Source organism: Clostridium sp. CM037 (assembly GCF_055081095.1).
Genome location: NZ_CM143650.1, coordinates 640,858 through 871,543 on the forward strand (window position 1 = coordinate 640,858; position 230,686 = coordinate 871,543).

192 protein-coding genes, 1 other RNA gene, 1 pseudogene, 1 riboswitch and 3 other annotated features (2 of these 198 running past the window's edge) are annotated in these 230,686 nt (G+C 31.4%); of the genes and pseudogenes, 143 read left to right on the top strand and 51 right to left on the bottom strand.

Features of this window, described 5'->3' with window-relative positions; genetic code table 11:
- The 6 genes from argC to ACWJKP_RS03310 all read left to right on the top strand — a co-directional run.
- Positions 1-147 carry the 3' portion of an N-acetyl-gamma-glutamyl-phosphate reductase gene (argC, locus tag ACWJKP_RS03285; protein ID WP_165412498.1) on the top strand. Its footprint begins 891 nt before the window's first position, so only the last 147 of its 1,038 coding nucleotides appear in the window; its start codon lies beyond the left edge, outside the window; it ends in the stop codon at positions 145-147.
- A 176-nt stretch (positions 148-323) separates the two neighbouring features.
- Positions 324-1,118, top strand: coding sequence for an NlpC/P60 family protein (locus ACWJKP_RS03290; RefSeq protein WP_224579052.1), 795 nt, complete (start codon positions 324-326; stop codon positions 1,116-1,118).
- 358 nt (positions 1,119-1,476) lie between these two features.
- Positions 1,477-1,713: a FeoA family protein gene (locus ACWJKP_RS03295; protein WP_165412499.1), complete on the top strand. Its 237-nt coding sequence runs from the start codon at positions 1,477-1,479 to the stop codon at positions 1,711-1,713.
- 36 nt (positions 1,714-1,749) lie between these two features.
- On the top strand, positions 1,750-1,977 hold the full coding sequence (locus tag ACWJKP_RS03300; protein ID WP_165412500.1) for a FeoA family protein: 228 nt from the start codon (positions 1,750-1,752) through the stop codon (positions 1,975-1,977).
- Between the two features lie 27 nt (positions 1,978-2,004).
- Positions 2,005-4,053: a ferrous iron transport protein B gene (gene feoB, locus ACWJKP_RS03305; protein ID WP_165412501.1), complete on the top strand. Its 2,049-nt coding sequence runs from the start codon at positions 2,005-2,007 to the stop codon at positions 4,051-4,053.
- Between the two features lie 97 nt (positions 4,054-4,150).
- A complete protein-coding gene (locus ACWJKP_RS03310) occupies positions 4,151-4,429 on the top strand; it encodes a FeoC-like transcriptional regulator (protein WP_165412502.1) in 279 nt (92 codons plus the stop codon).
- 93 nt (positions 4,430-4,522) lie between these two features.
- Here ACWJKP_RS03310 and ACWJKP_RS03315 read toward each other — a convergent pair whose 3' ends face one another.
- Both ACWJKP_RS03315 and ACWJKP_RS03320 read right to left on the bottom strand, forming a co-directional pair.
- On the bottom strand, positions 4,523-5,578 hold the full coding sequence (locus ACWJKP_RS03315; RefSeq protein WP_165412503.1) for a phosphodiester glycosidase family protein: 1,056 nt from the start codon (positions 5,576-5,578) through the stop codon (positions 4,523-4,525).
- An 89-nt stretch (positions 5,579-5,667) separates the two neighbouring features.
- Positions 5,668-7,614, bottom strand: a complete 1,947-nt coding sequence (locus ACWJKP_RS03320) for a PAS domain-containing sensor histidine kinase (RefSeq protein WP_224579050.1) — start codon at positions 7,612-7,614, stop codon at positions 5,668-5,670.
- Positions 7,615-8,057: 443 nt separating this feature from the next.
- Here ACWJKP_RS03320 and ACWJKP_RS03325 point away from each other — a divergent pair, with 443 nt between their 5' ends.
- The gene (locus ACWJKP_RS03325; protein ID WP_165412504.1) at positions 8,058-8,585 is read left to right on the top strand and encodes a DUF6241 domain-containing protein; all 528 of its coding nucleotides are present in this window, start codon (positions 8,058-8,060) and stop codon (positions 8,583-8,585) included.
- 461 nt (positions 8,586-9,046) lie between these two features.
- Here ACWJKP_RS03325 and ACWJKP_RS03330 read toward each other — a convergent pair whose 3' ends face one another.
- From ACWJKP_RS03330 to mgtE, 5 genes are all read right to left on the bottom strand, one after another.
- Positions 9,047-10,624 (bottom strand): ABC transporter permease/substrate-binding protein, encoded by a 1,578-nt coding sequence (locus ACWJKP_RS03330; RefSeq protein WP_165412505.1) that lies wholly within the window; start codon positions 10,622-10,624, stop codon positions 9,047-9,049.
- Positions 10,617-11,762 (bottom strand): ABC transporter ATP-binding protein, encoded by a 1,146-nt coding sequence (locus ACWJKP_RS03335; RefSeq protein WP_165412506.1) that lies wholly within the window; start codon positions 11,760-11,762, stop codon positions 10,617-10,619. The genes ACWJKP_RS03330 and ACWJKP_RS03335 overlap by 8 nt, the downstream gene beginning before the upstream one ends.
- 20 nt (positions 11,763-11,782) lie before the next feature.
- Positions 11,783-13,363 (bottom strand): ABC transporter permease/substrate-binding protein, encoded by a 1,581-nt coding sequence (locus tag ACWJKP_RS03340; protein ID WP_165412507.1) that lies wholly within the window; start codon positions 13,361-13,363, stop codon positions 11,783-11,785.
- Positions 13,364-13,633: 270 nt separating this feature from the next.
- Positions 13,634-14,260, bottom strand: a complete 627-nt coding sequence (locus ACWJKP_RS03345) for a TrkA C-terminal domain-containing protein (protein ID WP_165412539.1) — start codon at positions 14,258-14,260, stop codon at positions 13,634-13,636.
- Between the two features lie 355 nt (positions 14,261-14,615).
- Positions 14,616-15,959: a magnesium transporter gene (gene mgtE / locus ACWJKP_RS03350; RefSeq protein ID WP_165412508.1), complete on the bottom strand. Its 1,344-nt coding sequence runs from the start codon at positions 15,957-15,959 to the stop codon at positions 14,616-14,618.
- Between the two features lie 377 nt (positions 15,960-16,336).
- Here mgtE and galE point away from each other — a divergent pair, with 377 nt between their 5' ends.
- Positions 16,337-17,323 carry a UDP-glucose 4-epimerase GalE gene (galE, locus tag ACWJKP_RS03355; RefSeq protein WP_165412509.1) on the top strand — a complete coding sequence of 329 codons (987 nt, stop codon included), beginning with the start codon at positions 16,337-16,339 and terminating at the stop codon, positions 17,321-17,323.
- A gap of 389 nt (positions 17,324-17,712) precedes the next feature.
- Here galE and ACWJKP_RS03360 read toward each other — a convergent pair whose 3' ends face one another.
- Positions 17,713-18,075, bottom strand: coding sequence for a hypothetical protein (locus ACWJKP_RS03360; RefSeq protein ID WP_165412510.1), 363 nt, complete (start codon positions 18,073-18,075; stop codon positions 17,713-17,715).
- Positions 18,076-18,230: 155 nt separating this feature from the next.
- Positions 18,231-20,054, bottom strand: a complete 1,824-nt coding sequence (locus ACWJKP_RS03365) for a MutS family DNA mismatch repair protein (protein ID WP_165412511.1) — start codon at positions 20,052-20,054, stop codon at positions 18,231-18,233.
- Between the two features lie 198 nt (positions 20,055-20,252).
- Here ACWJKP_RS03365 and ACWJKP_RS03370 point away from each other — a divergent pair, with 198 nt between their 5' ends.
- From ACWJKP_RS03370 to ACWJKP_RS03380, 3 genes are all read left to right on the top strand, one after another.
- Complete coding sequence (locus ACWJKP_RS03370; protein ID WP_165412512.1) at positions 20,253-21,248, top strand: hypothetical protein; 996 nt, start codon at positions 20,253-20,255, stop codon at positions 21,246-21,248.
- Between the two features lie 202 nt (positions 21,249-21,450).
- Positions 21,451-22,263: a hypothetical protein gene (locus ACWJKP_RS03375; RefSeq protein WP_462961411.1), complete on the top strand. Its 813-nt coding sequence runs from the start codon at positions 21,451-21,453 to the stop codon at positions 22,261-22,263.
- Between the two features lie 136 nt (positions 22,264-22,399).
- A complete protein-coding gene (locus tag ACWJKP_RS03380; RefSeq protein ID WP_165412514.1) occupies positions 22,400-23,275 on the top strand; it encodes a DMT family transporter in 876 nt (291 codons plus the stop codon).
- 10 nt (positions 23,276-23,285) lie between these two features.
- Here the strand turns inward: ACWJKP_RS03380 and ACWJKP_RS03385 are convergent, their stop codons facing one another.
- Both ACWJKP_RS03385 and ACWJKP_RS03390 read right to left on the bottom strand, forming a co-directional pair.
- Positions 23,286-23,732 carry a ferritin-like domain-containing protein gene (locus ACWJKP_RS03385; RefSeq protein ID WP_165412515.1) on the bottom strand — a complete coding sequence of 149 codons (447 nt, stop codon included), beginning with the start codon at positions 23,730-23,732 and terminating at the stop codon, positions 23,286-23,288.
- A 276-nt stretch (positions 23,733-24,008) separates the two neighbouring features.
- Entirely contained in the window at positions 24,009-26,321 is a 2,313-nt protein-coding gene (locus tag ACWJKP_RS03390; protein WP_462961412.1) for a diguanylate cyclase, read from the bottom strand.
- A 258-nt stretch (positions 26,322-26,579) separates the two neighbouring features.
- Between ACWJKP_RS03390 and yidA the strand changes: the two genes are divergently transcribed.
- Positions 26,580-27,404, top strand: a complete 825-nt coding sequence (gene yidA, locus ACWJKP_RS03395) for a sugar-phosphatase (RefSeq protein WP_165412517.1) — start codon at positions 26,580-26,582, stop codon at positions 27,402-27,404.
- Between the two features lie 242 nt (positions 27,405-27,646).
- Here the strand turns inward: yidA and ACWJKP_RS03400 are convergent, their stop codons facing one another.
- Entirely contained in the window at positions 27,647-27,790 is a 144-nt protein-coding gene (locus ACWJKP_RS03400; RefSeq protein ID WP_165412518.1) for a hypothetical protein, read from the bottom strand.
- Between the two features lie 230 nt (positions 27,791-28,020).
- On the opposite strand from ACWJKP_RS03400, the gene ACWJKP_RS03405 reads away from it, so the two are divergent.
- The gene (locus ACWJKP_RS03405) at positions 28,021-28,962 is read left to right on the top strand and encodes an N-acetylmuramoyl-L-alanine amidase family protein (RefSeq protein ID WP_224579048.1); all 942 of its coding nucleotides are present in this window, start codon (positions 28,021-28,023) and stop codon (positions 28,960-28,962) included.
- 66 nt (positions 28,963-29,028) lie between these two features.
- Here the strand turns inward: ACWJKP_RS03405 and ACWJKP_RS03410 are convergent, their stop codons facing one another.
- Positions 29,029-31,581, bottom strand: a complete 2,553-nt coding sequence (locus tag ACWJKP_RS03410; protein ID WP_462961413.1) for an FAD-dependent oxidoreductase — start codon at positions 31,579-31,581, stop codon at positions 29,029-29,031.
- Between the two features lie 271 nt (positions 31,582-31,852).
- On the opposite strand from ACWJKP_RS03410, the gene ACWJKP_RS03415 reads away from it, so the two are divergent.
- The 16 genes from ACWJKP_RS03415 (at position 31,853) to ACWJKP_RS03490 (ending at position 46,510) form a co-directional block, all read left to right on the top strand.
- Entirely contained in the window at positions 31,853-32,743 is an 891-nt protein-coding gene (locus ACWJKP_RS03415; protein WP_165412520.1) for a DegV family protein, read from the top strand.
- 49 nt (positions 32,744-32,792) lie between these two features.
- A complete protein-coding gene (locus ACWJKP_RS03420) occupies positions 32,793-33,251 on the top strand; it encodes a COG2426 family protein (protein WP_165412521.1) in 459 nt (152 codons plus the stop codon).
- A gap of 559 nt (positions 33,252-33,810) precedes the next feature.
- Entirely contained in the window at positions 33,811-34,164 is a 354-nt protein-coding gene (locus tag ACWJKP_RS03425; protein ID WP_165412522.1) for a DUF6514 family protein, read from the top strand.
- 351 nt (positions 34,165-34,515) lie between these two features.
- Positions 34,516-34,914: a holo-ACP synthase gene (gene acpS / locus ACWJKP_RS03430; RefSeq protein ID WP_165412523.1), complete on the top strand. Its 399-nt coding sequence runs from the start codon at positions 34,516-34,518 to the stop codon at positions 34,912-34,914.
- Positions 34,915-35,055: 141 nt separating this feature from the next.
- On the top strand, positions 35,056-35,670 hold the full coding sequence (locus ACWJKP_RS03435; RefSeq protein ID WP_165412524.1) for a germination lipoprotein GerS-related protein: 615 nt from the start codon (positions 35,056-35,058) through the stop codon (positions 35,668-35,670).
- A 32-nt stretch (positions 35,671-35,702) separates the two neighbouring features.
- On the top strand, positions 35,703-36,863 hold the full coding sequence (gene alr, locus ACWJKP_RS03440; protein ID WP_462961414.1) for an alanine racemase: 1,161 nt from the start codon (positions 35,703-35,705) through the stop codon (positions 36,861-36,863).
- Between the two features lie 159 nt (positions 36,864-37,022).
- A complete protein-coding gene (locus tag ACWJKP_RS03445; protein WP_165412526.1) occupies positions 37,023-37,343 on the top strand; it encodes a CopG family ribbon-helix-helix protein in 321 nt (106 codons plus the stop codon).
- Complete coding sequence (locus ACWJKP_RS03450) at positions 37,303-37,650, top strand: type II toxin-antitoxin system PemK/MazF family toxin (protein ID WP_071614469.1); 348 nt, start codon at positions 37,303-37,305, stop codon at positions 37,648-37,650. The genes ACWJKP_RS03445 and ACWJKP_RS03450 overlap by 41 nt, the downstream gene beginning before the upstream one ends.
- 346 nt (positions 37,651-37,996) lie before the next feature.
- Positions 37,997-38,821, top strand: a complete 825-nt coding sequence (locus tag ACWJKP_RS03455; protein ID WP_165412527.1) for a transketolase — start codon at positions 37,997-37,999, stop codon at positions 38,819-38,821.
- A complete protein-coding gene (locus ACWJKP_RS03460) occupies positions 38,821-39,759 on the top strand; it encodes a transketolase family protein (RefSeq protein WP_187351412.1) in 939 nt (312 codons plus the stop codon). The genes ACWJKP_RS03455 and ACWJKP_RS03460 overlap by 1 nt, the downstream gene beginning before the upstream one ends.
- A gap of 237 nt (positions 39,760-39,996) precedes the next feature.
- On the top strand, positions 39,997-40,683 hold the full coding sequence (ftsE, locus tag ACWJKP_RS03465; RefSeq protein ID WP_165412528.1) for a cell division ATP-binding protein FtsE: 687 nt from the start codon (positions 39,997-39,999) through the stop codon (positions 40,681-40,683).
- Positions 40,673-41,569, top strand: coding sequence for a permease-like cell division protein FtsX (ftsX, locus tag ACWJKP_RS03470; protein WP_165412529.1), 897 nt, complete (start codon positions 40,673-40,675; stop codon positions 41,567-41,569). Before ftsE ends, ftsX begins: the two co-directional genes overlap by 11 nt.
- A 344-nt stretch (positions 41,570-41,913) precedes the next feature.
- Positions 41,914-43,122, top strand: coding sequence for a S41 family peptidase (locus tag ACWJKP_RS03475; protein ID WP_165412542.1), 1,209 nt, complete (start codon positions 41,914-41,916; stop codon positions 43,120-43,122).
- 251 nt (positions 43,123-43,373) lie between these two features.
- Positions 43,374-44,678 carry a PDZ domain-containing protein gene (locus tag ACWJKP_RS03480; RefSeq protein WP_165412530.1) on the top strand — a complete coding sequence of 435 codons (1,305 nt, stop codon included), beginning with the start codon at positions 43,374-43,376 and terminating at the stop codon, positions 44,676-44,678.
- A 1,123-nt stretch (positions 44,679-45,801) separates the two neighbouring features.
- Positions 45,802-46,308, top strand: coding sequence for a hypothetical protein (locus tag ACWJKP_RS03485; protein ID WP_165412531.1), 507 nt, complete (start codon positions 45,802-45,804; stop codon positions 46,306-46,308).
- A 1-nt stretch (position 46,309) separates the two neighbouring features.
- On the top strand, positions 46,310-46,510 hold the full coding sequence (locus tag ACWJKP_RS03490) for a helix-turn-helix transcriptional regulator (RefSeq protein ID WP_165412532.1): 201 nt from the start codon (positions 46,310-46,312) through the stop codon (positions 46,508-46,510).
- Between the two features lie 184 nt (positions 46,511-46,694).
- On the opposite strand, the gene ACWJKP_RS03495 is transcribed toward ACWJKP_RS03490, so the two are convergent.
- The 3 genes from ACWJKP_RS03495 to ACWJKP_RS03505 form a co-directional block, all read right to left on the bottom strand.
- The gene (locus ACWJKP_RS03495; protein ID WP_187351413.1) at positions 46,695-47,072 is read right to left on the bottom strand and encodes a type II toxin-antitoxin system death-on-curing family toxin; all 378 of its coding nucleotides are present in this window, start codon (positions 47,070-47,072) and stop codon (positions 46,695-46,697) included.
- Complete coding sequence (locus ACWJKP_RS03500) at positions 47,072-47,245, bottom strand: DUF2281 domain-containing protein (protein ID WP_165412533.1); 174 nt, start codon at positions 47,243-47,245, stop codon at positions 47,072-47,074. The genes ACWJKP_RS03495 and ACWJKP_RS03500 overlap by 1 nt, the downstream gene beginning before the upstream one ends.
- Positions 47,246-47,357: 112 nt before the next feature.
- Positions 47,358-47,693 carry a YnfA family protein gene (locus tag ACWJKP_RS03505; RefSeq protein WP_165412534.1) on the bottom strand — a complete coding sequence of 112 codons (336 nt, stop codon included), beginning with the start codon at positions 47,691-47,693 and terminating at the stop codon, positions 47,358-47,360.
- 168 nt (positions 47,694-47,861) lie between these two features.
- On the opposite strand from ACWJKP_RS03505, the gene ACWJKP_RS03510 reads away from it, so the two are divergent.
- From ACWJKP_RS03510 to ACWJKP_RS03560, 11 genes are all read left to right on the top strand, one after another.
- Positions 47,862-48,665 (top strand): lipid II flippase Amj family protein, encoded by an 804-nt coding sequence (locus ACWJKP_RS03510; protein ID WP_165412535.1) that lies wholly within the window; start codon positions 47,862-47,864, stop codon positions 48,663-48,665.
- Between the two features lie 255 nt (positions 48,666-48,920).
- Positions 48,921-49,700, top strand: a complete 780-nt coding sequence (locus ACWJKP_RS03515) for a hypothetical protein (protein ID WP_462961415.1) — start codon at positions 48,921-48,923, stop codon at positions 49,698-49,700.
- Positions 49,701-49,807: 107 nt separating this feature from the next.
- Positions 49,808-50,593 carry a thymidylate synthase gene (locus tag ACWJKP_RS03520; protein WP_411955899.1) on the top strand — a complete coding sequence of 262 codons (786 nt, stop codon included), beginning with the start codon at positions 49,808-49,810 and terminating at the stop codon, positions 50,591-50,593.
- Positions 50,593-51,093, top strand: a complete 501-nt coding sequence (locus ACWJKP_RS03525) for a dihydrofolate reductase (protein ID WP_165414945.1) — start codon at positions 50,593-50,595, stop codon at positions 51,091-51,093. The genes ACWJKP_RS03520 and ACWJKP_RS03525 overlap by 1 nt, the downstream gene beginning before the upstream one ends.
- 136 nt (positions 51,094-51,229) lie before the next feature.
- Positions 51,230-52,138 carry an MBL fold metallo-hydrolase gene (locus ACWJKP_RS03530; protein ID WP_165414944.1) on the top strand — a complete coding sequence of 303 codons (909 nt, stop codon included), beginning with the start codon at positions 51,230-51,232 and terminating at the stop codon, positions 52,136-52,138.
- 80 nt (positions 52,139-52,218) lie between these two features.
- The gene (locus ACWJKP_RS03535) at positions 52,219-52,647 is read left to right on the top strand and encodes a hypothetical protein (RefSeq protein ID WP_165414943.1); all 429 of its coding nucleotides are present in this window, start codon (positions 52,219-52,221) and stop codon (positions 52,645-52,647) included.
- A 419-nt stretch (positions 52,648-53,066) separates the two neighbouring features.
- Entirely contained in the window at positions 53,067-54,005 is a 939-nt protein-coding gene (locus tag ACWJKP_RS03540; RefSeq protein ID WP_165414942.1) for a beta-ketoacyl-ACP synthase III, read from the top strand.
- A gap of 395 nt (positions 54,006-54,400) precedes the next feature.
- Entirely contained in the window at positions 54,401-55,606 is a 1,206-nt protein-coding gene (locus ACWJKP_RS03545; protein WP_165414941.1) for an IS701 family transposase, read from the top strand.
- Between the two features lie 422 nt (positions 55,607-56,028).
- Positions 56,029-57,327, top strand: coding sequence for an IS30 family transposase (locus ACWJKP_RS03550; protein WP_224578696.1), 1,299 nt, complete (start codon positions 56,029-56,031; stop codon positions 57,325-57,327).
- Between the two features lie 401 nt (positions 57,328-57,728).
- The gene (locus ACWJKP_RS03555; RefSeq protein WP_165412411.1) at positions 57,729-57,929 is read left to right on the top strand and encodes a helix-turn-helix transcriptional regulator; all 201 of its coding nucleotides are present in this window, start codon (positions 57,729-57,731) and stop codon (positions 57,927-57,929) included.
- On the top strand, positions 57,926-58,402 hold the full coding sequence (locus ACWJKP_RS03560) for a DUF6773 family protein (RefSeq protein ID WP_165412412.1): 477 nt from the start codon (positions 57,926-57,928) through the stop codon (positions 58,400-58,402). The genes ACWJKP_RS03555 and ACWJKP_RS03560 overlap by 4 nt, the downstream gene beginning before the upstream one ends.
- A 277-nt stretch (positions 58,403-58,679) precedes the next feature.
- Here the strand turns inward: ACWJKP_RS03560 and ACWJKP_RS03565 are convergent, their stop codons facing one another.
- Complete coding sequence (locus ACWJKP_RS03565) at positions 58,680-59,129, bottom strand: hypothetical protein (RefSeq protein ID WP_165412413.1); 450 nt, start codon at positions 59,127-59,129, stop codon at positions 58,680-58,682.
- 365 nt (positions 59,130-59,494) lie between these two features.
- Positions 59,495-60,874, bottom strand: a complete 1,380-nt coding sequence (locus ACWJKP_RS03570; RefSeq protein ID WP_165412414.1) for a radical SAM protein — start codon at positions 60,872-60,874, stop codon at positions 59,495-59,497.
- A 358-nt stretch (positions 60,875-61,232) separates the two neighbouring features.
- On the opposite strand from ACWJKP_RS03570, the gene uvrB reads away from it, so the two are divergent.
- From uvrB to ACWJKP_RS03690, 24 genes are all read left to right on the top strand, one after another.
- The gene (uvrB, locus tag ACWJKP_RS03575; RefSeq protein ID WP_165412415.1) at positions 61,233-63,218 is read left to right on the top strand and encodes an excinuclease ABC subunit UvrB; all 1,986 of its coding nucleotides are present in this window, start codon (positions 61,233-61,235) and stop codon (positions 63,216-63,218) included.
- Between the two features lie 25 nt (positions 63,219-63,243).
- Entirely contained in the window at positions 63,244-66,066 is a 2,823-nt protein-coding gene (gene uvrA, locus ACWJKP_RS03580; RefSeq protein ID WP_165412416.1) for an excinuclease ABC subunit UvrA, read from the top strand.
- Positions 66,067-66,290: 224 nt separating this feature from the next.
- Positions 66,291-66,719 carry an FHA domain-containing protein gene (locus ACWJKP_RS03585; protein ID WP_165412417.1) on the top strand — a complete coding sequence of 143 codons (429 nt, stop codon included), beginning with the start codon at positions 66,291-66,293 and terminating at the stop codon, positions 66,717-66,719.
- Positions 66,720-66,745: 26 nt separating this feature from the next.
- Positions 66,746-67,990, top strand: coding sequence for an FtsW/RodA/SpoVE family cell cycle protein (locus tag ACWJKP_RS03590; protein WP_165412418.1), 1,245 nt, complete (start codon positions 66,746-66,748; stop codon positions 67,988-67,990).
- Positions 67,983-69,416: a peptidoglycan D,D-transpeptidase FtsI family protein gene (locus ACWJKP_RS03595; RefSeq protein ID WP_165412419.1), complete on the top strand. Its 1,434-nt coding sequence runs from the start codon at positions 67,983-67,985 to the stop codon at positions 69,414-69,416. The genes ACWJKP_RS03590 and ACWJKP_RS03595 overlap by 8 nt, the downstream gene beginning before the upstream one ends.
- Before the next feature lie 153 nt (positions 69,417-69,569).
- Positions 69,570-71,435 carry an excinuclease ABC subunit UvrC gene (uvrC, locus tag ACWJKP_RS03600; RefSeq protein ID WP_165412420.1) on the top strand — a complete coding sequence of 622 codons (1,866 nt, stop codon included), beginning with the start codon at positions 69,570-69,572 and terminating at the stop codon, positions 71,433-71,435.
- Between the two features lie 188 nt (positions 71,436-71,623).
- A complete protein-coding gene (gene murB, locus ACWJKP_RS03605) occupies positions 71,624-72,559 on the top strand; it encodes a UDP-N-acetylmuramate dehydrogenase (RefSeq protein ID WP_165412421.1) in 936 nt (311 codons plus the stop codon).
- 23 nt (positions 72,560-72,582) lie between these two features.
- Complete coding sequence (hisC, locus tag ACWJKP_RS03610) at positions 72,583-73,668, top strand: histidinol-phosphate transaminase (RefSeq protein ID WP_202881861.1); 1,086 nt, start codon at positions 72,583-72,585, stop codon at positions 73,666-73,668.
- Between the two features lie 252 nt (positions 73,669-73,920).
- Positions 73,921-74,805 (top strand): RNase adapter RapZ, encoded by an 885-nt coding sequence (rapZ, locus tag ACWJKP_RS03615; protein ID WP_165412422.1) that lies wholly within the window; start codon positions 73,921-73,923, stop codon positions 74,803-74,805.
- The gene (locus ACWJKP_RS03620) at positions 74,802-76,139 is read left to right on the top strand and encodes a gluconeogenesis factor YvcK family protein (RefSeq protein ID WP_462961416.1); all 1,338 of its coding nucleotides are present in this window, start codon (positions 74,802-74,804) and stop codon (positions 76,137-76,139) included. The genes rapZ and ACWJKP_RS03620 overlap by 4 nt, the downstream gene beginning before the upstream one ends.
- A gap of 4 nt (positions 76,140-76,143) precedes the next feature.
- Positions 76,144-77,094: a DNA-binding protein WhiA gene (whiA, locus tag ACWJKP_RS03625; protein ID WP_165412424.1), complete on the top strand. Its 951-nt coding sequence runs from the start codon at positions 76,144-76,146 to the stop codon at positions 77,092-77,094.
- Positions 77,095-77,102: 8 nt separating this feature from the next.
- Positions 77,103-78,407 (top strand): DRTGG domain-containing protein, encoded by a 1,305-nt coding sequence (locus tag ACWJKP_RS03630; protein ID WP_165412425.1) that lies wholly within the window; start codon positions 77,103-77,105, stop codon positions 78,405-78,407.
- Positions 78,408-78,433: 26 nt separating this feature from the next.
- Positions 78,434-82,015: a DNA polymerase III subunit alpha gene (locus ACWJKP_RS03635; RefSeq protein WP_224579044.1), complete on the top strand. Its 3,582-nt coding sequence runs from the start codon at positions 78,434-78,436 to the stop codon at positions 82,013-82,015.
- A gap of 311 nt (positions 82,016-82,326) precedes the next feature.
- Positions 82,327-83,286, top strand: a complete 960-nt coding sequence (pfkA, locus tag ACWJKP_RS03640) for a 6-phosphofructokinase (RefSeq protein WP_165412426.1) — start codon at positions 82,327-82,329, stop codon at positions 83,284-83,286.
- A 144-nt stretch (positions 83,287-83,430) separates the two neighbouring features.
- Positions 83,431-85,191 carry a pyruvate kinase gene (gene pyk / locus ACWJKP_RS03645; protein ID WP_165412427.1) on the top strand — a complete coding sequence of 587 codons (1,761 nt, stop codon included), beginning with the start codon at positions 83,431-83,433 and terminating at the stop codon, positions 85,189-85,191.
- 280 nt (positions 85,192-85,471) lie between these two features.
- Positions 85,472-85,831, top strand: a complete 360-nt coding sequence (locus ACWJKP_RS03650) for a DUF1540 domain-containing protein (RefSeq protein ID WP_165412428.1) — start codon at positions 85,472-85,474, stop codon at positions 85,829-85,831.
- Between the two features lie 156 nt (positions 85,832-85,987).
- Positions 85,988-87,379, top strand: coding sequence for a 23S rRNA (uracil(1939)-C(5))-methyltransferase RlmD (rlmD, locus tag ACWJKP_RS03655; protein WP_165412429.1), 1,392 nt, complete (start codon positions 85,988-85,990; stop codon positions 87,377-87,379).
- Positions 87,380-87,620: 241 nt separating this feature from the next.
- Complete coding sequence (locus tag ACWJKP_RS03660) at positions 87,621-88,871, top strand: hypothetical protein (RefSeq protein WP_165412430.1); 1,251 nt, start codon at positions 87,621-87,623, stop codon at positions 88,869-88,871.
- 199 nt (positions 88,872-89,070) lie between these two features.
- Positions 89,071-89,586 carry a signal peptidase I gene (gene lepB / locus ACWJKP_RS03665; protein ID WP_165412431.1) on the top strand — a complete coding sequence of 172 codons (516 nt, stop codon included), beginning with the start codon at positions 89,071-89,073 and terminating at the stop codon, positions 89,584-89,586.
- Between the two features lie 469 nt (positions 89,587-90,055).
- Positions 90,056-91,984, top strand: coding sequence for an OPT family oligopeptide transporter (locus ACWJKP_RS03670; protein WP_165412432.1), 1,929 nt, complete (start codon positions 90,056-90,058; stop codon positions 91,982-91,984).
- A 103-nt stretch (positions 91,985-92,087) separates the two neighbouring features.
- Entirely contained in the window at positions 92,088-92,444 is a 357-nt protein-coding gene (locus tag ACWJKP_RS03675) for a PqqD family protein (protein ID WP_165412433.1), read from the top strand.
- A gap of 78 nt (positions 92,445-92,522) precedes the next feature.
- A complete protein-coding gene (gene pepV / locus ACWJKP_RS03680; protein ID WP_165412434.1) occupies positions 92,523-93,914 on the top strand; it encodes a dipeptidase PepV in 1,392 nt (463 codons plus the stop codon).
- Positions 93,915-94,204: 290 nt separating this feature from the next.
- Positions 94,205-95,293, top strand: coding sequence for a dipeptide epimerase (locus tag ACWJKP_RS03685; RefSeq protein ID WP_165412435.1), 1,089 nt, complete (start codon positions 94,205-94,207; stop codon positions 95,291-95,293).
- 76 nt (positions 95,294-95,369) lie between these two features.
- Complete coding sequence (locus ACWJKP_RS03690; RefSeq protein WP_462961674.1) at positions 95,370-97,532, top strand: HelD family protein; 2,163 nt, start codon at positions 95,370-95,372, stop codon at positions 97,530-97,532.
- Positions 97,533-97,588: 56 nt separating this feature from the next.
- Here ACWJKP_RS03690 and ACWJKP_RS03695 read toward each other — a convergent pair whose 3' ends face one another.
- Both ACWJKP_RS03695 and ACWJKP_RS03700 read right to left on the bottom strand, forming a co-directional pair.
- Positions 97,589-97,876, bottom strand: a complete 288-nt coding sequence (locus tag ACWJKP_RS03695; RefSeq protein ID WP_224579042.1) for a DUF4363 family protein — start codon at positions 97,874-97,876, stop codon at positions 97,589-97,591.
- A gap of 98 nt (positions 97,877-97,974) precedes the next feature.
- Positions 97,975-98,679, bottom strand: coding sequence for a DUF421 domain-containing protein (locus ACWJKP_RS03700; protein WP_165412437.1), 705 nt, complete (start codon positions 98,677-98,679; stop codon positions 97,975-97,977).
- Between the two features lie 323 nt (positions 98,680-99,002).
- Between ACWJKP_RS03700 and ACWJKP_RS03705 the strand changes: the two genes are divergently transcribed.
- The 11 genes from ACWJKP_RS03705 to ACWJKP_RS03755 all read left to right on the top strand — a co-directional run bounded on the left by ACWJKP_RS03705 (position 99,003) and on the right by ACWJKP_RS03755 (position 109,373).
- Complete coding sequence (locus ACWJKP_RS03705; RefSeq protein WP_462961417.1) at positions 99,003-99,476, top strand: hypothetical protein; 474 nt, start codon at positions 99,003-99,005, stop codon at positions 99,474-99,476.
- Positions 99,473-100,135: an accessory gene regulator ArgB-like protein gene (locus ACWJKP_RS03710; RefSeq protein ID WP_224579040.1), complete on the top strand. Its 663-nt coding sequence runs from the start codon at positions 99,473-99,475 to the stop codon at positions 100,133-100,135. The genes ACWJKP_RS03705 and ACWJKP_RS03710 overlap by 4 nt, the downstream gene beginning before the upstream one ends.
- Positions 100,125-100,262: a cyclic lactone autoinducer peptide gene (locus tag ACWJKP_RS03715; RefSeq protein ID WP_165412439.1), complete on the top strand. Its 138-nt coding sequence runs from the start codon at positions 100,125-100,127 to the stop codon at positions 100,260-100,262. Before ACWJKP_RS03710 ends, ACWJKP_RS03715 begins: the two co-directional genes overlap by 11 nt.
- 81 nt (positions 100,263-100,343) lie before the next feature.
- Positions 100,344-100,823, top strand: a complete 480-nt coding sequence (locus ACWJKP_RS03720; protein ID WP_318038337.1) for a hypothetical protein — start codon at positions 100,344-100,346, stop codon at positions 100,821-100,823.
- Positions 100,804-102,195, top strand: coding sequence for a PAS domain-containing sensor histidine kinase (locus ACWJKP_RS03725; protein ID WP_462961418.1), 1,392 nt, complete (start codon positions 100,804-100,806; stop codon positions 102,193-102,195). Before ACWJKP_RS03720 ends, ACWJKP_RS03725 begins: the two co-directional genes overlap by 20 nt.
- A gap of 83 nt (positions 102,196-102,278) precedes the next feature.
- Entirely contained in the window at positions 102,279-104,066 is a 1,788-nt protein-coding gene (locus ACWJKP_RS03730) for a sigma-54-dependent Fis family transcriptional regulator (protein ID WP_165412440.1), read from the top strand.
- A 231-nt stretch (positions 104,067-104,297) separates the two neighbouring features.
- Positions 104,298-105,653, top strand: a complete 1,356-nt coding sequence (locus tag ACWJKP_RS03735) for an L-cysteine desulfidase family protein (RefSeq protein ID WP_165412441.1) — start codon at positions 104,298-104,300, stop codon at positions 105,651-105,653.
- 104 nt (positions 105,654-105,757) lie between these two features.
- Positions 105,758-105,947: non-coding RNA, 6S RNA (gene ssrS / locus ACWJKP_RS03740), on the top strand.
- Positions 105,948-106,065: 118 nt separating this feature from the next.
- On the top strand, positions 106,066-106,869 hold the full coding sequence (locus ACWJKP_RS03745) for a hypothetical protein (RefSeq protein WP_165412442.1): 804 nt from the start codon (positions 106,066-106,068) through the stop codon (positions 106,867-106,869).
- A 12-nt stretch (positions 106,870-106,881) separates the two neighbouring features.
- A complete protein-coding gene (locus ACWJKP_RS03750; protein ID WP_165412470.1) occupies positions 106,882-108,000 on the top strand; it encodes an ATP-binding protein in 1,119 nt (372 codons plus the stop codon).
- Between the two features lie 8 nt (positions 108,001-108,008).
- The gene (locus ACWJKP_RS03755) at positions 108,009-109,373 is read left to right on the top strand and encodes a vWA domain-containing protein (protein ID WP_165412443.1); all 1,365 of its coding nucleotides are present in this window, start codon (positions 108,009-108,011) and stop codon (positions 109,371-109,373) included.
- A gap of 90 nt (positions 109,374-109,463) precedes the next feature.
- Here ACWJKP_RS03755 and ACWJKP_RS03760 read toward each other — a convergent pair whose 3' ends face one another.
- Complete coding sequence (locus ACWJKP_RS03760) at positions 109,464-111,188, bottom strand: alpha-glycosidase (protein WP_165412444.1); 1,725 nt, start codon at positions 111,186-111,188, stop codon at positions 109,464-109,466.
- 479 nt (positions 111,189-111,667) lie between these two features.
- Here ACWJKP_RS03760 and ACWJKP_RS03765 point away from each other — a divergent pair, with 479 nt between their 5' ends.
- The 8 genes from ACWJKP_RS03765 (at position 111,668) to ACWJKP_RS03800 (ending at position 120,510) form a co-directional block, all read left to right on the top strand.
- A complete protein-coding gene (locus ACWJKP_RS03765; protein ID WP_165412445.1) occupies positions 111,668-112,936 on the top strand; it encodes a sugar ABC transporter substrate-binding protein in 1,269 nt (422 codons plus the stop codon).
- 84 nt (positions 112,937-113,020) lie between these two features.
- Positions 113,021-114,307 (top strand): carbohydrate ABC transporter permease, encoded by a 1,287-nt coding sequence (locus ACWJKP_RS03770; RefSeq protein WP_165412446.1) that lies wholly within the window; start codon positions 113,021-113,023, stop codon positions 114,305-114,307.
- Positions 114,307-115,167: a sugar ABC transporter permease gene (locus ACWJKP_RS03775; protein ID WP_165412447.1), complete on the top strand. Its 861-nt coding sequence runs from the start codon at positions 114,307-114,309 to the stop codon at positions 115,165-115,167. The genes ACWJKP_RS03770 and ACWJKP_RS03775 overlap by 1 nt, the downstream gene beginning before the upstream one ends.
- Positions 115,168-115,313: 146 nt before the next feature.
- Complete coding sequence (locus ACWJKP_RS03780; RefSeq protein ID WP_165412448.1) at positions 115,314-116,312, top strand: LacI family DNA-binding transcriptional regulator; 999 nt, start codon at positions 115,314-115,316, stop codon at positions 116,310-116,312.
- Between the two features lie 78 nt (positions 116,313-116,390).
- A complete protein-coding gene (locus ACWJKP_RS03785) occupies positions 116,391-117,062 on the top strand; it encodes a helix-turn-helix domain-containing protein (RefSeq protein WP_165412449.1) in 672 nt (223 codons plus the stop codon).
- A 35-nt stretch (positions 117,063-117,097) separates the two neighbouring features.
- Entirely contained in the window at positions 117,098-118,846 is a 1,749-nt protein-coding gene (locus ACWJKP_RS03790; RefSeq protein ID WP_165412450.1) for a glycoside hydrolase family 13 protein, read from the top strand.
- 126 nt (positions 118,847-118,972) lie between these two features.
- Positions 118,973-119,710 (top strand): tRNA pseudouridine(38-40) synthase TruA, encoded by a 738-nt coding sequence (gene truA, locus ACWJKP_RS03795; RefSeq protein ID WP_187351411.1) that lies wholly within the window; start codon positions 118,973-118,975, stop codon positions 119,708-119,710.
- Positions 119,711-120,204: 494 nt separating this feature from the next.
- The gene (locus ACWJKP_RS03800) at positions 120,205-120,510 is read left to right on the top strand and encodes a DUF11 domain-containing protein (protein WP_224579224.1); all 306 of its coding nucleotides are present in this window, start codon (positions 120,205-120,207) and stop codon (positions 120,508-120,510) included.
- A 510-nt stretch (positions 120,511-121,020) separates the two neighbouring features.
- On the opposite strand, the gene ACWJKP_RS03805 is transcribed toward ACWJKP_RS03800, so the two are convergent.
- Positions 121,021-122,133, bottom strand: a complete 1,113-nt coding sequence (locus ACWJKP_RS03805) for a DUF362 domain-containing protein (protein WP_165412451.1) — start codon at positions 122,131-122,133, stop codon at positions 121,021-121,023.
- 270 nt (positions 122,134-122,403) lie between these two features.
- Between ACWJKP_RS03805 and ACWJKP_RS03810 the strand changes: the two genes are divergently transcribed.
- A complete protein-coding gene (locus ACWJKP_RS03810) occupies positions 122,404-123,717 on the top strand; it encodes a hemolysin family protein (protein ID WP_165412452.1) in 1,314 nt (437 codons plus the stop codon).
- Positions 123,718-123,848: 131 nt separating this feature from the next.
- On the opposite strand, the gene ACWJKP_RS03815 is transcribed toward ACWJKP_RS03810, so the two are convergent.
- Positions 123,849-124,961 (bottom strand): PRK06851 family protein, encoded by a 1,113-nt coding sequence (locus ACWJKP_RS03815; protein WP_165412453.1) that lies wholly within the window; start codon positions 124,959-124,961, stop codon positions 123,849-123,851.
- A 193-nt stretch (positions 124,962-125,154) separates the two neighbouring features.
- Positions 125,155-125,386 (top strand) — a binding site (T-box leader).
- Between the two features lie 125 nt (positions 125,387-125,511).
- On the opposite strand from ACWJKP_RS03815, the gene ACWJKP_RS03820 reads away from it, so the two are divergent.
- From ACWJKP_RS03820 to ACWJKP_RS03855, 8 genes and pseudogenes are all read left to right on the top strand, one after another.
- Positions 125,512-126,153 (top strand): class I SAM-dependent methyltransferase, encoded by a 642-nt coding sequence (locus ACWJKP_RS03820; protein ID WP_165412454.1) that lies wholly within the window; start codon positions 125,512-125,514, stop codon positions 126,151-126,153.
- The gene (locus ACWJKP_RS03825) at positions 126,146-126,598 is read left to right on the top strand and encodes an S-ribosylhomocysteine lyase (protein ID WP_165412455.1); all 453 of its coding nucleotides are present in this window, start codon (positions 126,146-126,148) and stop codon (positions 126,596-126,598) included. Before ACWJKP_RS03820 ends, ACWJKP_RS03825 begins: the two co-directional genes overlap by 8 nt.
- Complete coding sequence (locus ACWJKP_RS03830) at positions 126,582-126,710, top strand: hypothetical protein (protein ID WP_263492407.1); 129 nt, start codon at positions 126,582-126,584, stop codon at positions 126,708-126,710. Before ACWJKP_RS03825 ends, ACWJKP_RS03830 begins: the two co-directional genes overlap by 17 nt.
- Positions 126,709-126,852 (top strand): annotated as a pseudogene (locus ACWJKP_RS03835) (cysteine synthase); the annotation flags it as partial. The gene ACWJKP_RS03830 and the pseudogene ACWJKP_RS03835, both read left to right, overlap by 2 nt.
- 56 nt (positions 126,853-126,908) lie before the next feature.
- A riboswitch (Lysine riboswitch) is annotated at positions 126,909-127,080 on the top strand.
- 148 nt (positions 127,081-127,228) lie between these two features.
- Positions 127,229-128,428 (top strand): aspartate kinase, encoded by a 1,200-nt coding sequence (locus ACWJKP_RS03840; protein WP_165412456.1) that lies wholly within the window; start codon positions 127,229-127,231, stop codon positions 128,426-128,428.
- 572 nt (positions 128,429-129,000) lie between these two features.
- A complete protein-coding gene (locus ACWJKP_RS03845; protein ID WP_165412457.1) occupies positions 129,001-130,134 on the top strand; it encodes an FtsX-like permease family protein in 1,134 nt (377 codons plus the stop codon).
- A gap of 1 nt (position 130,135) precedes the next feature.
- On the top strand, positions 130,136-131,329 hold the full coding sequence (locus tag ACWJKP_RS03850; protein ID WP_165412458.1) for an FtsX-like permease family protein: 1,194 nt from the start codon (positions 130,136-130,138) through the stop codon (positions 131,327-131,329).
- Between the two features lie 2 nt (positions 131,330-131,331).
- Positions 131,332-132,078, top strand: coding sequence for an ABC transporter ATP-binding protein (locus ACWJKP_RS03855; protein ID WP_165412459.1), 747 nt, complete (start codon positions 131,332-131,334; stop codon positions 132,076-132,078).
- Here the strand turns inward: ACWJKP_RS03855 and ACWJKP_RS03860 are convergent.
- Positions 132,031-132,387 carry a hypothetical protein gene (locus tag ACWJKP_RS03860; RefSeq protein ID WP_224579038.1) on the bottom strand — a complete coding sequence of 119 codons (357 nt, stop codon included), beginning with the start codon at positions 132,385-132,387 and terminating at the stop codon, positions 132,031-132,033. The two genes, ACWJKP_RS03855 and ACWJKP_RS03860, sit on opposite strands and share 48 nt — an antisense overlap.
- A gap of 483 nt (positions 132,388-132,870) precedes the next feature.
- On the opposite strand from ACWJKP_RS03860, the gene pulA reads away from it, so the two are divergent.
- Positions 132,871-135,162: a type I pullulanase gene (gene pulA, locus ACWJKP_RS03865; protein ID WP_165412460.1), complete on the top strand. Its 2,292-nt coding sequence runs from the start codon at positions 132,871-132,873 to the stop codon at positions 135,160-135,162.
- Between the two features lie 372 nt (positions 135,163-135,534).
- Here the strand turns inward: pulA and ACWJKP_RS03870 are convergent, their stop codons facing one another.
- The 8 genes from ACWJKP_RS03870 to ACWJKP_RS03905 form a co-directional block, all read right to left on the bottom strand.
- Positions 135,535-135,732 (bottom strand): MFS transporter, encoded by a 198-nt coding sequence (locus tag ACWJKP_RS03870; protein ID WP_165412461.1) that lies wholly within the window; start codon positions 135,730-135,732, stop codon positions 135,535-135,537.
- 144 nt (positions 135,733-135,876) lie between these two features.
- Positions 135,877-136,548 (bottom strand): ABC transporter ATP-binding protein, encoded by a 672-nt coding sequence (locus ACWJKP_RS03875; protein ID WP_165412462.1) that lies wholly within the window; start codon positions 136,546-136,548, stop codon positions 135,877-135,879.
- Between the two features lie 15 nt (positions 136,549-136,563).
- Positions 136,564-137,961: an ABC transporter permease gene (locus ACWJKP_RS03880; protein ID WP_165412463.1), complete on the bottom strand. Its 1,398-nt coding sequence runs from the start codon at positions 137,959-137,961 to the stop codon at positions 136,564-136,566.
- A gap of 149 nt (positions 137,962-138,110) precedes the next feature.
- Complete coding sequence (locus ACWJKP_RS03885; protein WP_165412464.1) at positions 138,111-139,586, bottom strand: sensor histidine kinase; 1,476 nt, start codon at positions 139,584-139,586, stop codon at positions 138,111-138,113.
- The gene (locus tag ACWJKP_RS03890) at positions 139,576-139,902 is read right to left on the bottom strand and encodes a winged helix-turn-helix domain-containing protein (protein WP_224579034.1); all 327 of its coding nucleotides are present in this window, start codon (positions 139,900-139,902) and stop codon (positions 139,576-139,578) included. Before ACWJKP_RS03890 ends, ACWJKP_RS03885 begins: the two co-directional genes overlap by 11 nt.
- 134 nt (positions 139,903-140,036) lie before the next feature.
- On the bottom strand, positions 140,037-141,857 hold the full coding sequence (gene ltrA, locus ACWJKP_RS03895) for a group II intron reverse transcriptase/maturase (RefSeq protein ID WP_224578720.1): 1,821 nt from the start codon (positions 141,855-141,857) through the stop codon (positions 140,037-140,039).
- A gap of 693 nt (positions 141,858-142,550) precedes the next feature.
- Positions 142,551-142,892, bottom strand: coding sequence for a response regulator (locus ACWJKP_RS03900; protein WP_165415033.1), 342 nt, complete (start codon positions 142,890-142,892; stop codon positions 142,551-142,553).
- Between the two features lie 468 nt (positions 142,893-143,360).
- The gene (locus ACWJKP_RS03905; RefSeq protein WP_165415034.1) at positions 143,361-144,548 is read right to left on the bottom strand and encodes a cation diffusion facilitator family transporter; all 1,188 of its coding nucleotides are present in this window, start codon (positions 144,546-144,548) and stop codon (positions 143,361-143,363) included.
- 267 nt (positions 144,549-144,815) lie between these two features.
- On the opposite strand from ACWJKP_RS03905, the gene ACWJKP_RS03910 reads away from it, so the two are divergent.
- The 3 genes from ACWJKP_RS03910 to ACWJKP_RS03920 all read left to right on the top strand — a co-directional run bounded on the left by ACWJKP_RS03910 (position 144,816) and on the right by ACWJKP_RS03920 (position 156,764).
- Positions 144,816-146,351, top strand: a complete 1,536-nt coding sequence (locus ACWJKP_RS03910) for a transposase (protein ID WP_224578784.1) — start codon at positions 144,816-144,818, stop codon at positions 146,349-146,351.
- Between the two features lie 325 nt (positions 146,352-146,676).
- Positions 146,677-147,978 (top strand): M18 family aminopeptidase, encoded by a 1,302-nt coding sequence (locus ACWJKP_RS03915; protein WP_165413671.1) that lies wholly within the window; start codon positions 146,677-146,679, stop codon positions 147,976-147,978.
- 164 nt (positions 147,979-148,142) lie between these two features.
- Complete coding sequence (locus ACWJKP_RS03920) at positions 148,143-156,764, top strand: GH36-type glycosyl hydrolase domain-containing protein (RefSeq protein ID WP_462961421.1); 8,622 nt, start codon at positions 148,143-148,145, stop codon at positions 156,762-156,764.
- A 54-nt stretch (positions 156,765-156,818) separates the two neighbouring features.
- Here ACWJKP_RS03920 and ACWJKP_RS03925 read toward each other — a convergent pair whose 3' ends face one another.
- On the bottom strand, positions 156,819-157,034 hold the full coding sequence (locus tag ACWJKP_RS03925) for a hypothetical protein (RefSeq protein ID WP_165413669.1): 216 nt from the start codon (positions 157,032-157,034) through the stop codon (positions 156,819-156,821).
- Between the two features lie 365 nt (positions 157,035-157,399).
- On the opposite strand from ACWJKP_RS03925, the gene ACWJKP_RS03930 reads away from it, so the two are divergent.
- From ACWJKP_RS03930 to ACWJKP_RS03940, 3 genes are all read left to right on the top strand, one after another.
- A complete protein-coding gene (locus tag ACWJKP_RS03930) occupies positions 157,400-157,774 on the top strand; it encodes a desulfoferrodoxin (protein WP_165413668.1) in 375 nt (124 codons plus the stop codon).
- A gap of 486 nt (positions 157,775-158,260) precedes the next feature.
- Positions 158,261-159,256, top strand: coding sequence for a tryptophan--tRNA ligase (gene trpS, locus ACWJKP_RS03935; RefSeq protein WP_187351439.1), 996 nt, complete (start codon positions 158,261-158,263; stop codon positions 159,254-159,256).
- A 214-nt stretch (positions 159,257-159,470) separates the two neighbouring features.
- On the top strand, positions 159,471-161,072 hold the full coding sequence (locus tag ACWJKP_RS03940; RefSeq protein ID WP_165413666.1) for a peptide chain release factor 3: 1,602 nt from the start codon (positions 159,471-159,473) through the stop codon (positions 161,070-161,072).
- Between the two features lie 64 nt (positions 161,073-161,136).
- Here ACWJKP_RS03940 and ACWJKP_RS03945 read toward each other — a convergent pair whose 3' ends face one another.
- Positions 161,137-161,292: a DUF5670 family protein gene (locus ACWJKP_RS03945; protein WP_165413665.1), complete on the bottom strand. Its 156-nt coding sequence runs from the start codon at positions 161,290-161,292 to the stop codon at positions 161,137-161,139.
- A 251-nt stretch (positions 161,293-161,543) separates the two neighbouring features.
- On the opposite strand from ACWJKP_RS03945, the gene ACWJKP_RS03950 reads away from it, so the two are divergent.
- Positions 161,544-162,086 (top strand): ECF transporter S component, encoded by a 543-nt coding sequence (locus tag ACWJKP_RS03950; protein ID WP_165413664.1) that lies wholly within the window; start codon positions 161,544-161,546, stop codon positions 162,084-162,086.
- Between the two features lie 231 nt (positions 162,087-162,317).
- On the opposite strand, the gene ACWJKP_RS03955 is transcribed toward ACWJKP_RS03950, so the two are convergent.
- Complete coding sequence (locus tag ACWJKP_RS03955; RefSeq protein WP_165413663.1) at positions 162,318-163,397, bottom strand: GerAB/ArcD/ProY family transporter; 1,080 nt, start codon at positions 163,395-163,397, stop codon at positions 162,318-162,320.
- A 130-nt stretch (positions 163,398-163,527) separates the two neighbouring features.
- On the opposite strand from ACWJKP_RS03955, the gene ACWJKP_RS03960 reads away from it, so the two are divergent.
- From ACWJKP_RS03960 to ACWJKP_RS03990, 7 genes are all read left to right on the top strand, one after another.
- Positions 163,528-164,934, top strand: a complete 1,407-nt coding sequence (locus tag ACWJKP_RS03960) for a spore germination protein (RefSeq protein WP_165413662.1) — start codon at positions 163,528-163,530, stop codon at positions 164,932-164,934.
- Positions 164,927-166,042 carry a Ger(x)C family spore germination protein gene (locus ACWJKP_RS03965; protein WP_165413661.1) on the top strand — a complete coding sequence of 372 codons (1,116 nt, stop codon included), beginning with the start codon at positions 164,927-164,929 and terminating at the stop codon, positions 166,040-166,042. Before ACWJKP_RS03960 ends, ACWJKP_RS03965 begins: the two co-directional genes overlap by 8 nt.
- A 110-nt stretch (positions 166,043-166,152) precedes the next feature.
- A complete protein-coding gene (locus tag ACWJKP_RS03970; RefSeq protein ID WP_462961423.1) occupies positions 166,153-167,298 on the top strand; it encodes an AlbA family DNA-binding domain-containing protein in 1,146 nt (381 codons plus the stop codon).
- A 117-nt stretch (positions 167,299-167,415) separates the two neighbouring features.
- Positions 167,416-167,826: an ATP-binding protein gene (locus ACWJKP_RS03975; RefSeq protein ID WP_165413659.1), complete on the top strand. Its 411-nt coding sequence runs from the start codon at positions 167,416-167,418 to the stop codon at positions 167,824-167,826.
- Positions 167,827-168,014: 188 nt separating this feature from the next.
- Positions 168,015-168,231: a binding site (T-box leader), on the top strand.
- Positions 168,232-168,440: 209 nt separating this feature from the next.
- Entirely contained in the window at positions 168,441-169,661 is a 1,221-nt protein-coding gene (gene tyrS, locus ACWJKP_RS03980; RefSeq protein WP_165413658.1) for a tyrosine--tRNA ligase, read from the top strand.
- 308 nt (positions 169,662-169,969) lie between these two features.
- A complete protein-coding gene (locus ACWJKP_RS03985; RefSeq protein WP_165413657.1) occupies positions 169,970-170,659 on the top strand; it encodes a metallophosphoesterase in 690 nt (229 codons plus the stop codon).
- 53 nt (positions 170,660-170,712) lie between these two features.
- Complete coding sequence (locus ACWJKP_RS03990; RefSeq protein ID WP_165413656.1) at positions 170,713-171,504, top strand: GTP pyrophosphokinase; 792 nt, start codon at positions 170,713-170,715, stop codon at positions 171,502-171,504.
- Positions 171,505-171,591: 87 nt separating this feature from the next.
- On the opposite strand, the gene leuS is transcribed toward ACWJKP_RS03990, so the two are convergent.
- The 5 genes from leuS to ACWJKP_RS04015 form a co-directional block, all read right to left on the bottom strand.
- On the bottom strand, positions 171,592-174,051 hold the full coding sequence (gene leuS, locus ACWJKP_RS03995) for a leucine--tRNA ligase (protein ID WP_165413655.1): 2,460 nt from the start codon (positions 174,049-174,051) through the stop codon (positions 171,592-171,594).
- A 112-nt stretch (positions 174,052-174,163) separates the two neighbouring features.
- Positions 174,164-174,398: a binding site (T-box leader), on the bottom strand.
- Between the two features lie 76 nt (positions 174,399-174,474).
- Complete coding sequence (locus ACWJKP_RS04000; RefSeq protein ID WP_165413654.1) at positions 174,475-174,975, bottom strand: hypothetical protein; 501 nt, start codon at positions 174,973-174,975, stop codon at positions 174,475-174,477.
- A gap of 26 nt (positions 174,976-175,001) precedes the next feature.
- A complete protein-coding gene (locus ACWJKP_RS04005) occupies positions 175,002-175,631 on the bottom strand; it encodes a J domain-containing protein (protein WP_462961675.1) in 630 nt (209 codons plus the stop codon).
- 124 nt (positions 175,632-175,755) lie between these two features.
- Positions 175,756-176,676 (bottom strand): DUF5685 family protein, encoded by a 921-nt coding sequence (locus tag ACWJKP_RS04010; protein ID WP_165413653.1) that lies wholly within the window; start codon positions 176,674-176,676, stop codon positions 175,756-175,758.
- Positions 176,676-177,224, bottom strand: a complete 549-nt coding sequence (locus tag ACWJKP_RS04015) for a class IV adenylate cyclase (RefSeq protein ID WP_165413652.1) — start codon at positions 177,222-177,224, stop codon at positions 176,676-176,678. The genes ACWJKP_RS04010 and ACWJKP_RS04015 overlap by 1 nt, the downstream gene beginning before the upstream one ends.
- A gap of 343 nt (positions 177,225-177,567) precedes the next feature.
- On the opposite strand from ACWJKP_RS04015, the gene ACWJKP_RS04020 reads away from it, so the two are divergent.
- Positions 177,568-178,605, top strand: coding sequence for a nucleoid-associated protein (locus ACWJKP_RS04020; RefSeq protein ID WP_165413651.1), 1,038 nt, complete (start codon positions 177,568-177,570; stop codon positions 178,603-178,605).
- A gap of 124 nt (positions 178,606-178,729) precedes the next feature.
- On the opposite strand, the gene ACWJKP_RS04025 is transcribed toward ACWJKP_RS04020, so the two are convergent.
- From ACWJKP_RS04025 to ACWJKP_RS04035, 3 genes are all read right to left on the bottom strand, one after another.
- Entirely contained in the window at positions 178,730-179,677 is a 948-nt protein-coding gene (locus ACWJKP_RS04025; RefSeq protein WP_165413650.1) for a ketose-bisphosphate aldolase, read from the bottom strand.
- 137 nt (positions 179,678-179,814) lie between these two features.
- Positions 179,815-180,195, bottom strand: a complete 381-nt coding sequence (locus tag ACWJKP_RS04030) for a DUF4363 family protein (RefSeq protein WP_165413649.1) — start codon at positions 180,193-180,195, stop codon at positions 179,815-179,817.
- Entirely contained in the window at positions 180,192-180,881 is a 690-nt protein-coding gene (locus ACWJKP_RS04035) for a DUF421 domain-containing protein (RefSeq protein ID WP_165413648.1), read from the bottom strand. Before ACWJKP_RS04035 ends, ACWJKP_RS04030 begins: the two co-directional genes overlap by 4 nt.
- Before the next feature lie 126 nt (positions 180,882-181,007).
- Between ACWJKP_RS04035 and ACWJKP_RS04040 the strand changes: the two genes are divergently transcribed.
- The 5 genes from ACWJKP_RS04040 to ACWJKP_RS04060 all read left to right on the top strand — a co-directional run bounded on the left by ACWJKP_RS04040 (position 181,008) and on the right by ACWJKP_RS04060 (position 186,068).
- The gene (locus ACWJKP_RS04040; protein WP_165412670.1) at positions 181,008-182,666 is read left to right on the top strand and encodes a nucleoside kinase; all 1,659 of its coding nucleotides are present in this window, start codon (positions 181,008-181,010) and stop codon (positions 182,664-182,666) included.
- 60 nt (positions 182,667-182,726) lie between these two features.
- Positions 182,727-183,404 (top strand): L-serine ammonia-lyase, iron-sulfur-dependent subunit beta, encoded by a 678-nt coding sequence (gene sdaAB, locus ACWJKP_RS04045; protein WP_165412671.1) that lies wholly within the window; start codon positions 182,727-182,729, stop codon positions 183,402-183,404.
- A 20-nt stretch (positions 183,405-183,424) separates the two neighbouring features.
- The gene (sdaAA, locus tag ACWJKP_RS04050; protein ID WP_165412672.1) at positions 183,425-184,315 is read left to right on the top strand and encodes an L-serine ammonia-lyase, iron-sulfur-dependent, subunit alpha; all 891 of its coding nucleotides are present in this window, start codon (positions 183,425-183,427) and stop codon (positions 184,313-184,315) included.
- Positions 184,316-184,583: 268 nt separating this feature from the next.
- Positions 184,584-185,630 carry a calcium/proton exchanger gene (gene cax / locus ACWJKP_RS04055; RefSeq protein WP_165412673.1) on the top strand — a complete coding sequence of 349 codons (1,047 nt, stop codon included), beginning with the start codon at positions 184,584-184,586 and terminating at the stop codon, positions 185,628-185,630.
- Positions 185,631-185,738: 108 nt separating this feature from the next.
- Positions 185,739-186,068, top strand: a complete 330-nt coding sequence (locus ACWJKP_RS04060; RefSeq protein ID WP_165412674.1) for a hypothetical protein — start codon at positions 185,739-185,741, stop codon at positions 186,066-186,068.
- Between the two features lie 94 nt (positions 186,069-186,162).
- Here ACWJKP_RS04060 and pssA read toward each other — a convergent pair whose 3' ends face one another.
- Positions 186,163-186,675 (bottom strand): CDP-diacylglycerol--serine O-phosphatidyltransferase, encoded by a 513-nt coding sequence (pssA, locus tag ACWJKP_RS04065; RefSeq protein ID WP_165412675.1) that lies wholly within the window; start codon positions 186,673-186,675, stop codon positions 186,163-186,165.
- A 232-nt stretch (positions 186,676-186,907) separates the two neighbouring features.
- On the opposite strand from pssA, the gene ACWJKP_RS04070 reads away from it, so the two are divergent.
- The 3 genes from ACWJKP_RS04070 (at position 186,908) to ACWJKP_RS04080 (ending at position 189,113) form a co-directional block, all read left to right on the top strand.
- Positions 186,908-187,339 (top strand): CBS domain-containing protein, encoded by a 432-nt coding sequence (locus ACWJKP_RS04070; protein ID WP_165412676.1) that lies wholly within the window; start codon positions 186,908-186,910, stop codon positions 187,337-187,339.
- Positions 187,340-187,524: 185 nt separating this feature from the next.
- The gene (locus ACWJKP_RS04075) at positions 187,525-188,412 is read left to right on the top strand and encodes a YegS/Rv2252/BmrU family lipid kinase (protein WP_165412677.1); all 888 of its coding nucleotides are present in this window, start codon (positions 187,525-187,527) and stop codon (positions 188,410-188,412) included.
- A 65-nt stretch (positions 188,413-188,477) separates the two neighbouring features.
- Positions 188,478-189,113: a hypothetical protein gene (locus tag ACWJKP_RS04080; RefSeq protein ID WP_165412678.1), complete on the top strand. Its 636-nt coding sequence runs from the start codon at positions 188,478-188,480 to the stop codon at positions 189,111-189,113.
- Positions 189,114-189,201: 88 nt separating this feature from the next.
- Here the strand turns inward: ACWJKP_RS04080 and ACWJKP_RS04085 are convergent, their stop codons facing one another.
- Positions 189,202-191,154: a YgiQ family radical SAM protein gene (locus tag ACWJKP_RS04085; protein WP_187351417.1), complete on the bottom strand. Its 1,953-nt coding sequence runs from the start codon at positions 191,152-191,154 to the stop codon at positions 189,202-189,204.
- A gap of 438 nt (positions 191,155-191,592) precedes the next feature.
- Between ACWJKP_RS04085 and sleB the strand changes: the two genes are divergently transcribed.
- Positions 191,593-192,309 carry a spore cortex-lytic enzyme gene (sleB, locus tag ACWJKP_RS04090; protein WP_369811880.1) on the top strand — a complete coding sequence of 239 codons (717 nt, stop codon included), beginning with the start codon at positions 191,593-191,595 and terminating at the stop codon, positions 192,307-192,309.
- Positions 192,310-192,358: 49 nt separating this feature from the next.
- Here the strand turns inward: sleB and ACWJKP_RS04095 are convergent, their stop codons facing one another.
- The gene (locus ACWJKP_RS04095) at positions 192,359-193,399 is read right to left on the bottom strand and encodes a M42 family metallopeptidase (protein WP_165412680.1); all 1,041 of its coding nucleotides are present in this window, start codon (positions 193,397-193,399) and stop codon (positions 192,359-192,361) included.
- A 174-nt stretch (positions 193,400-193,573) separates the two neighbouring features.
- Here ACWJKP_RS04095 and ACWJKP_RS04100 point away from each other — a divergent pair, with 174 nt between their 5' ends.
- Both ACWJKP_RS04100 and ACWJKP_RS04105 read left to right on the top strand, forming a co-directional pair.
- On the top strand, positions 193,574-194,926 hold the full coding sequence (locus tag ACWJKP_RS04100) for a VanW family protein (protein ID WP_165412681.1): 1,353 nt from the start codon (positions 193,574-193,576) through the stop codon (positions 194,924-194,926).
- Positions 194,927-195,010: 84 nt separating this feature from the next.
- On the top strand, positions 195,011-195,838 hold the full coding sequence (locus ACWJKP_RS04105) for a Cof-type HAD-IIB family hydrolase (RefSeq protein ID WP_165412682.1): 828 nt from the start codon (positions 195,011-195,013) through the stop codon (positions 195,836-195,838).
- Positions 195,839-195,924: 86 nt separating this feature from the next.
- Here ACWJKP_RS04105 and ACWJKP_RS04110 read toward each other — a convergent pair whose 3' ends face one another.
- Genes ACWJKP_RS04110 through ACWJKP_RS04120 form a run of 3 tightly spaced genes read right to left on the bottom strand, consistent with a single transcriptional unit; the run spans position 195,925 to position 199,213 of the window.
- Positions 195,925-196,695: an SDR family NAD(P)-dependent oxidoreductase gene (locus ACWJKP_RS04110; protein WP_462961425.1), complete on the bottom strand. Its 771-nt coding sequence runs from the start codon at positions 196,693-196,695 to the stop codon at positions 195,925-195,927.
- A gap of 29 nt (positions 196,696-196,724) precedes the next feature.
- Positions 196,725-198,074 (bottom strand): acyl-CoA reductase, encoded by a 1,350-nt coding sequence (locus tag ACWJKP_RS04115; protein ID WP_165412684.1) that lies wholly within the window; start codon positions 198,072-198,074, stop codon positions 196,725-196,727.
- Positions 198,071-199,213, bottom strand: a complete 1,143-nt coding sequence (locus ACWJKP_RS04120; RefSeq protein ID WP_165412685.1) for a LuxE/PaaK family acyltransferase — start codon at positions 199,211-199,213, stop codon at positions 198,071-198,073. The genes ACWJKP_RS04115 and ACWJKP_RS04120 overlap by 4 nt, the downstream gene beginning before the upstream one ends.
- 302 nt (positions 199,214-199,515) lie before the next feature.
- Between ACWJKP_RS04120 and ACWJKP_RS04125 the strand changes: the two genes are divergently transcribed.
- The 21 genes from ACWJKP_RS04125 (at position 199,516) to ligA (ending at position 225,748) form a co-directional block, all read left to right on the top strand.
- The gene (locus tag ACWJKP_RS04125; RefSeq protein WP_165412686.1) at positions 199,516-201,312 is read left to right on the top strand and encodes an ATP-binding protein; all 1,797 of its coding nucleotides are present in this window, start codon (positions 199,516-199,518) and stop codon (positions 201,310-201,312) included.
- The gene (locus ACWJKP_RS04130) at positions 201,309-201,899 is read left to right on the top strand and encodes a response regulator (RefSeq protein ID WP_165412687.1); all 591 of its coding nucleotides are present in this window, start codon (positions 201,309-201,311) and stop codon (positions 201,897-201,899) included. The genes ACWJKP_RS04125 and ACWJKP_RS04130 overlap by 4 nt, the downstream gene beginning before the upstream one ends.
- 166 nt (positions 201,900-202,065) lie before the next feature.
- Positions 202,066-203,628 (top strand): MutS-related protein, encoded by a 1,563-nt coding sequence (locus ACWJKP_RS04135; RefSeq protein WP_165412688.1) that lies wholly within the window; start codon positions 202,066-202,068, stop codon positions 203,626-203,628.
- Positions 203,629-203,761: 133 nt separating this feature from the next.
- On the top strand, positions 203,762-204,229 hold the full coding sequence (locus ACWJKP_RS04140; RefSeq protein WP_165412689.1) for a tRNA (cytidine(34)-2'-O)-methyltransferase: 468 nt from the start codon (positions 203,762-203,764) through the stop codon (positions 204,227-204,229).
- Positions 204,230-204,284: 55 nt separating this feature from the next.
- A complete protein-coding gene (locus ACWJKP_RS04145) occupies positions 204,285-205,124 on the top strand; it encodes a DegV family protein (protein WP_165412690.1) in 840 nt (279 codons plus the stop codon).
- Between the two features lie 40 nt (positions 205,125-205,164).
- Positions 205,165-206,088 (top strand): thioredoxin-disulfide reductase, encoded by a 924-nt coding sequence (trxB, locus tag ACWJKP_RS04150; RefSeq protein ID WP_165412691.1) that lies wholly within the window; start codon positions 205,165-205,167, stop codon positions 206,086-206,088.
- Between the two features lie 274 nt (positions 206,089-206,362).
- Positions 206,363-207,445 carry a BMP family lipoprotein gene (locus tag ACWJKP_RS04155; RefSeq protein WP_165412692.1) on the top strand — a complete coding sequence of 361 codons (1,083 nt, stop codon included), beginning with the start codon at positions 206,363-206,365 and terminating at the stop codon, positions 207,443-207,445.
- Positions 207,446-207,624: 179 nt separating this feature from the next.
- The gene (locus tag ACWJKP_RS04160) at positions 207,625-209,166 is read left to right on the top strand and encodes an ABC transporter ATP-binding protein (RefSeq protein ID WP_165412693.1); all 1,542 of its coding nucleotides are present in this window, start codon (positions 207,625-207,627) and stop codon (positions 209,164-209,166) included.
- Positions 209,159-210,265: an ABC transporter permease gene (locus ACWJKP_RS04165; RefSeq protein WP_165412694.1), complete on the top strand. Its 1,107-nt coding sequence runs from the start codon at positions 209,159-209,161 to the stop codon at positions 210,263-210,265. Before ACWJKP_RS04160 ends, ACWJKP_RS04165 begins: the two co-directional genes overlap by 8 nt.
- A complete protein-coding gene (locus tag ACWJKP_RS04170) occupies positions 210,258-211,190 on the top strand; it encodes an ABC transporter permease (RefSeq protein WP_165412695.1) in 933 nt (310 codons plus the stop codon). The genes ACWJKP_RS04165 and ACWJKP_RS04170 overlap by 8 nt, the downstream gene beginning before the upstream one ends.
- Positions 211,191-211,379: 189 nt before the next feature.
- Positions 211,380-212,750, top strand: coding sequence for an RNA polymerase factor sigma-54 (gene rpoN, locus ACWJKP_RS04175; RefSeq protein WP_187351418.1), 1,371 nt, complete (start codon positions 211,380-211,382; stop codon positions 212,748-212,750).
- Positions 212,751-212,907: 157 nt separating this feature from the next.
- Positions 212,908-213,942: a sugar-binding transcriptional regulator gene (locus ACWJKP_RS04180; RefSeq protein ID WP_165412697.1), complete on the top strand. Its 1,035-nt coding sequence runs from the start codon at positions 212,908-212,910 to the stop codon at positions 213,940-213,942.
- An 80-nt stretch (positions 213,943-214,022) separates the two neighbouring features.
- A complete protein-coding gene (gene gap, locus ACWJKP_RS04185) occupies positions 214,023-215,030 on the top strand; it encodes a type I glyceraldehyde-3-phosphate dehydrogenase (RefSeq protein ID WP_165412698.1) in 1,008 nt (335 codons plus the stop codon).
- A 226-nt stretch (positions 215,031-215,256) separates the two neighbouring features.
- Positions 215,257-216,453, top strand: a complete 1,197-nt coding sequence (locus ACWJKP_RS04190) for a phosphoglycerate kinase (RefSeq protein WP_165412699.1) — start codon at positions 215,257-215,259, stop codon at positions 216,451-216,453.
- A gap of 108 nt (positions 216,454-216,561) precedes the next feature.
- On the top strand, positions 216,562-217,308 hold the full coding sequence (tpiA, locus tag ACWJKP_RS04195) for a triose-phosphate isomerase (protein ID WP_165412700.1): 747 nt from the start codon (positions 216,562-216,564) through the stop codon (positions 217,306-217,308).
- A 175-nt stretch (positions 217,309-217,483) separates the two neighbouring features.
- The gene (gene gpmI / locus ACWJKP_RS04200; RefSeq protein WP_165412701.1) at positions 217,484-219,013 is read left to right on the top strand and encodes a 2,3-bisphosphoglycerate-independent phosphoglycerate mutase; all 1,530 of its coding nucleotides are present in this window, start codon (positions 217,484-217,486) and stop codon (positions 219,011-219,013) included.
- A gap of 126 nt (positions 219,014-219,139) precedes the next feature.
- Positions 219,140-220,435, top strand: a complete 1,296-nt coding sequence (eno, locus tag ACWJKP_RS04205; RefSeq protein WP_165412702.1) for a phosphopyruvate hydratase — start codon at positions 219,140-219,142, stop codon at positions 220,433-220,435.
- Between the two features lie 112 nt (positions 220,436-220,547).
- Positions 220,548-220,778, top strand: a complete 231-nt coding sequence (gene secG, locus ACWJKP_RS04210; protein ID WP_165412703.1) for a preprotein translocase subunit SecG — start codon at positions 220,548-220,550, stop codon at positions 220,776-220,778.
- Positions 220,779-220,963: 185 nt separating this feature from the next.
- On the top strand, positions 220,964-221,266 hold the full coding sequence (locus ACWJKP_RS04215; protein ID WP_165412704.1) for a YerC/YecD family TrpR-related protein: 303 nt from the start codon (positions 220,964-220,966) through the stop codon (positions 221,264-221,266).
- 74 nt (positions 221,267-221,340) lie between these two features.
- A complete protein-coding gene (gene pcrA / locus ACWJKP_RS04220; protein WP_165412705.1) occupies positions 221,341-223,599 on the top strand; it encodes a DNA helicase PcrA in 2,259 nt (752 codons plus the stop codon).
- Positions 223,600-223,753: 154 nt separating this feature from the next.
- Positions 223,754-225,748 carry an NAD-dependent DNA ligase LigA gene (gene ligA / locus ACWJKP_RS04225; RefSeq protein ID WP_462961676.1) on the top strand — a complete coding sequence of 665 codons (1,995 nt, stop codon included), beginning with the start codon at positions 223,754-223,756 and terminating at the stop codon, positions 225,746-225,748.
- A 58-nt stretch (positions 225,749-225,806) separates the two neighbouring features.
- Here the strand turns inward: ligA and ACWJKP_RS04230 are convergent, their stop codons facing one another.
- A complete protein-coding gene (locus tag ACWJKP_RS04230; protein WP_165412706.1) occupies positions 225,807-226,040 on the bottom strand; it encodes a hypothetical protein in 234 nt (77 codons plus the stop codon).
- Between the two features lie 218 nt (positions 226,041-226,258).
- Here ACWJKP_RS04230 and ACWJKP_RS04235 point away from each other — a divergent pair, with 218 nt between their 5' ends.
- Positions 226,259-227,878, top strand: coding sequence for a peptide ABC transporter substrate-binding protein (locus tag ACWJKP_RS04235; RefSeq protein ID WP_165412707.1), 1,620 nt, complete (start codon positions 226,259-226,261; stop codon positions 227,876-227,878).
- A gap of 122 nt (positions 227,879-228,000) precedes the next feature.
- Here the strand turns inward: ACWJKP_RS04235 and ACWJKP_RS04240 are convergent, their stop codons facing one another.
- A complete protein-coding gene (locus ACWJKP_RS04240; protein ID WP_224579032.1) occupies positions 228,001-229,383 on the bottom strand; it encodes a hypothetical protein in 1,383 nt (460 codons plus the stop codon).
- A gap of 91 nt (positions 229,384-229,474) precedes the next feature.
- On the opposite strand from ACWJKP_RS04240, the gene ACWJKP_RS04245 reads away from it, so the two are divergent.
- Positions 229,475-230,449, top strand: coding sequence for an AIR synthase family protein (locus tag ACWJKP_RS04245; RefSeq protein WP_165412708.1), 975 nt, complete (start codon positions 229,475-229,477; stop codon positions 230,447-230,449).
- 78 nt (positions 230,450-230,527) lie between these two features.
- On the top strand, positions 230,528-230,686 hold the 5' portion of the coding sequence (locus ACWJKP_RS04250; protein WP_165412709.1) for an XTP/dITP diphosphatase. The gene runs 447 nt beyond the window's last position; the window shows 159 of its 606 coding nt (coding positions 1-159); its start codon is at positions 230,528-230,530; its stop codon lies off the right edge, out of view.

Here is a 230,686-nt window from a genome sequence, read left to right on the forward strand (position 1 = left end):
GTAGATAAGCGTACAAAAAGAGTAATCGTAATATCTGCTATAGATAATTTAATAAAAGGTGCCGCAGGTCAAGCTGTGCAAAATATGAATATAATGTTTGGAATAGATGAAACTAGGGGACTTGAAATCATTGCTATGGCACCTTAGAAAATGTATAATTATCCAATAAATGTTATTATAATAATATGTATAAACTTATAGGAATAATACGATAAATGCATAAACTTATAAAAATAATACAATTATTATTTATTTGGAATGTTTCACTTTTTATTGAATAGAATAGTATTAAGTATACTATATATTTAAAAAGTGGGTGAAATATGAGAATGACGTTTAAAGGTGCCAAAATAGTAATAAATATATTTTCTGCAATAGTCTTGTTTCTATTTGTTTTTATTATATTAACGCCTACACATAATCCGGTTAGAAGCAGTACAAGCCTAAGTAATATACCGAAAATCTCTCCATTTTCTTTAAAAGATAGTGATATAGTCTATAATGCCAAAGCCGATTCTGATATTCCTAAAGTTAAAGGTGAAAGTAAGTCTGATGATTTAAAAATTGAGAGTCTTAACAAAGCAAAGGCAATGACTGAAGTAAAATGGATACCTAAGCGTAATATGGTTGATAAGAGTTGTTCTTATACTTTTATTAAAGGGAAAGTATATCAGGGGGTACCATATAGTATGGACCCATATCAAGTTTCATCACCAAGTGATTTTCTAAATAAAATTAATAAAAATAAAGGACTATATGGTAATGATTGTTCTGGTTTAGTTAGTGCAGCTTGGGGCATAAAAAGGCAGACTACTCTTACTCTTTATGATGAGGTAAAGAGAACTAGTAAAACAGGGAAAAAATTTGTCAGCCAAATATCCTGGGATGATTTGAAACCAGCAGATGCTTTGCTTTTAGATAATGGCAGTGGAAAAGGACATATTATGTTATATATAGATTCAGATAAGAAAAACAGTGATAATTTAAATGTGTATGAACAAAACATACCTACAGTTACACCCTACGAGCCAATTCCAGTAGCAAGAAAAGATGTAAGATCTAAAAGTAAATTAATGAAAAAAGGGTACATACCTATTAGGTTAATGGGACCTGTATAATATAATTTTGAAAATAAAATAAATAGCCCTCTATTAAATTAGAGGGCTTAATTTTTTTTTGACTATTATATAGAAAAGAGATGGACTGGTTAAGATTGTGTATTTATACAATAATATTTGGTATGTATACAAATTTAAGATTAATAATATATAAAAATAGTAGACGAGCTAAATTAGATTAATGGATTAATTCTAGTAAAAAATATAATATAGTTGTTTACAAATATTCTATATTACGGTATGATGATAATGGAAATCAAATGATTACGAGTATTACATAGAAATTAAATATATTTTTTTATATAGCAGTTGATAATGAATTTCAATATCGTCAATAAAGTTTAAGAGGAGTGATTTTATGACAAATCAAATATCATTAGTAGAAATAGAATTGAAAACTAGGGTTAAAGTAGTAGATATATCGTTAGCAAGTAAAGTTCGAAGAAGAATAATGGATATGGGAATAGTTAAAGGTACAGAAATTGTTGTAATAGGAAAAGCACCTATGGGTGATCCTATAGAGCTTCAGGTTAGAGGGTATTCTTTAAGCCTTAGAAAAAGCGAAGCAAGAGATATTATGGTGAAATTGATTTAATGACATTTAAGTGTGAAAAATAATATGGAGGTGGGAATGATGAATATGCCACTAAATTTTATTGGAATAGGAAAGTTTGCAGAGATTAATAGTGTACAAGGCGGCGAGAGTATGTGCAAGAAAATCATGGAGATGGGCATGAGCAAGGGTGCTATAGTAAAAATTATGAAAAATGATAATGGTCCTTTAATTGTGAAAGTCGGAGAAACTCGATTAGTTCTGGGGCGAGCTATGGCACAAAAGGTTATGGTCCGAGAAGTTTAAAATAATGCGAAATTATGGGGGAGCAATATGAGTAAAGATTTAGTAATAGCTTTAGCTGGTAATCCTAATTGTGGGAAAACTAGTTTGTTTAATTCATTAACTGGTTCAAAGCAACATGTCGGTAACTGGCCAGGAGTTACAGTTGAAAAAAAAGAAGGTAAATTTAAGTTTGAAGGCAGAAACATAATTGTGGTGGATTTACCAGGAACTTATAGTCTTGGAGCATACTCAGATGATGAAATAATAGCCCGCGACTTTATACTGAAAAGTAAGCCAGACGTAGTGATTAATGTGATTGACTCAAGTAATATTGAAAGAAATTTATATTTAACTATGCAAATTTTAGAAACTGGTGCAAAGATGGTTTTAGCACTTAATATGATGGATGAAGCAAGAAACAAAAACATAGAAATAAACGTTAATAAGGTATCAAAAGCATTAAATATACCTGTTGTTGCGACTATTGCGACTAAGAGCGAGGGTATAAAAGAACTTATACGCGAAGCAATAAAAATAGGCGATTCATTAGAATGCGATGCATTTAAAATTGATTATGGTAGTGACATAGATAAAGAAATTAAGTTGCTTACAGAAACTTTTTTAGAAACTTCAGCTACTTTAGAATACCCAGTACAATGGACATCACTTAAGCTTTTAGAAGGCGATGAATATATAAAGAAATATACAAATGAGAATGAAAAATTTGAAAAGATAAATGCTACATTAGAAAAAAGTGTAGAAAAATTAACCGGGAAAATAGGTTATGAACCAGATGCTTTTATAATAGATAAAAGATACGAATTTATAAGTAAAATAGTACAAAATAGTGTTAAAAAAGAAGTATCGAATGTAGAAAGTACTTCTGATAAAATAGACAAATGGACTACTCACAGGTGGTTTGGAATACCAATATTTGCATTAGTAATGTTTCTTATGTATCAGCTATCAATGACCTTTGGGAATGAATTTTTAGGAGGACTAGTAGATAGTGGATTTAGTGCTCTAGGAGATTTTGTAGGTGGCATTTTGGCTAGTATGGGAACGCCTGCACTGTTACAATCATTTATAACTGATGGAATAATAGGAGGACTTGGGGCAGTATTTGTATTTACACCTATGATTTTCACTATGTATTTTCTTATAGCTATTCTTGAAGATAGTGGATACATGGCAAGGGCAGCATATATAATGGATAAGTTTATGAATTCAATAGGGCTTCATGGTAAAACAGCGGTATCTCTTATAATTTCTAGTGGTTGTAATGTGGCAGGGATAATGTCTACGAGAGCATTAGATAGTAGAAAAGATAGAATGGTGGCTATACTTATAAATCCGTTTGTATCTTGTAGTGCAAGACTTCCAGTTTATGCATTATTTGCTGGTGCTTTCTTTGCAGGTAGAAAAGTTTGGATTTTTGATGCAGGTGGAATTATTGTATTTGGTCTTTACTTGCTAGGGATCGCAGTTGCAATATTAATGGGTAAATTTTTAAGCGCGAAAGTATTTAAAGGAGAAGAATCTTATTTTGTAATGGAACTTCCACCTTATCGTATACCTACAGCTAAAAGTGTATTTATTCATATGTGGGAAAAATCCTCTCATTTTCTAAAAAAGATGAGTACAATTATATTAGGGCTAGTTATAATTGTTTGGGTACTCTCAAACTTACCAATGGGAATTGAGCCAGGAACTAGAGAGAGCTTAATTGGATCAGTAGGGGCGGTTATTGCACCAATATTTAAACTGGCAGGTTTTGGAACTTGGCAGGCTGGAGTGGCACTTATAACAGGTCTTGCTGCTAAAGAAGCAGTGGTTAGTACTTTGGGAACAGTTTATGCAGCATCAAATGATGCATCATTAACCGCGGCTATTCAACAGGCATTTACGCCTCTTACATCTCTAGCATTTATGGTAATGACTTTATTGTATTGTCCTTGTGCAGCTACAATAGGTGCAATAAGAAGAGAAACAAACTCTAGAAAATGGGCAATTATGGCAGTAATATATACTTGCGTAATTGGTTGGATAGGAGCAGTTTTAGTATACCAAATAGGAGGTCTCTTAGGATTTAAGTAGTATTTTGAATAAAAAGAGCGGAGATTAACCTTTGTATGAGAATGAATATTAATATGAGAATGTAAAAGAAAATTTGAAATAAAAGGGAGGGTGTATTATGTTAATGAAAGTACTTGCAAGATTAGTTCAAGGCGGAAGGTATTCTAATAATATAATGGCCAAGGAATTAGGAATAGATGAGGGTATGGTTGAGCAAATGCTAGTACAACTTCAGAGGCTCGGGTATATTGAAAAGGAAGATATGGGGACTTGCTCAGGCGGGTGCGATTGTGGGAGCAGTTCTAAAAAACCGAGCTGTTGTAGTAGCTCAAATGTGAATATAAATATGTGGAAGATTACAGACAAAGGTAGGAAAACTATATTAAAGGTAACATAATAGAAGCCCAAACCCTTGGCAAAGTAAGGGGAAAGAAACTGCTGAAATATATTTATTTCAGCAGTTTTTGTTTTGTTAACATATGGAAGACTACTACTTTTCTATATGTTGGTATAATTTCGTGTGCGTTATTGTTTTTCTTTTTACATATATAATTGAAGGTACGGATCTTTCACCCAAGCTGTCGCAAGGAGTGTTTATGACTTCATCATTATAATATAAGGTAGAGGAAGAACCTCCATCTAAGTTAGCAGCATTATAAGCTCCAAATTTATACAGTTCGTCTTGTACTTCTCTTAAAGTAGCTCCTAAGCTATTTAGCTGCCTACCATCAATAACTATTAATATTATTGCACCATCTTTTCTTTGTGCAATGGCTGTTCTAGGCGCAATGCCCCAGCCTCCATCACCACTATTTATAGTTTTCTTTCCGTTAACTATGATGGCGGGGCCAAAAGATACTGCTTCAGTTACCCCAATCTTTTTCATATCTTTAATAGAATGAGGACCAACTAATAACTTGCCCGATTTAGTTAATCCTACAACATTTCCTTTCTCATTTTCATTTGTTATATCATTATAAATGATTTTTCCACCAGTCATTATAATACCCTCTGGATTTGCTCCAGTTCCTGTCCAAAGTGATCCAGGAACACCATCTGAAAAACCACCACCATTAATCGCAGCAATGGCACTATTATTTTTTGCAATTTCACTGGTAACTTCGCCTTCATGTCCGAGCTTACGGCTGTAACCTACTTTTAGCCTAGTGGGGTCATTAATTACTAATATAGACCCTTTAAATCTTTTTGCGCGTATAACATATCGTTCAATACTAGTATCATTTTTAGCCTCTATTTTTATATCAGAATTTGCATCATTTAAGTTATCTTGAACTATATGTTCTACCTTTTGCTGACTCATAATTTGTTTTATTTTTTCATCGGATAAAAATGATGTTGCTAGCCATTGCAATGAAGTAGTAGTCATAGCTGCACCTACCACTGTAGTCTTTACCTTTTTAAACGGTCCATAATAAATTAAAAACGGACCTGTAATTGCTGTGAAAATAATTTCAAATAATATAAATAATAAAACAAGTAAGCCTATGCTTGTTTTGGTGTTTGCACATTTTTTTGTTTTTATCATAATTCCCATCCTTTTTATCGATCACTATAATTATATTATTAAAGATGGGATTATATTTGCAGTATTATTTTTTATTTTGGATATGGAGATTACGAATAAGCATCTGAAAGCTCAACTTGCACGGTTTCATTTCTACTTCTCATTTTGCTATTATATAGCGTATCTTCATTAAGTACCTTTTTAGACGGAAGTTTAACTGTAAACGTACTTCCACTGCCGAATTCACTTTCAACAGATATACTACCGCCATGTAATTCTACAATTGACTTAACTAAACTCAAACCAATACCTGTACCTTCTGCATTTCTTGATAGTGAGTTATCTACTTGATTAAATCTATCAAATATCATATCCAAGTACTTGTCTTCAATGCCAACCCCAGTATCCTTGACTGATATTTCAACAAATTCATTCTTATCATTAACGTTTATAAATATGTCATCGCCTTCATCTGAAAATTTTATCGCATTTGATATAAGATTTAATACTACTCTTTCTACCTTTTCTGGGTCACAAGCAATAATTTTTTCTTCTGTATCTGTATCAAAAATGATTTTTAATCCTTTGCTGTCAGTAAAGTTTGTTACAGACATAGCTATTTCCTCTACAAATTCGACTATATTATTATTTGATAGGTTTAATTTAAAGAACCCTGCTTCAATTTTCGATAAATCAACTATGTTATTAATCATTTTAGATAATTTATAGGAGTTTTGCTTAATTGAGGCTATATATTTAATAATTGAATCCTTCTTTTGGTCCAGGGATCCATTAGTGCAATACATATTTAATAACTGAGTTGTTGCAAATATAACATTTAATGGAGTTTTAAGCTCATGGGATACGTTAACAAGAAATTCTCCCTGCAATTTTAATGCTCTTTCCATTACTATATTGGACTTTATTTCAGGGGTAACATCAATTATTAAAACTAATATTTCCTCGATTTCTCCGTTTAATTTAAACACTGGTTCAAATATAAGATTCCAATATACCTCGTCCCCATTTATCAAATGTTTCTTTTTATTCAAATACTTAGTTTTCTTTTCTTTTAAGACTTCACTAATACATTTGTAATATTCAGTTGTTTTGAGTGGTCCTAGTAAAATTTCAGCATTATTATTTCGTATTAGGTTAATTGATTTAAAATCAGGATTTAGCAATTTAATGTTATCAAATGCTTTTTTATTTATATCAATAATGTTTAAATCGGGACATGATAATCTAATAACAGGTAAATCAAAAGTGTCTATCACTCTGCTTAGCATTTCAAATCGGCACCGCACGGAGGCCAATTCAGTTCGATTCTCAATTAGATTGGTTCTCCTCTTTACAATTTGATTTTTAATAACATTTTGCGTAACCTGAGTAGCAGTCTGAAATAGGTACTTCATCTTATTGTTTTCAAATATAGGTGTTAGGGTAGAATCCCAATAAGTTATACCTCTAGTAAAGCTATCAAATTTGAAATCTTTTATATAGTTTGCCTTTTGTGACCCTAGGACAGTATTATAAATAACTTCAACTTGGCTTCCCGAAAATCCAGGTATAATTTCTCTAATAGGACTACCTATACTATTTTCTCCTTTATTAAAAGAAGAATCCGTAAAATTAAGGTATTTTTGATTCGCTTTAAGTAATATTAAATCGGGTACACTGTAAATAGCTACACCCGATATGTTATCTATAAATGATTGCTCAACAAACATGAGCTTGTCATTAAGTCTGGAATTTGGGGTCTCAATAAAAGTATATATGCTTTCATTCGTCCCTTTAACATGGGAAAGTGATATATTAACTTCTATTGATTGACTGGATTTTGTGAATATATAGCATGTATAGTTACTATCTATAGTATCAAGAAGTATTTGTGAGTTGATTTTTAGCATTTCTCCTATTTCTATGAGCGATCTATTTAACAATTCATCTAACGCATACTCTGTTAAATCAAGAAAATCTTTATTAACATTTGTTATAATATTATCGCACGAATATAAAAGTGGTTCTATTATTATGCTACTAAAGGTGGTTTCCATCATAATTCCCCCAATTTTTTTAACACGCCCAATATAGATTTTATAATCATAAATTGAGTAAATTACCAAAATTAATATACTTATTATTACATATTAGCATATAATAAAATATATTGCCATATATAATCATGTAATTATGCAATTTTTACTCGGAAGTTATGAAATTTTATACAGTAATACAATATATTACTTTTTAAAATAAACATTGGAATAATATTACAAATGTGGTATAATTATAAATGTGTAACATACTAAAATATTACAGGGGATGTTATTTTATGATTGTAATAATGTGAATAGCTCCGAAGGAGATAAATAGCCCGAAGGAGATAAATAAGGTATAGAGAAAATAAGTAATATGAAATCGTATTCATAAAAACTGAAAAATGTAATAGCTTCAGGCTAGCTATAAAAAGCCTGTAATTATAAGGGGGTAAAATCGTATGAAACAGAATAAAGTAAGTGACAAATTTCATGCCATAAGTGGCAAAATCTTTCCCTTACATGGTAGATGGCTTGTGGTAAGTAGCATTGCATTGGTACTTGCAATAATAGGGGCAGGAAGTTACTATATTACACAACATAAATTAACTGAAACGGAAAGTCCCAAAACGGTACAGGCAGTCCAGTTAAATAAAGAGTTAGCTAATAAGGCGGTTGAAATAAAAGCAAATGATACCGTAGAAAAAATAAGTGATGATGAGTTATCACTTTATAGTACTATGCATAAAATGATAAACAGTAAAATTGTAGCAGAGGATGGGAAAATATGGGGAGAAATAGAAATAACCCCCGACAAGTGCAACCAACTAATTGCGAAAGTTACAAAAACTAAATATCCTGATAAGGCGACTTTGTTGCAATTTCTTGAAAGGTGGAAAGATAATAATTTTAAAAGTGGAGTGGACGAGCATAATTACCTATGGGATGGACTTGGGGGCACAATAGGAAAAGCAAAAGATATGAGGTAAAAAAGTATATATTACTATTAATGCATTCGCTTCGCTAAGAACTACTAATTTTGTTTTTAATTAATCTGCTAAAAAACATAAACTCGCTGTATCGCTCAAACATATGTTTTTCTGAGCGTTTCTTAATTAAAAATAAAAAAATGTGATATATTATTAAAATATATCACGTTTTTTTATTTTATAGGAAACAGATTGCATAATAGTATGAAGTTCCTCCTGGAGTGACTCCAAATAAGAAGGGCCGAAACATTGAAATTCCATTTAAAATTCTTCTTTTGCTAATATAAAATTTTCGTGAGCCTGACTGAAAGGCAGGCTAGCGAACCGGCAGAATGCCGAATGTGAGAGTTAGAGAATTTTATATTGGCAAAAGATTAGAATTTCTTAATGGAATTTCACGTTTCGAGCTCTTATTTGGTGCCACGCAGGAGAAACTTCATAGGTCTTGCACTCTTATTTTTTTATTCTATCAATTTTTTTGACCTTAAAAAATCTTCTGCAACTTTTCTAGGTTGTTCTTCATTATCTACTCTATAATTAAGAGCTCGCATATCTTCATCTGTAATTTTACCTTCGAGAAGGAGTAATACATCTTTTAATTCAGGATGCTTTTTAAGTGTTTCTGCTCTTATTACTGGAACTGCATAGTAAGGTGGGAAAAAACTCTTATCATCTTTTAAAAGTTTAAGATGAAATTTTTCAAGTAATCCATCTGTAGCAAATGCATCTAGAACCTGTGTTTCGCCTTTTTCAAGTGCTGTATAGCGAAGTCCACCATCTATACCTTTTAAACTTTTGAAATTTAGATTATATAATTTTTCAACTCCAAGATAGCCATCTTGTCTAGCTGAAAATTCCATAGTAAAACCAGCATTATATTTAGAACTTATCTTTGATAAATCAGAAATAGTAGTTAAATTATTTTTTTTAGCAAAATCATTTTTTACGGCGATTACATAAGTGTTATTAAATCCTAAAGGTTTCATTACATCTATATCATAATTTTTTGAGAAATCATTTTTCATCACATCATAAACTTTAAATGGATCGCTCATGGTAGGTTTTTTTAGAATATTTACAAGACCTGTTCCAGTATATTCTACATATACATCTACATCTTTTGATTTCATAGCACTAAATACTACATTAGTTCCACCTAAGTTTAATTTTCGTGTAACTTTAATGTCCGTCTTAGCCTCTATTAAAGAAGCTACCATATTTCCAAGTATTAATTGTTCACTAAAGTTTTTAGAGCCTACGACTATTGTGTCTTTATTTTTAACAAAACTTGAAGCGACTGTTGATACAATGATTATAACAACTAAGACAGAAGCCCAAAGTTGAGTTTTTTTGTTTTTAAAGAATCTAGTAGTTCGCGTTGGGGTTTTATGAGTATCTTTTATTCCTTCTGGAATTACTAGGTTTTCTACCTTGCCTATAATGAAGTCTAGAAAAAGGGCAAGAAAACAGGCAGGAATAGCTCCGGCAAGGATCATATTATTGTTAACAGTTGAAACGCCCGTAAAGACTAAGGATCCTAAACCGCCAGCGCCTATAAAAGCGGCTATGGTCATAAGTCCTACAGCTGTAACTGAAGATATTCTAATACCTGACATAATAACCGGCATAGCTAGTGGGAAACGAACTTTGAGTAGTACCTGAGTATTGGTAAGTCCCATACCATCAGCTGCTTCAATAAGTGCAGGGTTTATGTTAGTGAGTCCTGTAAATGTGTTCTTTACAATTGGTAGAAGAGAATACATAACTGCCATAATAATAGCTGGTGTGCTTCCAATACCAAGTATAGGTATTAAAAATCCAAGAAGTGCAAGACTGGGAATAGATTGAATTACGTTTGTAAACCCAATGATAGGACCTGTTAGTTTTCTATACCTAACTATAAGTATTCCAAGAGGCACTGCTATTAACACTGCCACCAAAATTGAAAATATAGTTAATTGTATATGTTGAATAAATAAATCTATTATTTCAGATTTTCTATCTATTACGAAATTCATAAAAGAATTAATACTATTCATCTACATCTACCTCCATATCTATAAATTGATTACTTAATATAGATAAAAGGCTGCTTTTGGTAAGAAGTCCTGATAGTTTATTGTTATCATCTACTACAGGAACAAAATTTATATCCTCTTTTTTTATAACTTCTAATATATCTATTATAGAATCTTCTTGATTTACCGTTATAAGTTCCTTTTGCATTATTTCTTTAATCTTTATAGTTTTATCTGGATTCGCTCTTAGAGTTGATCTAATATGTTTTAAGGTAACAAGTCCACATAAAATGTTGGCTTTATCTACAATAAGTAAACTATCTACATTAGCAGATTTCATTATTTCAATTGCTTGGAGTATTGTTCGCTCTGCAACTGATTTTATAGGTTTTTCTATCATAATATCTTTTGCCTTAATTAATTCAGGTTGATTCCATATTCTTTTTTTACCTACAAAGTCGCGTACAAAGTCATTGATAGGATTTTTTAATATTTCTTCTGGAGTATCAAATTGAACAACGCAGCCAGCATCCATAATACAAATTTTATCTCCGAGTTTTAATGCTTCATCCATATCATGAGTTACAAATATTATGGTTTTCTTGAAATTTTGTTGTATATTAAATACCTCATCTTGAAGTTGCGTTTTTGTTATAGGGTCTAGTGCACTAAAAGGTTCATCCATTAAGATTACCTCAGGATTCATTACAAATGCCCTTGCAACGCCAACTCTTTGTTGCTGACCTCCACTTAATTGATTTGGGTATTTATCCATAAATTCATCAGGATCTAGCCCTACTAAATTTAAAAGCTCAATTACCTTTTTCTTTATTTCATCCTTTGGAATCTTTTCTATGGATGGTATTAAACCAATATTGTCACCTATAGTTAAGTGAGGAAGAAGACCCGCTTGCTGTATAACGTAACCCATATTACGCCTAAGTTTTATAGTGTTTTTATCTTGGATTTTATCTCCATCTAAAAAAATTTCACCTGTTGATGGGGTTAGTAATTTATTAATCATTTTAAGTGTGGTAGTTTTTCCACAACCACTAGGTCCAATAAAAACAACTAACTCTTCGTTTTGTATAGTAATATTTACATCCTTTAAAATATGTTTTCCATTTATAGTTTTATTTACGTTTTTAAATTCAATCAAAATATAGCCTCCTATTTAATTTAATCTATTAATTTTTTAGATTTTAAAAAGTCTTCTGCAACTGTTCTAGGGTCCTCACCGTTGTCTACTCTATAATTTAGTTTTTGCATATCTTTAGCGGTAACCTTACCCTCTAAGGATAGTAGTACAGGTCTTATTTCAGGATATTTTTTTAGTATTTCTTCCCGTACTATAGGAACTGCATAATAAGGTGGGAATAATTTTTTATCGTCTTTTAAAAGTTTTAGATCGAATCTTTGAAGCAAACCATCAGTAGTAAATGCATCTGTAACTTGAGTTTCATTATTTTGAAGTGCGGTATAGCGAAGTCCGCCATCTATACCTTTTACATTTTTAAACTCTAAATTGTATAGTTTTTGTAATCCAAGATAACCATCCATTCTGCTTGCAAATTCCATAGTGCATCCTAAATCAAAATTTTTGCTAACTTTTGATAAATCTGAAATAGTATTTAAATTATATTTTTTAGCAAGATCTTGTTTAAGTGCTAACTCATATGTATTATTGAAACCTAATGGTTTTAACCATTCTACGTTGTAATCTTTTTTAAAACCAGCATTAACTATATTGTAAACCTCATCAGGATCACTTATAGATTCTTTTTTCATTATATTTACAAGGGCCACACCTGTGTATTCCACATAGATGTCTATAGCACCTGATTTTATAGCATTAAGTGTTACAATGGACCCACCTAAATTCATTTTTCTTTCAACTTTATAGTTTGTATTACTTTCTATTAAAGAGGCTACCATATTTCCAAGTATTAATTGTTCGCTATAGTTTTTAGAACCTACAACTATTGTATTTTTACTTTTAATAAAAGTTGTAGTTACTGATGAGATAATAATTATAAGAACTAATACCGCAGTTCCGATTTTAAATCTTTTGCTGTCAAAGATAGTATTAGTTTTTAGCGTTTTTGCGCCTTGAGAAACTTTTATTCCTTCCGGAATTACTATAGTTTCTACCTTGCCTATAATAAAGTCTAGAAAAATAGCAAGAAAACAAGCAGGAAGGGCCCCCGATAGGATCATATTATTGTTAACAGTTGAAACGCCTGTAAAGACTAAGGAGCCTAAACCGCCAGCTCCTACAAAAGCGGCTATTGTCATAAGTCCTACTGCTGTAACTGAAGATATTCTAATACCTGACATAATAACCGGCATAGCTAGTGGAAAACGAACCTTGAGTAGTACCTGAGTATTGGTAAGTCCCATACCGTCAGCTGCTTCGATAAGTGAAGGATTTATGTTAGTTAGTCCTGTAAATGTATTTTTTAGAATTGGTAGAAGAGAATACATAACTACCATAATAATTGCTGGTTTGCTGCCGATACCAATTATAGGTATTAAAAACCCGAGCAATGCGAGACTGGGTATTGATTGAACTAAATTTGTAAAGCCAATGACAGGACCCGAGAGTTTTCTATACCTAACTATAAGTATTCCAAGGGGCACTGCTATTAACACAGCCATCAATATTGCAAATATAGTCAGTTGAATATGTTGTATAAATAAATTGAATATTTCAGCTTGTCTACTTATTACGAAATTTATAAAAGAATTTATACTATTCATTAACAGTTACCTCCATATCTATGAATTGATTTCTTAATGTATATAAAATTACATAATATCCTCTAATCAAATTAAAACCCCCCAATTTATTGCAAAAGCAACAACTTAATCATATCATTGGGTTGTTACTTTGTAAAGAATGGGCTAATATATAAAATTTGCTAGTATGTTGAAGTTACTAGTATACTATTAAAGATTATTTTTTTAATTCAATGAAAATTCAAGCAAAAATCAATCCCTTACATCTGCGATGTAAGGGATTTTTGAGTTTTATTTTTTATAGAGAAAGAGTTTAATCCTATAATAACTAGTTTCATCACAGATTACCACAAATATGTCATTATCTTCAAATATAGTTTGCGGCCCGGGAGAAAGTATTAATTTTTCATCTCGTCTTATACCAATTATTGTAGCTCCTGTATTTTGCCAAAATTCAGCTTCAGATATAGTTTTACCTACGACACTCATTTCAGAATGTATTTCAAACTCAAAGGGTATGAAAGGGTTACTATTTTTAAATCTGCTAGAATAATCTATTAGTTCATCGATAGAAGACTCTATATTTTTATCTAATTCTTTTTTCTTTTCAAGTAAATCAACAACTTCTTTTTTTAGAGAAGTTATAGAATCTATATCTTTGAAATTATGGATGAATTCCAAACAATTATCTACCGAGTTTATGACTATTCCGCTACCTTTTGTTACTTTAACTATATCCATGTCACTAAGAAGAGTTATTGATCTTCTTATAGTTTCTGGCGATACGTTATATTGGCTTGCAAGTGAAGAGCGACCGTATAGCTTATCGCCTATAGGAAGATCTCCAGATAGAATTCTATTAGCAATATCAATAGCTATTTTTTTATAAACAGGTTTTAAAACAGAGCCATTTGGCATTTTGGTTTTATCAAAAGTAATATTCAACTTTTGATAAATTCCCCCCTTCCAAGGTATAATATTTTGTTAAATCAAGTATGTAATATTATTGCTTTTCTTAATCAAGTATAAATTAATACCTTTATAATGTAAATAGAGGATTACTTCTTCTTAGGGAGGGGTGCTTCTTCTCAGGGGAAATTGCTTCTTCTTAGGGAAGATTACTTCTTCTTAGGGAAGATTACTTCTTCTTAGGGAAAGTTAATCCTTAAATTATAAAAATAAAAAAATATAGGATAGAGAGTAAATATTTTTTACTCTCTATCCTATACATATCATGCTATATTTAATAATACACTTTGATAGTTTTTATTTATCATATTAAGTAAGGTAAAAATAACGTTGCAAGCCCAAGAAAGAAGAGGAAACCTAAAATATCAGTTACTGTAGTAACAAATACAGCAGAAGCAAGTGCTGGGTCAATATTGATTTTTTTTAGTATAATTGGTACCGCAAAACCGGCTATGGTTGCTGCCATCATGTTTAACAACATAGATAAACCAATAACTATCCCAAAAACAATGTTCTTTTCCCAAAAGCAGCCTAATAGAGCTACTGCAATACCCACTGCAACACCTGTACATAGACCTACACCGAATTCCTTTAATAATATTTTCTTGGAATTTTTAGCGTCTATTTCTCCGAGGGCTATGCTTCGAATAATAATAGTTAGCGTTTGTGTACCTACATTACCGCCCATACCTGCAACTATTGGCATGAAGACGGCCAGGGCTACAACCTTTTGAATGGTGCCTTCAAAAAAACTAACGGTTGAAGCGGCAAGGATCGCAGTTATTAGATTTACAAATAACCAGGGTAATCTACTACAAATGGAGGATTTAAGAGAACCGGTAACCTTTTCATCTCCTTTTAAACCCGCGAGGCGATATAAATCCTCAGTATGTTCATCACTAAGAATTCCCATTATATCATCGGAAGTTATTATTCCTAAAATATGCATATCTTCATCGACTACGGGCATAGTTAAAAACCCGTATTTTTCGAAAATGTGCCCAACTTCTTCTTGATCCATATCAACAGGGACGCTCATGGCATTACTATTCATGATATCTGAAATTTTCACATCAAAGTTGCTTAGTACTATGTCTTTTAAAGATATAACTCCTTTTAAAAGAGCATTTTCGCCTATTACATATATATAATAAGAAGTTTCTGCTTCTGTAGCTTCCTTTTGAAGATAATTTAAGGTCTCACCTATAGTCATATTTTCTTTTACACTGATAAACTCAGTGGCCATAATACCACCCGCACTGTCTGGAGAGTAGGTTAACAATGCGTTGACTTCGTCAACATCTTCTTTATTCATTTTTATCATGATGCTTTTAGCTTCATCTTCTGAAACAGCTTCTAATAAATCTACTAATTCATCTGATGACATTTCATGTATAATTTTTTTTTGAATGATAGTGGAATGAATGGATAAGAGGTCATATTTCTCCTCATCTTCTGCATCATCAATAATGTTTGCAATCACATTTGGAGATAGTTTTTGAAATAAATTTATTTTATCTCCATCATATTGCCTAATAACTACTAGAATATCAGCAGGATGAATAAACTGTATAAGTTTATTTATTTCATCTATAGTTTCGGTTAACAAAAATTCAGTTAGTTCTTTTTGGTTTAATCTATGAGACATAATCTCCCTCCTAACTTTTATTTAGAGGAAGAAGGTTTGCTAATAAAATAAGGTTTGCAAGAAAAGTGCATAATTAGGTCAAAGCGCTAGTATAAATGAATTCTTCCTCTATAATAATATTAAATTTTATATAGTAATTCCTCGGTATGGGGCCAGAATCCATTGATAGTACCTCCAATAAAAATAGCTTTTTAGTATAATACGGAAAAGTTTATATATTTGTTCAAATTATTATATGATGGTAGCACTGCATTGTCAACCGTATAGAAATAATTTGATTAACAATAAAGTTGCAACTAATAGAAGTGGTTGTGTTAAAATAATATATAAGATTGTATTATTTAATAATAAGTTTTTATGAGAGGAGAATTTAGTTAATGGCTATTTTAGTATGTGGTGGAGCGGGGTACATTGGAAGTCATATGGTCGCCGAGCTCTTAGAAAAAGGTGAAGAGGTAGTTGTTTTAGACAATTTCCAAAAAGGACATCATGATGCGCTACTTGGTGGAAAGCTTTACTGTGGAGATTTAAGAGACGATGAAATACTTAATAAGGTTTTTACAGAGAATACTATAGATGCAGTTATAGATTTTGCAGCAGATTCATTGGTAGGGGAAAGTGTTACAGAACCTCTAAAGTATTTTGAAAATAACATAGGATCTACTATAAATTTACTTAAGGCTATGAGAGATCATAAGGTTAAATATATAGTTTTCTCATCAACTGCAGCAACCTACGGGGAGCCAGATAATATTCCTATACTTGAAGAAGATAAGACTTTTCCTACTAATCCTTATGGAGAATCAAAGCTTTGTGTGGAGAAGATCTTAAAATGGTGTGATAATGCTTATGGTATAAAATATACTGCGTTAAGATATTTTAATGCAGCAGGTGCACATATAAGCTCAAATATAGGAGAAGACCATAGACCAGAATCTCATTTAATTCCTATTATTCTTCAGGTAGCACTCGGACAAAGAGAAAAGATTATGGTATTTGGAGATGATTACGACACTGAGGATGGTACTTGTGTTAGAGATTATGTCCATGTAACTGATCTTGCTAGTGCTCATTTACTAGCAGTGAAGAGGCTACGATGCGGGGAGGACAGCATAACTTGTAATCTTGGAAATGGACAAGGATTTTCTGTTCAACAGGTAATAGACGTAACAAGAAAAGTTACTGGAAAAGAAATAAAGGCTGAAATGGCTCTTAGACGTTCCGGAGACCCTGCAGTGCTTATAGCTTCTAGTGAAAAGGCTAAGAAAATTCTCGGATGGGAACCTAAATATGCCTCTCTTGAAACTATTATAGAAACTGCGTGGAAATGGCATGAAAGTCATCCCGAGGGATATAAAAAATAAGAGGTAATAAAAAAGTTGTACAAGCTTTATTGGATATTTTATCCTTTAGTTAGCTTATACAACTTTTTTAAATTTAATGTATTTTATTGTGTCATTCAGCGAAGACTAGATAAACACCATATTTATCTTCATAGTCTTTATTTTTGCTAGCAAGATCGGCGAAAAAAGAACCTTTTAAAAAAGTGAATATAGAAACTAGTATAATAAATTTTTTTAAATTTAAATTAATTTTCATAAGATTTCTCCTTTCACGATATTACTATAATGTTATTTTGCTCTAAAATAATATTAAAAACCTATTGAAACATAGGGAAATTGCCAAAACATATACATGGTTAAATTACTAATTATATTGACCATAAGAAAAGACTGCATTATTAAATACAGTCTTAAGTTTCTTTATTAATATTATGATTTTTTTCTTTTTTGGTTATCATTGAGTCCTTATAAATAAATATGATTGTAATAACACAACCTAATATAGAAAATCCCATTAGAATAGCTTCATTTTCTATAAATTTCTCCATAATAGGTATTCCTACTAAAAAATAAATTAAAATTAAAGGATATACTACTTTTCGCAGTTTTCCAGTTTTTATAAAGTCAAAGGAACTATTAATAATTAAAAGAGCTGCACCTAATGCTATCATTGTTGTTGGTAATTTTATTCCCATAAATATCATCGTACATCCAGTTAGACCAACAATAAATAAAAGTATTTCTAGTATTATTGTTAGTGATTTCAATTTCATAAATATCATCTCCATCCTAAAGCATTATTTAATATATATGATGGAATAATTAACTTTATGATTAACCTAATTATTAAATGATGTTACGTTTTCTTATGCGCAATAAAAGTATATATTACGTATAATGCATTGTAATATATACTTTTTTTTATTTTTTATTTTGGGAGTTCAATGTCAGGTGGGATTTCGAGGCCTGCCATTTTCATTAAGTATAATGCATTTCTAGTGGTAGATACTCCATGTCTGAGTTTATAGTCAAAGTATAATTTATCATCTTTATAATATTCTTTAAGATGATAATTTTTAACTCTTTTATTAGTGGCTTCAATGTCACCTAGCTCTAAGTCGTGGGTAGACACAAAGCCTAGTGCATTTTCAGTACTTAACTTGGCGACTAGTATTTTAGCGCCGGTATGCCTATCTATAGAGTTAGTTCCTTTAAAGATTTCATCTAATAAGAAGAAAATTGGAGTTTTGTTTTTTGTAGCATTTACAAGTTTTTTTATTCTTAAAAGTTCTGCATAGAAGGATGAAATGTTTTTTTCTAAGTTATCACTTGTTCTCATGCAGGTATAAATGTCCATTATAGAGCAGTTAAAACTTTGCGCACATACAGGAGCACCAGCATAGGCTAAAACCAAGTTAATACCTGTAGTTCTAAGAAGTGTGCTTTTACCGGACATATTGGAACCTGTTATTAAAAGAACATTTTGTGATCTTTCTATGCGGATATCATTATATACTCGGTTACTTCCAAGTAGTGGATGGCCCAGATTTTTAGCATCAAAGATAGGGGATCCGTCCTTAAATTTTGGAATTGCCCAGTCTGGGTGTTCATAGGATATAATTGATAAACTATTTAAGGATTCGATTTCACCTATAACATCTATCCAAGTTGCTAAAGAAGAACCACTCTTTTTCTTAAATTTCTGAAGATTAATTAAACATTGATAATCCCACAGGAGGAGGATATTTATAGGCAAATAATACATATTCCTTCTGTCAGATATTACTGTTACTAAATTTACTAGTTTTTTAATTTGAAAAGAAGCGTTCATTCCATCCTTATTAACAAGTTTTTCTTTTAATTTGATCAAGTAGATTGAGGTAAAAGTCTTCTTTTCTATATGCATAAGGAGTTTATTATATATAAAAATTGAATCCTTATATTTATATACAGTGTCCAAATTTCTACTTACTTCTTTATATCCAACTAAAAGAAGTATTATCTGAATGACAATTGCTAAAAGGGGTATTCTGTAAGATACTTTAGAAAAAACAAATGATAATACCATAAGAGATAGAGTTATTATTGGCAATATCCTTATTATGGTTATTACTAGAGGTTTTAGGAAAAACTCATTTTTATCCTTTACCCATTCAAGCAATTCCCCAGGGTTATGGTTTTTATTCTCGCTAAGTATTGCTTCCGCTGCAAATCTCTGTGTCCATCCAATATTCCCAGCGAGCTCTTTTATGGCTTCCTGCCTTTTATGTATTTCATCAGTATTATAAATAGGGGCGGAAAGAGAATCTTTCAATTTCTGTCTACCAAGATAAGTTATGCAGGTGTTTATCCATTGAAAAAGGGAGTTATTGCCAAATATATCTAGATCTTTCGAGTAACTGTGATTTTCATCGCTGAAATCATCGCCATTATCAGAGAAATCTTTCCAATTGTTATTTATGCGTTTTAGACAATTTTCATTTATTTTATATAAAATCGAACATCTGATTTTGTTGTGTTTTATCTTGCTGTGTTTAATTGCCAAAGTTATAAATGTGATGATGGTGGTAACTAATATTAAAAGGCTTAAGTAGTAAGTAGTTCGCATGTAAAAGAAAATTGTAAAGCCCAATCCAGATACGAAAACTATTAATCTTAATAAGCTTATAAAACCTATGGTTTGTTTTTGCTTTTTTAATAGAGTATCGTAATGGTTTTTCCGATTAACATAAGGTGTTTTTTGTGTACCCATAATATCCTCCTAATATGTTTTGTTTATTAGATATATAATATCATACAAAAGGCTTGTACCGCAATTTTTCTAGATAAGTATAATATAACCAATTTTATTTACAGTTAGAGAAAAATTTTTTGTGAACTATGTGAATTAGAGTTAAAAATTATGTTAAATGTGGTAACATATAAATATTAATGAAAAAAGGGGGAGAATATGTCGGAAAACATGCAATTAAAGAAAAAAATAATTATAGGGACATTAACTATTTTATTAGGATCAACAGTAGTTTGTGCATACCTAATATTATACAATAGTGGATTAGTATTTAAAAAAACAGCTTCCTCAGAGATTATAGATAAACTTAAAAAAATACAGGGAAAAGGCGGGAAATTTGAATTAACTCAAAATGACATAGATGAGTTAAGTAAATTATTAAGGCCTGAAACTAAGGGGGATATAACTCTTAAGGGAGTTAATATAGAGATTGTAAAGGATGAACTTGTAATTAAGGCTCCTATCAGCTATAAGAAGGTAAATTTATTATTTTTGTCCAAGGGAAAGATAGATTTTAATAAAGACAATTTTACATATACTGCTGAAAATTTTAAAATTGGCAAGCTCACAATACCTAAAAAAATAGTGTTGTCACAAATTTCAAAGTCTGATAATAAGAATATTTATGCTGAGGACAATTTAATAAAAATTAATCCAAGCGTAGTTCCTTTTAAGATAAATAGTTTAAAAGTTGAAAATAATAGAATATCAGGAACAGCTGCGAAGCAAAGCTCCAGAATTCCATTTAAAAATATTGATGCAAAGAATGTAGAAGAGATAGATAAGCAATTAGCTACAGCGAAACAAAAAAAGCCGCTAAATACCATAGATGGAGCGTATGGTAAACCTATAGAAGAAAAGAAAAAAGTAATAAACGATAATAACAAAAATGTGAATGAATTTAAAAATAAATCTTCAAGTAGTGAGAAAGAGAAAAAAGTAGAAAAAATAAGTACAGAGGTTAAGAGGGTTGAAAAGGGTACAGTGGAAAAGGAAAAAGGATCTGGGAAGCAAAAAGAAATTAAGCGTGATTCATTAACAAAAGAGAAAAAGGTAATACCTAAGATTCGATCTAAGGATAGAGTTAAGAATGCATCATTTAGGAATATAAATCGAGGCAATCCTGAACAATTAAGAAAAGCTTCTGGACTATGAGGAATAAATAAATAGAGAACTATCAAAATACATTAGAGATATTTTGGTGGTTTTATTTTTTTAGAGTATGCTTTTTCATAAAGATATTTAAGAAAAGGGTTAAGAATTAAATCGAGAATATTTGTTAATTATTTAATTTAAAGTGCCGAATTATAGAAATTGTGGTAACATATATAAGTAAAAGGGGATTAAGGAGGGGAATATGGCTAGAAATAATAAATCAAAGAGAAGCAAACTAATATGGGTGCCAATTATTTTACTCGTGGTACTGGCAATTTTTGCATGCTCGATATTATATAATGGTGAAGTAGTAGTTGAAAAAACGGCTTCTACAAATGTTATACAGGAACTTGAAAAAGACATACTGTTAAAAAGTGGGCAATTTGCAATAAATCAAGAGAATATGAATGCGTTGATTAATCTATATTTTAAAAAGCCTATAAGTAAGGGAGACATAACTATTAAGGAAATTAACACAAAAATAGGAAATGATAAAATTTTGATTGAGGCTCCATTCAGTTATAAGAATATTAATTTATTATTATCGTCCACGGGAAAGCTAGATGTTTCTAATGGTGAAATTACATACGTTGCTGATAATTTTAAAGTTGGAAAGCTAACATTACCTAAAGAACTTATAATGTCTCAAATTGCCAAGCAGAGTAATGATGTCTTTTATGTTGAGGATAATCTAATAAAAATTAAAACAGACATACTTCCTATTAAGATAAAGAGCTTTGTAATTAGAAATCATAAAATAATAGGAACGGTTGGATTTAAGGAAACAAAAACTCAATCTGAAGGTCTTGACACGACAAGCGACGAAGATATAGATAAGCAATTAGTGGCGGCAAAACAAAAAATACAAAGTGCCACTAAATATATGAATGAAACGCAAAAAGAACAAGCAAACAACATTCTGAGTACAATAGAAGAAGTAAAAGGTAAATCTATAGAACAAAAGAAAGAAGTACTAAATTATATTAATAGTATAATTGATGAAGTTACTAATTAAATAATCTTCTGGGAGGCTGCAACATATTCGCAGCTAGAGACTTAACTACCAAAATACATTAGAGGTATTTTGGTAGTTTTATTTTTTTTGTTTGTGATAGAATGATACGTAGACATAAAGAAAGGGATGTGAACAAATGAAAAAGATAGATGGAATAATATATACAGTAGTATCTTCAGCGGCTTTTGGAGTTATGCCAATTCTCGCAAAAATAGCTTATACTGGTGGCGCAAATGCAACAACAGTGTTATTTCTTAGGTTCTTTATAGCTGCTTTAATAATATTACTTTACATAGTTGTTACAAAAAAAGATTTTAAATTAAACAAGTCACAGCTAATGCACATTATTTTTTTATCGATTATAGGATATACAGGCACATCTTATGCGCTGTTTTTATCATATAATTATATATCCGTGGGACTCGCTACTATTCTACATTTCGTTTACCCTGTGATAGTAACAGCTTTTTCAGTTATTTTGTACAAAGAAAAATTGCATTTAAGTAAAATTTTAGCGCTGATTTTATCAGTGCTCGGAATATATCTTTTAGTGGACAGTGGGAGCGCTTCATTAAATTTTAAAGGAGTATGGCTTGCTCTTATTTCAGGATTTTTCTATGCGTATTATATTGTTGGAGTTGCACATAGTGAAGTTAACAAAATCGATACGTTTGTACTAACTTTCTATTTAGCGTTTATAGCTGCGCTGTCAATTTTCATAATGGGCGTGATTAATGGACAATTAGATTTTAATATAAAGCCATATAGTTTTTTAGCTTCCGGTAGCATCGCTCTAGTATCTACAGTTTTAGCTCTTACAATGTTTTTAAAGGGCATAAAAATAATAGGCCCTTCGAGTGCTGCGATATTAAGCACTTTAGAGCCTATAGTAAGCATTATACTTGGAGTTATAATTCTAAGTGAAAAGCTGTCCTTTACTATTGTAATTGGATGCATATTAATTTTATTCTCAGTAATAATCCTTACATTGGGACAAAGGGGCACGGGATAGCATGTAAATGTTATTTGTTGTTTAAGGCAAATAAGTAATTGTATTTTGCACTATGCTTTATTTCATCAGTTATAATGTTGAAAAGTATATCTCTATACATTGTAGATGGAAGTCCCCTTCTGATTTCTCGATATCTTTCCACAGCACCCAGTTCACCAAATAATGCTTTTTTAATACCATCAATATAAGAAATAGGTTTTACAAATCCCTCATCGTCTTTAAGTAGTACATCTATTCCAGTGATGGTATTATATATTTGTCTAAACATTTTATTATGTCCGCGTTCATCATCTCTTATAGATGCAATAATTTTCTTTTCATCGTCTGTAGGAGCAACGCTTATTAAGTAGTCATAGAATAATTCGTCTTCTTTTTCACCTTGAACTGCTGCTCTAATACCTTCTAAGGAGTTTGATAATAAATTTGGATCATACGTCATATATGGATTTCCGTACATTTTAAACCTCCTTGTAGTGAGTTAGTTGTAGATAACAACTATTAATTGTTAAACCACTATTATGCATAATATGAGGGACGTATGATATTTGTTACTAAAAAAACGGAGAAAAGTTTGATGTTTAAATAATTAATTGATATAGCAGTAGATAAAATGTTATGAACTTTATAAAAAATCTTGATTATTTAATGAACCTATGAATGGGTTAGATGAAGAGTCTGTTGAGCTGATATAGGAACAACTTGCGGAAAACAATGTGGATAACTTTTTTCTAATTCATTCAGCGGTGTATAAATTACTCTTAGAGTCCAAATTTATTGATACAACTTTATTTTTACCAAGAGCCTTTGCTCGATACATGGCTTTGTCAGCTGCTATGCATAAATAATCCAAATTTTGAACAGTAGGAGTAAGTGTAGCAACTCCAAGGCTTGAGGTTATAGGTATTGAATCTGATGTTCTAATAATTAAAGGATTATTTTCTATAGCACTGCGCAGATTTTCTCCGATTATTTCAGCGCCTTCAAAGGAGGTGTTAGGTAATAATATAATAAATTCTTCACCCCCAAAACGACCTAAAACATGATTTTCACTTAGATTTTCTAAGCAAATTTTCGATAGACGTTTTAAAACTAAGTCTCCAGTATGGTGGCCTAGGCTATCGTTAATTTTTTTGAAATCGTCAATGTCAATCATAATGAATGAAATAGGTTGTAACAATAATTTAGCCTTATCAAAGCTTATATTTGCAAGTTCAAAAAAACTTCGTCTGTTGTACAAATTAGTTAGAGAGTCAATGCAAGCTAGCTTTTTAGCTTTGCCATGCAAGGTAGCATTTTCTATAGCCATTCCTGCATGGTGGGAAAAGGATAAGGCTATATCACAGTGATTCTTAGTATAAATGTTTTTTTGAACTGAATCTAATGTTAAGATGCCAATAATTTTATTTTTAAAGATTATAGGTATGCCCATCCAACTTTCAATATTAGGTAGACCTATATAATGAGTAAAACGAGGATCTTGTTTAACGTTCGAAACTAATAAAGTAGTGTTAGTTTCATATATTTCTTTAAAGAGCTTATCATCTTTTTTACTTATGTGAATTTTGTGAATCTCATTTATGTTTTTGAAACCAGTTCCCGCCATAATATTGAAATGGTTGTTTTCTTCCATGAAAAATGATGCGCTGTCATAAGGCACTAATTGTTTTAAATTTTTTAATAATATATCTAGAACTTCTTCCAAATTCAAGGTTGAATTTAGAAGAAAGGTAGATTCTCTAAGCTTCTCTCTTAAAAGACACTCTTCATTTTCCTTAGATAAATTCTCGATTTTTTTATATGCTTTAGAATGATTCATTGCCAATATAAAAGCATTTAAAAGTACGATAATGAAGAATCCTAATAAAGAATAGTCATTTAAATTATTGATACCTAGATAATGTAGTATGGATATAGCACATATTACGATAATTATTAAGTAGCAAATTGTAAGAATTAAGATCCTTTGTTTTTTTCTATGATAAGCTTTTAATATAGCGAAAGTAGTATACACAATGATTAACAAAGTGAATATTTGAAATATCCTAAGGAGTTTTGAAGCAATTAGTGGGGAAATAAAAACAGTAGTAACTATAAAGAATAGGAAAAAAAAGTTATAGATTATTATAATTTTTTTTGAGTAATTTCCTTTAAAAACTACGCATGTGTAAATAAGTATAAAATAAACTGCTGCATAGAAAGTTAAGTAGTCCAGTTTAAGAGCTAGGCTATAGCTTACGTTATCATATAAGGTTAAAAAATAATTGTTACCAACAGTTAAGGCCCTTAAAGATGCAATTATGAAAAAAATACCAAAATAAAGCTTAGAAGTATCATCTATTCTAAAAGCATATAACCATAAGTGATATAAGCCCATTATAAGCAGTATACCAAAGTAAAAAAATTCAAGTGCAATTGATGCGTCTCTTTTATTCGCCATTTGGGACTGCAATCCTAGATAAATATTGCCACGGGTACCTCCATCTCTAAAGTTATGATTTGAAACTTGAAGTACTAAATGTATTTTGTCATTATTATTCATAAAATAACTGGTAATTGGAAGAGATTTAGGAAGCTCGGAATAACTACTTTTGCCAACAATACCATTAGATGAAAAGAGATGTCCATTAACCCATAATTTATATGAAGATAACATGGGAGGAACACTTATGCCTAAAAGGGTATCTTTATATTTTGAATTTAAATTTATTGTTAAACTATATGTAGCATAACCATTAGAATCATAATTTTTATTATATTTATTCCAAGGCATTGGCATTTCTATATAAGAGGGAGGGGGAGAATTATTAGTAAAATCTTTTGGCGATAGTAATTGCTGCCAGTAAAATTGCCATTGCCCGTCAAGGGAAGTATATCCATCTTTATGAAAATCCCAATTTGAAAGTTCAAGTACTCCTTTTTGTGAAGGAATATTTGAAGATGTATTGGGCGTAGCCAATTTATTTAAGGAGAAAACGACATATAATAATGCTGCTGAAATAATGATAGATAGAGTAATAATCAATGGTTTTTCTTTTTTTAGCATCATATATATAACCTCCTTATAAGTGTAAGTCTACTATTGTACATATTATAGTCATTATATTACCTAAGTATAGTAAAAATGACATTATTTTATATGAAACTTAACGGTATGATATGCTTTAATTCATAATAAATATATGAATTTAGTTATTTTGAATATAAAATTACCAGAGAATTTATAGAGAATGAAATCCATTACTTATAAAATACTATGTTATACTTAAACTGATCTAAGAAAAGTTTTTAACACGGAGGTAATTGAATGTATAAATTAATAGCACTAGATATGGATGGAACATTATTAAATGATAAAAAACAAATTTCACAAGTGAATTTTGACGCAATACAACAAGCAAAAAAAAATGGAATAAAAGTTGTACTAGCATCAGGAAGACCTTTAGTTGGGTTTAAAAGATATTTAGAAGAACTTAACTTAATTTCAGAAGATAATTATGCAGTAGCATTTAATGGAGCTTTAGTTCAAAATACTGAAGGTAACAGAACGATAGCTAAAACAACATTAACTATCGAAGATTATAAATATTTGTATGAATTAAGCAAAGAGCTAAAGGTGAATATACATGCATTAACAGAGAGTACGGTAATTTCGCCTAAGGATACTAAATACACTAGAAATGAAGCAGAAATGAATCATATTTCTAATGAGGTAATAGCTGTTGAGGATGTAGAAGAAGGTACTACTATAGTTAAGGTTATGTTTGTGGACGAGGCAGACATTATAGAGGAAGTAATGCAAAGAATTCCTGAAGAAGTAAGTGATAAGTACACAATAGTTAGAAGTGCACCTTTCTATTTAGAGTTTCTTCATAAATCAGTTAATAAAGGTACAGGGGTAGCGGCTCTAGCGGAGGAGCTAAATATTAAACAAGAAGAGGTTATATGCATAGGAGATGCAGGTAATGATATTCATATGATTGAATATGCCGGATTAGGAGTTGCTATGGGGAATGCATTCCCAGAAGTTAAAAGAGCTGCAAATTTTATAACTAAAACTAATGAGCAAGATGGGGTTGCACACATTATTAATAAGTTCATTTTAAATGGCGAAGAAGAATTCGCAGTATAAAAGATATTAAATAATAATAATTATTGACGAATAGGCAAAATTAATATACAATAGCACTATAGAAACTTCTAATACATATAGTACTAATAATCTTTATCCCCCCAAGGAAGAGACTAAGTTAATGCTAGAACCCAATCCCTTTATTTAAACAAATATAAAAAAGCTAGCAAAATTTAATTTTGCTAGCTTTCTATTTTTTTGTATAGATATTTCAGTTTTTTCTCTTGATTTACTGACCTTTTCTAATGATGCAATATTATAGTGCTAGTTAAGGCATCGCTCGGTTCTAGTAGGACTTTTTCTAAGTTTTGGAGATCTTCTATTTTATTAGCTTTTTCTATTTTATCACGGTCTTCATCGTAATATATATCGTCTTTGTGTGACATTAAAATTCCTCCTTTTTAAAATTTGATTACTAATGTTATTATCTTAGGCTTTTTAGCTCATCGTAATACTATGAAATTTTTGGAATATAATGTACAAAACATAACAGTGAATATATACTTTTTTATTTTAGCTGCTAATCTGATATAATTATGGTTATGTTAATAAATAAATGGGGAAATAAGCAATAATATTTTTTTGTTGTATGCGAAGAAAGGCCGGGGGATTTAAAATGTTAAAAAAGAAAAAAATAATATTAGCGTTCATGTGTTTAGCTATTTTGGGTGGTGCATTATACAGTAAAGACTATGCCAGGAAAAAAGATGAAAAATCTGTACAAGCTATGAAGATTAAAGAAGAGGCGTTAACTAAAGATAAAGAAGAAAAATTAGCGAAAGAAGAAGCATTAACTAAAGAAGAATCGTTAAATAAAGATAAAGAAGAAGCATTAGCTAAGGAGAAAAAAGAAGAAGAAGCAAAAGCAAAAGCTTTGATAGAGAAGAAATCACAGATTAAAACTGATGAAGATAAGAAAAGCTCAATTGGAAGTTCTCAAAAAATTATTGTTATAGATCCAGGACATGGCAGTGTTACTAGTAGCGAAAAAGAGCAACAAGATCCAGGTTCAAGTACAATGAAAGTAATTGAACCGGGTGGTGCTCAGGGTGTTAACACAAGAACTCCTGAATACGTGGTTAATATGGCGGTAGCAGTTAAACTCAAAAGTGTACTACAGGAAAAAGGATATACTGTAAAAATGACTAAAACGCAAAATAACATAGTTATGGGAAGTAAAGCAAGGGCTGAGTTCGGCAATGATAATCAGGCGGATTTAGTTATAAGAATCCATGCAGATGGAGATGATAATTCATCTGTTAAAGGAGCATCAATGCTTGTACCAGCAGATACTAAAAATACAAATGCAATATATAAGACAAGTAAAAAATATGGAGAGATAGTTTTTAATAGTTTAATTAATAAGGTTGGTATGAAGGATAGAGGCGTTGTGGAAAGAAATGATATGACAGGATTTAATTGGTCTAAGGTGCCTGTTATTTTAGTGGAAATGGGTTTTCAATCTAATGCTTCTGAGGATAAATTGCTTGCAAGTGACTCTTACCAAGATAAGATAGCGAGGGCTTTGGCAGAGGGTATTGATCAGGCTTTAAAGTAAAAGCATAATTAACGAAATAAAAAAGGCACATAAGACCGTAAAGTCCTATGTGCCTTATTTGTCTTATTAAATCAAAGATTCCTTCATTACTTCTTCAAGTGATTTTGACTCCTCAATGTCACTTATTAGTTTGGCGGAGGATTTGTTGTCTCCAATTATAATTCCACCGGTTAGGATATCTTTATTGAAGAACAATTTTTTGTATAGGTTGTTTTCACTATCTTTCGAGCTAATAGCTTTAAATTGATTCTTTGAAATCTCACCTACAGATAATAGTTCTAGGCCCATGGCGTTAAAGGATATAATACCAAGTGCGTGCACATAGGCTTTATTATCTCCTACTGCGTTTATACCTGCAATCTTACCCATGTCTACAGCGGCAGGCCAATTTCCATATACGGTGCCTTCAAATTCTGCAATGTCACCGCAGGCATATATTCCACTAATATTAGTTTCCATATTTTCATTGACTAGTATGCCTCTGTTAGTTTTTATATTAGTGTTATCAGCTATGTTTTTGTTTGGTGCAATACCTGTTGAAAATAGTACTAAGTCTGCATCTATTGTTTTTCCACTTTTGAGTATAACTGATGTAACACCGTTTTCACCGTTTATAAGATTTACTGAATCTCCCAATATAATTTCAATATTTTCGTTTTCAACTGCAGTTTTAAGTATAAGGCTACCTTCACTATCTAATTGCTTAACAAGTAGGGAATCACTAAATTCCACTACAGAAACTTTGAGACCAGCCTTTTTTATTTCATATGCAGCTTCAAGACCTAAAAGTCCACCACCTACAATAACTGCGCTTTTGGAGGTCTTCATCTTATTCTTAATAGATTCTAAATCCTTTAGACTTCGCAGCGTGAATACTCCTTGTTTATCTACTCCTTCTACAGGAATCATATGGTTTTTACTCCCATTTGCTAATATTAGTTTATCGTAACTTATAGCGGTACCACCCTCAAGTAATATTTGCTTTTCTTCAGGGTTTAAGCTTTGAACTTGCACTCCTAAGGTAAGTTTTATATTGTTATCCACATACCATTCTTTTGGAGAGAGGTAGAAAGTATCATCTTTAAGGTCTTCACTTATGCCATCGGAAATTGAAGGCCTGTAATAGGTTAATTGCGATTCATTAGATATCATTTCTATAACGCATTGTTTGTTTCTTTTTCTTATGGCATCAGCAGCATAATATCCAGCAGCGCCGTTACCAATAATTAAGAATTTTTCTTTTTTATCAGAACTAAAGGTAATTACATCTTCTGATACTTGAATAAATTGATCAGCACTTGCACCACAAGCAGGGCATATTTCAGGTGGTTTCTCTCCATCAAATTCTTCGCCACAAACGATGCATTTCCATCGTTTCTCTGTAGAAGGTTTAGCGGGACTGTTTTTTATTTTAATTTTTTCAGCTATTTTCTCCGCAAAACTTTCTCCAAATTTAAAGGCAAAGTTTAAATCTTTTTCAGAAGGTTTAAATTTAAATTTCATAGAAGGATATAAATCTAGATTAATTTGTTTTAATCTATCCTCTATATTTGAAACAGCTTCACCACTCCAACCATAAGAACCAAATGCGGAAGCTACTTTTCCACCATGAACTATAGGATTTAAATTTACTAAAATATCCCATATAGGTTTTAGAGCGTCTCCATTTATGGTAGGAGAACCAAAAATTATTCCCTCAGACTTACCTATGCTTTTTAAAATATCATTCATATCATGATAGATAACATCATACATGTTAACTTTGAAATTACTATTTGATTTTATACCTTCTTCTATTTTTTTAGCTACAGTTTCAGTATAACCATAAGCTGAAACGTAGCATAAGGTAACCTGTGTTTCGTCTTGGGCTGATTTTTCGGGAAGGCTCCACTGTTTGTATTGATTTACTATACTTAAGGGATCTTCTCTTAAAATAGGACCATGACCTGGGCATATTATATCTATTGGGAGGTCCTTTATTTTATCTATAGCTTTTAACACATAAGGTTTAAAGGGTCCCATAATAGAGTCAAAGTAATATTTTAAGGCTTCGCAATAATCTTCTTGGTTTCGGTTTAAATCATTATACATCGCATCACTTGCGTAGTGACTTCCAAAGGAATCACAAGTGATAAGTAGCTTGTCTTGTGCAACATAGGTATAAATTGAATCTGGCCAGTGAAGAAAAGGTGCTGAAATAAAAGATAAGGTTTTATTTCCAAGGCTTATACTATCTCCATCTCCTACAGTTATATATTCAAAATCTCTATTTATGATTTCTTTAAGAAATTCAATTGCTGCAGGTGATCCTACTACTTTAGCGTTTTTAGCAATTTCTAAAAGTTTTCCTACTGAGCCTGCATGGTCTGGCTCAGTATGATCTACTACTATATAATCAATGTTTTCTATATTAATGTCTAAAGATTTTAATCTTTCTAGATATTCATCAAAAAATTTCTCTTTTACCGTTTCAAATACTGCAGTTTTTTCACTACCTTTTACTACATAAGAGTTATAAGTAGTACCAAAAGGGGTATACATAATTATATCAAAAATTCTAAGATTAGGGTCTAGTGCACCTACCCAGTAAATATCCTTTGTCACTTCTAATGCATTCATTTATATCGCTCCTTTAATAACTATTCGAAAATAATAGTTATTGCTATAAAGTATAGTATAGGAATATTTAGAAAGCAATAACAATTTACCAATTTAGAGCAATTTTATTTTACAGTAAACGCTTTTTATGCTATAGTTTTTAAATGATTGTGTAACAAATTTGAAGAATTATAAAGAAAAATGGCAAAACATTTTTTTATGTAAAAAAGATGTATTTTCCTTCTTAAAGGTTGCCACAATATGATTAATATAAAACGTAGGAGGAATGCAAATGAGAGATTTTGTTATTATGACAGATTCTTGCTGTGATTTGCCAAAGGAATACATTTACGGTAATAATATCCCTTTTGCTATGTTGCCATTTAGTTACAATGGTAGAGAGTACTTAGATGATTTAGGACAAAGCCTAAGTCACAAACAATTTTTTGATGACCTTCGGGAGGGAGCATTACCTAATACCTCTCAAGCAAATTCTGAAAGCTTCTATAAAATTTTCAAATCAGCTGTAGAAAATGGTAAGGATGTAATTTATATTGGAGTGTCTTCGGGCCTTAGTGGCACCTATAACAGTGCTAATATTGGTAAAACTGCTATATTAGAAGATTTCCCTAATTCGTGTATATATATCATTGACGTGTTAACAGCATCACTGGGTCAAGGTCTTATGGTTAAAAAAGCCGTGGAAATGAAAAATGAAGGCTACACCTTGGAGAAGATTGTATGCCAAATAGAAGAAAACATACAAAATTTAAATACTTACATCACTGTGCAGGATTTAAATTTTTTAAAAAGAGGTGGAAGGATATCTAATGTAGCAGCTACTCTAGGGCTAGTACTACATATAAAGCCTATACTTACTATTAACCAGGTCGGACGTGTAATGCCAGTACTCAAGGTTCGAGGGCGTAAAAAATCTCTAACTAAGCTTGCAGAAATAGTGAAGGAGAAGATTAAAAATCCTGAAACTCAAACTATAGCTATCTGTCATGCAGATTGTTATGATGAAGCTGTAAGACTTAAAGAGGAAATACTCGCAAAGGTTGTGGTTAAAGAAGTAATTATTCATTATATCGGACCAGTAGTTGGAAGATTTAGTGGCCCAGGGGCTTTAGCAGTGTTTTTCATCGGTGAGAGCAGACAACATCACGTAATAGATATTTAAAATTTTGAAAAATAATTACGAAGATAATTTATAAATAAGGAGAGTTTATATGAATTGGTTAAATGTATTATTGTTATCCGCAGTGCCTCTTATTGAACAGAAAATGGCTATACCTATTGGAATAAATGTGTACAATATGAATCCAATAGTAGTATTCCTATTAAGTTTTGTTGGAAGTTTGCTTCCGGTTCCCTTTGTATTGATATGTTTTAATAAAATATTTGAATTGTTAGGTAAATATAAGTTAACTAGTGGAATATATAACCTAATTGATAAAAAAATAAGCAAGAACAAATCTAAATTTGAAAAGTTTGAAGAAATAGCGCTTATAACTTTTATAGCGATACCTCTTCCTACCACAGGCGTTTGGACAGGGACTGCGATAGCTGCTTTTTTAAAGTTGGATTTTAAAAGATCTGTCATGTGTGCTGTTGTAGGATCTTTTCTATGTGGACTTATTATTACAGGATTATCTGTAGCATTCCCAGCTTTTTTAAAGATGCTATAAATTATGATCCCTTACCCTTAGGTAGCTTACCTAATTGGTAAGGGGTTATTTATTTTTATTGAGGATTATAGTAAAGATGAGTGTACTGTAGTTATTACAGCATTATCGATACTGGAATATTTATGAAAATGAATTGGAGCTTATAGATATAAAATGGTTAAGAGAATAAAGGAAAAAAATACAAATAACGTAATGAAATTAAAGAATAGAGAAAATAGTAAATAGAATACCTGACTACCATGACAAATGTTTACATTATAATCATAATTTTCATAATAATGAAGGTGATTATAAAGAATAGTTCTAATTTGTTAAAAAATATTCGATTTAATATTAAAAACTTTTAGTTATATTTATTATAATTTCGACAAAATAATCTAGCTCATATATATGTGGATGGTTTACTATTCTTTATTAATCGTGGCATTATGGGTGGAAAAGGTTTAAGTTGTCATTTTAAAGAGATAATATATGTGAAATGCGTTTCATAAAGTGACAGATTATTTTGAAAAGTAATGTTAATGTATTCTCATAACATAAGTATAGGGGGAAAACATATATGGTAGTTATAGAGAATTTATTAAGAAAAGTAACAGATGGTGATGTAAACCATAATTATTTTTATAGGTTAGTAAAAAGTCAAATTTCCGTTTCAATGTATGGTGAACTTACTGAAATACAAGCTTATGGTATTGAAATAGAAAGACAAGACATAGTTGATGGATCAGTGGTAGGTATACAAAGAGATTGCGTAGAAAACATAAGCCCACAAAGACATAAAGTTAAGAATCTTTTAAAAATGTTATATGACAATACGGTATCACCTATTCACATGATTGACATATTGGGTGATTATATTGATGAATATACTAGTGACTTTGATGAGATTTTAAAAAATATAGCTACTTGCTAATATTTAATTAGTCTAACATATGAGGAAACTGAACCTCTTCCTGGGGAGAATGCTCCTCTTTTTGGTTTACAATGGAAAGTTATGAGACTGTTATAAAATTACTCCAAAAGAACAATGCAGCTGAAAACTATATATTCTTAGTATAACAATTTTTTAATGATGACAATATTATAATTATTGTAAAAATAAAATAATAGATCAATTAGTACAATAAATAATCAAAAGTGTATTATATTATTGTGGTAGTAGGAGTATTATATATAGATATCTAATGATAAAATTAACAGCTGTATTTTACGAAATACAAAAACTAAACTTATAAATATAGATCAATGAGTGGGAGTGATGGTTATGATTCTTGGTGTCGGTACTGATATTGTTGAAATACGAAGGATAAAAAAGGCTATGGAGAGCAATGAGAAGTTTTTAGAGAAAATCTTCACAGCAGTTGAATTAGAATATCTTAAAAGCAGAAATTTAAGGGCAGAATATGTGGCCGGAAGGTTTGCTGCTAAAGAAGCAGTAGCAAAAGCTTTAGGGACAGGATTTAGAGGATTTGATTTCAAAGATATTGAAATTGACAGGACAACCCTTGGGAAGCCTGTAGTGAGCTTAAAGGGGAAGGCAAAGTTAATAGCCAAAAAAGAAGGGGAATACAATATTCACCTTAGTATATCTCATGGAGAAGACAGTGCTGTGGCTTATGCTATAGTGGAAGCTACAAAAAAGATTGAAGAAGTTTGTAAGTAGAGACGGGCATTATTCATTGGAATTAGTTATTTTAGTAATAGTATGCAACTATTAGTAATAGATTAGTAGTAGAATATTTCGTTAGATATCTAACAATTGAAAATTCTTTTGCATCTTTAGAGAAACGCTAGGAGGATAACAATGAAAAGAAATTCACTATTGGTTTTAAGCTTTTTGCTGATTTTAAGCTCGCTATTATTAACTTCATGCTATAATAAACCAAAGGATACTAATGATATTACAACATTTTTAAAAAACATGGAAAGTTATACTACACAAATGAATATGGATGTAAAGAATGATAAACAGACAATTAATTATAAGGCAAGACAAACCTATTTAAGGGGAGGCGGATACAAGCTAGAGCTAAACAAAAACAGAGTATTTATTTTTAAAACTGATGATAAAATTTATATTAGTGACAAAAACAATGGAACAAAGTATGTACAGAGCAAAGATTTTGATGAAGTCCTTAAATTAAGTTTTATCGGCGAATACATAGGATTATTATATACTAATGAGAAAGTAGAATATGATATCAAAACCATTAATGGTTTTGAATACACAGTAATTAACTTATTTATTCCTGGTAATAATAAAAATATTAATAAGGCATTGCTTTATGTTAATACTAAAAGTATGCTGCCAGCTAGAATGGTTATTTATGATATTAATGATAAAGAAAAAATTGAGATAAAATATACGGATTTTCTTCCTAACGTAAAAATTGAACAATCAGAGCTTTCAGTTCGGTAGCGTTAGCTATAAATAACAAATGAGGTGAAGGCATGTTTAAACACTTAAGACCCGTGTGGGCAGAGATTGATTTAGATAAGTTAGCTCATAATATGAGAGAAATTAGGCGGGTAGCTAGAAGTGAGAATATTATAGCGGTTGTAAAAGCAGATGCCTATGGGCATGGAGCTGTAGACGTAGCACCGGTACTCATTAAAAATGGTGCCAATAGATTAGCGGTAGCTGAGCAAAGTGAAGCGGTGGAACTTAGGCGATCAGGTATAGAATGCCCAATAATGATTTTGGGGTTTACACCACCAAATTTAATTGATAATTTATTGAAATATGATATTGAACAAACAGTATTCTCTTATAAATTTGCAAGCAAGCTGTCAAGGATGGCTCAAAAGAATAATAAGGTAGCTAGAATTCACATAGCGGTAGAAACCGGTATGGGGAGGATAGGATATCTACCAAATGAGGAAAGCGCTGAAGAGGTATATAATATCAGCAAGCTACCTAACATAATCATAGAAGGGTTATTTTGTCATTTTTCTACAGCGGATGAAAAAGATAAGACCTATACTTATGATCAAGTAAAAAAATACGACGCTTTTTATGAAAAGTTAAAAGAGAAAAAAGTGTACATAAAAATGAGGCATATTGCTAATAGTGCTGCTATTATAGATTTGCCAGAAACTCATTATGAGGCAGTGCGGGCAGGGATAATAGTATATGGCTATTATCCGTCAGGCGAGGTAAATAAGGAAAACATAAGTTTAAAACCTGTAATGACATTAAAAACAAATGTAGTGCACATAAAAACACTACCTGCTGGAGAATATGTGAGTTACGGAAGAAAGTATAAAACAGAGAAGGAAAGTATTATAGCTACACTTCCAATTGGATATGCTGATGGGTATACAAGGCTCTTATTTCAAAAGGGAAAGGTTATATTAAGAGGGAAATTCGCTCCAGTAATAGGTAAAATTTGTATGGATCAGTGCATGATTGATGTTACTGAAATTGATGGAGCCAAAATTGGCGATGAGGTAATATTAATAGGTGAGGATGAAAATAATAAATTCACAGCAGACACAGTAGCAGAATTAATAGGGACGATAAACTACGAAGTAATCTGCATGATTGGAAAAAGAGTTCCAAGAGTTTATGTTAGTGAAGGTAGAGTTGTAAAGATAAAAACATATGTATAATATTCATGCATTATATGTAGAATGAACCATTTAAACATAAAATTACTTGTCGAAAAAAAACGAAAACGCGAATAATTTCTTTGACAGATTGACGTAGGTTGAATTATAATATATTCATACATATTGTTGCTTTACTTATTAGGAGGTATTAAATTTTCTATGTCAACTTCAAAGAAATTAGTAATAAACCTCTCAAAAAAACTTTACAGTGAATTTAATAAGATACTTTCGAAAGATTGTAAAAAAAGAAGTGAATTTATTCGGGAAGCTATAATACTATATATCGAGGGAAAGAAAAATCTTAAATATATAGATGAAATGAAACAAGGATATTTAGAAATGGCTGAGTTAAATTTAGAAATGGCTAATATGGGTTTTGAAATTGATATTAAAGATTTTAAAGAATACGAAGTTAAGCTTTCGGAGAGTGATTTGTCAAATGACAACAATAGTAAAAAGAGGAGATATATTTTATGCTGATTTGAGTCCGGTTGTAGGCTCGGAACAAGGCGGGATTAGACCTGTAATTATACTTCAAAATGATATTGGTAACAAGTACAGTCCCACTATTATTATTGCAGCTATTACTTCCCAGATAAATAAGGCGAAACTCCCTACTCATGTTGAAATTTCTTCAGAAGAGTATGGATTAAATAAAGATTCTGTAGTTTTGCTAGAACAAATAAGAACATTAGATAAAAAAAGATTAAAAGAAAAAATTGGTCATATGACTGATGGAGATATGAAAAAAGTAGATACTGCGCTTTTAATTAGTGTAGGGTTATAAAATAAATAATAAATAGTTTTATACGCAAAAAAAAGTATATATTACGTATAATGCATTGAAGCGAGATTTAGAACTTCTTATTTTATTTTTAATTAAGATGCGTTAAGAAAAACATATGTTTGAGCGAGATAGCGAGTTTATGTTTTTTAGCAGATTAATTTAAAATAAAATTAGTAGTTCTTAGCGAAGCGAATGCATTAATAGTAATATATACTTTTTCTTTTTTATTGTATTTTATAAAAGGTTTAAAAATTATGTTATAATAATTAAATAAGATAAATAGGAATACAGGTAGATAACAATTATTGGTTCTTATCTACACCAAAGCAATATTAGGGGGAGACATATGGAGAAAACATTAGAACAATTAAAAGCAATTACTAAAGAAGTTAGGAAAGATATCGTAACTATGGTTACAAAGTCAGCGTCTGGGCACCCAGGTGGATCGTTATCTGCTGTGGAAATCATAACTACTTTATATTTTAATGAGATGAATGCGGGTCCAGAAAATAAGAATGATCCAGACAGAGATAGATTTGTACTTTCAAAGGGGCATGCGGCACCAGCATTATATAGCGTGCTTGCTAGAAAGGGATACTTTGATAAAAGTGAATTAATGGGACTAAGGAAACTTGGATCAATGCTACAAGGACATCCTAATATGAATACTATTCCAGGAGTAGATATGTCTACAGGTTCTTTAGGCCAAGGGATTTCTGCTGCAGTAGGAATGGCATTAGCTGGGAAACTAGATAAAAAAGGATACAGAGTGTATTCACTGCTTGGAGATGGTGAACTTGCAGAAGGTCAAGTCTGGGAAGCAACTATGTCAGCTGCACACTATAAGCTTGATAATTTAACCGCTTTTGTAGATCATAATAGACTACAAATAGATGGTAAGGTTTCGGAAGTTATGGGTTCTGATCCAGTAGATGCTAAATTTGCAGCTTTTGGATGGAACGTTATTTCTATAGATGGACATGATCTTGTACAAATTAAAAGTGCTTTAGAAGAAGCTAAAAAAACAAAAGGAAAACCAACAGTTATAATTTGCGAAACTGTAAAGGGCAAAGGTGTATCCTTCATGGAAAATGAAGCTAGTTGGCACGGAAGCGCTCCAAACAAAGAACAATGCCAAGAAGCAATAGACGAAATTGGAGGTACTGTATAATGGGTAAAGTTGCAACAAGAGAAGCTTATGGTAAAGCCTTAGCCAAATTAGGATTAGAAAATGAAAATATAGTTGTTTTAGATGCGGATTTATCTAAATCCACTAAAACTGCAGACTTTAAAAAGGTGGCTCCAGAAAGATTTATTAATATGGGTATCGCCGAAGGAAATATGATGTCCGTAGCTGCAGGACTTGCTTCTTGTGGCAAAATTCCTTTTGCAAGTACTTTTGCTATATTTGCAGCAGGAAGAGCTTTTGAACAAATAAGAAACTCTATTTGTTATCCAAAATTAAATGTGAAAATTTGCGCAACGCATGCAGGGCTCACAGTAGGAGAAGATGGAGCATCTCATCAAGCAATAGAAGATATAGCTTTAATGAGAAGTATACCAAATATGGTAGTTATAAGCCCTAGTGATGATGTTGAAACGGAAGCTGCTATAAAGGCTATTATAAAGTACCACGGACCTTGCTATGTAAGGCTTGGAAGATCAGGTGTTTGCACAGTAAATGATGATCCTGAGTACAAATTCGAATTGGGGAAAGCTGTAACGCTTAGAAAAGGACATGATGCAACTATAATAGCTACAGGTATTATGGTAGATGCTGCTTTGGAAGCTTATAACATATTGGCTGAGGAAGGAATAAAGGTTAGGGTGATTAATATACACACTATTAAACCTATTGATGAAGAGGCAATCATTGTTGCAGCTCGCGAAACTGGATTAATTGTTACCGCTGAAGAACATAGCATTATAGGTGGACTTGGATCGGCAGTAGCTGAGGTTGTTACGACTAATCATCCAGTACCAGTTATGAGAGTTGGAGTTAAAGATACCTTTGGTGAGAGTGGTAAGCCAGAAGAACTTTTAAAAGCATATGGGTTAACTACAGATGAAATAGTTAAAGCTCTCAAAAAGGGTCTTTCCTTAAAATAATTTTAGAGACTTTTATGCGCGTATGTATAAAAGTCTCTAAATAATTTATACGATAATATTGTTTAACTATAATAAACTTTATTTTTTAGGAAATCATAACGAGCGATTTATTTATAATATTTATAATATTCACGGAAATTTTATATTATAAATTATTACAGGCTTAATCAGTATGTTATAATGTTATTGATGAATTTAATGAAACAAATTACATAAGTATGGTAAGGAGAGTTTAATATGATACAATTTAAAAAAGTAACTAAGATTTATGATAATAATGTAACGGCTTTGTCGAATATTGACATAACTATTAAAAAAGGGGAATTTATATTCATTGTAGGTCCTAGTGGAGCAGGAAAATCTACTTTTGTTAAGATACTTTTAAAAGAGGTAGAACCAACTACGGGAAGTGTTATTATAAATGATACGGATATAACAAAATTACCTAGAAAGAAGGTACCTTATCATAGAAGAAAAATTGGAGTGGTTTTCCAAGATTTTAGATTAATTGAGTCTTTAAATATTTATGAAAATGTGGCGTTTGCACTAAGGGCTACAGAATGTTCTGCAAAGGATATTAAGAAAAAAGTACCTTATGTTTTAGATTTAGTTGGATTATCAAAAAAATATATGGCTTTTCCTCATGAGATTTCAGGTGGAGAGAGACAAAGAGTTTCTCTTGCGAGAGCTATAGTAAATAATCCTACTTTGCTAATAGCAGATGAACCAACAGGAAACTTAGATCCTGAAACTGCATTAGGTATTATGGATATTTTAAAAGATATTAACAAGTCTGGTACCACAGTAGTTATGGCAACACATGCAAAAAATATAGTAGACTCTATGAAGAAGAGGGTAATAGCTATAGAAAAGGGTGTTATAGTTAGAGATGAGCAAAGGGGAAGATACGGTTATGAAGATTAGTACAATTAAAAATTTTGTTATGGATGCTTTAAAAAGCTTAAAAAGAAATAAAACCGTTAGTATAGCGTCAGTGGCTACGGTGGCTGCTACTCTATTTATTCTAGGGGTGTTTTTATTAATTGTTTTTAATGTTAACGCAGGAGTTCAAGAACTAGGAGCTAAGTTAGAGGTGGGAATTTATCTTAAGGATGATATAACAGTAGCAGATAAATCAGCTGTTGAAAATGCTTTAAGCAAAACGCCGGGAGTAACAGATGTTAGATTTGAAGATAAGAACGATGCACTAGCAAAAGTAAAGAAACAATTTGGAAAAGATAGCCAAGCCTTAGTAAAAGGATTTGAAGGTAAAGGGGTAAATCCTTTTCCGACTGCATACGTTGTAAGTGTTACCAAACCTGAAGTAATAAATGATGTGGTTAAGAATGCTACAGGATTAAATGGCATAGAGGAAATTAAAGATGTCAGACAATATGTTGATAAAATTGTAAAGATAACAAATACTCTTAAAATAATAGGAATTACATTATTTGCAGTTTTAATAACTGTTTCTTTATTCTTAATAGGAAACACAATTAAACTTACAGTTTACTCTAGAAAAAAAGAAATAGGTATTATGAAATTTGTTGGTGCTACGGATTGGTTTATAAGATGGCCATTTATTATCGAAGGCATGATTTTAGGTTTAGCAGGAGCACTTATTTCTACTGGATTACTATATTATGCTTATAAAATGGCTTTCTTAAAGGTTACTAATGGATTATTAGGAGCTACCCTTATAAACCCTCATATGATATTAAGTACTACTTTATGGCAATTTATGTTGGGTGGCTTAGTTATTGGAGCCATAGGAAGTTCTATATCGATAAGAAAATTCTTGGTTGTATAGTATAAAAGCATCTTCTGCGAATCTGCACAGCTTCGCAGAAGATGCTTTTACGACTTCAAAAGGAGATCTATGCTTTCGCTGAATTTCTGTATTTGTTATAGTATGTAACATATACTTATAGAAAGGGAGAACTATCCTTCTGAAATGTCGTTAAATTTATTTATTTTCTTATTAGTGTTATAAATTTATTATATTTACATAAATAATATATAGAGAATATATAGATAATATATAGAGAATAATATATAGAGAATAATAAAGAGGTGTATAAAATGGGCGATGAAAATAAGCCTGAAAAATTTAGAGTTTTAGAAAATGGTAGTGGAAAACCCAAAGCAAAGAAAATGAAGTGTATTATATGGATTATAGTTTTAGTACTTATTACTAATACCATAACTTTATTTGTCTCAACTCAAATTTCATTAGGTATTCCAAATGGAAAAGTAGCTATTGGAAGAGAAGCTTATGACCAGGTATTAAAGTTTCAAAAACTATTTTTAGTCAGAAATAAATTGTATGAGTACTATGATGGCAAAATTAGTGATGATGTTTTAGTTGAAGGAGCTATAAAGGGCATGACTGATTCCCTAAAGGATCCTTATACAACTTTTATGAACAAAAAAGAGTTTTCAGACTTTAATTCTCAAACAGAAGGAGCTTATGTTGGTCTTGGAATACAAGTGGGAGTTAAAGACGATAAGATAGTTGTAATTGCACCCTTTGACGGATCACCAGCTAAAAAAGCAGGATTAATTTCTGGAGATATTATAGAGAAGGTTAATTCAACAGAAGTGCCTGGAAAAGAACTAGAAAAAGCTGTTACAATGATGAAGGGCAAGGCAAATGAGTCAGTTACCTTAACTATTAATCGAAAAGGAAAAGGTAGTTTTGACGTTAGTATGAAACGTGCTAAGATCGATTTGATAACAGTTAAAGGCGAAATGCTAGAAGGCACGGTTGGGTATATTCAGCTTACAATGTTTGATGAAAATACTGCTAAGAATTTTGAAAAGAAATTATCAGAATTACAAGATAAGGGTATGAAGAGTCTAATAGTAGATGTAAGAGGAAACCCTGGCGGACTTTTAGATCAGGTTGTAGATTTAACATCTAACTTTGTACCTAAAGGAAAGGTTATTGTATCTACAATAGATAAGAATAAGAAAAAAACTGAAGATAAATCTAAGGGAGGCCTCGCAATAGGCATGCCATTAACAGTATTAACAGATGAAGGTTCAGCTAGTGCCTCAGAAATTTTTGCAGGTGCTATAAGGGACTACAAAGTTGGTACTTTAGTGGGAGAAAAAACCTTTGGTAAAGGCATAGTTCAAAGGATGTTTTACAGAAGCGTTGATGGTTTTGATGATGGTACAGCATTAAAAATTACTATATCAAAATATTATACGCCAAGTGGTGAGAATATACATCATATTGGAATAAAACCAGAAGTGCCGGTTGTGTATCCACAAGCACTTAAAGAGAAACCATATGATAGAACTTTGGATCCGCAGTTTAAAAAAGCTTTAGAGATAGCTAAAGATAAAATCAAATAATAAAATAAAAGTATAATTTAAGTATCTACCAATGAATTTGGTAGATACTTGGTTTTTAACGACATTTCAGAATGGAAGTCTCCTACTTCTATAATCGTAAGTTATATAATATAACAAATAGAAGTTCAGTGGGAATATAAATCACCTTCTGGAGTCGTTAATATTAAGCACCGCAGGTGATGATTTGACGACATTTTAATAGCTTATAATATTACGTGTTTCATAGTGATATGAAAGGAGAATTTTAATCAATGGAAATTGCAATACATACTTTAAGAGCAGTTGCGTTTGCAATTGTTGACCCTTCAAATTCGTTTATTTTAATAATAATTGCAATAATTTTTTATAATAAAAATAAGAAGACTGCAGCTATGCAGAAAATGATAATGGGAGAAAGTTTAGATTCACCTTTTGAACTAACTATATCTCAAATTGTAATAGGAATTTTTGCCGGTGCTGTGGCAAGTCTATTATTTACATTTTCAGGGTTAGTTTTTGATGAAAATTCAAATATTTATTTATTGTTTATGGTGTCGTTATTTTTTATGGCAGTTAAGCCTAGATATATTAGTTTTTCTTATTCTGGTGCAGTTCTGGGAATGATGAGCCTGGTGTTTAAATATGCATCCAGTACATTACATATGCCACAATTGAATATTATAAACATAGATATTCTGACCTTAATGACACTGATCGGAATATTACATATTATAGAGGGGATCTTAGTAATGATAGATGGCTCAAGAGGAGCTATTCCTGTGTTTACTAATAGAGATCAAAAAATTATAGGCGGGTTCGCCTTAAAAAGATATTGGGCACTACCAATTGCTTTACTTATACTTTTAAGTGCGTCTTCATCAGAATTAGCGGTTGGGCAGAACTTCATGATGACTGATTGGAAGGGTTTAATAAAAGGGGATATAGTCAATCGGATTGTAAAAAATTCGGTTATAGCATCTATGGCGCTGTATGGAGTTATTGGATATAGTAGCATTACATTTACAAAGCTTAAGAAAAGGAAGGCGCTTACTTCAGGAGCATTAGTATTTACTTATGGTATAGCGCTAACAGCTGTATCGCAATTACCAGTGTTAGGGTCAGTTTTTCAATTATTTATTTTGATATTTGCAGCTATATTGCATGAGGCAATGCTGCGACTAGAAAAGTACATGGAGCTCAATTTAAAACCAAAGTTTATGAGTAGCGAAGAGGGAATTATGGTACTGGAAGTAGCGCCTAAGTCTCCTGCTTTTGAAATGGGGATTAAAAGCGGAGATTTAATAGTGCAGATGAACAAGAGTAAAATAGAGAATGAAGAAGAACTTATTAACATAGTTAAAGGGAAATTTAATTCAATAAATCTTAAAATTAAAAAACCTTCCGGAGAGCTAAAAGATACTAGTTATAGCAGTATGGCTGGAGACAAAAGACTAGGAATAGTTATTGTACCAAGGGAGTTACCAAAAGATACTGCTATAGTAAAGGTGGATAATGAAACCTTTAAAGATGTGATGAACAAAATGAGAAATAAAGATAAAGAAAAGGACAATAAATAAAGATAAGCATTAAATTTTTCTCAGAAGGATGCTATAACGAAAAGTATATATTGCTGAAATGCGCTCACGTCGCTAAGTAATTCTACGCAATATATACTTTTGTTAGCATTCTCTAAGAAAAAGATCTAATTTCAAGATCAATATTATATTTTTTATTTAAAAGTTTATGTTAGCGAAGAAGAATTTCTAAATTGAATTTCAATAGTTTTGTCGTTTCTTATTGCAAGTCATTCCGGAGAAATTTCATACTTGTTATCTTATCTCTTAGTAAAGCCTGAATGATAAAAATGATCTCAAAAAAGTGATATTGAATAAATACTTTAAATATGTTAAAATTAGTTAAAATTAAATTAATTTAGGCGGCTATAATCGTTAACAGATACTAATTTTAGTGAGGTGGCTATGAAAAAAAATATTATTTTGAAAGAATCAGCACAATAGTATGTTTATCGTTAATTTTATTTGCCACCTGGCAACAATTTCAATATAACCATACTTCTTTAATTGTTGCATTCGTAATTGTGTATTCGTTACTAAAAAATAAATTTTTTAAAAATTCAGAATATGAAAATAAAAAAGATTATATTTTTAATATAATAAATATAATTTTGCTTTTACCAACTTTATTTTTGATTATTTATATGGTGATTTATAGATAAAATGAATATCCATATTTTGTTAGTGGTACTAAGTTAAGCCTTATTTTAAAGGAGAATTTTTTGAAAGGCCTTTAAAATAGGCTTTTTTTAATTTGGAAGTCATAGCAGTACTTCCGTTACAATTAAAGAGACTTAAATAAAACAAATTCTATATTATTAGAACTGTTTTCCATACCTCCAACCATTTTAAAAAAAAGAATTTCTAATATTTAAAAATTCTCAATTCCACTGCAATCAATGACACATATGCAGGATGTGAACAATGGAAACCTACCGTGTTTTTGATTATATTGATGTGAGCTAGGAAGCTTTGCATACCACTTGAAGAGAATATATTATAGCAGTGGGAGACTTTCCTTATGAAATGTCGTTAAAGGTACTAAATGTAAAGAAGTGTTGACATTTACCTAAATGCTGTTACAATGAAATGTAAAGATGTATTAACATTTAGGGGGAATATAGAAATGATTTTAAGAGAAGATGAGCGTGTACAAAAATCTAAACGTATTGCAGTCCGCTATACTTATTTTTTTGAAATACTGGTTATATCAGCTTTATGGATTTTATCAATTATGTATAAGAATTTAATATTGTTGCCGCCTTTATATTTATTTAACTCTTCTATTTATGTTTCAATTTCACTTGATCTACTTATAGTGGTTATAGGTAGTTCACAAACCTTGGTTCTATATGTTGCTCAAGGAATATTTAATAAGCGTTTTGGAGGAAAGAGAGAACCATTAATTAGTGGAACTGCTGGATTCAGATTTATGGATGAAAGAGAGCGGATAGTTTCAGATAAAGCAGCCTTTGTAACTTTTCTTTATATTAATACATTTCTTATTATATGGGCTGTTATTGACATTTTTATTAGTGGGAAATTAGGATTACCTCTTATAATAATTGCAGTGGTATTCATTATTTATAACATAACTAAATGGATAATACTTCACAACTTTGGAGAGAAATAGCATGAAAAATAGCATCAAAGAACATCGTAAAAGTTATAAATTAACGCAAGAGGAATTGGCTAATAATTTAGGGGTTACTCGCCAAACAATTATAGCTATAGAAAATGATAAGTATAATCCAACATTAGAATTAGCTATGCGTTTGGCAAAGTATTTAGATGTTAGAGTTGAAGAGCTGTTTATATTGAAAGATAAGGAATAGAAAAGTATGAAAAACTTCATAATTATTATTCTTATCTTTTATTCCAGTAGCATTTTAAGTTACAAATGATCAGTCGGCGTGTAGAAAATTTTTCTTGTGTGGTTATCCAAAACTCATTAATTATAATAATATACAATAAATACCTTAAAAAAATAAGACCGTTAAGTCTTATTCTTTATTAATGCTATAATTTCTTATTATTTATCCACGCTTTAATATCTTTTTCACTAAAAGTTCCATCTGCAATGTTTAATCCAAGTTCAATTAAATCATGGGGGGAATGTTTTATCTGAATACTATTTAATTTTAATAATAAAACCATTACTGAAACCCCTATTCGTTTGTTCCCATCCACAAAACCATGATTTTTAACAAGTCCATGAGTAATAGCTGAAATCTTCTCCTCAACATCCTTATACAAATCAATACCATCAAAGGTTGCATAACCTCTATTTAATGCACTCTCAATTAAGCCTAAATCTCTTATTTCTTCACTGCCACCAGTCTGATCCACTATCTTTTTATGAAATAATAATACATTATCAATATCTATACTTTTCATTATTTGCTTAACTCCTTAAGCGCTTCATTATTTTCTATAATAACTAAATCCATCATATTTTCTAGTTTTTTTTGATTCTTATTTTTTAAAAAATCAACAAAGTCTATTACTTCTATTTTTTTATCTTCCGGAAGTGTTTCAAAATCTTTTATTAGTTTTTCTGCTAAACTCATTAACTTCACCTCGCTTTATAACTCTTTATACTAATTATATACCATAGTGAAATAAAATACTCACATAATTTCTAAGTTTAAAGCTACTTAAAGTTATACTTTATTTCTTTTTCTATCCTCGTGGAGCATACATAATGATAATAACCCCAATTAGTGCAATACCTCCACCAATTAAATCAAATCTGTCTGGGAGTACGTTATCAACTTTCCATCCCCACAAGATTGAAAGGACAATAAATATTCCTCCATAAGTTGCATATACTCTGCCAAAGTTAGCATTTTGAGGTTGTAGTGTAGGAATAATGCCGTATAATATCAATAATATCGAGCCTACAATTCCATACCAAAGACTTTTACCATCGCGTAAAAATAACCAAACAAGATATCCTCCGCCTATTTCAAATATACCTGCTAGCACAAAATAAAAAACTGACTTTATAATTTCCAAGTGTAGATCCCCTTACCTATTTTTGATTTTAAGACACATTTAAATATTATATCATGAAGAGATACATGTTTAATTATAATAATATTGGAAATATCTATTAAAATTCGATATAATGTAGCAAGATGCAATAGCATATTAAGAAAAATTAAGGAAGACGGAGGGGAGTATATGTCTAAACAAGTAATAATTGTTTTAATTCTTACGGTTATCATTTCCATAATTTCAACACTGGCCTATTCTGTAAGAATTGTTGGTGTACGAACGGGAAGAATAGCGGTATCTTTTGCGGTATTTAATATTTTTTCGTTAATTTCTAGAACTGCAAATACAGTACAAGCACCATTACTAGCTAAAAGGATTGAAGAGACTATAAAAGCCGGGGACCCTCAAAGTTTATTATCTACATTTAGATGGATTCTATTTTCTACAACAATAGCAACAATTATTGGCGCAGCACTCATGCCAACATTTATAAAAATTTTTGGAAAACTTGTAGAATCATTTAGTTATAATCGTTCTATAGCTAAATTGTTATTACACTCGTTTTCAAAATCAGGAATAGAGCAGTTTAAAAGTAGTGTTACAAAACCTAGAAAAGAAAATTTGGGACAATTTAAAAGTTTTAAAATGATACCTAAGAAAATAGTTTTAATTAACACCATAGCCTTTTCAATATTAACTGTTGGTGTTTTAGCATCATTGTATGCAGGATGTTTAAATCCAGAACTAAGAAGTACATGCAGTACATTATCAGGTGTGATAACGGGCATGGCAGCAATACTTATGGTTATATTCGTAGATCCATATATATCGATTCTGACAGACGATGTAATAAAAGGAGAATGTAGTCAATTGCAATTTGATAGATGTATAATTTTTATTGTTGGAGGATTGATAGTAGGTACGATTTTTGCACAGTTTTTATTAGTTCCAGCAGCACATATAATATCTTTTATAGCTAAAATAATTTAAAAATAAAAATTATCAGTCTAAATACGATTTTGAAAAATAAGGGACTTAGGCCTCTATTTTTTTATGCCTTTTGCGATTCTTATTGAATCATTCTGGTATATGTTTAATTATAATAATATTGGAAACGTTTATTATATTTTGTTATAATGAAGTGAAGTCACAATGGTAGTTCACTACGTTACAAACTGAAAAGAATCTTTATTTGTTCAGATTCTAAAATATAAAATGAAATTTGTACGAAAAGGTGGAATTCTAATGAAAAAAAAACATCTATTAATAATAGCTCTAATAGTTAGTTTATTATTGGGGGCTCATAATTTTATTGGGTTAAAGCAGCGAGAAAAAACTGCAACTAAATTATTTATATTTAGTTTAAATGAAGCACAATCTTGTTTTGGGTCGGACTATAGTAAATTGGATGAAAATACTAAGATTAATTATTATATCAAGGCATCATCTAACTTGTATATAGCTTTAAATATATTAAATTCGACTTCATATGCTAATATTGAAAATCGAAATGAATTATCTAATGCAATACGTGAACTTCATTCCTGTATATCAGAAATTAATACAACTAATAGTAGGTGGAGAGCTGTTACTGAAAAGCGTGAACTTATATATAATTATTTACATTATATGGTTATAAATCCTAATGATAAAAATAATTGTGAAGCACTTTCTAAACTTGCGAGTAATTTACTTTTAAACGTTGAAAATGTTTTGATTAATTATGAAGGCAAGAGTCGCAATTGGGATGTAGGCTATAAAATTGATGGTACTGAGAACTCACATGATACTTATTATACATTTAAGTACACTGGGATAGATGGTAATTTGGTAAAAGATGTTAAGTACTCTATAGATACGTATAATGAAGGAGAAAGTGGCGAATTTAAAAATCATAATAGTAAGGTGCATACTGGCAAATTGAAACTGACGGCAGGACTTCCAAAAGCTACTGATAGAGATATGTTAGTTAAGATAGAATGGAATGGGAAAAAAGAGTCGTTAATATTAAAAAAGTCTAAATAAGGGTTGAGCTATATAATAAAAAAGAAATATAGAAAGGAAGTGAATATTTAGTGGGTTTGGATACTTAATGGATACTTTCTCACTAATGATAAATTATGTTAAATGAAATGGATGGACAATATATTAAAATGGCAGAGAAAATTATTAAAAAAGGATATTATGACCAAAATCGTACAGGGATTGCAACTTTAAAACTTCCTCACCAAATTATGCAATTTGATTTAGAAGAAGAATTTCCAATATTAACAACTAAATTTGTTGCATTTAAAACTGCAGTAAAAGAATTGCTTTGGATTTTCAAAGACCAATCTAATGATGTTAAAAAACTTCAAGAACAAAATGTACATATATGGGACGAATGGGCGTTAGAAGTTGGCACGATAGGGAAGGCGTATGGGTTTCAAATCGCTAAGTATCACCAAATTGATACACTTATTGATGCTTTAAAAAATAATCCTCAAGACCGAAGAATGATGATGAACTTATGGAATATAGAAGATCTTCCTGAAATGGCGCTTCAACCTTGCTGTTTTTTAACTATGTGGGATGTAACTGATGGAAGGCTGAATTGTATGTTAATACAAAGGTCTGGAGATACGGCCTTGGGAATTCCATTTAACACAAGTCAATATGCAGCATTAGTTCATATGATAGCACAAGTTACAGGACTCAAAGCAGGATTATTTACTCATGTTATAAATAATGCACATATATATGAAAATCATATTGAAGGTTTAAAATTACAGATTTCAAGAAAAGAAGAAGCTTTAGAAGCACCTAAGATTTGGATTAATCCAGAAATTAAAAACTTTTATGACTTTACACCTGAAGATGTTAAACTTCTAGATTATAAACACCTTGGGAAAATAAATATGGGGAGTGTGGCTGTATAATGCTTACATGTATTGTTGCTGTTGGAGAAAATTTTGCTATAGGGAAAAATAATAAATTACTTTGGCATTTTTCAAAAGATTTAAAAAGGGTCAAACAGATTACAAGTGGAAATACTATTATAATGGGAAGAAAAACATTTGAGTCTCTTCCGGGTATTCTTCCTCAAAGACACCATATAGTTATTACTCAAAATAAGAATTTTGTAGTAAATGATGAACGAGTTACTGTTTTAAATTCTAAGGAAGAATTATTCGAATTTTTAGAAGAAAGTAAAGAATATTTTGTTATAGGGGGAGGAGAAATTTATAAATTATTATTGCCCTATTGTAATAAAATACACTTAACAAAAGTGCATAAGGAATATGATGCTGAGATATTCTTCCCAGAGCTAAATTATTTGGAGTGGAATATTAGAGAAGAAGAAACTGGTTATATTGATGATGATAAAACAACACCATACAGTTTTTTAACATTGGAACGTATTACTTTAGTAAAATAATAATTTATAAAATAACAAAATGACTTAGAGAAATCTAAGGTATTTTGTTATAATGTTTTCTATTACATTATATATTAGCTACATAGCCATTAATAGGTAATCACATAAATGAGTATAAAAGGAAGGAAGTGAATATATGGAGATAAAAGAAATAAAGGGAAATACATTTTGTGTTGATACCGGAATGACATACATACCTTTTTATAAAATTAATCATGAAGAAATTATTATGTTGGATTCAGGATGGGCACAAGGAGAAAGAGAAGGAATAGATGAGCTTCTTTTAAAAAACAACTTTAAGGTAGTCGCCATAATTTGCAGCCATGCTCATATAGACCATGTAGGAAATAATGCATATTTTAAGGAAAAATATAACTGTATTATTGCTATGCCATCCTATGAAGCTCTTATTTGCAGTTCAACGATAAATCTTAAACTTTATTATAGTAGCCAAACATTAGCCGATGTTACAGAGCATTTTGGAGAGATGGTTTGTGAAACAGATATTATGATTTTGGATAACCAAGATAGCATAACGGTATGCGGTGTTGAATTTAAAATTATTCATACACCAGGTCACAGCCCTGCACATATATGCATTACTACTCCTGATGATGTTGTGTATTTAGGAGATTCCCTCATAAGCTATGAAGTCATGAGGGGGGCTAAAATGCCTTACGCTTATATACTTAGTGTGGACTTGGAAAGTAAATTAAAGCTTTATGATCTAAAATATAGCAAATACGTAGTGGCACACAAAGGTATGTATGACGATATTACAAAACTTATAGCTGACAATATAAGTTTTTATAAGGATAGAGCACTAAGAATATATAATGTTATAGATGGTAATATGACAATGGAGGATATCCTAAAGGCTGTTATTAAAAATTTTAATATTAATGTAAAAAGCAAATACAGATATACTACGATAGAAAGAATGTTAAAGTCCTATGTTGAATATTTAAATGAAACAGGAATGATAGTGTTAAATATGGATAAGGGGTTTCTTAAATATTCAAAAGCGGTGATTTTAGATGAATAAATTTTTAAAATTTTTATTAAATACATCCCTATAACATAACTGCAGTTCATTATGGGAATATTAATAAATAGGTGATGCTTATGACTAAAAAAATACTAGCAATTATGTTCTTATTTATTATGCTTTTGCATTCAACAATGGTTCGTGCTGAAGAATTAAAATATATCGAAATTTTTGATCCAAAGCAACAAAAGGTGGTGAAAGTAGTTCAGTTAAATCCAGAAATTCATAATATGGTTGAAAGCTTTATAAAGAATGTGGATAATATCTACGGTAAAAGTAATCCTCTTACAAATGATGGGTATGCAATTAGAATCCCGCTTTACCCGGCTGTTAAGGTACAAAGAGAATGTTTAAATGCACTTGTATATGAAGTCTATATAATAATACCTGAAAAGGATCCACCATTTTTTATGATTTTTGAAGATGAAAACAGACTACTTTGTTTCCCATTTAAAGGAGATATAAATTCGTTGTCAAAAATTTTAGATTTTAAACTAGGCAGATAAAGTATCTACCTTACATTTGTAATATGAAAACCCCTATAAAGTATTATATATATACTTTACAGGGGTTTTGGTATTTTATCAGTGTTAAAAAAGTTTTTCCAGAAATTAAATATTATATACAGACAGCAGATAGTATAAAATCCTTTTATTTATAAAAGCCCAATAATTAATACCGCATATGGAAATGTACCAATTAATTATGGGAAAGAATCATAAGTTGAAAGAATTTTTTTAAATACTAGTTGAAACCTTTGTAGTAAATTAGTCCATATTTTTTAATGCTTATATATCCCTAGTTAAAAAGTATATAAAATTACCATGAAATTGTATTTTTTACGTAATATATAATCTATGCTATGCTATAATTAATAGAAAGTATGTAAATATTTTAATATTTACATAAGTAAGGGAGTGCATAAATGGGAATACAGATTATTTCTACTGGTAGTTACTTGCCTGAATTATTAGTAACAAATGATGAATGGATATCAACTCGTACGGGAATTAAAGAGAGACATATATCTACAACTGAAACTACCACAAGTTTGGGTGTAAATGCAGCTGAAATAGCATTAAAAAATAGTGGATTATCAAAAGAGGATATAGATTTAGTTATATGCTCTACGGGAACACCAGATGTATGTGTACCAACAGTAGCAGCAAATATAAAAAAAGAATTAGGAATAGAAAGTGCTGTTGCATTTGATATGAATACTAGTTGTTCAGGTTTCATATATGCTATTACTGTGGCAGAAAGTTTAATGAAAAATTGTAATTATAAGAACGCAATTGTTATTGGTGCTGATACAAACAGTCAAATTGTAAATTGGCAAGACAGGTCAACCGCTGTACTTTTTGGCGATGGTGCTGGTGCTGTTATATTATCAAATGCTGAAGAAACAGGGATTATAGCTACTCATTTAGATTGTGTTATAGACCATGATAATGTTCTCACATGCTATAATAAAATAGAATCCACACCATTTTTCACAGATAAAAATGAAAAAAATCAAAAAGTAGTTATGGATGGCAAAGGAGTATTGCGATTTGCTACAAAAGCGTTTATAGAAGCAACACAAGCAGTTGTAGATAAAGCTAATATTTCAATAAGCGATATTAAATTGATCATTCCACATCAAGCTAATTTAAGAATTTTAAAGTCAGTAGCTAAAAAGATGAATATTGATGAGAGTAAATTTTTTATAAATATAGATAGAACCGCTAATACTACTGCAGCTACTATTCCAATTGCATTAGATGAAGCTTTAATTAGTGGTATGATAAATAAAGGTGATATTATCCTTTTTGTAGCATTTGGTGCTGGGCTTTCTTCTGGAGCAGTCCTACTTGAATGGTAAAATTTAATAATATTTTTATCTTTACTTATAAACTTATTTTTATTAAATTTTAAAATTACGAGAATAGTAATATATATTTAATATTTTTAGTGAAAGATTAAATGGTGGTGGGAATTATAAATTTTTTTATATATTTTATACTCTTTGCACTTGGATGGTTTAATCTTTGTTTGGAAAGATCGTGAAATGTTACTTAAAGAGTTGATTTATACGTGTTGTTAAGCAGTTAGTTAAATTTAACTATATTTAACTAGATTTAACTAAATTTAATTAAGCAACTATAAATGAGCGAAAATGATCCCATTAATTTCCATATGTTAAAAAAGAAAAACATCTATGCATTCTCCTGTTATAATTAAGTCACGACACAAAACATAACTAAGGAGAAAACATAAATGTTTAACAACTCAATTGTAACAAAATCATCGGCAATATACAAATTTTTAATTGAATTAAAAATAACTCTTTATCTCACAACGCCTCAAATTCATCATCTAATATTATTTATAAATTCTATGGTGACAAAAGGCTACTGTGGAAAAGTAACTGACGTCTCAGACTTTATGCCGGTTAGGCATCGGACTAATATTGGAAAGTTTTTATCGGAGAGTCCATGGGACGAAAACTTCGTTGAAAAAGCCCTAAAAAAACGTGTTATTATGAGAATATGGGAGATGTCTAAAACAACTGGCAGTCCTATTTATATTGTAATAGATGACACAATTTCAGAGAAGACTGTGCCCTCGTCAAAGGCTAAGAAACCTACTGAAAAATGTGGATTCCACCATTCTCATTTAAAAGGTAAAACAGTTTATGGTCATCAATTAGTTACAGTTATGTTATTGTGCGATACTCTTGTGCTGCCATATACTATGGCGATATACAACAAAGAAAATATGAGTAAAATCCAAATGGCAATTGAGTTTATAAACTCCTTACCACAACCAGTAAATAAAGGCTATGTTTTATGTGATAGTTGGTATAGTAATAAAAAATTGTTCGCTGTTTCTAAAGAGGCAGGCTACGCCTATATTGGTGGTCTAAGAACAAATAGAGTAGTATATCCAAAAGGTCGTGAAAAACTTGGAATTAAGCTTAATCATATGTGCGAGATATTAACTAAGGATGATGTCGACCTAGTCAAAGTTGGCAATAATGAATATTATGTCTACACATATAGAGGCAAGCTTAATGACGCAAAGGATTCTTTGATAGCCCTTTGTTGGCCTAAAGAAGCTCTTTTCAAGCCTGGTTGTTTAAGAGCATTCATAAGTCTAGATACCACTATTACAACTGAAGAACTTCTAAATCACTATAAACATAGATGGCCAATTGAAACTTTTTTCAGAGAAACTAAAAAACATCTTGGTTTAAATCATTATCAAGTAAGAAGTGATCGTAGTATTAACAGATACTTCTTGTTACTAATGATTACCTACGTATACTGTGAATTAGAGATAAGCAATGGTACGTTGAATTTCAACGCTGGAATTAAAAGTGCAAGGAACCAATCTAAAAAGGAACGAGTATCTTGGATTTTTAATCAAGCTGACTTAGGAATTCCTCTTGAAGCTATTTTTAAAACATTAAAGATAGCTTAGAATAGTTGGTATTAATTTTAAATGGAATAAATTTCTAACTAATTCGCTCATTTATAGTTAAGCAATTATGTTTTTGTATGTATTGTTCTATGTGGTATAGACGATGCGGATTTAGCCTAACTGGGAGGGACATATATAACTTTAAAGATAATAAAGTAAGGTAACCGCGTAAAAGTGGATACCTTACTTTTATATTCTAGCCATTTTCACGTGACTTAGTATAAATAAATTCAAAATGATACTCAATTGTAAATCTAAAAGCAACCTGTTCTATTTACAATTGAGGTATAATTCTTAAATCAAATATATATGCCAAGAGGTTGCATCTCGGTATACAAAAATATTGGCATGTGTCAGTCTTTTGTTTTACTAACATTCAAAATTACATATTCTATAAGAGTTGGCGGCAGAATGGAGGATATATGTCAACGTTTTTCACCTATGAAGAAAGGCTTGAGATACAAAAATTCTTAAAAGAAAGTCTTTCCTTTAAAGAAATCAGCCGAAGATTGGAAAAAAATCCAACCACCATCTCCAGAGAAATACGTAAGCACAGTTCAGAGGTTGCAACAGGTTATCCGGGATATCCGTACAATGCCTGTAAAAATCGTTTTAACTGCAGGTATAAGGATGTATGCGGTAAAAATTGCACAAGAAAAACAACCATCTACTGTAAGCTTTGTCAATCCTGTAATGATAACTGTCCTGATTTCATTTTGGAAATCTGTACTGCCCGCTTTAGGGTTCCCTATGTCTGTAATGGTTGTGAAACGCTTGGGAAATGCTCTTTATTAAAAAATATATACAATGCGGAGCATGCCCATATGAAAGCTCACGAAGCCATTTCACAGTCCAGAAGTGGATTGTGTGTATCGGAAGATGAAGTAGCCAGACTCAATAAAATAATTTCTCCACTAGTTCAAAACGGTCAATCTGTTCATCAGATATATGTTACGCATGAAGATGAAATTATGTGTAGTGAAAAGAATATTTACAACTACATAGATGCCTGTCTTTTCGATGTGCGAAATATTGATCTTCCGAGAAAAGTCAAGTTTCGCGAAAGGTATAAAAAACCGGAATTCAAGGTAGATAAAGGCTGCCGCATTGGGCGCAACTATAATGACTTTCAGGCATTCCTTGCTAAAAATCAGGATACCACTGTTGTACAGATGGATTCTGTGATTGGAAGTAAAGGTGGCAAATGCCTTTTAACGATTCACTTTGTAGATACCAGCTTGATGTTAGCATTTCTTAGAGATGCAAATACTTCAAAATCAGTAACGGATATTTATGAAACACTTTATGAAACCCTTGGGAAGGAGGTTTTTACAGCCCTTTTCCCTGTAATTCTTACAGACAACGGGAGCGAATTTTCGAATCCAAAGGCAATTGAATATGGTACTGAAAAATTCTCAGGACATCGTACCAATGTATTTTATTGTGATGCTGGAAGTCCCTATCAAAAGGGAGCCATTGAGGTTAACCATGAGATGATTAGGCGCATTCTTCCGAAGGGAAACAGCTTCGATCATCTGACACAGGAAAATATCAGCCTAATGATGAATCACATTAATTCCTATAAAAGAAAAAAACTGAACAACCGTAGCCCATACGAAACGTTCAGCTTTTACCATGGAGAAGAGATTTTACAAAACCTAGGGTGTACACCGGTAGCAGCCAGCGACATCATGTTAAAACCAATTCTTCTCAAAAAATAAAAATATAAAACAGTGCCGCCAGATATCCATACAATCCTAAAATAGGGGTGGATTCTCCGATTACAAAAAAATCGAGAGTGAGTTGACCTCTATTTGGCATGCATATTTTCTATTATCATACATCAAAAAACCGAAAAATCAAACTGCATTTGGATTACAAATGTGGCTTTTGGGTTTCAAAACTGGCTTTTCAGATACAAAGGTTGCATTTCATTTACAAATATTCAATTGTCAATTACAAACGTTGCATTTCAATTTACAAAGTGGCATATCGCTTTACAATTGAGTTTTACAATTGAGTATGGTATCACTCATAGCAATATATATGAATTAAAATGTAATATATAGTTTGCATTTAGAAATATATATGTTATAATAAGCAACGTAAGGAGGTTTTGTGATTGAAGAATAAACGTATGAAAATTGCTCGCGTAGAGTGCGAGTTGTCACAGGAACAACTGTCGGAAAAGGTAGGAGTTACAAGGCAGACGATTGGTATGATAGAGGCAGGAAAGTACAATCCATCACTTAATCTTTGCATTGCCATATGTAATGCATTAAATAAAACATTAAATGATTTATTTTGGGGGGAATCAAAATGAAAAATAAGAACATTAAGGACGAGAGGGTTATTGAACAACAGCATAAAATAGTTAGCGGTGCGTTTCAATTAGTTTCTATATTTTTATTGATTTCTGTGTTGTATAAGCAATTCATTTTAAATGCACCTTTTAAAGCTTATATGACGGAATTTATTGCATTTTTCGGTGGTTCATTATATGTTCTTTCGGTAAATTTCATGAAAGGTAATGACGTATACAGTAGTTATCATGTTGGTACAAAAAAGCATAGAATAAGACGCTATCTAATAAACAATTTGGGTATAAGTTCAGGAATTACATTTGGTCAAATAATGCAAAATCATTCAAGAGATTCACAAACTCCAGTAGAAATACTCATCATGTTTTTAATCACATTTGCTTTTTCGATTTTGGGGTCTTCAGGATTAATCTGGTTTTCAAAAAAACGTACAGATAAAATCGTTAAACAATATGAAGAACGCGAGGATAACTAGAGATATCATAAGTAACAGTGGTGAATAATGATACGACGAATATTTTAGAAAATATGAGCAAACTATAATCAAAAAAGGAGCATGCTAGGAATACCCTTGGCAAGCCCCTTTTCTATTATATAGGAAACAACTTGTGGTAAATAATGTGGATAACTTTTTTTTATGCCCTTCGGTTTCATCCCACCTGTGGATATAGATATATGATTTTTGTTACAGCATAATTTAAGAAAAAATTCGTAATTTAAAATTTATGAGTTACCTCATATTGAGTGAATTTTTAAAGCAAACTATGTAACGCTCTAGTCTGGTATAGGTGTAGTTGCTTCAGTATAATTTTATCGGCTTGAGCCTGAGTTATAGTGCCATTACTTACAAGGGATGTTAGAGGATTTATATGAGTTATCTTGTTGCTATCCATATATAGTTTACTTCCTTGAGTAGTAATAGCTTTAGTTTTTTCTGAACCTTCAGATCTATTTAGTACAGCTTTAATTTTATTCGCATCAGTTTGAGTTATAGTATTAGCAGTTACAAGGTTTTCAACATTTGCGCCTAAACCCTGTTTTATTTTAGTGTCTATTTTTTTACATTCAGTTGTTAAAGATGCCTTTCTACCAATGTCTAATGGGCTAGAAGTCGCTGCGAAAGTTGTACTCGCAGATGATAAAAGTATTCCAACTGTTAGTGAGCCAGATAGAATTTTGGTTTTTATAGATATAATTTTCATTTTAATATCTCCTCATTAATTTATTTTTATCGATTCTATCTTTTAATCATAGCAATTGAGAGTGTCAACTAAGTGTCAATATGTTGTCTATTTTGTTTGTTTTGTGTATTTTCTATAAATTTTGTATTAACTCATCTCCTGCGGAGCTGAAATGTCGTTAAATTCCTTAATAAGATAATCCCAACTTACCAGGCTTGCTAACAAATATTTTTATGCGCAAAAAAAGTATATAATACTTATAATGCATTAATAAGTATTATATACTTTTCTCTTTTTTATTATATAGGAATAGCTTTCGAAAAATAATGTGGATAACTTTCACGTTTCAACCTGTTATTTCAAACCACGCAGGAGAAAGTTCATAATTAACCTTTTGATAATTCATCATTTCCTTTTTCATTAAAAGTTTCCTTCCACTCTTTATCGGCATAAGGTGTAAAAGCATTTGCAACCTTGTCAATATTTTCATGGAATTCTTTGTCATTAAGCATAACATCTCCAGCAGCATCAGTTGGTTTAGCGCCAACCTTTTGACATACATCTCTTATTACATTGGTATTATCTATCATCATACATGGCCTTAACATATTTTTGTTATAGGGCTGTCTATGTCTTAATTCTTTAAAGAAAGGATCCCTAAAAGCGTCAATTAATGGTCTTCCCTTTAAATTAACTGTTGAGAAATGTGCAAATATACATGGTTCTGCATCCTCTTTCGAATTGATATGAAAGAAGTATTTACCGGCTATACATCCCCCTACTAGTGGAGCATCATTAAAGAAATCAATTGTAAAATATGGTTTTGTTGTTCTTATTTCATTAGTTCTTCTTCCAAGTCTTATTCTCTGCTCTGGTGTAAGCATCATATCAAACTGTGGATGTGAACTTACCGGCATAAACAAGAAATACCAACTTAATTTAGAACCTTTTTCAATTAGCATATCAGTAAACTTATCAGATAATACATCATCTATGTTAGTTCTTGTAACACATGTTGAAACTCCGAATAAAACTCCTCTTTCTTTAAGCATATCCATAGCATGTATAACTTTTGCGAATGTACCCTTTCCTCTTCTTGCTTCTGTATCTTCTTCAAAGCCTTCAATCGAGAGCATTGGGAATACATTTGAACATTTTTGTATCCTATTGGCAATTTCGTCAGTTATAAGAATGCCACTAGTAAACGGGGAGAACATCATGTCATCAAACTTCTCATATATATCGAGTAGATAGTCATTATAGAAAGGTTCACCCCCAAGTATTATTATCCAGTATATCCCCAAATCTCTTGCTTCTTTAATTAATCTCTCTACTTCTACAGGTGGAATATCAGTATCTTTACTATAATTAGATGCATAGCATCCAACGCAGTGCAAAGGACATCTCATAGATGGACTGATTAGCAAAACAAATGGTATTTTTGTATCTTCGTCAGTTAAAAATTTGTTGCGTTTTGCACCAGCATACCAATTTGCATTTGCAAAGAAATTAGTAACCAATTTCTTAAGACACTTTGTGTCTGTATTAGTTAATATATTTTGTATATATTCATGTGTTGGGGGGTTACTCTTGTAATAACTATAGACAAAATCTATTTGTTTTAGTTGAGACTCATCTTTTATTAGTTTTTTTATAGTATCAAAAATTTTGTCAACATTTCTTTCGGGGTTCTTTTCTAGATAATTAATTAAAGTCTCCATGATTTTAGATTTTACACCTTTTTCTACAGAATTCATAATACTCACAACAATTCCTCCATTTAAAATATTTTTTTTTATGCAGTATATTATTATTTAATGAGAGTCAACTAATATTAATCGTTAATTTTGTCTATATGCAAATAGGTGATTATATATATATAGTATCTATATTTATAATTTAGAATAAAATGCAACTAATGAAAATTTTTAACGGTAAACTAGCAAGAAATATTGTTGAAAGAACTATGAATGGTGTTAATTATAATCTTTAGATTTTTTTAATTTATAGTAGGTGAATAGTTTTTGTGAATTAGTATAGGATATATTGACATATTAAAAATTTATAGTTAAAATAGAAGTAACGAACAAATGTTCATAAGAAGGAATACAAGGCGGTGATTTTATGCATGAGTTTAAGTTACATTCAAAGTTTAAGCCTACTGGAGATCAACCACGGGCAATTGATAGTCTTGTGCGCGGAATTGAAGAAGGTAAAAAGTTTCAAACTCTTAAAGGAGTAACGGGGTCAGGTAAGACTTTTACCATGGCTAATATTGTTGAGAGAGTTCAAAAGCCTACATTGGTGCTTGCTCATAATAAGATCTTAGCAGCACAGCTTTGCTCAGAGTTTAGAGAATTTTTTCCAGATAATTGTGTTGAGTATTTTGTTTCATATTATGATTATTATCAGCCAGAGGCTTATATTGCACAGACGGATACATTTATAGAAAAAGACTCATCTGTTAACGATGATATTGATAAGTTAAGACATTCAGCTACATCGGCATTACTAGAGCGTAACGATGTTATTGTGGTGGCTTCGGTTTCGTGTATATATGGACTTGGTAACCCCGACGAGTATAAAAAACTTACAGTGTCAATAAGGGTTGGCATGGAAAAGGATAGAAATGAAGTAATAAGACATTTAGTAGATATACAGTATGAAAGAAATGATATTAATTTTATTCGCGGAACCTTTAGAGTGAGAGGTGACACTATAGATATATTCCCTGCTTCATCGTCAAGTGAAGGAATTAGGGTAGAGTTTTTTGGAGATGAGATAGAAAGGATTAGATCATTTGATTCTCTTACAGGAGAAATTATTGGAACCCTAAAACATGTATCTATTTTCCCGGCTTCCCATTTTGCTACATCCAAGGATAAATTGGAACTTGGCATAGCTCAAATAGAGCAGGAGCTTGAGGAGAGGTTAAAGGAGCTTACTTCAGAGGATAAAGCTTTAGAGGCACAAAGACTTAAGCAAAGAACAAACTATGATATTGAAATGATGAGAGAGGTTGGTTACTGTACTGGTATAGAGAACTATTCTAGAATTTTAGATGGTAGGGCCGCTGGAACAGCACCTCAAACATTGATGCATTATTTCCCTAAGGATTTCTTAATGTTTATAGATGAGAGCCATGTAACTCTTCCGCAGGTTAGAGCTATGTTTGGTGGGGATAAATCAAGAAAGACTAATTTAATTGATTATGGATTTAGACTTAAGTCAGCCTATGATAATAGACCGCTAACTTTTCAGGAGTTTGAGGGTACTATGAATGAAACGATTTTTGTAAGTGCAACTCCAAACGTTTATGAAGCAGAACATAGTGAGAATGTGGCAGAACAAGTAATAAGACCCACGGGATTATTGGATCCTGAAATAGTTATAAGGCCTGTTAAGGGGCAAATAGATGATTTATATGCGAGCATTCAGGAAACAATAAAAAGAGGCTTTAGAGTTTTAGTTACGACCCTTACAAAAAAAATGTCAGAAGATTTGACTAAATACTTTAAAGAAATGGATATGAAAATTACATATTTACATTCGGATATTGATACCATAGAAAGAATGAAAATTATCCAAGATCTTAGGCTAGGTACTTTTGATGTGCTAGTAGGTATAAATCTTTTGAGAGAAGGATTAGATATTCCAGAAGTAGCTCTTGTTGCAATACTCGATGCAGATAAAGAAGGGTTTTTACGTTCTGAAACCTCATTAATTCAAACAATAGGAAGAGCTGCAAGAAATTCAGAGAGCAAGGTAATGATGTATGCAGACAAAATTACAAAGTCTATGAAGAAGGCTATGGATGAAACTACAAGGCGTAGAGGAATTCAGATGGAATATAATGAAGAACATGATATAGTGCCAACCACTATTGTAAAAGATATTAGGGAAGTAATCGGATCTATAACAGTTGCGGAAGATAAAGAGGTATATGAAACCCTTGAAGCTGCAATGGATGCGAATTACGATGAAACTAAAAAGTTAATGGATAAGTATGAAAATGAGATGAAGCAAGCAGCTAAGGATTTACATTTTGAAAGAGCGGCGCAGCTTCGCGATATAATTTATAAACTCAAAAAGCAGATTAAAAATATATAATTGTGTTGTAACAGAGGAGGAAAACATGAGGGATAAAATTTTTATAAAGGGTGCTAAGGTTCACAATTTAAAAAATGTTGATTTGGAGATACCGAGAGATAAATTTGTAGTGTTTACTGGACTTTCAGGGTCTGGTAAATCTTCACTTGCTTTTGATACATTATATGCAGAAGGGCAAAGAAGGTATGTGGAGTCATTATCTGCATATGCAAGGCAGTTTTTAGGTAATATGGATAAGCCAGATGTTGAGTACATAGAGGGGTTATCTCCTGCTATTTCTATAGATCAGAAAACTACTAACAGAAATCCACGTTCCACAGTGGGTACTGTAACTGAAATTTATGATTATTTGAGACTTCTTTATGCTAAAGTAGGGACGCCTCATTGTCCTAAATGTGGTAAGGAGATTTCTCAGCAAACTGTAGACCAGATGGTGGATAGAATAATGGATATGCCGGAGAAAACTAAGATTTCAATTTTATCTCCTGTGATAAGGGGAAAAAAAGGTGAACATGTCAAGATAATAGAAAATATTAAAAAAAATGGTTTCGTTCGCGCTAGGATAGATGGTACTACTGTAGAGCTTCTGGAAGAGGAAATAAAACTCGCAAAGACTAAGAAACATAATATAGAGATAGTAATAGACAGAATTTCTGTAAAAGAAGAAGTTCGAGGGAGGCTTTCTGAATCTTTAGAGAGTGCATTAAAACTAGCAGAGGGGACTGCAATTGCTAGCATTTCCGGTGGTGAAGATATTCTTTTTAGTGAGCATTTTGCCTGCATTGATTGCGGCATTAGCCTTGGAGAATTGGCTCCGAGGATGTTTTCGTTTAATTCTCCATATGGTAAATGTGATACTTGCGACGGCCTTGGTACTCTTATGGAAATTGAAGAGGATTTAATAATACCAGATAAAAGTAAGAGTATTAAAGGCGGCGCCATTATGTCTTTTGGGGAAGGTAGTCTTAAGGAGGATTCCTGGACTTTTTCGGTACTTCGGGCAATAAGTGAAAAATATAAGTTTAGCTTAGATACACCTATAGAAGACTATGAACCAGAAATTCTTAAAATATTACTGTACGGAACTAATGGTGAAAAAGTTAAGGTGGAGTATGTTAAGGAGTTTAGATCAGGTACTTTTAATCATTCTTATGAAGGAATTATAAACAATTTAAAAAGACGATATGTTGAAACCTCGTCAGATTATATAAAAAGAGAAATTGAACAATATATGGGTGATAATGCATGCCCTAAGTGCAAGGGAGCAAGGTTAAGCCCAGAGGCACTAGCCGTAACTGTTGGGGATAAGAATATAAGTGAGTTTTGTCAATTGTCTATTGTAGATGAAGTTATATTTTTAAAAGATATAAAATTATCAGAGAAAAATAAGATTATATCTAATCAAATTTTTAAGGAAATAAATGATAGACTTAATTTTTTAAAGGATGTAGGACTTGATTATTTGAATTTAGCTAGAGCGGCAGGTACATTGTCTGGTGGAGAAGCGCAGAGAATAAGGCTAGCTACGCAGATAGGATCAAGCCTTATGGGAGTTTTATATATTTTAGATGAGCCTAGTATTGGTCTTCATCAAAGGGATAATGATAAACTTATAAAGACATTAAAGCATTTAAGAGATATAGGTAATACATTAATTGTGGTAGAACATGACGAAGATACCATGAAGGCAGCAGATTTTATTGTAGATGTTGGGCCAGCAGCTGGCGAACATGGTGGAGAAATTGTGGCTACCGGAACAATTGAGGATATAAAAAACTGTGAAAGGTCAATTACAGGTCAATATTTAAGTGGTAAAAAGAAGATAGATGTTCCGAAGGTGACGAGAGTATCTAATGGAAATAGTATAAAAATACTTAATGCAAAGCAAAATAATCTTAAAAATGTTAGCGCGGACTTTCCGCTAGGTGTATTCACTGCAGTCACTGGCGTTTCAGGTTCTGGAAAGAGTACTTTAGTTAATGAAATTCTATACAAAGGTCTTAATAAAAAGGTGAATAAATCTAAAAAGAATCCTGGGCTACATAAAGATATTTTAGGATATGAGAATATAGATAAAATTATAAATATTGACCAAGGGCCTATAGGGCGTACTCCAAGATCTAATCCAGCTACATATACAGGAGTATTTGATATCATTCGAGATGTTTTCTCAATGAGTCCAGAAGCTAAGATGCGGGGTTATAAGCCAGGTAGATTTAGCTTTAATGTAAAGGGCGGAAGATGTGAGGCTTGCAAGGGTGATGGAATAATTAAAATAGAAATGCAATTTTTATCTGATGTGTATGTGCCTTGTGAGGTTTGCAAAGGGAAAAGATATAATAGAGAAACTTTAGAGGTTAAGTATAAAGGGAAAAATATTGATGATATTTTAAATATGACTGTTGAGGAAGCTGTAAATTTCTTTGAAAATATTCCTAGAATTTCTTGCAAATTTAAAACACTGATGGATGTTGGACTCGGATATGTAAGGTTAGGTCAACCATCAACACAATTGTCTGGTGGTGAGGCTCAAAGAATTAAACTTGCATCTGAATTATCTAAGAGAAGCACTGGCAAGACCTTTTATATTTTAGATGAGCCTACTACAGGACTTCATATTGATGATGTTAGTAAACTTATTAAAATACTTCAAAGACTTGTAGATTCAGGAAATACAGTAGTCGTAATTGAGCATAATTTAGATGTTATAAAGTGCGCGGACTATGTTATAGACTTAGGTCCGGAGGGTGGAGATAAGGGCGGTAGCATTTTGTGCAGTGGTACGCCAAAAGAAATATCCTTAAATGTGAATTCATATACAGGACAATATCTTAAAAAAATGTTATAATTCATATTAAGCTAGCATACTAATTTAACGAAACTTGAGAAGGAACTCCCCAACTTCTATAAGTGGGGGGATAACGATTAATAATTGTTACCCGCGCAAGAGGTCTACAAAGGGGTAAATCTCCTTCTGAAGTCGTCAATTTATCTTCTGCTAAGATGTGCGGCTCCGCAGGAGATGATTTAATGCTAGTCTTTGATTATGATTTAAAGAGGAGAAAGTGAGTTATGGCTAATATAAGCTTGTTTTTGAGATATGCAATTATAGCGATTATTTACATTATAATAATATTTGCTTTGAGAATAATGTATAAGGACATAAAAGGTGGTGCAAAGAAGAAACCAATTATTAAGAAAACTATGGGGCTTGAGGTTATAGAAAGAGGAGAAAATTTTAATTTAAGAATCGGTGCGGTTATTCCTCTAAACGATGTGCTTACCATAGGCAGAAAGGGAGATAATCTTTTAATTTTGGGGGACAAATACGTGTCATCTCAGCATGCAAGAATATATCTTAAAAATACAGATTATATTTTGCAAGATCTGAGAAGTACTAATGGAACCCTTAAAAACAACAAAAAAGTAACGGACAAGGTAATCATAAAAAAGGGCGATGAAATTAAAATAGGAACTTCAATTTTTAAAGTTATAGGGTAAATTATGAGTGCTAGGGAGGTGATAGTATGGAAAAGATAAAGGAAGAGCGGAAGCTTCTAAGGTATACTTATCTTCTATGCATAGTTTTATTTATCAATATGTTTCTTATTGGTAAAAATGGGTTTGACAAAGGCGCAATAATAATGTGCGCAATAATATGCTTAATGTTTGCGTATTCTCATTTTATAATAAGAAGATTTTTTCCGGATGGTGACAAATATATTTTACTGTTTTCGAATGTTTTAGCGGTTATAGGTATGGCCATGTTATATAGGTTAGACTCATCTCTTGCACTTAAACAACTTATCTTTTATGCAGTTGGAATTGCCATATTCATTTTAGTAGTAGTGCTTTTTCCTAGCTTATCTAAGTTTGGAAAGTACAAATATTTTTACATGATATGTACTATTATACTTATGTCATTGGGAAGTATATTTGGAAAAGAAGTTTATGGAGCTAAAAACTGGATATCTGTTGGTGGATTTACTTTCCAACCATCAGAATTTGCTAAATTATCTTTGGTAGCATATTTAGCATCATCACTACAGAATTATGGAGAAAATCTTAAGGGAAAGTCAGAGATTATGAAAATTAAGGAATTAATTGAGCCTGGAATTGTAGTTATGATTTCACTTGGGTTAATGGTAAAGCAAACGGATTTAGGATCAGCACTTTTATTTTTTGCTATTTCAATAACCATGTTATATATTGCTACTTCAAATTTAAAATATGTTCTAATATGTTTAGGATTTTTTATTATAGGTGGATTTATAAGCTATAAACTTTTTGGGCATGTTCGTCTAAGGTTTATGATCTGGAATGACCCATGGAAATATGGTAATCATGAAGGATATCAGGTAGTACAATCTTTAATTTCCATAGCCTCCGGTGGTCTTTTTGGAACAGGTTTTGGACTTGGGCACCCTGGAATGGTTCCTGTAGTTACTACAGATTTCATTTTTTCGGCTATTGCTGAGGAAATGGGCCTTCTTACTGGCTTCGCTATCCTTATTTTATATTTCTTACTGTTTTATAGATGCATGAGGGTACCTGTTTACAGTAAAGATAAATTTACAAGATTACTTGCAGTGGGTTATAGTACAATGATAGCTGCCCAAGTATTGGTTATAGTAGGTGGGGTAGTTGGAGCTATTCCACTAACAGGTATAACGCTGCCATTAGTTAGTTCTGGTGGTAGTTCTATGTTAATAACTTTCTTTGCACTAGGTATACTTCAAAAAATTTCAGAGGACGGTCAAAGTTATGAATGATTTCGTGAATAATATAAAAAAGGTCATGTTGGTGTTTTTAATACTTTTCATTGCTTTAATTTCCTACATAACTTATTCATATATGTTTAGGAGCGAAAAGACTTTAGATAGTGTATTTAATAGGAGAACTTCGGTTGAGAGAAATAAGGTATTAAGGGGAACAATTTACGATAAAGATATGAACGCCTTAACAAAAAGTACGAAAACAGGTGAAACGTCTCAAAAACTAGAATATTTAAAGGGTCCAGTTTTTGCCCATGCTATAGGGTATATGGATACTGTATATAATCTTGCTGGTCTTGAAAAAAAATACGATAAAGAACTTATGGGGGCTGGAGAGACAGCAATTCCAAAGTTTGTTTTCTTTAGTAAAGATACTGAAGAGAAAGTTGGAAATGGATTAAGAACTACTCTTGATTCAAAGCTTCAAAATAAAGCTTATGAGCTTTTAAAGGATACAGGATGTAAAGGTGCGATAGTGGCGATGAATCCTAAAACTGGAGAAGTTTTAGCTATGGTATCTAATCCATCTTATGACCCAAATAATTTAGAAAGAGATATGAAAGATTTAAATGCAGATAAAGAAGGTACACCACTACTTAATAGGGCGACATCTGGGTTATATCCACCAGGGTCTGTATTTAAAACTATTCCGGCGATAAGCGCTTTAGAAAATATCACTAATGTTTATAATAAGGGATACCAGGATAATGGTAAATTAGTTGTAAATGGAACACAGCTATTGACAAATTATAATGGCGAGGTTTTAGGAAGTTTAAATTTTAAATCTGCTTATGAACATTCTAGTAATGCGTTTTTTGGGTCTTTAGGTATTGATTTAGGAAATAAAGCACTAAAGGAAACCGCAGAAAAGTTTTATTTTAACAAGAATATCCCATCTGAAGGGTTAACTATAGAGAATAGTAGATTCCCAAGCTATAAAAGCTATGAGAAAGGTAATATCGCTCAAAGTGCTATAGGCCAGGCGGAGGTTTTAGCTACTCCTATGCAAATGGCATTAGTTGTAAGCGCTGTTGCTAATGATGGTATTATGATGCAACCAATGCTTGTTAAAGAAATATTGGATAGCAAAGGTAAATCTTTAAAAAAAATAGAACCGAAGCAACTAGGAGAAGTGATATCAAAGGAAAATGCTAGTACTATGAAGGATTTAATGAGAGGCGTTGTAACTGAAGGTACAGGAACTAATGCAGCTGTGTCAGGCATTGAGGTTAGTGGAAAAACGGGTACTGCAGATCATAAAGTTGATGCTAGTGCACAAAGAGGTGCTCATTCCTGGTTTACTGGATTTGCACCCTATGATAATCCTGAAATTGCCATATCGGTAATTGTAGAAGAGGGTGGAGTTGGTGGTAAAAAAGCTGCCCAAGTAACTAGAGATCTTATTGAAAGTTATTTAAAATAAAGCATAAAAATATATGCATATAATAGTAAAGAAAGTCAGATATTGAAATAATATCTGGCTTTCTTATTAGAAATAAGATAGCTACATGATATATGGAGCAATTTGTAGTATATTGCCCAGGAAATTTAACGACATTTTTAAAGGGGTGCTAATGTGTTTGATTTTGAATATCAACTAAAGATTCTTCCAGATGCACCAGGAGTGTATCTTATGAGTAATCATCTTGGTGAAATAATATATGTGGGTAAGGCTAAAATATTAAAAAATAGAGTAAGGCAATATTTTAAGGGTTCAAAAAATCATTCTGTAAAAGTAAAGGCTATGGTGAAAAATATATCTGAGTTTGAATATATAGTAACGGATTCGGAAATGGAGGCACTTATTTTAGAGTGTAATCTTATTAAAAGATATAGCCCAAGATATAATATTTTGCTTAAGGATGATAAACACTATCCCTTTATAAAGATAACTATAAATGAGGAATTTCCACGGGTTTTTGTAACTAGAAACATTGCAAATGATGGCGGAAAATATTTTGGGCCGTATACAGATTCAGCAGCTGTATATAGCATTATTGAACTTATAAAACAAATATACCCACTTAGGACGTGTAGACGAACTATTAAAGAGGGACTGCCCCCTACTAGGACTTGCTTGAACTATCATATTGGGCTGTGCAAAGGCCCTTGTGCAGGGCTTATTAGTAAAGAAGATTATGGGGAAATCATAAAAGGTACAATGCAGTTACTTGCAGGAAAAGACAGGAATATAAAAGATGAGCTAAAGCGAAAAATGGAAAATGCATCGGAAGATTTAGAATTTGAAAAAGCGGTGGTGTTTCGCGATAAAATCATGGCCATAGATAAAATAAATGAGAAGCAAAAGATTATAATAGGAAATTGCGAGAATGAAGACTTTATTAATCTATATGTTGATGAAAAAGATGTTTGCCTTCAGGTATTTTTTCTTCGAGATGGTAAGATAGTAGGACGTGAACATTTTATTTTAAATGATGAAGCGGACCAGGTAGCACATGAGCTTATAGAAGAATTTATAAAGCGATTTTATGGAGGGGCAGCCTTTATTCCTAAAACAATATATGTGCCGTTCATAAATGAGGGAGAGATTCTAGAGCAGTGGCTCAGTTCCAAAAAAGAATCAAAAGTTGTGATTAAGGTTCCTCAAAAGGGAGAAAAGAAAAAGACATTAGAGATGGTAGAAAATAATGCTAAGATAACCCTTGAACAATTTAAATTAAAGGATATGCAGGATAAGGAAATTCACAAAATTGCACTGGAGGAGCTTACGGGCTTATTGGAACTGGATGAAATACCTGAAAGAATTGAATCCTATGATATCTCAAATATAATGGGCGTGGATTCTGTAGGTAGTATGGTGGTTTTTGAAGATGGAAAGCCTAAAAGTAGTGATTATAGAAGGTTTAAAATAAAATCAGTTATAGGAGCTAACGATTATGATAGTATGCGAGAAATACTAGAGAGAAGGTTTAATCGTGGACTAGATGAAGTGGAAAAAATAAAAGAAAGAAATTTAGAATTAAGTAAAGGAAAGTTCTGTATATTTCCTGATTTAATTCTTATGGATGGTGGAAAAGGGCAGGTCAATGTGGCCCTTGAGGTTTTAAATAGTCTTAATATTAATATACCTGTATGTGGAATGGTTAAGGATGACAAGCACAAAACTAGAGGGTTAATATATAATAATGTAGAGCGAGTTATGAGAGGCAATTCTCAAAGCATGCACTTGATTACTAGAATACAAGATGAGGTCCATAGATTCGCTATTACTTATCACCGAACTTTAAGAGATAAAAGAACTCTGTATTCTATATTAGATAATATACCTAATATAGGGGAAAAGAGAAGACGCGAGCTACTAAAGAAATTTGGTAGCATCGATAAGATAAAAAGTGCAAGTGTTAAGGAACTAATGGAGACTCCCTCTATGGACAGTAAGGCCTCGGAATGTGTTTTAGAATATTTTAAAAAGAGTAAATAGAGAATATTGAAATAATAATCAAATATGTCAGAAAAATTAATAATTAATAATGATTAGTTAAATTGTTGAAATATCTTAGTAAAAAGGGTAAAATAAAAGCACTATATAATTCCAGAGTATAAAGCATATATTATATGCTTTATGCTCTGGAATTATGTAAATATATTAATATTTTCAAGGAGTAGAATATGAAAAAATATGAGGAACTAATTAAACAAATAGATAAAGTTACCAGAGGATCAAACATAAAGATAGATGAGCCTATGAAAAATCATACTTCTTTTAAAGTAGGGGGACCAGCTGATATTTTAGTGACTCCGGAAGATGTGATGGAAGCTCAGTCAATAATAAAAATTTGTAAAGATAACAATGTGAATTATTATTTAATAGGAAATGGTTCTAATTTACTTGTACGTGATGGTGGAATTCGTGGAGTAGTTATAAAGCTATGTAAGTTTAATAAAATTGAGGTAAAAGGAAATAAAGTAATCGCTCAAAGTGGAGCAAGTTTATATGATGTTACCATGGTGGCACTGGGTGAAGGACTTAAAGGTATGGAATTTGCAAATGGAATTCCAGGTAGCATTGGTGGTGCGGCAGCTATGAATGCAGGAGCATATAATGGTGAAATGTCTATGGTTATGGAGAGTATATTAGCCCTTGATAATAATGGAGAATTATTAACTTTAACAAAAAGCGAAATGGAGCTTTCTTATAGGAGTAGCGCTATTCTAAAACACGGATATACGGTAATAAGTGTTACCCTTAGTCTAAAAGAAGGAGATAAGGAGATTATAAAAGCAAGGATGGACGACCTTGCGAAAAAAAGAAGCGATAAACAACCTTTAGAATACCCATCAGCGGGGAGTACATTTAAAAGACCAGAGGGCCATTATGCAAGTGTTCTTATACAAGATTGCGATTTAAAGGGTACTTGCGTTGGGGATGCTCAAGTATCTGAGAAACATTCTGGTTTTATTATTAATAAAAAAGATGCTAGTGCTAAGGATATTTTGGATTTGATAAAGCTTGTGCAGCATGTAGTTTATGAGAAATTTGGAGTAAAGCTTACTACTGAAGTAAAGATATGGGGAGAAGACGAACGAGCTTCCAAGGAGGAGTAAGTATAATTATATAGGGGGAAATTATGGAATACATGGTACGTAAAGAAATTTTGGGTTTAAGGAGTTATAAGGCAGGCAAGCCTATAAGTGAAGTTAAGAGAGAATTGGGGCTTGCGGAGGTTGTAAAGCTTGCGTCCAATGAGAATGCATTAGGATGTTCGCCAAAGGTGAAAAAAGCATTAAGAGAATTAGTAGAGGAAACTCATATGTACCCAGATGCATCAAATCACGAATTGAAGGATGTAATAAGCGCAAAGCTTGGGGTAAATCCCCAACAGATTGTGTGCAGTACAGGCTCCGATTCATTGATCAGAGTAATTGCAAACACTTTTTTAGAGCCAGGAGATGAATCTATAACGGCGGCGGTTACCTTCTCTAGGTATGAGGATTCAACAAAACTTATGGGAGCTACTAGTATCGTAATACCTATGGATAATAATGCAATACATATAGAAAAAATGGTAGATTCAATAACTGAGAAAACAAGAATCATATGGTTTTGTAACCCTAATAATCCTACAGGAACTATATTTACTAAAGCACAATTTGCGAGAGTAATAAACAAAATACCAAACCATGTATTAATAATTATGGATGAGGCCTACAATGAATATGTAACTTCAGAAGAATTCCCGAATTCTTTAGAATATTTAAATGATTACCCTAATATGATTATTCTAAGAACCTTTTCTAAATATTACGGATTGGCATCTCTAAGATGTGGATATGGAATAGCTAGCGAGGAATTATGCTCATATCTTAATAGAGTTATTGGGCCTTTTGATGTTAATTTATATGCACAAAAAGCAGCGGTAGCAGCACTTAGGGATGAAGAGTTTTTAAAACTAGTATCTGAAACAAATATAGCTGGAAAAAAGTATTTATATAAGCAATTTGAGTTAATGAATCTGCAGTACATAGAAACGAACACTAATTTTCTTATGGTGGATACAAAAATTGATGATAAGGAAGTTTTTGATAAGTTACTTTTAAAAGGTATTATTGTAAGACCAGGACATTTATTAGGTATGCCCCGATGGCTTAGGGTTACAATTGGTACACTAAAGCAAAATGAGTTATTTATAAAAGCTTTAAAAGAAATTTTATAAATAAACAACAAATATTTTTATGCGCAAAAAGTATATATTACGTATAATGCATTGAAGTGAATGCATTAATAGTAATATATACTTTTTTTCTTTTTTATGTTTACCTTTCTATAAACGCTCCATGTGTTATAATAAAAAGTGAAACTATGCTAGTACAATGCAGTAAATGAGCCTTTAAAGCGAATTTATTATTAATATTAAAATATTAACAGTTGTAGTAGTTATTACTTTTTTAAATAGGGGGGTTTTTAAATGAGATTTGTTATATTGACAGGGTTATCAGGCGCTGGAAAAACACAAACAATACGAAATCTTGAGGATTTAGGATTTTTTTGTGTAGATAATTTGCCACCTATATTGATTCCGAAATTTGCGGAGGCGTGTTATCAATCTAACGGGAATATAGATAGAATTGCTTTAGTTATAGATATTCGAGGTGGAAAGTTTTTTGATGATTTATTTGAAAGCTTAACCTTTTTAAAAGAACAAGATTATAAATATGAAATTTTGTTTTTAGAAGCAACAGATGAAGTACTTGTTAAAAGATATAAAGAGACAAGGAGAAAACATCCGCTAGCACCAGAGGGAAGGGTTTTAAATGGAATTGCTTCTGAGCGGAAAACACTTAAGGATATACGTGAGCGTGCTGACCATATAATCAATACTACGAAAATTTCAGCAAGAGAGCTTACAGAAGAAATAAATAATATTTATGCAGAGGAAGGTCAGATAGAAACTAAAATTATTATAACTGTGCTTTCTTTTGGATTTAAATATGGAATACCTGTGGATTCAGATTTAGTATTTGATGTTAGGTTTTTGCCAAATCCATATTATATTCCAGAACTTAAGCAGTATTCAGGTAATGACCAACCTGTTAGAGATTATGTATTACAGTGCGAGGGGACTAAAGTATTTATAGAGAAGCTTCAAGATATGCTACAATTTCTTATTCCAAATTATAAAAAAGAGGGAAAAAGACAACTCATAGTGTCTATAGGATGCACTGGGGGAAGACACAGATCGGTAGCTATAGCAAATAAAATCCATGAAATGTTAGAACAAGATGGTTATAACGCTAATATAGATCACAGGGATATAAATGAAGACGTGAGTAGAGGCGGCAACAAGCTATGATGTTGAGTGATTTTCTGAAACCTGGTATCAACTTGAAAAGATGGATTTTTCTGGGGAATATGGGCGTCTTGTTATTAGTTTTTGGTGTTGTTGAATTTATAAATGAAGGACATTCTTCTGTGGGAAGTATAAGTTTTCCGATACTTTTCATAGTGATTGGGTCGTTGATGATATATGTAGCTATAATACAAATTGTTAAATATTTTATTATACTAGTAAATACAGGAAAGCTAGATGTAGCTATAAGTTCAAAAGGCTTAGGGGATTTAATATTTGAAAAGAGGGTACTTATAAAAGGACCTAAAATTGTAGTAATCGGAGGAGGTACTGGTTTATCAACTATGCTCCGAGGATTAAAGAAATATACCAATAATATAACTGCAATAGTTACAGTAGCAGATGATGGTGGGGGATCAGGGGTTTTAAGAGAAGATTTAGGGATTCTTCCCCCGGGGGATATTAGGAATTGTATATTAGCATTAGCAGATACGGAACCACTAATGGACGAATTATTGCGCTATAGATTTAAAGATGGAAGATTAAAGGACCAAAACTTTGGTAATTTATTTTTAGCAGCGATGGATGGAATTTCAAATAATTTCGAAGAAGCTGTGCAGAAAATGAGTTCAGTCCTGGCTGTAACTGGAAGGGTTATCCCAGTTACTTTAGACAATATGATTTTAAAAGCAAAACTTAAGAACGGAATGATAATTGATGGAGAATCAAATATACCAAAAGGCGCTCTTGAAAATAATAGTGCGATTGAAGAGGTTTTTATAGAACCTAAAGACGCGAAAGCAATTAAAGAAGCATTAGTTGCTATAAATGAGTCGGATGCTGTAATACTCGGACCGGGAAGTTTATATACTAGCATTATTCCCAATCTATTAGTAGGGGAAATAAGAAATGCATTAGATAAAACGAGAGCCTTAAGAATTTATGTGGCAAATATCATGACTCAGCCAGGGGAAAGTGATAACTTTGGTGTGAAAGACCATATAAATGCTATACATCAGCATGCTAAATGCAAGGTTATTGATTGCGTTTTGGTAAATATAGGTAAAATAGGTAGTGATTTAGAACAAAAATATCTTAACGATAATTCTAATATGGTTAAGATAAATGAAGATGAAATTACAAAGCAAGGCATAGAGGTAATTAAGAGTGATTTTGTTAAAATAGGAAAAGGGTATATAAGACATGATGAAGATAAGCTTGCAACCATTTTGGTAGAAACGATTATGGAGAAAAAGCTATTTAATGATAAAAAGAAAATAGTAGAGTATGTTTATTTATCACAAAGGCTTAAAGAAAATAAACGCAGTAAGGGGTAGAATAATGTCATTTTCGTCTAAGGTTAAAAATGAAATTTGTAGATTTACAGAAATGAGTAAGAAAGAAGCGGTGTCTGAGCTGGCTGCTATAATGAAGGTTAGTGGAACTATTGGACTTGGTTCAAATAAACAAGTTAATTTCCAAATAACTACTGAGAATCCTGCAATAGCAAGACTTATATTTAAATTATTAAAGGAACATTTTAATATTCATCCTAGATTACTAGTTAAGAGAAGTAATTCACTTAAGAAAAAGAATGTTTATGTGGTTATAATTACTGAAGAAATGGGTGTTAAAGATTTATTAAAGCAAGTGGCAGTCCTCGAGGATGAGAACTTTTTTTCAATAGATTATACTATACCTGAAAGACTAATTGATGCTGAAGAGTGCAAGCGTAAATATATAAGAGGAGCTTTTCTAGGTGGTGGAAGTATTAGTAATCCAGAGAAAAACTACCATGTAGAGTTTGTTACGCATGATAATGACTATGCAGAGGAACTATGCACTCTTATTAATAGCTATGGACTATTATCAAAAATAATACAAAGAAAAAGCAGTTACGTAATTTATATTAAAGAGGGTGAGCAGATTGTAGACCTCCTCAATATAATTGGTGCACATAACTCATTATTATTTTTAGAAAATGTAAGAATAATGAAGGAAATGAGAAACAATGTAAATAGGCTTGTGAACTGCGAAACGGCAAATCTTAGTAAAACAGTAAATGCGTCAGTAAGACAAGTGGAAAGTATTAAATTAATACAAATGGAAATAGGGCTTCAAAGATTACCTAAAAATTTAAGGGAAATTGCTGAGTTAAGACTAGAATACCCAGATGAATCACTAAAGGAACTTGGCGCAATACTTGAGCCACCAGTAGGTAAATCTGGGATTAATCATAGATTAAGAAGAATAGAGAAAATTGCTGAAGAACTAAGGAAAGAAGGAAGGTAAATTATATAATGTCAAAGCATGAAGAAGTTATTAACTATATTCTTTCCCTTTCGATTGGAACTAAAATCTCAGTAAGGGGTCTCGGTTGTATATTAGGGCTTAGCGAGGGTACAGCTTATAGAGCTATAAAAGAAGCTGAAAACCTAGGCATTGTTAGTACCGTGCCAAGGGTTGGAACCGTAAGAGTTGAAAAGGTAAATAAAAAAAATATTGAAAGGTTGACTTATGCTGAAGTTATAAGCATCCTTGATGCAACGATTTTAGGCGGAAAAGAAGGCATAAATAGAAGCTTAAATAAATTTATAATAGGGGCAATGGATGTTGAATCAATAAGCAAATATATAAGACCAGGTTACTTACTTATTGTTGGAAACCGCGAAGAAGCACAACAGCTTGCCCTTGAAAATGAGGCAGCGGTACTAATTACTGGAGGGTTTGATTGTAGTGAAAAAGTAAAGGCCTTGGCAAATAAAAAAGGTATTCCTGTATTATCTTCAACATATGATACCTTTACAGTAGCAAGCATGATAAATAAAGCTATTTATGAAAGTATGATTAAGAAGGAAATTATTTTAGCTGAAGATGTAATGGAAGTTAATGTTAAGTATTTAAAGGGGACCGATACTATTGCTACTTGGAGAAAATTAATGTTTGAAACTAATCATGAGAGATATCCCGTGGTGGACGAGAATATGAAGCTTATTGGCATAGTTACTTTAAGAGATTTGCAAGGGCATGATGATGAAAATGAACTAATACATAAGGTTATGAATAAAAATACTATAAGTGTAACACCGAAAACAACTGTAGCTTATGCTGCTCATATTATGGGGTGGGATGGTATAAAGATTTGTCCTGTACTTAATAAGAAAAAACTAGTAGGAGTTCTAAGTATAGAAGATGTTATAAAGGCGATGGAGTTTGCATTAAGGCAGCCACAAGTTGCGGAAACTATAGAAGATCTTATTTTAAGAAATTTCATATGTTTACATGAGGGCGATGATTTACACTTTAATGGCCAGATTATTCCTCAAATGCTAGACCATTTTGGTACTGCTTCTTGGAGTTCACTTAATATGCTATTATCAACAATGGGTATAATGGCATTAAGACAGAATAATAATATTAATATTTCAGTAGATAGTATTATGGCATACTTTATGAAGCCTGTACAAATGGGTAGTGATATTGATATATATGCACAAATTGTGGATAAAGGAAGACACTTTTCTAAGGTTGAAATTAGTATGTACAATGCATTTAAGGAACCTGTGGCAAAGGCTATGATTTCTGCAAGGGTATTTTGTAAATAATTCTAAAGTTGAAGGGAAGTGAAAATGTGAACCAAGAACTAGATATAAAAGAAAAAGAAGACTTAGGAAGTTTCGTGCATCTTCATGTGCATACAGAGTATAGCCTGCTGGATGGTTCGGGAAAGATTAAAGATCTTATTTCTAAAACCAAGAAGCTTGGCATGAAGAGTATCGCTATAACAGACCATGGTGTAATGTATGGATGTGTGGAATTTTATAAGCAGGCAAAAGAGCAGGGGATTAAGCCTATTATTGGTTGCGAAATATATGTAGCGGCTAAATCTATGAATATAAAAGAAGCTGATAGGGATAATAGTACTCATCATTTAGTGCTTTTAGTCAAGAATTTATTGGGGTATGAGAATTTGATGCAGATAGTATCGGCTGCCTCAATTAAGGGTTTTTATTATAAACCAAGAGTTGATTTTGAATTTTTATCAAAGCATAGTGAAGGGTTAATTGCAAGTAGCGCTTGTCTTGGTGGTGAGATTCAGAGCCTTCTTCTAAAAGATAATTATGAAAAAGCAAAGGTTATAGCGTTAAAATATAGTGAAATATTCAAAGATGGCTTCTACTTAGAATTACAATATCATGGTATGCAGGAACAGTTTAAGGTAAATGAACTTTTAGTTAAGTTGTCAAAAGACACAGGAATTCCATTAATTTGTACTAATGATACTCACTATATTGAGCAAGAGGATTCTAAGGCTCATGATGTGCTACTCTGCATCCAAACAGCGAAAACTGTTGATGAAGAAAACAGAATGAGATACCCTTCAGATCAATTTTATTTAAAAGCTCCAGGGGAAATGAAAAAGAACTTTGCATATGTCCCAGAAGCGCTTAGCAATACAGTCAAAATTGCAGAGCAGTGTAACTTTGATTATGAATTTCATGTGTCAAAGCTTCCAAAATTTCCATTACCTCCTGGCGTAGAACCATACGAATACCTAAGAGAAAACTGCTACAAAGGTATGGTAACGCGGTATGATGTATTTAGTGACGTAACGATTAATGGTTTTTCTATAGAATACATAAATGAAATAGCGGATGGAAATGTATTCGCTAAGTCGTACGTAGATAGACTTGAATATGAACTTAATATAATAAAACAAATGGGGTACGTAGATTATTTTCTTATAGTATGGGATTTTATAAAGTTTGCAGTAGAACATGATATTCCGACAGGCCCCGGCAGGGGCTCTGCGGCAGGTTCAATAGTTGCTTTTACCTTGGACATAACCAAGATAGACCCTATTAAATATAGTCTTATTTTTGAAAGATTTTTAAATCCTGAAAGAGTTTCAATGCCAGATATAGATTCTGATTTCTGTTATGAGGGACGCCAAGCAGTAATTGATTATGTAGTGCAAAAATATGGATCAGATAACGTATCACAAATTATAACATTTGGAACAATGGCTCCTAGAGCATGCATAAGAGATGTAGGAAGGGCTATGAGCTATTCCTATGCAGAGGTAGATAGAATCGCTAAGATGATACCAACTGTAATTGGTATAACTATAAATAAGGCTATTGAAATGAATGCAGAGCTCAGAGTATTATATGAAGATGATAATCGAGTTGAAGCGCTTATAGATATAGCAAAAGCATTAGAGGGACTTCCAAGACATAGTTCCACTCACGCAGCAGGAGTAGTTATTGCGTCAAAACCTCTAGTAAGTTATGTTCCTCTTCAGAAAAATGATGAAATGATAGTAACACAATTTCCTATGGGAACCCTTGAGGAACTTGGTCTTTTAAAAATGGATTTTCTGGGACTTCGTACACTTACAGTTATGAGGGATTGTGTAGACTTCGTTAAAGAAAATAGGAATGTATCTATAGATATAGACAATTTAGACATTGAGGACCACAAGGTCTACAAGATGATCGGAGAAGGAAAGACTGTAGGGATATTTCAACTTGAATCTGCAGGAATGACTAGCTTTATGAAGGAACTAAAGCCAGATAATTTAGAAGATATTATTGCAGGTATAAGTTTGTACAGGCCGGGCCCAATGGCTGAGATTCCACGTTATATAAGAAATAAAAATAGCATGGATAAGGTTGAATATGAAACTCCACAACTCGAAGAAATTCTAGGCGTTACATATGGCGTAATGGTATATCAAGAACAAGTTATGGAAATTGTTAGAAAGCTTGCTGGGTATTCAATGGGAAGATCTGATCTTGTCCGTCGTGCAATGTCTAAAAAGAAGCATAAAGTTATGGAAGAGGAAAGATATAATTTCATCCATGGGATAGTGGACGAGGCTGGCAATATAGAAGTTGAAGGTTGTCTTCGAAATGGTATTACAGAGTTGGCAGCAAACCGCATATTTGATCAAATGATGGATTTTGCGTCCTACGCTTTTAATAAATCTCATGCGGCAGCCTATGCAGTTGTGGGATATGAAACAGCATATTTAATGTGTTATTATCCAACAGAATTTATAGCTGCTATGCTCAATAGTGTTAAGGGTAATAGTGAGAAAATAGCCTTCTATACTAGATATGCAGTGCAAATTAACATTGGAGTGCTGCCTCCTAGTATAAATGAAAGCTTTGCGGGTTTTACTGTAAAAGGTGATACTATAAGATTTGGTCTTACAGCTTTGAAAAATGTAGGGGTAAATGTGATAGATAGCATTGTACGAAACAGAGAAGAAAAAGGTGATTTCACCGGTTTTATGGATTTTTGCAATAAAATAGATACTTCATGTGTAAGCAAAAGATCAGTAGAAAGTCTTATAAAAGCAGGAGCATTTGATGATTTCAAAATTCACAGGTCACAACTACTAGCAATCTATGAAAAAGTATTAGATGGAGTAAATAATGATAGGAAGAGAAATATTGAGGGGCAAATAAATTTATTTTTAGATTTTGAAAATACTTATAATAATTTTGAAATAGAGTATCCTAATATTAAAGAATTTAAAAAGAAACATCTTTTAGCTATGGAAAAAGAAATGACGGGGATATATTTATCTGGTCATCCACTGGATGAATATGAAGAGACACTTAAAATACAAACTAATACAAGAATTTCTGATATTGTAGCAGAAGAAAGCCTTGAAGAAGGCGATGACATGTTAGGTGAAAGCTTTAAACTTAAAGATGGTGATAAAGTTATTATTGGTGGTATAATATCATTTGTTAATAAGAAAGTTACGAAGAATAATGATATGATGGCTTTTATTAATTTGGAGGATTTATACGCAAGTGTGGAAGTAATAGTTTTTCCGAGGACATTTGAAAAGTATAAATCATTAATGGAAGAGGATGAAATAGTAATACTAAAAGGTAGAGTTAGCATTAGGGAAGAAGAGCAACCAAAGATATTATGTGAAGATATTAAACCACTCCTAAAGATTAACAGTGAAAAAATTTATATCCTAATAGAAAATGAACTTATGATGAAGGATGCACTAAAAAAATTAAAACAGAATTTAGCTATTTACAGAGGGAATACTCCTGTATATCTTTGTACAAAAGAGCCAAGAAAAATGTACGCTGTAGATAAAGGGTTGTGGTTAAGTGAAGAAACAGATACTATGGTACTTCTAAGAAGTATATTTGGAGAAAACAACATAAAAGTTCAATAAATAACACCATATAATGGTAAAATAATGGGAGTAATGTTTCTTTTCTCCCGTTTTTATTCAATAAAAGGTTTACAAAGTGTTAATACTATACCATTTAATAAAAAAATATTTTTTTTCATATAAAATGTTGAATATTTCGAGAAATTTGTATAATATTAGACTATAAAGGTATTTTAAAATTAGTAGTAATGTTTTGTTTGGAAACATAAATATATTATAATTACAGTGGGACTATACTTGTCCCTCTGGTACAATAAGGTAACAATCAATAGTTGATATCTTAGACAGAGAACAACAAGGAGGTTATTTTTATGAAAACAATTGCGGTATTAACAAGTGGAGGCGACGCACCGGGAATGAATGCAGCCATTAGAGCAGTAGTTAGAATGGGTATATTTAAAGGCATAAGAGTTATGGGCGTAAAAAGAGGATATAGTGGCCTTATAAACGGTGAAATTTTTGATATGGATAGACATTCTGTTTCGGATATAATACATAGAGGTGGAACTATTCTTAGAACTGCCCGTTGTGAAGAATTTAAAACAGAAGCTGGAAGAGCAAAGGCAGTTAATGTATTAAGGGTATTTGGGATTGATGGACTAGTAGTAATTGGAGGAGATGGTTCTTTCAAAGGCGCACAACTTTTATCAGATTTGGGTATTGCAACGGTTGGTATACCTGGAACTATTGATAATGATCTGCCTTATAGTGAATATTCTATAGGATTTGATACAGCACTAAATACAGTACTGGATGCTATAAATAAAATAAGAGATACATCAAGTTCTCATGAAAGAGTTAGTGTAGTTGAAGTAATGGGAAGAAATTGTGGAGATATAGCCTTATACGCTGGTATTGGCGGAGGGGCTGAAGAAGTTATTATTCCTGAAAAAGGGTATGAAATAGATGGTTTATGCAAAACTATATTTGAAGGTAAACTAAGAGGCAAAATGCACAATCTGATAATTCTTGCTGAAGGTGTAGGCGGAGCAAATGAACTTGCAAAGCAAGTAGAAGAAACAACAGGAATTGAATCAAGAGCTACAATACTCGGCCATATTCAAAGAGGTGGAAGCCCAAGTGCCTTTGATAGAATGCTTGCTTCAAGAATGGGAGTAGCGGCTGTAGAAGTTCTTATGGAAGGTAAATCAGGAAGAGTAATTGGTATGAAAGATGGCAAAATAATGGATGAAGACATTAATGAAGCATTAAAAATACCAAGAAAATTTAATGAAAGACTTTATCATATTTCAAAAATTCTTTCTTACTAATCATCTCTTTTTCAGAACTGTTAATCATCTCTTCCAGAGCTGTTAATCATCTCTTCCAGAGTTGCGCATCTGCTAAGGGATTTAAATATAAGACAACGTAATAATGTATTAAATAAAAAAAACTAACAATAAGAGGAGTAATTTATGAAAAAAACTAAAATTATCTGTACAGTAGGGCCAGCAAGTGACAATAGTGAAACTATAAAAAGCTTAATTGATGCGGGAATGGATGCTTCAAGGCATAATTTTTCTCACGGAGATCATGCAGAACATAAGATAAGAATGGACTTAGTAAAAGAGCTACGATCAGAGCTTAATAAACATATTGCTATAATACTAGACACTAAGGGTCCAGAAATCAGAACAGGAAATTTTGCAGCTGGTAAAGTTGAATTAAAGGAAGGCGCAAAATTCACTGTTGTTTGTGGTGAAGAAGTTGTTGGAGATGAAACTATTTGTTCAGTAACATACAATAAATTATATGAGGATGTTAAACCGAATGATACTATACTAATAGATGATGGTTTAGTGGGACTTATTGTACAACAAGTAAAAGGTAAAAAAATACATTGCAAGGTTGCAAATACTGGTATGATAGGTAACCATAAAGGAGTTAATGTGCCTGGTGTTTCAATAAACTTACCTGCACTTACAGAGCAAGATATCAGTGATTTAAAATTTGGAGCTGAGCAAGGTGTTGATTTTGTTGCAGCATCTTTTATAAGAAAAGCATCAGATGTACTTGATATAAGATGTGTACTTAACGAAAATGGTGGCGGAGATATACAAATTTTCTCTAAGATCGAAAATAGAGAAGGGGTTAATAATATTGATGATATTATTAAATTCTCTGATGGTATTATGGTTGCAAGAGGAGATTTAGGAGTTGAAATCCCTACTGAAGAAGTTCCAATAGTTCAAAAAATGATTATCCAAAAGTGTAATGCTGCTGGAAAGGCAGTTATAACAGCTACTCAAATGTTAGATTCTATGATGAGAAATCCAAGACCAACTAGAGCCGAGTCATCAGATGTTGCAAATGCAATATTCGATGGTACAGATGCTATAATGCTCAGTGGTGAAACTGCTAATGGTAAATACCCTGTAGAGGCAGTAACTATAATGTCTAAAATAGCAAAAGCTGCTGAAAATGCTCTTAATTATGAAGAGAATTTAAAGAATAAGGGCAAATATCACATTCCTAATGTACCAAATGCCATTAGTTTAGCTACTTGCAATACAGCTATGGAACTTAAGGCTTCAGCTATTATTACTGCAACTCAAAGTGGTAGTACGGCTAAAAAAGTTTCAGCTTACAGACCAGAATGCCCTGTTATAGCTGTTACTCCTTATGAAAAGATAGCTAGAAGTCTCGCATTAAACTGGGGTGTAGTTGCAATATGTGAAGAGAAGGTAGAATCTACAGATGAACTTATAGATAAATCTGTAAATATTGCTTTAAAAGAAGGCTATGTAGAAAAGGGAGATTTAGTAGTTATTGCTGCTGGAATTCCAGCAAATTATGTAGGTAGTACAAATATGATGAAAGTTCATATTGTTGGTGATATATTACTTCAAGGTAAGGGAAATATAAGTGCTTCAGCTTGTGGTACAGCTTATTATGTAAAAAGTGCAAAAGAAGCTAAAGACACTATGAGAGATGGAGACATTTTAGTAATGAAAACATTAAATAGAGAATATATTGACATATTAGATAGAGTTTCAGGAATTATTGTAGAAGAAGATGAATTAAGTTCAAGTGTTGTTATTGAATGTACATCAAGAGAAATTCCAATAATATATAGTGCAATAGGAGCAGAAGAAGTTATTAAAACTGGTTCATTTATAACAATGGATGCGGCTAGAGGCATTGTGTATAGTGGTAGGGCTAATGTAAAAAACTAAAATAATGAGTTTATAGCTCAAGAGATTGTCAGTTAACTGGCAATCTTTTTTTAAAATTTCAATAGACATGTATATTGAAAACAAATATGGATATAGTTATAAGTGTAAACAAAACAACATGGCAACTGATTTTTTTTAGCACCTACATGGTGCTTTTTTTTATTATATAAGAAACAGCTTTCGCAAAATAATAATTATTATACTTATTTTTCATTTTTATAGTATAATAAAAGCTAAAGCTACAGATTATAATAAGAAATAAGTAGTGGGAGTGATAAATATGAGCGGAACTCTAAGTTGCAGCGCAACAAATTGCGTCAATAATATGTCAGGAATTTGCTCAGCTAGTACTATCAATGTCTCCGGGTCAAATGCTCATAGTAGTGAGGCAACGAAGTGTGAAACATTTGCTGAAAAAGGATTAAAGAATTCATTAACTAATGTACTTAATATGAATGTAGTTGGTGAACTTAAACAAGCATTTAATAGTGACTCTATAGAGATGAGTCCGAATATTAGATGCATTGCTAAAAATTGTATACACAATCGAGAAAATTTATGTGCTGCAGATAATATTATGGTTAATGGTACAGGTGCTTTAACTACTGAAAAAACACAATGTGAGACTTTTAAAGAATAATAGAATTTTTTTAAATTGTGATGTAGGCATTTTTTAGGTATTATAAAATCAAAATTAATAAGCACATGGGAGTAAATATACGAGCATAGCTTGCTTGCTATTTATTTTCATGTGCTTTAGTAAAGAGGATAAAGGTAGAATTAGGGAGGAAAAACAATGAAAAGTAAGAGAAAGTTTGATGATTATATTATTCCTGTTAAAAAAAATGAAGATTATATAATGACAATAGATAATATGGGATATGAGGGCGAAGGTGTAGGTAAAATAGATAATTTTACCGTTTTTGTAGCTGGTGCGATTATAGGTGAAGTGGTAAAAATAAAAATTGTTAAGGTTTCTAAAAACTTTGCTTTTGGTAAACTATTAGAGATAATTGAAGAATCAGCAAGTAGAATAGATCCAGTTTGCAGTATATACAAGAACTGTGGCGGTTGTAACCTACAACATATAGACTATAAAGCTCAATTGGATTTTAAAACTAATAGAGTAGTACAGGTTATAAATAGGATAGGGAAATTAGAAGAGGTCATAGTACATTCTACAATAGGCATGGAGCGTCCTTATAATTATAGAAATAAGGTTCAACTACCTGTTAGCAATATAAATTCTATAGTGAATATTGGGTTTTATGCGCAAAGAAGTCATGACATAATAAATATGGAAAATTGCCATATTCAAGATACAGTTGCAGATCTTGTGGTAAAGCTAACAAGACAATGGATAAAAGAGTTTAATATCGAGTGTTATAATGAGGAAAATCACCAAGGCAATCTTCGACATATTATGATTAGAAAAGGGATTGAAACTGGAGAAGTAATGGTGGTATTAGTTACTAATGGTAAAACTCTTCTTTACAAAGAAGAATTTATAGCCTTAATGACTAAAAAAATCAAAGGATTAGTGAGTGTAATCCAAAATATTAATAGTGAAAAAACAAATGTAATATTAGGAGCGAAATGCGTAACTCTATGGGGAAAAGATACTATAACAGATTACATAGGGGAATTTAAATTTGAAGTTTCTCCACTATCCTTTTTTCAAGTTAATTCAATACAAACAAAAGTGCTGTACAGTAAAGCGCTAGAGTATGCAAATTTAAGTGGTGGAGAAGTGGTGCTTGATGCTTATTGTGGTACAGGCACTATATCCTTATTTTTATCTCAGAAGGCTAAAAAAGTATATGGAGTAGAGATAATACCCGAGGCCATTGAAAATGCTAAAATAAATGCAAAAGAAAACAATATATCTAATACAGAATTTATAGTAGGCGAGGCAGAAAAAATTATTCCAGAGCTTCTTCATCAGGGAGTAAAAGCTGATGTTGTGGTAGTTGACCCGCCAAGAAAGGGTTGTGACAAAACTCTTTTAGAAGCAATTAGTAGCATGAAGCCTAAAACTATAGTATATGTCTCTTGTGATCCAGGCACTTTAGCTCGAGATCTTGGGATTTTAGATGAACTTGGGTATAAAACTTTAGAAATTCAACCTGTGGATATGTTTCCACAGACGGCTCATGTAGAGTGCGTTGCGAGGATAGAGAGAAAATAGGCTGGTAGCAAAGGGACTGTAGTTAGATTTGTTTTTACAAATCTAACTACAGTCCCTAAATTATTATATCTAATTTAAATATGCAATTAATTGAATTAGATTGGTAAATATAAATTGCAAGCGTATTATTTGGCCTAACGTAAAATAGCAAATGCTATTTGAGATTTTATGGGATAGTTGTGGTATAATATACAATAGAGAAAGACTTTACCATAAGGTTTTCATAAAAGGGAGTGATTAAATGCCGAACGTCAAAGAGATTAAAGTTGGAATAGGTTTTGCGACGGGAAGAAAGAGTTTTCAAAAGGTGCTGAGAACTAACATAAGCAATTGGAAGGAATCTGGCTTGGTAGCAGATAAAAGGTTAAGTTTAAACCTTTTTGTTGCCTATGATCTTCATTATAATAAAACTGAAATAACTGATTACACAAATGTACATCCCGATTTGGTAAAGCAGATTGATAGTAGTAAATTTATTGGAAGCGTTGCTATAAAAGAAGAAATTGATTATTTAATTAGAGAAAACGTCATTAGTTTTGAGGAGACTCAAATGATTTTTGGCAAAGGTTATGCAGCCAAGCGTAACGCAGTGCTATATAATGCTATAAAAAACAAAATGGATTATCTTGTTTTCTTGGATGATGACGAATACCCAATGGCAGTAACTAATACGCTTGATACTGCAATTTGGGGAGGTCAATTTGTTTTGGCAGAACATCTTAATAATATCACTGAAGCAGACATCACCCACGGGCATCACTGTGGTTATATATCTCCAATTCCATATATGGAATTCAATGACACTATGACCGAAGGTGATTTTAGGTCTTTTATTGAGGCTATTAGTAATGATATTATTAAGTGGGATAAATTGAAATCTGTTATGAAAAACGGTGGGATAACATATGCAGATACAAAGACATTGACTAGCCATGAGGCCAGAGAGGTAGAAGAAATAAATCATTCTAAATTCATATCAGGTGCTAATCTGTGTATTAACCTAACTGAGCCTAAGCGTATTTTCCCTTTTTACAATCCACCAGGAGCTAGAGGGGAGGATACTTTTTTAAGTACATGCCTAGGTGAGAGAAAAGTTTTGAGTGTGCCATGTTACACATTCCATGACGGATTTTCTACATATAATCACCTTTTAGAAGGCGTTCTCCCAATTCGATTGAAGTTTATCAAAGCTGATACGGACAAGGTTAAAACTCGCTTTTATAATGCATGTATAGGTTGGATTCGTTATAAGCCATTACTGCTCTATATAACTCAGCCAGATCACTACACGGATAAGATTAGAGAGATAAAAGAGCAGCTGAGAGTAACGTTGCCTAAAATCAGTGCTTATTTTGGAAAGCCTGAGTTTATTAATGTTTTGGCAGAACTCGAGAAATACAATAGAAATGTGGAAAAACATTATGCTGAATTCATCGAAACACAACGTATTTGGGCAAAAATCATGGAACATTTTGCGCATCGCATGGAATAGTACATACAGTAATTTTATATATTCCCGTCAAATTTGGAGAAGTGACTTTTAATAGGTCAGCTTCTCTTTTCACCTTTATATACTAAATTATGTTGCAGCTCCGCAGTAAATGATTTAACAAGAAAATAAATTTTAATTACTGATATATTGTAAATATTGTGATAAGATATTAATGTGTTAGATTTCGGAGGAGATAATTATGGACTTTATTAAAAAAATATTTCAAGATTGGATAGTACCTATAGTAGTGGCCGTTATAATAGCATTTGTAATACGCAAGGTTATTTTCTTTAATGTAACTGTTCCGACTGGATCTATGCTACCAACAATACATTTGAATGATAAGATTTTAGTAACAATAGTTCATAACAAAAATAACCTTAAACATGGAGATATAGTAGTATTTCATTCTGATGAATTGGGTGAAGATTTAATAAAGAGGCTTATTGGACTTCCAAATGATATAGTAGAAGTTAAAGAAGATGGATCTGTATATATAAATAATAAAAAAATAAATGAAAGTTATGTTGTATATCCAGGTGGTAAAACAGGGAAATATAAAGTGCCAGCAGATAGTTATTTCTTTATGGGTGACAATAGAGTAGATTCTCTAGATGCAAGGTATTGGGATAAACCTTTTATACCTAAAAAAGATATAATGGGTAAGGCAGGAATTATAATTAGTCCATTTAGTAGATTTGGAAAATTAAAATAATAAAATAGCAGGATATAAATGCAAGTTTATATATCTGCTATTTTCATTTTTTGAAAATTAATTAGTTAGGAATTTATAATATAGTCTAATAATTGAATTTAGTATCCCTCTAGCTAAAGGGTTTTGCAATAAAAAAACCATGGTAAAGCTTTACATTTCCTGACAATATATTTGATAAAAAAATACCAATATTCTTTTGTACTTTAAGAAGTAATATAAATTTACATTAACTAAATATTTGAAAATGAATAAAAAAATTTGTACAGTTTCAAAAGTAATATTAAGTATAAAATTATAGTGATATGTTAAGCTAAAACGAGCATCTTGTAGGGATTTAACTGAAAAATTGTTGAAATGTGAAAATTTGGTTAAATACGATGAATTTTCATATTAGTTATTATTACAACATATGGTATTATGAATTATATTAATAGATGATTAACATATATAATCAAGAGGGGGATATATCATGGCGGAATCAAAAAAACTGTCTCATACAGCTTACGGTGGTATTAAAGGTGAGGATTACTTACCGTTTATACCAGCGAGTCAGGCAATGCCAGAACTTACGGCAATATCCATAATAATGGGTATGGTATTTGCAATGATATTTGCGGCTGCAAACACTTATTTAGGACTTAAAGTAGGTATGACAATTTCAGCAGGTATTCCAGGAGCAATTTTGGCTACAGGAATACTTAAAGGTTTATTTAAAAGAAATAACATATTAGAGGCTAATATGGTATCTTCAATTGCGGCTATGGGAGAATCATTAGCAGGTGGAATTATATTTATACTTCCAGCAATTATACTTTGGGGTATGGAATTAAAACTCTCTACTATAATTGTTGTAACATTACTTGGAGGACTTTTAGGAGTGCTATTTGTTACACCTCTACGACGCTTCTTAATAGTAGAAGAACATGGTACTCTTATATATCCAGAAAGTATGGCAGCTGCTGAAGTTCTTGTAACTGGTAGTGAAGGTGGTTCAGGATTTAAGGCAGTATTGACAGGACTTATAGGAGGAGCAGTTTTCAAATTATTCTCTGGTGGATTTAAATTCTGGGTCGAAGAAGCTGAATGGACTATCAAACCAGTGCAATCAACATTATTTGGTGTTGATACGTTAGCATCTCTTATGGGTGTCGGTTATATAGTTGGAGTCCAAGCATCACTTTATATGTTTGGAGGTTCTTTAATAGCATGGTTTGGACTTATGCCATTAATAATGTATGTTGGGCATGGTTTGCAAGCACCATTATTCCCATCAGTAAAACTTATTAGTGAAATGGGAGCATGGGATATTTGGAAAAATTATATAAGATATATAGGCGCTGGTGCGGTTGCAGCAGGTGGATTTATAAGTCTTGGAAAATCAGCTCCAACAATCATCAAATCTTTTAAATCAGCTATGTCTGGTATTGGAGCAGGTGGGGCAAATACCCAAAAAAGGTCAGATGTTGAGGCACCAATAACTTGGGTTGTAGGCGCAGCAGTATTAGTATTCTTACTTTCATGGTTGTTACCAATAATTAATGTGGGTATAGTTGGTGGAATACTTGCAGTTGTATTCTCATTCTTCTTTGCAGTTGTATCAGCTAGAATGGTTGGTTTAATTGGATGTTCAAATAATCCAGCTTCAGGAATGACTATAGCTACATTGTTATTTGTAACATCAATATTAAAGATTACAGGTAACGTTGGTGATAAAGGAATGATTGCAGCTGTTATTGTAGGTGGTATAGTTTGTGTTGCTATCTGTGTTTCTGGTGGTACTGCACAAAGCTTAAAAACAACTTACGTTATTGGTGGAACACCAAAGAGTGTTCAGATTGGTATGTATTTAGGAATAGTTGCAGCAGCAGCAGTTGCTGGTGCAGTATTATTAATGCTTAATAGCACATACGGTATAGGTAGTAAGGACGTTGCTGCACCTCAAGCAACATTAATGTCAATGGTTATCAAAGGTGTAATGACTGGTGAACTTCCATGGGCTCTAGTATTTGTTGGAGTTACAATTGCGATATTCTGTGAAATGGCAGGCATTCCAATACTTCCAGTTGCACTTGGAATATATTTACCAATACATTTAAACTCAGCTATTCTTTGTGGTGGTATTATTAGAATATTAGTTGAAAAGAAATTCAAGAAAGACGAAGAAAAACAAAAGGTACAAGTGGAAAAAGGTATACTTCTTGCATCAGGACTTGTTGCAGGAGATGCTTTAATGGGTATAGTTGTAGCAGGAGTTGCAACAGCGAAGCTTGACATAGGATTTGGAGCGAAGTTATTCCCAGCTTTATCCGCAAGCCCCGAATTCGCTGCAATAATGTTCTTGGGATTAGGATTATGGATCTACATGTTTGCTACAAAAGTGGACAAAACCACTGTTTAATGTTAAAATTAGACATAGTAAACAAAATTTAACTTAAAGAAAAATAAAGAAAAAATATAGTTAAGAGCCACTATGGCTCTTAACTTCTTTGTAGGAGAAATGTATGTTTAATAAAAAAAACAAAGAAAAATCACAAGAAAATTTTATGATTTACAGGCCATTAAGAAAGATTGAACAATGGTCTGTAAGTGATAAAAAAGTAAAACTATTTTTTAACCATAATAAGCCAGTGGAAAAATTTGTGAGATGGCTCATAAAAAAATCAAAAGTTAATGATATAGAGCTCGATGAAATGGGTTCTATGGTTTGGCAACTTTGTGATGGCACTAAAACAGTTTATGATATAGCTTTAGCTCTGGCTCAAAAATTTGATGATACTGAGCAGAATGCTATTAATAGGTTAATTATGTTTCTAAGGTATTTATCTCAAAAAGGATGGATTACCTTTGAAAAACAATAATAAATAATATGATATCTTAACTAAGCTACGAAGGTAGACAAAGCTACGCATGTAGACTATAAGTGGGGGGGAACGAATATGGAATTAAATAAATTAATTGACGTTATGAAAGAGGATATTGTTAAGTCTACTCAAGAAATAATAAGAATTAAGAGTGTAGAAGGTGAAGCTAAACCAGGAATGCCTTTTGGCGATGGAGTAGCTAAATCACTAGAATGTGCTTTAAACACTGCAAAGAATTTAGGCTTTCATACAGTTAACTTAGATGGTTATGTTGGATATGCAGAATATGGACAAGGTGAAGATTATGTTGTAGCATTAGGTCACTTAGATGTAGTGCCTGAAGGTGAAGGATGGATTCATCCACCCTATGCTGCAGAAATTCATGATGGAAAAATGTACGGACGTGGAACTACAGATGATAAAGGACCAATAATGGCAACGCTTTATGGATTAAAAGCGATTAAAGATGCGAAATTGCCTATATCTAAAAGAATTAGAGTTCTATTTGGAACTAATGAAGAAACAGGAAGCAAGGAACTTGAATATTACTTAGAAAAAGAAAAAGCACCAGTTGCTGGATTTACTCCAGATGCAGAGTATCCAATAATCAATGGAGAAAAAGGTATAACTATTTTTAACATTGTAAAAGATTTTAAGATCAAGAATAAGGGTGAAAACTTTATAAAATATATTAAGGGTGGTCAAGTATCTAACATAGTACCTGATTATTGTGAGGCAGGAATTGTAGCTACTAACGCACAAAGTATAGTTAAAGAGTTAGGTGCTTTTATAAAAGATAATGGGTACAAGCTTTCGGCAGTAGTTGATAAAGATATGGTAATAATTAAATCTATAGGTGAAGCAGCTCATGGAAGTTTACCGGAACTTGGTAAAAATGCCATAATGCAATTGTTTGCTTTCCTTGGAACATTAGATCTTGGGTCAAATGATGCGTCAGAATTTGTAGTATTTTTAAATAAAAATATAGGTATGGAAACACACGGAGAATCTTTTGGTGTTTGTCTTGAAGATGAGAATTCAGGTAAGTTATCATTTAATGTGGGAGTTGTAGATATGAATGAAAATTCAGCTACGATGACTTTAAATTTAAGATATCCTGTAACAAAGAAATTAGAAGATATGATGACTCCATTTAATAGTAAAATCGATGGAACTGGAATAAGAGTAGAAAAGTTTGAACATCAAGAACCATTATATTTTTCACCAAATAGTCCAATTATTAAGGCACTTCAAAAGGTTTATGCTGAGCAGACTGGAAAAGAAGCTAAATTGCTATCCATAGGTGGAGGCACTTATGCTAAAGAAATGCCTAATACTGTAGCCTTTGGACCAATGTTCCCAGGAGAACCAGATACTATTCATAAAAAAAATGAATATATCACAATAGACAATTTAATTACGAATGCTAAGATATATGCTCATGCATTATATGAACTTGCAAAGTAAATAACTTTAGACATGCATCTTAGAAACAAGATGCATGTCTAAATAGAAGTAAATAAAAATAGAATAACTTTAAGGTCTATATCTTATTTTATAAGATATAGACCTTAGTTTTTTTAAGGGTTAAATTATATAAAAATAATTAGTAAAGAATTTATAAAAAAGTAATAGAATTAAAGTAGATATAGAGGTATAATGAAATATTGTACTGTTAACAATTTACTTGTTATTGTATAAATAGGTTAAGTAGGTTAAATACTATAAAAATATTAAACTATTAGTGGGGGATAATTATGAAAATACAAGATATTAGGGTAGGTAAAATTAATACTCCTTTGAGACAATCATATAAAGTAGGAAAGAGACTTCTTAATTTTTCTGATGAAATAGTTATAAAAATGGTTACAGATACAGGAGAGATAGGATATGGTAGTGCAGCCCCAACACCTTTAATAACTGGGGAAACCCAGAGTTCAATTATTGGAGCAATAAAGTATATTAAACCTGAAATTATAGGTTTAGATATTGATAATATTGAAGAAATTATGAAAGTAATTCATAGTTCTATGCATGGAAATAATAGTGCTAAGGCAGCTATTGATGTTGCTATATATGATTTACTTTGCAAAAAATATGGAGTGCCACTTTACAAACTTTTGGGTGGATATAAAAATTCATTAACTACAGATATTACGATAGCAAATGATACAGTGGAACAAATGGTAACAAAATCATTAGAGGCTGTAATGGATGGTTATACTTGTTTAAAAGTGAAAATTGGAAATGATATGACTCGTGATATAGAGAGAGTAAAAGCAGTAAGAAAAGCGGTAAGGCGTGGAATAAAAATAAGAGTAGATGCTAACCAAGGTTGGAGACCAAAGGAAGCTGTAAGTACTATTAGAAAATTTGAAGATATGGGCTTAGACATTGAGTTTGTTGAGCAACCAGTTAATGCTTGGGATATAGATGGACTAAAATATGTAACAGACAATGTGGAAACAAAAATTCTTGCAGATGAAGCAGTTTTTGGTCCATCAGATGCCTTTAAGATAATTGAAAAAAGAGCAGCAGACCTTATTAGCATAAAGCTTATGAAATGCGGTGGTATAAATAATGCAATAAAGATGTATAATATGGCAGAAAATATGGGTATAAGGTGTATGATGGGATGTATGCTAGAAAGTAGAATAGGCATTACAGCAGCAACGAGTTTTGCAACATCGAAATCCAATATGATTAAAGCTGATCTAGATACTATGTTGCTATTTGAACATGATTCAATAATTGGTGGTGCATGTATCACAGGGAATACGATAACTATTAATGATTCTCCAGGTCTTGGTATTATAGATATAATTGGATGGCATGAAATTCTTTAAATATGTGAATGTACATTGCACAAAAAAATATAATCGTTAAAATGGGGTGGTAGTTTTGAATAATAATAAATATGATATGGATGCTAGTTTAATAGAAGTTGAATTAAAGAAACAATTAGAATTTAATATAGAAGAAGAAAAATTAAATGGCATTATTAAAATCATTAGTGAAGAAATTCTAAAATATATTCAAAAGAGAAAGGAAATCACAAAATATATTTTAGAATATAGGAAAAAAGTAATTGAAGATTATAGAGATGATGAAGATATGGTAATAGAATATTTTGATCATGAGGTATATGTAAAGGAAGAAGCATTTAAAACTATTGATAGAAGAGTTAGGGAGTTAACTGAGCTTAAGAGCTCTCCTTATTTTGGAAGAATTGATTTTTCTGAAGAAGACTATGGTATTAATAAAATGTATGTGGGAAGATTTGGAGTTACTCCAGAAAATACATATGAACCTTTAGTAGTAGACTGGAGAGCCCCCGTTGCATCTTTATTTTATACCGGGGCTTTAGGGGAAGCTTTTTATGATGCTCCTAAGGAAAAGATACGAGTAAACATTTTAGCTAAGAGGCAATTTATTATTAAAAAAGAAAAGCTTAAAGGTATGTTCGACTCAGCACTAGATGTAAAAGATGAGATACTTCAAATGGTGCTTAGTAGCAATGCGTCAGAAAAGCTGAAAGATATAATAATGACAATACAAAAGGAACAGGATGATTTAATAAGGCAACCAAGAACCAAAACTATTGTAGTGGATGGCGTTGCTGGTAGTGGAAAAACTACTATTGCTCTTCATAGGGTAGCATATTTGCTTTATAATTATAGAAAAATACTCCAAGACAAGGTTCTAATATTAGGGCCAAATAATGTATTTATGGAATATATTTCTTTAGTGCTACCAAGCCTTGGAGAATCGGGAGTTAAGCAAACAACATTTAGAGACTTTGCCTTTGACATTTTAGGACCTATGGAAGTAATGAGTCTAAAAGAGTACATGGAAAAAGTGCTTAGTGGAGAAAAAGAATTTGCTAGAGATATCATGTATAAAAATTCTACAGAGTATAAAAACTTTCTTGACGCATCAGTAGAAAAATTAGATAACGAATACTTTAAAATAGAAGATTTATTATTTATGAATGAGATAGTATTATCTAAACAAGAAATAATGGAAATGTTTTATAATCACTATATAACTATGCCTCTATTTAGAAGAAGTAAGAAAATTAAAAGAATTATTTATTCTAAGATTAGAGACGCTAGAGATGAAAAAGTTAGATTTATACAAAAAGAATATGAAAAAAGCGTGGTTGAGTTACCTGAAGAAGAAAAGGATTTTAAAATAAATGATTTAGATTTTAATAGAAGACTCAAAATTAGAGAAGTAATTAAAGAGGTATTAGCAGTAAAAAGAAATCTTACTTGGATTGAAAATGGAAACTGTGTTGATTTATACAACAAGATAAATGGACATAAAAGATTAACAGAAAATGATTTAGGTGGTATCTTATATTTTAAAATTAAGCTAGAAGGGATAAAGATTTCTGAGGAAATAAAACATGTAGTAATAGATGAAGCTCAGGATTATAATGAACTTCAGTTCATGGTAATAAAAGAATTAACAAAGTGTTCTTCCTTAACGATAGTTGGAGATAGCAATCAGAGGCTGATTCCATATGACGGGTTGCTACCTATGCATGATATAAAGAATATACTGCCAGAGTGTAATACTCAGGAGTTTAGACTAAGTACCAGCTATAGATCTACAGTGGAAATTATGGAGTACGCTAATAAATATTTGCATGCAGATCCTATTGTTCCCGTAGTACGTAATGGTGAAGTGGTAAAAGAAAAATTAATTTCTGATAAGGATGAACTTAAAAGTTTTATGATCCAAAAAATTTCTGAGTTCAAAAGTAAGACTTATGAAAATATTGCGATTATCTGTAAAGATATAAGTGAAACAGAAAAAATCTTTGATTTAATTAACAAGGATGCTAATGTTAAGATTATAAATAAAGAAAACGCAGTGTATCATAGCGGAATTGTTGTAATCCCATCATATTTTGCTAAAGGACTTGAGTTTGATGCAGTTATCATGATATTAGATGAGCCTTGTGGACTTAAAACAGAAAGTTTGCAGGGGGAATATAAGCAAGAGGATAAACTTAGGTATGTAATGGCAACTAGAGCATTACACGAACTTCATGTGGTTTTAAAAAGTTCATTCTAAATTTCAAAAAGATAAAAATAATAAACTAACAAAAATAATACCTAGGTCACTAGGTATTATTTTGTTAGTTCATCCCAATTTTCAATAATTTGATTTAATTCAATCAAGGTACTAGCTTTATCTTCACTAGCTATTGAACCGCGAAGACTGGCGATGTTTAAACTTATATTATATAGTTCATCTCGTTCAACGCTAAATTGAATGCGAGGTATGATTTTTTTCCAGGCAGTATCAATACTAACGATATCTTGCTCAAGCATATCCCACTTTTCAGATTTTGCATGTTCTATAGATAGCTCTACAAAAGAAACTACATCTTCTGAAGGATTGCGAGGCTTTTTCAAATAATTACCTCCTAGCATTATTAATACGAAAATTGTTAAAGTAACTATTGGTATAGCATATGATATAAATTTTTTCATAGTTTAAGCCCCTTTATCTGCTATTTATTATTTTCTTCTATATCATCTTTATAAAGATCTATATGTAAACCAGTTGTTGCGTTATAGATAGCTAAAAATACTTCGGAGGCATCATTAATACCTTTCTTTTTTAGTTTAGTCATTAACCATTTTTCATTTCTATTAATTTTATCTAAATTATCTTGCAAAATAGATCCATCGTAAATTATTTCAAAATCAATACTAGCAGGGGTAGTTTTAACTTTTAAATCATTTGCTGTAACAGTATCACATTGAGTTTTTTTTAAGATAGACAATTGTCCATCTTTTTCGAGTATTGCATAAGCTACGTCGCTTAAGTCAAAAACACCCTTATCTCTTAACTGCGATAAAAGGTCACCTATGGTGTAACGAAATTTTTTCATGGATTTCTCAAGTACTTTTCCGTTTATAATAATAATGGTAGGTTCACCATCTAGGTATTTTTCAGCAGTCTTTGAGGTAACAGTTATTAATTGTAGTATAAAGCATAATACAGCCCAAGTAAGTAGACCTACCCAATGAGGCCATGCTCTACTAGTTAAATCTGTAGTTAGAGTGGAGGCAGTGGAGCCTATAGTTATACCTACAACATAATCAAAAAAAGTTAGTTGACTAATCTGCTGCTTTCCAAGGATACGAGTAAATATTAATAAGGTGAAAAATCCGATGATTCCTCTCGCTAGTACTATTAGACCTTCATTCATTAATACCATCTCCTTTCAATGATAGTATATCCATGTCTTATATTTATATTTATTTTATTGAAATTTATATTTAGCCTAGAGTAGATTTAACGACATTTCAGCTTAGCAGAAGATAATTTAAACTTAATATGGGATATTCTACACTTTTATGTAGAATATTGACATAATTTAGAGCATGAAAATTGATGCTAAATTTAGTGGGAAAAGTTATAATAATAATAGAAATAAAGTAAGTTTAGGCGATATATGTATTAAAATGTAAAACCCGAGGAGCTTAGAATTTAGAACTTAGAATTATACAAAAGCAAAAGGGGGATAATATCTTGTTAAGAATATCTTTAATAGAATTCATTTTAAGAACTATTCCTGAAGCATTTTTAATTGTGTTGGCAATTTACATATTGAATTACAAAAGAATTGATCCAAAAATGTATATTGTTTCTAGTATTTTTATAGCTATAAGTACATATTTAGTAAGACTGTTACCCATAAATTACGGGGTTCATGCCACTATAAATATAATAAGTTATATTTTAATAGTTGCATGGATAAATAGGATAAATATTATTAAAGCTACGTCTTCAGTGTTAAAAGTTATGATTACAATATCAACATGTGAATGGATAAATGTTGCTATGTTAGATAAAGTAATGAAGCTTGATCTTAAAATGATATTTAATGATCCACTTAAGAAAGTGTTATATTCGGAGCCTTCAATGGTGATGTTTAGCATTATTATTTTATTATTTTATAAATTTCAATTTAAAACTAGAATTAGAGGTATCCAATATTTATGATTGAAAATATTTCCAAAATGATAAGTTCTAAGATTGCTTTAAATTTAAAAATGGACAAGGACCATGAAGAAATTATTGCTTATGGAGCATTTAATTTGATTCAAATACTTTGGTGCATAATTTTAGTAATAGTGTTTAGTAGTGTTTTTGGAGTTTTAGAAGAAGCATTAATAATAACCTTTACTATTAGTTTACTAAGAAAGTATTCAGGAGGGGCCCATGCTAGTTCTCCCAATCGCTGTGCTATAATTGGAACAATAGTATCTGTGGGATTTGCATTAATTGTACAACAAGTATTTAGTAGATTTAATAGCCTGGCGGTAATTATTTTAGGAATAATAAGTTTAATGTTTTCTTATTATACTGTTTATAGGTTTGCACCTGTGGATAGTCCAGCAAAACCCATTAAAAAAATTGAGAAAAAACAACATTTAAAGAAATGTTCTATTATTGTATTAAACATATTGTTAGGACTTATTATGATTTTAGTATTCTTCCATATTAAATATAGAAGAAGTATTTTACTAAATATCATTGAGTGTATATATTTAGCTGTTTTATGGCAGTCATTTACATTGACAACATCAGGTCATACTTTATTTAATAAAGTAAATCTTGTTTTTGAATATATTATAAGGAGGACATATCATGAAAAATAAATTGGCGAAAAATCTAATATCATTAAGTGCGACTGTATTTACGACATTTGCTAAAAGAACATCAGCATCAGCGTGTACTTTTAGTGCATATCAACCAAAGGAACCAAAATGCCTAAGAGAAAAATAAAAATTTAGCAAGGATATAAGGATCAGTGATGGTCCTTATATCTCTGTTAAATATAAATGTTTTAATATGGATGTGAATAAAATGTGTACTATTGATAAAGACAGAAAAAAAGAAATAAATGATATTATATCTATTGTTAAATTGATTTCATTATTATTTTGTGGAATTGTAATTTACAATAAATTTTTTATAAAAAATATTGAGAGTTTTCAAAACCCAAGTGGGTATATTAATATAATTCCAATGACAATGTTATCAGTAAGTAGTATATGTATTTATTGGTTATGGTCATTTTTGTCGATAAGAAAATTTAGATCTAAATATTTAAAGCTAATACAAATTATTGAGAACTTAGTTTTTATTATGATTTTTTCAATTTGCATTATTTTATCAAAGAATTGTACTAGTCAATATAAATTATTGTTTCTATTTATAATTATTACTTCCACATTAGAATTAGGTATGAAAAATGGTGTTACTATGGCAGTTATTTCATCGGGGATAATACTAGTTATAGACTTGATTTATGCACCACATGCTAGTGTTAATTTTTTTTTTTGAAAATGATTTAATAATGGCGGGAGTATTTATTTTAACAGCCTGGCCATTAGGTCATTACGTAGAAATTGAAAAAGAAAATTTACATAAAAAAAATTTACAACTTCAAGCACTTAATGATGAATTAAAAGACACGGATAATCAACGTGCATATATAGAAAAAATATTATTGAAAAACGAAGATTGCTATAGCTTACTTATTGAGAATTCAAGGGAAGCTATATTTGTTCATAGGAATGATAAAGTGATTTTTGTGAATGAAAGTGCTATAAAATTAGTGGGGTTAAATACCCAAGATGAATTAATTGGGAAACTTATCTTAGACTTTATGGATATAGATGAGAGTGAAAATATTAAAGAGAAGTTTGATGAAATATACAATAAGCAAAGCACACTTGTAAATTTTGAAGGAAAAATATTTAAGCAGGACGGTAAAGTTGCTAATGTGCAAAATACCTCTACTTATTTTACATATGCAGGACAACCTGCGATATTAAGTATAATACGTGATATTACTCCTGAAAAGCAGGTTGAAAAACTGCAATTGGACATAGAAAAAAATCTTCAATTATTAAATGAAACTATTAAATTGAATAAATTGATTACAGAGGTATTTACAAATATCTCTCATGAATTAAAGACTCCCTTAAATGTTATATATTCTGCTATTCAGGTATTAAGTATATATAATAATACAGAAGAATTTTGGGAGAAAAAAGATGAATATCTAGTTGTAATGAAACAAAACTGTTTCAGGCTTATGAGGTTAATTAATAATTTTTTAGATATTACGAAAGTAGATTCAGGGTTACTTAAACCAAACATGGTAGAGGTTAACATCGTAAGCGTGATTGAAAATATTGCTTTATCTGCTGCTTCATACGTGGAAAGTAAGCAAATTCAACTTATTTTTGATACAGATGTAGAAGAAAAGATAATGACTTTTGATCCAGATAAAATAGAGAAGATTATGCTTAATGTACTATCTAACTCCATTAAATATACTGATTGTGGTGGTAAAATTTTAGTGGCATTGACTGATAAGGAAGATAGTATTCTTATCTCTGTAAAGGATACAGGTATAGGTATACCAGAGGACAAGTTAAAATTTGTATTTGAGAGATTTGCACAAATAGATAAAACATTAAAACGTCCTTGTGAAGGGGCAGGTATAGGATTGTCCCTTGTAAGATCTTTTGTAAAAATGCATGAAGGAAGCATTGAAATAAAAAGTGAGATTAACATAGGAAGTGAGGCTATAATTAAACTTCCAACAAAAACATTAACAAAGCATTATGTAGATGATGAATTTCAGTATAAAACTAGTAGAGAAAGAGTTAATATAGAATTTTCTGATATATATTCAGATGATTAACGACATTTCAGCGACCCAGGAGATGATTTAACTATGGTATAATAAATTCAGATTTATGTAAAAAAATTAAAAGGATGATAAGTATGGATTTGATAAAAATAGTTTCAAATGTTCAGAAGATTTCTGAGGCGATATCGAGCGTTATAGGAGTAGATGTGACGGTTGTAGATAATAATTATAATAGAATAGCAGGGACAGGAAGGTATAGAAATTGTATCGGAGAAAAAGTAAATGAAAAATCTGTTTTTGGATTTGCGCTGACGCAGGGAGAAAGCTTCGTTATTGAAAATCCTAGAAAACATTTTGCATGCTTAAGGTGTGAGAATACTTATAGTTGCAAGGAGTTTGCAGAGGTTTGTTGCCCAATTCATGTTGGTAATGATACTATTGGAGTTATTGGGCTTATTGCTTTTGAGGAAGAACAAAGGGATGCTATTATAAATAATCAAGTAAACCTAATGAATTTTTTAAATAGAATGGCGGATTTAATATCCTCAAAGCTATTAGAACAGGAAAATACAGAGAAAATAGAGCTTTTGGCAGGGGAACTTGAGATAGTTCTTGACGCTGTAGATAAAGGAATTATAGCAGCGGACCACGCAGGAAATATTCTTCATTATAATACTAAAGCATTAGAGCTATTTAGACTTCATGGAAACCAAATTTTAAATACAAATATAAAAAATCTTATTGGTGACTTAGATTTCAATAAACTTATCGAGAAACATAAGAATTTAAAGAATAAAGACTTTAGTTATAATGGTAGTAGTCATCATTTCAGAGGAGTACTTGATGCGAAGCCTATTAGTATTGGTGATAAAAACTTTGGTATAGTATGCTCCTTTAGTAATATTTCCGATTTATTAAAAACAGTAAATAATATTACCACAGGGACTATGGTTACGTCTTTTGACAGCATTATAGGTAGTAGTTACTGCTTAGAACAAGTTAAATTAGAAGCAGAAAAAGCAGCGAAATCTACTTCTACAGTACTTATTCAGGGAGAAAGTGGAACTGGAAAAGAGCTATTTGCACGGGCTGTTCATTTTTATAGTAATAGAGCGAAAGGGCCGTTTATTACAATAAATTGCGCGGCTATTCCAGAACAACTGCTAGAAAGTGAGTTTTTTGGGTATGAAGATGGGGCTTTTACAGGAGCGCGAAGGGGCGGCAAGGCAGGGAAATTTGAATTAGCAAATAAGGGAACAATATTTTTGGACGAAATTGGAGACATGGCTATTCATCTTCAAACTAAACTTTTAAGGGTAGTACAGGAATACGTTATCGAAAAAATTGGTGGAAAAGAATCAATTCCTATAGATGTAAGAATAATTGCGGCTACCAATAAAGATTTAGAAAAAAAAGTATTAGAAGGAGAGTTCAGGCAAGATTTATTTTATAGATTAAATGTAATTCCACTTAATATACCTCCTCTAAGAGATAGAAAAGATGATATAATAATCCTTGTGGATTATCTTTTAGACAAATGTAATTCTAAGCTAGAAAAGCATATAAATAAAATAGATGATGATTCTTTAGAAATTTTTATGAATTATAAGTGGCCTGGCAATGTACGTGAACTTGAAAATACCATAGAATATGCTGTAAATATGTGCAGTGGTAGTGTTATAAAATGTACGGATTTGCCGAAGAGGTTGAAAGACCCAGAAAACACTTTAAAGTTGAATAAGGATGTAGAGATTATACCTATTAAGGAATTAGAAAAAAAAGAAATTGAAAAAGCTCTAGAGTATTTTGGACACAGTAAACAGTCAATTACAAAGGCGGCTGAGGCTTTAGAATTAAGTAGAGCAACTTTATATAGAAAAATAAAAGAATATGGGATCAAATCATCTTTTTCAAAGCTATAAATCATTAAGCAGTATCAAAATGAGAATTAATTCTCGTTTTGATACTGCTTTTTATCATTTTGAGAAAAAACATCACCGAAAGGTTTATTTTCAGTATAATTTTGTTGGCATGAGTATTGCTATAATATGTATAAGGTATATTTAAAAAAATATTAATAAAAGCTACATAAGTTTTTAATGTATTTAATTTTATAGGTATGTCTTAGAATAATTCGTTGAGGGAGTGTTTTCATGAAATTAAGAAATCTTATAGTTCAAACACTTAAGGAAGAAGTTGTTCCTGCCATGGGATGTACTGAGCCAGTAGCTGTTGCTCTTGCATGTGCAAAGGCTAAAGAACTAATGACTTTTAATAATATAGTAAGTGCAGAAGTTTTTGTTAGTCCTAACATATATAAAAATGGCTTGTCAGTTGGTATACCAAATACGCAGGAGGTTGGGCTTTCGATTGCAGCTTCACTGGGTTTTGTTGGTGGAGAAAGTAAAAAGGATTTAAGGGTACTTGAAGGAATTAACAAAATGCAAGTGCAACTTGCAAAAGAGTTTTTATATAGTGGAAAATTAAGACTAGATATTAAAGATACTGGAGATAAAGTCTATGTAGAAGTAAATCTTGTAACAGATAAAGGTAATTGTAGTGTAATTATAAGCGGCAAACATAATAGATTTGTTTATATTGAAAGATTAGGCGAAGTTCTAATAGATCTAACAAATGAGGATGAGAGTAGCAATAAGGGAAAGAATATTTTATATAATTTGAGAATAAGAGACATTATAAAAGAAATTGAGAAAATTCCTAATGAGGATATCGCTTTTATGTTAGAGGGAATAGTTATGAATGAAAATATAGCCAAGGTAGGACTTAAAAAGAAAATGGGCATGGGGGTGGGATTTAGTCTTAAAAAAAGCATAGAGAAAGGGATTCTGTCAGAAGACCTAATGACCTCTTCAATGATGCTCACAGCAGCAGCTAGTGATGCGAGAATGTCGGGGATGAATTTATCTGTTATGAGTAGTAGTGGAAGCGGAAACAATGGGCTTACAGCAATTTTACCATTGGTGGCATATAAAAATAAATTTAATGTAAGTGATGATAGATTGGCTAAGGCAGTGGCAATAAGTCATATTACGAACAGTTATATAAAACATTATATAGGAAGGTTATCAGCATTGTGTGCTTGTGGTGTTGCAGCTGGAACTGGGGCCGGTATTGCTATAGCATGGTTAATGGGTGCTAGTTATGATCAAATAGATGGGGTTATAAAGAATACCATTGCAAACACCAGTGGGATGATATGTGATGGGGCAAAGGAAGGCTGTGCATTAAAGCTTTCAACTTCTGCATCAGTGGCTGTGCAATCAGCAATTTTGGCTATAAATAATTCTATTATACCTGCAAGAAATGGAATTGTTGCAGAAACTGCAGAAGATACAATTAAAAATTTAGGGATTTTATCTTCCGACGGTATGAGTACAGCAGATGCTGTTATATTAAAGACTATGAAAAAAATGCAAAGAGAATATGATGCTGTAGTAGTAGATAAAAATTCAAAATTGAATTTAAATAAACATGGTATTATTGCATAAAAAAATTTTAAAGAAATCATAAATTACTATTGAATTTTATTTATAATCTGATATAATAAATTTAATAAGAAATACTTAAACGTATTCATTGATTTTATAAGTTTGTATTTCTGAGGTATTCGTGAAGCTCTTATTTTCAACCTACAGTATTAATACGGGAGTTCAAGATCTAGGTGTGGATTTGACCTATAAGACCAATATTTTAAGTGGCAAGGACTACTAAACATCTCTGAGGACACCCACCTATCGAAAAGATAGGTGTAAAAATTGGGGCAACGGTATTTTGGAATATAAAATTTTAGATTATTTATGAAAGAGATAGAAATATCTCTTTTTTTTATTTCCAAGAAATTATAAATTCTTTTTTCATGTTATAATTAGTTTAAATTAATAAGTATCGAGGTGCAATTTTATGATAGAAAGTAAAGTCATTGCGATGATAGAAAGTAATCCAATTGTTATAAAAAATATTGAAAATCCTAGTGATCAAATGAAGATAATGGCTATAAAGAAAGATGGGGTAATGCTACGTTATATAAGAAACCCTACAAAAGAAATGAAGGAGCTAGCAATAAGAAGTAATCCACGGTCAATTGAGTTTGTAGAAGATCCAAGTTATGATATGAAAGAATATGTTGTGTCAAAGCTATGGAACACTTTGGAATTTATTGAAAATCCCTGCGAAGAATTGATAAAAATAGGCATTGATCAAAAAGGCTATGCAATAAAATATGCAAAAGAACCAAGCAATCTATTGCAAAAACTAGCTATAGAAAAAGATTATGACTCTATAAAATATATAGACAACCCAAATGAAGAAATACAAATTCTGGCTATAAAAATAAATTATAATGCGTTAAGATATATAAAAAATGCAACTTTAAATGCAGAAATTTTGGCTGTTTGCGAAAATGAAGCTGCAATAAAGTTCATTTCAAACATAGATGAAAATAAAAAAATATCATTTTTAAAGCACAATGCCTTGGTAATGAAATATTTCATTAATGACCTACCAATTAATGCTACGGAGCTGGCTTTCATAGATGTATTATCTAAAGAAACTATATCAGAAAAATACGTAAGAGATTTTATAAACTGCGATAGTATAAATAAAAAATATGGAAATATATCTATGGATAAAATAATTTTTATTTATAAATATGGTAGTAAAGTCTGCAAAAAAATAGCAGTTGATGAAAAACTGAATATGATGTAAGAAGGGTGAATGATGAATTTTGAAGATACAATGCAAAGTGTAGATCTTGTTATACAAACGGATGAAGTACCTTTAGTTATAGGTGAGAGTGGTATAGGGAAAACTGCCTTAGCGAAGACACTTTCAAAAAATAAAGGCTGGAGCCTAGTTATTATAGACGGGAACCTTTTGAAAGAAGGAGAAATAGGTGGCCTTCCAACAGTTGAGGATTATAGCTTTAAAGATAATAGAGGCAAGACTGTTAGTAAGAAAAATACTGTTTACGCGGTTCACACAAAGCTACAAGAAATAGATAGTTTGATATCTAGCGGTAAAGAGGTCTTTTTATTTATTGATGAAATAAATCGTTGTGAACATACGGTGCAGCAGGAGCTTATGAATCTTATACTAAATAGGGAGATAAATGGGTACAAGCTAAATGAAAAAGTTAAAATATTAGCTGCAATGAATCCTTCTAGTAAATACGGGGAAGATTTTGATTATCAAGTAGTTGATATGGATGCAGCTCAAGAAAATAGATTTGTTTTGCTGCAAATGGAATGTGATTCATTAGCTTGGATCTCATGGGCTATTGAGAATAAAATAGAGCAAAAGGTTATAGAATTTATATCTACTTTTCCAGAATATCTACTTAATAACCAAAAGGATGAGCAAATAAGAGCAACCCCTAGAAGTTTCGAGCGAGTTTCTAAAAGCTATAGGATTTACAAGGAAAATAAAGAGACAATCCATAAAAGAATATTTTTAAATATACTAAAAGGGAATTTAGGCAATAGAATAGCTCATGAGTTTATGGCATTTTCACAGGAAGATAATAAACCTCTAATTTCTTATGAAGAGGTATTTAATGGCACGCAATTACAACAAGATGTAATTGCAAAGGTGAAAGAGGAAAGTCATACTAGATTATATTTGATTGCAAATAATATTTTATGTATCTTAGATAAGAAAGAAAATTTAAATAGTGATATACAAAGACTTGTAGAATTCCTAGAGATTTACCCTGTGGACTTAGGGGTAGGAATTATGCAGGATATTAAAGAAAGTCATAATAGTGTTTATAAATTATGTTTGGAAAATGAGGATTTCGTTGAAATGTATTTTAAGGCCTACAATGAAATAAAAGGCTAGGTGAAATTATGGTGAAAAACTTTGAAAGTCTTAAAAATGAGCTTTATGATGAAATTTCTAATGTGAAAAGCATTGAACAAATGCCAAAGGATTTTGCGGAAAACTTTTTGAAGCTTGTGCAAAAGGTTAATTTTATGCTCATAGAAGATAATGAAAACTTTTATGGGTATTTTCTGCTTCAAATGTCTAGGGAGATAAAATATGATATAACCTCGCCCACGGCTGTGAACTTTAAATTATCTAGGTACGTTATTTATTTTAATCCATATATCTTTTTAAATCTTACACCGAGGCAGATGATGGGCTCTATTAAACACGAGATTTATCATATATTATCCTCCCATTTGAATCGTGCAAGGAGTCTTAAAACAAAATATAGTACCCTTTCTATTAATATGGCAATGGATATAGTAGTGAACCAGTATATAGATTATTTGCCGCCCTATGCCACGACAATAGACAGTATAAATTTTAAGTATAGTTTAAAGATGCAACATTATATGACTATGGAGTATTATGCGCATACAATTCAAGAAGCCTTAAACCTATTAGAGCAAGAAGATGAGAGCATCGAGGATGACTCTAAGGAGAAGCACATAGAAAAAGAATTTAATGCATCTAAAACTCATGATTTATGGGAAGAATCTATAGAAGTAGATGAGGAGACCCTTAAAGATTTTACGCGAAAATTTGCAGCACTTGCAGAGAAGGGCAAAGTTCCTCTTTATTTAGAGGGAATTCTCAAAGGATTAAAAGCTAATAAAGGTGAAATTCCTTGGAATTTATATCTAAAAAAAATAATGGGAACTTTAGAAAGCGATAAAAAAAAGACTGTGTCAAGAAGGAGCAGACGTCAACCTAATAGATTAGATTTAAGGGGAGAACTTAGAGGACATACAGCTAAAATTACCTTGGCTATAGATATAAGCGGTAGCATAAGTGATGAGGAGTTTCATGGAGTAATAAAGGAAGTTTTTAACATTGTAAAAAATTATAAGCATGAAATAACCTTGATTGAATGTGATTCGCAAATAAGGCAAGTATACAAGGCTAAGTCTATTAATAGTATAAGAAAGCGTTGTAGTTCGCGCGGTGGTACAAAATTTACACCGGTAGTTAAGTATGTAAATAATACGGATACCAACATACTAATATATTTTACAGATGGAAAGGGTGAAGAAAAACTTGATGTAATGCCAAAAGGCTATAAAATTTTGTGGGTTATATCAGGACGCACCGATAAACTTTCATTAAAGGAGCCTCTTGGAATTGTGAAAAAACTAAAACCTGTAGAGATAAAAGAGGATACTTCAGAGAGGTTAGATATAATGGTTGATGGATTTTCTATGAATCATCATGAACCAATATATTAGGAGCTTTTTTCTTATATTATGATATAACGAAAAGTATATATTAAAAAAGGGACACGCCTTTTATCAATGACTGCCCCGCTTTCTTATTTTCTATAATTTTAATATTTTGAATTCCATAGGGTTTAATATTAATCCATTGTTTAATTTTGTTTCCTGTGAAGTGAAAATATCTATAGCGGTGTTATCTAAAGATAGCTTAACATTATACTCTTCATCACTATTGTTAATAGCAATTAATAGAGATTCACCTTCATAACTTCTTTCAAAAACTAAAACATTGTCCTTGCAATAGAGTTTTTTGTAGCCACCATAAATTAAAGCACTATTATTTTTCCTAAGAGATATCATAGTCTTGTAGTGGTTAAATAATTCCGTATTTTGTTTTTCTACATCCCAAATCATACATTTTCTGCACTGAGGATCCTCACCACCATTAAGACCTATTTCATCTCCATAATAAATATATGGAACTCCTTGGTAGCAAAATTGGAAGGCGATTGCAAGCTTCATTCTGTCTACATTATCCTCACATTCAGTTAAAAATCTCTTAGTATCATGACTACCCATTAGATTCCAGAGTTGCCTTGTGATGCTACTCATATAAAGAGTTCTATTAGAAGATAATATATTGTCAAATTCTTCTACAGGTATGCTTCTATTAGCGAAAAAATCAACTAAAGCAGATTTAAAAGGATAGTTCATTATACTGTCCAATTGATCTCCTTTTAAGAAGGAGTTTGCTTCATGCATTATTTCACCAACAATAACCGCATCTTTATTAGCTGCTTTAACTACTTTACTAAAAGCTCTCCAAAAATCATGGTCAACTTCATCGCAAACATCCAGTCTCCAACCATCAATTCCTATTTCTTTTACCCAATATTCTCCCACCTTTAATAAATACTCTCTTACTTCACTATTATGAGTATTTAATTTCGGCATTGTGCTTACGTCATCAGCAAAAGTATAGTAGTTTACAGTATCAGTACTAACTGGGTAACTGTCGATAAAATACCAATCCTTATACTTTGAAGCTTCTTGTTTGTCTAGTAAATTCTCAAAGGCAAAGAAGTCACTTCCTGAATGATTGAATACAGCATCAAAAATAATTTTCATTCCTTTTTCATGACATTTTTTTATTAACTCCTTTGCTGTGTCTAGGGTCCCAAACTGAGGGTCTATGCCATAATAATCTGCTGTATTATATTTGTGGTTTGAAGTGGATTTAAATATTGGAGTTAAATAAACTAAATTAACGCCTAATTTCTCTAGATAGTCTAACTTATCAATAACTCCTTGAATATTTCCACCAAACATAGATTCAGTTTTTACTACGCTGCCCCATTTTGAAGTATTTTCTGGGTTGTTGCTTTTATCTCCATTATAAAAACGATCTGGAAAAATTTGATATACAACTGATTCTTGTAACCAAGGAGCTTCTTCATATAAATCGCCCTCTGCTAAATAGGCAAATTGAAAAGCTGTGAATTCTTTTAAATCTGGTGTCTTATCTCTAAAGCCTCTTTCATCAAAATATATTATATTATTATTCAAATCAATTAGCTCAAAGTAATATCTATATCTGTTTCTCTCAACGGATACTTCTGTTTCAAAATAATCAAACAAGTCAGCTTGAGCTGTAATTTTCATTTCTTTAACATCATATGGATCATCCCAGTTATATCTATCTTTATAATATAAATTGCATTTTTTAACATCATTTTTTCCTGTTCTTAAACGCAGCACTAGAGTGTTTAAATCTCTGCCATAGGCATAGGGTGTTTCAGTAATATGATATATTGCATGCTTATTCATTTTAATCTACCTCACTTTTATGTTTATCCTAGGCATATAAAGATAGTGAATAGTGGAAGTTGTCATAGATATTTCTTGTATGCCCTAGTATATTTATGGTGAAATTATATCATAAGCATTTAGTGATGATTGTATATACTTAATAAAATATGTATATACACTATGTTAATTTATTTGTATTTATTGAATTGTAATATAAAATTGTACATTTTCGTATACGTTTGCACAAAATTTCCTTAGAATATTGTTGTAATAAAGTAAAGCAGTATTGTTATTGAGAGAATCTAAACTAGAGATTATAAGGGTTCAAAGTGATTTTGAAATGGATTCCATACTAAGATTACATAGTATTTGACTATAGTTAATTAAACAAAATTCAGTAAAAAGATTATTTGACAGTTATGAATATTCGGTTTACAATAAAAATATGCAAACGCTTGCAGAGATGTTATAAATATACTATTTTAGGGGGATTAAATATGAAAAGAAAAGTATTAAGTCTATTATTAGCTTTATCATGCACTGTATCGTTAGCAGCATGTGGTACTAAAAAAGTAGCAGTAGAAGCAACAGCGGCTAAAGAAGGAGTTGCAACTGAAGTGAAACCTGAATCAGGAGCTAAACTAGTAGTTTGGACGGCTAAAGGCGTTGAAACAGATTATATGAAACTTATTGGTGCTGAGTTTGAAAAGAAATACGGAGTAAAAGTTACATACGAAGAAGTTGGATCTGTTGATGCTAAAGCCAAAATGGCTACAGATGGACCAGCTGGAATAGGTGCGGATGTATTTGATGCACCACATGATCACACTGGAGAACTTGTATCATCAGGTTTAATTTTAGAAAATAACCTATTTGCAGAAAGAGTTAAGAAGGACTATTTAAAATCAGCCTTAGATGCAGTATCATATGAGGGTAAAGTTTACGGATATCCAACGGCAGTAGAAACTTACGGATTAGTTTACAATAAAGATGTATTCAAAACAGCACCAAAAACTTATGAAGAGATAATCGCAAAATCCAAAACATTTAACGATGCAAAAACAAACAAATATGCATTTATGTGGGATATTGGGAATGCTTACTTCTCTCATAGTTTTATAGCAGGAGGCGGCGGTTATATTTTTAAAAATGGAACTGATAAAACAGACGTAGGTATTGATTCAGCTGGAGCAATTGACGGAGCAAAATCTTTAATGGATTTGAAAAAAGTTTTACCAATTAATGCAGCAGATTCAACTAATATAATTGTGGAAGGTTTATTTGATGAAGGAAAAATAGGGGCTATGATAGATGGACCATGGGCAGTATCAGGTAGAGAAAAGGCTGGCGTTAATTTTGGTGTAGCACCATTACCTAAATTAACCAATGGAAAACAACAATTAAGTTTATCAGGAATAAAAACATTATTTGTTAGTTCTTATTCAAAATATCCAATAGCAGCTCAAATGTTCGCTAGTTTAGCAACATCGGATGAAATGTTATTAAAAAGATATGAATTAACTAAACAAATACCACCAGTAACAAAACTAATGGGAAATGCTAAAATTAAAGATGATCCGATGGTTGCACCATTTTTAGAGCAAATAAAGTATTCTGTACCAATGCCATCAATTCCTCAAATGGGACTTGTTTGGACTCCATACGGAGCAGCATTTTCATCAATGTGGAACGATGGAGTTTCTCCTGAAAAAGCACTTAAAACTGCAGCTAAAACTATAAGAGACGCAATAGAAGCTCAAAAATAATTAGTTGTAAATAGAAGTTAGTCATTTGCTATATAGCAAATGACTAATTTTAAATAAAATTCTATCTGATTTAGGAGGTATGAAATGAAAAAATCAAAACAAGCAACTATTTTCTCTGTGTTCTTTATGGGTCTAGGACAAATATATAACAAAGAAATATTCAAAGGAATTATGTTTGCAATTATAGAAATAGTAGCATTATTTAATATAAGATATTTTTCAACATCGATAAAGGGCCTAATTTCACTAGGAGATTCTGGTGTGAAATTTGTGAATGGGAAAGCAACAGGAGATCATTCTATTTTCTTAATGATTGAAGGTCTTATAGCTGTTATAATTTTATTTCTTGTAATTTCAGTATACATACTTAATATCTATGATGCAAAACGAGGAGGCGAAAGTATAGAAAAAGGTAATAAACCACTAAATACAAAAGAATTCTTAAGTTATGTGTGGGAAAAATATTTTCCTCATATCATGCTAACACCTGGATTCTTGTTTACTGTATTTTTTATTATGCTTCCTATTATGTTCACCGTAATAGTTGCTTTTACTAACTATTCAAGTCCTAATCATTTGCCACCAAGGAACTTAGTTGACTGGGTTGGACTTGATAACTTTAAACAATTAGTAAATTTAAAAATGTGGAATAATACTTTTCTAAAAGTAGGAATTTGGACACTTATATTTGCTGTAGTAAGCACTACTTGTAACTTTTTTGTTGGATTATTCTTAGCACTAATAACTAATGCTAAGGGAATAAGATTCAAAAAGTTTTTTAGAACAATTTTTCTTTTGCCTTATGCTATACCAGCATTTATATCCTTACTTATAATGAGATTAGCATTTAGTGGACCAGGTCCAGTAAACAATATGCTAGCTTCCTTTGGAATGGGAAAAATACCTTTTTTTACAGATCCCACTATTGCGAAAATAATGATTTTAATAATAACGGTTTGGTTAGGAGCACCTTATTTTATGGCACTTATGTCAGGAATACTTACTAATATAGACAAGTCTTTATATGAAGCTTCAGAAATTGATGGCGCAACCAAGTGGCAACAATTTTATAAAATAACATTGCCACTAGTGCTTTTTCAAACAATGCCACTATTAACAATGAGTTTTGCTTATAATTTTAATAACTTTGGAATGATTTATTTGTTAACAGACGGTAATCCAGTTAATGGGAGTTTACAATATGCAGGAGATACTGATATCTTAATTTCATGGATTTATAAGATGACAAAGGATCAGAACCAATACCATATGGCATCTGTAATTACCATTATATTATTTATTTTTGTTGCAAGTATTTCAGCATATAGCTTTAGTAAAACCAAAGCCTTCAAAGAGGAGGACATGATGTAATGAATAAAAAAATAGTAAAAAATAAAAAGGTGAATTTATCTAATATAATTGAAAAAATAATAATATATGCTATATTGGTGCTACTATGTATAGTAATATTGACACCGGTACTTTGGATTGTTTTATCCTCATTTAATAGTGGTACAAGTTTATTTAGTTCATCTATAATTCCTAAAAATCCAACATTAATCCACTATAAAGAGTTGTTTACACAAACTGATTTTCCGAAATGGTATATGAATACATTTAAAATTGCTACAATTAATATGTTCTTGTCAGTTATACTAACAACACTTTCTGCCTATGCATTTTCTAGATTTAAATTTAAGGGTAGAAAACAAGGGCTTATGGTAATGATGATTTTACAAATGTTCCCCGGTTTCTTAGCTATGACTGCTATATTTATTCTAATAAGTAAGTTAGGATTATTAAATAGTCATTGGGGTTTAATTCTTGTGTATGCAGGTGGACAAATACCATATAATACATGGTTATGTAAAGGATTTTTCGATGGTATTCCAAGAAGCTTAGATGAAGCTGCAAAAATAGATGGGGCTTCAAATATGACTATTTTCGTAAAGGTAATATTACCTTTAGCAAGGCCGATAATTACATTAGTTGCACTTACAAACTTTATGGGACCTTGGTTTGATTTTATATTTCCTCAAATAATATTAAAAAGCAGTGAGAAGAAAACACTTGCTATGGGATTATTTGAATGGGTTCAAAAACAACAAAATACGCAATTTACCATGTTCGCTGCAGGTGCAATTTTAGTTGCTATTCCAATTACATTGCTGTTTGTATATTTACAAAAGCATATTGTAGAAGGACTATCATCTGGTGCTACTAAAGGTTAGTTTTTATAATTAGACATCATCTAGAATAACATACTAATTAGTTATTTTAGATGATGTCTAAAACTTTAACAAGCTGGCCTTGCAGAAATCAAGTTTTATAATATAACTCGTATAAATATTTTTAGAAAGTAGGAAGTGAAGTTTTCATGTCGATAACTATAAGAGAAGTAGCAAAGCTTGCAAATGTATCACCTTCAACAGTTTCAAGAGTTATTACGGATAATTCTACAATTAGTGATGCAACAAAGAAAAAAGTTTATAAAGTAATGAAGGAAATCAATTATCATCCTAATGCAATAGCTAGGAGCCTAGTTAGTAAAACAACTAAAACTATAGGACTTATTTTACCTAGCACTGATGAAGATTTATTTTCTAATCCATTTTTCATTCAAGTTATGAGGGGAATAAGCCATTATGCTCAAAAAAAGGGATATTATATTATGTATGCTTACAGTAGTAATGAGGATCAAGAGGTAAAGTATATAGCAAGTTTAATAAATAGTGGAAGGGTTGACGGAATTATTTTGCCATTTGTAAAAAAAGATGACAAATGCATCACTTATTTAAAAAAAGTAGATTATCCTTTCGTAGTAATAGGCAAACCAGAAGATACAGAAGGACTTTTATGGGTTGATAATGATAATTTTCACGCCATGTATAGTGTTGTTAATTATCTTATACAAAAGGGTGAGAGAAAAATTGCATTTATAGGAGGACCAGCTACACTTAATGTAACTATAAATAGGTTAGAAGGTTACAGAAAGTCTATGGAAAACATTGGGATGAAAATAGATGAAAATATGGTACAAGTAGCAGAGTTTACAGAAATTAGTGGTTATGATGCTATGAAAAGAATTTTAGAAAAATCCAGCCCTACAGCTGTTGTCACCACTGACGATTTAATTGCCTTTGGTGCATCAAAAGCAATAAGCGAAATGTCCAAAACCCATATTTCAATTGTTGGGTTTAATAACACGCCATTAACTGCATACAGAGAGCCTACACTATCTTCAGTTGATATTAATTCTGAAGAATTAGGTTATTTTGCAGTTAAGCTATTAATAAATAAATTGGAAGATGAGAAAGAATATATAACCAATTATATTATTGATACAAAATTAGTTGAGAGAGAGTCAACTAAATAATTTAAGGTGGTAAACCTCCTTTTAAAGTCTTTAATATTGCAGCACCGCAGGTGATTATTAAAATAAAGAGGTGAAAATATGCTGGAGACCTTTGAATCAGATATTTATATTTTTAATAATGATATATCATTTTTCATCGAATCAAAAAATATACCAAAAGTATTAAGCACCCTAAAAGAAAAACATCTACAGGAAAAAGAAAATGGACAGTCCGCTCGCAATAAAAAAAATGATTTAATTATTTGGAATGCTATATACACAAAGGAAATTATAAAAAATGGTGTATCAAAAAGTGCGCTGCATCCTCTATATAATAAATTCTACGATAAAGTCCAAGGTATTACTGATTTAATTGAGTTACAAGCTTTAGAGATTAGCATGGTCACAGAATATTTTAATATTTTAATAAATGATATTGAAGTCACTGATAATTTTATGATTAATAAAATGCTTCAATACATACATATTAATATTGAAAATCACTCTTCGCTTGATAAGTTAGCTAGAGATTTAAACATTTCAGTGGGTTATGCAAGCGATTGCTTTAAAAAGAAGATGGGTATTTCAGTAATGAAATATGTGCAAAAAATAAAAATAGACAGGGCAAAAAATCTACTGCTCAGTACAGATGAAAGCATTTTATATATTGGAATTTTATTGGGGTTTTATGACCAAAGCCATTTCAGTAGAACTTTCAAAGTTATAGTGGGGGTTTCTCCAACCGTGTATAGAAATAGCAATTACGCATAAGTCTTAAAACTAAAAAATTGAAGAGGGGGATAACCATGGATAAAAAATGGTGGAAGGAAGCAGTGGCATATCAGGCATATGTTAGAAGTTTTAAGGATTCAGATGGTGATGGAATAGGTGACTTAAAAGGGATAATAGAAAAACTAGATTATTTGAAAGACTTAGGAGTAGATATATTGTATTTAAATCCTATAAATAAATCACCTAATGACGATAATGGATATGATATCAGCGACTTTAGAGACATAATGGATGAATTCGGGACGCTTGCAGATTTTCATGAGTTAGTTAAAGGACTTCATTCTAGAAAAATGAAGTTAGTGATGGATTTGGTAATAAATCACACTTCTGCTGAGCATCCTTGGTTCCAAATGAGTAGAAAGAGCAAAGATAATGATTATAGAGATTATTACATTTGGAATAAAGGTACAAAGGGTAACCCTCCAAATAATTGGGGGTCGTTTTTTGGAGGCAGCGCTTGGGAATATGACGAGATAGCAGAAGAATATTATCTTCATATTTTCTCTAAGAAACAACCAGATCTAAATTGGAAAAATGAAAAATTAAGAGAAGAAATAAAGAACATGATAAAGTACTGGATGGAAAAAGGGGTAGATGGATTTAGAATGGATGCTATTAATCATCTCGGAAAAGATCATTCCTTTCCAGATGGAATAATAGAAGAAGGTCATGTATATGGTAATTTTGTAGAATATGTACAAAATCTACCTGAAGTTCATGATTATTTAAAAGAATTAAGAAAAGAGGTATTTAACACTGGGTATCATGTAGTAATTGGTGAAACGGGTGGAGTAAATTATAAAAATGCCCGTGTTTATACGGGAGAAGATAAAGGTGAATTAGACTTTACTTTTCATTTTGATATGCATAGTGTGGGTAGAGGGGAAACTGATTGGGAAAGGCAACCTATAAATTTAATAAAAGATATAAAGGAAAATATGAGTGGATGGCAGGGAAGGCCGGAAGAAGAAGGTTGGTGCCCCTTATTTTACTCGAACCATGACACTACAAGGACTATATCAAGACTAGGGGAAGAGAAGAACTATTTAAAAGAATCTGCAAAAATGTTAGCTTGTCTTCAATTAACTCAAAAGGGAACTCCTTTTATTTATTATGGAGATGAAATAGGAATGACCAATGCTTGGGACTTTAAATTACAAGATTATAGAGATGTGGCTGTTTTTAATAAACACAAAGATTTAGTTAAGGGTGGGTTAGTGAGTGAAGAAAACTATCTAAAGGGACTACGCTATATGTCACGGGATAACTCAAGAACACCAATGCAGTGGAATAATAGTGAAAATGCAGGGTTTACAACTGGCACACCCTGGATAAAAGTTAATTCAAATTATAGAAAAATTAATGTGGATGAACAAATAGAAGACTCAAATTCAATACTAAATTATTATAAAAAATTGATAGCTTTAAGAAAGAACAAGGCTGTATTGGTATATGGAAGCTTTGAGGAAATTAATAGAGAAGATGAGGAAATATATGCATATCTAAGACAATTGGAGGGGGAGATTCTCTTAATCATAGTTAATTTCTTTGGAAATGAGCCAATATTTGAATTTCCACAGCATATCCATTATGAAAATGCTAAACTATTGCTATCAAATTATGCGGTGGAAGGTTATGCCGCTAGTATGAATATAAAATTAAGACCTTATGAAACTAGGGTATATGAAATTAAATCATTCCATGAAGGTTCGGCAAGTACTGTTAGAGAGAATTCGGTAAAAGACTCTAAGTTTATTCCATGAATACATTACCCTATCTAAAAATAATGATAAATATATTAGCTTTATTTTAATAGAAAAGTTATAATTAAAATGTTCATTGGGTAAAATTAAAACATGAATAATCAAAAAAGTTAAAGGCGGATATATATGAGAAATTTAAAAATGATATTAGAATATGATGGAAGTAGATATAAAGGATGGCAAAAACAATCAGATAACGATTTAACGGTTCAAGGTAAACTAGAAGGTGCATTATCTAAAATGGCAGGAGAACCTATAGAGGTTACAGGCTGCGCGCGAACTGATGTAGGTGTACATGCTGAAAATTATATGGCAAACTTTCATACTAATTGTGAGTTAAGCATAGATGAGATGAGAGAATGTTTATATGAATTTTTACCAGAGGACATAGTAGTGAAATCCATGGTGGATGCAAGTGAAAAGTTCCATGCAGGGTATAATATAAAATCAATTACTTATGTGTATAAAATAAATAATAATGAACTAAGAAATGTATTTAATAGAAAGTATGTTTATCACTCTGAGATAAATCTTAATTTAGAAGAAATGAGAATTACAGCAGAGGCTTTAGTTGGATCTCATGATTTTAAGTATTTAGCGACAGTATCTACAAATACTAAATCAACTACTAAGACTATCAATTATATAAATATAACAGAAAAAGAAGGCATTATTGAAATAGAAATCAATGCAGATGAATTCTTATGGAATATGGTAAGAATTATTATAGGAAGTCTTTTAGAAGTGGGTAAAGGGAAAATTAATGCAATGGATATAGAAAAATTACTAAATGAAGAAACAGCGTCAGAATATATACCAATGGCAAAGGCAAAAGGACTATCTCTAAGAAATGTTGAATATTAAGAATGAAAAAGTATAAAATTTTTCCTGCGTGACTCCAAATAAAAACTTGAAACGTGAAATTCCATTAAGAAATTCTAATATTTTACTAATATAAAATTCCCTATCGTTCACATTCGGCATACTGCCGGTTTGCTAGCCTTCCTTCAGGGAAGTCTCACGAGAATTTTATATTAGCAAAATAAGAATTTCTAAATGGAATTTCAATGTTCCTGCGCTTTTTATTTGGAGTCACTTCCGGAAAAATCACATACTTGGCATTCGTGGCTCTCTGAGAAAGGTGCAGGTCACTTCGGAGAAATATTATACTTACTATTATTCACAGTCTATCGGCCACACTTCTACATGCTTTCACCTTGATGATTATAATTTTACATTCTAAATAATTAAACAAAGGAGTAAAGCTATAGAGCAATTAATATTATCTTGAATGCCCTTTTCAAATCACTTCAACAAGATTCTAACTCTGAGTCTATAGGCTAACTACGGATAGTAATATAAGACTAAGTTCTATAGCTATATCTCATGGAAACTATTCATATAATAATAGTAGGTTTATTTGGAATTTAGGTGAATTTTCTAAAGACGATTCTCCAATTGCAATTATTACAGTGGTACCAACCAAAGCAGGAGTTTATAAAAGCAGCGCCTTTGTTAAAGGGGACGAGTACGATCCAAATATGCTTAACAATTATGCCACAGCAAAAACTATTGTAAAAGCAAGACATCGTTGTCGAAAGATTTCATTCTATTACAACGGTAAGACTGTATATACAAAATGGACATGTGAAAAAAAAATTTAGAAAACTAAAAAATCTATTGGTCATAATTTATAAAGTACGTTATTTATGCAATTAACGAACTCCGGCTATATAACTCTCTCTCATGACCTTGCTATAAAATAAACGAACTTCTTTTCTCGCGATTCAAAAAAGAGGAATATTTGAAGAGTCCGGTGCGGTAGTTCCGCACGCCGGGATCTGTACGGGGTGCACTAGGTAACTAGTGTGTCTACCGTGACTAGTCTGTAATCAAAAAGGAGAAAATAAAGATGTTAAATAGTTATTTAATTTTGATATCTATTCTTGTTAACCTTATGTTTTCGAAGAAAGTTAAAGATATTGATAGGGTTAGTTCTCTTAAAAGTGTAGAATAAGCCTATTTGTAACGATCTTAGAGATATAGAAATTAATACAACATAAAACAAGCTAATCCCAACTTACGAGGTTTACTAACAAATATTTTTATGCGCAAAAAAAGTATATATTACGTATAATGCATTAATTAAATAGTAATATATACTTTTTTATTTTTTATTTAACTGTTACTATTTCATATTCGTCAGTGCCAATTCCGATAGCTTTTGCATGGTCGAGTCCAACTTTCCAATTTGTATCAGGATGTATAGTAGAAAATTTATCGTCTCCATCATGATAGTGGTTATCTGAAAGCTCAGTTGCATTTAATGCAGTTGCACTATTAACCATATCAACACAGGCTTGATCTAAGGCTACTGGATCAAAGGATGCAGCTATTCCTATATCTGGAACAATTGCAACGTCATTTTCGGGTGAACAGTCACAATTAGGGGAAACATTCATAATGAAACTAATATGAAAATGTGGCTTATCTTTAATAACTGCATAGGTGTATTCTGCAATTTTTTCATTAGCGCTATCAGCAGATTCATTCCACTTTACTGTTGCGCAGCCATAGCGACATACGGCAACACATTGACCACAGCCTACGCATTTATCATAATCTATAGTTGCCTTTTTATCTTCATTAAAGGTAATTGCTTCATGTAGGCAATTTTTAACGCACTGACCACAGCTTACACATTTACGATGTTTCATAAATGGCTTTGATGCAGAATGCATTTCAAGCTTGCCTCCAACAGAGCCTGAGCCCATACCTAAATTTTTTAGCGCTCCACCAAACCCAGTCATTTCATGGCCCTTAAAATGAGTCATAGAAATAACTATATCTGAATCAGCAATGGCTGAACCTATTTTAGCAGTTTTACAATGTTTTTGGTTAATTGGAATTTCTCTATAATCCCCACCCTTTAATCCATCAGCTATAATTAAGTTACATCCAACTGAAATCGGATTAAAACCATTTTCCATAGCGGCTTCAATATGGTCTACAGCATTAGATCTTCTTCCTGTGTATAGTGTATTGCAATCAGTAAGGAAAGGTTTACCGCCTAGTTCTTTCACAAGTTTAACAATACTTGCAGCATAATTTGGCCTAATGTAAGAAAGATTTCCTGGTTCTCCAAAATGAATTTTTATAGCTACAAATTTATCTTTGAAATCAATATTTTTTATACCTGTTTCTACCACAAGTTTTTGAAGTTTATCTAATAGATTGCATCCTGGTTTTGTTCTTAAGTTTGTAAAATATACTTTTGATTTATCCATTCATTTACCTCCTATGATTTTTATCATAATGTTATTGGGTTGGTTCATTTGATTATAATATTATATCATATTGCAGTATGAGTTTGTTTTTTTATGTATAGATAAAATAATAACACTGGAGATTATAGTGTATATCGAAACATACTTTATTTAAAATAATTGCAATAAATTAGATATAATTAAATATTAATTTTCATATATCAATAAAGAATACAATATTTGTGATATTATTATAGTATGAAAAGTTTTTATTTAAGAGGAGGAATTTTAATGGATTCAGACCCTGACCCTGCGCCCAATAATATAATGGCGCAATTTATAATAATTGGTATTTTAACACTGATAAATGCATTCTTTGCATCGGCGGAAATGGCAATAGCATCACTTAGCAAAAATAAAATTAAGAACCTTGCGCAAGAGGATAACAAAAAAGCACAGCTATTAGTAAAACTTATTGAAGAGCCAACAAAATTTTTATCGGCTATTCAAATTGGAATTATGATTACTGGATTTTTTTCTATTGCAACTGCGGCTACTGGAATATCTAATCATTTTTCAGGATATTTAAACAATTTGTTTGTACCTTATAGTAAGCAAATTGCTTTAGCTAGCATAACAATTGGTCTATGTTATATAACACTTGTGTTTGGTAAATTGTTTCCGAAGCGAGTAGCACTACAAAGATCAGAAGCTATTGCAATGTTTTGCGTAGTGCCTGTTTTCTATGTATCTAAGCTACTGGTTCCTTTTGCAATGTTACTTTCAGCATCCACTGATGTTTTAGTTAAGATTACTGGTCTTAATAGTGAAAAATTAGAGGAAAAGTTATCAAAAGAGGAAATGAAATCACTTATAGAAGTTGGACGACAACGCGGCGCTATAAACGAAACTGCCAAAAAGATGATAAATAACATTATCGAATTCGATGATAAATCAGCTAGAGAAGTTATGACTCCAAGAACTGAAGTGTTTTTGATTGATATAAATGATCATGTTACACAGTTCTTAGATGAGTTATTAGAGAAAAAGTATTCAAGAGTGCCAGTATATGACGGTGATGTTGATAATATCATAGGAATACTTCACATGAAAGATTTTATAATGGAGGCTCGCATTAAGGGCTTTGAAAATGTAAACATTAAGAATATATTACATTCTCCTTACCTTGTTTATCAAAGTAAAAATATAGATGAATTATTTAGAGAATTAAAAATATCTAAGAATCATATGGCAGTACTTATAGACGAATATGGAGGATTTTCAGGGGTAGTTACTATTAAAGACCTTATAGAAGAAGTTATGGGAAATATTGAAGATGAATATGATGATGACGAACCTGATATAAGAAAAGTTGATAATAATACTTATATAGTGAATGGATTACTTTCTTTAGACGAATTGAATGATCATCTTGATTTAAATTTAATGTCGAAGAATTACAATACTATAGGAGGTTTTTTAATTAGCCTTATAGGATGTATTCCAAAGAAAAATGAAACCCAAACTATTGAATATGGGAATGTAATATTTAAAATAGAGCAAGTTAAACAAAGAAGAATAGAAAAAATTAAAATATATATATAAAAGATGCTCTACTTTCAAAAAAAGTAGAGCATCTTTTTTTCATATAGGGAAGTTATATAAAGGTGATTATTTCATAAATATTCTTTTTACTTGTATTTATGAGGATTATGAATTTATCATATATGATTTAACTAAAAATCTGTAAACGAATCATTTAAATAATCTTCTTCATACTCGTTTATCTTTTTAATGATCTCTGTGAATACTGCATCCACTTTAGAAAAATCCATATTTGGTATAAAGTAAGTTTCAAGTTCGTCATGTAGACATTTAGCTTCTTTTATTGTAGCTAAACCCTTGTCTAATAGCGTGTAAAACTCAGTTGCATCATATTCTATTTCATCTTTGTTATTTTCAAGTGTACTTAGATTTAAACAATCCTCCATATTAATTACAATACCTGGAATATCTAAATTATTTATTTCATTAGAGGTCAAAATTGCAATATTTAAGTCAGGAATCAATATATGCTCAATTTTTTCAGGGATAAGTGGAGTATGAAAAAATTCTACATAGTAGCCACGCCTTAAGGCTTCGGTGGATAGAAATTCTAATACGTCTGACTTGCCAGTGCCGGGACCACCTTTTAATACATAAATATTCTTATAACCTGCACTTAAGTTTTCAATATAAGTGACAATACCGTTAGGTGTAAAAGCTGTAGCAAATAAATGTCTATCATAGCCTATAGTGGATGGTGGGGTGGTAAATAAAGATTCTTTTAGATTTTCTTTCAGTATGTTTAATTTATTAATATTCAAGGCTTCATCATTATAGTTATGCCAATCATCATAAACTAATTTAGCTGCTCCAAAGAATCGATAGGCTCTTTTAAAAGTTTTGCCAACTTTTTTATTTATGCCAATTATTTTATGTCTATATTTCTTAAAGCCTTCTTCATCCCAACAATCTCCCATGTTTAGAACTTCATCTACGGCTCCTGGATTTATAGGATCCACTATATGAGGTGCTGTTGCATCAAGTATTGCAACGTTAAGTTTTTTAATAACTACTCCATCTAGTGAATTATTATCGGAAGAACAGTGATGTTGTTCTATATCGTAGCCTTTTTCATTGAAGTATTTAGAAACTTTCTTCATTAAGGATGATTTACCTGTTCCAGGGCCTCCTTTTATGCATATTATTCTTCTTGCTTCATCTTGACCTAGTATATACCTATAGTAGGAATAGAATCCACTTGAAGTATTGCCACCGGGGAAATAATTTTTAATAGTACCTTGCATAATATCACACTCCATTTCATCATATCAATACATACTATTCATAGATGTTGAAATTGATTATAATATTTTATATTTTTGTTGAAAATGTTTTGTATATATTCTAAATAATAGTAAATTATTATTTTAAGATTGAGGTTGACAAAAATAAAATATGGCATATAATAAAAATATAACCATTCCAATATGAATACTAGGAAATGCAATGAAAAAGGAAAGTAGTATATTGCATGGGTACAGAGAGGAAGCGATGCTGAGAAGCTTTTACCTAAATATATATGAAGTGCCCTTTGGAGCATGGACCTGAAATTATAGTAGGGGACTACGGGTTCGCCCGTTAAAGCGATAAAGCATTTTGTGCTTGGATTTAAGTGAGATTCTATATCTAATTAGAGTGGACCGCGGAGTGTAAAAACACCGCCTCTATAAAATGAGACGGTGTTTTTTTGACACCAAAAATATTTGAATTTAAAAAAAAGCTTGGCCTTAACACTATTTTTTAAGTATAAAATGTAAAATCTAAACTTAAAAATAAATAAATGGAGGTAATATTATGAGTTCATTAGATTATTTTAACGAAATAGCTAAAAGTTGGAACGTAATAAGAAGTGAGTATTTTGATGAAAGGTTAAAGTACAAGGTATTATCCAAAGTAAGTATAAAAGATAAGGTAGTGGCTGATCTCGGATGCGGCGCTGGATTTTTATCCTTAGCACTGGCCTTAGATGCAAGCATTGTGTTTTCTATAGATCAATCAGTAAACATGCTTAAAGAATCCAAAAAATTAATGGAAACTAAAAAATTCGATAATGTATATCCAATAAAATCATCCATAGACAACTTGGTTTTGTTTGATGAATCTGTAGATGTGGTCTTCATTAATATGGCTCTTCATCATGTGAGCGATGCTAAAAAGGCTATTGAAGAGATGCACAGAATAATTAAAAAAGGTGGGACTTTAATAATATCGGATGTAGAAGAGCATAATGGGCAGTGGGCAAGGACTGAAATGTTTGACGAATGGCTTGGTTTTTCAAATAATCAGATGGAAGAGTGGTTAACTGGCGCAGGGTTTAATATAGTTAACATTGAGAATACAGATTTAAGATGCAAAGGTTATTCTAGCAAAGGCGAATATACTGAAACTGGCATTTTCATCGCAGTAGCAAATAAGGAGGTAAGGGTAAATGATTAAAGTTGAAAGTTTTTCATTAGATCACACAAAGGTTGTGGCACCTTTTGTACGAAAATGTGAGGTAAAGATAGGGAAAAAGGGTGATAAAGTAACAAAGTTTGACTTAAGATTTATGCAACCAAACAAGGAGTTTATGAATATATCAGCTATCCATACTTTAGAGCATTTGCTTGCTGGATATATGAGAGAAGTAATGGACGGAATTATAGACATTTCACCTATGGGATGTAGAACAGGTTTTTACATGATCGTATGGAATGATGTCAGTGTAGATAGGGTTATAGAAGCACTAAATTATGGATTAAAAAAGGTAATAGAAACAGAGGAAATCCCAGCAGCCAATGAAGTTCAATGTGGAAATTATAGAGATCATTCCTTAGATGGTGCAAAAGAATATGCAAAATTAGTTCTTAGTAGAGGTGTTAGCAGTGAGATATATAAATAGTATATTAAATATTATAGGAAATACACCACTTATTAAGCTAAATAATTTGGGTGTAAAAGAAGGTGTAAATATCTTCGCAAAACTGCAGCTATCAATTAAGGATACAATGTAAAGAGGGGCTATTTGTAGGCAGTTCTTTAGGGACTGCCATAGTATCTGCAATAAAACTTGGAGAAACCATTGAAGGTGGGAACATTGTTGCAATACTGCCTGAGAGGGGAGATAGATATTTTAGTAAGAACATCTGTAATTAATGCTTGTACTTATAAACATACTGTGATAATATAATAACTAATTTAATAAGTAAACTACCTAGGGTAGAGGTGCTGTATCTAAGAGTACTTGTTCGGAGCTGACAGGCTAAGATGAATAAGAAAAGGAGCTATGGCCGAAGAAAATGTATTTGGTGAAATTATTTTCTGAGATTACATATAATATATGTAAAATTGTCACTGATTGTTCAGTGGTGAGCTACAAGGTACACGAAGTTTGTATAAAAACATGTATTTTATGCAGCAAAGGTGTTCCTTTGCTGTATTTATTTTTTTTGGAACAATATATAAGAGTTCTAAATCTCACAAAAGGTGATAAATAGCACCAAAGGTGATAATTAATAGGAGTGATTTGATTATGGCAGTAGTTGTTCAAAAATATGGAGGTTCATCTGTAGGAACTACAGAGAAAATTAAAGGGATTGCACAAAGTATAGTAAAGAGGAAAAATGAAGATACAGATTTAGTTATAGTAGTATCTGCTATGGGGGACACTACAGATGATTTATTATCTCTATCAAAAGGTATAGGAGAAAAACCAGATAAGAGAGAATTGGATGTTCTATTATCAACAGGTGAAATAATTTCAAGTGCACTACTCGCCATGGCAATTAAGGGACTTGGATATGATGCCATAAGTTATACTGCATACCAAATTGGGATTAAGACTAGTGGACAATATGGTAAAGCGTTAATTGAAGATATACACGGTGGCAAGATCAAAAAAAGCTTAAAAGAAGGAAAAATTGTAATAGTTGCTGGCTTCCAAGGAATAAATGGAGAAGGGGATATTACAACACTCGGCAGAGGTGGATCTGATACTACTGCAGTTGCTTTGGCTGTGAAGCTTAAAGGTAGATGTGAAATATATACGGACGTTTCTGGAATATATAGTGTAGATCCTAGAGCATACAGTGTGGCTAAAAAATTAGATGAAATAGAATATGAAGAGATGCTTGAGCTAGCAAGTTTGGGAGCTCAAATAATGCATTCAAGGTCTATAGAACTTGCCCAAAAATATAGTATACCTATATATGTAGGGCTCAGTAATAGTGATATTAAAGGAACTGTAATTAAGGAGGTAAAAAATATGAATATGGAAAGTAAACCAGTAACAGGAATAGCAACTAGTGATGAGGATGTTGCAGTAACACTTCAGCGTATACCTAAAGATGTAAATATATTGTCTACTATATTTGAAGCTATAGGAAGTAAAAGAATTAATATAGATATGATAAGTCAAACATCACCTATAGATGCAAAGGTAAGTGTATCATTTACTATACCAAAAGAAAGCTTAAAGGATAGTTTAGAAATTATAGATAACTTAATAGCAGATAATAAAGTTATAGTTGATGAGGAGATAACCAAATTTTCAGTGGTGGGGCTGGGCATGAAGACAACCTCTGGAGTAGCAGCTAGAATGTTTAGGGTTTTTAACAAAAACAATATTGAAATTAAAATGATTACTACATCAGAAATAAGAATTACTTGTGCTATTAAAACTGGAGACAAATTAAAGGCTATAAGGGTTGTTGCAGAGGAATTTAATCTGTAAATATAATTTATGGGGATATGTATTTTCCTAGTATAGTTAAAGTAAAAATAATTATTAGGATATCAAGAGCAGAAATGCTCTTTTTTTAGTTCGTTTACGGTATACCGTAGACGAGCGCAAACTAATGGGCCTTTGAAAGTGTCATTATATTTATATCATTAAAGGAAGCCATATTAATTGCAGTAACAGAGGGGAAATATAAAGGACGTAAGTCTATTGAAGTACCAAAGTTATGGGATAGGTAACTTAAAATAAACCAATATATTTTACGAAATATAACATGGTAATGCTGCTAGAAGATACTTCAAGGAGATTATAAAAATAATATATGAAATATCTCAAAAAATAAACAGGATTGATATAACACCTATAAACAACGATGTAGTCACAATGTGACCGTACACGTATGGCTCCCTCACCAAAAGTTTTAAGAAAAATGTTTTTTTATACATAATGTTACAATATTCGCAGTTAATATCAAATATAATGGACAAGTACTTTATATTAAACATTAAAAGGAAATCAAATATATTTTATTTCTAATACTATAAACTTAATGGTGGAGTGAAGCAATGTTTAAATTAATTTCAAGAAAAATAAAGAGCAATCTTTTTCATTATTTTTTGATATATATAGGTTATTTTTCAGCTTTGTTAGTTATTTCATTTGGATTTACTTTTTTAAAATGTAGCAAAGATATGACTGTTGATTATACAAACGGTAATATAAAACACCAACAGTTGATTTCTGTAAATATTAATAATGATTCAAATGAAATAGATTATGATAACTTAACGAATATTTTAAAAAAATATTCAAAAATAACATCAATTAGAATAGACGGTTTGATTGGAGAGAAAACTGTAGATAATAAAATATTTGAAATCCCAATTCAACCAGTAATATTTAATGAAACACCAGAATGGATTCCCACAATTGTCCACGGTCGATATTTAAACTCAAATGAAAGTAAGTCAAAAGCTAAAATTGCCGTTATTGGTAAAGGTGTAGAAACTAATAAAATAAGTGAAAACAATTATATTAATTTAGGTGGGGGAAAATTTAAAATTATAGGTACAGTCGGTAAATTAAGTAATTATTCTAATTATCTAGGTTCTGTTTTTATTCCATTAGAATCTTTACCTGATAAAATGAAAAAAAACATAAAAACAATTCAGATATATTTATTCAAAAACAATAATAATTGTAAAAATGAAATGAATGAAATATTAAATGATGTTAATATGTTACCAAATATAAAAGCAACTCAAGTTGAAATAGGCGAAGACTTATCCCAGTTTTATACTAATGTGTCTATAACTACATTTGTAAGCTGTTTAATTGTATTAGTATCAGTAAGTAATATAATTATTTTAGTGTTTTATTTAATGTTAAAAAACAAAAAAAATATTTTAATTAGTATTGCCTTAGGTGCAAACAGAAAAATAATTTGGGAACAAATATTTATCGAACTTATGTTAGTATCATTATGTGCTATTATTTCTGCGTTTATAGCTGCAAATTTATTAATACCATTTGTTAAAAACAATTTTACACATATTTTAAATATACAAGATATACAATTTAGTTATTTAAATATAATAGTAACTTCTTTAACTACTCTTATAATGAGCTTTTTAATATCAATAATAAGTGTGAAAAAGTTTTTTAAGTTAAATCTTATAACAGAATTAAAAGGGGAATAGTATGTTTAGATTACGAATATTAATTAACTCTATAATAAAGCAAGGTATAAAGTTTAAATTAGTTTTTCTTCAATTAATTATAGTATTTATATCTTTAAATTTTGCTTTTACTTTAATAAATAAAAACATAGAAGTAAAAGATAGCATTAATAAATTAGTTAGTAAAGATACATCAGTACTACTTAGAATGTCGGTAGGTTCACAAAATGAAGATCCTCTGAATTCAATTAACAAAATATATGAAGAAATTTCAAATAATAAAATGGTTGATAAAATCGGAAGTTATTCTATAAACAAAGTTAAAGTCGATCAAAGTGAGATTAATGCTATTTTTTTCAATAGAGGTGCTATTGATTTATATAATATCGATATTTGTAAAGGTAGCGATAAAATTTTTAGCTACAAAAAAAATCAAGATGAGATTCCAATTGTTATTAGTAATAATTTATCAAACAAATGGCATGTAGGGGATGTAATTACTACTAAAATGTCGCAAAATAACCAATCAAAAGATTTCAAATTGAAAATTATAGGAATAATAAGTAAAAATGCTGTTTTTTGGAATTCTAGGATAGGTGATAAATCATCGATTATTTCTTTAAGGGATTCCATTATTATACCATTTGATAAACAATACTTTTATGATGAGATTACTGATTTTAAAATGAAATCTAGTAATACAGTTGTTTCAACGAAAAACGTACATGACTTAAATAAATTTACAACTTATTTTTCAAAACTCAAGGATGGGAATACATTGCTTGATTATATTGAAGTTAATGAATTGATAACTCGAATATACAATATAAGTAAACCTTGGATTATGATGACATTAACATTTTCGTTTTTATTATGTGTTTTATCCTTCATAGGATTTATAGGTATATTAATAAGTTATATTACTTTTAGAAAGAGAGAATACGGGATTAGATTCGCAGTAGGATCAACAAGTAAAGAATTATCAAGATTAGTATGTGGAGAAATATCTTTGTCACTAATTATAACTAATTTTATATCTATTCTTATTCTAATTATTATAAATAATATAGCAAAAATGAATTTAACCCCATTATCAATTATTAAATCTATTATCCCTTCTTTTGTTATCTCTCTTACTCTAGTGTTTATAACATTTTTAATATATAAATATTATATATTAAAGAAAAATATTGTTGATTTAATAAGGGGGAATTAATTTTGAGTTACATACAACTAATAGATATCATGAAAGACTATGGAGATAAACAAGAAACTGTACACGCTTTAAATAAGGTTAATTTTAATATAGAAAAAGGTGAGATGATTGCTATTTTAGGCACATCAGGCTCTGGGAAATCAACATTATTAAATTTAATTGGGTGTTTAGACAAATGTACTAGCGGAAACTACATATTTGACGGTAAGGATATCACAAATTATAAAGATAAAGAATTAGCTATAATAAGAAATACCCAGATGGGATTTATATTTCAAAATTTTTCTTTAATCACAGATTATAACGTTATAGAAAATGTTGAAATGCCTCTTTTATATAGAAATTTACTTTTAGGTAAGAATAAAAAATTAAATAAACATGAAATTAAAAAATTAGCATTAAAACATTTAAAAGAAGTTGGTATAGATGGATATGCAAATAAAAAAGTTACTCAGTTATCTGGTGGTCAACAACAAAGGGTTGCAATAGCAAGGGATTTAGTAAATACGCCAGATGTTATTTTAGCAGATGAACCAACAGGTTCTTTAGATAAGAATAACAGTTTAAATATTATTAATATGTTGAAAAATATTAATGAAACTAATAATACTACCATAATAGTGGTTACCCACGATGAACAAATTGCTGAATTCTGTCATAAAATCATTAGAATGGAAGATGGCATTATTATTAACGACATTTTAAAAGGAAAGTCTCTCACTTCTATAAGTGTGGATACTATACTGTAACAAAGAGAAAACTTTCAATAACTTAAATTTAGTGTTTGAAAATGTTTTTGAAGCTTTGCATTGCTCAATATTATGGTTATAGTTGTTACCCAAAATTTCAAAAGCCATTGCGCCCATTGTGAAAACATTTGTAATCTCATCAATAGTTGCACCTTTTTCAAATTCCTCTGGGGACATAAATCTTGACGAACCCCACATATGTCCCATGGTATTAATAAAAGGATTTTTAGTGTAAAAATCTATATCACAAATTATAGTTTTATTAGTTTCAAAATCGTATATAATACTACCATCGGGTACAGCCGACATACGTGGTGCGTCCCGACAGGGCGTATATTCTAGCAGATGGGAATCCTGTCAAGGTAAGATTTAGCAAATCGCTTTGTATCGAGTCTTAGAGATGTTGCGGTAACGTAACATTTTAAGCGTAGACAGAAAGTTAGTAAGGTAGAATTGACTGGGTGGTAACCCAGCAGTGAATGGTATTGAGCTTCGGAAAGTTGGTATCAAGATAATTATTTTGGATGTAGGTTTGTCAATTTATCGAAGAAACAACATTTAAATATAATTAGATTTATTTATACAGATGAAAATGGACATTATAATGTTGAAGGTCATACCGTGGTTTTTTGTATGGATCGTTGCCGTACTCCTTAATAAGATTCATGTAAAAAAAGGATATTCCAATATAATATAGAAATATGTGATAGAAAGGTGGTTAAAAATTATGACTTATCAACGAAACATAAATGATATAATATAGTAAAAGAATAAATTTTAAGGGGGATTATTATGAAGCTAAAAAGAGTATTCAAATCCAACAAAGTACTGATTGTATTATTGACATTAGTTTTAGTGATTACAAATACATTTTTTTTGTTTCCAAATGCGAAAACGTTTGCACGAGGTACAATAAGGGTATTTTCAGCTGTGAAGTTAGATGACATGAAGAACATAAACATAGAAACAAGTTTATTATTTCCATTTACCAATAAAGATAATAAAGGAATTACGGTAAAGGCAGATGGTAAAGAATTAGTGATTAAGGCTGTTACAAGCACTACGGTAAAAGATGGTTTGACTAAAACAGCTCAAATAGAACTCTTAGAAGATGCTATTTTAAGTCAGAAGCTTACAATTTCTAAAGAAGGTTTTAAAGATAAGGATGTGACCTTAGGAAAGGTAATGGGATGTGCTGGGTTTGATAAACTGTTCAATTACTCAGGAAATGATTTAGGAAACACTTATACTAAGGCTAAAACAAGCTTTAGAGTATGGGCACCCACTGCTACTGAGACAAAGCTTATAGTATACAAAAAATGGGATGATAAAACTGGCACTGAAATCAATATGAATAAAGGTGGAAAAGGAACATGGATAGCAGAATTAAAGGGAGACCAGAAAAACATATTTTATACCTACAAGGTTAATGTTGGCGGCAAATGGAATGAGGCAGTAGATCCCTATGCTCGTTCTGTTGCAGCTAATGGAGACAAAGGAGCTGTAATAGATTTAAAGGATACCGATCCGGATAAATGGGAACCTAACACAAAACCTAAGTTTACGAAATTAAATGATGCAATAATATACGAAACCCATGTTAGAGATTTTTCTATTGATACAAGTAGTGGTATCAAAAACAAGGGAAAATTCTTAGGACTTACTGAAACAGGCACAAAAACACCTGATGGTTCAAAAACTGGAATTGACTACATAAAGAATCTAGGGGTAACACATGTGCAGCTTATGCCTATATTTGATTATGCAAGTGTGGATGAGACCTCTTCAGCACCACAGTACAATTGGGGATATGATCCTAAAAATTACAATACTCCAGAAGGTAGTTATTCAACAGATCCCTATAATCCTAATGTAAGAGTTAAGGAATTAAAGGAAGCTGTTCAAGCCCTACATGATAAACGATTAAGAGTAACTATGGATGTGGTTTATAACCATATGTATAGTGCTGAAGACTCAAATTTTAATAAAATAGTACCTGGTTACTATTTTAGATATAATAATGATGGCACTCTTGCTAATGAAAGTGGATGTGGGAATGCTATAGCTTCAGAAAATTCCATGGCAAGAAAGTTTATTGTGGACTCTGTAGTTTATTGGACTAAGGAATATAATTTAGATGGTTTCAGATTTGACCTTATGGGTCTTACTGATACACGAACAATGAATGAGGTAAGAGCAGCCTTAAATTCTATTGATCCAAGTATCGTAGTTATTGGAGAAGGTTGGGACATGGGTGCAACTTTGAAACCAGAAGATAAATCGGATCAGAAAAATGCAGATAAATTAGCAAATATAAGTTTTTTCAATGATACCATAAGAGATGGAATAAAAGGTAGTGTATTTGATGCAACAGGAGCAGGCTTCGTTAATGGAAAAACTGGAGCAGAATTAGATATTAAAAAAGGTATCGTAGGTGCAACTTATTTTTCAACGGCTATAAACACTTGGGGAAAGGTTAATCCATTACAATCCGTTAATTATGTAGAAGCTCATGACAATAACACATTGTGGGATAAACTTCTTCTAACTAATCCTAATGATACAGATGCTACAAGATTAAAAATGGATAGATTAGCAAACAGTATTATTTTTACTTCCCAAGGAATTCCCTTCTTCCAGGCAGGTCAAGAATTTTTAAGAACAAAGGGTGGAAATTCAAACTCATATAATGCAGATGACAGTGTAAATTTACTTGATTGGAATAGAATGTCTGATAATAAAGATACTGTAAATTATGTAAAAGGGTTAATTGAACTTAAGAAAGCTCATCCAGCATTTAGTATGGATTCTGCTAATATGATTACGAAAAAACTAAAATTTATAGACACTGCAGCTAATGTTGTAGCATACTCTATTACAGATAATGAAAACAAAGATAAATGGAGTAGCATTATAGTGGCTTTTAATGCAAATAAAACTAAAACAACAATAAAGCTACCTAAAAATGCTAAGTGGAATATTGTTGTTGATGGAGAAAAAGCAGGAGTAAAAACTCTTAGAAAGTTTAAGGGTGATTCTGTCGTAGTTCCTGCTCAAACTTCTTTAGTGCTTTACAATAAATAAATTAAATTCAGATAAAAATAAAAAGTTCTGATTATTTATAATGTACCCTATAGGGTAGACGATTTAAAAAAGTCTACCCGGTAGGGTATTTTTATGTGTAATAAAGAAAAGCATTATGATTTAGCGATTTAAATTATATAGTAAATGAAAAGGTTAAAATCGTGAATATAGGAAATGGAACGACTTAAAGGACAGATAAAAGAGCTACACAAATTCTTGACAGATATTTTAGCCCGGTAATCCTAAATCGAAAAACTGAGAGTTTAGAATTACTGACCCAAAATAAAATTTGAGTCTTTCCTATTGCTTCTGGTTACAGCTATGTTCTTCATACCCATTATAGAGGTAGGCTACTTTCCTTCTGAAATGTCGTTAAATTAATTCATTTATATTATCTAGTTTTATTTCTTGATTTCCAATTGAAGACTGTTGTATAGATGCTGATTTTTTTCCGTATATAAAATAGTATAAAAAGATAGACAAAAACACAATAGCAGCTAGTGTCATATACATTCTACGAAAACCAACTATAGGTATTATAATTCCCATTAGTAAAGGACCAATTCCCACTCCTGCATCCATTGAAATAAGGCAGGCCATAGAATATACAAGAAAAAAGAAACTCGCTGCATGCGAAGCGGTGAAGCTCCGCAGGAGATGATTTAATCTTCATAGGTGGGGAGTATTTCACATAAAAGGATTCTCTAATAAAATTTAAGCTTTAACTAACACACCACCTTTAAGTCTAAGTATAACGTCTGACTGAGAGGCTACTTCACTAGAGTGCGTAACTACTATAACACACTTATTTTCTTTATGAGCAAGTGATTTAAATATAGTTACTATATCACTTGCGATATCAGCATCAAGATTTCCAGTTGGTTCATCTGCAATTATCAAATCTCCTTCTGAGGAAAGAGCGCGTGCTATTGCTACTCTCTGCTGCTGTCCACCACTTAGCTTTAATACGTTTCTATGGGCTTCATCTTTTGTTAAGCCCATCTTTTCTAGTAAATCATAAGCTTTTTGTTTTTTATTTTCTATTTTGTTCTTTGTTATTTCGATTGCTGTTAAAACATTCTGTAGAGCTGACATATAAGGTATTAAATTGTAGGATTGAAATACTATACCAATATATTTATTTCTATAATTAGTAAGCCCTATATTTGTTATATTCTTTTTTTCATATAATATCTCTCCAGCTTTAGATGTATCTAAACCACTAGCTAAAGCAAGAAATGTAGTTTTTCCTGAACCAGAGGAGCCAAGTATTGTGTAAAAAATTCCTTTTTCGAACTTAAAACCTATTTGCTTTAAAACCGTTGTTTTTTTTGAACCATCCTGATAATGATAACTCACATTTTTAAATTCTAATATTGTATTCATTTTTATAAAGCCTCCTTAATCATTTCTAGATAATATGGTTTTTGGATTAAATCGAAGTACTGAAACAGCTGAACCTGATGTTGCTAAAATCACTATAATGAATCCCATTAGATATAATTTTTGTAAATCCTTTGAACTCACGCTAACATCCATTTTGTCTATAGCCTCAGCATCAAACACTGGTGAATTACCTACCGTCATAACTCCTGATTGTGATTCTGTTTTTTCCTTTTCATTTGCTTTTATTTCATTTTGTAATAAAGTATTACCTACTTTCTGCGATACCTTATTGCCGGTGAATGTAGCTATACTAAAAGCTATGGTGGCAACAATTATTAGTTCTAATAATAATTGACCAATAATTCTAAATCTACTTTCTCCTAGAGACATCAATACACCAATTTCATATCTTCTGTCTTTAAGTGATAAATTTATTAAAAGTGATAAAATTACTGTACCAGCAATGGCGACTATAATAACTATGGTTTTTGAAAATGATCCAACACTTTCAATAGGTGCCATCAGCTTTTTATACAGCTCATCTTGTGCATCTATTTTGAAATCATCTAGTGCTATACCGGAATTTTTTATATCTGTTTTAAAATTTTCAATGTTTATAGGATCATCCAAGAAATAAGTAGCTTTTTGAATAGTACCTTTAGATGAAGAATCACCTAAGGATGCTACAGAAACAGGTGTATATATTTTATTAGAAGGATTCCAAAAAGTATATTTAGCCATCACACCATCCATCATAGGATCAGATTTAGTTTCTTCAGCTGTATATAATCCTACAATTTCTAAGTCTAAAGTTTCTTCTCCGTGTTCAGCTTTTATTTTTATTTTATCTCCAAGCTTTAAATTATTTGCATCTGCTAGTTTTTTATTTATCATTGTTACATTTTTTCCTTCATCGCTACTTGTTAAATTTCGTCCTTCAACCAATTTACTTTTTCTTTCAGTAAAATCAGGATGAAGATTTGAATATAAGGTACCTTCCACTGATAAATCAGGAATAGACGTACCTTCAGGCAATGCCTGATTCATTTCACTATCATTACTGTCATCTTTTTTCGTTTTAACGGGTTTAAAGTTGTCTGCCATAGCATTTGTTGACCGTAAATAATTATATGATTTAACATGCTCTAAGGATTTTAGTTTATCTATATCCTCCATATTTAGCTTAGGTAGATCATCTGCTGCTTTTCCACGATTTAGCTTTTGATAATCAGGGGCAATAGATACAGACCCTCCAAGTTTTTGTCTAGCAAGATCACCAACTTTAGAAGTAGCTGATTGTACAGCTAATCCAGCTAGCACCATATTAGCTATAACACAAAACATCAGAATTAATAGTACAGTTTTACTTTTCCTTTTAGTAACACTTAGTATTGATCTTTTAATAAAATTCATTTGTTACCCTCCTTCTTTTTCTTATCTTTCTTATGTTATTATAGTTTTTAATTATGTAGTTAAGGTGAAGTTAAGATGTTTTTAACATGAATCAAGTAGGTGAAACTCATAACTTGGTACTAATATGCAGGGCACAAAAAAACAGAAGCTTAATTGCTTCTGTTAAAAATAATTTTAAAACAAACTCCTGACTGAGTATTAGTAATTTTATATTCTAAAGCATGGGCCTCTAGTATCTTTTTTACTATATATAACCCTAACCCACTACCACCAGTACTCCTGTTTCGAGATTTTTCTATACGATAAAAAGGGTTAAAGATCTTTTCAAATTCCTCTTCGTCTATATGTACACCTTCATTTTCAACAGTTAATACTATTAGATAATTATCCTCATACAAATTTATAAGAACCTTCTCATTTCTTTCTGTATGTGTGCTGGAGTTATTAATAATATTAGCTATGGCCTTTTTAATTAGTTTTTCATCTCCCTGAATATATAGTTCTTCAGCTATTTTTGAATTTAAACTTATATCCTTTTGACTTATAAGATAGCTGAGTTTTTCAAGACAATTGTTAACTAGATAGGATAGATTTATTTCAGTGTATTGTGGTTTAAACCCATGAGTTTCTAATTTTGATATTTCAAGTATTTCTCTAACCATTGATTCCATATCATCCAAAACTACTAAGGATCTATTCATATATTTATCTCTATCCTTATAAATTCCTATATTTCCAAGCATACCTTCAAGTTGACCTTTTATTATTGTAATAGGAGTTTTTAATTCATGTGAAATTGTAGCAGTAAATTCTCTTCTTTTCCTTTCAATTTCCCTTTCTTTTTCAATATCATCCAAAAGCTTTAAATTAGTATTTTTAAGTTCACCCATTGTATGCTGCAAATTGGATGCTAATTCATTTAAGCTTAATGCAATTTCTCCTATTTCATCCTCACTATTTACCTCACAGCTTTTTTCAAAATCTAAAGCTGCCAACTGTATAGCATTCTTATTTATTTCAACTAAGGGCTTAGTAATTTTCTTTGAATATATAAAGGAACCTACCACTGATATAATAATGACTACAATTCCAATTAAGGGCACTAAATTTAATAAAACCTTTGAAGCTTCATCTATGGGCTGCAAGGGAATGATAACATTTATAGTGTAGCTTTCATTATCTTCTGAAAATTTTATCTGTTTTGAAATAATACTGATAAGATTTTCATTAGTGCTTGAATTTGAATTTATACTACCTCGCACTAATGCTTTGTTTGAAAGTGGTAAGGAGTCTTTTGGTATAGCAGTATCTTGAGACATATCAATCGATATAAAATTTAAAGATGTATATATTATATTCCCTTTCATATCTTGTATATTCAAGTTAACAGTATATTTTAAATTAAATTCTTCAAAATATTTCTTTGCTTCTTCCATTGAAAGGCTTTGTACAGTACTAGTTAATTTCGTTAGTCCAGTTTCTACATTGTTTTGTTTATAATTATAATAATAAATTGGTAACATAAAGTATATTATTAAATATATGCATATGGCTGATACTATTAGCAATATAGATGTGATTGTAAAAATTTTAAAAGTAATACTTTTTTTCATTTTATTTTTCAAGTTTATAGCCAACACCTCTAATCGTCTTAATATAATCAATCTTTAGCTTGCACCTTAGGTTTTTAATATGAGTATCAATAACTCTAGCATCGCCATAAAAGTCATATCCCCAAAGCTGATTTAATATTATCTCTCTTGTTAAAATTCTACCTTTATTTTCAATGAATATCTTTAGAATTTCAAATTCTTTAGATGTAAGTTCTATATCTTTTCCACCAACCCAAACCTTAAAGCATGTAGTATCAATTAGAATATCTTCGAAGCTAAGTTTTAACTCTTCGTCTTGAGCATTTATTCTTCTAATTACCGCTTCCACTCTTTTAATTAAAAGATTAACTGAAAAAGATAGGAATAGGTAAGACTTTGAAGTTATCTCCGCCTTTTCCCCTCCTCCACACAGTGCTTGCGACTTTCACCGCACACTGCGTTCCATCAATATTTATTACTTATTTATATCACGTAATTTCCAACAAGTTTACGAAGTATATTAATTTTAACCAAACCTATGCTATCAAGCTTTATCTTATTTTTAAGTCTTTCTATTGCCTCTTCTTTTTCTTCATGAATTAGCTCATGAACGTATCTATTTACATATGTTAAGTTATTGTAGTTGTCTTTTCCACCTTTGTTTTTAGGAATTCTACGATGAGCAACCATACTAATTTTCTTTAATGTTGCTCCCGACACTCCACATTTCCCATTCTGCCCTATATATAAGGATATTCTATTATCGTTATATTCTAGGGTTTCATTGATTACATTGTTATCCATCAAGAACTTAATGGCTTCGCCATGGTCTTTTTTCAGCTTTTCATGGATTATACTTCTACCTTCTTCAGTGTAATTGCATGTTTTGGGTGAAAAATTCTTTGCATACTTAAGCTTAACTCCATGTAAGGGAAAGATTGTTATCCCTGCAATAGTTATTGTTTTACAGTTATATCTACTATAATTTTTTTTATAGGCTTTACTTATTATATTTGGACTACCTCGTATACTTCTTGTGCCATTATATAGGTTCTTTTTAACTAAGAAAGATATTTCACTAAAATCTAAGCTAACATTTGTTGCTACATTGTAATAGTTATGCCACCCTAGTATTTTACTATTTAATTTATTTACTGCTTGGCCAGAGGGGTTTTTTCTTATGTCTTTAACCATTTTTTTAAATGTTTTTATTATTCTAGCACTTGCTTTGTCACTAACATGAGTTTTAGCAATTCTTTTGTTTCTATTAACCCTAACTTTTAATTTAAATCCTAGAAAATCAGAGTAGTTCTTTCTTAAATTCACAACCTTTGATTTTTCAGGACTAATATCTAGGTTAAGTCTTTCTTTAAGCCATTGCTTTACTGCCACAAATACCTTTTGTGCAGTTTTAGCATTTCTACAGAAAATTTTAAAGTCATCTGCGTATCTAACGATATACATTTCCTTTAAGTTGGTATTCTTCAATGCACGTATTTTATTGCTATTATCTGAGTATCTATAATAGGTCTGAAAATACTCCCATTGATTACACATCCACCAGTCTAGTTCATTTAATACCACATTAGAAAGTAACGGTGAAATTACCCCTCCTTGCGGAGTACCTTTGTTAGGAATTCCTATGCCATCTATTTCAGCTTTAAGGATTTTAGATATTAATTTAAGAAGTTCTTTATCTTTTATCCCAAGTGACCATAATTGCTTTAATAATTTATTATGGTCTACGTTATCAAAGAAACCCTTTATATCAATATCAACTGCATAATGTAACCCAGCTCTGTTAGTAAGAAACATACATCTAGCTATGGCGTGTTTCGTACTTCTATTTGGTCTAAAACCATAACTGTGAGTATAGAACTTTGCTTCGCATATAGGCTCTAATACTTGTTTTATACATTGTTGCAGATGCCTATCTTCTATAGTTGGAATACCTAGAGGTCTTATTCCTCCGCCTAGCTTTGGAATTTCTTTTCGCCTTACTTTATGTGGTGTAAACTGTTCTAATCTGTTTCTAACATACTCAATTATAGTTTCAATGTCTTTTTTAGCTATATCTATAATTGTGTTTGAATTTATTCCTGGTGTTTTACTCCCTTTATTCTTTTTAATATTTCTGTAGGCTAATAAAATGTTCTCTTTTTTCAGTATTAGTGGTACTAGATTTTTAAATTCTTTTCCCTCTTTACTAAGCTTATATAAATTATCTTGTATTGCTTGAGTATTATAATACTCATTATTTCTTAGTTTCTGATTTTTCTTATACTTCATCTGTCTTGTTGTCATTAGTCAGCATTCATTCCTTTAAATTCTTGGTTTAAGGTTTATGCTTCTCTTAGTCTTACTCGAACCTAATGGACTTACGTAATATATCTTTTCTTAAATATTAACTTGTGGCTGTCCCTCCACTAACTTTCGTTAACTTCAACGGTACTGTGCCACTACTTTCACTGATATTAAAGCAAGTTATAACTATCGTCTTTCCTTGCTACCACTTCATAGAAAATAAGTCCTCCATGTTACCAGCTTACCACGTTCCAATAACTTTATCCTTACATATACCCTTAGGTAGCTCCTCTAGTCCTGTCTGTAACATACTGCCTGTAACAGTATAAGGATTTTCATACCAAACAATCTTACTCATCCTCACAGACACTACAACTTAGGTAGTTGAAGTATTTCTACCCCCTCATCATTTAGAACCTTACATTCGGAACTTTGTCAGTCTCTTATATTTAGACATTCTTACCATAGGTATTTTATGGACTCCCGACCTATCATACACTCGACCACCTCTGGTTCGCTTTTCCATAACTTCTTACGAAGTCATTAGGGTGTACTCTCAGCCGACTTCACCGAGCTTATAACAACTTCACTCTTCTTAGTAAAGATGCTATTCGGAGTATCAGAGAAAGCCCTTCGAGGCGTTACCCTCTCATTTGACTTTTCAAGTTATTAGTTCTTAGATAGATTTGCTATCTAGGCAATATTTTTAATATTGCAACGTGTCGCACGTTTGGTTATATAATCATCTATCTCTAATTCGAAACCTTTTATTTGATCTTCTTCCTCTTCTAAAGCAGTTAGCATTATAATTGGAATTTTAGATGTTTTTCTAATAATTTCACATACAACAAAGCCATCAATCTTAGGAAGCATTATATCTAGAAGCACTAAATCAAACTTACTTGAATTAAATATATCGATACCTTTTAATCCATCTTCAGCTACTTCAACAACATATCCACTTGCGCACAAAAATTCACGTATGATTTCTTGTATATCTAAATCGTCTTCAATTACAAGTATTTTTTCATTCATATATACACCTCTTCCGTTAATTGTAAAGTATGATTGTGAGTTTTGTGTGAAGTTAAAGCTTTTAATTTAGAATTATCTGATTGTATTTTACAATTTTTATTACTTTTCTTAGTATTTTATATTAGGTAGTTAAATATGTAATATCGCTAAAATTTAAAAATAAGTAGTAATGGAGACAATATATTAAATTTTATAGGATTAATCCCATGGTCTAATGGTAATAGTGGAACACATTATACAGCATTCTATTCTTTATTATTTTTTATACCATCAGTTATTGTGGGGTGTAAGTTTAAAAATAATGGGAACAAAAGATTTATTAAAAACAGAGATTGCCTTGAAACATTCATTGTTTATTGTTTCTTTGTGAGATGATGATAAGTTAATTGGTTTTGGAAGAATTGTCGGTGATCAAAAAAAGTATATATTACGTAAAATGCATCCGTAGTAATATATACTTTTTTGAATTTATTGGACTCCTAAATAATCTCTATCTAGAGTCATTATGGCATTATAATTTGGGTAGCATTTTTTTAGTTCTTTATTGATTTCATCTTCTAGGTTAAGTCCATCAACATCTGTAAAGCTTGGGTTAAAATCAATTACAGCATCAAAAATAAGATTTTTATGTTCGCCTTCGCCTACAACTCTAAAGTCATGAATTGATTTTATTATAGAAAAAGACTTTAATACATCTAATAGTTCCAAACGAGAGGCATTAACATCTTCATCATCTGTATTTATAGGGTCCATATGAATAACTAGATATAGGTTAAATTCTTCAGAAATTTCTTTTTCAGCTGTGTCGATAATCTCGTGAATTTTAACTATAGATATATCACAGGGAACTTCAGCGTGGATAGAACCCATACATCTACCTGGACCATAGTTATGGATAACTAGATCATGGGCACCGGTAATATGATCATAGGTTAGTAACCTTTCCTTAAGGCCGTTTACTAAATCCTTATCAGGAGCCTCACCAAGAAGCGGGTTCATAGTTTCGCGAATAAGCTTGTAGCCAGCATATATTATGATAAAGGATACAAGGATTCCTATGTATCCATCTATGGGAAAGTCAATCCAAATAGACAGAAGTAGTGATAGTGCGACGCAGCTTGAACTAACAACATCACTTAATGCATCAGTTGAAGAAGCTTCAAGGGCTGAAGATTTTATAGCCTTGCCCATGGTCTTATTAAATCCACTAATCCAAAGTTTAAATCCTATAGAGGCTAATATTAATACAAAGGGTATAAGTTTGAATATTACTTTTGAGGGATGAATTACTCTATCAAAAGAGGTTTTAATAAATTCAAAACCTACTAGTATTACTAAAAAGGAAACTATAAGGCCGGAAATATATTCAAGCCTTCCGTGACCAAATGGATGCTCCTTGTCTGGTGGCTTACTAGCTAGTTTAAAACCTAGAATTGTAATGACAGAAGAAGCAACGTCTGAAAGATTATTAAAGGCATCTGCAGTAATTGCTATACTATTTGATATTATTCCTATAATTAGTTTTGTAGTAAAAAGAACTAAGTTCACTATAATTCCAACTAAGCCGCCTAGGTAACCATAAGCTTCTCTTACTTTTTTATTATTAACATCCTCCGAATTTTTTACGAATTTTGAAATTAAAAATTTTGATAACATATTTTTCACCTCTGATTATATAGTGTGCACTCTCGGAAACTCTTAAGGTACTGCTAACTCTTGATTCATTTTGCTCAAAAATCAACTTCACCTCAAAAATTCGTGGTGCCTCATATTGTACGAATAACCTAGAAAATTTAAGCTATTCGTATTACTTTTAATCTTTTTTACTTAAACATTGTGAAATAAGACTTGACAGCTAGTAAAAATTCGCAAAATTAAATATGTATATTTTTTTACATTATTTCATTTGCGAGGAGTGTTTTTATGTTAACTGTTAAGGTTTCTCATTCTCAATATCAATATTTTCTTGAAACATTTTTAGAAAAATTCTATATTCAAACCAATCAACAAATCACTTTGTTTGAGCGTAGTTCACAAATAACTAAAATCTGGTCTACCGACCTAACCGGAATTGTCCCTCTAATAGAAAGTACTTACTCTAAATCTAATCAAGGGGCTCCGCCCAAAGATGCGGTAGCATTACTCAGGTCACTTATTATCATGGCTTATTGTAAAGAAACTAGTATATCATCTTGGGTAAAAACATTACGTTCAGACCCTTTCTATTCAATTTTATCTGGCTTTATACCCGCTTGCTATTCAGACTCTAAAGCCGAAGGCATACATGTTGACCGAATTCCTGGTGTAGGTACTTTTTATGATTTTATGGATAGGCTGATTCATAAGGATAAGATCCTTAATAAATCCAAACTGCGTAAAATTAAACGTAAACCACGTAAAAAACAAAAGAAAAACCAAAAGATGAATAACTCCAAGTCTGGTGTAGTTGACCGTTTAGTTAAAAGAATCTTAAAATATGATAATTCAAAGCTCCTTGACAGAAGCGAATCCAAAATGAACAACATACTTAAAGAATTATTTGTTATTCCTTCTTTATCAATGGGTATTTTGGGCGATCCTTCTAAACTAAATATTGCTGGCGACGGAACCTGTATGCCAACACAGGCTTCGCCTTACGGTAAAAAAGTTTGTGATTGCAAACTTAAACCAGGAGAACATTGTGACTGTTATCGAAAGTTTACCGACCCCAGTGCTAGCTGGGGTTGGGATAGCTTTAATGAACATTATTACTATGGTCATACCTATCACGGATTTACTGCCTGTGATAGCTTTTACAGCCTACCTATCCATATTAAATTTGTTAGCGCGGCACGCCATGATGCTGTTACTGGCGTTTATGCACTTAAAGAACTTGTGGATTTATATCCTGAAATTAAATTTCATTCTGTAGCCTTAGATTCTGCTTATGATGCTAATGCTTTTTATCTTTTATGCATGCATTATGGAATAAATCCTATTATTGATTTAAATTCACGTTCTTCAAAACCTTCATCAAATAGTGAATTTGTTAAACTTGATAAGAATGCTATTCCACACGGAACTGTTTGTGGACATCAGCTTCGTAATTGGGGAATTATTAGTAAACAATATAGACATAAATGGTTATTCCCAGTTCAATGTGAAAACTGTGAAAAATGTCCTATGAAAAGCAATAAATCTTATTACACTAAAACATTAGACAACCCAAGGTATTTCACTCCAATATTAAGAGGTTCAAAACAATGGAAATCTCTTTATAAAAGACGTTCAACTACTGAAAGATGTTGGGATAGAATAAATAACAATTTTCATGCTGAAGATGCAATTATTTATTCTGTTGGGTGTAGAATAACAAGGGTATTTCTTGGTGCATTTTGCTGTTTCATAGATGCTTGGGCATCAGAAAGATTAATAGCCCTTGCCGATATTTTCCCAACTCTTAAAAATATAGCTGCGTAATTTAAAATAAATTTCAATTCAATAACCAGCCTACGGCTTTTTTAAAATAGTGTATAAAAAAGTCTTTTTGTCATGTCCGTAATTAATTCAAATATAACTTTTCATTCAAATAAGCACTTTTAATACTTAAATATGGAAATTGTTAATTATTGTTTTCCGACTATACTATATAGTATAATTTAAAAAGTTAATTTTAAACATATATTCGATAATTAATTATAGCATTTATTTGGATTTTATAGAAATTTTATTATAAAACTTGTTATAATAGAGAAGGGGATAAGCAAAGTAACTATGTGCTTTAACACTCATTGGAGGAATATATATGAATAAGGAATTAGAATTTGCCCAAAATCTTATTGATTTTATTTATGATAGTCCAACATCTTATCATGCTGTAGCAAAGGTTAAAGAAGATTTATGTAAAGAAGGCTTTGTAGAAATTAAAGAAGAAGAAAAGTGGAACCTTAAAAAAAGCGGGAAATATTTTGTGACTAAAAATGACTCCGCACTAATTGCGTTTGTAGTTGGAAAGGGAGAAATCGAAGAAAATGGCTTTAAAATTATTGGAGCTCATACAGATTCACCTACATTTAGAATTAAACCAGCACCAGAAATGGTAGTAGATAATACGTATGTAAGATTAAACACAGAGGTTTATGGCGGACCTATATTAAATACTTGGATGGATAGGCCTCTTGCAATAGCTGGACGGGTAACTTTGCGAGACAAAAATATTCTATATCCAGAAACTAAGTTAGTAAATATTAAAAAGCCTATAATGATAATTCCTAATTTAGCTATTCATATGAATAGAGAAATAAACACTGGAATTGAACTAAATAAGCAAAAGGATACATTGCCACTACTTTCAATGGTGAGCACCGAATTAGAAAAAGATAATTATCTTATGAGTGCCATTGCAAAGGAATTATCTGTAGATCATAAACAAATTATAGATTTTGATTTATTCCTTTATGAATACGAAAAGGGTTCAATTATCGGGTTAAACAATGAATTTATATCAAGCTCAAGATTAGATGATTTAGCTATGGTACATGCAGGAATAAGAGCACTAGCTATAGCGCCAGCCGCAGAGGCAACAAATGTAATGGTTTGTTTTGATAATGAAGAAGTAGGAAGCTCAACAAAGCAAGGTGCGGACTCAAATATGCTAGTTAATATATTAGAGCGTATTACAATATCTTTAGATAAAAATCGTGAGGATTTTTTAAGATCAATTTCTAAATCTTTTATGATATCAGCGGATAATGCACATGCTGTTCATCCTAATAGTCCAGAAAAGAATGACCCAACAAATAAGCCTTATATGAACAAAGGCCCAGTTATAAAAATTAATGCTAATCAAAACTACACAACTGATAGTAACTCTGATGCAGTTTATGAATTAGTTTGTGAAAAAGCAGGGGTGCCGGTGCAAAAATTTGTTAATCGTTCTGATGCACGTGGTGGGTCAACTATAGGACCAATATCTTCAACTCATTTAAATATACGCTCGGTAGATATAGGAAGTCCAACTCTAGCTATGCATTCTATAAGAGAACTAGGCGGAGTAATAGACCAGACTTATGTTACGAAATCATTTGAAGAATTTTATAAAATTTAATAAAAAGATAACTTAAGCACATTCAAGAAGAACTCACAATGTTTCATTGTGAGTTTTTTTGTTGTTTTTACTAATAATTAAACAATTAGTTGGAGATAATAATTTCAACTAGGTCTAAAACTTTACAAATATTATTAACAAAAAGTGTTGAAAGGGTGTTTATAATGCCATATGCTACATTAGGGGCAATAGCCGTAATAAGTATTTTAATCTACATAGTGATAAGAAAAAATCTGAATTATTATGAAGAGGAAAATTTACTAAAAGATGTTCCAACCATAAATGTGAATAGAGAAGATTTAGAGAAACATGCTTTCGAAATGGCACGTCATTATGCTGATGTGAAAAATACTAATTGTAAGAAAAAGCTTATTAGTAATTTAGATAGAAGTTATGAAAAGATTTTAAATGGCTATGATAGCATGGATAAAGAAGAAAAAAATAAAAAAGATGTATTGCCTGCTTCTGAATGGCTTTTGGATAATCTTTACTTGGTAGAGAAGGAGTATAAGAGTATAAAATATAACATGCCACAAAATTATTATAAAGACTTACCGGTGATATACAAAGGTTTCATGAAGGGCTATCCAAGAGTTTATCATATTGCTATAGAAATAGCATCTCACACCGACGGTAGGATGGATGAAACAGTTATTGAAAATTTTATTAGGGCCTATCAAAGGAGTGCTGTACTGACGTCTGGTGAACTTTGGGCTATTCCTATAATGTTAAGAATAGCATTAATTCAAAATATTAGTAGGATAACTGAAAAAATTGTTAAAGCGAAGCAAGATAAAAAAGAAGCAGAAAAAGTTGCAGAGCGGTTAATCAATGCTTTTAATGAAGATAAAATTGTCAAAGAGATATATTTATTAGAAAATGAAAAATTTACATTCAATTCTCATTTTACAGAAAGATTATTGAAATTGTTAAGAGATAATGGTATTGATTCTAAAGAGGTTTATGATTTTATAGATGAAAGGCTTGGAGCGCAGGAAACAAGCCTAGAAGAAATTATAGTATTAGAGCATCAAATGGAAGCTAATTTTGAAATATCTATGGCAAATTCAATTAATAGTATAAGGGTTATTGAAGGTTTAAATTGGGAAAATTATTTTGAAAAGCTAAGTGCTGTAGAGGGTATTTTGAGAGAAGATCCTTCACATATTTATAGAGAAATGGATTTTCAATCTAGAGATAAGTATAGACACGAAATAGAAAAAATATCTAAAAATATAAAGCTTCCAGAATCATATATAGCAAAAAAAGCTATTGAATGTTGCGAAGAAAGTGAATTTTCAGAGAATAATACCTATGAACAACATGTTGGATATTATTTGATAGATAAGGGACTAAATAAATTAAAGCAAAAAATAGGATATGAGAATACTGGTATAGAGAGGCTCAAAAACAGCATAAAGAAGAATGTAGAAAATTTTTATATAGGCACTATTATTATATTTACAACGTTAATAATATGTCTAATTATTGCGAGTAGCTTATTAAATGATAGTAATAAAGATTTATGGAGATATTGTCTTGCCATAATTGTTATATTAGTACCCTGTAGCGAAATAGTAATATCGATTTTCAATTGGAGTGTGAGTGTTCTGAGTACTCCTTCTTTTATTCCTAAAATGGATTTCAAAGAAGTAATACCAGAAAGATATAGTACGGTTGTAGTAATTCCAACACTATTAAATAATCCTAGTAGGGTAGTCGAATTAATAAATGATTTAGAAGTATACTATTTAGCCAATGCTCAGGAAAATTTGTTTTTTGCATTACTGGGGGACTTTAAAGATAGTGATACTGAGGAGGAAGTAGAAGATAAGTCAATAGTTAATGTTGGGCTTTTAGCCATAGAAAGTTTAAATAAAAAGTATTGCAAGCCTGATAAAAAGATATTTTTCTTTCTAAATAGACATAGACAGTACAATGAAAAAGAAAACAAGTGGATTGGATTTGAACGAAAACGCGGAAAGCTTATGGAGTTTAATGAGTTTTTAAGAGGTAACGAGAATACTAGTTACGATGTAATAAGCAGCAATCCTCTGAACATTAGAAAGGTTAAATATGTTATTACATTAGATGCGGACACGAAGCTTCCAAGGGACTCTGCAAAAAAACTTATAGGTGCTATGGCTCATCCACTAAACAATGCTGTCATAAATAATAGTAAAAAGAAAGTGGATAGAGGTTACGGTTTAATGCAACCGAGAGTAGGAGTGTCTATTCTTAGCGCAAACAAAACTCTATTTTCAAAGATATTTTCTGGGGAAACGGGTATAGATATTTATACTACTGCTGTATCTGATGTATACCAGGATTTATTTGGGGAAGGGATTTTTACTGGAAAAGGGATTTATAATGTAGATGTATTTAATTATATGTTAAAAGATGAAATACCTGAAAATACTGTATTAAGCCATGACTTGTTAGAGGGCTGCTATGTTAGGACTGCATTAGTTACTGATGTGGAATTCATAGATGGATACCCAGCTTATTACAATTCTAGTTGTATGAGATTACACAGATGGACTAGAGGTGATTGGCAATTATTACCTTGGCTTACAAAACATTCGCCAATAAATAAAATATCTAAATGGAAAATATTTGATAATTTAAGGAGGAGCTTACTCGCACCCTCCATTACAATTTTGCTCATACTTGCATTAGGTGGAATATTGCCTGATGGGACGGATAAATGGGTTATTGCAGCATTTGTTGCGGTTTTAGCACCTATACTTTTTGATGTATCCGAAGCTGTAGTTTCTCCTGCTGCAGGTATAAGTTTATCGGGTAAAATTCAAAATGGGTCTATGGCTATAGAACAAATATTTTTGATTATTTGTTTTATACCTTTTCAAGCGTATATGATGTTGGATGCCATAATTAGAACATTATATAGAATGATGGTAAGTAAGAAAAATTTATTAGAGTGGCAGACAGCAGCGGACGTAGAGGTGAAACTAGGGAAAAAACTTAAAAATTTCATAGCTTTTATGTGGATTGAAAGTGCAATTTCACTTTTGATTTTATTTTTAGCATTTAATTCAAGCTTGAGTATTGGGTTTCTTAGTATACCGTCCTGTGTGCTTTGGTTTTTAAGCCCTGTAATTGCATATGTTATAAGTCGCGATAGAAGTTTAGAAACTTTTAATATAATGGTTGAAGAAAAGATCTTTTTAAGGAAATTAAGTAGGAAAACTTGGGCGTATTTTGAGGATTTTGTCAATGACGAAAATAATTGGCTTGGACCAGATAATTATCAAGAAGATCCGCCTAATGGATTAGCCCAGAGAACTTCACCCACTAATATGGGTATGGAATTAACGTCAAATATAGTTGCCTATGATCTGGGGTATATAGGTATTATGGAAGTAACACAAAGAATAGAGAAAATTATGACTTCAATTGAGGACATGGTTACGTATAAAGGCCATTTTTATAATTGGTATGATACTAAAACTAAAACTCCACTCTATCCTAGATATGTGTCCACTGTGGATAGTGGGAACTTAGTTGGTTATCTTTGGCTGGTTTCTCAATCGCTAGAAGAATATTTGCGTAATCCGATATTTAACCTTGTGCAAGTGGAGGGTTTGCAAGACACAATAAGGCTTGCTAGTGAAGAAATAGAAGAATCCAAGGAAATGAAAGAATTATATCATGAAGTGATTGTCACCTTAGGCAATGACAAAACAGATTTTTATTCTTGGAGGACTGTGCTTGTAGATTTAGCATCAAGGGTTACGGAAGTACAAAAAGGCAAGGAGCCATATTGGAATAAAAAACTCAAAGGTGATGTAGATAGGTTCTTAGAGGAAATAAATGAATTTTTCCCTTGGCTTGATTTTATCCATGAAAAGAACTTTGATATAGACATTAGTAATTGTTTAAAAAGCTTAATCGAAAACACAGCAATAAATTGTATTCCAGAAAAAACCGCCAACATATTAAATATGTTAAATGGCATGTCAAAAAGTGATGAATCTTTAGAAAAATTAAAAGATTTACTACAAAATACAAAAGAAAAAGCTCAAGTGGTTATTAGTAGCATTGAGAGCTTAAAAGAAAGACTAAATTCAATGGCAGAAGCTACTGATTTTAAAATGTTGTATGATGAAGAAAGAGAACTGTTTAGAATTGGATATGACGTTGAGAATGATAGTCTAGGTAAAAGCTATTACGATTTACTTGCTTCTGAGTCAAGGCAGGCTAGCTTTGTAGCCATAGCAAAAGGAGATGTTCCTAAAAAACATTGGTTTAAGCTTGGTAGGTCTATGACTCTTATGGGTAAAAGTAAGGGATTAGTTTCTTGGAGTGGTACCATGTTTGAATATACGATGCCCCTACTTATAATGAAAAATTATCCACAAACAATGCTAGATGAAACTTATAAAGCTGTAATTGGGGCACAAAAGAAATATTGTAATGAAAGAGGGGTGCCTTTTGGAATATCTGAATCTGCATTTTATAATTTCGATATAAATTCAAATTACCAATACAAGGCATTTGGGGTAGCAGGAGTAGGACTCAAGTCAGGACTCGAAGATGAATTGGTTATTGCGCCATACGCTACTGTTATGGCACTTCAAACTGATTTTAGAGGATCTTATGATAATCTTAAGAGCCTTGCTTTGGAAGGATTAGAAGGAACTTATGGTTTTTATGAAGCGGTAGATTACACTAAAAACAGAATGTTAAAGGAGGAACCTAAGGCTATTATTAAGTGCTTCATGATTCATCATGAAGGTATGAGCTTAATGGCAATAGACAATGTATTATTAAACAATATTCTTCAAAAAAGATTTCATACTTTGCCAAAGGTCAAGGCTACAGAACTATTGCTTCAAGAGAAAATTTCTAAGAGCGTGGTATATGATAGAAAATATAAATTTAATATATCAGGAACTACTATAGGAAAACAAAAGATTATAGTTAGAAAATATATTACAGCTAAAACGGAAACTCCAGAAACACATTTAATTTCTAATGGAAGTTATTCGCTAATGATTTCTAATAGTGGATCAGGGTATGCTATGAGAGATGGAACTATGATTTATAGATGGAGGGAAGATGTCACTAAAGACAATACAGGCATGTTCGTGTATATCAAAGATATGGATGAACATGAATACTTCAGTGCAGCTTATGAACCTTGTAAAAAGGTAGGGAATAGTTATGAGGTAACATTCGCCTTAGACAAAGCTGAATTTACAAGGGACGATGGTAATATTACTACTCGCACGGAAATCACTGTGTCTACAGAGGATGACTCAGAGGTAAGAAGATTATCCATTACAAATCATGGTACCGTAAGTAAAAGTTTAGAAATAACAAGCTATTTAGAAGTAACTCTAGCTCATTATGATGCAGACATAGTCCATCCAGCTTTTGGAAATCTATTTGTAAAAACAGAGTATATAGATAATCCTAGCTGCATCCTGGCAACGAGAAGACCTAGGGCTAAGGGTAAAAATCAACATTGGATTATGCAAACTGTTGCAACGGAGGGAACTACCGTAGGAACTGTTCAATATGAGACTAGCAGAGAGAGTTTCATAGGGCGTGGTGAAAATACAATACACCCTATAGCAATGAAGCAGGACTCAATTTTATCCAATACTGTAGGGGCGGTGCTTGACCCTATAGTAAGTATGAGAAGAAGAGTAAATATAAAACCTGGTGAAACGTGCATTATAGCTTTCACTACTTCGATAGCTGATAGTAAAGTGGAAGTAATAAGTTTAGCTAAGAAATATAGTGAACTTCACAATGTAAATGCGGTGTTTGAACTAGCGTGGAGCCAAACTCAGGTAGAAATGAAATATCTAGGTATAAAATCTAGCCAAGCAAATTTATACCAAGTAATGGCTTCTAAAATATTATTTTTAAATTCCACTTTTAAACAAAGAGAAGAAAATATAAAAAATGTAAAGAAGGGACAATTTACGCTTTGGGGGTATGGTATTTCAGGAGATTTACCTATAATTCTACTTATAGTTCGTGAGAGCAAAGATAAAGACCTCGTTCGTCAACTTTTAAATGCCCATGAATACTTAAGCCTTAAAGGGTTAAGAGTTGATTTGGTAATAATAAATATTCAAAAAGCCTCATATGATCAGCCTTTACAAACTGATATTAAGGATTTTGTATGCAGTAGTCATTTAAGAGATAAAGAAAATAAACCTGGAGGGCTCTTTATACTTAATAAGGCTACTATTATGGAGGAGGATATAGAGCTTTTAATAGCTATAGCTAGAATAGTTATAGATTCCCGCAAGGGAATGTTAGTATCTCAAATTCAGAACAATTTAAAGAAAATAGAAAAACAACCATTATTACAGATTGTAGAAAATCAATTTAAATGGAAAGAGCGCAAGTTTAATATGAAACCGTTAGAGTACTTTAATGACTTAGGAGGCTTTAATGTAGAAAGTGAAAACTATACTATTCTACTTAAAGATTTTAATAATACACCAGCACCTTGGATAAATGTAATTTCAAATGGTGATTTTGGATTCCATGTATCAGAATGTGGATCAGCTTATACATGGTACCTTAATAGCCGCGAAAATAAAATTACTAATTGGTCTAATGATTGGGTAAGCGATGAATGCTCAGAAGCTATATATTTGCGAGATGATGCTTATGGCAATGTGTGGAGCATTACACCTAAACCAATAAGGGATGGTGGAGAATACTTAATTGAGCATGGCTTTGGATATTCAAATTTCAAGCATGAAGCTTTTGGAATTATGGGTGAAGTAACCATGTTTGTGTCTAGGTCGCATAACGTTAAGCTATGCAAAATAAAACTTAGAAATAATAGTGATATAGCAAGAAATATAAGTATAACCTACTACGCAGAACTTGTAATGGGGGTTGTACGAGAGCATACTGCTCAGCATATTGTTACTTATTTGAATGAAGAGAAGGAATATATATATGCTACAAATTGTTATAGTCAGCATTTTGGGAAAATAAATGCTTTCTTAAGATTATTTGGAGGCGGGCAGCAAAGTTTTACTGGCAGTAGAAGTGAATTTTTAGGCAGAGGAGGAAGTGTAGAGGAACCTGAGGTACTAAAGAGAGTAAGACTTTCAAACAATGTAGGAGCGGGACTTGATCCATGTCTTGCAGTTACTTCAAAAATTCATATAGAACCTAATATGGAGATTGAATTAGTAGCGATGCTTGGTGAAAATGAGAATTTAGAAAATATTTCTAAAACTATTGGCGAATTTGAAGATTTTAAGAGAGTGGATACTGAACTCGAAAATGTAAAGAAATATTGGAACAAATTACTTCATACGTTGCAAGTTAAGACGCCGGATAAGAGTATGGACTTAATGCTTAATGGATGGCTAATGTACCAAACTATAGTGTGCAGGCTATGGTCGAGAACTGCTTTTTACCAATCTGGTGGAGCTTATGGCTTTAGAGATCAGCTTCAGGATGTTATGTCACTAGGCATGATTGAGCCAAGTATGACTAAAAAACAAATTTTATACAGTGCTTCAAGACAATTCGTTGAAGGTGATGTGCAACATTGGTGGCATCCGGTTGTAGATAGTGGTATAAGAACAAGATTCTCCGATGACTTATTATGGCTACCTTATGTCACTATGGATTATATAAAAAACACAGGGGATTTTGATATTCTTGATGAGCAAGCTCAGTATTTAATGGATACGCCACTAACAGACGGTGAAGATGAAAGATATAATATTTCAGGAAGGGCAGATTTTACAGGCAGTATATATGAACATTGCATAAAAGCTATAGATAAAAGCCTTAAATTCGGTCCTCATAAAATCCCACTAATGGGTAGTGGAGATTGGAATGATGGAATGAGTACCGTTGGGAATAAGGGCAAAGGCGAAAGCGTATGGCTTGGTTGGTTCTTATATGATATTCTTGGAGATTTCTTTGAAGCTTGCACATATAAAAACGATGATGAAAGATTACAGAAATACAAGGAGATGCAAGAATATATAAGGATAAATCTAGAGGAAAACGCATGGGATGGTAATTGGTATAGGAGAGCATATTTTGATGACGGCACGCCACTAGGATCATCTCAAAATGAGGAGTGTAAGATAGATTCCCTATCTCAATCATGGGCAGTTATATCAGGAGCTGCAGATAAAGAAAGGGCAGAGGAGGCTATGAAGTCATTAGAACATTATTTAATAAAAGAAGATAATGGAATGATTTTGCTTTTAACTCCTCCTTTTAATAAATCTACTTTGGAGCCAGGTTATATAAAAGGCTATGTGCCGGGAGTTAGAGAGAATGGTGGACAATATACACACGCTGCAACTTGGGTAATTCTTGCCTTTGCTAAACTTTACAAAGGTGACATGGCGGCAAAGCTCTATAATATGATAAACCCTATTAATCATACAAAAACACTGCCTCAGTGTGAAAGATATAAAACTGAGCCTTACGTAATGACTGCTGATGTTTATGGAAAAGAACCTCATGTAGGACGCGGAGGGTGGAGTTGGTATACTGGAACCTCAGGGTGGATGTATAGAACGGGAATAGAGGCAATTTTAGGGTTTAAACTAAAGGCGGGAAAAGGGTTTACCATTGAACCTTGTGTGCCAGAGGAATGGCCACAGTATGAGATTATATATAAAAAAGATAAATTCGAATATGTGATTGAGGTTAAGCGCCAGGGAAACAAAGGAATTTGGCTTGATGGTAATTTATGCGAAGATGGATTGGTTCCATTTATTGATGGAGTGCATAAAGTTGAAGTTATAATCTAAAAAAACAGATGACTTCTAATAAGAAGTCATCTGTTTTTATAGCTTTAAAACAAGTTAGTCTTCTGTATCTGGGATTTCTTGGCCACCGTTATAGGTATAGTCAAATTCGACATTGGATATATTCATAGCAACTATAGGATCAGATACTGGGTTTGGTAACATAGTAGAGTCGTTTTCGGAGTAAGATCTTATCTCCTTTTCTTCTAATTCATAAAAATTTCTTTCGTGAGGTGCATACACTTTTGTTTGGTTCTTAAGGTTCTTAGCCATGTTCATACCTCCTTTTATATTATATTGTATTATATAGTATTCCACGAAAGAGAGAAAAAAATGAAGGTAATATTAGTTAAATCATCTCCTGCGGAGCTGAAATATTAACGACTTCAGAAGGCGAATTATACTCCCACTTATAGAAATGGGAGGCTTTTCTTCTGAAATGTCGTTAAATCATACTGGTGCATATAATGAATTGAATTAGCATAAAATAATATGTAAATAAAATTCAAAAAAAAAGAGGTAATTTCCAAAGAAATGTAGAATAATATATATCTAATTACTATCAATAAATAATTGTTATAGATTGAAAAACCATAATAAGTATTTTATAAATTTCCAAATTTAAAGGAGGAATAAAAATGACTGAATTAAGACAAATTTACAAATGCGATGTATGTGGTAATATAGTTGAAATTGTTCATAATGCTGGTGGAACTTTAGTATGTTGTGGAAAACCAATGACACTTAAAGTAGAAAATACTCAGGATGCAGCAGTTGAAAAACATGTTCCTGTAATTGAAAAAATAGAAGGTGGAATTAGGGTTAAGGTTGGAGCAGTTGAGCACCCAATGCTCGAAGAACATCATATCGAATTTATTGAAGTACACACAGAAAATAAGGTGTACAGAAAATACTTAAAACCAGGCGAAAAACCAGAAGCAGAATTTAAGTTAGAAGAAAAAGTGGTATTCGTAAGAGAATACTGTAATTTACATGGACTTTGGAAAGCATAAAATTTAAAATTATTATTGACAATTTAAGTGAATAGGCATAATATAATTTAAATAGCTTATAATGTTATAGTCTTTGATGAGAAGTAAGTAAATTTAAAAACAGATTCACAGAGAGTCGTTGATGGTGGAATTACGATAACTATGTTTAAATTGAATGGATCTCTAAGACTCGGGATGAAATGCAGTAGTCCTTGACGTAAGCCTTACGTTATAAAGGTAGGATATCCAAGTGTATCTGTTTAAGTAGAAGCTTTAATGTAGCTTGTAAGTGTTAGGTGGTACCGTGTATATACGCCCTATGGATTTATCCATAGGGCTTTTTTTGTATTTAGCACATTTAGAATAATGAAAAAATAAGATGTTGAGTAGAAAGCATATGAACAAGAATTAGCATTCGGATCAATATATGATTTTCATTTATTATTATTATTATTATTATTATTATTATTATTATTATTATTATTATTATTATAGGAGATGATTATTTTGGAAGAAAATAAAAAGGTGATATTTAGTGGGATCCAACCTTCGGGCGACTTAACACTAGGAAATTATTTAGGAGCTATAAAAAATTGGGTTAAATTACAAGAAGAATATGAATGCTATTTTTGTGTGGTGGATTTACACGCGATTACAGTAAAGCAAGAACCAAAGGATTTGAGAAGAAGAACCTTAGAAATGTTGGCTATTTACATAGCTTCAGGTATTGATCCTGAGAAAAATACTATGTTTATTCAATCACATGTATCTGCACATAGTGAAGCTGCTTGGCTTTTAACTTGTTCTACTTACATGGGAGAATTAAGCAGAATGACTCAATACAAAGAAAAATCTAAAAACAGTGAGAGTGTAGGGGCAGGACTATTGACATATCCGGTGCTAATGGCATCAGATATCTTATTATATCAAACTAATTTAGTGCCTGTAGGAAAAGATCAAACTCAGCATCTTGAAATTGCCAGGGATATAGCTGAAAGATTCAATAAAACCTATAGTGATACCTTTGTAATACCTGAACCATATATAGGTAAATCAGGGGCTAAGGTAATGGATCTACAAGAGCCAACTAAAAAAATGTCTAAATCAGGAGAGAATGTTAATGGATTCATTTTAATAATGGACCCGCCGGAAGTTATAAGAAAGAAAGTAAACAGATCAGTTACAGATAGCTTAGGGGTTGTTAAGTATAACGACGAACAATTAGGCGTTAAGAACTTAATGACTATATTAATGGCTATAACTGGTATTTCTATAGGAGAAATAGAAGAAAAATATGAAGGATTAGGTTATGCTCAATTTAAAAAAGATGTAGCAGAAGCAATAGTTGCGGAACTTGAACCTATACAGATAAAGATTAAGGAATACATAGGGAAAAAAGCTTATTTAGAGGAAATTTATAAAAAGGGTTCGGAAAAAGCTACCTATGTGGCTAATAAGACACTAAGGAAAATGCAAAAGAAAATAGGATTTATACCAAGATAAAGTATAAAATTCTCCAGGGGGACTTGTAATAAGAAGCTTCATACTATAATACATAGTTCCCAGCGGTAGTACAACCTTAGTTGACAGATTTCTTGATTAAAGCTAGAATTGATAGGTAGAGAAATGAAAAGTGAAATTTAGAATCACTAGTAGTTCAGAGAGTGGTTGTAAGAATATATATGTGCATGTGAAAAATAAAAGGAGCGTGATGACCTTGGCGGATTACATAAAAGAGATTGAAAAAAGAAGAACATTTGCTATAATTTCCCATCCGGATGCTGGTAAAACTACACTGACGGAAAAATTATTATTATATGGAGGCGCAATAAGGCTTGCAGGTTCAGTTAAAGCTAGAAAAGCGTCTAAACATGCAGTTTCTGACTGGATGGAAATAGAGAAACAAAGAGGTATTTCTGTTACGTCTTCAGTTATGCAATTTGGTTATAATGATTTTTGTATAAATATACTTGATACACCAGGTCACCAAGACTTTAGTGAAGATACTTACAGAACCCTCATGGCAGCGGATAGTGCTGTAATGATTATTGATGGTGCAAAAGGGGTCGAGGCACAAACAAGAAAGCTATTTCATGTTTGTAGTATTAGAGAAATACCTATTTTTACATTTATTAATAAGATGGATAGAGAAACTAGAGATATATTTGAACTTATGGAAGAAATAGAGAATGAATTTGGAATTAGATCTTACCCAATAAATTGGCCTATAGGGTGTGGTGTAGATTTTAAAGGCGTTTACGACAGACGCACAAAGGAAATAATTGTTTTTGATGATGGAAAGCATGGTCAAATAGAAGCTAAAGAGACAAAAATCAGTATTGACGATGAAAAGGCAATTGAACTTATTGGTGAAACATTATATGAAAAGCTTATGGAAGATATGGAGCTTTTAGATGTAGCAGGTGATGAATTTGATTTAGAAAAAGTTGCTAAAGGAGAACTTACTCCAGTATTCTTTGGAAGTGCTTCAACTAATTTTGGGGTTGAACCTTTTTTAGATAACTTTTTACAATTAACTTCACCACCATTACCAAGAAATTCAAGTGTAGGTAAAATTGATGTTTTTAGTAAGGATTTTTCTGCGTTTGTATTTAAAATTCAAGCTAATATGAATAAAGCTCACAGGGATAGAATGGCTTTTATGAGAATTTGTTCTGGAGAGTTTGAAAAGGGAATGGATGTTTATCATGTACAAGGCGGTAATAAAATAAAATTAGCACAACCTCAACAATTTTTAGCACAAGAGAGAGAAATAGTGGACACGGCTTATGCAGGAGATATTATTGGAGTTTTTGATCCAGGTATATTTAGCATAGGAGACACCATATGTTCTTCTTCAAATAAATTTGAGTTCGAAGGAATACCAACTTTTGCGCCAGAACATTTTGCAAGGGTGAGAACTGTTGATACAATGAAGAGAAAGCAATTTATAAAGGGCGTTACACAAATAGCTCAAGAAGGTGCAATCCAAGTATTTAAGGAACTTCATATAGGGATTGAACAAATCATAGTTGGGGTTGTAGGAGTGCTTCAGTTTGAAGTATTAGAGTTCAGACTTAAAAATGAATATAATGTAGATATTAAGATGGAAAGGTTAGCATTTAAACATATAAGATGGATTGAAAAGTGTAAAATAGATATAGATAAAGAAAAACTCAACCTGACTAGTGATGCTAGGATAGTTAAAGACCTTAAGGACAGAAACCTATTAGTATTCCAAAATGAGTGGGGTATTAGCTGGGCAACAGAGCATAATAAAGGCTTGATTTTATCAGACATTGGTAAAGATAAGGACTAAATAAAAAATAAAAGAAAAATCTCTTGAATTAATTTCAAGAGATTTTTTCACGTTTAGAAGGGTTTTACATGTTTCTTTTTCTGCTAGATAGAACATCAATTACAAATACAATCGCAGCAACTACTAGCAGGATATTAATTAAACTTCCACCTATGCTGAAAAGAACTCCCATTAACCAAAATAACACTACAAATCCACCTAACCAACGTAAAAAGGTCATATTTCCACCTCCACTTATTAAAATTACAATTTAATATAAGATTAAAAACCCATAAGAGTGGCGTTATCTACTAAAGTAGCGTTATCTACTAAAGTGGCTTATATATAGTATTTATTATTTTAGCGAAGTATATGCAATATATTTGTGGAAAAGTGTATGCATACATTTGAAAAAATGATAAATGTTGTATATAATGATGTTAGAAAGACGCTTAAGGATATATTAAGGATTTAATTTTAGGGGGGATAAAGATGGAAAATAGAATATCATCAATTAAAACTATTGACATAGTACAAATTAGTCTAATGGCGGCGATTACGTTTATAGCTGCTTCGGTTATACATATACCTACGTTTATGGGTGTACTTCATTTAGGAGATAGTATGATTTTTTTATCAGCTATATTATTTGGAAGAAAAAAAGCAGCTATATCTTCTGCTGTTGGTATGTGTTTATTTGATTTATTAAATGGATATACCATGTGGGCGCCATTTACACTCATTATTAAAGGTGCAATGGGGTATATTGCTGGAACAATTGCCTATAGAAAAAATTATAATGGAAATAAATTTTCAAATAATATCTTTGCTTTTGTTGTAGCAGGGATTTGGATGATTACGATGTATTATTTAGGGGGAGCTATTATACTAACATTTATTTCTAAGGGATTTGCACTTAAACAAGCCTTAATTATTTCTTTAAAGGATATACCTACTAATATTTTTCAAGTAGTAGGAGGTATTGCTTTAGCATTACCTTTAATAACAGCTTTAAAAAGCAAAATTAGTAGATAATATAAGATATTTTATGCGCAAAAAAAAGTATATATTACGTATAATGCATTGAAGCAAGCTTTAGAACTTCTTATTTTATTTTTAATTAAGATGCGTTAAGAAAAACATATGCTTGAGCGCTAGCGAATTTATATCTTGCGATAGCGAGTTTATGTTTTGCAGCAGATTAATTAAAAATAAAATTAGTAGTTCTTAGCGAAGTGAATGCATTAATAGTAATATATACTTTTTTTAGTTTCTAGCACTTTTTTTACTTTTAAAGTAAAATACAGTGAAAATTATTGTTGGTATTAACATAAAGCCTATTACAGAAAAATAGACGTAAAGATTTAAAAATTTATATAACAATACTACTTTAGCGGAAATGAAATAGGAGATTATGAATACAAATAAAGTAATAATGTATATCCAATATTTATTAGAGAAGGAAAGCTTTTTTAATAAAATCATGATAGCGGTTAGCTCTAATACATATTTTATAAACCAACCGCCTACCATTTGAAGCATTACATAAAACTCCCCTCCTTCTATAAACCCGAAATAATCAACTAACTGAGTTTGTATGAGTTTAGGATAGTTAATCTCCAAGGCTCTAACTACGCCAAAGGTACTTAAAACGCCTATGTTTGCGAAAATCTCCATTTGTATTACTATTAATATTGCAATAACGCAATGTTTTGTGATTTTTGACTTATTAGTTACCCTAGACAAAAATGGGATACAAACAGCTATACTACCGTAACATCCAAGGGCCTTTATTATAGATAAAATAAAAGAGGGAGTGACGCCATCCGCCATTATAGGAAGTAGGTGACTAAACTTTTTATATTTAGCTGTAAGAATTGCTAGGTTTATCCCGGCTATCATAGTAAGACAAATAACTAAAATAGTAACTATAGTTATCGCCCTAGTACCCTTCTTTGTAATATAAACGGCGGGTATTATTATAAACAAGAGAAAAAACCAAGGAGGAGTATCTGAAAGCAGATTTAGGTGCAAGGCATTTGATTCTACAGAGCAACTCTCTATTAAGCTGACAATTAAAGTTATGATAAATAAAATTAAAAAGATATCTCCCATGGTTTTACCTAAGGCTTTATGGTATATTTTGTCCATATCATAGCAATTGCCTTTTTTACAAACAAAAATCAAATAAATAAAATAAAATAATAAAATAATAGAAGCAATAGTGACGGAAATCCAGGAATCTCTACCTCCATTTATAATGAATACATTGGGGTAAGTTTTCATTGCTACAATGGAGGTTCCCCAAATTATGAACATTAAATGTTTTGTATTTAGCTTATCCATTTTTTTTTCTTGTCTCCTCCTTGTTTTGATTCTAAATTGCATTGTAATAAAATTTGCAATATAGTTGTATTATTTCCCAATTTGAGAATATTAAACTTAAATATTACAAATAATAAGTTGGGTGATTAAAATGGAAAAAATAAATATAGATTATATTAAAGAAAAATTAAAAAATAGCTACGATATCAAATATAGAGAGATAGAGACTGATATGGGAATAATATTCGGCGTATTTATTGATGATTTATGTGATTCTAAATTTATTAGTGAATATATATTTAACCCTCTAATACAACATAAAATTACAACTGTAGATTTAGAGTATATAAAAAAAGAAGTATTACCAGCTAATAGCATTGGAGATATTAATAGTAATAAGGAGGCTATAGATCACATTTTATCTGGAGACTTGGTGCTTATATTTTCTTTTGCAAATAAATCAATTTATTGTGAGGCCAAGGGATATGTGAGGCGGAGTGTGGGAGAGCCTTCTACAGAAAATGTAATTAAAGGACCAAGGGAAGGATTCACGGAGGCTTTTGTAGATAATGTATCAATGATTAGGCGGAAAATAAAAAATTCGGATTTGAAATTTGAACCGATAATTTTAGGGAGCAAATCTAATACTGTGGCAGTAATATGCTACATAGAAGGTGTGGCCCCGAAGAAACTTGTTGATTATATAAGGAAAAAGGTGACCAATATAAAATTAGAGTTTATTTTAGACACAAATTACATTGAGGAAGAATTAAAAAATAAGAACACAGCCTTTGACACAATAGGCACTACCGAAAAACCAGATGTGGCAGCATCAAAGCTTTTAGAAGGGAAAGTGGCAATAATCGTAGATGGAACACCCTTTGTAATTACTGCACCGTATTTTTTTGTGGATAATTTTCAAACACCAGATGATTATTATTCTAATAAGTATTTTACTAATCTATCAAGACTTATGAGGGTGTTTAGTTTTTTCTTAGCTACCTTATTGTCAGGGGTATATTTGGCGATTACTACTTTTCACTTTTCGCTTATTCCAGAGGTGATTGCTGTAAAACTCTCAGTCGCTAGAGCAGGAGTACCTCTGCCTACGGTTATAGAACTACTACTAATGACTTTTTTCTTTGAATTACTTAGGGAGGCAGGAATAAGATTGCCACAACTCATAGGCCAGGCAATGAGCATTGTTGGAGCTTTAATTTTGGGCGATGCTGCAGTGGGAGCAGGTTTAGCCTCACAAAGCACTGTAGTAATTGTGGCACTTTCATCTATTTCTTCTTTTTTAGTACCTAAGCTTTATGGGGCTCTATCTATATGGAATATAATTATTATTGTGTTTTCCTCAGTGCTTGGGTTACCAGGATTTTACATTGGATTTTTTATTTTTATCTCACATATGGCGGGACTAGAGAGTTGTGGATATCCATATTTATTCCCTTTAGGTACACTAGAAAGCTTTAAATTTAAGGATATATTATATAGAAAAGATCTTAGCAAGATATCAAATAGTATTTTTGATAGGGATGATTATAATGAATAAGTATAAAAAAATATTAGTAATAATATGTATAATAATGAATTGTGTTACTATGACATCATGTTTCAGTTATAAGGATATTAATAAGGTTTTATTTATTTCTGCATTAGTAATAGATGCAGATAATACAGGTAATCCTATATTATCTGCTGAAGCTTTTAAGGGAGTAAGAGGAACATCACCTCAAGGAATGGACCAAAGAATCTTATTTAAAGCAACAGGAAAAACAATGTTTGAAGCTGTCAGAAATATGAATGCTACCTCTAGTTATAAATTAAACTATACACAGAATAGTGCCATAATATTTACTCAAAAGGCTGCAGAATTCGGTGTTGATAATTTCATGGATTTTATGGATCGTGATCAAGAATTCCTTATAAGACCGCATATTGCAGTATATCAAGGAGATCCAGAGGAACTTATGAAGCTAAATATGCCTGAAGATAAATACATTGGATTATTTGTAGTGCAACTTATAGAAAATATTGGAGCATCTTCAAGAGCTGTAAAACTAAGTTTAAATGAGTTTTACAGTCAAAGAAAAATTGGAGATAAAGTAAATGTAGTACCCATAATAGATATCCCAAAAGATAGTTTAGAGGGGACTTTAGAAGTAAATGGCGGAGCTGTAATTAAAGACGATAAAATGGTTAACGTATTACAAAAAGATGAAGGGTTAGGTTTTAACTTTTTAATGAATACTATTTTAGGTGGTACTTTAGAAATAACCAATCCCTGTGATGTTAATAAATTTGTAACATTAGAAATATTAAAAAGTAAAAGTAAGACAGAAATCAGTTATGATGATAATATTGTTCATTTAAAAAAGAAAATTAAAGTTAAGGTGGATTTAGCAGAGGCTCAAAAAGAATTTACACTTACAAAAGAAAATATCAGTAAAATTGAGGAGCAGTCAGAAGAAAATATTTTGAAAGCCTGCAATAATCTATTTGCAAAATATAAGGCATTAAATATGGATATTTTTGATATAACGGAGCAATTTCATGCGAAATATCCAAAGATAAAAAATGATGATATCATTAAAAAAACTGAGCTAAAAGTTGAAGTTGAAGTGAAAATAATGAACACAGGGGTTGTTAAAAACTTCTAATAAAAAAGGCGGTGGTATCCCATCGTCTTTTGTTGTAAGGTATAATACTTTGGAAACATTGCACTACTATAAGCATAATATATCATTATAGCGCGGTTGGAGTGAAATATATGGATAGCAAAAAAATCAACATATTGTTAAAGAGGGATGAGGGTACAAAATTAGATTTCAAGCAAAGAATTGATATATTAATAGAAAGTGGTAAAAGAGAATTAGCTAAAGATATATGTGCTATAGCCAACTCCCGTGGAGGAAGAGGATACCTTGTTATTGGAGTAGAGGATAAAACGAAAAAAATCATAGGTATTAAGGTATGTGACTTTAAAGAAGAACAGTTACAACAAATTATAAGTTCAAGATGTGAACCGCCTATTCCAGTATCCCTAGATTTTGTAATATATCAAAGCGAAAAATTGGCAATTATAACTATATATGATGGTGGTCAGAAGCCCTATCAATTAAGGGAAAATGGTGCATTTTACATTAGGAGAGGTTCCACAACAGATACTATGAGAAAAGAAGAATTAATTTCTTGTTTACAAGAAAATTTAAGTCTCAATATCGAAACTATACCTATTGTAAATAGTGGTATTAGTAGTTTAGATTTTAATATAATTAATAAATACTTTTTAAATAAGGGCATTTTAGTAAATGATAACAGTAGATTAGGATTTATGGACAATGCAGGAATAACTTTTATTGAAAGAGATTATAATAAGAGGGTAGTAACACTAGGGGGATTATTGGTATTTTCTTCAATTAACAGTATCTATTTACCGCATAATATGATAAAGATAGTAAATAAGGTAAATGATAACTTTGATGAGGTTATAATTGTGCAAGGGAATTTATTAGATATGCTAGATAGGACAGAAGAATTTTTTAAAAACATATTTCCAGTAAATTATCCTATTGCTGCAGTGTATGAGGCTGTAAAAAACGGAATACTTTATAGAGATTATACTATATTTTATAAGGAAATTGAAATAGTGGTAAGCTATAACAGTGTAAGCGTATTTAGTCCAGGGAACCTATTATTTTCAACTGAAATTAATACTCATAATTATTTAAAAAGAAATATGTGGATATATGATAAGTTAATAGCATTAGATGATAGAAAAAGATTTATAAAATCAGGAAGAGGATTTGCACGAATGAAAAAAGATTTTTCAAAATATGGTAAGGTAATATTTGTAGATTCAAAAGATGATAATACTTTTAAGGTGATTTTCCCAGGGATTAAGAACTTTATTTAAAACTATAATATTGTGAACATATTACGAATAATATATAATATGTATAAAAATATTGTGTACGAGTAGACCTATTTAATAATTATCTGGTTATATTAGATAAAATAGGAGGCGTTTAACATGATTCATGTATTTTGTGGTAAAAAGGGTTCAGGTAAAACTAAAGCTCTAATTAAATTAGCCAACCAGTCCGTTGATAAAGTTAAAGGAAACATAGTATATATTGATGATGATACTAAAGCTACGTTGCAATTAAGTACAAAAATGAGACTTGTAGCAATAAATGAGTTCAATTTAAAAAGTCATGATGATTTTTATGGATTTTTGTGCGGTATGCTTTCTAGAGATTATGATATTGATACCATCTTTGTTGATGGTGTATTTAATATTATTGATGATAAACTTGAGCATACGGCACAATTGTTTTCTAAAATGGATATTTTAGCTAATAAGTATAACTTGGAATTTTATGTGAATGTAGGTTGCGAATGCTTAAATCCACCACAATTTTTAAAGAATTATATCACATAAAGAGATAGAATATTATTTACGTGAATGTAAGGCAGGGTTTTCAGCCCTGCTTTTATTGTATATGGAGAAAATAGTTGAAAATAAACGTAAATAGTATATATAGGGTTTTAATCAATTATAACGAGCAAATATATCACTTGATATATTATAAATACACATATATAATTAATAACATGAATAATTATATCTAAAAGGCTATGAAAGAAAAAAGTAACTGTAGGAATTATTAAGAGAGCTAGTGGTAGGTGTGAACTAGTTAAGGAATATAGTGAAATACATTCTGGAGCTTTAAGCTGAAATAAAGCTTTTAAAAAGTAAGCTGAGACGGGTTGACCTTACGTTATAAGGAATGAGCGGATTGTTAAATCAATTTGGGTGGTACCACGGAATTTTTTCGTCCCTTTCTTAGGGGGGCGTTTTTTTTATTTCAAAAAATAACACAGGATTAAATCATCACCTGCGGTGCTCACAGCTTCGCAGAAGATAAGTATATCGACTTCAAAAGGAGACTTAGGTTTCAACTGAACTCTTCTCTTTGTTATACTATGGGATGCCATATTATAGAAGGGAAGACTTTCATTTTGAAATGTCGTTAAAATAAGGAGGAATAAATTATGGAAAATGTATATGATACGCTTTTAGAGAGAGGGTATATAAAACAACTTACTCACGAGGATGAAATGAAGAAAATATTAGGACAGGAAAAGGTAACATTTTATATAGGATATGACCCAACAGCGGATAGCCTACATATTGGCCATTTTATTACTATGATGTTTATGGCTCATATGCAAAGAGCAGGGCATAGACCCATAGCCTTAGTTGGTGGTGGAACTACAATGATTGGTGATCCATCTGGTAAAACAGATATGAGGAAAATGCTTTCAAAAGAAGAAATTGATCATAATATATCTTGCATAAAATCACAGCTTTCAAAACTTATAGATTTTAGTGATGGTAAAGCAATCCTTGAAAACAATGCAAACTGGCTTTTAAATTTAAATTACGTAGATTTTATAAGAGATATAGGAGTACATTTTTCAGTAAATAAGATGTTAGCTGCTGAGTGTTTTAAACAGAGATTAGAAAAAGGTTTATCTTTTTTTGAATTTAACTATATGCTTATGCAAGGATATGATTTTTTAATGTTAAATAGAAAATATGGATGTACTATGGAGTTAGGTGGAGATGATCAATGGTCTAACATAATTGCTGGTATAGAACTAATAAGAAAAAAAGAAAGTAAAGCTTCTTATGGAATGACTTGCACACTACTTACAAATAGCGAAGGGATTAAAATGGGTAAAACTGTAAATGGCGCTCTGTGGCTTGATGCAGATAAAACATCTCCTTATGATTTTTACCAATATTTTAGAAACATTGGAGACTTAGATGTAGAAAAATGCTTATCATTACTTACTTTTGTACCAATGGATGAAGTCAGGCGTCTAAGTGCTTTAAAAGATGAAAAAATAAATGAAGCTAAAAAGGTTTTAGCTTTTGAGGTTACAAAACTTATTCATGGAGAAGAAGAAGCTATCAAAGCTCAGGCAGCGGCAGAAGCATTGTTTGGTGGTGGAACTAATATGAGTAACGTGCCTAAAGTATCTATACCGTGCGACATGAAGAATGCGGGATTAATGGATATATTGGTGTACATTAAAGTGGTGCCATCAAAAGCAGAAGCTAGAAGATTAATTGAGCAGGGCGGATTAACTATTAATGATAAAAGGATTGAAGATAAGAATGCAACACTTTTAGAAGAAAATTTTAAAGATGGTTGTGTACTTATTAAAAAAGGAAAGAAAAAATACTATTCTTTAACTATAGAATAGCAATTTTTTAAAAAGGGCGAAGTTGAAATTAATATTTTAACTTTGCTTTTTTCTTTTAGTGGTAAAAAGATTTTAGTAAAATATCTTTTGAAGCTGGAGAAGGGTTCAAGGCAAGTTGGGGAGAATTTTTTAGTGATAGAAGTTTTAATACAATCAATATAAAGGTATAATAGCATAGAGACATTAAAAAAATGACTAAGGTTAAACTTTGAGCACTAATGAGTGTAGCAATAGCTAAGGTTATTGCTTATGTAATGGATATAGATAATTAATGGAAAAAAACTAAACGATTAATAAGGAGGTATATTATGGCGTTGTGGGCAATATCTGACCTTCATTTATCTATAAATTCAGATAAACCCATGGATATATTTGGAGATAAATGGAGTAATCATAATGAAAAAATTAAAGAAAATTGGCTTAGCAAAGTTTCAACGGAGGATACTGTACTAATTGCAGGGGATATTTCATGGTCCATGAATATTTCTGAGGGTGTGGAAGATTTAGAATGGATTCATAAGCTTCCAGGTAAAAAAATACTTATAAAGGGAAATCACGACTATTGGTGGAGTGGTATCACGAAGCTTAATTCTCTCTACGCGGATATGGATTTTATCCAAAACAACTTTTTTAACTATAAAGATTTTGCTATATGCGGAACACGGGGATGGAATTGCCCAGGAAATACGAGATTTACAACTCATGATGAAAAAATATATAATAGAGAGTTAATAAGGCTTCGAATTTCACTCGATGAGGCAGTGAAAAAGGGTTATAATAAATTTATTGTAATGCTTCATTATCCACCTACTAATGATAAGTTTGAGGAAACTGAACTTATAAGAATAGTAAAAGAATATAATGTATGCAAGGTCATATATGGTCATTTACATGGACCATCTTTAAATAGGCTATATGAAGGAAATATAGAAGGCATAGAATATATAGTTACTTCTTGTGATTATTTAAACTTCGATCCTTTAAAAATATTAGAATAGTATCAAAAGTTAATACAATGTGGATATGAAATTTTATGTAAAGGACTGAGTATATGGCAATAAGAGAGTGGAAAAGATTTTTAATTCCTTATGAACAGGGTGTAGAAGAGTTAAAAGTAAAATTTAAAAGTATAAGAAGAGAATATAGACGAAAAAATGAGTATTCACCTATAGAGTTTGTTACCGGGAGGGTTAAAGAAATATCTAGTATTCTTGAGAAAGCTAATAAATTCGGTATCCCTCTGGATAGAATCGAATATGAAATGGAAGATATTGCAGGCATAAGGATAATGTGTCAGTTTGTAGATGATATTGATAAAGTGGTAAATCTAATTCGTGAAAGACGTGACATGCAGATGGTTTATGAAAAAGACTATGTTGCAAATGTAAAAGGTAGTGGATATAGAAGCTATCATATGATTATAAAGTATCCTGTAAACTTAGCTGATGGTCAAACCGAAATACTAGCAGAATTTCAAATTAGGACCTTGGCAATGAATTTTTGGGCTACAGTAGAGCATTCTCTAAATTATAAATATAAGCATGATATACCAGAGAATATAAGGGCAAAACTTAAAAATGCTGCAGATGCTGCTTTTCAATTAGATGAACAGATGCTAGAAATTAAAGACGAAATTAAAGATGCACAAAAATTGTTTGAGGTAAAATCTAATTTGGTGTCGGATATAATGAATAATATACTTGTGCTTTCGTCGATTGGAAAGTCAACGGATGCAGCTAGGTATAGAGAACAATTAAATAAGCTAATAGAAGAAGGAGAAGTTTATGAGATTAGCAGCTTACTTCGCGCAACTCAAAAAACATTAGATATGTATGGAGTTTAAATTGAAAAGGAGAGTAGAAATTAAAAATTTCTACTCTCCTTTTATAATAATTTGAATTTAAACTGTAAAAACTGTATGTAGCTATTACTAAGACGCTACTATATTAACTAGTCGTCCTTTAATTATAATAACCTTGCGCACAGTTTTACCTTCTAGGGTAGCGATTACTGTTTCATCTTTAAGAGAAATTTCCTTTATACTTTTTTCATCTAAATCTTGAGATACAGTTATTCTGGATTTAATTTTACCATTGATTTGAATAGCTAGCTCTACTTCATCTTTTATAAGAGCAAACTCATCAAATTTAGGCCAAATTTGATTAAATACAGAGTAACCCATACCTAAGCTTTCCCACTTCTCTTCTGCAAAGTGAGGAGCAAAGGGAGCTAAAATCTTAAGGTAATCCACAAGCACTTCTTTTAAAAATTTACTATTTATATTGTCTACATTAAAATATTTTAATATAGCATTTGTAAGCTCCATAAGTCTTGCAATAGCGGTATTAAATTGAAGTTTTTCTGTATCTTCGGTAACTCCTTTTATTGCGAAATGTCTCCAGTAGTTTAATTCTTTTTCTTCTATTCCTATAGAGTCTTTGTTATTAAGGTCTTTTGACATAATGCAGATTCCAGTGTCGATTGCTCTTTCAATTCTATCAACAAATTTTCCAATGGCTTTTATACCATCATCACTCCAAGCTCCACCATCAATATAACCGAAACCAAACATTAGGTACATCCTAAATACATCTGCGCCAAACTCTTTTATGTACATGTCTGGAGAAATAGTATTTCCTTTTGATTTACTCATTTTCACTCCGTCTGGTCCTAAAATTAAACCTTGGTGAGTAAGAGATAAGAATGGTTCATCAAAGTCTAAATATCCCATATCACGAAGAGCCTTGGTTATAAATCTTGAATATAATAGGTGACCACATGCATGTTCAGGTCCGCCTACATATTTGTCTACAGGAAGCATTTTGTTTACTAACTCTTTATCAAAAGCTTTTTCACTGTTTTTGTTATCTACATACCTAAATTGGTAGAAAGAAGAACAAACGAATGTATCCAAAGTATCAGCTTCTCTATGAGCTGCGCCGCCACAAACTGGGCAAGGGACATTCATAAAATCCTCGCATTTAGCGAGTGGTGATTCTCCGTCTGGTGCAAATTCTACGTTGTACGGCAGTTCTACAGGAAGTTGATCCTCAGGAACAGGAACAGCCCCACATTTTTCGCAGTGAATTATTGGAATAGGAGCGCCCCAATATCTTTGTCTTGAAACTAACCAATCGCGAAGTCTAAAGTTTACTTTTTCACAGCCGAGACTTATACTTTCTAATTTTTTTACAATTGCTTTTTTTCCATCGATGGTAGATAAACCATCAAATTCTTGACTGTTTACCATTTTTCCATGTTCAGTGTAAGGAAGATTTTCGCCCTCTCCATTTACACTTTTAAAACCAATAATTACTCTTTCAATAGGCAATTTGTATTTAGTAGCAAATGCAAAGTCTCTATCATCATGAGCAGGAACAGCCATTACTGCACCAGTTCCATAAGTGTTTAGAACATAGTCAGCTACCCAAATTGGAACCTTGCGGCCATTGATAGGATTAATAGCATAAGAACCAGTAAATACACCTGTTTTATCTCTTGTAATAGATTGTCTTTCTATATCAGTTTGTTTTCTAGCATCATATTTATAAGATTCAACAGCATCTTTATATTCACTTTTAGTGAGGACATCTACAAGTTCATTTTCAGGGGCTATGACTACATATGAAACACCGAATAAAGTATCTACTCTTGTAGTAAATACACTAAAGTCTACATCAGAATCAGCTACTTTAAAAGTAACATCAGCACCAGTAGATTTGCCTATCCAATGTTTTTGCATGGATTTGGTTTTTTCAGGCCAATCCAAGGTATCAAGCTTTTCTAGTAGTTCATCAGCATAGTCAGTTATTTTTAAGAACCATTGTGTTAAATTCTTTTTAGTAACCTCAGTGTTACATCTTTCGCAAAAGCCATCTATTACTTGCTCATTTGCAAGTACTGTACTACAGCTAGGGCACCAATTTACAGGTGCTTTTTTCCTGTAAGCAAGGCCTTTTTCAAATAGTTTTAAGAATAACCATTGAGTCCATTTATAATAATCAGGGCGACATGTAACAACTTCATGATCCCAATTAAACATTGCTCCCATAGCTCTTAATTGCTTTTCCATATTAATAATGTTTTGCTTCGTAGAATCCTTTGGATGCACTCCTGTTTTTATTGCGTAGTTTTCAGCAGGTAGCCCAAAAGAATCAAAGCCCATTGGCTGAAATACATTGAATCCTTGCATTTTCTTCATCCTAGCCCAAGAATCTACAGGGCCATAGTTAAACCAATGCCCCGCATGTAATTGGCTTCCGGACGGATAAGAGAACATTTCAAGTACATATAACTTCTTATCAATTTTATTTTCATCAAATTCATAAAGGTTAGTTTCTTCCCATATTTGTTGCCATTTTTCATCGATAGTTGTAGTATATTTTGCCATTAGTATTCCTCCTTATTATGATCTATAGGTTAAATCATCTCATGCTGAGCTGCAATCATTAAGCTTTTCTACTTAGTTTTAAATTAGAAAATAAAAAAAACCCTCATCTCAACAAAGAGACGAAAGTAATATTCCGCGGTACCACTCTAATTAGGCATTACGCCTCACTTAAGAATATAACGGTTTTAACCGTACTTGTTTTCACAAGTAAGCTTTTACTTACAAGTAAGATTTTACTTAAAAGTAAGCTCATAGGCAAGTTCATATTATATCATTACTGCTTCACACCTAATAGCAGCTCTCTTTAAAATGCTATAAATACTACTACTCCTAATAAAAGCAATTTATTATAGTATCATTTGTTTAAGATTGTATTATTATTCATTATAATTTAAATAGAATTTTGTGTCAAGGCTATGTGATTTACTTAAATTTCTTAACAAGATTTTTATTTGCATAGGATATAAATGCAGTAAGCGCATAGTCATATACTATGAAGGCAAACTCCATAACAATTATTATTAAATATATATTTATATTAGGAAGTTTTGATAATATAAATAATTTATAAATAAATATAAGTATAGCGGAGGCTATATTAAAATACAATAACTTAAGCACAATTTCTAGAATCATACTTCTTAATTTTTCTATAAAATATTTCACAAAACCATAGGAACCAAAAATTAGTATATATGCAATGCTTATAAGCTTTGAAGGTATAATAAATAAACTAAGCAAGGAGACAGCACCATATACTACAATGGTATTCTTTATTCCGGTAGTTAAAATTGAAAGTGGAATAATACAGGAAGCAATGCCTAACATAAAAAATTTATTTGTAGGGAAAATAGAAGAAAGATATAGTAATATTAAACTAAGTGCTGCGAATATTCCACCCTTAGCAATATTATTAGATGTCATAAAAATCATCTCCTAAATTAATAGAATTAGCAACAGGATATAAGATCTCCGCCTAAACATTCACAAATACTATCTGCACACCACAAGTTAAGACATAGATTACCCATGCAAAAATCATTGTTACGCTTGCCATAATAGTTATCTCTATAATTTGAAGTACGCGAATTTAGTTCATTAAAACTTCGTCTATATTCAATATTATTAGGATCTTGCGTGCAAGCGCGGCTTATAAAATTATAAGCACTATCATGCCAACCTTTTTTGAGGTGGAGCACTCCCGTTAAATAATTCCACTCGGCAGTTTTTGTATTCATGGAATTTAATTGCTGCTCAGCGGAAGCTATATTTCCGTTATTTAAATCCATTCTTATAGATTGATATATATTGTTATTAGTATAGTCATCATTTGAATTAGAACCATAATTATTAGACGAATTGTAACTGTTAGAAGAACCATTGCTACTTGAAGAACTAGTGTTTTTCATAAGTGAATCATAGGCTTCATTTAGTTCCTGCATTTTTTCTTCTGCTAAATCTTTTAAAGGATTATCACCATACTGATCAGGGTGATATTTTTTTGCTAGCTCTCTATAGGCTTTTTTAATATCTTCTTTAGATGAGCCTTGTCTTACACCAAGTACTTCATAGGGATTTATCATCTTTATATTCCACTCCTTTTAAATTATTAATGTTACATTCTTTATTAAATCATCACCTGCGGTGCTGCAATATTAACGACTTCAGAAGGAGATTTATACCACCACTGAAGTTTTCTACTTGTTAGGGTATGTTACTCCCACTTATAGAAGTGGGAGACTTTCCTTCTGAAATGCCGTTAAAAACCTTATCCATTTTTTCCATGAGTCCGAGTTCTAGTATATTACATAATATAGCTTCATTTTTTATTAAAGGTAATCTATTTAGATATTTTAAACATTGCTGCGCGCAGGTAGATAATAAAAAATCAATTCGGGGTGCTATCGATATACTAAAACTTTTGAAATCTAATTTATCCGTATTAAACAATGAATTTATAGCATTAAAAGAATCACTTTTTATATCCTTTTCTAAATCATCATAAGCATCTATAATATATATCCATTTACCTAAATTATACCCAAGCCAATATAAATCATCCTTAAAGGAAGCAGTCTTATAATAAAATGATATTATAAAGCCTGTAAGGTCAGCAAAAACATGAGAAAGCTCATCTATAGATAGCTGCTCATCAATGCATAGATCCTTATGGTTCGCTTCGAGGGTATTTAGTAATAAAAGCTTTTCTTTTGTATAATTCATTACATCATTATATGCTATATCTGATTTTGATAAATAGTTTTTTAAAAACACTGAAAAAACTTTACTTTTCATTGTTTTATTATCGTAAACATCATCCATTATCTTATAATAGGCTAAAGTAATATTACAAAAGGCGGCATAATCTATTGCCTGGTTATTATTAATCATAATCCTTTTTTTTAGTGGATGCATCATACATTTAAATTTAATAAAATTGTATTTATTCTCTGAAAGTGCATCCAAAAGTACTGCCAAGAAAGTCATATCATAATTTAAAGTAAGCCTTGGTAGGTTTCCAAAATTATTTTTAATAGAGTTACATAGGCCACAATAATAAGCTTTGAATTTCTCGTAGTCTTTTATCTTCATTTCCATTTTACATGGAGTTACATATCCAAACATTATAGTTCCTTTGATGATTTTTTTGATTTTAGTATTTCATAAATGCTTTTAGCCGTAGTATCCTCTAATTGGTAGCCGAGCAAAGTCACAACTTCCTCAATTTCGAACTCATCCTCGCTTTCAATTTCTATGTAAGGAAAAGGACAGAATGTCTTTTCATTTATATCTATTTCAATAAGAGTATTTTTGTATTTATAGCTTTCTCTATATTTTTTAATAGATTGTATAAGCTCTAGACCTAAGGATTCGAATATACCCTTGGCAGAAGCTGCATCTTTAATTTCTGATTCATGTTCATCCATAATTTTATACTTTTCTTGGCTTATGAGTTTTTTCGTGGTTATGTAATGGACTGTGGAATTTGTTAGTTCATCATGCACTGTTCGTATTCTTGCATAGCCTTTGCCGTTTAGTAACCTTTTATCCGAGAAATCATAAATATTATTTATTTGATTTTCTTGTTTTACTTTTATAGCATTTATGTTTAATAGTTTTTTGCGGATTTCTTGTACATCAATATCTATAATTCTAAGTTCTATTTCTCTCAAAGTAGTTCCTCCTTGTCACTCTTAGGAACATAACAGTTATTAATTGTTATTCTCCTATTTTTATATATCTAATCATTAATTCTTTATTATACCATTAATTGTGATTATATCATAACTTAAGTAAAGTAACATTAATATTGCTTTAAAATTACAAATTCCAATACAGGAAAATAGGTAGTCACAATAATATTGTGTTAAGAACTAAGGATAATAGCAATATATGACTTTGTTATAAGTGACGATACATAGTATAATAATTGGGCACGTTTAAATAAATGGACTAGCATTATTGACTTGTTATTTGTTTAAATGCGCCTTAGATAAATATTAAGGTGGTGTTTTTTTGGAGTATATAAAAGAAGTTAATATAAATGAGGCTATTATTCATGTTTTAGATAACAATGCAGATGAACCTATCTTGAATGAATATGCATTAGACTTAGATGAAGAAAAATATAACTATTTACTGAAACATATCCAGAAGTGCTTAAAGGATGAAGAATTAAAATATGGAGTCTTTAATTCTGATCGAAATATAGTAAAAGATTTATCACAAGAATACTTAAATGGTGAGAATAATTTACTGGCGGTATCTAAGGAACTAGCGAGGCAGATGTTTATTTTAATGAGATCTATTGGGAACGTCCCTTCCTGTGATTTGGTAATAGTATCTTTTACCACAGAGTTTGGACCAATGCTTGGGATATTTAAAATGGATTATATTAAAAACTATGTGCACACTATCGAATTTGTAGATAATAAGTTAGGCATTGATATAGTATCGCAGGTTACAGGGTTACCTGGTAGTTCTCAAAGAATACAAAAATGTACGTTTTTAAAACCAATTAGAGATGAAAATAATTTTGATTTAATGGTTATCGATAAAAAAAGCAAGAATAAAGAAGATGAGGAATATGGCTCAAACTACTTTATAAGTGATTTCTTAGGTTGCACAATTATTGATAATGAAAGAGATGTTACTAAAAACTTCGTGAAGGCAGCTGAAAAATTCACCCAAAACAACTTTGCAGAAAATGCAGATGAAGCAGAAGTTGTTAGAAGTACTATAAAAAGAAAGCTTAGAGAAGAAGATAATATTGATCTTAAAGAATTGTCTGAGGAAATGTTTTCTGAAAATAATGATACTAAAGAAAAATTTGTTGAGTTTATAACAGAACAAGGAGTTTCAGAAAATATTAGTCTTGATAAAGAGTGGATAGACAAAAAGCTAAAAAGAATAAGACTAAAAATTGATAAAGATATAGATTTATACGTAAATGAAGAAACGTATCATGATAATAGTCGCTTTGAAATACAAAGAAATGGTGATGGCACAATTAATATGGTTATTAAACATGTAAGCAATTATGTTGAAAAATAGATAAGAAAAAAAGTATAAAAACATTATAGTTTCCTATTAAAAGATAAAACAAAAATACCCACAGTAGAATATACTGTGGGTATTTTTGTTTTAACAATTTAGATTTAAATGAATTTAATCTAATTTATTTTAAAGAATTAGAAGAACCTAAAACGTTAGTGATTTTGCTTTCAACTAATTTAGTTATGTTAGTTCTTGCTTCGCCTAAATATTTTCTAGGATCTATTTCGCCAAGATTTTTTGTAAGTACTTTTCTTATTGAACCAGTCATAGCAAGTCTTAAATCAGTATCCATATTTATTTTACAAACAGCCATAGATGCTGCTTTTCTAAGCATATCTAGTGGAATTCCTTTTGCGCCTTTCATTTCGCCACCAAATTCATTGATCATAGTAACGTAATCTTGATCAACTGCAGATGCTCCGTGAAGAACTATTGGAAAATTGTGCTTTCCAGCTTCTTCTAATTTTTCTGTGATTTTTGCTAATCTTTCAAAATCAAGTTTAGCTTCGCCTTTGAATTTATATGCACCGTGGCTTGTTCCTATAGCTACAGCTAAAGAATCAATACCAGTTCTTGTTACATAATCTACAGCTTGTTCTGGATCAGTATAAGTTGCGTCTGCTGCGGAAACATTAACATCATCTTCAATTCCAGCAAGCTTTCCAAGTTCTGCTTCAACTACAACACCTTTAGAATGAGCATATTCAACTACTTCTTTAGTTGTTCTTACATTTTCTTCATAATCAAGATGAGAACCATCATACATTACTGAAGTAAATCCAGAAGCTATTGCAAGTTTACATTGTGCTAAATCTGAACCGTGATCTAAATGAAGAGCAATGTCAAGACCAGTGTCTTCTACAGCTGCCTCTACCATTTTTCTAAGGTAAGTAGGTCTAGCATATTTCATAGCGCCGCCTGATACTTGAAGTATAACAGCTGACTTGTGAGTAGCACAAGCATCGACAACTCCTTGAATTATTTCCATATTATTGATGTTGAAAGCTCCAATAGCGTAATTGCCTTCTAAAGCTTTTTTAAACATATTAGTAGTAGTAACTAAAGCCATGTTAATTCCACCTTTCAAATTTTGTAATAGGGACATATATTGTCCCTGCGGGACTTTTATGATATGTTATAATTATAAGCTATAATTGGACTATTTTCTACCCCTTTACTATAAATTGTACCCATAAATTTAAAAAATCAAAAAATATTGCTTATAGATACTTTTTCATGAGACATTATATGATCTATAAGATATTTCATACTATGTACAGTGGCTAAACATTCAGACTTATCTTTCATTTTTATATATTGAGTTAATTTTAAAAGCTCGTTGTCCATATGATCTGTATCTTCATGATGTATATATATAGTTAAAAATTTAGAAGCTTTTTTCCAATCAGCTACATAATCTAGTGATAAATTGTATGCATCTTCGTAGTTCTCTTTAAGTATATAGCTTTCTAAGGAAGAATTCAAATTTTGTAAATGGGCGCAATTATAATTTATAAGATTTATAGACACAAATATGCCTATAATCATTGTAAAAAATAAGCCGAAGGCTACAATAACATTTTTCATATTTTCTTATCTTTCCCTTCTTTAAGTTGATAATAGAACTTATTTTTAGAGTCAATCATTCCTATGAAAACATCTTTAGCACATAAAATATTATTTTTTCTTAATATATTGTTTAACCAAGTTATGTCTTTTTTTAAAAGATTTAAATTTTTATAATTTATATTGCCATCCATAATTAAAGGTATAGGCAAAGACTCTTGAGTTATGGATATATTTAAATCATCCTTAGTTGCATTAGAAACACTAGTTTTAGGCAATATGGATAGCTCACCACTAGTCTCCAAAATAGCATATTGGATATCGGATAAATTAAAATACCCTTTTAATCTAAGTTCTTCGAATAAATCATTAATATTAAATCTTTGACATCTGAGCTCTGCAATATCAATTTTGCCGTTTTTTATTAATATGCTCGGAGTGCCTGTTAAAATTTTTCTAGCCTTTTCGCTTTTGAGTTCAATATAGGAAGTGGCTATTTGGAGAAATAACAAAGTGAATATTGGTATAACAGCATGTATAATTGGTATTCTTATATCTTCCATGGGGAAGGTTGCAAGATTAGAAATCATCAATGCAATCACAAGTTCGAAAGGTTCAAGCTCACCTATTTGTTTTTTACCCATCATTCTCATAATAAATATTACTGTAAAGTATAAGACAAAAGTTCTGATTACTAAAATAAGCATAATAACACCTCTTTAACATATGATGTATATGTTTCCTTTAAACTCAAAAATTATAAGGGGGAAAGGATACATTTTTTTAAAACTAAAGTATAATAGTACTAACCACTAAAAATAGGGGATGATTGTATGAGTAGTTTCAATATAGGACTTAAGGATGGTAGAAACATTTTAGCTCCAGAGGGAACTATATTAAATGATATTATTAAAAAAAATAATTTAGTGAGCGATTTTCCAGTAGTTTTAGGTAAAATCAACAATAAATTTTATGAGCTAGGAAGTACTATCACGCATGGGGGTGATTTTGAACTCGTAGATATTACAAGTAGAATCGGAACGATGGCGTACGTTAGAACCCTTCAATTTGTACTAATAAAAGCAATTTCTGAATTATTCCCTGAAGCTAAAATTTCTATCGAACATTCTTTAAGTAAGGGATTATTTGGTGAGATTCATAAGACTCTTGCACTAGATATTGATGACATATATGATATAAAAAGCAGAATGAGCGAAATAATCAAAGCGGATATTCCTATAAGAAAGATAGCATTTTCAAAAGAGAGGGCAGTGGAAATTTTTACGCAGTATGATATGCAAGATAAAGTTAAGCTTTTAAAATATGTAACAGGAAAAGAGATAAAGCTTTATGAACTAGATGGGAGATATGATTATTTCTATGGCCCTATGGCTTATTCAACAGGAATATTAAAAATATTTGATTTAATGTACTATGAGCCGGGGTTTATATTAAGATATCCAACAAATGATGAACCAGATAGAATCCCTAAATTTTATAAACACGAAAAACTAGCTAAAGTATTTTATGAAGCAGCGCAATGGGGAGAAATACTAAGTGTTGGAAGTGTTGGTGCACTAAACAATGAAGTGGTAAATGGCGATATTGTTAATTTAATTAGAGTAGCAGAAGCACTTCATGAAAAGAAAATTGCATATATTGCGGATATGATTTATAAGCGGGAAAAGGTGAAATTGGTTCTTATTGCTGGACCGTCCTCATCAGGGAAAACTACTTTTTCAAAAAGATTAGGGATTCAATTGAGGGTAAATGGCTTAATACCAATATTTATTTCATTAGATGATTATTTTATTAATAGGGAAATCACTCCAAGAGATGAAAGTGGAGAATATGATTTTGAATCTATATATGCTTTAGATTTAGAGCTTATAAATAAGGATTTAAAATTATTACTGGAAGGCAAAGAGACTGAAGTACCAAGTTTTAATTTTAAAACAGGGAAAAGGGAATGGCATGGTAATAAAATTAAAATGCCCGAAAATGGAGTTATGATTGTAGAAGGAATACATGGATTAAATGAGATTTTAACTTCATCTATATCTAAGGATAGTAAATTTAAAATATATATAAGTCCTTTAACACAGCTTAATTTAGATGATCACAACAGGATTTCTACAACAGACGTAAGAATGACAAGGAGAATAGTTAGAGATTATTTATCAAGAGGATACGGCGTTGAGGATACACTGAAAATGTGGCCTTCTATAAAACGTGGAGAGGAAAAAAATATTTTTGTATTTCAAGAGCAGGCAGATGCAATGTTTAATTCTAGCGTAGTATATGAGCTTTGTGTGCTTAAGAAATTTGCATTAGCCGAGCTTAATAAAGTTGGGGAAGAAAGTCCAGTATATTATGAGGCAAGTAGATTAAGAAGCTTTCTTAATTTTTTTAAAGATGTAGATAAAGATTTAGTACCAGATAATTCAATAATAAGAGAATTTACTGGCGGAAGTTGCTTTTATAAATACTAAAGCACCTGGAAATAAAATAATTACGTTATACTGTGCAGATGCTTACAAGGAGGGAAACAAATGAAAAACTATAGTGTTTTTGACATATTGGGTCCAATTATGGTAGGGCCATCAAGTTCACATACAGCGGGGGCTGCAAGGCTTGGTAAAATTGCCGCTATAATTTCAGGGAAAAATATAATATCAGTAAAATTTGTTTTACATGGTTCTTTTGCTAAAACGTATAAAGGCCACGGAACGGATAGAGCATTAGTAGCAGGGATTTTAGGGATGGATCCTTGGGATGATAGACTTAAAGACTCATTAGCTATAGCTAAAAATCAAGGGCTCCAAATAGAGTTTGCTGAGGACGATTTGGGAGATGTTCATCCTAATACAGTAAAGTTTATTATAACAAAAAAAAATGAGAAAATAGTTGAAGTTGTTGGGTCGTCTGTTGGAGGAGGAAATATTTCGATATTTGAAGTTGATGGCCAACCAGTTAAATTTACAGGTAACTATCCAACAATTATAATTAGCCATAAAGATATTCCAGGGATGATTTCAAAAGTAAGTACCTTGTTATATGATGGAAATGTTAACATAGCATTTATGAATGTGTATAGAAATAGTAGAGGGCTAAAAGCAGCCATGGTGTTTGAGACAGATACCATAGTAACTGAAAACGTATTAAGTAAGATTAAGTCTATGGAGGATATTTACAGTATAAGAGAAATATCACCAGTGCAACGGTCGTAATACAGCGAGGAGGAAATAATATGTTTGTAAACAAAGGGATAGAACTTTTAAGTGTATGTGAAGAGAAAAATATACCGATTTCGGAATATACAATAAGGTGTGAACAAGAAGAAAGTGGATTTACGCGTAGTGAAATTGTTGAAAAGATGAGGAAAAATCTAAATATAATGAGAGAAGCTGCGGAATATGGGCTTACAAATGAAACTAGATCTATTAGTGGATTAATAGGTGGGGATGCAATTAGACTGAATAGGTATGCGCAGGGGGGAAATACACTGACAGGTGAATTTATGATAAAAGCAATGGCGAGAGCTCTTTCTTGCTCAGAAGTGAATGCAGCCATGGGAAAAATAGTCGCTGCGCCGACAGCGGGGTCTTGTGGAATACTTCCTGCAGTAATTATTACAGCAGGAGAGAAGTTAAATAAAACTGAAGATGAGCTAATTAATGCGTTATTCACAGCTTCTGGAGTAGGAATTATAATAGCTAAAAATGCTACAATGTCAGGAGCTGAAGGTGGATGTCAGGCTGAATGTGGTTCTGCCGCTGCAATGGGAGCAGCAGCTGTAGTGGAAATGATGGGTGGTACTCCCGCTATGGCACTAAATGCAGCTGCTATTGTTATAAAAAACATATTAGGACTAGTATGCGACCCTGTCGCAGGTTTGGTTGAGGTACCGTGTGCTAAACGAAATATAGCAGGTGCAGTAAGTGCTTTGACTACTGCAGATTTGGCTATGAGTGGGGTTACAAGTAGAATACCTTTTGATGATACAGTAATTGCCATGTATAAGGTGGGAAAACAATTACCTTGTGAATTAAGAGAAACAGCTATGGGCGGGCTTGCAACTACGCCTACAGGACTCGAACTTGCAAAAAAAATATTATTAAAACAAGGTGCGCTTAAATAAATATATTGTTGGAAGTTAAGAGAGGGATATCCTAAACGGGATGTCCCTATTTTTGTATATCACATCACTTAGTAAAGTAACCTTTAAAATCATAATGAATAGAATAATAAAGGAGATAACTAATTAAAGGGAGGGATAGAAATGCAGCGGTGCACAGAAGAAAATGAAGTGTATAACACATACAGAAATATTAATGAAGATATTTTTGAGGAGATTGATGAAGAATACGTAAATGAAAGTACAAAATAATGATAGTTTGGTGTTGTGAATGAAAAAAACCTACATTTTTATAATCGGTGTAATTGCATTAATGTTTATAAGCACTTCTTCAAGTTTAATAAATACAATAATATATTCTATAGCTATAGTTCCGTTAGCTATTCTACTAGGAGATCAAACCACTAGCATTTCAGATTATATAGGGCAAAAAAAAGGGGGGCTTTTAGCTGCTACAGTAGGCAATGTTCCAGAGCTGATGATGGGAATATGGTCAATAAAGTATGGAATGATACCTATGGTTCAAGCTTCTTTAATTGGGTCAATTGTAAACAATATGCTTTTGGGTCTTGGAATTGCGGTAGTGTTTGGAGGATTTAAGTTCAGGCAGCAGAATTTCAATAGGATAATAGCACGAACAAATTTCAATATGTTACTATTGGCCTTGTCCTCCATGGTAGTTATAGCAACATTAAATAGATACTCTGTAGTTAAGGACTCGGTACTTATATCCATAAGTGTGAAAGTTGCTTTTTTACTAATAGGTATTTATATATTAGGACTAATATTCTCATTGTATACTCATAACAATTTGTTTGTTGTAAGCGTGGATAAAGAAGAAAAAAAAGTTGTCGTGAATAAAAAAGTTATTGAAAGTGTAATGATTTTAATTTGTATATCTGTATTACTTTATTTTATAAGTGATAAGCTAATTTATAACATTAGAGAGTTTACTAAAAACTATAATATATCCCAAGAGTTTATAGGTATAATTTTAATTCCACTTTTGGGCAATATAGGAGAAAATGTTTCTACAATAATGTGTGCAATGCAAAATAAGGTAGATATGAGCTTAGAAACAGCTATAGGATCAAGCATCCAAATTTCACTTTTTGTTACCCCTGTGCTTGTAATATTTTCTTGTTTTATGGGGTTAAATATGACACTTCTATTTCCAACCTTTCACATAATAATGTGTAGTATAGCTGTAGGTATGTCTTTTTTAGTCTTTCAAGATGGAAAAACCTATTGGCTAGAAGGAAGTATTTTAATTACTACCTATATCATAATTACTTTAGCATATTATTATATTGTCTAGGTAAATTCAGATAAATAACAAGTCACACCTTTGACTTGTTATTTATTTTAATGCACCTAAGCATAAATAGTTATATATAATAATATAATTAAACTAAAAGGTGATTATTTGGCACATAGAAGAGTAATTCAGAATTATTACGATGATGTAAATAATTTAGCAGATATTTTAACTAAACTAGTTAGTTCTTATAGGCTATTAATAGGTGGAGCAGATGAATTAAATAAAATCGCACTATCTAAAAAAAGTGAGGTTAAGGATGCATTAAAAAGAGCTGATAATTTGGGGGACATTATAGACGAAACAATAAAGGTGCTAGACGATGCGAGTTATAGTTATATGTCTTATTGCAAAATTAAGACCGAAGTTATGAACTGCAAGATTCAAACAGAGTATATAGAAACAGAGATTGACGAGGAGCTAAGGTTAAAAGATTAATTATCTCCTGCTGAGCTATTAATTATCTCCTGTATAAAATTGTGGACTTTCCTTCTGAGATGTCGTTGGAAAAGTGTGAGAAATATTATATTTCTTACACTTTTTTTATTTGAAATTTACTTACCATAAGATAAGAGAGTATAAATATTATAATAATAGTAAGAGGGAATTTGTGTGGAGAATTTAAAGTCACGAAAGCATAGAGTGCTAAAAGCATTCCAGAAATAGTAATAGGGATACCAGTATAAACATTATTAAATTTAGAGTTATTATATCGTGCTAGTCTATATGCACCAGCTACAGGGAAAACTAAAAAACAAATATAACCCAAATAGCCTAAGGAAATGAAATTATATAAATTATATATAAGCAAAGAAGGTGCAACGCCAAAAGATACTAGATCAGCTAATGAATCCAATTCTTTTCCTAAAGCGCTAGATACTTGTAAAAAGCGTGCTACTTGGCCATCATATCTATCCATAAAACCAGCTAATAATATAAAAATTACAGATAATTTGTAATTAGCTTGAAAAGTCATTAGCAAGGATAATAAACCAAAAATTAAATTTCCAAAAGTAAGAATATTGGGTATAGAGGATTTCTTCACTAAATATCACTCCTAAAATAATAAAATTTCACTAATATATTAATATAAAATCATACTTCAAATTATACATCATATTATAGAAATATTTAAGTATGAAAATCATAAATTTTATTTTTCGGTGATCGAGGGAAAATATAATAAAAAAATATTAATATTAACATTTATTTATGGTTAAAATAAAAATATTAATAATCTTTATCTAACATAAAAAATTAAGAAGGAGGAATATAAAATGAAAGTTTCTGAAATAATGACTAAGGACGTTTTAAGTTTATCTGTAGATGATACTGCAAAGCATGCAGCCGAGCTTATGAAAGAACATAATATAGGATCAATTCCTGTAAATACAAAGGAGAAGAAAGTGATTGGTATTGTAACGGATAGGGATATAATACTTAGATGCGTGGCAGAAGGCAAGGATGTAAAAATGCAAAAAGTTCGAGATATTATGACTTCTAACCCAGTAGTAGGAGATCAGAATATGAATGTGGATGATGCTATTAGGATTATGAGTGAAAGGCAAATAAGAAGGCTACCAATAACGGCAAAAGATCAATTAGTTGGGATGGTTTCATTAGGAGATGTGGCATTAGAACCAAGGCTTCATGAAGAGGCTAGGGATGTACTCAGTGATATTTCTATCCCATGCACACAGAATATTTAATGAGAATGTTAAAAAATAAACAAAAAATGTAATTTATTAGCGTAAATATATGTTATATTACTATTGATTTTTATTTTATTAACTAAAAATCCACAGGAAAGGTAAATCTTGTGGATTCATTTTCAAAGAGGTATAATGTTTATAAATAACATACCAAATTTAAACGGGAAATAGGGGAGAATGTAATGAACAAGGTAAAATTTATTTATAATCCATATTCTGGAGAAAATACTATAGCATCAGATTTAGATAAGATAATAATGATTCATCAAAAATATAAGCACACGATAGTGCCATATAGAATATGTAATGAAAATCCTATATCAGATGCTTTTTTTGATATAGACCCAAATTACAAATACATTTTAATAGCAGGTGGAGATGGAACTTTAGATACTGTAGTAAATGAGATGAAAAAAAAGAATATTGATTTACCTATAGCAATTCTTCCCGCAGGTACTGCAAATGATTTTGCAAATTATATGGGAATGCCTCAAGATGTTGAGAAGGCATGCAATCAAATATTAACAAGCGATGCAAAAAAAATAGATATAGGAAAAATAAATGATAAATATTTTCTAAATGTAGCGAGTGCGGGTTTATTTACAGATATATCACAAAAAATGGATATGGATCTAAAAAACACTATAGGAAAACTCGCATACTATATAAAAGGAATTGAACAATTACCTAATTTTAGAAAACTAAAAATAAAAGTTAGCTCAGATGAAGTTTCTTTTGATGGAAATATGTATTTAATGTTAGTGTTCAATGGACAAACTGCAGGAAATTTAAAATTTGCATATAAAGCTAAAGTGGACGATGGACTTTTAGATGTAATTATTATAAAGGCTGGAAACATGAAGAATATCTTAAATATTTTTATTAAAATGATTCGAAATGAGCACTTAGAAAATATAGAAGGAATTGTTTATTTTAAGACTGATAGATTAGAAATAGAATGCTTTGAAGATATTGGTACAGATATAGATGGAGAAAGAGGACCCGATTTCCCACTCCTTATAGAATGTGAAAAAGGTGGAATATCTATATTAGGTACTAAAATAAAGTAAATTAAGCATAATATCAAATATAAATTAATAAATATTAATAGTAGCAATTTTAGGAGAGTATATGAATGAGTATATATTTTTTACTGCTGTTGATAGTGTTTTTTTTATTGTATGAAGGTATAATTTCTAGTTTGATTTATGCACCTAAAAAAATTAAAATAATTAGTGTTATTGCTTTAATTTTAATGACGTTTAGATACATAGCTTTAATAATCCTTTGCGTTATAAAAAATCAAAATTATTTATATTTATTAAAACCTTTAGTATTCACAAATTTACTTAGCATACCAATATGTGGCGTTATTTCAGTGTTTATATTTGCAAGAAACAATGAAATTAAACTTAAAAAGATTTTATTTATCTGCTTAATGTTGTCTGTAGTATACTGCATTATGATATATAAATCTGCTTCAGATATTAATATATCAACCCTTTGTGGATACATTATAGAATTACAACTAGAAGATTATTGTTATATTGGACTACTTATAATAAATTCGGTTTTTATTATTAAAGGTATAGAACTATTTAACAAAACATATTCTAATAAACTAGGAGCAGCAATAATAATAATATCTTCTATTGTTACAATTATTTCAGTAATTCTAACTTCAATAAATGGAAATCTCCCATGGTTATTGCTAGGCGATATTTCTTGGATTATAACCATAGATTATGGTTTAATAAAGTTTAAAAAGTAAAGGCAAAATCGTTAATGTTATAGCAACGCAGGTGAAAATTTTAAAAGCATATATGACTACAAATAAGTTTGTAGTCATATATGCTTTTTTATTTTCTAGTTCTTTTTTTGCTAGGACTAATTTTTGAGTCAGTTTTTGAAACGGTTGTTGAAGTAGTATTTGAAACGGGTTTTGACGCGGTCTTTAAAGGATTTACTTTAGAATTTTTATTCCCTTTAAATTTGGCATTAGTATTTACCTTCATTGGTCTTGGTGGTATTAGTGATTTTTTATCAAACCCAATTAAATCTTCCCTATGAGCTTTTATTAGCGCTTCTTTTACAATATTATAGTTATCTGGATTTTTAAATTGCATCAGAGCCCTTTGCATATTTTTTTCTTTTTGCTCAGTTGGAACATAAACCTTCTCATTCGTGAAAGGATTAATTCCGGTGTAAAATATTGTGGTAGATAAACTCCCGGGTGTTGGGTAAAAGTCTTGGACCTGTTCTGGAGTATATCCCATTTCTTTTATATATTCTGATAATTTAATTGATTCATTTAAGTCACAACCAGGGTGGCTTGACATAAAGTATGGAACTAAAAATTGATTTTTATCCAATTGTTTATTTGTCTGCGAATATTTTTTAACAAAACGGTCAAATACTTCTTGCTTTGATTTTCCCATTTGGTCTAGTACCTTGTCGCTTATGTGTTCAGGTGCTACTTTTAATTGCCCACTAATATGATGTTCACACAATTCTTCAAAAAACTTAGGGTTTTTATCAAAAATTAAATAGTCATATCTTATTCCAGAACGAATAAAAACTTTTTTAATGTTTGGAATTACTCTAACTTTTCTTAATAAATCCAGATATTCAGTGTGGTCGATAATAAGATTTTTACATGGAGTTGGAAACATACATTGTTTATCTCGGCATACACCTACTTTTTCTTGGATTTTGCAAGCTCTATGTCTAAAATTTGCAGTAGGTCCACCAATATCGTGAATGTATCCTTTGAAATTTTTTAAGGTAGTTAAAAGCTTTGCTTCATCTATAATAGAGTGTTGGCTTCTATTTTGAATAACTCTACCTTGATGAAAGGTTAAAGCACAAAATGAGCAGCTACCAAAACAACCTCTATGGCTGGTTATAGAAAATTCAACTTCAATTATTGCAGGAATACCGCCCTTATCTTCATATATAGGATGATATGTTCTAGTGTACGGCAAACCATAAGTTATATCCATTTCATTTTGCGTTAAAGAAATTTGAGGAGCATTTTGTACTACATATCGATCATTATGTTTTTGTGCTACTACTTTTCCTCTTATGTCATCTTGTTCCAAAGACTGTAATTTATAGCTTTCTGCATAAGCATTTTTATCAGTGGAAACAGTTTCGAAAGAAGGTACCTCTATAAAGTCTTTAAGTTCACTAATATCTTTTGAAGCGTAGACAGTTCCACGAAGGGTAGTCATTTTATCAATACTCATGCCATACTTGAAAAGATTAGCCATTTCAACTATGGTTTTTTCACCCATACCATAGATTAGTAAATCTGCTTTAGCATCAATTAATAAGCTCCGTCTTACTTTATTAGCCCAATAATCGTAATGGGCAAACCGCCTAAGGCTGGCCTCTATTCCACCAATTATAATTGGAACATTTTTAAAAGCTTCGCGAGCGCGATTACAATACACAATTACTGCTCTATCTGGTCTATGACCTGACTTGCCACCTGGTGAATAAAGATCAGTGTGTCTTTTTTTCTTTGCTGCAGTATAGTGATTAACCATAGAATCTATATTACCTGAATTTATAATAAATGCATATTTAGGTTTTCCAAGTTTTCTAAAATCATCAACGCTTTCCCAATTAGGCTGGGCGATAATACCTACGGTAAAGCCTTCTCTTTCTAAGGTTCTTCCGATTATAGCAGTTCCAAAGGAGGGATGATCAATATATGCATCCCCTGTAATTATTATAAAATCTAATTGAGATATATTTCTTTCTTTCAAATCATTCATGCTAATAGGTAAAAATTGTTTATTTGATATCATTTAATCCTCCTAATAGACTAGTTGAGAATTGATAGTGGAAAGTTGCGAGTTTAAAATATAGTTTAATATTTTTCAGGTTTTCATAAATACCAACCATAACCCTCAATTTCCAACTCTCAAATTAAAGCTAGTTGTCTTGTATTAACTGTATTTAATAATATTAACATAACTATTGAAAAATATGAACTGTAAAAGTTTATAAATGTTAGATTGTGATTATAAAATGTCGAATTTTAAGAAAAAATAAGCATTTTAAGGTAATAATAAAAGATAACTCACTAGAGTATTTTAAATATTATAATGCAGAAATTTAATTCTAAAAATATACTGTGTTACTTAATTAGATTATAGTAGCATAGTGTATTTTTTTTGGAATTTAGAACAAACTATTAATGTTAATGAAATTTATAGATTGTTTTCTAAGGAGGAATTAATTTGAAGAGTAAAAAGCAATTATTTAAAAGATGTAGTGCTGTGGTTATGATAGTTTTAATTACATATTTTGCAAATGAAATTTACCTTAATATTTCTAGTATGAAAGTTATGGCACAGGTTTACAAATATGGCGCGCGTGGTGAACAAGTTAAACAAATTCAAACTAAACTAAAACAATGGGGATACCATAAGGATAGTGTTGATGGAATATATGGGTACAATACATATCTTTCTGTTAAGGCATTTCAAGGTAGTAATGGATTAGATGCAGATGGAATTGCAGGAAAACAAACACTTGCGGCCATGGGTATTTCGGTTAGTACATCAACTCCAGGTGGATCAGCTTCCGGCCAAAACGTAACAAATAATAAGGATGTGGATTTAATAGCTATGCTCATAAATGGGGAGGCTAGAGGAGAACCTTATGAAGGTCAGGTGGCTGTTGGAGCAACAATTTTAAACAGAACAAGAGATGCAAGATTCCCGGCTACAATAGCGGGAGTAATTTATCAACCAGGGGCATTCACAGCTATAGTCGATGGACAAATAAATGCAAAACTTGAAGAAAGCTCCGTAAGGGCTGCAAGGGATGCAATAAATGGATGGGACCCCTCAGATGGAGCAGTATTCTATTTTAATCCTGCAACGGCTACTAATAAGTGGATATGGTCACGCACACTTATAAAAGTAATTGGTAAACATAGGTTTTGTAGCTAGAATAATCATAAAATAGTAGTAGAAAATTTCTACTACTATTTTATATGCATTATTCTTGCATGCAATATTTAATTATTAGATCTAGAGTAGACAATATGGAATCCATATGAGTCCTTTCATATCCATGTGAAGCGAAAATACCGGCACCAATTAAAGCTGTTTTAATATCCCATCCAGCTATTAGAGCAGCAGAAGCATCAGAACCATAGTGTGGATAAATATCTATTTTATAATCTATGTTTTCTTTTTTGCATATATTTGTTAATTTTTTCCTTAGATCTAAATCATAAGGGCCTGTTGAGTCTTTAGCGCAAATACAAACACTATACTCAGATGAATTTTGATCAAGACCAGGGCAACCCATATCTACTGATACAAACTCTTTAGTATTTTCTGGAATTGATGCAGAAGCTCCATGTCCAACTTCTTCATAATTACTAATAAATATATTAGTTGTATATGGAAGTTCAATGTTATTTTCTACTATGTGTTTTATAGCATAAAGGAGAATTGCAACTGAAGCCTTATCATCTAGGTGCCTAGATTTTATAAAACCTTTTTCGGTAAAGAGTGTTCTCGCATCAAAGCAAATGAAATCACCGACGCTTAAGCCTAATTCCTCCACTTCTTTTTTTGAAGAAATTTTTTCATCAAGAATTACTTCCATGTTTTCAGGGGTTCTTTTAAGTTCACGAGCATCATTACCACTAATATGCACTGAAGGTTTTGTGCAATGGATAGTTCCGGTGAAGGTTTTGCCATCAATAGTTTCTATGGCGCAGTTTTCACCTTCTATTGAATTCATCATGTATCCACCTATAGGATCTAATGCTAAAGAACCACTGGAATTAATATTTTTAACCATTGCACCAAGTGTATCCACATGAGCAGAAAGTGTTCTTTGGTAATCGTTATTTTTGCCTTTTAAGGTGATTACAATTGCACCTTTATTAGTAATGAAATGGGGTGCGTTTAGAATATTAAGCTCATCATTTATATAGTCCATAATTTTTTGTGTATAACCTGAAGGACTAGATATTGATAAAATGTTCTTTAAATAGTATTTAATTTTATCTTCATTATAATTCATATTATCACTCCTTAAAATGGAATTAGTATAAGTTTAATTTTACCATAAAAGGCACTTGATTGGAACTGAAATATTAAGCTAAGTTAACAAATAAGCAAGAGTGAATAGGGGGAAAGTATAGGAATATTAGCTTCCTTGTAGTATAATATGCTTGAGTAGAAAAGGAGATTACATATGAAGAAAAAAGCAATTATAGTATTAGGAATTTTAGTGTTGTTAGGTGCAATTATATTTACTAGCTACTCTTATTTTAAAGTAAAACAATGGGATTCTTTGATTTTGCCTAAAATCAAAATAGAAAATGAAGACTTAACAGGTAAAACTAAGGAACAGGCCCAAATAATAATGAAGGAAAAGTACTCAAGTAAGGTGATTAAGAAAAAAATTACAATAGTAAATGAAGATAAAAAATATACCTTGGACTATTCAATGCTAGACGCAAAATATAATATTGATGAAGCTATAAAGCAGGCAATGAGCTATGGAAGTGACATGAATATGTTACAAAGATATAAAGCTATTAAAAATCCTGATGATAAGCAAATAAAGCTGACCTTTGAATATAATGATAAGGCTGTTGATAAAGTATTAGAGGAAATGACAAAAGATATAAATAAAGATCCAGTAAATGCAACTATAACTATGGTTAGCAGTGGAAACTTTAATGTTACAAGTGACGCTTATGGAAAGCAGTTAGAATCAGTAAAATTGAAAAAAGAAATTAAAAGTAAAATAAATGGTCTTCTCTCGGGAGTTGATATAAGTATCACGGCTCCAGTAAAGAAATTAAGTCCTAAAGTTACGGAAGCTTCCTTAAATGCGATAAATACAAAAATTTCAAGCTATAGTACGAACTTTGCAAGTTCACAAGAAGGCAGAGCTACAAATATAGAGTTGTCTACTAAAAGTATAAATGGGACACTACTTATGCCAGGAGATGTCTTTAGCTTTAATGGAATTGTAGGAGAGAGAACTGCAGCAAGAGGATATAAAACCGCTGGGGTAATTGTTGGAGATAGATTAGAGCAAGGGTTAGGTGGGGGAATATGCCAGGTTTCATCTACTCTGTATAATGCAATGCTTACAACTGAAATTCTTTCTGTAGAAAGAATTCATCATACAATTTCTTCGGGTTATATCCCAAAAGGACAAGATGCTACAGTTGATTATGGCAATCTAGATTATAAGTTTAAAAACACATTTAAGTATCCAATATACATTGAAGGTGTTATATCAAACAGAAATCTCTCATTTAACATTTATTCTAATTCCACATTAACTAAAAGATCTTATGAAATTGTAAGTGAAGTATTGGAAGTTACTCAGCCAAAGACCGAAATAATACAAGATCCAACTAAGTACGAGGGTGAAAAAGAAATTGTTAAGACGGGTTATGCAGGATTTAAAGTCAAAGTGTGTAGAAAAACTTATGAAAATGGTAAGCTAATTGGTACACAGGTTATAAATAATGATACATTCAACGTTATTAATGGAACTATAAAAGTTGGTACTAAGAAGAGAGCATAACGTTTAATTAACGTTATGTTCTCTTCTTAATGACATTTCAGAAGATGATTTAATAAAAAAAACTTAAGAAGGAGAATGAAAAATATGGATTACAAATTGATATGTATAGATATGGATGGTACGCTTCTAAATGATAAAAAAACTATTAGTGAAAGGAATCTTAGCGCTATAAGGCTAGCTAATAAAAAGGGCGTAAAGATTGCAGTATGTACGGGAAGAATTTTTGCCTCTGCTGATTTTTTCTCGGATCTCTTGGGAGTTAAATCACCGGTAATAGCTGCGAATGGTGCTTATATCAGAGAAAAAGATAGAGATGAAGTAGTTTACAATGAAGCGTTAGGTGTGGAAAAATGCAAAAAGCTGCTATCTGTGTTTAAAAAGTATGAGATTTATCCGCATTTTTATACCAAAGACATGATTTTTACGGAAAATTTAACATATTCTACATCTTTTTATGCGGGAGTTAATAAAACACTACCAAAGGATAAGCAGATCAAAGTAGTGCTCGTGAAGGAGTGGAATGAGATATTTAAGAAATATGAAACTGAAATTTTTAAAGGTATAGGGGTAGATGAGGATACAGAAAAAATCCGAAAAGCAAAAATATCATTAAGAGATATGGATAATTTTGAAGTGGTAAGCTCTCATTTCGATAATTTTGAAGTAACAAATAAGGGAGTATCAAAGGGAAATGCGGTTAAGATTTTAGCTGATTATTATGGAATAAATCGTGAACAGGTTATTTGTATAGGAGATAGTGAAAATGACTTATCTATGATTAAAATTGCAGGACTTGGAGTTGCTATGGGAAATGGAGATGGGTTCGTGAAAGAAGCTGCAAAATATATTACTGATACTAATAATAACGATGGAGTAGCGAAGGTTATTGAGAAATTTGTGCTAGAAGTGTAATGGTAAGCCTTTCATTCCATCCTTGAAAGAGTGGAATGAAAGGCTAATTTTGAGTTGTAGGAAGTTATTCCAGTCAACTTCAATGATTAGGCTTTATTTTCTATCCATTTAATAAATTTTTTTGCTTGAATTCTAGCATAAATGGGATATAAAAAGGGTAATATTCTATTAAGGCCAAGGGTGACTGCATAAGCCTTTGATGGATATATAGATTTTTTGTTTTTTTCAATACCTTTTATTATGCTTTCCGCAACTTTATCTGGTGTCTGAACTGGCCAAGGTACTGGTGCTTTATCTCCAGCTCTTTTAAAAAAGTTAGTACTTGTAGCAATAGGATAAATTAGTGAAAGTCTGCCTTTATCTCTAATTTCATAATTATGGACGCGTCCAAAGCCATCTATTGCACTTTTAGTAGAACAGTATAAGGAATATCCTGGTAAAGGGACTTTGCTAACAGCCGAACAGGTAATGGCTACATGATATTCTTTTCTTTTATTGAGTTTTTTCATTTTTTCAAAAGCATAAATAGGGGAAATTACATTAGTTTTAAATATATCTTCAATGTGACCCCAATCTGGCTCAAGTATTTCTTCACAATAGGCAAAACCTGCATTAGCTATAAATATATCCACATGACCTAAAGTAGCTATTGCATATTCAAACAGCTTATCCATCTCTTCCTTATTAGATACATCACAGGAATATGGTATTACATAGGCTCCGAAGTTATTTATTTTTTCTACATTTCTACCAACTGCTATTACATTTGCATTATACACACCTAATCTTTTTAATACCTCATTGCCTATACCCGAAGAGGCACCTGTGAGTATAATATTCTTATCTTTAAAATTCATTTAGTTTACCTCCATATAGAGAATTGTCATTACAGCTGCCTGCTTACTACATAAGTCATTTCTTGTAAATTAAACATTCCATCATGAGATGTGCCTGGATAGTGCCTAGACATAAAACCTGGCTTAGTTACAATGCTTACTCCAAGTTGAGTCATGTTTTCAATAATTTCAATATCAGATCCATTATAACCCATAGTTTGAAGGTAATCTTTAATGTTTTTTTCTACATAACTATAAAGTTCTTCCTTACTTTCATAAGGGCTAACAAAAATAAATCTATTAAAGCATCTATCTATATCTTCTTTATCTGGTAATGTTTCATTTAAAACTACTGTATAGTCAGCATTCTTTGAAGAATATACTTTTGTTTCATTTTTCAGGCCATATTTCAATAAGCAATATTGCCTATCTTGTATTGTTTTTACTGAGTTCCATGGATTCAAGTATGCTTTAGGTAAAACACTTGATAAATTCTCTAGGGACTTAGCAAGCTCAGAAGCAAAAAAAATCCTGTCTATATCTTTATTTATAAAAATAATTCTTGGAGATAAACAAGCTTTTTGTTCCCAAAATACAATATCGCTTCCTATATTTTGGGCAACAACTTCCAAGTCTTTTTCTTCATCTATTACCTCGAAACTAATTTTAGGACCATGCATAATAAGATGTGTTTGATGTTTAGCACATAATCCAGCCATTATTCCACCAGAATATGCTCCGCCCCAATGTACTACACAATCACTTTCTTTTACTAAAGTTTCATATATATTTGAGGAGGAACTATCAAAATAAGTTACTGAAAGTCTATCCTTTATACTGCTATCAATTTCGCATAGACTTTGATAAAAAGCATATGCAAAATATGGTTCATCTCCTGATACTTTAACTATATTACAATTCTTTGATAATAAGCCCATAGAAATACTTACAGGTATTACGATGAATGCATTACCAGATACGTTATGGAAAATTAATCCTCTAGGTTGTCTATGGCAATACCCATAGCTTGTTTCTGCCCAATTATCAAGTACATCACTATCACCTAGTTCTTCTAAAATTTCTTTTTCAATGTTCTCTCTTAAAAGCATTGACATACTTCCTTCAAGTTCATAGGCTACAAGTTGCGGACTTTGATTGGTTATTGTAGCCAAAGCATCAATATGTTTCTGAGAATATTCTCTATTTAGCCATAGTTTAGCACATTTATCTAAAGTTTCTATAGTTCTTTCTGTAGATATATCATGAGCGGCTTTCTTATTTGAATTAAGTCTTTTTATCTCGCTAATTATCTGTTCTTCATCTGTACAATTTAATTCTAGCTTTAACCCATTTATATCTTTTTCTAAAATTGTCTTTCCTACTGTATATTCAATTCTCATTTTTTACCCCCTGATACATTAAGTGTTGCACCACAGCCTTTAGCCTCTGCTCCTTTAACTCTTCCAAGAATTTTTATGGTCATTTCATCTTTGCCACAATCTGGGCATCTATTTGTAGAAACTATTTCTCCAATATCATCTACAAGCACGGATGCACCTGCAAAAGTATCAGTACCATATGCATTTAATACTTGAATAAATCCTTTGTTTCCAACTTTATTTAATGGATTAAGAGTCTTTACATCTCTTATGATTACTCTTCCCCAGCTAGGTATATGGAAGAGATAATCCTTATGCTTCTTTGAATAATGACCTGTTATAACGAAACTATTTTCTGTAAAAGAATATGAATCAATAAAATTTTCTTCCGGTACTCCGAGAAAACGTGATACAGTTTCTACAAATCTCCATCTCTCAATTTTATTCCCAATATTTACAGATCCCTTTCTACCATCCCAACCACCTCCTCCAGTATGAATTAAAACATTCTTTCCAAGGTTAACAGGCTCCATTTTATCCATTAAATATTCAATAGTATTATAAAATATTAGGGTGGACCCTCCAACTAAAAGGTAATCTTCTTTATTATTATGATTAGTAATAAACTTCTCAAATTCATCTATATCTACTTGGAAATTACCTTCAAAAGGCTTTAATAAGAAAAGTGTACTTTTACCAAAATCAAATAAATCAAGGAGGTTTCCAATATAGGACTCTGTTGGTTTATCACACAAATTTTCACTATTATGCATTCTCATTACTTCTGGTTCTGGATAAAAAACACATTCATAATCAAATCGAGGTCGAAGTGTCTTTTTATCGCAACGCATCAATTCCTGGATTTTTAAAAGATCTGGAAGATTTCTTCCAACTACACTAGGATCTCCGCTTGTACTACTAGAAACTGTCCACTTTTCAAGATTCTTTGTATTTATTCTAAGAAGATTAGAATATAGCCCTGATGACTTTTTAAAAAGGGTGGTTGCAATAAAAGGAACATGATTAATATCCTCTTTTGTATTTAGATCTCTGCTTGGATTATATGATTCATTGTCACAAAGTAACCTATATGCACTGCATTGCTCATATTGATTTATAACATTACTTCTAAAATCTTTAAAATAATTATATTTACTCATTAAGTACCCTCCTATTTTACTATTGAAAATCATAAACTAATGGATATTTATTCCGTATGCATTGAAGTATAGTTGAAAACTAGTTGTTTGTTAAATTTATATTTTAAGAATATTTATCTTACTATAGTTCAAAATAGGAACTTCACAGAGGGTATGCTTACTTTTACATAGAATTAATCCAATTTAATGTGTAGAGTGTTAGTTGACTAATTCACAAATATAACCATAAAATACATTGAATCACTAAAAAGTTACTTGATTGGGAGGGATTTTCTATTAAAACTTTGAGAGGGAAAATTGCAGTGTTTTACATAGTTCTAACTATAATTATTACTTTAGTTAGTGCTGTATCAATTTATAATATATTTGAAGTAAGAAGATCAATAGATAATGTTGAACTGGATAGTTACAAAATTGTAGATTCATCAAATAATATGGATGAATGCATTGATAATCAACTTAAAGCAATATTTCAAAATAATTACCAAAATGGCGTTAATTTATTTTATGACAACAATCAAAAATTTTATATGTATTTTAATACGGAAAGTGCCCGAGTTACAAATCTAAATGAGAAGATATTAATGGATAAAATCAATACAAACTATCTTAAATTTGTAAAACTCTATTCTCAAATTGATACAAAAACCAATACCGTTGATTCTATTAAAACTCATAATTTATCAATAATTTTATCTGCTAATGATGTGAAAAAAGACCTAAGAGATATTGTTGAAATTAGAAAAAAAACTATAATTAAAGATAAAATTAAAGTTAAGCAGGTTAGCTTTTTTTGTATTTGCGTTAATCTATTATCTATTCCCATAATAATAATAGGCTTTATTATATCTATTTTTTATATAAATCGCGCACTGAAGCCTATAAGAGCTCTTATCCGTACTATTCAATCCGTTAAAAATGGGGATTTAAGCACTCAAGCTCCCGTATTTTATAACGATGAAATAGGAACGCTTGCTACTGAATTTAATGAAATGACTAGAAAGCTTTTTGAATATGAAAAAAGTAGTAAAGGTTCTTTAATGGCAGAGAAAAATAGATCGCTTACTATAGTTAAAAGTATTCCTGATCCAATAATAGTGCTGGATGTGAATTTTAGAATCATGCTTCTTAATAAGTCCTGTGAAAATTTTTTTAATATTAAAGAGAATGAAGTGGTTAACACACATTTTTTAGATAGTATTCGAAATCTTGATCTTTATGATCATGTTTTTTCAGTAATTAATAACTTACAAAATGAAGAGAAAACTATAAAAGTGTCTACAAAGGGAAAAACATATTTTTTTAATACTACAGTAAATCCAATTAAAGATAGTAGTTTAGGAATAGATGGTGTAGTTATTTTGATGAAAAATGTTACTGGATTAAAACAATTAGAAAAAATAAAGATAGATTTTATTGATACTGTATCTCATGAATTTAAAACTCCGCTTACCTCAATTATGATTGGTATTGAACTTATTCATGATAAACATATTGGCAAGCTTAATGAAAAACAAGTAACAGTGTTAGACACCATAAAAGAAGATGGTGAAAAACTTTCAGATTTAGTGACTAATCTTCTTCGGTTATCTCGTATTCAATCTGATAGAACTATTTTTAATATTAAACCTTGTAATATTAAAAATATTATAGAAAATTGTTGTAAATCCTATGAGGCACAAGCAAAATCTCTGGGTATTAAAATGAACTATGAACAAAAGAAACTTCCTCTTGTCCTTGGTGACAAGGAAAAATTAGAATGGCTGTTAAATAACCTAGTCTCAAACTCCTTTAAACATTCTAATTTAGGAGATGTGATATCCATAGGTTCTTATTTGAAAAACAATATGGTTCATTTATTTGTCAAAGACACTGGTGAAGGAATGCCAACAGAATATAAAGATAAAGTTTTTGAGAAATTCGTGCAAATTAAAAGTAATGATTATTGGTCTGGGAGCGTAGGTCTTGGACTTTCTATTGCCAAGGAAATAGTGGATGCCCATAAGGGAACTATATGGTGTGAAAGTGAACTTGATGTGGGGAGTATCTTTACATTTACCCTTCCTATTTCTAGAAATAAAAAGGGGCGTGCGTTATGAAAAGTAAAATTTTAGTTGCAGATGACACAAAAAATATAAGGGTGCTGTTAACAACATGTTTAGAATCACGAGGATGTGAGGTTATATCTACAGGTAATGGAAAAAATGCACTCGAAATAATAAATGAAGAAAAGAAAGATTTAGATCTTATATTTTTAGATATTAGAATGCCAGAAATGACTGGTACAGAGGTTTTAAGACAAATACGATCTATGAATATATCTTGTCCAGTAATTATTATGACAGCCTTTGCCACAGTGAAAAATGCTATAGATTGTACAAAACTTGGTGCTGTAACTTATCTTCAAAAACCCTTTTCTGTTAAAAGGATAGATTCACTGCTAAAGGATTTAGTTAAAATAAAGCCCGAACTTATAGAAGGGGTTAAGGATGAAAACTATTATATTAATAAAGCTGAAAATCAAATGGCTAAAGGTAATTGTACTCAAGCATTAGGAAGTTTAAAAACTGCACTTTATATTAATCCATACAACGGCAAGATATATGGATTAATAGGGGAGTGTAACCAGTGTGAGAAAAATTATAAAGAGGCTGAAAGATTTGCTGCTATAGCAAAATTATTTTAAGACTTCTACATATATAGGATTAAGTGTATATGAAAGTTATGAAACTCTTGATTATCAAGGGTTCAGAACTTATTTATTTATAATAAACATTGGAAATATGTATCGGATTTTGCTATAATGTAGTTTAGATGAAATAGTTTAAAAAAAACTAAAGGAGTATTTTACTATGAGTAATAGGTATTTACATTCAATAAGAAGTGATTATAAGGGAGATATGGATAAGAAAAGAGATTTTGAGAAGATTAAGAAGTTTTTTAGTATACATAAAAAAGATGAATATACCTTAGATAATCAAACATGGGACGATTTAGATATGAATAAGGTGTACGAAAAATTGGATAGAGCATATAGTAGCCCTGGAGAAGCCGCTTTATACACAATGCTTAGAAATCCTTTAATGAAGGAAGAAAAATTGAAAAAAAGGGGGAAACTAATTCAGTCATTTAAAGAAAATGACAGATTAAGAGAAAGCCTTCAGTGCATTTTCCTTGAATTAGGTAGTGATATAAAAAATAGTTTTCTAGATATGATTGAAACTGACCTTATAATAAATAAAACTAAATATTATATTTATACTTTTATTGGAAAGATATTACCATTAATAGCGATCTTGCTTGCGATATTTGTGAATATTAAATTTATGATAGTTTTGTTTGGAATCGCGTCTATTAATATGCTAATAAACTCTTCAGAAGTAAGGCAAATTAAATCTAATGGCATTTTTTATCTGCAAAAAAATATTAAGGCAGCTAAAAAAATTGTAAGCATAAATAATAAAGATATTGTTTATTATAAAGATAAGATAACAATAATGCTTAAATCTGTAAAGGATATAGATAGAAACATAAGATTAATAGGATTTATAAATATGTGGCAAGGATTGTTTGAATTTATATCTGTGATATTTCTCCTTGAAGAAACTGCTTATTATTCTATATCTCATAGGATAAAAGAAGAAAAAGAAGTTTTAATGGACCTTTACGGTGCAGTTGGTGAAGTAGAAGCCTTAATTTCTATCGCGGGTTATAAGCATAATTTAGGTGAGCAGTATGTAAAACCTAAGTTTATAAAGCAGGTTAAGTTAACTATAGAAGAGGGAATACATCCTCTTATAGACAAGGCTGTTGCAAACTCAATTAACATAGAAAATGGAGGTATTGTGCTTACGGGCACAAATATGGCAGGGAAGTCGACTTTTCTAAGAATGCTAGGGGTAAATATAATTTTGGCTCAATGCTTTGATTTTGTTTTGGCTAAAAGTTACGAAGCTCCTTTTTTTAACATAGTTACATCAATTAGCCCTAATGATGATTTAACAAAGGGAAAAAGTTTCTATATGGCAGAGGCGGAAGCAATTCTTAGAATAATCAAAGCGCTAGAAAAGGATGCAGCTGTATTTTGCCCAATAGATGAGATATTTAGGGGTACAAATCCAATAGAGAGAATTTCAATGTCGGCGGAAATACTAACATACATAAACAATGGAAAATCTGTTTCTATTGTAGCGACTCATGATAGAGAATTAGTGAACATTCTAAAAGAAAATTATGAGTTTTATTATTTTAGTGAAAAGGTTGATACGAGTAAAGGATTAAGTTTTGATTATAAGATAAAAAAAGGAGTTTCTCAAACAAGAAATGCTATAAAACTTTTAGAGTACATGGGTTATCCAAAGAAAATAATATCTAGATCGTTTAAAAGAGCTGAGACCATAGAAAAATTATTATAGTAGCACCACAGGTGATGATATAACCCAGAGAATGTAGACTAGCTGCATCTTTACTATTAGCTATACTTAGGGTAATATGGTTTTAGATATTTATATGTTTTATACTGAAAAAGAAGGGTAAGGAGGATTTATTGTGAATTTAAATATAGTTTTATTTCAACCGGAAATTCCACAAAACACTGGTAATATAGGAAGAACTTGCGTACTAACTGATTGCAAACTTCATCTTATAAAACCTTTAGGATTTAGTTTAGAGGAGAAGCAACTTAAAAGAGCGGGACTCGATTACTGGCCTTATTTGGATTTAGAGATACATGATACATATGAAGCTCTTAGAGAAAAATATAAAGAGTCAACTTTCTACTATTCTACAACAAGAGCTTCAAAATTATATTCAGATGTAAAATATAAAGACGGGGATTTTATAATTTTTGGCCGAGAGTCATCAGGGCTTCCAGATAATGTTCGTGGTAGCGATCCTGAAAGGTGTATAAAAGTGCCTATGATAAATAGTACAACTAGGTCCCTTAATCTTTCCAATACAGTAGCTATTGTGACATATGAAGCACTTAGGCAAATAGGATTTAAGAATATGAAATAAGGTGCATAGCAATTAACAACTGTTATATCCCCAAGAGACGAACAAGGAGATAGGAATGGAAAAGATTAAAATCATAACAGATAGCACGTGCGATTTAAATAAAGACATTATTGATAAGTATAATATAGAAGTTTTACCACTACTCGTGAACATAGAAAACAAAACTTACAGGGATGGCGAGGATATTAATTTACAAGAATATTTATATAAAATGAATAATTCTGAGCAGTTCCCTGTGACCACTCAGGTAAACCCACATAGATTCTATGAGTGCTATAAAAAATATTTAGATGAGGGATATAAGATAGTTTCTATTCATTTATCTTCAAAAATGAGTGGGACTTATCAATCTTCATGTATGGCTAAAAGCATGTTATCATCAGAAGATATTATCACAATTGATAGTTATAATGTTACATCAGGTCTTGGAATTTTGGTTTTAAAAGCCTGTAAATTAAAAGAAGAGGGATGTAATATATTTGAAATAGAAGAAAAAGTTAAACAAACAATACCTCATGTGAAAAGTGCGCTTGCTTTTGATTCGTTAAATAATTTAGTTAAAGGTGGTCGATTGTCTAAAACTGCTGGAGCGATAGGCGGGCTACTCGGGATAAAATTAATTTTAACTGTAAAAGATGGTGAAATGGCCGTAATAGATAAAGTTCGTGGAAGCAAAAAAGCAATAAAAACTATTTTGAAAAATTTAGAGCAAACAGGGAATAGAAGTGGAGAGACAAGTATTCTATTGCAAGCTAGTGACCGAGATATTCTAGGGAGTTTACGATCTCATATGAGTGAACGTGAAATGGACTTTATAGAATGCTCGGTTGGATGCGTTGTGGGGACACATGCAGGTGAAGGTGCCTGTGGCATTTTTTACGTTGAAGAATATTAAAATTTTTACTAAGTGAATAAAAAGTGAGGAGGTTAAGCGTATGGTACATATTTATGATACTATAATTATTGGGGGCGGACCTGCAGGATTATCTGCTGGCATTTATGCATCAAGATCAAAAATGGACACTTTAATTATTGAAAGAGGAGAGTTTGGTGGACAGGTTGCTACAACTAATGAAATAGATAATTACCCAGGCTCCATTGAAGATTGTACAGGAGCATCATTAAGCAAGCGAATGGAACAGCAAGCGAAGGAATTTGGAACACAATTTGTTAAAGAAGAGGTTATGCAAGTTGAGGTCGAAGGTGACATTAAGTTAATCAAATGTATGAAAGAAACTTACAAGGCTAAAACAATTATAATTTCCTCGGGAGCGAGCCCAAGACTTGGTGGATTTAAAAATGAAATAGAATTAAGAGGAAAAGGAGTTTCTTATTGTGCAACTTGTGATGCTGACTTCTTTGAAGATTTAGACATTGTAGTGCTAGGAGGCGGAGATTCAGCTATATCTGAAGCTATATACTTAACTAAATTTGGGAAAAGTGTTACAGTAATACATAGAAGAGCAGAGCTCAGAGCTGCTAAGTCACTTCAAGAAAAAGCTTTTAATAATCCGAAAATAAAGTTTGTTTGGAATACAGTAGTTACGGAGGCTAAAGGCGAAGAAAGCTTGGAGGGATTAGTACTTAAAAATACTAAAACTGGTGAAACTCACGATTTAAAAGCAGATGGATGTTTTGTATTTGTAGGATACCTTCCAATTTCGGAATTGTTTAAAGGGAAGATTACCATGAATGAGCGAGGCGAAATTATCACTGATGAAGAAATGAGAACTAATATACCTGGAGTATACGCTGCAGGAGATATAAGAGCAAAATTACTAAGACAAATAATTACAGCAGCAGCAGATGGGGCAATAGCATCTACCCATGCTGAATATTACATTGAAAATATGATTTAATTAGTTTGTAAATTCGGAAGGAATACCCATAATTTCAGTTATGAGTGTCCTTTCTAAAAAATTATTTTAAAATTGTAATAATTAGGTTTAAATAAAAACATAGGCAAGTAATAAAAAATCTATATACAGCATATAATATACTTTAGCATCAGATAAAGATTACAAATAAAAATATTCTAAAATAAAAAGGATTTTTTTAATCTTTATAGAATACATACTGCGAAGCAATAATATGGTTTAATTAATTAGTTAATTACTTAGGGAGGAATTTATTATGAATAAAAGAAAGATAGTGGCAGTACTTACATCAATGGCAATAGTTACAACATTGTTTGCTGGCTGTGGAACTAAGAAGGAAGCTGTAAAAAATACACAAAAAAGTACTGTCGTTGTAGGACTTTCTACTGATGAAGGTGGATTAAACGACAAGGCATTTAACCAATCAGCAGATGAAGGGGTTAAAAAGGCGCAATCTGAAGACGGTTTCACGTACCATGCTCTTGAAGCTCAAAAGAAAGAGGATTATTCAGCAAATTTAGAGTCATTAGTCGAAGAGGGTTCAAATCTAACTTTTGCTGTTGGATATCAAATTGCAGATGCAATGACAGAGGTTGCTAAAACTCATACTGATAAAAACTTTACAATTATAGACTCAGTTGTTAATCTTCCAAACGTAGCATCAATTACTTTTAAAGAGCAAGAAGGATCTTTTTTAATGGGAATTATTGCTGGGAAAATGACTAAAACTAATAAAATTGGATTTATTGGTGGAAAAGATAATGAATTAATAAACAGATTTGAAGTTGGGTTTGCAGCTGGTGTTAAAGCAGTTAATCCAGAAGCTGCAAAAGGATTATTGAGCATAGATGGTAAGAGTGCAGGAACAACTGTAAAATATGCAGATAGTTACAATGATTCAGCAAAAGGTTATGAATTATCTAAATCATTATATCAAGGCGGTTGCGACGTAATTTATCATGCAGCAGCGGGAGTTGGTCTTGGTTTATTTAAAGCGGCTAAAGAATTAAAAGATGGAGGGAAGACAGTTTGGGCTATAGGAGTTGATATGGATCAATCTTTAACAGTTCCACAGTATTCTGATATTATACTTTCAAGTATGATAAAAAGAGTTGATACAGCAACTTACAATCAAGCTAAAGCTCAAATTAAAAACGAATTTAAAGGCGGTACAGTTACTAATCTTGGGTTAAAAGAAAAAGGCGTAGGAATAGCTGATACATCTAATAAAAACGTACCAAAAGATGTTTTAGATGAAGTTAAAAAATATGAAGATAAAGTTATAGCTGGAGAAACAGTTGTCCCAGTAAATAGACAAGGAGCAATGGATTTTAAATAAAAATCAATAAATAAAAATTTTCATTTACTGATTTATGGTTTTTAGTATACAATAAGAGCTAGATGTGTTACATCTAGCTCTTTCTAAGAATAATGAAAATTTTGGGTGGAGATGATGTCAGCACCAAAGGTGATGTCAGCACCACAGGTGATGAATAATCTTTTTAAGGAGGAAATCCAATGGAAAAGGTAATTGAAATGAAGGGCATAACAAAGATTTTTCCAGGAACCATTGCCAATGACAACATAAATTTTGAACTATTAAGAGGCGAAACGCACGTTCTTCTTGGTGAAAATGGTGCAGGAAAAACAACCCTTATGAATATTCTCTATGGTCTATATAAACAAGAAGAAGGCGAGATTTATGTAAGCGGTAACCTAGTGAATATATCTACTCCAAATGATGCTATCAAGTTAGGTATAGGAATGGTTCATCAGCATTTTATGCTTGTACATAATTTTACTGTTGCGGAAAATATTGTGTTGGGTATTGAGCCTAAAAAAGGATTCAAAATTGATATGGGCAAAGCGATACATGATGTTAAAGAAATTTCAGAAAGGTACGGTTTCGCAATAGACCCAAGCGCGGTTATAGAAGATATTTCTGTAGGGCAACAACAAAAGGTAGAGATACTAAAGGCGCTATATAGAGGTGCACAAATTTTAATATTAGATGAGCCTACAGCAGTTTTAACACCAAAGGAAATTGAGGAACTCGGAATAATAATTGAAAATCTTGAAAAAGAAGGAAAATCCGTAATACTGATAACCCATAAATTAAAAGAGGTTATGAGTATGAGTGATAGAGTTACTATAATTAGGCGAGGCGCAGTAACTGGAACAGTAAAGACTAAAGAAACAAGTATAGACGAATTAGCGCAGCTTATGGTAGGCAGAAAAGTTAATCTAACTGTAGAGAAAAATCCTGCTCAAATTCGCGGCGAAATATTGAAAATTGAAAATCTTTGTGCTTGTGATCACAGAGGATTACCTGCAGTACAAGATTTAAACTTAGCAGTATATGGTGGAGAAATTCTAGGGATAGCTGGTGTTGATGGAAATGGTCAATCTCAATTGTTAGAAGTTTTAACTGGACTTCAAAGGCCTAAGAGTGGAAGCATTATAATAAACGGTAAAAATACATATGGTAAGTCACCAAGAGATATTATGTCAGTAGGTGTTGGCCATATACCAGAAGATAGGCACAAAAGAGGGCTTATATTAGATTATTCTCTATTTGAAAACTCAGTGCTTGGAATTCATAAAAATGCACCCTTCAGTAAAGGCATAGTTATGAATTACAAAGAAATTAGAAAACACTGTGATGAACTTATTAGCGAATTTGATATTAGAACTCCAAATGCAGATGTAAATGCGGAATCATTATCAGGTGGTAATCAACAAAAACTTGTAGCAGCTAGAGAAATTTCAAAAGATCCGGAATTATTAATAGCAGCACAACCTACGAGAGGTCTTGACGTTGGTGCAATTGAATATATTCACAAAAGATTAGTTGCAGAACGTGATAAGGGTAAGGCGATTTTATTAGTATCATTAGAACTTGATGAAATAATGGCATTATCAGATAGAATTGCCGTAATGTATGATGGCAGAATAGTAGATATACTCGATAGATGTGATGCAACAGAGAAAAAACTTGGTATACTTATGGCTGGTGGTAATCTAAATAAAACACCGGAAGGAGCTAAAGATAATGAATAAAGTAGAAAGTGAAAATAGTAATTTTGTAAGTATGGCAAAAAATATCATTAAAACACTTGCTTTCCCTTTCTTTTCTATAATCGTTTCTATATTTGTTGCTGTATTCTTTGTAATGTGGGCAAAAGGATATTCTATATTACAATACTTTTCAGCTTTAGGTGATTTATTTGGACTTATATATAAAGGTGGGTTTGGTAATACGAGAGTAACCTTCGTTACCCTTTCAGAAGTTACTCCATTAATATTTACAGGAGTTGCAAATGCTGTAGCATTTAAATGTGGATTATTTAATATAGGTGTTGCTGGTCAATTTATACTTGGAATGATGGCAGCGGCTGTTGTTGGAACATTGCCAGGACTAAATCCAGTAATTCATATAGTTTTAGTTATTTTAGCAGGACTTTTAGCCGGAGGAATATGGGGAGCAATCCCGGGATATTTAAAGGCTAAAGTAGGCACTCATGAAGTTATTAACACAATTATGATGAATTATATATCTATGGCTTTAGCCAATTTTATTATTTTAAGAACTAGTTTTGGAGTGGAAGGTAAAGCAAGTACTCCTAATATACAAGAGAGTGCAGAAATTCATAGGTTTGTTAGTGGTAGTGGAGCTAATATTAGTATATTCCTTGCCATAGCAGTAGCTATCTTTATATTCTGGTTATTATGGAAAACCACTGTTGGTTACGAAATAAGAGCAGTTGGTATAAATCCACATGCTGCAGAATATGGGGGGATTAATGTAGCGAAAAATACTGTTTTGGCTATGGTGATCTCTGGTGCAATAGCCGGAGTTGGTGGGGCAACGCATGTTGCAGGTGTGCTTCATAATGCAAAAGATTTTATGGCACTTCCCTCTTATGGGTTTGATGGAATTGCAGTTGCTTTACTTGCAAAGAGCAATCCTATTGGATGTATAGCATCAGCTTTATTATTTGGAACATTAAATAGTAGTTCTAGAACCCTTCAATTAAACGGAATACCAAAAGAAATAGTTTATTTAATCCAAGCTATAATTATTATATTTGTAGCAACAGATTATATTGTTAAATACTTCTCTGAGAAGAAAAAGAAGGGGGCGATTACAAATGAGTAGTGTTATTTTAATTAATTTGTTTGCGCAAACTTTAAGAATAGCTACGCCTCTAATTTTTGCAGCACTCGGTGGTATATTTTCAGAAAAATCAGGTGTGGTTAATATAGGCCTTGAAGGTATGATGGTAATAGGTGCTTTCTTTGCGGTATATGGAAGTTACACCACTGGAAGTCCAGCAATGGGAATACTTTTTGGAGTGATAGCAGGGGGTGTTTTGGGATTAATACACGCTGTGCTAAGCATACATTTGCGTGCAGATCAAGTAATCTCAGGTACTGCTATAAATCTTTTTTCTACGGCCCTTGCGAGTTTCTTAATATTTAAGTTATTTGGTGGTAAAGGTGGCCAAACAGATATAGTAACAGGACTTTCATATAACATACCGGATTGGATTAAAAATATACCAATAATAGGGGATTTAATATCGCAGCTAAACTGGTTTGTAATACTCGCGATTATTTTAGTATTTGTTTCGCATTATATACTATATAAAACACCTTTAGGACTTAGAATTAGAGCTGTAGGAGAACATCCAAAGGCGGCTGATACTTTAGGAATAAATGTTTATAAAATAAGATATTTATGTGTTATTTTATCAGGAATGCTAGCAGGGCTCGGTGGAGCAGCATTATCCCTCGGAATAACACCACTTTACAGAGAAGGAATGGTTGCAGGACGTGGATTTATTGCCTTAGCGGCTGTTATTTTCGGTAATTGGAAACCTTTCGGAGCGCTTGGGGCTAGTTTGTTATTTGCCTTTGGTAGTGCATTTAATATTTTTGCACAGGGACTTAGCTGGAATTTACCTACAGAAGTGTATGATGTTATTCCATATGTACTTACCATGATTGCACTTGCAGGATTTGTTGGAAAAACAACAGGCCCCCTTGCGAGTGGTAAACCATATGTTAAAGGATCTAGATAATATTTTAAAAATAAAAAATCTTAGCTTACGTTTTCTGCTGTTGTAGAAATTTATGCTGAGATTTTTTATTTTTATTTCTAGCTTAATGCATAATCTAGGTTTATATCATTAGCTATGTTATAATATTTATAATATGAGAGGTACATGAAAATAAATAGCAACCAAAGATGAGGTGATAATAAAATGAACATTAATTTTGGTTTAAATTTGATTCAAGAACAAAAATTAATAATGACTCAAGAAATGCAAATGTCTGTTAAACTTCTTCAAATGTCAGCATACGAGCTAGGACAATATGTAAATAAAGAGATGCAAGAGAATCCAGTGCTGGAGGAAAAAGACTTGCAAAACCACAAAAGTAATAACAATAATGAATTTGATTATAAAGAAATAATTAAATATCTTGGTAAGGATGATTATAAAGTAAAGAGCTATGCTGCAAAGAATGAAAATGAAGAAATTTCTCCATTTTATTATATTGCAGAGGAAAAATCTCTTAAAGATTATCTTAAAGAGCAAATAGGGGAACTAACGGAGCAGTATGAAATTTTAGAAATATGCAAATATATGGTGGAGAACTTAGATACCAAAGGTTATTTATCGGAAGATTTATCTGATATATGTAGGGAACTCGGAATAACAAATGAGAACGCTGAAATTGCACTTGAAATTTTCCAATCTTTAGAGCCACAAGGAATTGGAGCTAGGAACCTAAGGGAATGTTTAAGGATTCAATTACATAATCTGGGGATAGATGATGAAAATATTTATATAATCATTGATAAGTATTTAGAATTATTGGGAGAAAATAAATACAATGATATAGCTAAAGAACTAAATGTTAAAATTTCTGAGGTTCAAAAATATGGAGATATAATAAAAACTTTAGAGCCTAAGCCGTCAAGAGGATTTTATACTGGTGAGACGGTTAAGTATATTGTGCCTGATGCTTATATTAATAAAATTGATGACCAATATTTTATCTCTATGAATGAAGATGTACTTCCTAAATTGAATATAAATAGTTTGTATAAAGAAATTATTAAAAATGAAAATGATATAGAAGCTGTAGAATATGTAAAAGATAAGATTAATAGCGCAGTGTTTCTTATTAAAAGTATTGAACAAAGGAAAAACACTGTATATAGAGTTTTGGAAGATATTTTGGCAGTTCAAAAGGAATATTTCGATAAAGGCGCTGAATATTTAAAACCAATGACGCTTAAAAAGATTGCTAACAATTTAGAAATGCATGAATCTACTATAAGCCGTGCAATTAGGGAAAAATATGTTAGTATAAATAACGGGAAAGTCATTAAAATAAAAGACCTGTTTACTAATGGCATTGCGTCAATTGTAGGTGGTGAGGATGTATCCACAACTAATATTAAGAAAACTATTAAAGAAATGGTGTATAATGAGGACCAAAAGAAGCCCTTATCAGACCAAATTATTTGTAATCGATTAAATGTAGAAGGGATGAATATTTCAAGAAGAACTGTAGCAAAATATAGGGAAGAACTTGAAATTAAAAGTTCTTGTAAGCGGAAAAGATTTTAATATCTCAGCTACGCAGGAGATGATTTAATCATGCCGTTAACAAAATGTTAACATATTTTTTGCAAATACTAATTTAAAAAAGTTAGTATTTCATCTATAATGTTTGTGGGAGCAAAAAATATAAGCTGGGACTTAAAAAGTCCAGAAAGGTGTTCAAGTGGAGAGTATATTAAAATTACAACAAAAAATAGTGCCTGAATTAATAGAACTTCTTGAAAAACGACATGATATATTAAGGATGATATGTTATAATCAACCTATAGGACGAAGAATTTTAGCAGATCAGATGTGCATAAGCGAGAGAATAGTAAGAAATGAAATAAACTTTCTAAAGTCCCAAAACTTGATTGAGGTTAATGCACTGGGTATGTTTATAACAACTGATGGTGAAGAAATTTTAGATCAGTTAAAAGGATTTATTCATGAGATTAAGGGGTTGTCTAAAATCGAGAAATTTATTGAGAAACATTTGAAGCTGAAGCAAGTTATAGTTGTTCCCGGGAACGTTGAAATTGATAAAAGTGTCCTTAAAGAAGTTGGGAAGGTAGCTGCAATTTATGTTATGGATATTATTAAAGATAACAGTATAATTGCAATAACAGGTGGATCAACAGTTAAGGAAGTTATAGACAATTTCTCTAAAAATAACAAATATACCAATGTTTTAGTGCTTCCGGCCAGGGGCGGTATGGCCAGAAATGTAGAAATTCAAGCTAATACTTTAGTGGCTAGGCTAGCAGATAAAATTGGTGGAAATTACGAATTACTACATGTACCTGATAATTTGAGCAATGATGCTTTAAAAACTATAGTAAATGAAAAAAGTATAAAAAGTATAATTGATAAGATTCGAAGTGCTGATATTCTTATTTATGGAATAGGTATCGCCAGTGATATGGCTATGAAAAGAGAAGTACCTGAAAAAGAGATAAAGGAACTTGAAGAATTAGGTGCAGTAGGAGAAGCATTTGGTCAATACTATAATGAATTAGGAGAAATAGTTCATTCTACACCTACTATTGGGGTGAAAAATGAAGATGTTACAGACAGCAAAACACTAATCGCAGTAGCGGCTGGAAAAAATAAAGCTAGAGCCATCATCGCTACTGAAATCAACCGCTTAAGCACTGTTTTAATAATTGATCAAGCGGCTGCAGAAGAAATAGTAAATATTATAGAGAAAAGAGAGTAAACTATATAATGATTTGATTAATGAAAAAATTATATATTTACATATAATTAGGTTAATAAAATTTAGGAGGTTTTGCCAAGATGGTAAAAGTAGGAATTAATGGATTTGGAAGAATAGGAAGAAATGTATTTAATGCACTAGTAAAAAATTATTCAACAGAATTAGAAGTAGTAGGAATTAATGATTTAACAGATGCTGCGACACTCGCACATCTTTTAAAATATGATTCACTTTACGGAAAATTTGACGGAACTGTAGAAGCTAAAGAAAGTGCAATAGTAGTTAACGGAAAAGAAATTAAAATATTTGCAGAAAGAGAACCAAAGAATATTGACTGGAGTTCACTTGGAGTAGAAATAGTATTAGAATCAACAGGATTCTTTACAGATGCTACTAAAGCAAGCGATCATTTATGTGTAAGTGTTAAAAAAGTTCTTATATCTGCACCAGCAAAAAATGAAGATATTACAATAGTTATGGGAGTTAACGAAGAAAAATATGATTCAGCAAAACATAACGTAATATCAAATGCATCATGTACAACAAACTGTTTAGCACCATTTGCTAAAGTTTTAGACAGAGAATTTGGAATAGTTAAAGGCTTAATGACTACAATTCATTCATATACTGGAGATCAAAGATTATTAGATGCTCCACATAGTGATATGAGACGTGCAAGAGCAGCTAACCTATCAATGATTCCAACTACAACAGGAGCAGCAAAAGCAGTAGCATTAGTTTTACCACAATTAAAAGGAAAATTAAACGGATTCTCATTAAGAGTTCCAACTCCAACAGTTTCATGTACAGATTTAGTTTGCGAAGTTTCAAAGAATGTTACTGTAGAAGAAGTAAATGCAGCATTTAAGAAAGCAGCTGAAACTGAAATGAAAGGAATACTTGGTTGTTGTGAAGAACCTTTAGTTTCAATTGATTTTAAAGGAGACGAAAGATCTTCTATAGTTGATGCTATGTCAACTATGGTTATCGAAGGAAATATGGTTAAAGTTGTTTCATGGTACGATAATGAAGCAGGTTATTCAAACAGATTAGCAGATTTAACTAAATATGTTGCAGACAGACTATAAAATTTAATTTTATTATAAAACTGTAGGAAACTGTAAGTATAGTATTAAGGTCTGGTTTTATAGTTAGTCTATGGAACCGGACCTTTTTATATTTTATTAATACAAGGTACATTCAAATAAATAGTAAGATAGTAGTAAATAGTAAGAGAGTAGGGTAGTCTATTTATATGAATGTGATTAAATTATAAGAAACTTGTATTATAAACCATATGGGAGGAGAATGTGTATGCAATTCAATAAAAAAACAATCGAGGATATTGAGGTTAAAGGTAAAAAAGTTTTAGTAAGATGCGATTTTAATGTACCATTAAAAGATGGGGTAATTACAGATGTAAATAGATTAGTAGGTGCAATGCCAACAATAAACTATTTGATAGAAAAAGGTGCAAAAGTTATTTTATGTTCACATCTTGGTAAACCAAGTGGAGAACCAAAACCTGAGCTTTCTTTAGCGCCAGTTGCAAAGAGATTAAGCGAAATGTTAAAAAAAGAAGTAGTCTTTGCAGCAGATCCAAATGTAGTTAGTGATAATGTAAAATCTGCAGTGTCAAAAATGAAAGACGGAGATGTTTTATTATTAGAAAACACAAGATATAGAAAAGAAGAAACTAAAAATACAGAAAACTTTTCAAAAGAATTAGCATCCCTTGCTGATATATTTGTAAATGATGCATTTGGATCAGCTCATAGAGCTCATTGCTCTACAGTTGGAGTAACACAGTTTATTGAGACTTCAGTATGCGGATATTTAATTCAAAAGGAACTAAAATTCTTAGGGGATACAATAGATCGCCCTGTTAGACCTTTCGTAGCAATTCTAGGTGGCGCTAAGGTTTCAGATAAAATAAATGTTATTGAAAATTTGCTTGAAAAGGTGGATACTTTAATAATTGGTGGAGGGATGGCTTATACATTCTTAAAAGCCGGCGGTTATTCTATAGGAAGTTCACTAGTTGAAGAGGATAAAGTAGAATATGCTAAAGATATGATGCAAAAAGCTGAGTCAAAAAAAGTTAAATTTTTAATACCTGTAGATAATATTGTTGCAGATAGATTTTCATCTGAGGCAGAGCCAGTAGTTACTGAAAGTCAAAATATTGCTGATGGGTTTATGGGACTTGATATTGGTCCTAAGACTTGTGAGATGTATAAAGGCGCTATTAGCATGGCTAAAACTATTGTTTGGAATGGACCAATGGGAGTATTTGAATTTGCGAATTTTGCAAAGGGAACAATAGCAGTGGCTGAGGCAATGTCAAAAGTTGATGGAACTACTATAATAGGTGGTGGAGATAGTGCAGCGGCTGTTAATCAATTAGGATTTGGAGATAAAATGACTCATATATCTACAGGTGGCGGAGCATCTCTTGAATTCTTAGAAGGTAAATTATTACCAGGAATTGAAGCTCTTACAAATAAATAGTTAAAGTTAAATAAGACATTTCAAATTTTTTAATATACATTAATTGTTGTCCAGATAACAATACTAATAATTATTACTTACAATAAAAGAATACTTGGGGGTTTTTTGATGAGAAAAGGTATAATTGCAGGAAATTGGAAGATGAATAAAACTGTAGCTGAGGCTGTAACTTTAATTGAGGAAATGAAACCGTTAGTTAAAGAAGCAAAATGTGATGTTGTGGTTTGTCCTACATTTTTATGTTTAGACGCAGTAATAAAGGCAAGTAAGGGTACAAATATAAAGGTAGGAGCTCAAAACATGCATTTTGAAGAAAATGGTGCTTTTACAGGTGAAATTGCACCAGGAATGCTAAAAGATATGGGCGTTGAATATGTTATAATTGGTCATAGTGAAAGAAGACAATATTTCAATGAAACTGATGAAACTGTAAACAAAAAGATTAAAGCTGCTTATAGCCATAGTATTATTCCTATACTTTGCGTAGGGGAAACTCTTAGTGATAGAGAAGGAAATATTACAGAAAAAGTCTTAGCTAGTCAAGTAAAATTAGATTTAGAAGGACTTATAAAAGAACAAGTGGAAAAATTGGTTATTGCTTATGAACCAATTTGGGCAATAGGTACAGGTAAAACTGCAACTGCTGATCAGGCTAATGATACAATTGCATTTATAAGAGCAACTGTTGGAGCTATGTTCGGAGCAGAAGTAGCAGAAAAAGTTAGAATTCAATATGGTGGATCTGTTAAACCAACAACTATAAAAGAACAAATGGGTAAATCAGATATAGATGGTGGATTAATCGGAGGAGCTAGCCTTAAGGCACAAGACTTCGCAGGAATAGTAAATTATTAAGATGTTATAGTAAATGAATCCACTAATGTGGCTAGACTACTTTAGTAGATGCAGCCACTTTAGTGGATTTAGCTACTTTAGTAGATTAATCTACTTTAGTTAGTTAATTATAACTCTGAACTGTCGATACATATATATGTATTTTACTTTAGAAACAACGGATGGGGGAACAAAAATGTCAAAAAAACCAGTAATGCTAATGATTTTAGATGGATTCGGATTATCAAGCAACGTAGATGGAAATGCAGTAGTTGCGGCCAATAAACCAAACTATGACAGAATAATAAAGAAATATCCAAGTACGAAATTAAATGCAAGTGGCCTAGAGGTAGGACTACCAGCGGGTCAAATGGGAAATTCAGAAGTTGGCCACTTAAACATAGGTGCTGGTAGAATTATATATCAAGCACTTACGAAAATAACAAAAGAAATTGAAGAAGGAAACTTTTTTGAAAACCTTGCTTTTAATAAAGCTATAGATAAAGCTATTAAGGCAAATTCTTCGGTGCATCTTTTAGGATTATTGTCAGATGGAGGAGTTCACTCTCATATTGATCATTTAAAAGCTTTAATAAAGCTTGCTAAGGATAAAGGTGCTAAAAATGTTTATGTTCATGCATTGTTAGACGGTAGAGATGTGCAACCAGGTTCAGCACTACAATACATAGCAGAACTCGAAGAATATATGAATACAATAGGCGTGGGTAAAATTGCTACTGTATGTGGTAGATATTATGCTATGGATAGAGATAAGAGATGGGAAAGAGTTGAACTTGCATATAATGCTATGGTTTTATCTAAGGGTGAGGAAAATACCTCGGCAATAGAGGCAGTTAAAAAAGCTATCCATGATAATAAGACAGATGAATTTGTTCTTCCGACTGTTATAATGGAAAATAATAAGCCTGTTTCAGCTATAAGTAATAACGATAGTGTAATATTCTTTAACTTTAGACCGGACAGAGCTCGCGAACTTACTAGGGCATTAAATGATAAAGTATTTAATGGTTTTAAAAGAGAAACTTTAAATTTGAACTTTGTATGTACTACGCAATATGATATAACTATAGAAAACGTTGATGTAGCGTATACACCAGAAAGTTACACTAATACGCTTGGAGAATATGTTAGTAAAATGGGTAAAAAACAGCTCCGAATAGCTGAAACTGAAAAATACGCCCATGTTACATTCTTCTTTAATGGAGGTGTTGAGGCTCCGAATGTAAATGAAGATAGAGCATTAATTCCATCACCTAAAGTAGCAACATATGATTTATTGCCAGAAATGAGTGCGCAAGAGGTTACAGAAGAATTATTAAAGAGACTAGAAACAGATGAATACGACATGATTATACTTAACTATGCTAACCCAGATATGGTAGGTCATACAGGCGTTTTTGAAGCTGCTAAAAAAGCTATAGAAACAGTGGATGAATGCCTTGGAAAAATTGTTGAGTGCGTTCTAGGCAAGGACGGCAGCGTATTTATAACTGCAGATCATGGAAACTCTGAACAAATGCTTGATTATTCGTCTGGAAAGCCTATGACAGCACATACTACAAATTTAGTTCCATTCACATACGTTTCAAATCACAGTAATGGTCTAAAAGATAGTGGAATATTGGCGGATATTGCACCAACTATGCTCCAAGCTATGGGACTCAGTATACCAAGTGAAATGACAGGAAAATCTTTAATTAAATAGGTTAAAAGAAAACTAAATTGAATAATGTATTATCTAAGATTAACTTAAGTTTCCGTAAAGTATAGGATTAACTTAAGTTAACTTAGGATATAATAACATAGAGAAAAAATTTGGAGGTTAGATAACATGAAAAACTTTATTGAAATAATTGATATTTATGCAAGACAGATTCTGGACTCAAGAGCATTTCCAACTGTTGAAGTTGAAGTAACACTCGAAGATGGAACAATAGCAAGAGCATCAGTACCATCAGGCGCTTCTACTGGCATATTTGAAGCGGTAGAGTTAAGAGATGGAGACAAGGATACATATAACGGTAAAGGAGTTTTAAAAGCCGTTGATAATGTAAACAATCTAATAGCTGAAGAGATAGTTGGAATGAATGTATATGATCAAATAGCAATTGACAAAGCAATGATAGATCTTGATGGCACACCTAATAAGGCTAAACTAGGTGCTAATGCAATTCTTGGAGTATCTCTTGCATGTGCTAGAGCGGCTGCTGAGTCATTAGGACTCGGACTATATCAATATATTGGTGGAGTAAATGCTAAGGTTTTACCAGTTCCAATGATGAACATTATAAATGGTGGAAGCCATGCTGACAATAATGTAGACTTACAAGAGTTTATGGTTATGCCAGTTGGAGCAACTTCTTTTAAGGACGCTTTAAGAATGAGTGCAGAAGTTTACCATTCATTAAAAGCATTATTAAAAACTAAAGGACTAGCGACTGGTGTTGGTGATGAAGGTGGATTTGCTCCAGATTTATCATCAAACGAAGAAGCTATAAAAATCATAATAGAAGCTATAGAAAAAGCTGGATATGTTCCTGGAAAAGATATTTATATTGCTCTTGATCCAGCAGCTTCTGAATTCTTTGAAGATGGAAAATACAACTTAGCTTCAGAAGGAAGAATATTGACTCCAGAGCAAATGGCTGACTACTATGTAGAACTTGTAAACAAATATCCAATTATATCTATCGAAGATGGAATGGCTGAAGAAGATTGGGAAGGCTGGAAGTACTTAACTGATAAAATAGGAGATAGAGTTCAATTAGTTGGAGATGATTTATTTGTAACCAACACTGACAGATTAAAAATGGGAATTGAAAGAAAAACTGCAAATTCAATTCTTATAAAATTAAACCAAATAGGTACATTAACTGAAACACTAAATGCTATAGAAATGGCTGAAAGGGCAGGATATACTGCAGTAGTTTCTCATAGATCAGGAGAAACAGAAGATACTTCAATAGCTGACTTAGTTGTAGCTATGAATGCAGGACAAATTAAAACTGGTGCCCCAGCTAGAAGCGAAAGAGTTTCTAAATACAATCAATTATTAAGAATAGAAGAAGAATTAGAAGAAATGGCTGAGTACAGAGGATTAAAAGCATTCTATAACATAAATAGATAATTAATTAAGAGTATAGTCTTTATAGGCTATACTCTTAAATTTTACAATTCATTGTAAACTGTCTTAGAGTATGCTAAAATAATTATGTATTCGATGAATTGGAGGTGTACACATGCATAGTTTTCTAGTAGTTTTACAGGTTATAACTTCAATTGCTATAATTGTATCCGTTATGATGCAACCTAGTAAATCAGATGGATTAAGTGGCCTTATAGGAGGAACTTCTGAGACTTTTTTTGCAAAAAATAAAACAAAAACAGCAGAATCAGTACTAGTAAGAATTACAGTAGTTTCAGCAATTTTCTTTACTATAACTACAGTGATGTTAAATATAGTTAAATAATATACTTATCTAAGTAATAATTTAGGTACAATCAAATAAATATTTTATACTTCACAGCAGTTTATTTAAAAAATTTAATAAGCTGCATTTTTTATATGGTTTTTAAGTGTTCAGGTGATGAATAGCGACCCAGCAGATGATTTAATAGTATATATGTAATCTATGATTATTAGAGGTGAAGGAAGATGAGTGAATACAGTTCTAAATTAGAAAGTAATGATATGGATTTCCTTTTTGAGGGTATTTTAAGCCTTCAAACAAAGGAAGAATGCTATAGATTTTTTGAAGATTTATGCACTATAAATGAAATTAAAGCATTTGAGCAAAGGCTTCAAGTAGCAAGAATGCTAGCAGATAAAAGGACCTATTTGGATATAGCAGGTGTAACAGGGGCAAGTACTGCTACAATAAGTAGAATCGGCAGAGCATTGAATTATGGTAGTGATGGGTATAAACTTATATTAGAGCGTTTGGAATTAGCGAAATAAGTGTATTCATTTTTAACGACATTTTAGATGCGGATAGAGAGGGTCGGTTAATATAATATATAAGGAGTGGTTTCATGGATTTGAAAAGTTTGTTAAACAAAGAGCAGTGCGAGGCTGCAATAACAGTTGATGGCCCATTGCTAATATTAGCTGGAGCGGGATCTGGGAAAACTAGGGTTTTGACCTATAGAATTGCGCATATGATTCAGGATTTAGCTATATATCCGTCTCAAATTTTATCCATAACCTTTACTAATAAAGCGGCTGGTGAAATGAAGGATAGAGTGCGTTCCTTAGTAGGCAATATAGCGGATAACATGTGGATTTCTACCTTCCACTCTAGTTGTGTTAGGATTTTAAGGCGAGAGATAGATAGGCTGGGATATAATAAGAATTTCACTATTTATGATAGCTATGATCAAAAAAGTTTGATTAAACAGTGTATGAAGGAACTTCAAATAAATGAAAAAGATCTAACAGATTCAGAAATTTTAGGTAAAATATCGAGTGCTAAAAACGAACTTATTAGTCCACAAAAATTTAAAAAAGAAAATGAAAGCGATTATAGAAAAAACAAAATCGCTGATGTGTATGTTCTTTATCAAAAAAGACTAAAAGGTAACAATGCACTAGATTTTGATGATTTAATTTTTAAAGCTGTTGAACTCTTAAAAAATAATAAGGAAGTTTTGGATTTCTATCATTCAAAATTCAAGTACATTATGGTTGATGAGTATCAAGATACAAATAAAGCACAGTATGAGCTTATAAAGCTTTTAGTAGATGAGCGTGAAAATATATGCGTAGTTGGAGATGATGACCAATGTATTTATGCTTGGAGAGGTGCGGATGTCACCAATATCTTAGATTTTGAAAAAGATTATCCAAAGGCAAAGGTTGTTAAGCTCGAGCAAAATTATAGATCTTGCGGAAATATACTTATGGCAGCTAATGAAGTTATAAGAAATAATTCTCAAAGAAAAGATAAGGCTCTAAGGACTGAAAAAGATTGTGGAGAGAAAATTAATTTATATAGAGCATTTACAGATAGAGACGAGTCAAATTTTGTAGCAAGCCAAATTAAGAGAATTATGACTGAGGAAAATAGAAGCTATAAGGACTTTGCAATTTTATATAGGATGAATTCTCAATCACGTATTTTTGAGGAGAGTTTCAGAAAAAATTTGATTCCATATAGAATAGTAGGAGGATTAAAATTCTATGATAGAAAAGAAATAAAGGATATAATGGCGTATTTAAAGCTTATTAATAACCCACTTGACGATATCGCTTTAAAAAGAATTATAAATATGCCTAAAAGAAGTATAGGAGATGCAACTATTCAAAAGATTCAAGAATTTGCAACAGGTATAGATCAATGCTTGTATAGTGCTATTCTAGATGTAGATTTTATACCTACATTGACAACTAGAAATAAAGCATCTATAAGTAAATTTGTAAGTCTTATGAATAGCTTTATGGCCAAAAATGAAACAGGAACAGTCTCTGAGTTAATTAAATCTATAATAAGTGATACAGGGTATTTAAAGCAATTAGAACTTTCTAAGGAACCAGAGGATGAGAGCAGGGTAGAGAATATAAAGGAATTAGTATCAGATGCTGTAGAATTTGAAAGAACTTCAGAAGATAAGTCGCTTTTAACATTCTTAGAAGGAGTAAGTTTAGGTTCGAGCACTGATGACCCTGATGAAACAGTAGAGACTGCGGCAATGATGACTGTTCATAGTGCAAAGGGGTTAGAATTTCCAGTAGTATTTATGGTTGGTATGGAAAATGGGATATTCCCCGGCATGTCTTCGCTTAACAACTTTACTGAAATGGAAGAATCAAGGCGCCTGTGCTATGTTGCTATAACAAGGGCTGAGGAGAAGCTCTACATAACATCTGCAGAGAGTAGAATGGTATTTGGAAGAAATGTTGGGTATCAGCCCTCTGATTTTATCAGTGAAATTTCTCCGGATTTAAAAGAAGTTATCGGGGGAGCTAAAAATAGGACTGTGCAGGTATTAAAGAGAAAAAACACTGGAAATTCACAAAATTATAACCCGCATGGACTACTAAGTAAAACTTCGCCTCAAGATTATACATCAGCTACAGCGAAAGGAAATGATCCAGGCCAGCAAAGTGTCAATAGTGAGAATGCTATGAATAGAGAAGCTACGGTAGGTAGGAAAGTTAGACATACTAAATTTGGAATAGGTACCATAGTGTCAAAATCGAGTTCTGATAATGATACAATGATTTCAATAGCGTTTGATAACATGGGAATAAAAAAGTTGATATTAGATAAAGCGCCTTTAGAAATGTTATAAGGCACATGAAAATAGGGCTAGCATACTGATTTGCTATTTATTTGAATGCGCTAAGGCATTTTGGATAAAATAGCTAGTGAGTGTGCTAGTTATTTTATTTCATATACCTAGCAGATGAACGTTGATTTCGTGGGAAAGGGTGTAGTTTATGAAAATTAGTATAAAAGATGAAATTGAAGAATTAAAAAAGACAATTAAATATCACAGTGATAGATATTACAACCAAGATAATCCGGAAATATCAGATTATGAATATGATCAATTGATGCTTGCGCTTAAAGCAATAGAGAAAGAATATCCAGAACTTATCACCTTAGAGTCCCCAACTCAAAACATAGGTGGAAACGCTAAAAGAAAAGCTGGGGTATTAGTAAAACATAATGTACCAATGCTCAGTTTGCAAGACGTATTTACAAAAGAAGAAGTCTATGCTTATATAAATAAAATGATTGAAGAACTTAGTGATCCAACATTTGTTGTTGAACTTAAAATTGATGGGTTGTCAATGTCACTACGGTATGTAGAAGGTAAATTAACAGTAGCTGTAACTCGCGGTGATGGAATCATTCAAGGTGAGGATGTCACTGAAAATGCTAAAGTAATTGGGGATGTCGTGCGGAAACTGAAAGAGCAAGTTCCATACCTCGAGATTCGTGGTGAGGTATATATGGCAAGTGCTGCGTTTGATAAGGTTAATGAACAACAAGAACTATTAGGGAAAAAGATATTTGCAAATCCTCGAAACTGTGCTGCTGGTACATTGAGGCAGTTAGATAGTAAAATAACAAAGGAAAGACAATTATCTCTGTTTATTTTTAATATTCAAGATGCCAAAGGAATTGAATTTAAAACACATACCGAAGGTTATGAATGGTTAAAAAAACAGGGTGTAAAAGTTATTGAGAATTATGTGAAATGTAAAACAGCTGATGAAGTGTGGAATACTATCCAGGCTATAGGAGAAGATAGAGGTAATTTAGCATACGATATTGACGGAGTTGTTATAAAAATTGATAACTTGGAAGATAGAAAAAAGCTTGGTAATACTTCAAAAGTTCCCAAATGGGCTATAGCATATAAGTTCCCTCCAGAAGAAAAAGAAACAAAATTGATTGATATTGAACTATCAGTAGGAAGAACCGGAAGAATTACTCCTACAGCAATTTTTGAGCCAATTCGTTTATGCGGAACTTCTGTATCTAGAGCAATTCTTCACAACCAAGATTTTATCAATGATTTAGATATAAGGATTGGAGATATAATTGTTGTATACAAATCAGGAGAGATTATCCCGAAAATTAAGGCTGTAGTCAAAGAAAAACGTTCTGAGAAGTTAAATAGATTCCAAATTCCAGACCGATGCCCGGTATGTGGAACCCCTACTGTCCGTGAAAAAGATACGGCTGATATCAAATGTACAAACCCTAACTGTATGGCTCAATTAGAAAGACACATAATTAATTTTGTTGGTCGGAATGCTATGGATATAAAAGGGTTTGGTACGGCTTATATTAAGGAACTTATCCGTTTAGAATATATTAAAGATGTAGCAGATGTATATTCACTGTTTAATTACCGCGCGGAGCTTATAGAGAAAGGTATAATTGGAAAAGAAAAGAATACAGATAAGTTACTAGATGCTATAGACAAATCAAGGGGAAATGAAGCACAAAGATTGCTGACAGGCCTCGGAATTCCTAATATTGGTAAGATGGCAGCGAAATCCATAATGAAGCATTATAAATCTATTGAATGTTTGCAAAATACAACATTGGATGAACTAATAGAGGTTTCTGATATAGGTGAAATAAGTGCTTTGTGTGTACTAAGATTTTTTGAAGATAATAAAAACAGAGAAATAATTGATAGGTTAAAAGAGTATGGCGTAAATATGGCTGTAGAAGACTCAAATCAGGTCGATAATCTATTTAACGGGTTAACATTCGTCGTAACTGGAACCCTTACGTCAATGGGGCGTAGTGATGCCACATTGATAATAGAAAATCATGGAGGGAAAGTATCAGGTTCTGTTTCTAATAAAACCAGTTACGTTTTAGCAGGCGAGAATGCCGGAAGTAAATTTACCAAAGCTCAAGAGCTTGGAATTACAGTTATATCTGAAGAAGAACTAGTTAATATGTTAAAATAGTGTGGAAAATGTAAGAAAGACGTCAAATGACGTCTTCTTTATGTTGCGCTACTAATATTTATTTTTCACCTGGACTAGAAATATCTTCGACTTTAAAATCATCTTTAGGATATTCCTTGTGTCTCTGTTTTGAAGATGAGCTAGAGGCGTTTTGTAGAAGTTTTTCCAGTAAATAATTTTTATATCTTAACTGATTAAATATTTTAATTAATAAAATAAAGCCCCATATCGATGTAAGCATAAAAATTAACATGGAAAGTATAGAAAAAATTTGTATAGTCACGATTAACATGGAAAAGGCCTCCTAAATACTTACATATATAAAATCTGTAAGTACATATTAATATAATAAGGTACATTAAGATAAATAACAAGTCAATTTTACACAGTATAATGATTATATGTATTCATTTATATAATCATTATACTTTTTCTCTTTTTTATTGGATATTTGATTATTTCATATATGAAAAGTTAATACTCTTAATAATACACATATTGGGGGTAATTATGAAAAAGTTATTATGTATAATGTTGATTTTTATGACGATGCTAACCAGTGGATGTATTCAAAAGAAAGTAAAACCAACAACATCTAGGAAATATTTAGTTTATAACTTGGGAGAATTGCCGGCAGACTTGCTTATGACAAATAATGATAGTGTTCGCGAAAAAGACTTGTTATTAGTTTTATTTGAAGGATTAGTAAGAGAAGATAAAGATGGCAAAATTGTACCGGCCATGGCAGAAAAAATTGAGGTTAGTAAGGACAAAATAGGGTATACCTTTAAATTAAGAAAAGATCTACATTATAACGATGGAACGTCTATAAAAGCTGATGATTTTAAAAGGTTCTTTCACAACATTTTATTGGAAAAAGGAAATATTTTTGCTAAGCAATTATATTGCATATTTGGGGCTCGCGATTTTAGTGCAGGAAAAGTAGATTTTAAAAATGTTGGTATTGTTGCAAAGGACGATTCAACATTAGAGATAAGGCTAAATAATCCTAATGAGAACTTTATAAATATCCTTAGCAATCCAGTTTTCACTTTAAGGGGAAATAATATGGATACAAGGAACTGGAAAGATAGCTACAGTCAAATTCAATATAGTGGTCCATTTATTATAAAAGAGGTAAACAAAGATGGAGAAATAAAATTAGTAAAGAACGAAAAGTATTGGAGGGCCAATGAAATTGTTAGTAATGAAATGCTAGTTACTTCTATAAAGGATGAAGAGAAAGCTTTAGCAAATTTTGAAACTTCGCAGTATAGTGATACCTCAAAAATTGATGTACTTGTAAGTCCACCAATAAGTGAAGTAAGTGCCCTTAGCACGGAAAATAAAACTGAAGTTAAACTATCGCAGAGCATGTATTATATGAATTTCAATCTAAAAACTAAAAATATACTAGAAAAAAGAGATTCAGTAGATATAAATTTTAGAAATGCAATTGGTTCAATTATAGATCGGGAATTAATTATAGAAACTATATCAGAAGATGTAGCGGTTCCAACAATAAATTATACACCTTTTACTAGAGCTAATGACAATAGTGGTAAAGTGATTTTTAATGCATCCCAGAATAAAATTAAAGGCTTAGAATATTTAAAAAAAAGTAGTAATTATGAAGAAAAACAAGAATTAGTTATGGTATATGAAAATAAAAATTTTGATACTAAAATAAGCAAGGAAATAGCTAAAAATATTAAAGAATATTTAGGTATAAAGGTAGTGTGCACTGGATACACAAAAGATGAACTCGAAAAAGTACTTAAAGAGGGAAATTATGATATAATATTTTCAAAAAATGATGAGGAATATGGAGACATTTATAAATTCTTTACTAAATGGACATCATATTCAAAAGATAATATTTATGGATATAAGAGTTCGGATTATGATAAAACTATAGAAAAAGCATTAATGGAGAAAACCGATAAAAATAAAGTAACAATTTATAATCATGCACAATCTATATTAGCAAAAGACTTACCATGTATACCTATATATATAGGCAATACAGTTATATGTAAAAGAGAAAATATTAAAGATATCTATTTAACTAAAAGTGGGAATTTAGTGTTTGATTATGCTTATAAAGAGGCTAAGACTGATTCCAAATAAAATTAAGCTTTTTTTTTTTCTTATACTATGCTAATAAAAGTATATATTGCGTAGAATGCATTTTAGCCATATATACTTTTTTGTTATAGCATAATATAAGAGAAAATTATTAACTCTTAATATTAGTGAGTGTGGAAAAATATTGTTAAGAAGAATATAAACATATTTTTGCTGCTATCAAAAGATAACTTACTTTGTTTAAAACTCTCCTTTCGTTTATTGTATACCACATTTTTAATGAATATAGAAGCTAATTCATTGGTTTCTGGTGTGGGGATTTCAGGCATTCTAAAATTATCCTCTTGTATCAAATCCTCTGATTTTAGTGAAAAATCCCTGTAATGTTCAGAGTTATCTAAAGAGGGCGACTCAGGCCAGCTTAAAATTATACCAGAATCCAAAATTTGATGTTTGAAAATATCCTGAAGCATGAAAGAATTATCTTCAATATTGTTAAAATCAGAATATATGATTTGGCTGTAAATGTATAATAAGAGCTCATCACAAGTATAATTTGTCTCTTTATCAGCACTTTCCTTTAGCAGGATACCTTTGTCGGCATCGTATAAGTCTGTAAGCTTTTCATATAAATCGTCACTAGTATCTTTAAATTTAAGAAGTAATGTATTATTATACATAAGCGTACAGTTTATAAAAAGCATACAGGAATGATCTAATTTAGCATTAACAATTAAAGATGGCTTAGCATTATATTGATCTATAAGTAAATCTAAAAAATCTAGCAATAGGGTTTCGCATAGTTCTAAGCCCGAGTACTTATAAAAAATATTTAATGCTAAGCATATCTTATTGAGTTCCTCAAAAGAAACATTGTAGATTTCTTCCTTATACTGAGCAAACATATCTAGGATATCTAGAGCAAATTGTTTATATTCATGCTCTTGTTTTACGTTATTATAAGTAGAATATTTGTAGTAAGCAGACATCATAAAGGCTTGATCAGAAAATTTGAATTTATTGTTTTTATCTTCAAAATTAAATTCTTGGTTCAGAGGATTAGTTAAATCTTTTTTGTCAACAAAGAGCCCATCTTTATTTCGAAAATAAGAAGCATAAAATTCTAATTGTTCTTTGCAAAGTTTAAGGTAAATAGAGCTTAGATCATATTTTGTATCATCGACGTCCTTAAAGTTATTATAATAGTCTGCGAGTTCCAGTAGTGATAAAGTCATGAATGCATTGCTATTAATAGTTATTTCTTTCTTTACTTTGTTCTCATTCCAATTTAACATGCCTTCTTTCGATTTTAATTTAGCATCTGCTTTTTTGTAAACACATAAAAGTGGAGAATTTAAATTAATTGTGTTAATATCAATCTTAGAAAAGGATTTAGATTTTAAATCACGTGAGGGAATATATATACCACATTTAGAATCGAAAACTATATCCTTTAATGATTCTTTTGATAAGTAGAAAAATTGATTTTTTATGTTAGTTTTGTTTAATGTATTAGTTTTTAAAAAAGGTCCTAGAAAATTCAACATAACACCACCATATAATTAGTACTTATATAGATAATATGATTACAATTGTTAAAATGTGCTAGATTTATGAAATTAGAAAGGAAGAATTTAAATGAAAGTTGGAAAATTAAATTGGGATGACTTAAAACAAATAATTGACAACAATAAAAGTGTTGTCCGGGGCGATGTAAGAATTAGAAGTGGAATAGGCGAAGACTGCAGTGTAATAAATTTTGGCGAATATGAGTGCGTAGTATCTACAGATCCAATAACCGCAGCTGATAAAAATATGGGCAAATTAGCAGTTCATATAAATTGCAATGATATAGCTTCTTGTGGAGTTGAGCCTGTAGGCATTTTAGTTACAATTCTTGTACCGCCAACAGCGACGATAGAAGATATAAAAAATATTATGAGTGAAATCGATCAAGAGACAAAAAAACTGAATGTGGAGATATTAGGTGGACATACTGAGGTTACAGACTCTGTAAATAAAATAATAGTTTCATGTACTGCTATAGGAAAAGGGAAAGCACAAGGTGCTGTGGCAACTTCAGGTGCAAAAATCGGAGATGAAATTGTCGTTACCAAACTGCTTTGTATGGAAGGAACTTCAATTATAGTAAATGATCATTTAGACAAGATACAAGGTGTTTTAACTCTTAAAGAAATAGAGGTAGCTAAAGACTATATTAGTGGTATTAGTGTGGTTAATGAAGGACGTATAGCAGGAGAGTTCGGGGTTAATTCTATGCATGATATAACTGAAGGTGGTGTTCTAGGAGCATTATGGGAAGTCGCGGAGGCCAGCGATTTAGGATTTAAGGCATATAGTGATAAAATGCCAATTAGTGATATTACATATAAAATATGTGAAAGACTTAATATTGACCCTTTGAAATTTATATCTTCTGGAAGCATGCTAATAACGGTGGCATCTGGGAAAGAATTGGTGGATAAATTAAATAGCAATGGAGTACAAGCTACGGTAATAGGAAAAATGACTGCGTCTAGAGGGATATTAGTAAAAGATGAAACTTGCAAAGATGTTTTGCCCCCTACTAGAGATGAGTTATTTAGTATATAATTTTTAAAATAGATTACTTTTAGAGTAGATAATGATTACTAATTATTATCTACCCTAGAGAGTTGTGAGGAGTATACAATGAGAAGATTAATAGTTGCTAGTAATAATGACCATAAAATTAAGGAAATAAAAGAAATATTATCACGGTTTCCTTTTGAAGTACTATCTTTAAAAGAAGCCAATATTAACATTGATGTAGAGGAAACAGGAAGCACTTTCATGGAGAATGCAGATATA

Coding starts and splice junctions, on each gene's coding strand:
- ACWJKP_RS03290 (WP_224579052.1), top strand. CDS start 324: ATGAGAATGACGTTTAAAGGTGCCAAAATAGTAATAAATATATTTTCT.
- ACWJKP_RS03295 (WP_165412499.1), top strand. CDS start 1,477: ATGACAAATCAAATATCATTAGTAGAAATAGAATTGAAAACTAGGGTT.
- ACWJKP_RS03300 (WP_165412500.1), top strand. CDS start 1,750: ATGATGAATATGCCACTAAATTTTATTGGAATAGGAAAGTTTGCAGAG.
- feoB (WP_165412501.1), top strand. CDS start 2,005: ATGAGTAAAGATTTAGTAATAGCTTTAGCTGGTAATCCTAATTGTGGG.
- ACWJKP_RS03310 (WP_165412502.1), top strand. CDS start 4,151: ATGTTAATGAAAGTACTTGCAAGATTAGTTCAAGGCGGAAGGTATTCT.
- ACWJKP_RS03315 (WP_165412503.1), bottom strand. CDS start 5,578: ATGATAAAAACAAAAAAATGTGCAAACACCAAAACAAGCATAGGCTTA.
- ACWJKP_RS03320 (WP_224579050.1), bottom strand. CDS start 7,614: ATGGAAACCACCTTTAGTAGCATAATAATAGAACCACTTTTATATTCG.
- ACWJKP_RS03325 (WP_165412504.1), top strand. CDS start 8,058: ATGAAACAGAATAAAGTAAGTGACAAATTTCATGCCATAAGTGGCAAA.
- ACWJKP_RS03330 (WP_165412505.1), bottom strand. CDS start 10,624: ATGAATAGTATTAATTCTTTTATGAATTTCGTAATAGATAGAAAATCT.
- ACWJKP_RS03340 (WP_165412507.1), bottom strand. CDS start 13,363: ATGAATAGTATAAATTCTTTTATAAATTTCGTAATAAGTAGACAAGCT.
- ACWJKP_RS03345 (WP_165412539.1), bottom strand. CDS start 14,260: ATGCCAAATGGCTCTGTTTTAAAACCTGTTTATAAAAAAATAGCTATT.
- mgtE (WP_165412508.1), bottom strand. CDS start 15,959: ATGTCTCATAGATTAAACCAAAAAGAACTAACTGAATTTTTGTTAACC.
- galE (WP_165412509.1), top strand. CDS start 16,337: ATGGCTATTTTAGTATGTGGTGGAGCGGGGTACATTGGAAGTCATATG.
- ACWJKP_RS03360 (WP_165412510.1), bottom strand. CDS start 18,075: ATGAAATTGAAATCACTAACAATAATACTAGAAATACTTTTATTTATT.
- ACWJKP_RS03365 (WP_165412511.1), bottom strand. CDS start 20,054: ATGGGTACACAAAAAACACCTTATGTTAATCGGAAAAACCATTACGAT.
- ACWJKP_RS03370 (WP_165412512.1), top strand. CDS start 20,253: ATGTCGGAAAACATGCAATTAAAGAAAAAAATAATTATAGGGACATTA.
- ACWJKP_RS03375 (WP_462961411.1), top strand. CDS start 21,451: ATGGCTAGAAATAATAAATCAAAGAGAAGCAAACTAATATGGGTGCCA.
- ACWJKP_RS03380 (WP_165412514.1), top strand. CDS start 22,400: ATGAAAAAGATAGATGGAATAATATATACAGTAGTATCTTCAGCGGCT.
- ACWJKP_RS03385 (WP_165412515.1), bottom strand. CDS start 23,732: ATGTACGGAAATCCATATATGACGTATGATCCAAATTTATTATCAAAC.
- ACWJKP_RS03390 (WP_462961412.1), bottom strand. CDS start 26,321: ATGATGCTAAAAAAAGAAAAACCATTGATTATTACTCTATCTATCATT.
- yidA (WP_165412517.1), top strand. CDS start 26,580: ATGTATAAATTAATAGCACTAGATATGGATGGAACATTATTAAATGAT.
- ACWJKP_RS03400 (WP_165412518.1), bottom strand. CDS start 27,790: ATGTCACACAAAGACGATATATATTACGATGAAGACCGTGATAAAATA.
- ACWJKP_RS03405 (WP_224579048.1), top strand. CDS start 28,021: ATGTTAAAAAAGAAAAAAATAATATTAGCGTTCATGTGTTTAGCTATT.
- ACWJKP_RS03410 (WP_462961413.1), bottom strand. CDS start 31,581: ATGAATGCATTAGAAGTGACAAAGGATATTTACTGGGTAGGTGCACTA.
- ACWJKP_RS03415 (WP_165412520.1), top strand. CDS start 31,853: ATGAGAGATTTTGTTATTATGACAGATTCTTGCTGTGATTTGCCAAAG.
- ACWJKP_RS03420 (WP_165412521.1), top strand. CDS start 32,793: ATGAATTGGTTAAATGTATTATTGTTATCCGCAGTGCCTCTTATTGAA.
- ACWJKP_RS03425 (WP_165412522.1), top strand. CDS start 33,811: ATGGTAGTTATAGAGAATTTATTAAGAAAAGTAACAGATGGTGATGTA.
- acpS (WP_165412523.1), top strand. CDS start 34,516: ATGATTCTTGGTGTCGGTACTGATATTGTTGAAATACGAAGGATAAAA.
- ACWJKP_RS03435 (WP_165412524.1), top strand. CDS start 35,056: ATGAAAAGAAATTCACTATTGGTTTTAAGCTTTTTGCTGATTTTAAGC.
- alr (WP_462961414.1), top strand. CDS start 35,703: ATGTTTAAACACTTAAGACCCGTGTGGGCAGAGATTGATTTAGATAAG.
- ACWJKP_RS03445 (WP_165412526.1), top strand. CDS start 37,023: ATGTCAACTTCAAAGAAATTAGTAATAAACCTCTCAAAAAAACTTTAC.
- ACWJKP_RS03450 (WP_071614469.1), top strand. CDS start 37,303: ATGACAACAATAGTAAAAAGAGGAGATATATTTTATGCTGATTTGAGT.
- ACWJKP_RS03455 (WP_165412527.1), top strand. CDS start 37,997: ATGGAGAAAACATTAGAACAATTAAAAGCAATTACTAAAGAAGTTAGG.
- ACWJKP_RS03460 (WP_187351412.1), top strand. CDS start 38,821: ATGGGTAAAGTTGCAACAAGAGAAGCTTATGGTAAAGCCTTAGCCAAA.
- ftsE (WP_165412528.1), top strand. CDS start 39,997: ATGATACAATTTAAAAAAGTAACTAAGATTTATGATAATAATGTAACG.
- ftsX (WP_165412529.1), top strand. CDS start 40,673: ATGAAGATTAGTACAATTAAAAATTTTGTTATGGATGCTTTAAAAAGC.
- ACWJKP_RS03475 (WP_165412542.1), top strand. CDS start 41,914: ATGAAGTGTATTATATGGATTATAGTTTTAGTACTTATTACTAATACC.
- ACWJKP_RS03480 (WP_165412530.1), top strand. CDS start 43,374: ATGGAAATTGCAATACATACTTTAAGAGCAGTTGCGTTTGCAATTGTT.
- ACWJKP_RS03485 (WP_165412531.1), top strand. CDS start 45,802: ATGATTTTAAGAGAAGATGAGCGTGTACAAAAATCTAAACGTATTGCA.
- ACWJKP_RS03490 (WP_165412532.1), top strand. CDS start 46,310: ATGAAAAATAGCATCAAAGAACATCGTAAAAGTTATAAATTAACGCAA.
- ACWJKP_RS03495 (WP_187351413.1), bottom strand. CDS start 47,072: ATGAAAAGTATAGATATTGATAATGTATTATTATTTCATAAAAAGATA.
- ACWJKP_RS03500 (WP_165412533.1), bottom strand. CDS start 47,245: ATGAGTTTAGCAGAAAAACTAATAAAAGATTTTGAAACACTTCCGGAA.
- ACWJKP_RS03510 (WP_165412535.1), top strand. CDS start 47,862: ATGTCTAAACAAGTAATAATTGTTTTAATTCTTACGGTTATCATTTCC.
- ACWJKP_RS03515 (WP_462961415.1), top strand. CDS start 48,921: ATGAAAAAAAAACATCTATTAATAATAGCTCTAATAGTTAGTTTATTA.
- ACWJKP_RS03520 (WP_411955899.1), top strand. CDS start 49,808: ATGGATGGACAATATATTAAAATGGCAGAGAAAATTATTAAAAAAGGA.
- ACWJKP_RS03525 (WP_165414945.1), top strand. CDS start 50,593: ATGCTTACATGTATTGTTGCTGTTGGAGAAAATTTTGCTATAGGGAAA.
- ACWJKP_RS03530 (WP_165414944.1), top strand. CDS start 51,230: ATGGAGATAAAAGAAATAAAGGGAAATACATTTTGTGTTGATACCGGA.
- ACWJKP_RS03535 (WP_165414943.1), top strand. CDS start 52,219: ATGACTAAAAAAATACTAGCAATTATGTTCTTATTTATTATGCTTTTG.
- ACWJKP_RS03540 (WP_165414942.1), top strand. CDS start 53,067: ATGGGAATACAGATTATTTCTACTGGTAGTTACTTGCCTGAATTATTA.
- ACWJKP_RS03545 (WP_165414941.1), top strand. CDS start 54,401: ATGTTTAACAACTCAATTGTAACAAAATCATCGGCAATATACAAATTT.
- ACWJKP_RS03550 (WP_224578696.1), top strand. CDS start 56,029: ATGTCAACGTTTTTCACCTATGAAGAAAGGCTTGAGATACAAAAATTC.
- ACWJKP_RS03560 (WP_165412412.1), top strand. CDS start 57,926: ATGAAAAATAAGAACATTAAGGACGAGAGGGTTATTGAACAACAGCAT.
- ACWJKP_RS03565 (WP_165412413.1), bottom strand. CDS start 59,129: ATGAAAATTATATCTATAAAAACCAAAATTCTATCTGGCTCACTAACA.
- uvrB (WP_165412415.1), top strand. CDS start 61,233: ATGCATGAGTTTAAGTTACATTCAAAGTTTAAGCCTACTGGAGATCAA.
- uvrA (WP_165412416.1), top strand. CDS start 63,244: ATGAGGGATAAAATTTTTATAAAGGGTGCTAAGGTTCACAATTTAAAA.
- ACWJKP_RS03585 (WP_165412417.1), top strand. CDS start 66,291: ATGGCTAATATAAGCTTGTTTTTGAGATATGCAATTATAGCGATTATT.
- ACWJKP_RS03590 (WP_165412418.1), top strand. CDS start 66,746: ATGGAAAAGATAAAGGAAGAGCGGAAGCTTCTAAGGTATACTTATCTT.
- ACWJKP_RS03595 (WP_165412419.1), top strand. CDS start 67,983: ATGAATGATTTCGTGAATAATATAAAAAAGGTCATGTTGGTGTTTTTA.
- murB (WP_165412421.1), top strand. CDS start 71,624: ATGAAAAAATATGAGGAACTAATTAAACAAATAGATAAAGTTACCAGA.
- hisC (WP_202881861.1), top strand. CDS start 72,583: ATGGAATACATGGTACGTAAAGAAATTTTGGGTTTAAGGAGTTATAAG.
- rapZ (WP_165412422.1), top strand. CDS start 73,921: ATGAGATTTGTTATATTGACAGGGTTATCAGGCGCTGGAAAAACACAA.
- ACWJKP_RS03620 (WP_462961416.1), top strand. CDS start 74,802: ATGATGTTGAGTGATTTTCTGAAACCTGGTATCAACTTGAAAAGATGG.
- whiA (WP_165412424.1), top strand. CDS start 76,144: ATGTCATTTTCGTCTAAGGTTAAAAATGAAATTTGTAGATTTACAGAA.
- ACWJKP_RS03630 (WP_165412425.1), top strand. CDS start 77,103: ATGTCAAAGCATGAAGAAGTTATTAACTATATTCTTTCCCTTTCGATT.
- pfkA (WP_165412426.1), top strand. CDS start 82,327: ATGAAAACAATTGCGGTATTAACAAGTGGAGGCGACGCACCGGGAATG.
- pyk (WP_165412427.1), top strand. CDS start 83,431: ATGAAAAAAACTAAAATTATCTGTACAGTAGGGCCAGCAAGTGACAAT.
- ACWJKP_RS03650 (WP_165412428.1), top strand. CDS start 85,472: ATGAGCGGAACTCTAAGTTGCAGCGCAACAAATTGCGTCAATAATATG.
- rlmD (WP_165412429.1), top strand. CDS start 85,988: ATGAAAAGTAAGAGAAAGTTTGATGATTATATTATTCCTGTTAAAAAA.
- ACWJKP_RS03660 (WP_165412430.1), top strand. CDS start 87,621: ATGCCGAACGTCAAAGAGATTAAAGTTGGAATAGGTTTTGCGACGGGA.
- lepB (WP_165412431.1), top strand. CDS start 89,071: ATGGACTTTATTAAAAAAATATTTCAAGATTGGATAGTACCTATAGTA.
- ACWJKP_RS03670 (WP_165412432.1), top strand. CDS start 90,056: ATGGCGGAATCAAAAAAACTGTCTCATACAGCTTACGGTGGTATTAAA.
- ACWJKP_RS03675 (WP_165412433.1), top strand. CDS start 92,088: ATGTTTAATAAAAAAAACAAAGAAAAATCACAAGAAAATTTTATGATT.
- pepV (WP_165412434.1), top strand. CDS start 92,523: ATGGAATTAAATAAATTAATTGACGTTATGAAAGAGGATATTGTTAAG.
- ACWJKP_RS03685 (WP_165412435.1), top strand. CDS start 94,205: ATGAAAATACAAGATATTAGGGTAGGTAAAATTAATACTCCTTTGAGA.
- ACWJKP_RS03690 (WP_462961674.1), top strand. CDS start 95,370: ATGGATGCTAGTTTAATAGAAGTTGAATTAAAGAAACAATTAGAATTT.
- ACWJKP_RS03700 (WP_165412437.1), bottom strand. CDS start 98,679: ATGAATGAAGGTCTAATAGTACTAGCGAGAGGAATCATCGGATTTTTC.
- ACWJKP_RS03710 (WP_224579040.1), top strand. CDS start 99,473: ATGATTGAAAATATTTCCAAAATGATAAGTTCTAAGATTGCTTTAAAT.
- ACWJKP_RS03715 (WP_165412439.1), top strand. CDS start 100,125: ATGAAAAATAAATTGGCGAAAAATCTAATATCATTAAGTGCGACTGTA.
- ACWJKP_RS03720 (WP_318038337.1), top strand. CDS start 100,344: ATGTGTACTATTGATAAAGACAGAAAAAAAGAAATAAATGATATTATA.
- ACWJKP_RS03730 (WP_165412440.1), top strand. CDS start 102,279: ATGGATTTGATAAAAATAGTTTCAAATGTTCAGAAGATTTCTGAGGCG.
- ACWJKP_RS03735 (WP_165412441.1), top strand. CDS start 104,298: ATGAAATTAAGAAATCTTATAGTTCAAACACTTAAGGAAGAAGTTGTT.
- ACWJKP_RS03745 (WP_165412442.1), top strand. CDS start 106,066: ATGATAGAAAGTAAAGTCATTGCGATGATAGAAAGTAATCCAATTGTT.
- ACWJKP_RS03750 (WP_165412470.1), top strand. CDS start 106,882: ATGAATTTTGAAGATACAATGCAAAGTGTAGATCTTGTTATACAAACG.
- ACWJKP_RS03755 (WP_165412443.1), top strand. CDS start 108,009: ATGGTGAAAAACTTTGAAAGTCTTAAAAATGAGCTTTATGATGAAATT.
- ACWJKP_RS03760 (WP_165412444.1), bottom strand. CDS start 111,188: ATGAATAAGCATGCAATATATCATATTACTGAAACACCCTATGCCTAT.
- ACWJKP_RS03765 (WP_165412445.1), top strand. CDS start 111,668: ATGAAAAGAAAAGTATTAAGTCTATTATTAGCTTTATCATGCACTGTA.
- ACWJKP_RS03770 (WP_165412446.1), top strand. CDS start 113,021: ATGAAAAAATCAAAACAAGCAACTATTTTCTCTGTGTTCTTTATGGGT.
- ACWJKP_RS03775 (WP_165412447.1), top strand. CDS start 114,307: ATGAATAAAAAAATAGTAAAAAATAAAAAGGTGAATTTATCTAATATA.
- ACWJKP_RS03780 (WP_165412448.1), top strand. CDS start 115,314: ATGTCGATAACTATAAGAGAAGTAGCAAAGCTTGCAAATGTATCACCT.
- ACWJKP_RS03785 (WP_165412449.1), top strand. CDS start 116,391: ATGCTGGAGACCTTTGAATCAGATATTTATATTTTTAATAATGATATA.
- ACWJKP_RS03790 (WP_165412450.1), top strand. CDS start 117,098: ATGGATAAAAAATGGTGGAAGGAAGCAGTGGCATATCAGGCATATGTT.
- truA (WP_187351411.1), top strand. CDS start 118,973: ATGAGAAATTTAAAAATGATATTAGAATATGATGGAAGTAGATATAAA.
- ACWJKP_RS03805 (WP_165412451.1), bottom strand. CDS start 122,133: ATGGATAAATCAAAAGTATATTTTACAAACTTAAGAACAAAACCAGGA.
- ACWJKP_RS03810 (WP_165412452.1), top strand. CDS start 122,404: ATGGATTCAGACCCTGACCCTGCGCCCAATAATATAATGGCGCAATTT.
- ACWJKP_RS03815 (WP_165412453.1), bottom strand. CDS start 124,961: ATGCAAGGTACTATTAAAAATTATTTCCCCGGTGGCAATACTTCAAGT.
- ACWJKP_RS03820 (WP_165412454.1), top strand. CDS start 125,512: ATGAGTTCATTAGATTATTTTAACGAAATAGCTAAAAGTTGGAACGTA.
- ACWJKP_RS03825 (WP_165412455.1), top strand. CDS start 126,146: ATGATTAAAGTTGAAAGTTTTTCATTAGATCACACAAAGGTTGTGGCA.
- ACWJKP_RS03840 (WP_165412456.1), top strand. CDS start 127,229: ATGGCAGTAGTTGTTCAAAAATATGGAGGTTCATCTGTAGGAACTACA.
- ACWJKP_RS03845 (WP_165412457.1), top strand. CDS start 129,001: ATGTTTAAATTAATTTCAAGAAAAATAAAGAGCAATCTTTTTCATTAT.
- ACWJKP_RS03850 (WP_165412458.1), top strand. CDS start 130,136: ATGTTTAGATTACGAATATTAATTAACTCTATAATAAAGCAAGGTATA.
- ACWJKP_RS03860 (WP_224579038.1), bottom strand. CDS start 132,387: ATGTCGGCTGTACCCGATGGTAGTATTATATACGATTTTGAAACTAAT.
- pulA (WP_165412460.1), top strand. CDS start 132,871: ATGAAGCTAAAAAGAGTATTCAAATCCAACAAAGTACTGATTGTATTA.
- ACWJKP_RS03875 (WP_165412462.1), bottom strand. CDS start 136,548: ATGAATACAATATTAGAATTTAAAAATGTGAGTTATCATTATCAGGAT.
- ACWJKP_RS03880 (WP_165412463.1), bottom strand. CDS start 137,961: ATGAATTTTATTAAAAGATCAATACTAAGTGTTACTAAAAGGAAAAGT.
- ltrA (WP_224578720.1), bottom strand. CDS start 141,857: ATGACAACAAGACAGATGAAGTATAAGAAAAATCAGAAACTAAGAAAT.
- ACWJKP_RS03900 (WP_165415033.1), bottom strand. CDS start 142,892: ATGAATGAAAAAATACTTGTAATTGAAGACGATTTAGATATACAAGAA.
- ACWJKP_RS03905 (WP_165415034.1), bottom strand. CDS start 144,548: ATGTTATCAAAATTTTTAATTTCAAAATTCGTAAAAAATTCGGAGGAT.
- ACWJKP_RS03910 (WP_224578784.1), top strand. CDS start 144,816: ATGTTAACTGTTAAGGTTTCTCATTCTCAATATCAATATTTTCTTGAA.
- ACWJKP_RS03915 (WP_165413671.1), top strand. CDS start 146,677: ATGAATAAGGAATTAGAATTTGCCCAAAATCTTATTGATTTTATTTAT.
- ACWJKP_RS03920 (WP_462961421.1), top strand. CDS start 148,143: ATGCCATATGCTACATTAGGGGCAATAGCCGTAATAAGTATTTTAATC.
- ACWJKP_RS03925 (WP_165413669.1), bottom strand. CDS start 157,034: ATGGCTAAGAACCTTAAGAACCAAACAAAAGTGTATGCACCTCACGAA.
- ACWJKP_RS03930 (WP_165413668.1), top strand. CDS start 157,400: ATGACTGAATTAAGACAAATTTACAAATGCGATGTATGTGGTAATATA.
- ACWJKP_RS03945 (WP_165413665.1), bottom strand. CDS start 161,292: ATGACCTTTTTACGTTGGTTAGGTGGATTTGTAGTGTTATTTTGGTTA.
- ACWJKP_RS03950 (WP_165413664.1), top strand. CDS start 161,544: ATGGAAAATAGAATATCATCAATTAAAACTATTGACATAGTACAAATT.
- ACWJKP_RS03955 (WP_165413663.1), bottom strand. CDS start 163,397: ATGGATAAGCTAAATACAAAACATTTAATGTTCATAATTTGGGGAACC.
- ACWJKP_RS03960 (WP_165413662.1), top strand. CDS start 163,528: ATGGAAAAAATAAATATAGATTATATTAAAGAAAAATTAAAAAATAGC.
- ACWJKP_RS03965 (WP_165413661.1), top strand. CDS start 164,927: ATGAATAAGTATAAAAAAATATTAGTAATAATATGTATAATAATGAAT.
- ACWJKP_RS03970 (WP_462961423.1), top strand. CDS start 166,153: ATGGATAGCAAAAAAATCAACATATTGTTAAAGAGGGATGAGGGTACA.
- ACWJKP_RS03975 (WP_165413659.1), top strand. CDS start 167,416: ATGATTCATGTATTTTGTGGTAAAAAGGGTTCAGGTAAAACTAAAGCT.
- tyrS (WP_165413658.1), top strand. CDS start 168,441: ATGGAAAATGTATATGATACGCTTTTAGAGAGAGGGTATATAAAACAA.
- ACWJKP_RS03985 (WP_165413657.1), top strand. CDS start 169,970: ATGGCGTTGTGGGCAATATCTGACCTTCATTTATCTATAAATTCAGAT.
- ACWJKP_RS03990 (WP_165413656.1), top strand. CDS start 170,713: ATGGCAATAAGAGAGTGGAAAAGATTTTTAATTCCTTATGAACAGGGT.
- leuS (WP_165413655.1), bottom strand. CDS start 174,051: ATGGCAAAATATACTACAACTATCGATGAAAAATGGCAACAAATATGG.
- ACWJKP_RS04000 (WP_165413654.1), bottom strand. CDS start 174,975: ATGACATCTAATAATATTGCTAAGGGTGGAATATTCGCAGCACTTAGT.
- ACWJKP_RS04010 (WP_165413653.1), bottom strand. CDS start 176,676: ATGTTTGGATATGTAACTCCATGTAAAATGGAAATGAAGATAAAAGAC.
- ACWJKP_RS04025 (WP_165413650.1), bottom strand. CDS start 179,677: ATGGCTTTAGTTACTACTACTAATATGTTTAAAAAAGCTTTAGAAGGC.
- ACWJKP_RS04030 (WP_165413649.1), bottom strand. CDS start 180,195: ATGAAAAATGTTATTGTAGCCTTCGGCTTATTTTTTACAATGATTATA.
- ACWJKP_RS04035 (WP_165413648.1), bottom strand. CDS start 180,881: ATGCTTATTTTAGTAATCAGAACTTTTGTCTTATACTTTACAGTAATA.
- ACWJKP_RS04040 (WP_165412670.1), top strand. CDS start 181,008: ATGAGTAGTTTCAATATAGGACTTAAGGATGGTAGAAACATTTTAGCT.
- sdaAB (WP_165412671.1), top strand. CDS start 182,727: ATGAAAAACTATAGTGTTTTTGACATATTGGGTCCAATTATGGTAGGG.
- sdaAA (WP_165412672.1), top strand. CDS start 183,425: ATGTTTGTAAACAAAGGGATAGAACTTTTAAGTGTATGTGAAGAGAAA.
- cax (WP_165412673.1), top strand. CDS start 184,584: ATGAAAAAAACCTACATTTTTATAATCGGTGTAATTGCATTAATGTTT.
- ACWJKP_RS04070 (WP_165412676.1), top strand. CDS start 186,908: ATGAAAGTTTCTGAAATAATGACTAAGGACGTTTTAAGTTTATCTGTA.
- ACWJKP_RS04075 (WP_165412677.1), top strand. CDS start 187,525: ATGAACAAGGTAAAATTTATTTATAATCCATATTCTGGAGAAAATACT.
- ACWJKP_RS04080 (WP_165412678.1), top strand. CDS start 188,478: ATGAGTATATATTTTTTACTGCTGTTGATAGTGTTTTTTTTATTGTAT.
- ACWJKP_RS04095 (WP_165412680.1), bottom strand. CDS start 193,399: ATGAATTATAATGAAGATAAAATTAAATACTATTTAAAGAACATTTTA.
- ACWJKP_RS04100 (WP_165412681.1), top strand. CDS start 193,574: ATGAAGAAAAAAGCAATTATAGTATTAGGAATTTTAGTGTTGTTAGGT.
- ACWJKP_RS04105 (WP_165412682.1), top strand. CDS start 195,011: ATGGATTACAAATTGATATGTATAGATATGGATGGTACGCTTCTAAAT.
- ACWJKP_RS04110 (WP_462961425.1), bottom strand. CDS start 196,695: ATGAATTTTAAAGATAAGAATATTATACTCACAGGTGCCTCTTCGGGT.
- ACWJKP_RS04115 (WP_165412684.1), bottom strand. CDS start 198,074: ATGAGAATTGAATATACAGTAGGAAAGACAATTTTAGAAAAAGATATA.
- ACWJKP_RS04120 (WP_165412685.1), bottom strand. CDS start 199,213: ATGAGTAAATATAATTATTTTAAAGATTTTAGAAGTAATGTTATAAAT.
- ACWJKP_RS04130 (WP_165412687.1), top strand. CDS start 201,309: ATGAAAAGTAAAATTTTAGTTGCAGATGACACAAAAAATATAAGGGTG.
- ACWJKP_RS04135 (WP_165412688.1), top strand. CDS start 202,066: ATGAGTAATAGGTATTTACATTCAATAAGAAGTGATTATAAGGGAGAT.
- ACWJKP_RS04145 (WP_165412690.1), top strand. CDS start 204,285: ATGGAAAAGATTAAAATCATAACAGATAGCACGTGCGATTTAAATAAA.
- trxB (WP_165412691.1), top strand. CDS start 205,165: ATGGTACATATTTATGATACTATAATTATTGGGGGCGGACCTGCAGGA.
- ACWJKP_RS04155 (WP_165412692.1), top strand. CDS start 206,363: ATGAATAAAAGAAAGATAGTGGCAGTACTTACATCAATGGCAATAGTT.
- ACWJKP_RS04160 (WP_165412693.1), top strand. CDS start 207,625: ATGGAAAAGGTAATTGAAATGAAGGGCATAACAAAGATTTTTCCAGGA.
- ACWJKP_RS04165 (WP_165412694.1), top strand. CDS start 209,159: ATGAATAAAGTAGAAAGTGAAAATAGTAATTTTGTAAGTATGGCAAAA.
- ACWJKP_RS04170 (WP_165412695.1), top strand. CDS start 210,258: ATGAGTAGTGTTATTTTAATTAATTTGTTTGCGCAAACTTTAAGAATA.
- gap (WP_165412698.1), top strand. CDS start 214,023: ATGGTAAAAGTAGGAATTAATGGATTTGGAAGAATAGGAAGAAATGTA.
- ACWJKP_RS04190 (WP_165412699.1), top strand. CDS start 215,257: ATGCAATTCAATAAAAAAACAATCGAGGATATTGAGGTTAAAGGTAAA.
- tpiA (WP_165412700.1), top strand. CDS start 216,562: ATGAGAAAAGGTATAATTGCAGGAAATTGGAAGATGAATAAAACTGTA.
- gpmI (WP_165412701.1), top strand. CDS start 217,484: ATGTCAAAAAAACCAGTAATGCTAATGATTTTAGATGGATTCGGATTA.
- eno (WP_165412702.1), top strand. CDS start 219,140: ATGAAAAACTTTATTGAAATAATTGATATTTATGCAAGACAGATTCTG.
- secG (WP_165412703.1), top strand. CDS start 220,548: ATGCATAGTTTTCTAGTAGTTTTACAGGTTATAACTTCAATTGCTATA.
- ACWJKP_RS04215 (WP_165412704.1), top strand. CDS start 220,964: ATGAGTGAATACAGTTCTAAATTAGAAAGTAATGATATGGATTTCCTT.
- pcrA (WP_165412705.1), top strand. CDS start 221,341: ATGGATTTGAAAAGTTTGTTAAACAAAGAGCAGTGCGAGGCTGCAATA.
- ACWJKP_RS04230 (WP_165412706.1), bottom strand. CDS start 226,040: ATGTTAATCGTGACTATACAAATTTTTTCTATACTTTCCATGTTAATT.
- ACWJKP_RS04235 (WP_165412707.1), top strand. CDS start 226,259: ATGAAAAAGTTATTATGTATAATGTTGATTTTTATGACGATGCTAACC.
- ACWJKP_RS04240 (WP_224579032.1), bottom strand. CDS start 229,383: ATGTTGAATTTTCTAGGACCTTTTTTAAAAACTAATACATTAAACAAA.
- ACWJKP_RS04245 (WP_165412708.1), top strand. CDS start 229,475: ATGAAAGTTGGAAAATTAAATTGGGATGACTTAAAACAAATAATTGAC.